Consider the following 221,768-nt stretch of genomic DNA (forward strand, 5'->3'; position numbering starts at 1 on the left):
AGATACGGTGACCGCAGGGGAGATCGGCGAAAGGCGCAGAGGACGGGCGGTTTCGGGTCATCGCGCGTCGGACATCGCGGCGAGCCGGATCGTCGGCTCACCGCGGCAGGTCGTCGCCCGCGCTGCCCTGCCAGCGCTTCACGATCTCGGCGTCGCTCGCCTCGGCGACGCATTGGCCGGTGACGAAGAGCGCCTTCTCGATCAGGGCGTGACGGTCCTTGTCGCGACCGCCGGTCAGGATCTGGACCGGACGTCCACCGGCCTTCTCGAGCGCCGCCACGAAGGGAGCCTGGAACTTCGCCGGCACCGCCCGATCCTGCGGATCGGTCAGCACGAAGAGGCGCGAGCCACCGTCGCCGGCGATCTTCGGGGCGATGCGGTCGACGTCGGCCATCGGGTCGTAATGGGCGCGGGCGCCGCCGGTCCGGAAGGTGATGCCGTAGGCGCGGGTGAAGGCGCGGAAATCGAGCGGGCCGGAGGCGATCACGGCGCAGCCGACGTCGTCGCGGGCGGCGAGCAGCGCCGGCACCAGCATCGCCCCGCCGGACTGGCCGACGAGGTGATAGCCGGTCGCGCCCTCCTTGGCGGCGATGGCGTCGAGCGCCTTCCGCGTCACCTCGACCTCGAGCGCGGTGCGGCGGTCGCCGTGCCAGCCGGAGGAGCCGTTGAGCCCCATGCGGCCGAAGAAGATCATCGGCGCCTTCAGGCGCTCCGACCAGATCTTCGAGGCGATGTCGATATATTCGGGCGCCTGGGTGAGATAGCCGGGCTCGACCTCGCGCCGGCCCTTCTCGTCGAGACCCAGCACGTCGCCGGTGAAGAAGACGATCGGCGCCTGTCCGCGCAAAGACCCGGAGGCATAGTAGCGGATGCAGATCCCCTGCCCGTAGGCCTCGACGAAGACGGTCCTCGGGGTCCGCGCGCAGACCTCGCGCGAGACCTTCGTTCCCTCGATCACGTCCTTGGCGGAAAAGGTCTTCACGCCCTGCGGCGCGCCTTGCGCGAAAGCCGCGCCGACGCCCGCGAGGGCGGCGGCGAGGCCGAGGACGAGGGCGCGCACGCGGCTCACCACCACTTCGCCGGGGTGAAGCGGCCGGCGGCCTGCTCGATCACCTCGCCGACCTGGAACAGCGTCTCCTCCTCGAAGGGACGACCGATCAGCTGGAGGCCGAGCGGCAGGCCCTTGGCGTCGAGGCCGCCGGGCACCACCATGCCGGGGAGACCGGCCATGTTCACCGTCACGGTGAAGATGTCGTTCAGGTACATCTCGACCGGATCGCCGCCCGACTTCTCGCCGATGCCGAAGGCCGACGACGGGGTCGCCGGCGTCAGCACCGCGTCGACGCCCGCCTGGAAGGCGAGGTCGAAGTCGCGCTTGATGAGGGTGCGGACCTTCTGGGCACGGACGTAATAGGCGTCGTAATAGCCGGCCGACAGCACATAGGTGCCGATCATGATGCGGCGACGCACTTCCGAGCCGAAGCCGGCGGCGCGGGTCAGCTCGTAGGTGTCGGTGATGTCGTCGCCGGTGACGCGCAGGCCGTAGCGGATGCCGTCGTAGCGAGCGAGATTCGAGGAGGCCTCGGCGGGCGCCACGATGTAATAGGCCGGCAGGGCGTATTTCGTGTGCGGCAGCGAGATCTCGCGGATCTCGGCGCCGGCGGCGCGCAGCCAGTCGATGCCTTGGCTCCACAGCGTCTCGATCTCGGCCGGCATGCCGTCGACCCGGTATTCCCTAGGGATACCGATGACCTTGCCCTTGATCGACGTGCCGACCGCCGCCTCGTAGTCCGGCACCGGCAGATCGACCGAGGTGGTGTCCTTGGGGTCGACCGAGGCGAAGGACTTCAGGAGGATCGCGGCGTCGCGGACGGTGCGGGCGAAGGGGCCGGCCTGATCGAGCGAGGAGGCGAAGGCGACGATGCCCCAGCGCGAGCAGCGGCCGTAGGTCGGCTTGATGCCGACGGTGCCGGTGAAGGCGGCGGGCTGGCGGATCGAGCCGCCGGTATCGGTGCCGGTGGCCCCGAGCGCGATATGGGCGGCGACCGCCGCCGAGGAGCCGCCGGACGAACCGCCGGGCACCAGCGGGGTCGGGTCGATCGAGCCGTCGGCGGCCTTCCGGCGCCACGGGTTGACGACCGGGCCGAAGCAGGAGGTCTCGTTGGACGAGCCCATGGCGAATTCGTCGTTGTTGAGCTTGCCCAACATCACCGCGCCGTCGGCCCAGAGGTTCGAGGTCACGGTCGATTCGTAGGGCGGGACGAAGTCGTCGAGGATCTTCGAGCAGGCGGTCGTGCGCACGCCCTCGGTGCAATAGAGGTCCTTGACGCCCAGCGGGATGCCCTCGAGCGGCCCGACACGGCCCTCCGCGCGGCGGGCGTCGGAGGCGGCGGCCATGGCGCGGGCCTTCTCCGGCGTCTCCAGGACATAGGCGTTGAGCGCGCGCGCCTTCTCCATGGCGCCGAGATAGGCGTCGGTCAGTTCGAGGGCGGTGAAGTCCTTCTTCGCGAGGGCATCACGAGCCTCGGCGATGGTGAGGGCGGTCAGATCGGTCACTGTCGAAATCCATCAATTCGAGAACGCGGGAGGATCGAGGGCGCGGGCGCCCGATCACTCGACCACTTTGGGAACCACGAAGAAATCGTCCTCGGAGAGCGGTGCGTTGGCGGTCACCTTCTTCGGAATGCCGCCGTCGTTCACGACGTCGGCACGCTTCTTCATGGAGATCGGAACGACCGAGGTCAGCGGCTCGACGTCGGTCACGTCCAGCTCGGCGAGTTGCTCGACGAAGCCGAGGATCGAATTGAGTTCGCCCTGGAGCTTGTCCACCTCCTCTTCGGCGACACGGATGCGCGCGAGATGGGCGACGCGGACGACGGTCGAACGATCGACGGACATGGAAACCTCGGGTGGCCTTCGGGAGACGCGACGAATGCGAAAACGGGCGATCGGCGGCTCGACGTCCGCCGACCGCGATCACCCGTTTCTAGCACTCGGTCGAAAGGCTGCGCAATCGCGCCGGGGAGCGCGAGTGCGGCGACCCCGCCCCGTCCGACCGCGCGGCGACGGCGCGCCCCTCTCGCTCACTCGAAATCGGCGGAGGTGGTGTCGGTCTTGCGACTGTAGCGGATGGTGATCCTGCCGACGGCGCACAGGTCGATCGCCGGCCACACCGCTTCGGAATCGTCGTCCTCGTAGACGACCTTCAGATCCCATTTGCAGGTCTTGGCGGCGCGGTGGAAGCGGATCTCCCAGGCCTCGCCGTCGGCGAGCGTATCGCGCCCGAGAACGTCCTCCTCCCAGTCGTCCGACTTGGCCGGCGAGACGTAGACCTCGGAGATGGCGTAGCCCGTCTTGTTGACGAGGACGAAATCCTGCTTGGCCTCTGCGGCCCGGGCGCCGCCTACGGCACCCCAGGTCACGGCGAGGAAAAGGAGAAGGGCGGAGACGATCGACTTGACCATATGTGACCTCGAAGCGGCGGAAGAACCGACCCCGAGGGGGCAAGGACGATCGGTTTCAGGCCGACGGATGTCCATTTTCTCCTGGGAGGCACCCTGCCCCGGCGTCGATTTCGGCACTAGACGTCTGGTTCGACCTTGCGTCAATCATCTCGCCGCCGATTTCTTCGCCGTTCGACCTGAAACGAAGAAGAACGTCGGCGCGGATACTCCTTCACGGCGTCAATCCCTCAGCCAATCCCACAGCGCCGCGCTCACCGCCTCGGGCGCCTCGATCGGCGACAGGTGGCCGGCGCCGGGTATCTCGACGAGGCGCGCGCCCGGCACGAGCCCGGCCATCTCGGCCGCCATGTCGGGCGGCGTCAGCTGATCGTCGGCGCCGACCACGACCGTGGTCGGGCAGCGAATCGCGCCGAGCGAGGGGCGGCTGTCGATCCGCGTCAGGATCGCCTTCTGCTGGCGGACGAAGGCGTCGGCGCCGGTGGCGTCGGCCATGGCGCGCACCACCCGTTGCAGATCGGCGTCGTCGGCGCGAGAGGGGGCGACGAGCCTCGGATATTGCAGGGCGGCGATCTTGGCGAAGCCGCCGCGCTCGGTGATCTCGATCAGTTGCCGGCGCACCTCGGCGGCCTCGGGCGTGTCGGCGCGGGCCTGGGTGTCGACCAGACAGAGCCGCGCGACCCGCTCCGGCGCGACGCGCAGGATCTCCATCGCCACGTAACCGCCCATCGAGAGGCCGGCGAGCGCGAAGCGCGGCGGCGCCTCGGCGAGGATCGCGGCGGCGATCGCGGCGATGGTCTCGGCGCCGGCGTGATCGACGACCATGACCGCGCGACCGGCGCCGAGATCGCCGACCTGGCCCGCCCACAGGCGCGCCGTGCAGTTGAGGCCGGGGATCAGCAAAACCGGAATGGACGTCATCACGTTTACTCCAGGGATGGCCCCCGCCCGGATCGCAGGAGCGGGGTGTAGAGGGCCGGGCCGGCGCGTAGGACGCATCGGCCCCACCGCGACGCCGCCACTATATTGGACGAATCCACTTGGCAAATCTCGGAGCCGTAATGACACGGCGGCGAATCACGTTGACTTTTTCCGCTTCTCGTCTACTTTGCCGGGCGAGATCTCGCATTGCACAAAAGATTCTGCCCGCCGGACCTCCCCACCCGTCGAGGCGTCCCGAAACGAGGACGTCGCGGGTCGCGAGCCTTCCGTTCCCGGGCCCGATGGGAAACATGACCTTCGCAAACCTCGGACTCTCCGACAAAGTCCTCGCGGCCGTCGAAGCGGCCGGCTATTCCCAGCCCACGCCGATCCAGGAACAGGCGATCCCGGTCGTCCTCGATTTCAAGGACGTCTGCGGCATCGCCCAGACCGGCACCGGCAAGACCGCCGCCTTCGTGTTGCCGATGCTGACCCGGCTCGAAAACGGCCGGGCGCGAGCGCGGATGCCGCGCACCCTGATCCTCGAACCGACGCGCGAACTCGCCGCTCAGGTCGAGGAGAACTTCGACAAGTACGGCATCAATCACAAACTCAACGTCGCGCTGCTGATCGGCGGCGTCTCGTTCGACGAACAGCTCAAGAAGCTCGATCGCGGCGTCGACGTGCTGATCGCGACGCCGGGGCGTCTGCTCGATCTCTTCGGCCGTGGCCGTCTCCTGATGTCGGGCGTCGAGATCCTCGTCATCGACGAGGCCGACCGCATGCTCGACATGGGCTTCATCCCGGACATCGAGAAGATCTGCAAGCTGATCCCGCCGTCGCGCCAGACCATGATGTTCTCGGCGACGATGCCGCCGGAAATCCAGCGCCTGGCCGACCTGTTCCTGCGCAATCCGGTCCGCATCGAGGTGGCCAAGCCCGCTTCGACCGCCAAGACGGTGAGCCAGTTCCTGATCGCCTCGGGACGCGAGGCACCGGACAAGCGCGAGGTGCTGCGCAAGCTGTTGCGCTCGGCCGAGGACCTGAAGAACGGCATCATCTTCTGCAACCGCAAGCGCGACGTGCAGGTGGTGTTCCGCAGCCTCGAGAAGCACGGCTTCTCGGTCGGCGCGCTCCACGGCGACATGGAACAGCGGGCGCGCATGGCGATGCTCGACGGGTTCCGCGCCAACAAGCTGACGCTGCTGGTCGCCTCCGACGTGGCGGCGCGCGGCCTCGACATTCCCGACGTGTCCCACGTCTACAACTATGACGTGCCGGTTCATTCGGAAGACTATGTCCACCGGATCGGCCGCACCGGCCGCGCCGGCCGCTCGGGCGTCGCGGTCACCATCGTCACCGATCTCGACGTCAAGCATCTCGCCGCCATCGAGAAGCTGACCGGCGACGACATCTCGTGGATCGGGCCGCACATTTCCGAGCTGCCGCACGAGGATCGCCCGGCGCGGGCGCATTCCGGCGAAGGCCGCGAGCGCGGCGGCCGGGGTTCCGACCGTCGTCGCGGCTCCGGTCGCGACGGGCGCCGTCCCGAGGCGGCGGCGCCGGCCGAGCGAGAGGCCGCCGCTCCGCGTCCCGCTCCCGCCGAGAAGCGGCGCGACGAGAGCCGGCCCGCCGATGCGCGCAAGGATCGCGGGCGCCGTCCGGCGCGCGCGGGCGAGGATCTGGCGCCGGTGCGCGCCGGCGATCGTCCGCCGCCGCGTCCGCGCCACGAGGAGGCCGAGGAATCCTTCGTCGGTCTCGGCGATCACGTTCCCGCCTTCCTGCTGCGCCCGGTGCGCAGTGGACGCACCACCGGCTGAAGATCGATCGCGACGCGATCGATCACACGAGGCGAGCGATCTCGATCGATTGCTCACATCAGGTGAGCAGCGGCGGGCGCGCCGGGTGCCGCCGCGAAGTCCGTGACGAACCACGAGATTCTCGATTTCGGCAAAGGTCCTTTACCCGAGGTTAAGTCATTCCTGCGATTCTCCGACCATCCGGGAGGGAGACCGGCAGCGCGGATCGCGAGGTCCGCGTCGTGGGGTGGGGGACAGAGCGAGATGAGCGACAGGGACGATTTCAAGCGGACGATCGTCTACGGCGAGAACGCCGTCGGCCACCTCCGCAAGAACGAGATTCCCGCGTATCCGCGCAACTATGAGCTGTGGTACACCTACGCCGCCGGCTTCAACCATGCCTTGAACAAGTCGATCAACGACGTGATCCGTGCCCGTGGCAAGATCTCGCCGAACGAACTCGACAGGGTCTATGAGCAATACATCGCCCCGACGCGGATCGGCGAACGCATCGACGAAGTCGGCGGGCGTCTGAGCCAAGAGATCAACGGCGTCGCCGGTCTGATCGAGACGCAGATGGCGTCGACCTCGATCTATTCGTCGTCGCTGGGCGACGCCAAGACGGCGCTCGCCGGGGCAAAGGACGCGGTCGCGATCGAATCGATCGTCTCCGGCCTGATGTCCGCGACCCATGAGACCGAGCGGGTCAATCACCAGCTCGAGCGCCAGCTCACGGAATCGCGCCGCCAGATCGCCGAGCTTCAGGAGAGCCTCGAGGCGATCCGCTACGAGAGCCTCGTCGACGATCTGACCACGCTCGCCAACCGCAAGCATTTCGACCAGTCGCTCGACCGCATTCTCGCCGAGACCGACCAGTCCGAGACACCGTTCTCGCTGCTCTTCACCGACATCGACCATTTCAAGAAGTTCAACGACACGTTCGGTCACCAGACCGGCGATCAGGTGCTGCGCCTGGTGGCACTGGCGGTGAAGCAGAACATCAAGGGCCAGGACATCGCCTTCCGCTACGGCGGCGAGGAGTTCGCGGTGATCCTGCCGCGCACCGCGCTGGAGCAGTCGGTGGTGGTGGCCGAGCACATCCGCGAGGCGGTGTTTTCCAAGGAGCTGGTGAAGCGGTCGACCGGAGAGAACCTCGGCCGGATCACCATTTCGATCGGCGTCTCCGAGTGGCGCCCCGGCGACACCGCGCAGTCGATCATCGAACGCGCCGACACCTGCCTCTACGCCGCCAAGAACGGCGGGCGCAATCAGGTGCGCTGGACGGTCGAGACGCCGACGAACGAGCACGGCTCCAAGGTCGCCTGAGCGCCCTCGCCGCCTTCGAAACACGAAACGCCCGGCCTCACGGCCGGGCGTTCTTCGTTTCCGCACCCTGGCGGGCGGTCACTTCACGTCGGCGGCGACCTGCAGCTTCACGATCACATCGGGATCGTCGACCATGCCGTTGGCCTCCTTCGGCCCCTTCTTGATCTGGTCGACGAATTCCATGCCGGAGACGACCTGACCGAAGGCGGTGTAGTTGCCGTTCAGGAAGGCACCGTCGGCGAACATGATGAAGAACTGCGAGTTGGCCGAGTTCGGGTTCGACGAGCGGGCCATGCCGAGCGTGCCGCGCTCGAATGGCATCGGATTGAACTCGGCGCGCAGATCGGGCAGGTCGGAGCCGCCGGTGCCGTCGCCCTTGGGGTCGCCGGTCTGGGCCATGAAGCCGGCGATGACGCGGTGGAACTTGAGCCCGTCGTAGAAGCCGCGACGCGCCAGCGTCTTGATGCGCTCGACGTGCTTGGGGGCGACGTCGGGGCGCAGGCGGATCGTCACCGTCCCGGACTTCAGGGTGAGGATCAGCATGTTCTCGCGATCGTTGGCGGCGGGCGGCACGGCCTCGGCCACGGCGATCAGCGGCAGGGAGGCGATGGCGGCGAGCACGGTTCTGCGAAGCAAGGGATGTCCTCCCGTTGGGGCCTTCTCGGCCGGACCTCAGGTTCGGGCGGCGCGGCGCGCGGCCAGTCGTTCGGCGACGGCGGCGGGCACGAAGGAGCCGACCGCCCCGCCCATCACCGCGATCTGGCGCACCAGCGTGGCGGTGATGTGGCGCACGCCGGGCGAAGCCGGCAGAAACAGCGTGCGGATCTCCGGCGCCATGGCGCCGTTCATGCCGGCCATCTGCATTTCGTAGTCGAGGTCGGTGCCGTCGCGCAGGCCGCGCACGATGGCGACCGCGCCGGCGCGCCGGGCCGCCTCGACCACGAGATCGTCGAAGGCGACGACCTCGACGCGGGCCTGATCGACGCCGAGGGCCGCGACCGTCTCGCGGATCATCTCGACGCGCTCCTCGAAGGTGAACATCGGCTTCTTGCCGGGATGGACACCGATGCCGATCACCAGCCGGTCGGCGAGATCGAGCGCCTGGGCGATCACGTCGACATGGCCGTTGGTGACCGGGTCGAAGGAGCCCGAATAGAGCAGCGTCCTCGGGGTCTCACCGGATGTCGCGCGTGTCGTGGACGTCATGGGCGTCACGGCCCTCCCTGGCCTTCGCGGCGATTCGCCGAGGGTCGACGCGCCGTCTCGTTCCCGTCTTATACCAATCTCACGCAATCCGAACTCGTCCGAATTTCATGAGCCTCACGGCCGGCCGGCCGACGCCCGGTCGCGCTCGACGGCTGCGCGCCCTCCCCGCGCGCCGCGCGCCTCGGCGTCGCGAGATTTCGCCGGCTTTGTTGCTTCGTCGGCGATCCACGAAACACGATTTCGCTGCGGCGCAAAACTATACACATGTCCCGACGTTACTTTCACTCTCGTCCGAAGGGACCGCCCATCCGCACCGACCGCCATCGGCCGGAGATGCGGAGAGTTCCGGGTTCTCCCGACCCGGAATTCTCATCGGACCAGCGTCGCCCGTTCCCTCCTGGGGCGACGTCCTCCTTCCGCCAGGCCCGCCGCGGAAGACGGCATTCGAAGCCGTTCGACCCGACGGCTTCTCACGGTCAGCGGCCTGCCATCCGGCCGCCACCTCGGAGGGCGTGTTCTCCCGACGAACACGCCCTCTCTTTTGTCTCAGGCCGCAAGGCCGTCCGAGACTGCGCAGCGCCTCCCACCGGCGACGCGCAGAGGGAGGGCGTGTTCTCCCGACACGACACGCCCTCCCGCCCTTCCTTCCCCCTCCCCCTCGCCGACCCCGACGACGTCTCCCCCCGGACGTCGCGCGGGGTCCCGGCGCCGTCCCGAGGCCACGAACGAAAGAGCCCGCTCCTCGGCAGGAGCGGGCTCTTTCCATTCGGGATGCCGTCACATGGCGATCAGACCTCGTCGGTCGCCTCGGCCTCGTCGCTCTCGTCCTCGCGGATGCGCTCGACCGAGACCACGCGCTCGTCGGCGGCGGTGTCGAAGACGATCACGCCCTGCGTCGAGCGTCCGGCGATGCGGATGCCCTCGACCGGGCAGCGGATGAGCTGGCCGGCGTCGGTCACGAGCATGATCTGGTCGGTGTGCTCGACGGGGAAGGAGGCGACCAGCTTGCCGTTGCGCGGGCCGGTCGACATGGCGACGATGCCCTTGCCGCCGCGCCCCGTGGTCCGGTACTCGAAGGACGAGGTGCGCTTGCCGTAGCCGTTTTCCGAGACGGTCAGCACGAACTGCTCGGAGGCCGACATCAGAGCGTAGCGCTCCATGTCGAGCTGGCCGGCGGCCGGCTCCTCGTCGCCGCCCTCGATCACCGCCTCGGCGTCGGACTCGATCTCGCCGCGCATCAGACGCGACTGCTTGAGATAGAGCGAACGTTCCTCGGCTTCCGATTCGAAGTGGCGCAGGATCGCCATGGAGATGACGGTGTCGCCCTCGGCGAGCGCGATGCCGCGCACGCCCATGGAATCGCGGCCCTTGAAGACGCGCACGTCGGGCACGGGGAAGCGGATGCACTGGCCGAGCGCGGTCGTCAGCAACACGTCGTCGTCGACGGTGCAGGTGTCGACCCCCACGATGCCCTCGCCCTCCTCCAGCTTCATCGCGATCTTGCCGTTGCGATTGACCTGGGTGAAGTCGGAGAGCGCGTTGCGCCGGACGTTGCCGCCGGTGGTGGCGAACATCACGTCGAGCGCCGCCCACTCGCCCTCGTCCTCGGGCAACGGCAGGATCGAGGTGATGCGCTCGTCCTTCTCCAGCGGGAACATGTTGACCAGCGCCTTGCCGCGCGCCTGCGGCGCGGCCAAGGGAAGCCGCCAGACCTTGGTCTTGTAGACTTGGCCGCGCGAGGAGAAGAACAGGATCGGCGCGTGGGTCGAGGCGACGAAGAGCCGGACCACGAAATCCTCGTCCTTGGTCGCCATGCCGGAGCGGCCCTTGCCGCCGCGCCGCTGGGCGCGATAGGTCGAGAGCGGCACCCGCTTGATCCAGCCGGCGTGGGTCACGGTGACGACCATGTCCTCGCGGGCGATCAGGTCCTCGTCGTCGACTTCTCCGTCGAAATCGAGGATCTCGGTCTTGCGCGGGGTGGCGAATTCGTCGCGAACCTCGATGAGTTCGGTGACGATGATCGCCATGATCCGTTCGCGCGAGGCGAGGATCTCGAGATAGTCGGCGATCTCGAGGGCGAGTTTCTCCAACTCGCCGGCGATCTCGTCGCGACCCAGTGCCGTCAGGCGTTGCAGGCGCAGATCGAGGATGGCGCGGGCCTGTTCCTCGGAGAGCGTATAGGATCCGTCCTCGGCGAGCACGTGACGCGGATCGGCGATCAGCTCGATCAACGGCGCCATGTCCTTGGCCGGCCAGCGGCGCTCCATCAACTGGGCGCGGGCGGTGGCGGGATCCGGCGCGGCGCGGATCAGGCGGATGACCTCGTCGATGTTGGCGACCGCGATGGCGAGACCGACCAACACATGGGCGCGATCGCGCGCCTTGGCGAGCAGGAAGCGCGTGCGCCGGCCGATCACCTCCTCGCGGAAGGCGACGAAGGCGGTCAGCATCTCCTTCAGGTTCATCAGCTGCGGGCGGCCGGCGTTGAGCGCCACCATGTTGGCGCCGAAGGTCGATTGCAGCTGGGTGAAGCGATAGAGCTGGTTCAGCACCACGTCCGACATGGCGTCGCGCTTCAGCTCGATCACGACGCGGTAGCCGTCGCGATCGGACTCGTCGCGGACCTCGGCGATGCCCTCGATCTTCTTCTCGCGCACCAGTTCGCCGATGCGTTCCACCATCGAGGCCTTGTTCACCTGATAGGGGATGTCGGAGATGATCAGCGCCTCGCGGCCGCCGCGCACCACCTCGGTCCGGACGCGACCGCGCATGGTGATCGAGCCGCGCCCGGTCGCGTAGGCCGAGCGGATGCCGGAGCGGCCGAGGATGATGCCGCCGGTCGGGAAGTCCGGGCCGGGGACGATCTCGGTCAGATCCTCGACGGTCATCTCGGGGCGGGCGATGAGGGCGATCGTCGCGTCGACGACCTCGCCGAGATTGTGCGGCGGGATGTTGGTCGCCATGCCGACGGCGATGCCGCCGGCGCCGTTGACCAGAAGGTTCGGGAAGCGCGCCGGCAGGACGACCGGCTCGCGCTCGGTGTTGTCGTAGTTCGACTGGAAGTCGACCGTGTCCTCGTCGATGTTCTCGAGGAGCTTGTGGGCGGGCTTGGCGAGGCGGACCTCGGTGTATCGCATGGCGGCGGCGCTGTCGCCGTCGACCGAGCCGAAGTTGCCCTGGCCGTCGACCAGCGGCAGGCGCATCGAGAAGTCCTGCGCCATGCGCACCAGCGCGTCGTAGACCGCCTGATCGCCGTGGGGATGGTACTTACCGATGACGTCGCCGACGACGCGGGCCGACTTGCGATAGGCCTTGTTCCAATCGTAGCCGTTCTCGCTCATGGAGAAGAGAATGCGCCGGTGCACGGGCTTGAGACCGTCGCGAACGTCCGGAAGCGCGCGGGAGACGATCACGCTCATGGCGTAATCGAGATAGCTGCGCTTCATCTCGTCGGCGATGGAAATCGGCTTGATGTCGAAGGGGCCTTCGCCCCCACGGATGGTATCGTCTCGGCCGGACAAAGGCGTCTCTTTCTTTCCACGAAACCGCTTTCGGCGTGATCCGTCTCCTTAGACGATTCCGTCCGCGAAAGCCAATCGCAGGGCCGATTTTCCAAGGAAATCATGCCCGCGCGGGGGGCCGAGACCGCCCCTTCCGCGAGCTTCGGCGAGGAACGAGGCGACCCGGTGGCCGAGGCGTGATAGAGATCGCCGATCCAGGCGCGGGACCCTTCCGATCATGCTCGATTTTCTGCTCGAAGCCTTCGTGACCCTGTTCGTGACCGTCGATCCGCTGGGTCTGGCGCCGCTCTTCATCGGGCTGACCGCCGGGATGAGCGCGGCCGACCGGCGGCACGTCGCGTTGCGCGCCACCGCGATCGCCACCGTGGTCCTGGTCCTGTTCGCCCTCGTCGGCGCCAAGCTCCTGTCGCTGCTCGGTATTTCTCTGCCGGCCTTCCGCATCGCCGGCGGCCTTCTGCTCTTCTACACCGCCTTCCAGATGGTGTTCTCGCAGAAGGAGCCGCGCGACAAGTCCGACGCCGACCGGGCGGTGACGCTCGACCACATCCGCGACATCGCCGCCTTCCCGCTGGCGATCCCGCTGCTCGCCGGCCCGGGCGCGATCTCGGCGACCATCCTCGCGGCCTCCAAGGCACCGACGCTGACCGCCTACGGCGCCTTCATCGGCCTGATCGTCGCCGTGATGGGGCTCGGTCTTCTCGTCTTCCTCGCCGCCGATCCGATCGATCGCCGCATCGGCGAGACCGGCCGCGTGGTGATCGGCCGACTGCTCGGCCTCCTGCTCGCCGCGCTCGCGGTTCAGTTCGTCGCCGACGGCATCAAGGCGATCCTGATCGGCTGAAGTCGACCGGGCAGGCGCTCCCCCGAGTTCGGTCATACGGCCCCGACCCGGCGAGACCGGCGGCCGTCCGGCCCGTCTCGCAAAGCCCGGCCCGAGGCCGCGCGACCGGCGTCCGATCGCGCCGGCAGGCCCGCCGTCGAGCACGCGCTTCGCTTCGTCGAGAGCACTCCGCCCCGAAGTCCCGACGGCCGTCCGCCGGCCGCTCGTCGGCTCAGAACGGAATCTCGTCGTCCATGTCGGAGGCCGGAGGCGGCGCATAGCCGCCCGAACGGCCTCCGCCCGTCGACGAACCGCCGCGCGACGCACCACCCGAGCCGGCACGCGGCGCGGCCGACCGGCCGCCGCCGTAGCCACCCGAACCGCCGCCGAAGTCGGAGCCGCCGCCGAAGTCGTCCGACGGCATGCCGCCACCGGCCCCGCCGCGACCGCCGGGGCCGTCGAGCATGGTGAGGGTCGAATTGAAGCCCTGGAGGACGATCTCGGTGGAGTAGCGCTTCTGGCCCTGCTGGTCTTCCCATTCGCGGGTCTGGAGCTGGCCCTCGATATAGACCTTGGCGCCCTTCTTCAGATACTGCTCGGCGACCTTGGCGAGGCCCTCGGAGAAGATCACCACGCGGTGCCATTCGGTGCGCTCGCGCCGTTCGCCGGAATTGCGATCGCGCCAGCTCTCGGAGGTGGCGATGCGCAGGTTGACGATCGGACGGCCGTCCTGGGTGCGGCGGATCTCCGGATCGGCGCCGAGATTGCCGACGAGAATGACCTTGTTGACGCTTCCGGACATGACACCCTCCTCGGCGGCCGCGACGGCGCACCCTCTCCGAGCCACGCCGATCCAGCGGCGGACGCGCCCGGCGACCTCATCCCTACCCTCTAGACCTTCCGGACGGTCGCGGCGACCACCCGCACGGCCGGGAGGGGTACCGGCAGGCGGTTTTCCACAAGCGGTCCTCTCCCGGAGCCGGAAACGATGCCCCCTCGACGGGGACGGTGGCGCCGTGCTCTAAAATGCCGCCGCTCGATCCGGGCGAGACCTCTTGTCTTCGTTCTCATTCTGTTCTATCGATTTCCCGGAGCGAGCGCAAGGCGGAATCGACGAGGCGGCATGCCGGAGCCGGGCGCGGATTGCCCCCGGACGAGGGCGGCGGGATCGAGCGAGCCCGCGCGGGAGACGACATGAGCGAGCGGACCAGCAAGCAGCGATCGGCGAAGCGGAGCGGGAGCGAGGCGGCGCCGACCGGCGCGGCGGCGGAGCGCGAGGCGGCGGCGATCGCCACGAAACAGTTGTTCGATCACGCCCGCAAGACGATCTCGATCCGCGGCGCGCGCGAGCACAATCTGAAGAACGTCGATCTCGACCTGCCGCGCGACAGCCTGGTGGTGATGACCGGGCTCTCCGGGTCGGGCAAGTCGTCGCTCGCCTTCGACACGATCTATGCCGAGGGTCAGCGCCGCTACGTCGAGAGCCTCTCGGCCTATGCCCGCCAGTTCCTCGAGATGATGCAGAAGCCGGACGTCGATCAGATCGACGGCCTTTCGCCGGCGATCTCGATCGAGCAGAAGACGACGTCGAAGAACCCGCGTTCGACGGTGGGGACCGTCACCGAGATCTACGACTACATGCGCCTTCTCTTCGCGCGCATCGGCGTGCCCTATTCGCCGGCGACCGGCCTGCCGATCGAGAGCCAGACCATCAGCCAGATGGTCGACCGGGTGCTGGCGTTGCCGGAGGGATCGCGGCTCCTGCTGCTGGCGCCGGTGGTGCGCGGGCGCAAGGGCGAGTATCGCAAGGAGTTGCTCGACTTCCAGAAGAAGGGCTTCCAGCGCGTCAAGATCGACGGTCGGTTGCTCGAGATCGGCGAGGCGCCGGCGCTCGACAAGAAGCTGAAGCACGACATCGAGGTGGTGGTCGACCGGATCGTCGTCCGGCCGGACATGGCGACCCGGCTCGCCGACAGTTTCCAGACCGCGCTGGCGCTCGCCGACGGCATCGCCTTCGTCGAATTCGCCGACCAGACGGACGACGCGGGCCAGCCGAAGCGGCTGGTCTTCTCCGAGAAGTTCGCCTGTCCGGTCTCCGGCTTCACCATCGCCGAGATCGAGCCGCGGCTCTTCTCCTTCAACAATCCGTTCGGGGCGTGCCCGACCTGCGGCGGCCTCGGCACGGAGCAGAAGATCGATCCGGATCTCGTCGTGCCGGATCCCTCGCTGTCGCTCGCCAAGGGGGCGATCGCGCCCTGGGCGAAGTCGGCCTCGCCCTTCTACGGCCAGACGCTCGAGGCGCTCGCGGCGCATTACGGGTTCTCGATGACGGCACCGTGGCGCGACCTGCCGGAGGCGGCGCATCGCGCCATCCTCTACGGCACCGGGCGCGAGGCGGTGGAATTCGCCTATGACGACGGGCTGCGTCACCACAAGACGCGCAAGACCTTCGAAGGGCTGATCCCGAATTTCGAACGGCGGTGGCGCGAGACCGAGTCGGAATGGTCGCGCGAGGAGATCGAGCGCTATTTCGCGACGACGCCGTGCCGCGATTGCGGGGGCCATCGGCTGAAGCCCGAGGCGCTCGCGGTGAAGATCGACGGGATCCACATCGGCGAGGTCTCGGCGATGTCGATCCGGGGCGCGCTGCCGTGGTTCCTCGGCCTGCCCGAGCGGCTGACGCCCAAGCAGAACGAGATCGCGGCGCGCATTCTCAAGGAGATCCGCGAGCGTCTGCAGTTCCTCGACGACGTCGGCCTCGACTATCTCACCCTCGCCCGCAATTCCGGCACGCTGTCGGGCGGCGAGAGCCAGCGCATCCGGCTCGCCTCGCAGATCGGTTCGGGGCTGACCGGCGTGCTCTACGTGCTCGACGAGCCGTCGATCGGCCTGCATCAGCGCGACAACGAGCGCCTGCTCGAGACGCTCAAGCACCTGCGCGACCTCGGCAACACGGTGATCGTGGTCGAGCACGACGAGGACGCCATTCTCGCCGCCGACTATGTGGTCGACGTCGGGCCCGGCGCGGGCGTGCACGGCGGCGAGATCGTCGCGCGCGGCACGCCGGCGGAGATCATGGCCGACCCGAAGTCGCTGACCGGGCGCTATCTCTCCGGCGACCTGATGGTGCCGGTGCCGAAGAAGCGGCGGCGGATCGATCCGGGGCGAGCGATCAAGGTCGTCGGCGCGCGCGGCAACAATCTGAAGTCGGTCACGGCCGAGATTCCGATGGGGGTCTTCACCTGCGTCACCGGCGTCTCGGGCGGCGGCAAGTCGACCTTCCTGATCGACACGCTGTTCCGGGCGGTGGCGCGCAAGCTCAACGGCGCCAAGGACAATCCGGCGCCGCACGATCGCATCGAGGGGCTCGAGCTGCTCGACAAGGTGATCGACATCGACCAGTCGCCGATCGGGCGGACGCCGCGCTCCAATCCGGCCACCTATACCGGCGCCTTTACGCCGATCCGCGAATGGTTCGCCGGCCTGCCGGAGGCCAAGGCGCGCGGCTACGAGCCGGGGCGGTTCTCGTTCAACGTCAAGGGCGGGCGCTGCGAGGCGTGCCAGGGCGACGGCGTCATCAAGATCGAGATGCACTTCCTCCCGGACGTCTACGTGACCTGCGACACCTGCAAGGGCAAGCGCTACAATCGCGAGACGCTGGAGGTGGTCTACAAGGGCAAGTCGATCGCCGACGTGCTCGACATGACGGTCGACGAGGGCGTCGCCTTCTTCGCGGCGATGCCGGGGATCCGCGACAAGCTCGAGACCCTGTCGCGGGTCGGGCTCGGCTACGTCCACATCGGCCAGCAGGCGACGACGCTGTCGGGCGGCGAGGCGCAGCGCGTCAAGCTCTCCAAGGAGCTGGCGCGCAAGTCGACCGGGCGCACGCTCTACATCCTCGACGAGCCGACCACCGGCCTTCATTTCCACGACGTCGCCAAGCTGCTCGAGGTGCTGCACGAACTGGTCGATCAGGGCAACACGGTGGTGGTGATCGAGCACAATCTCGAGGTGATCAAGACCGCCGACTGGATCGTCGATCTGGGGCCGGAAGGCGGCGACGGCGGCGGCGAGATCGTCGCGGTCGGGCGCCCCGAGGACGTCGCGGCGGAACCACGCAGCCATACCGGACATTTCCTCGCGGAATTGCTCGAACGACGTCCGCCACGCCGGACTCGCGCCTGAGGCGCGGCCTCGGACGAGACGGACGTCAACGGAAGACCGCTCGAGCGCGGCGGCGGGATCGCGAGGCGCAGCCGGTTCCGCTTTCGCGGCCGGCCGGCGGCGCTGGGGACATTTATGCCTGTGGCCCTTCGAGCCTGCGGCGCGGAGCCCAATGTCGGGACCGCGTGAGCCGACGGCGCCGGGCAACCGAACGACGGAGCACGGCCGCAGTCGTCCCCCTCGTCTCCCCCCCTCGCCGTTTCGGATCGGGCTGCGCGGGCCCCGACGATTTCGTCTCCAAGAGCCGGTCGCGCCGACGCGACCGACCTCGGTCTCACGTGTCGCGTCCGGTCGTGTGACCTCGCCTCCCCCGGGCGCGCACGTCGATCCCTTCCCGCCGGCGCCGTCCCGACCGTCCCGACCGTCCCGACCGTCCCGACCGTCCCGACCGTCCCGACCGTCCCGATTGAAACATGTCTATGAAGTAGAGCTATGCGTATTCGCATGATCGACATGCGAACTCCGCTCTTATTGGGACAGGGAATCTGTCCTATCAAAGTGGGGACGAAACGTTCCGCCGGTCTCTTCCTCCCAGCCGACCGTCGCCTCGTTTCCGGACGCCTCGCGGCGTCACGTCTCCGGATCGACGCGTCCTCCTCCCTCGCGCGATCCGTCGACCCGAACGAGCGCTCCTCCCTGCTCGGATCGGTGTATCGAGCGCCCGCCGGTTTCTCCTCCCTCCGGCGGGCGCCTCGATTCTCACGCCCCTCTTCCACTCCGCCCGACGCGCCCACCTACGGTTCCACCGTGGCCACGCCTTTGCGCGCGTCATGAAAAAAGGGCGGGGTCCGTCGGCCCCGCCTCGTCGCGTCCTTCGCGTGCGGCCTCGCTCAGGAGACCGGGTCGACATAGGCGAGCGAGAACCAGGTCTCGAGCGGCATCACGTCGATCGGGTCGCCGCTGTCGCGCATCCAGCTGTCGGCGATCCAGTCGATGCCGGTGGTCTTGTCGGTCATCACCGCGGTGGCGTGGGCGTAGAGGAAGGCGCCGCGCGATTCCGGGCGCTGGACGTGATGGTATTTGAGAAGCCCGTTGCGCTCGAGCCAGACCATCAGCGTCGTCGTGTTGGTGGCTTCGTCGAGACAATCGGTCTGGCCGAGCTTGTGGGCGTCGCCGAGCTCGGACCCACGCTTGTCGGGCGGGCCGCCGAGCTGCGGCGCGGCGAGCTTCTCCCACCATTGATCGGCGAGATCGATGGCGTGGCGCTCGGCTTCGGGCGATCCGCCGTTGCGGGCGAAGAGGCCGGCGACGGTCGCCAACTCCTCGGGACCCATGGCGATCGCCGTCTTGAACTCGCAACCGAAGCCGTGACAGTAGGGCAGTCGATTGCCGATCGGCAGGGCGGCGCCGCGCTCGCCGTACCATTGGCGGACGCCGGGCTCGATCCGGAAGTCGCCGCGCGGCAGCGAGCCGGTGGCGATGTCGTCGGCCTCCTCGACGAGAGCGGTCTTGGCCGGGGCCTCGTCGCCGCCGGTCTTGCAGCCCACCAGACCCGTGGCGAGGGCCAGCATCAGGGACAATCGGACGGCGCGCATCGGAACCCCTCATTCGAATCGATCGACGAATCAGCGAATTACGACGTCCAATTAGGCGGGTTTTCCACAGGTCCGAAACAGGCAATATTTGCCCGGTGGCGGCCGGACTCTTCGGCTCTGGGCAGGCTCGTCGAGAGATGCTAGGTCGTCGTCATGATCAAAGATGAAGATGCTCTTCGCGCGGTCCATGTGATCGGTGGTGGACTGGCCGGTTCGGAAGCGGCCTGGGCGCTGGCGGTGCGCGGCGTGCCGGTCGTTCTGCACGAGATGCGGCCGGTGCGCGGCACCGAGGCGCACCAGACCGACCGTCTCGGCGAGTTGGTCTGTTCCAATTCGCTGCGCTCCGACGATCCCGAGACCAATGCGGTCGGCGTGCTCCACGCGGAGTTGCGCGCCTGCGGCTCGCTGATCATGCAGGCGGCCGACGCTCATCAGGTGCCGGCCGGCGGCGCGCTCGCGGTCGACCGCGAGGCCTTCGCCGCCGCCGTCACGCAGGCGCTCGCGAGCCATCCGCTGATCGAGATCCGCCGCGAGGAGGTCGCCGGCCTGCCCGACCCCTCTTGGGACAGCGTGATCGTCGCGACCGGCCCCCTCACCTCGCCGGATCTGGCGGCGGCGGTCGGCGCGCTCACCGGCGAGGACCAGCTCGCCTTCTTCGACGCGATCGCGCCGATCGTCCATTTCGACAGCATCGACATGAGCCGCGCCTGGATGCAGTCGCGCTACGACAAGGCCGGCCCCGGCGGTACCGGCGCGGACTATCTCAACTGTCCCATGGACAAGGCGCAGTACGAGGCCTTCGTCGACGCGCTGATCACCGGCGAGAAGGTGTCGTTCAAGGACTGGGAGGCGTCGACGCCCTATTTCGACGGCTGCCTGCCTGTCGAGGTGATGGCGGAGCGCGGGCGCGAGACGCTCCGGCACGGGCCGATGAAGCCCGTCGGCCTCACCAACCCGCACCAGCCGGACATCAAGGCGCATGCCATCGTCCAGCTGCGGCAGGACAACGCCTTCGGCACGCTGTGGAACCTCGTGGGCTTCCAGACCAAGCTCAAACATGCCGAGCAGGTGCGGGTGTTCCGGATGATCCCCGGGCTCGAGAAGGCCGAATTCGCCCGTCTCGGCGGGCTCCATCGCAACACCTATCTGAATTCGCCGCGCCTCCTCGACGCGACGCTGCGGCTGAAGAGCGAGACGCGGCTGCGCTTCGCCGGTCAGATCACCGGCTGCGAGGGCTATGTGGAGAGCGCGGCGATCGGCCATCTCGCCGGGCGCTTCGCCGCCGCCGAGCGGCTCGGGCGCGTGGCCGTGCCGCCGCCGCCGACCACCGCCATGGGGGCGCTCCTCGGCCACATCACCGGCGGGCACATCGCCGAGAGCGAAGCCGAGGCGGCCTCGGGCAAGCCGCGCGCCTTCCAGCCGATGAACGTCAATTTCGGCCTGTTCCCGCCGATCGTCGCCCCCAAGGTCGACAAGGACGGGCGCCGGTTCAAGGGCACCGAGAAGACGGTGGAGAAGAAGCGCGCCATGGCCCACCGGGCGCGGGCCGATCTCGCCGCTTGGAACGCGGCCGAAGCCGGAACGGACTGAGGCGGAGGCCTTTCCGGCCTCGAAACGCGGCGCGCCGAGATCCACGGATCCGCGCGCCCGTTCCTCACATCAACTCGCCGCGCCGCCTCGCGGCGCGCCTGTTCTTCACATCAACTCGCCGCGCCGCCTCGCGGCGCGGCGGGCCCGGCGCGCGGAGCGCCACAGCCGCCAGTGCCGATGCCAGGGCGCCAGTTCGGTCGAGGTGTGGAAGGGATCGAAGTCGGGACGATCCATCCGGTCGAGCCAGGGGTCGACCAGCGCGAGCGGCAGGAAGGCCGGCGCGGCGACGATCGGGATATGGGCGATGCGGCGGCGGGTCTCGGCGAGCGCGTCGCGGGCATGGGCGCGCAGCGCCGCGTGGAGGGCGCGCAGCGCCGGTGTGGCGCGGCCGGCGAAGAGATCGGCGCGATCGACCCCGTGCGCCTCGACGAGGTCGACGGGCAGGAAGATCTGCCCGCGCGAGGCGTGAAACGGCAAGGCTCGCAACAGGCCGGTGACGCCCCAGGCGCGGCCGGCGGCGGTGATCGCGGCCTCGATCGCGGGGCCGTCGCAGGCGCCGTCGAGGATGCGGCAGGCGAGCCCGACCACGGAGCCGACGGTATCGTCGCAATAGGTGTCGAGATCGGCGAGCGTCGGCATGGGATCGTCGTAGAGGTCGAAGATCCGCGCCTCGATCAGGCGCTCGAAGGGCTCCGGCGGCAGATCGAAGCGACGGATCGTGTCGAGGAGCGCGGCGGCGATCGGATGGCCGGCGCCCTCGCCGCCGCGCGTGCCCGCCAGCATGTCGGCCCACCAGCGCGCCCTCACCTCGCCCGGCAGCGGGTCGGAGACGACGTCGCGAATGCGGGCGATCTCGTCGGAGAAGGCATAGAGCGCGTAGAGATGGCGGCGACGGTCCTCGGGTGCCCACAGGCCCGCGAGCCAACGATCATGATCATGCGCCCGGACGCGCTCGGCGGCGACGGCGTAGGCCGCGCTCGGCTCGAAGGGCGCGGCGGCCGGGACGGAGGGAGCGGCGGAATCGGAGACGCGATCGGACATGGACGCGGACATAGGGCGAAGCTCGTTCGATACCAGTCTCGAGGGCATCCCGGGGCCGGGAATTTTCGTCGGCCCGCGCGCGGTCGGGTCGCCCGAGACGGCGGATCACTCGACGGCGAGAAGCGCGGCGGCGACGCGGCGGCCCTCGGCGAGCAACACGTTCCAGGTGCGGAGCGCGTTGCCGGTCGCCATCGGATCGGCGGAGATCCTGAGATCCCGGAACCGCCAGCGCAGGGCCTCGGAGATCGGCACGAGATCGCGGCCGGTGCCGAGGAGGCAGATGTCGATGTCGGCGGCCTCGGCGAAGACCGGCGCCAGGGTGGCGGCATCGAAGACAGGGGGCGTGCCGGGCTCCCAGGCGCGCATGCCCGAGGGCAGGCACAGCAGCGAGCCGCGATGGCTCATGCCGGCGAAGCGAAACCCACCGAGGCCGTAGCCGTCGATCGGCGCCGTCCGCGGCAGCCGGCGCACGCCGTCTCCTTCGCTCTCCACCCCGGGCTCCTTCTTCGTCTTCCGTCAGGCGGTGGCGGTCGCCGCGCCTTCGGTCTTCTCCGCGCCCTTGCCACCGCCGGTGCGCAGGTTGAGGAAGATCAGGAGCGGCGCGGAGACGACGATCGACGAATAGGTGCCGATGACGATGCCGGCCAGCATGGTGAAGTTGAAGCCGCGCAGCGCCTCGCCGCCGAAGACATACATCGCCGCCATCGCCAGGAAGGTCGTGGTCGAGGTGCGGATGGTGCGGGTCAGGGTCTGGTTGATCGACAGATCGATCAGCGACGCCAGATCCATCTTCTTGTATTTACGTAAGTTTTCGCGAATTCGATCGTAGATGACGACGGTGTCGTTGAGCGAATAGCCGACCAGCGTCAAGATCGCCGCGATGGCCGTCAGATCGAACGAGATCTGCAGCACCGCCAAGAGGCCGAGCGTCAGCACGACGTCGTGGATCGTCGTCAGCACCGCGCCGACGGCGAACTGCCATTCGAAGCGGAACCACAGATAGATCAGGATGACGAACAGCGAGACCACGACGGCGATCGCGCCGTCGCGGCGCAGGTCGGCGGAGACGCGCGGTCCCACCACCTCGACGCGGCGATAGTCGTAGCCGTTGCCGAGTGTCGCCTTGACCTTGGCCACACCCGCCTGCTGGGCGAGTTCGTCGCCCTCCTGCTGGGCGAGCCGGATCAGCACGTCCTCGGCCTGGCCGAAGCCCTGGACCTGAACCTCGCCGATGTTCAGAGCCGAGAGATCGGTTCGGATCTTGTGCAGATCGGCCGGCGTCTGGTGCGCACGCACCTCGATCACCGTGCCACCGGCAAAGTCGATGCCGTAGTTGAGGCCGAAGACGGCGACCGCCAGGATCGAGAGGGTGACCAGCACCATCGAGATCGGGAAGGTGATCAACCGCGCCCCCATGAAGGGGATCTTGGTGTCTTCCGGGATCAGTTTGATCAGGCGCATCGTGACTTCCTGCCTAGAACGGATGCTTCGGACGGGCCGGCGAGACGCCGGCCGGCGCTCGCGAAACTCAGATGGGGACCCGGGTCGGACGCACCTTCTTCACCCACAGCGCCACCATCAGGCGCGTGACGGTGACGGCCGTGAAGAGCGTCGTCAGGATGCCGATGCCGAGCGTCACCGCAAACCCCTTGATCGGCCCGGTGCCGAGGAAGAACATCACGATGGCGGCGATCAGCGTCGTCAGGTTGGAATCGACGATGGTGCCGAGCGCGCGCGAGAAGCCCGCGTCGATCGCCGAGATCGCCGAGCGGCCGAGCTTCTGCTCCTCGCGGATGCGCTCGTAGATCAGCACGTTGGCGTCGACCGCCATGCCGATGGTGAGCACGATGCCCGCGATGCCGGGCAGCGTCAGCGTTGCCTGCAACAGCGACAGGATCGCCATCAGCATCACCACGTTGATGACCACCGCGACGTCGGCGAAGACGCCGAGCAGCCCGTAGTTGCCGATCATGTAGAGCACGACCAGGACGGTGCCGACGGTGGCGGCGAGCTTGCCCGCCTCGATCGAGTCGGCGCCGAGGCCGGGGCCGACGGTGCGTTCCTCGACCACGGTGAGGTCGGCCGGAAGCGCGCCGGCGCGCAGGAGCAGCGCCAGATCGTTGGCGCCCTGGACGGTGAAGTTGCCCGAGATCTGGCCGGAGCCGCCGAGGATCGGCTCGCGGATCACCGGATAGGAGATCACGTCCTTGTCGAGCACGATGGCGAAGGGGCGGCCGACGTTCTGCTGGCTGATCTGCGCGAACTTCTGGGCGCCGGAGGTGTTGAAGCGGAAGGAGACGACCGGCTCGCTCGACTGCGAGGAGAAGGACGCCTGAGCGTCGACCAGTTCCTCGCCGGTCAGCATGGCCCGCTTCTGCACCAGCACCGGCACCGGCGGGTCGTCGCGGGTCATCAGCACTTCGGTGTCGGGGGCGCGGGCGCCGTCGACGGCGGCCTGACCGACGCCCTCCACCATGTGGAAGGTGAGGCGCGCGGTCTGGCGCAGGAGGTCCTTGAGGCGCTCGATGTCCTGCAGGCCGGGGACCTGGACGAGCAGGCGATTGGCGCCCTGGCGGGCGATCACCGGCTCGGTGGTGCCGAGCTGGTCGACGCGGCGGCGGACGACTTCCATCGACTGCTCGACCACCTTGCGGGAGCGGAACTCGAGGCCGGCCGGGGTCAACGTCAGGCGGAAGAGGCCGTTCTCGCCCTTGGTGATCTCCGTGTCGACCACGGTGTTGCCGGTGAAGACGGTGTCGGAAAGCGTCTGGACGAGGCCCTGGAGCTTCTTGCCGGCCGCGTCGACCTTGGCGAGATCGGAGATGCGGACCTGGACGCCGGCGCCCTGAATGCCGAGGCCGGAATAGCCGATCCTATCCTCGCGCAGCACGCGGCGGACGTCGTCGCGCAGCACGTCGAGGCGGTCCTTGACCATCGCCTGGGTGTCGACCTCGAGCAACAGATGGGCGCCGCCCTGGAGATCGAGACCGAGGGTGAGCTGGCGATGCGGCAGCCAATCGGGCAGGCCCGACAGGGTCGACCGGCTCACGAAGTTCGGAGCCACCAGCAGCAGCGACAGGACACAGGACGCGACGATCGCCCAGATCTTCCAGCGCGAGAAATGAAGCATCGAAACGTCCCCAGTCTCGGGAAGGGCGACGGCGTCAGGCGACGCCGTCGTGAAACGCCCGCCGCGCAGGAAGCGCGGGCGGGCGCAGGGTCATCACTCGTTGGCGGCCTTGACGGGCTCGCCCTTGGCGCGGACCTCGACGATGGTGGAGCGCACCACGCGGGCCTTGACGCCCTCGGCGATCTCGACCTCGATCTCGGCGTCGTTGACGACCTTGAGCACCTTGCCGATGAAACCGCCGCCGGTCACGACGACGTCACCGCGGCGCAGATTCTTGATCAGCTCCTCGTGCGCCTTCTGACGCTGGCGCTGCGGCCGGATGATCATCACCCACATGATGACCAGGATGAAGACGAAGGGCACCAGGGACATCACGATGTCCTGGATGCCGCCGGCGGAACCTGCAGCGCCCTGGGCGAAGGCGGGGGTCACGAACATGCGATACTCCTCGGAGTGTCTCGAGCACACCCGACGGGCGGCTGGGATACGTCTGGCGCGCGCGCCGGGCGGCGGGATCGGAAACCGACCTCGAACCGCCCTCAAGTGGGCACGGCAAATCGGCGCGACAAGGGGGGATTCCCCGAGCCGCGCGGACTATAGCCATCGATGTGGGGAATGCAAACCACGGACCCCGCCCCGAGGCGCCCGTGGCGACGCGCCTCTCGTAGCCGAGAGATCCGTGGTTCGGCCGTTGCCGGCTCTCCTTCGCGGACGCCGCGGCGATGCGGTCCGTCACGGGAACGCCCGGTGATCGGGACGCGGCCGGCCGCTCCCGGTCGATATGGGTCGGGCCGGCCGGGTCCCGGCCGGCGCCGCTCACCGCACGGCTTCGACGACCTGACAGTCCGTGCCGGCGGCCGACATGCAGGAACCGACCGCCTCGACCTTCGCGGCTTCGAATTCCGCGTCGGTGGACTTCTTTCGCCAGGCCCGTCCGCAACAGCCGTTCGCGCTGGTCGCGAAGGCTCTCGGCCCGGCCTTCGCCTCACACCTCTCGTACATCTCGGCACGCGTCGTTCGGACAGCTCGGCGCGGCGACGGCCGCCGTCGAGACGACGGCGCAGAGACCCAGAGCAGCCCCTCGAATAGCCCACATGACCATGACGACGTCCTCGTTCTCGTCACGCCTCGCTCGCGTTTTCCGCGATGCGACGCCGGGACCTCCCTCCCGGATACCGGATTACCCGTACATCCCCTGAGATCAACACGGGCAGCCCCGCGCCTCATGGCGCGAGATCGCGCAAGAGGCAGGCCGCGCTCGCCGGGCAGAGGCCGACGAACTGGGGATGGGCGAGGATCTCGGCGGGCGCCTCGGCGCGCGCCACGCGCCGATAGCCGAGCGCCTCGAACACGTCCGCCGCCGTCGTCGTCAGGAGCCAGAAGCGGCGGGCGCCGTCGTCCGCGCCGGCTCGCTCGAGCGCCCGGACGAGCGTTCGGGCGAGGCCGCGCCCACGCTTCGAGGGCGCCACCACGACCGAGCGCAACAGCCGGTCCGGCCCCTCCCCCTCCCACGCGCCCCAAGCGCAGGGCCCGTCCGCGTCGACGAGCGCGAAGACGCGTTGGCCGGCGTGGCCGAGATCCTCGGTCGGGAGATCGGCGGTGCGCAGGGCGTCGAGGAAGGCGGGGTCGGTCGCGGCGACGGGGTGGAGGGCAAAGGACATGGCGTCTCTCACGGGTGGCGAGGGGGAGATCCGTTCTCCCGACTTGCGACCCATGCTACACCGATCGCCCATCCGTGACCCCGGAGTGTCCGCCTTGACGACCGCCACCGATCTCGCCCCCCTCCTCGATCGCCTCGACGCGCTGCTCGCCCTCGTCGCCCGCTCGGCGCCGCCGGCCCCCGCCGCGCCCGACTTCGCGGCGGCCGAGGCCTTCGTGTGGTCGGCGAAGGATCTGCGGTTTTCGCCGGTGAAGCGGGTCAATCGGGTCGAGATGACCCTGCTCAAGGGCATCGATCTGGCGCGCGACCAGTTGATCGGCAACACCGAGCGCTTCGCGCGCGGTCTGCCCGCCAACAACGCGCTTCTCTGGGGCGCGCGCGGCATGGGCAAGTCGTCGCTGGTCAAGGCCGCGCACGCGACGGTCAACGCGCGTCTCGCCGGCGAGGGGCGGACGCCGCTGAAGCTCGTCGAGATCCACCGCGAGGACATCGAGAGCCTGCCGGTGCTGCTGTCGCTGACCGCACCGGCGCCGTTCCGCTTCCTGGTGTTCTGCGACGACCTCTCCTTCGACACGGGCGACGCGAGCTACAAGTCGTTGAAGGCGGTGCTCGAGGGCGGGATCGAGGGGCGGCCCGACAACGTCCTCTTCTACGCCACCTCCAACCGCCGCCATCTGATGCCGCGCGAGATGATCGACAACGAGCGCTCCACGGCGATCAATCCGAGCGAAGCGACCGAGGAGAAGGTCTCGCTCTCCGACCGTTTCGGCCTGTGGCTCGGCTTCCACAAGTGCAGCCAGGACGACTATCTCGCGATGGTGCGCGGCTACGTCGCCCATTTCGGCCTCGACATCGCCGACGACCGGCTGGTGGCGGAATGTCTGGAATGGTCGACGACGCGCGGCAGCCGCTCCGGCCGCACGGCGTGGCAATATGTCCAGGATCTCGCCGGACGGCTCGAAAAGACGATGTGAGGCCCCCCATGTCCCGGACCACGCAACTGCGGCTGATGGCCGAATACAACGGCTGGATGAACACCAAGGTCTACGACGCCGCCGCGACGCTCCCCGACGCCGCCGTGGCACTCGATCGCGGGGCCTTCTTCGGCTCGATCCTCGGCACGCTCGAACATCTGGTGGTCGGCGACACGCTGTGGCTGAAGCGCTTCGCCGAACATCCCGCGGGGACCGGGCTCGCGCCGATCCGCGAGTTGCCGGCGCCGACGAGCCTCGCTCAGATCCAGTTCGGCGCGCTCGCCCCTCTGCGCGAGCGGCGCGTCTGGCTCGACGGGCTGATCGACGGCTGGATCGGCGGTCTCGACGAGCCGGCGCTCGACGTCCCGCTCGTCTATCGCAACTCGCGCGGCCAGCCCTTCACCCGGCCGCTCGGGCTCCTGCTCGTCCATTTCTTCAATCACCAGACCCATCATCGCGGCCAGGCGACGACGCTCCTCGCGCAGGCCGGCGTCGACGTCGGGGTGACCGATCTGCTGGCGCTGATTCCCGAGGTCACCGGCAATCCGGCGTGACGATCGGCCGCTCCCTCCTCCTCTTCCCTCCTCCTCCCTTCCTCGAACTCGATCGCGTGCCATGGCTCATCCCGACCCGACCGTTCCCCTCCTCGATCTCGTCCCGCGTCTGCCGACCTCGGCGCGGTTGATCGGGCTCGACCTCGGCACCAAGACCATCGGTCTGGCGCTGTCGGATCTCGGCCGGCGCATCGCCTCACCGATGGAGACGATCCGGCGGCGGAAGTTCACGCTCGACGTGGCGGAGCTGCTGGCGCTCTGCGCCAAGCACGAGGTGGCGGCGATGGTCGTCGGCCTGCCGCTCAACATGGATGGATCGGAGGGGCCGCGCGCGCAGGCGACCCGCGCCTTCGTGCGCACGCTGGCGCCGCTGACGAGCCTCCCGATCACCCTCTGGGACGAGCGGCTCTCCACCACCGCCGTCACCCGCACCCTGCTCGAGGCCGACACCTCGCGCGCCAAGCGCGCCGAGGTGGTCGACAAGATGGCGGCGAGCTTCATCCTCCAGGGCGCGCTCGACCGGATGCAGGCGACCGCGCGGGCGGCACGCGAGGCGGCCGACGAGGCGGCGGCGCGGGCCGATCTCAATCGCCCGGCGGGGCGCTGACCGACCGCCGAGTCGCGCCGGGCGACGCCCACGGACGGGGACATCCGCCGTCTCGCCCTCCCCCACCCCGACCCGATCGATACTCCTCGGGCGCGCAACTCCCGCGCGCGGATCCGGCCGGCAGTCCGGCGAGGAGGTCTCAGTCCATGTCGATCGTTTCGATTTCGCGCTCGCTGATCCGAGCCCTGGCGCCCGACGCGCGCTCGGTCTATCTCGCCGCCTTCGACGGCGCCGACGCCGATCTCGCGCCCTCGGGCATCAATGCCGGACGGCGGCGCGTGGCGCATTTCCTGGCGCAGGTGTGCCACGAGACCGACGGTCTCACCATTCGCGTCGAGAACATGAACTACTCGGCGGCGCGTCTGCCCCAGGTGTGGCCGAGCCGCTTCAAGGATCCGGCGGTGGCGCGCGCCTACGCCCACGATCCGGAGAAGCTGGCGAATTTCGTCTATGCCGACCGCATGGGCAACGGACCGGCCGCCTCCGGCGACGGCTGGGCCTTCATCGGCCGCGGCCTGCTGCAGATCACCGGACGCGAGGCCTACGAGACCTACGGCCGTGCGCTCGGCATCGATCTCGCGGGGCACCCCGATCTCGCCTATTCGGCCGAATGGTCGTTGAAGATCGCGGCGGCGGAATGGGCCGCCTCGAGCCGGCGCGGCCGGAGTTGCAACGAAATGGCCGACGACGACGACGTCGAGGGCGTCACGCGGGCGATCAACGGCGGCCTGATCGGCTTTTCCAGCCGCAAGGAGTGGCTGCGCAAGGTCGAGCGTCTCCTCGGCGTGTGAGTGCGTCGGCGCTCACATGACGAGGCCGACCCGCCCGCCGCCGTGGCGCTCGAGGCGGCCGGCGATCGCCAGTTCCATCAGGATCAGGTGCAGTTCGCCGGGACGCACGCCGGTGGCGCGCAGGATCTCGTCGATCGCCACGGGCGTCGGGCCCAGCGCCTCGACCACCCGGCGGCGGGCGCTCTCGGGCACGTCGAGGGGGCGATCGAGCTCGTCGTCGCCGGTCTCGGCCATGGTCGCCGGCTCGAAACGGCGGCCGACGATCGGGCTCAGAGCCTCGATCACGTGCGCGGCGCAGGTGACGAGGGTGGCGCCGTTGCGCAGGAGGTCGTTGGTACCCTCGGCGCGCGGGTCGAGCGGGCTTCCCGGTACGGCGAAGACCTCGCGGCCCTGTTCGGCGGCGAAGCGGGCGGTGTGGAGCGAGCCCGAGCGCAGCGCCGCCTCGACCACCGCGACGCCGAGCGAGACGCCGGAGATCAGCCGGTTGCGGCGGGGAAAGTCGCGGGCGCGCGGCTCCCAGCCGAAGGGCATCTCGGAGATCAGCGCGCCGCCCGCCTCGACGATGCGATCGGCGAGGCCGGCGTTCTCGGGGGGATAGAGCCGGTCGAGGCCGCCGGCGAAGACGGCGATGGTGCCGGTGTCGAGGCTCGCCTCGTGGGCGCTCGCGTCGATGCCTCGCGCCAGCCCCGACACGACCACGAAGGCCGCCTCGCCGAGGCCGCGCGCCAGGATCGCCGCCATCTTGCGCCCCGCCAGCGAGGCGTTGCGGGCGCCGACGATCGCCACCGCCGGGCGGCGGCAGACGCCGGAGCCGCCCTTGATCGCCAGGAGTGGCGGCGGACCTTCGACCGCGACGAGACGGGCGGGATAATCCTCCTCGCCGAGCGCCACGAAACGGGCGCCGAAGGCGCGGGCGATCGCCATCTCGCGCTCGACCTCGTCGAGGCCGGCGATGCGGATGCGGGCGCGGGCGCCGCCGCGCCGGGCGAGCTCGGGAAGCGCGTCCAGTGCATTCGCGGCCGAGCCGAAGTGATTGACCAATTGGCGGAAGGTGACGGGGCCGACGTTGTCGGAGCGGATCAGGCGCAGCCAGGCGAGACGGCTCGCATCGGTCATCGGCGGGGTCGACGGGCGGGTGTCGTGCGCGTCGCTGTCGTCGAAGGCGTAGAACTGCACGAGCCGGCTCCCAGTAGTTTCCGGCACTATCGGAGGGAGGGCCGGGAATTACAACCTGGAATGTGTCCGCCCCGCCGCTCGGTGGTGTCGCGGCCCGGCCGCTCGCTCACCCCTTCGCGGCGAGATGGGGCTCGACCACCGCGCGGGTGTCACGAGAGGGGACCACCGGCACGATCTCGAAGGAGACCCCGAGGCCGCGCCAATGCAGCACCCATTGCTGGATGAGGCTCGCGTCGTCGCATTCCATCAGTTGGAAACAGCGAGCGAAATTGGGCTCGACCCAACTGTCGACGTAAACGAGCCCCTCCGGCAGACCGCGCCCGGCGTCGCGGACGCGCTCGTAGACGGGGATCATGTCGGCGTCGCGGAAGGTCTCGATCACCATGAAGAGCATGTGGGGGTCCCTTCCTCCAAGGCGCCGTGCCTTCACCCGCCCGACTTCTTGCCCTTGATCTTCGGCTCGGTGCCGGCGAGGAGGCGGAGGATGTTCTCCTTGTGGCGGAACCACACCAGGGCGGCCAGCGCCACCAGGACAAGCGTCAGCGGTCCCGAGGCCCAGCCGCCGAGGAAGAGACCGAGGGGCACGACCACCGAGGCGGTCAGCGCCGACAGCGAGGAGATGCGGAAGGTGAAGGCCATGGCGAGCCACACCGCGCAGAAGGCGAGCGCCGCGGGCCAATAGAGGCCGAGCAGGCAGCCGATGTAGGTGGCGACGCCCTTGCCGCCCTTGAACCCGAGCCAGACCGGAAAGACATGCCCGAGGAAGGCACCGACGGCGGCGGCCATCGCCGCGCCCTCGCCGGCGAACCAGCGGGCGGCGAGGATCGCCACGGTGCCCTTCAGCGCGTCGCCGAGAAAAGTGGCGAGCGCCAAGCCCTTGCGGCCGGTTCTCAAGACGTTGGTGGCGCCGATGTTGCCCGAGCCGATCGCGCGGATGTCGCCGAGGCCGGCGGCCCGCGTCAGCACCAGACCGAAGGGGATCGAGCCGAGCAGGTAGCCGAGGACCAGGGCGGCGAGGATCGCAATCATCGGCTCGGGTCCTCAGGCGTCGAGAACGTGGATGGTGCGCCCGCCCACCAGGGTCCGCACGACGCGGCCGATGAAACGCGCGTCCTCGAAGGGCGTGTTCTTCGAGCGCGAGGCGAGCGCCTGACGATCGAGCAGCCAGGGCATGCCCGGATCGATCACGGCGAGATCGGCGGGGCTCCCAGGCGAGAGGCGCCCGGCGCCGAGGCCGAGGCGTTCGGCCGGACGCAGCGACAGCGCCTCGACCAGCCGGGTCCAGGAAAGACGCCCGTCGTGGACGAGGCGCAGGCTCGCGGAGAGCAGCGTCTCGAGCCCGATGGCGCCGTCGGCGGCCTCGGCGAAGGGGTGACGCTTGGTCTCGACGTCCTGCGGGTCGTGCGAGGACACGATCATGTCGATGACGCCCTCGGCGAGCGCCTCGATCACCGCCTGGCGGTCGTCCTCGTGGCGCAGCGGCGGCGAGAACTTCAGGAACGAGCGGTAGGTGCCGATGTCCATCTCGTTGAGGCTGAGATGGTTGATCGACACGCTCGCGGTCACGTCGAGGCCGCGTGCCTTGGCGATCCGGAGGATCTCCACCGACTGGGCGGTGGAGAGCTGGCTCGCGTGATAGCGCCCCTTGGTGAGGTCGACGAGGCGCATGTCGCGCTCGAGCATGATGCTCTCGGCCTCGCGCGGGATGCCGGGCAGGCCCATGCGGGTGGCGAATTCGCCCTCGGTCGCCACACCGGCGCCGGCGAGGCTCGGATCCTCGACGTGATGGACGATCAACGCGTCGAAGTCGCGGGCATAGGTCAGCGCCCGACGCATCACCAGCGACGAGGCGACCGACTTGCGAGCATCGGTGAAGGCGACCGCGCCGGCCTCGCACAGCAACCCGAATTCGGTGGTCTCGAGGCCCTTCTGGCCCTTGGTCAGGGCCGCCATCGGGTGGACGCGCACCTCCGACTGTTCCCGCGCGCGGCGCAGGACGAAGTCGACCAGGGCCGGGTCGTCGATCACCGGATCGGTGTCGGGCATGGTGACGATGGTGGTGACGCCACCGGCGGCAGCGGCGCGGGAGACCGAGGCGAAGGTCTCGCGATGCTCGTGGCCGGGCTCGCCCATGAAGACGCGGGCGTCGACGAGGCCGGGGACGATCACCTTGTCGGTGGCGTCGACGATCTCCCAACCCTCGGGGCTGCCCTGATTGAGCACCTCCGGGCCGGCGGCGAGGATGCGGCCCTCGGCGACGATGACCGAGCCGACGGCGTCGAGCCCACGCGCCGGATCGACGATGCGGGCATGGGAGAAGACGGTCGGGCGTTGTTCGGCGGCGCGACGGTCGGTCTGAACTCGGCTCGTCATGATCGACCTCAAGCGTTCGGAAGGTGTTCGGCGAGCGTCTCGAGCACGGCCATGCGCACGGCGACGCCCATCTCGACCTGCTCGGCGATCAGCGACTGCGGCCCGTCGGCCACTTCCGGGTCGATCTCGACGCCGCGGTTCATCGGGCCGGGATGCATCACCAGCGCGCCGGGCGCGGCCCAGGCGAGCTTCTCGGAATCGAGGCCCCAATAGCGGAAATACTCGCGCACCGACGGCACGAAGGAGCCGTTCATGCGCTCGCGCTGGAGGCGCAGCATCATGACGATGTCGGCGCCCTCGAGACCCTTCTTCATGTCGGTGAAGGTCTCGACGCAGAGACGTTCCGCGCCCGAGGGCAGCAGCGTCGACGGGCCGACCAGCTTCACCCGGGCGCCGAGCGCGTTGAGCAGCAGGATGTTGGAGCGCGCCACGCGGGAATGGACGATGTCGCCGCAGATGGCGACCGTCAGCCCCTCGATGGTCCCCTTGTGGCGCCGGATGGTGAGCGCGTCGAGCAGCGCCTGAGTCGGGTGCTCGTGGGCGCCGTCGCCGGCGTTGATCACCGAGCAGGAGACCTTGCGGGCGAGGAGGTGGACGGCACCGGCGGCGTGATGTCGCACCACCAGGATGTCGGGGCGCATGGCGTTCAGCGTCGCCGCCGTGTCGATCAGCGTCTCGCCCTTCTTCACCGAGGAGGAGGCGACCGACATGTTCATGACGTCGGCGCCGAGGCGCTTGCCGGCAATCTCGAAGGAGGACTGAGTCCGGGTCGAGGCCTCGAAGAAGAGGTTGATCTGCGTGCGGCCACGCAGAACGTTCTTCTTCTTCTCGACCTGCCGGGAGACGAGAACCTCGTCGTCCGCCTTGTCGAGAAGATGCAGGATCTGCAGCGGCGTCAGCCCCTCGATGCCGAGGAGGTGGCGGTGCGGGAAGGCGGGGGCCGGGGTCGATGGTGCGTTCGTCATCGAAGAGGAGGTCTTAGGGCCTCCGGAGGGCGGGAGCAAGGGCGCCGCGTCGATCGGCGAACGTGTCGCACAGGATTCGAACGATCGGCGGCGGGCGATGTCCGTTCCCCGCCGGGCGGCGACCGGCGCCTCAGGCCGACTCGGCCGTGCCGGAGCGCTGCGGCGGCTCCTTGGAGGCCGCGAGCACCTGGGAGGCCGCCTCGAGACGGGCCATGTCGATCAGATAGGCGAGGAAGGGAAGCCCCGCCCTGAGGGCGAGATCCCGCATTTCCCGCGTCGCCTGCTCGATATAGGCGGCGGCTTCGTTCTGTTGAGGAAGGGAACGAACCGATCCGACCATCACATGCCTCATACCAACCCGAAACCCTCCCCCACGACCGTCCGACGACGGCCGAAACGTCCTGGGACGCCGGGGAGCCCCCTCACCCGCGCGGCGGATGGGAACGGCGAGACATGATCGTATAGATCGAATAATCTTAGTCTATCTACTTTAGGTTGTATTTTCGGAATCGAGGACGAAAGACGACGTCCTTCCCCTCTCGCAAAGGTCCAGGACTTGACCCTCGCTCCACGCGGCCCCATTCAAGGAGCCGACGTGGACGGCGACGCCGCATACACCCTCTTTGGTTGTGTATCGGTAGTGTCGTCGTTCCATGCGAGTATCTCACCGTTCGGGCGCGTCGGCAACGGCGGGCGCGAACGTGGCGTCGTCCGCAGGGGCGACGGAGCCCTGCTCGTTCGAGCGGCCGCGGTCCGGACTGGCCGGCGCGGGCGCCTCACTCGCCGAATCGGGAGGCCCGGTTCGGTGAACGGCGGCACGATCCTCGCCGGGGCGACCCCGGCCGGAGCGGCCGCGCCCAGGTCCGGAGTGGCGAGAGCCCATGAACGTCGTCATCGTCGAGTCCCCGGCCAAGGCCAAGACCATCAACAAATATCTCGGCCCCGGGTTCGAGGTCCTGGCCTCCTACGGCCATGTCCGCGACCTCCCCGCCAAGGACGGCTCGGTGCGTCCCGAGGACGACTTCGCGATGGACTGGGAGGCCGACGCCAAGGGCGCCAAGCGGCTCGCCGACATCATCAAGGCGGTCAAGGGCTCCTCCAAAGTCATTCTCGCCACCGACCCGGATCGCGAGGGCGAGGCGATCTCCTGGCACGTGCTCCAGGTGCTGAAGGACAAGAAGGCGCTCAAGGGCCAGCCGGTCGAGCGGGTCGTGTTCAACGCCATCACCAAGAATTCGGTGCTGGAGGCGATGAAGAAGCCCCGCGCCATCGACGAGGCGCTGGTCGACGCCTATCTGGCGCGGCGCGCGCTCGACTATCTGGTCGGGTTCAACCTGTCGCCGGTGCTGTGGCGCAAGCTGCCGGGCGCGCGCTCGGCCGGGCGGGTGCAATCGGTGGCGCTCAGGCTGATCTGCGACCGCGAACACGAGATCGAGACCTTCGTCAAACAGGAATACTGGTCGATCCTCGCCCGTCTCGCCACGCCCAAGGGCGAGGAGTTCGACGCGCGCGTCGTCGGCTACCAGGGCAAGAAGCTCGGCCGGCTCGACGTGAAGACCGGCGACGAGGCCGGCACCATCCGCGCGATGCTCGAGAAGGCGTCGATCTCGGTGGCGGCGATCGAGCGCAAGCCGGTTCGGCGCAACCCGTTCCCGCCCTTCACCACCTCCACGTTGCAGCAATCGGCGAGTTACGCGCTCGGCCTCTCGGCGGCGCGCACGATGCAGCTCGCCCAGCGCCTCTACGAGGGCGCGGAGATCGGCGGCGAGACGGTCGGCCTCATCACCTACATGCGAACCGACGGCGTCGACATCGCGCCCGAGGGCATCGCCTCGATCCGCAAGGTGATCGGCGAGGACTTCGGCGCGACCTATCTGCCCGAGGCGCCGCGCAAATACACCGCCAAGGCCAAGAACGCCCAAGAGGCGCACGAGGCGATCCGTCCGACCGACCTGTCGCGTCGGCCCAAGGACGTCGCCCGCTTCCTGGAGCCGGAACAGGCCAAGCTCTACGATCTGATCTGGAAGCGCACCGTGGCGAGCCAGATGGAATCGGCCGTCCTCGATCGCACCACCGTCGACATCGCCGCCACCCACGGCGCCGAGCGCTGCGACCTGCGCGCCACCGGCTCGGTCGTGAAGTTCGACGGCTTCCTCGCGCTCTACGCCGAGGGCCGCGACGACGAGGAGGACGAGGAGACCAAGCGTCTGCCGGCGATGGCCGAGGCCGATCCCCTCGCCCGCCGCAAGATCACCGTCGACCAGCACTTCACCGAGCCGCCGCCGCGCTTCACCGAGGCGACGCTGGTGAAGAAGATGGAGGAGCTCGGCATCGGCCGGCCCTCGACCTATGCCGCGACCCTCCAGGTGCTGCGCGACCGCGAATACGTGACGCTCGACAAGCGCCGCCTCATCCCCGAGGACAAGGGCCGGCTGGTCATCGCCTTCCTCGAGAGCTTCTTCCGGCGCTACGTCGAATACGACTTCACCGCCGATCTCGAGGAGAGCCTCGACAAGATCTCGGCGGCGGAGATCGACTGGAAGGCGGTTCTGCGCGCCTTCTGGGCGGAGTTCTCGGCGGCGATCGAGCAGACCAAGGAGTTGCGCGTCGCCGACGTGCTCGACGCGCTCAACGATCTCCTCGCCGCCCACGTCTTCCCCGATCGCGGCGACGGCTCCGATCCGCGTTCCTGCCCGACCTGCGGCACCGGCCGCCTGTCGCTGAAGCTCGGCAAGTTCGGCTCCTTCATCGGCTGCTCGAACTATCCCGAATGCCGCTACACCCGCCAGATGCAGGCCTCCGGCGTCGACGGCGACGGCTCCGAGGGTCCCGGCGGCGACGGCACCAAGGTGCTCGGCACCGATCCGGCGACCGGGCTCGAGGTGACGCTGCGCTCGGGCCGGTTCGGACCCTACGTCCAGCTCGGCGAGGGCGAGAAGCCGAAGCGCTCGTCGCTGCCCAAGGGCTGGTCGGCGGCCTCGATCGATCTCGAGAAGGCGTTGAGGCTCCTGTCGCTGCCGCGCGAGGTCGGCATCCATCCGGAGACCGGCAAGCCGATCACCGCCGGTCTCGGCCGGTTCGGGCCCTTCGTCCTGCACGACGGCACCTATGCCAACCTGCCGAGCGCCGACGAGGTCTTCGACGTCGGCATCAATCGCGCGGTGACGCTGATCGCCGAGAAGAAGGCGGGCGGGCGCGGCCGGGCGACGCCGGCGGCGCTGAAGGAGCTGGGCGAGCATCCGACGCTCGGCGGGCCGGTGACCGTGCGCGACGGCCGCTACGGGCCTTACGTCGCCCACGAGAAGGTCTACGCGACCCTGCCCAAGGGCATGGATCCGCAGTCGGTGACGATGGAGATCGCGGTCGCGCTGGTCGCCGAAAAGGCGGCGAAGTCGCCGGCGAAGCCGACCCGGGCCAAGGCGGCGCCGAAGAAGAAGGCGGCGGCGGCCGACGGCGAGGCGGCGTCGGAGACGGCGGCGAAGAAGCCCGCCGCCAAGAAGCCGGCGGCGAAGAAGGCGGCGGCGAAGAAGCCCGCGACCCGGGCGGCGAAGAGCGCCGACGGCGAAGGCTGAGGCGGCCGGCGCGCGGACGATCCCGGCCCGAGGAGGGCCGGGAGTCCGGCGCGAGGCTTCAGACTTCCTCAACCATCCCGCCGGCTTTTTCGTCGAACTTCCCCGACGGAAAGAAGTTCTCCAGGAACTCGAGGCAGTCTCCCCGGCACGGACGACGCCGGAGCGAGGGCGCCCGGTCGTCCGAGGAGACGCGAACAATGACGTTCGTCGAGCGCACCCTGGAGCTGGCATCCCGGCGGAACATTCGTTCCAGTCGCGACCTGTGGCTCTACGTGGGTCGCATGACGATCTACATCGCCACTCTGACCGCGGTGGTCACCGGCGTTCAGGCGCGCGCCCAGGACCCCGCCACGATCGTTCTCAGCATGATCGGCGCGGCCGTGGCCTGCGCCATCCTGGCCATCCCGATCACCTGGGAGTTCGGCCGGATGTATCTGGACCTCTGGCAGGCGACCCAGTCGCTGCACACGCTGGCGCGCACCGACCTGCAGACCGGCCTCCTCAACAACCGCACCTTCGTCGCCCTGATCGAGGAACGGCTGGAGGCGGGCCACGAGGTGGCGCTGCTCCTCGGCGACCTCGATCGGTTCAAGGCGATCAACGACCGTCACGGCCATCCCAAGGGCGACGAGGTGATCGCCGCCGTCGGTGGGGTGATGCGCGACCTCTTCGCCGCGCCGATCCCGATCGGGCGCATGGGCGGCGAGGAATTCGCCGTGGCGATCGACTGCCCCTTCTCCGACCCCGACGCCAACCTGCGCCACTGCGAGGCCTTCGCCGACGAGTTGCGCAAGCGCATCGGCGCGATCCGGATCGAGACCGAGGCCAAGACGATCGCGCCGACGATTTCGATCGGCATCGCCCGGTCGACCGACGTCGAGGGCTTCTCCGAGCTCTATGCGCGGGCCGACAAGGCGCTCTATGTCGCCAAGGCGGCGGGACGCAATCGCGTCGTCGACGAGAGCGCCGTCGACATTGTCGAACCGGCCCGGCGCGACGGCTCGGAGCCGGCCGACGTGCGGGTTCTGCGCGAGGCGATCCAGCGCTTCTGATCCGCGCCGACGGGAAGGCGGCGACAGAGCCGCCGGGACGGTCTATCTTCTCGGTTCGACCCACGATCCGGACGACGCGATTGGCCCGCAGACCGACTTCCGACACCCCCTCCTCTTCCTCGTCGTCGACGCGACCCCGCCTCGGCGACGCGCTGCCGTCGCGCGAGGCGATGCTCGCCTTCCTGGCGGAAAACCCGGGCGCGGCGGGCAAGCGCGAGATCGCGCGCGCCTTCGGCATCACCGGCGGCGCCAAGATCGCGCTGAAGCGGGTCCTCAAGGAACTCGAGATCGAGGGCGTCGTCGAGAAGCGCCACAAGAAGCTCGCGCCGAAGGGGGCGCTCACCCAGGTCTTCGTCGCCGACGTGACCCGGCGCGATCCCGACGGCGAGTTGCTCGCCGTGCCCGACGAATGGGACGAGGAGGCGAACGGCCCGGCGCCACTCGTCCTCGTGCTCGCCGAACCGAAGACCCGGCGTGGGGCGGGACGCGCCCCGGCCGCCGGCATCGGCGATCGCGTGCTGCTGCGCCAAACGGAGGTCACGGACGACCTGCCGGAGGGGGTTTCGAGCGCGGCGCGCATCATCCGCGTCCTCGACAAGAAGCCGCCGGCGGCGCTCGGCATCGTCCGGCTGGAGCCGGGCGGCGCGCGAATCATGCCGATCGACAAGAAGAGCCGCGAGCTGATCGTCGCCGAGACCGATCTCAAAGACGCTCAGGACGGCGATCTCGTCGCGGTCGATCTCCTGCATTCGGGCGGGCGGATCGGCCTGTCGCGGGCCAAGGTGCGCACGGTCATCGGCTCGATGGCGTCGGAGCGCGCGGTTTCGGAAATCGCGCTGCACGTCCACAACATCCCGCACGTCTTCCCGACCACCGTGCTGCTCGAGGCGGAGGGCTGCGAGCCGGTGGCCTTGGGCAAGCGCGAGGATTGGCGCGACCTGCCGCTGATCACCATCGATCCGCCCGACGCCAAGGACCACGACGACGCGGTCCATGCCGCCCCGGACGAGAACCCGGAGAACCCCGGCGGCTTCGTCTGCACCGTCGCCATCGCCGACGTCGCCCATTACGTGCGCCCCGGCACGGCGCTCGATCGCGAGGCGGTCCATCGCGGCAATTCGGTCTATTTCCCCGACCGGGTCGTGCCGATGCTGCCGGAGAAGATCTCCACCGACCTCTGCTCGTTGCGCGAGAAGGAGGACCGGCCGGCGCTGGCGGTCCGGATGGTGTTCTCCTCCGAAGGGCGCAAGCTCTCGCACACGTTCCACCGGATCCTGATGCGCTCGGCGGCGAAGCTCGCCTATCAGCAGGCGCAGGCGGCGATCGACGGACGGGTCGACGAGAAGACCGACGTGTTGCTCGAGGGGGTGTTGAAGCCGCTGTGGGCGGCCTACGAGGTCCTGAAGCGCGGGCGCGACGCGCGCGAGCCGCTCGAACTCGACCTGCCCGAGCGCAAGATCCTCCTGACGCCCGAGGGCACCGTCGACAAGGTGATCGTTCCCGAACGGCTCGATGCGCACAAGCTCATCGAGGAGTTCATGATCCAGGCCAACGTCGCGGCGGCGGAGACGCTCGAGAAGCACAAGGTGCCCCTCCTCTACCGCATCCACGACATGCCGTCGGAGGAGAAGGTCGCCGCGCTCAAGGAGTTCCTCTCCACCCTCGACATCAAGCTCGGCCAGCGCGGCGGGTTGAAGCCCTCGATGTTCAACGGGATCCTGCGCGCCGTGGTCGACAGTCCCAAGGCGGGGCTCGTCAACGAGGTGGTGCTGAGGTCGCAGGCGCAGGCCGAGTACAACCCGAACAACATCGGCCATTTCGGCCTGCATCTCAGGCGTTACGCGCATTTCACCTCGCCGATCCGCCGCTACGCCGACCTCGTCGTGCATCGCGGTCTGATCCGGGCGCTGAAGTTCGGCGCCGATGGGCTGCCGGAGACCTGGGACGACAAGCTCGAGGCGATCGGGGCGGAGATCTCCGCCTGCGAGCGCCGCGCCATGATGGCGGAGCGCGACACGATCGACCGTCTGATCGCGCGCTGGCTGATGGACCGGATCGGCGCGACCTTCAACGCCAAGATCTCCGGCGTCACCAAGTCGGGCCTCTTCGTCCGGCTCGACGGCACCGGCGCCGACGGGTTCGTGCCGGCGGCGACGATCGGCGACGACTATTACGTCTACGATCAGGTGACCCATGCGATGATCGGCCAGCGTTCCGGCGAGACCTTCCGGCTCGGCGACACGGTCGAGGTCAAGCTGGTCGAGGCGCAACCCTTCGCCGGCGCGCTGCGCTTCGAGATGCTGTCGGAGGGCACCTACGACAAGGTTCTCGGCCGCAAGCGGCTGGCGGCGGTGGCGCGCGACAAGGGGCGGGTGCGCGGCGCGCCCTCGCGCGGACGCAAGGGGCCGCCGCGCCGGTGAGACACGGCGACGTGAGCGCCGACGACACGACACGGCCACACTCCGGTACCCCCATCATCGGCTCGACGAACCGGAGCCTCCGCCCATGAGCCGACCCTCTTCGAAAGCCGCCCACCCGACGCCGGCGACGACCGCGCCGCTTCCCGATCTCGTCGCCGCCTACGACCGGGTCGCGCTGCTCCTCCAGGGCGGCGGCGCGCTCGGGGCCTATCACGTCGGGGTGTGGGAGGCGCTCGAGAGCGCGGGGGTCGAGCCGACCTGGATTTCCGGCGTGTCGATCGGCGCGATCAATTCGGCGATCATCGCAGGCAATCCCCCCGACCGGCGGCTGGAGCGCCTGACCCGCTTCTGGGAGACGGTGACGCGGCGGAGCGCGGCCGACCTCCTCGATCCCTTCGACGTGTTCCGCTCGTTCGAGAACCAATGGTCGGGCCTCGCGGCGATGACCATGGGCCAGCCCGGGTTCTTCGCGCCGCGGGTGCCGAGCCCATGGTTCCGCGCGCGCGGCAGCGAGGGGGCGACGAGCTTCTACGACACGGGCGATCTGAAGAGCACCCTCGAGACGCTGATCGACTTCGACCGTCTCGAGGCCGGGCCGATGCGGGTCTCGGTCGGCGCGGTCGAGGTGGAGAGCGGCAATTTCACGTGGTTCGACAACCGCCATCCCGATCCGGCGAAGCGGACGCGGATCGACGTCCGCCACGTGATGGCGAGCGGCGCGCTGCCGCCGGCACTGCCGGCGATCGACATCGACGGGCGCCACTATTGGGACGGCGGCCTCGTCTCCAACACCCCGCTCGAGCATCTGCTCGACCAGGAGGACGACCTCTCCTCGCTGGTGTTCCAGGTCGATCTGTTCCCGGCGCAGGGCGCGATGCCGCAGGACATGGCCGAGGTTCTCGCCCGCCAGAAGGACATCACCTATTCGAGCCGGACCCGCGCCGGCACGACGCGGTTCCGTCAGATGTTCGCGCTGCGCCGGCAGTTGCTGGCCGCGCTCGACCGGATCCCGGAGGACCTGCGCACCGAGGCGGACCGCGCCACGATCCGCGATCTCTGCAAGCCCGGCGTCGTCGACATTCTCCACGTCATCTATCGCATCAAGAGCTGGGAGAGCGACAACAAGGACTACGAGTTCTCGGCGCGGTCGGCGCGCGAGCATCGCGCCGCCGGCCATGCCGACATGACGGCGACGCTGGCGCGGCGCGATTGGTTCGTGCCGCCGAAGGCGGAGGATGCCGTCGCCACCCACGACATTCACGCAGAGGAGCCGTGAACGCGGCGGCGGCGGGGCGCGAGCGATTGCAACGCCCGCGCCGATGACCGAAGCTCGCCGGCCGAAGATCGATTCAGAGGATGCAGCATGTTGAAGATCTGGGGACGAGCCAATTCGTCCAACGTCAAGAAGGTGATGTGGCTCTGCGAGGAACTCGGCGTTCCCTACGAGCGGATCGACGCGGGCGGCGCCTTCGGCGTCACCGGAACGCCGGAATACCGGGCGATGAACCCGAACGGGCTGGTGCCGGTGATCCAGGACGGCGATCTCACCTTGTGGGAATCCAACACCATCCTGCGCTACATCGCCGTCACCCGGGGCGGGGGCCGGTTCTGGCACGACGATCCGGGCCGGCGCGCGCTCGTCGAGATGTGGATGGACTGGCAGCTGTCGCTGGCGCGGACCTTCACCGACGTGATCTGGGGCCTCGTTCGCACGCCGCCGGAGAAGCGCGACATGGTGGCGATCGACAAGGCGGTGAAGATCTGCACCGATCTCCTCGCCATCGCCGACGCGAAACTGGCGGCCCAGCCCTATCTCTCCGGCGACGACTTCGGCCTCGCCGACATCGCGCTCGGGCCGCTGGCCTATGCCTGGATGGAAATCCAGATGGAGCGACCGTCGATGCCGCATCTCGAGGCGTGGTACGCGCGGTTGCAGGCGCGTCCGGCCTGGGCGAAAGTGGTGGCGATCGGGCTCTCCTGAGCCCGTCTCGAGCAACGGCCGGAGCCCACGGCCGAACGGGAGGCGCGCATGAAGGTTCCCTTCGAGGAGGGCGGTGGCGGTGGACGCGCCGATCCGCCGGCGACCCCGCCCGCGCGGCCCCTGTCGCGCGCGCTCTCGCGCGGCGTGCGCGGGCGCTGCCCGCAATGCGGCGAAGGCGCGTTGTTCGAGGGCTATCTCACGGTGCGGCCCGCCTGCGCGGTGTGCGGCGAGGAGCTGCATCACCACCGCGCCGACGACCTGCCGCCTTATCTGACGATCCTGATCGTCGGCCATGTCGTCGTCAGCGGTCTCCTGATCACCGAACGCGCCTGGGCGCCGGAACCATGGATCCAGATGGCGATCTGGCTGCCGGTGACGCTCCTCCTCTCGCTGGCGCTGCTGAGACCGCTCAAGGGCGGCGTGGTGGCGCTGCAATGGGCGCTCGGCATGCACGGTTTCGGCCGCGCGGTGCCCGCCCTCCCCCTCCCGCCGAAAGCTCCCTGATGCGCGCCATCGCCGACATTCTCGACGAACTCAACGCTCTCGATCGTTCCTCCAAGGCCGCCTATTACCGCCCGCGCGACGCGGCGACGCTGCTGATCCTCGATCGCGGATCCGACGGGGCACTGCGCGTGCTCATGGGCAAGCGCCACATGCGCCACAAGTTCATGCCCGGCGCCTGGGTGTTTCCGGGCGGGCGGGTCGATCCGGCCGACAGCCGGGCGCGGCTCGCCGACGATTACGATCCCGCCGTCCTCTCCCGGCTCACCGCCGAGATGAAGGGGCCGAAGACCGCGACGCGGGCGCGCGCCTTCGCCGTCGCGGCGATCCGCGAGACCTATGAGGAGGCCGGTGTCCTGATCGGCCGGCCGACCGAGACCGCCGCCTCCGGCGAGAGCCACGATCCGCACGACGCGATCGCCGCCTTCCGGGCCCATGGCGTGATCCCGGCGATCGGCTCGATGCGCTTCGTCGCCCGCGCCATCACGCCGCCGGGACGACCGCGCCGGTTCGACACGCGCTTCTTCGCGGTGGCGGCGTCGGCGATCGGCGGCCGGCTCGAGAGCGGCGTCGGCCCCTCGGGCGAGCTCGAGGACGTCGCCTGGGTCACCTTCCCGGAGGCGCGCGCGCGGCCGGAGCTGCTGCCGATCACCAGGGCGGTGATGGACGAGCTCGAGACCCGACTCACGATCGATCCCGATCTCGGGCCGGATCATCCGGTGCCGTTCTACTACTGGGAGCGCGATCGCTTCCTGCGCAAGGAGATCTGACCCCATGACCCTCGCCGCCGTCGCCCTCTTCGCCTTCGCGCTCCTGCTCAATGCCGGCACGCCGGGGCCGAGCGTCGCGGCGCTGGTGGCGCAGGTGTTGACGCGGGGGCCGCGCGTGGTGCTGCCGTTCCTGGCGGCGATGTGGATCGGCGAGGCGGCTTGGCTGGCGGCGGCGGTGGCGGGGCTCTCGGTGCTGGCCGAGGAGGTCCATTTCGCCTTCGTCGCGGTGAAATGGGCCGGCGTCGCCTATCTGGCATGGCTGGCGGTGGGGCTGTGGCGGTCGGAGCCCGAGGCGGAGACGGCGGCGAGCGCGCCGCCGACCTCGTCGTGGCGCCTCTTCGCCACGGGTCTCGCCATCACGCTCGGCAATCCGAAGATCATGGTCTTCTACGTCGCCCTGCTGCCGACCCTGATCGACGTCCGCGCGATGGGCTTCGGCGACTGGGCCCTGCTCACGGCGGTGCAGATCGCGGTAATGGCCTTCGTCGATCTCTCCTGGGTCGGCGTCGCCGGGCGGGCGCGGGCCTTCCTCACCTCGCCGCGCGCGCTGCGGCTCACCCGCCGGGCGAGCGCGCTCGCCATGGGCGGGGCGGCGGCGGCGATCGCCGCCCGGGCCTGACCGGCCCCTCGTCCCACCTTACGGCGAGTTAACTGGAAAACTTAGACGTCGCGTCGTACTATTGCAACATCGAACAGGGGATCGGGACACGCGGGAGCGAGGCTCCTCCGAACGGCCCCATCGAACCGCCGACCGACGCGCCGACACCTCCACGCGGAAGGGCCTCCTTCTCGCGACGTGACGAGACGTGCCCGGTCGCACGACGAGGGAGTTTCGTCATGACCTGGAAGACCACCACTTTCGCCATCGTTCTCGCCACCGCCGTCGCCGCCACCGGCGCCGTCACTCTCGCTCAGGCGCAGGGCGGCGGAATGGGTTTCGGCATGGGCATGGGTCAGGGGCGCGGCATGGGCCTGAACCCGAACGCGCCCTGGCGCGAACGCTTCGCCGATCTCGACACGAACAAGGACGGCGCGATCTCCAAGGACGAGATGCGGGCCGCCGCCAAGGACGTCTTCGCGGCGATGGACGCCGATTCGAGCGGCAGCCTCACCAAGGACGAATACATGAGCGTCCGGATGGGCTCGCAGCGCGGCTACAATCAGGCGCGGATGGACGCCATGCAGAAGCAGAAGGCCGACCGCTTCGCGCCGATGGACACGAATCGCGACGGCATCGTCAGCGAAGCCGAATTCCTGGCCGATCACGACGCGATGTTCGCCAAGATGGACCGCAACGGCGACGGTCGCGTGGTGCCGGCCGAATTCCGGGGCCACCGTTGGTGAGATCCGCAAGGACGAAGCTCGGCCGACCTTGACAGGGTCGGCCTCTTCGGCCATTTTGCGCGCAACTTCGAGATCGGAGCCATGGCCCGTGTGGACCTCACGCGGGCCTTCGCTTTGAAGAACACAGAATTCCAGAGGGACTGCGGCCATGGCCAAGGCGACCACCATCAAGATCAAGCTCGTGTCGACCGCGGACACCGGCTACTTCTACGTCACCAAGAAGAACTCCCGTACCATGACCGAGAAGTTCGCGGCCAAGAAGTACGACCCGATCGCGCGCAAGCACGTCGAGTTCAAGGAAGCCAAGATCAAGTGAGGCGCCTCCGGGCGACCACGTCGGTCTCATGAGAAAGCCGCCCATCGGGCGGCTTTTTCTTTGTCCGAACCGTCGCGCGCCGCCGTCGTGCGGAAACGGGGCGGAGCGTCGCCGCTCCGCCCGATCGATCCGATCAGCGTCCGCCCGAGGTCTCGAGCAGCGGCGTGATGCGACGCACGGTGACGCGGCGGTTGATCCGCGAGGGACCGGAGGTCGCCTCCTTGAGGACCTGCTCGCCGTAGCCCTGGGTGGTCAGGTTCTCCGGCGGCACACCGAAATCACGGGTGAGAATCGCCGCGACCGCGGTGGCGCGACGGTCGGAGAGCGACAGGTTGTCGATGTCGGATCCGACCGCGTCGGTGTGGCCCTCGACCAGGAAGATCTCGTCGGGTGAGTTGGCGAGGATCCGCTGGATCGACTTGGCGACGGCGGCGAGACGGGCGACCTGACCCGGCTCGACCTCCCACGACCCGCTGGCGAAGGTGATCGTGTCGACGTCGACCGCCGGCATGTAGGCGCGCAGATCGCGACTGACGCGAATCTCGTCGAGCGAGTAGCGACGCGGCAGCGGCGCCAGCGGCTCGGCGGCGAGCAGATCGTAGATCTCGGTCTCGTCGGCGCGTTCGGTCTCGATGTAGACGCGGCGGTGAGTCGGCGGCGGCGGCGGCAGGATCACGATCTCGTCCGACCAGCGCGCCGGACGCGGCCGCCGGGCGTTGTCGATCAGGATCTCGTCGCGCCCGTCCGGCCAGCGGCGGATGCGCCGCAGCAGACGGCCGTCCTCGTCGGTGACGGTGACGATGCGCACGCCGTCGGGACGACGCCAGACCTGATAGATCTCGCCGCCGCGCCGCTCGGTCGTCATCTCGCCGTCGAGGCCACGGAAACGCTCGCTCTCGTCGTGGCGCAGGTGGAGGCCGCGATCGTCGCGAATGATCACGCGGCCGGGTTCCGAGTAGAAGGTGGAGCCGTCGCGCACCGTCTCGCGGCGCTGGCGATGGACGTCGTCGAGCCCTCGGGCCTCGCCGCCCAGAATCATCCCGCCGACGACACCGACGGCGGCACCGACCGCAGCCGCGCCGACGGCGGCACCGATGCCGCCCCCATGCGGACGAACCTCACCCTGCGGCGGCATCGGGCGGCCGTCGCCGCGCGGCGGCATGGGGTGGCCCGCGCCCATCGGCGGCATCGGCTGGCCCGCGCCCTGCGGAGGCATCGGACGACCGGCGCCCTGCGGAGGCATCGGCTGACCCGCACCTTGCGGAGGCATCGGCTGGCCCGCGCCCTGCGGCGGCATCGGCTGGCCCGCGCCCTGCGGCGGCATCGGCTGGCCCGCGCCCTGCGGCGGCATCGGCTGGCCCGCGCCCTGCGGGGGCATCGGCTGACCCGCGCCCTGCGGAGGCATCGGGCGTACCGCGCCGGGGGGAACCACAGGCTGGCCGATGCCCTGCGGCGGCATCGCCGGAGGCGTCGCGCCGCCGGGCGAGGTGCCCATCGTCGGCGCCTCGCCCTGGGGCGGGCGAACCCCGGCAGGCGGCATGGCCGCGCCGGGGGTGCCGTTCCCGAACAGGCCGGGCTGCACCGGGCGTTGGACCTTGGGGCCGGGCACCGGCGCCTGAGTCGGCGCGGTGCGCGGCGTCTCGGGGCGCGGCGGCTTCGCGATGGCGGGCGCGTGGGCCCCGCCGCCCGGTTGGGGCACGATCGCCGGACGAGCCGGTTGGGGCACGATCGCCGGGCGAGCCGGCTGGGGGGCGATCGCCGGGCGGGCCGGCTGGGGCGGACGTTCGCGCATCACCGGCGCGCCGCCGCCGGGCTGCGGCGCCACCGGCGCGATGTGCTTTTCCGGACGCGGCACGGCCGGACGCTCGGAACGCGGGACGGCGGCGGGCGCGGCCGGGCGGCCGACGGCGGCCGGCGGAGCGGCGGGATGGGTCGGCATCGGCCGGACCTTCTCCGGGCGCGGCGGCGCCGGGGCGTGCGGCGCGGCGGGAGCTCCGGGCTTGGGGCGACGGAAGAGTTCGTCCTGAGGCGCGGCCTGAGCCAGAAGCAGGTCGCCGGACCGCGCGCCCCCCTCGGCGGCGAAGGCCGAACCCGACGGGCCGGTTCCCGACACCACCAGCGCCGGCAGGATGGTGCCGACGGTCAGAAGTTCCCTGAGAGTCCTCATCATTCGTATCTCCCTCGACGCCGCGGCGACGTCTGCCCCCATCGAAGTCCCCGATAGGGGCCGTAAAATGGCCGTTCTTCGGCAACACGAATTCACGTGGGACTAGAAAGTGGCGTCCGCCGCGAACCCGGTCGAACGCACTCTTCCTCATCCTGCGGCAAGGTGTAAACTCGCCGCAGCTTCCTTCCGTTCCTTCAGGGGTTTTCGATGGCCGACGACACGACGGGGTTCCGCTCCCTGGTCGAGCAGATTCAGATGCGCGACAAGACCCCGGTCTCGCCGCGCGAGAGCGCGCGTGATCGCGCCGCCCAGCCGGTGGAGATGCGCACGCCGCGCAAGCCCGCCCGCGCCGCCGAGACTCGCGAGCGCGCGCCGCGCGACGAACGGTGGGACACGTTCCTGTCGCGTCGCTGGTTGTGAGTTCGAAAATTCGTGGGTTCGCCGCTCGGTCGGAGGGTCGGCCGAGCGACCCGATGAGCGAGGAGGCCACTCGCAATCGTCACTCGGCCGACTCGTCCCCTCGACTCGGGGTGTTTGCGGCGATCCCGAGCCGACGGGCTCCGAGGTCCGCGTCCCCTCCCCCCGCCCGGGGCGGCCGGTCGGAAAGAGGCATACTGGGACACGAGACCCGAGGAAACCCTAGCGGCGGGACCTTCGCGCGCCTAGTCGAACGGCTCCGAGAATGCCGAAATTCCTTCGTGTTCGTAAATCGTTAAGTTTAACGATCGCGATCTTCCCCGGGTCCGGCCGCAGCCCTGTGGTCACGCCGCGCGCGAGACGACCCGGTTGCGCCCGCTCTCCTTGGCCTCGTAGAGCCCGCCGTCGGCGCGCTTCATGATGGTCTCGCAGGTGTCGTGGGCGCCCTCGAGCGCGCCGATGCCGATCGAGATGGTGCGCGGCAGCAGGCGGCCGTCGGGCAGGCGGAAGGGTTCGGCGGCGATCCGCTCGCGGATGCGCTCGGCGACGATGCCGGCGGCGGAGAGATCGGTGTCGGGCATGATCACCACGAATTCCTCGCCGCCGTAGCGGCAGGCGAGATCGGCGCCGCGAATCGAGGAGCGGATGCGCTCGGCCAATTCGCGCAGCACCGCGTCGCCGGCGTCGTGGCCGTAGGTGTCGTTGACCGCCTTGAAGTGATCCATGTCGGCGATCATCACCGAGAGCGAACGGCCGTGACGATGGGCCTGTTCCAGGGTCTGCTCCATGTGGGTGGTCATGAAGCGGCGATTGTGGAGGCCGGTGAGACCGTCGGTGACGGCCATCTCCATGGTCTGCTGGACGGTGTCGCGCAGGCGATCGGTATAGTGCTTGCGGCGGATCTGGGTGGCGACGCGAGCGAGCAGTTCCTGGCGATCGATCGGGCGGACCAGATAGTCGTTGACGCCGAGATCGAGGCCGCGCAGCAGGCGGGTGCGGTCCTCCTGCTCGGCGAGGAGCAGGATCGGCAGCATCCGAGTGCGCTCCAGCGAGCGCATCTGCGAGACCAGCCGCAGGGCGTCGAAATTCGCCAGTCCGAGGCTGACGATGACGAGATCGAAATCGCCGTCGGCGACGCGGAACAGCGCCTGCTGCGGATCGGTCTCGACGGTGAGGGTGTGGCGGCCGCCGAGCGAGGCCTGGAGGCGCTCGAAGCTCGAGCGGCGATCGTCGACGAGCAGGATCCGGCCGTGCGGCACCTCGGTGAAGATGCGCGGATCGAAACCGTCGTCGAGGCCGAGATCGCGGCCGGAGGCGGAGCGCAGGCGCAACTCGTCGGTGAGGGCCTTGAGGCGGACGAGGCTCTTCACGCGGGTGACGAGGGCGGTGTCGTTGACCGGCTTGGTGAGGAAGTCGTCGGCGCCCGCCTCGAGCCCCTTGACCCGGTCGGAGATCTGATCGAGCGCGGTGACCATCACCACGGGAATGTGCAGCGTGCGCGGATCGGCCTTCAGCCGCCGGCACACCTCGAACCCGTCCATGCCGGGCATCATCACGTCGAGCAGCACGATGTCCGGCATCGTGCGGAGGCACTGGGCGAGCGCCTCCTCACCCGACAGGGCGGAGACGACGTCGAAATATTCGGCGCCGAGACGCGCCTCGAGCAGTTTGACGTTGGCAGGAATGTCGTCGACGACCAGAACGCGACCCGTCATCTCGTCTCACCCGAACTCACGCATCACCGAGATAGGACTTCACCGTCTCCAGGAACTTGGCGACGGAAATCGGCTTGGAGATATAGGCCTCACAGCCGCCCTGACGGATGCGTTCCTCGTCCCCCTTCATCGCGAAGGCGGTCACGGCGATGACCGGGATCGAGCGCAGATCGTCGTCCTCCTTCAGCCACTTGGTGACTTCGAGGCCGGAGACCTCCGGCAATTGGATGTCCATGAGGATCAGATCGGGACGATCGGCGCGGGCGACGTCCATCGCATCGAAGCCGTTGCGGCTCTGCAATGTGCGGTAGCCGTGCGCTTCCAAGAGATCGTGGAAGAGCTTCATGTTGAGCTCGTTGTCCTCCACGATGAGGACCGTCTTCGCCATCTTCCACTCCCCCGACCGATCCATCGGTCGTCCCCGGACGAACAGGCCGTCGATGCTTTTCCCTGCGAGGGACGCTAACATCGATTCTCTGAACAAAGTGATTAAGGCTGAGATGTGAGACGTACGACAGGGTTTCCGAGTCGTGAAAGGATGTCGCAGGAGGACGCGGTCGAGATCGCCGTCGCCGCCCTGTCGTTCCTGGCGGAGGACGGGGAAGTGCTCGGGCGTTTTCTCGGGGCGACCGGCCTCGGGCCGGAGAACTTGCGCGCGGCGGCGGCCGAGCCGGGGTTCTTCGCGGCCGTGCTCGAGTATCTGATGGGCGACGAGAGCCTGCTCCTCACCTTCGCCGAGCGTCGGCGGATGCGGCCGGTGACGATCGTCGCGGCGCGCCACGCCCTCGACCCCGCGTCGGATCTCTCATGAGCACCATGCGGCTGATCGACGGCGCCGAGGCGCACGCCCCGTCCGGGCGTCCGCTCGCGGTCGTCGACGTCGACGAGGTGGTGTTGCAGTTCATCGCCCCCCTCGCCGCCTTCCTCGAGCGCCACGGCTTCCGGCTCGAACCGCGCTCCTTCGCGATCACCGGCAACGTCACCAAGATCGGCGGCGGACAGGCGATCCCAAGCGCGTTGGTCAAGGAGCTGATCGACGCCTTCTTCCGCGCCGAGGTCGAGAGCCAGCCGCCGGTCGAGGGCGCGGTCGCCGCGCTGACCCGGCTCGCGGCGTACGCCGACGTCGTCCTCCTGACCAACGTACCGGCGGCCCAGGCCGAGCGGCGGGCGGCCCATCTCGGCCGGCTCGGGCTCGCGCTGCCGATGATCGCCAACGAGGGATCGAAGGGGCCGGCGCTCGCCACCCTCGCCACGGCCGCGCGGGCGCGCGCGTCGGGCTGTCCGGTGATCTTCGTCGACGACGGACCCAACCACCTCGCCGCCGCCCGTCAGGCGGTCGAGGCGATCCGGCTCGTCCATTTCGTCGCCGATCCCGCATGGTTCGCGATGGCGCCGGAGGTCGGCGGGACCTGGCTCAGGACGCGCGACTGGGGGACGGTCGAGCGGGCGATCGGCGGCCTGATCGGTGGGGACGAGGCGGGCCTGCCGATTGTCGGCGGCGGAGCGGACGCGTAGACTCATTCTCCCCTCATCCGTCGAGCGAGGCGGATCGATGCGTGACCCGACAGCCCCTGCCCCGGACGTGCCGCGTCCCCTCGCCTTCTGCCGGGTCTGCCTGACGCCGACGCGGGTCGAGGCGACGCGCTGCCCCAAATGCGGCAGCCCGCGCCTCCTCGCCCATCCGGAGCTCGGGGAGCTGGCGATCGCGCACATCGACTGCGACGCCTTCTATGCCTCGATCGAGAAGCGCGACGATCCTTCTCTCCAGGACAAGCCGGTGATCGTCGGTGGCGGCAAACGCGGGGTCGTCTCGACCTGTTGCTACGTGGCGCGGATCTCCGGGGTGCGCTCGGCGATGCCGATGTGGCAGGCACTCGAGAAATGCCCCGAGGCCGTGGTGATCCGGCCGAACATGGAGAAATACACCCGCGTCGGCCACGAGATCCGGCGGATGATGGGCGAACTCACGCCGCTGGTGGAGCCGCTGTCGATCGACGAGGCCTTCCTCGATCTCTCCGGCACCGAATTGCTGCATCACGGCTCGCCGGCGCTGACGCTGGCGCGATTCGCGTCGCGGGTCGAACGCGAGGTGGGGATCACCGTTTCGGTCGGGCTCAGCCACAACAAGTTCCTCGCCAAGATCGCCTCCGATCTCGACAAGCCGCGCGGCTTCTCGGTGATCGGCCGGGCGGAGACGGCGGATTTCCTGGCGCCGCGCCCGGTCACCACGATCTGGGGCGTCGGCAAGGCGACCGCCGAGGCGCTCCACGCGGAGGGGTTCCGCACCATCGCCGACCTGCGACGGGCCGACGAGGCGCAGCTCTTCCGTCGGTTCGGCGTGCTCGGGCGCCGGCTGAAGGAACTGGCCGAGGGGCACGATCGGCGAGTGGTCGACCCCAGCGACGAGATCAAGTCGATCTCCAACGAGATCACGCTCGAGACGGATCTCTCCGACCACGCGGCGCTCGAGACGATCCTGTTCCGGCTGGCGACCAAGGTCTCGGGCCGGCTGAAGGCGCACGGGATCGGCGGTTTCACCATCCAACTCCGGCTGAAGACCCACGATTTCAAGACGCTGACCCGCAATCGCCGGCTCGCCGATCCGACCGCGCTCGGCGATCGCATCTTCCGTACCGGCGCCGAACTTCTGAAGCGGGAGACCGACGGCCGCCGGTTCCGCCTGATCGGCATCGGCGTGGCGGACCTGACGCCGATCGAATTCTGCGATCCGCCGGATCTCGTCGACGAGAGCGCCGGGCGGCGCGCCAAGGCCGAGGCGGCGATCGACGATCTGAAGCGCCGGTTCGGCGCCGACGTCGTGGCGCCCGGCCGGGTGTTCAGCCCGCGCCCGCGCGCCGAGCCGCGCGCGCAGACGCGGGACGAGGCCCCGTCTCAGGGGCAGGCGGCGGACGGCAAGGGGGTCAGCGCCGAGAGATCGCCGCTGAGCGAGAAGGACCCGTAGTCGAAGCGCAGGCGCCGCGAAACGCCGTTGTCGTAGAGCAGAAAGCTCAGCTGATAATCCGGCGTCATCTCGCCCTGATCGACCTTGGAGAGGTCGAAGAAGGAGATCGAGACCGGCCAGCGGCGGTGCCCCTTGAGGAGATCCGCGGCGGCGGCCGGTTCCTTGGCGGTATCGTCGGCGCCGGTCTCCTCGCGGCCGATCACCACCGAGGTGCGATAGGGCTTCTCGCCCGTCTCGGAGCCGTCGTAGAGGTCGATCTCGGTGAGGGTCTTGCCCGCTTCCGCCGCCGCGACGATGGCGCGCAGGTGATCGGTCGGGAAGCGGACGCCGGCGGGCAGGACGACCTCCTTGGCGGCGGGGCGCTCGAGGCGGACCCGGACGGACCCGCCGTCGCGCGCGGCGCTGCCCTTGGTCTCCTCGACCTTGATCCGATCGACCCAATTCTCGTTGAGGAAATCGAAGGCGCGGCCGTCGCCGCTCTCGAAGGACGACGTGCGCAGATCGGTCAGCCGCGAACGGCCCTCGACCGGATCGAGCCGGGTGACGAGGCGGAAACGACTCGCCCAGCCCTCGCATTTCGATCCGCTGAACTCATAGACGAGCCGTCCCTCGACCGCGCCGATCTCGGAACGGTCGGTGCGGCCGTCGAGATGCATCTCGTAGACGGCGCGGTGGCCGGCGAAGTCCGGCGCCGCCGGCTCGGCCGCGACGGTGTCGGCGCCGATCGCGACGGTGGCGAGAAGGGCGGCGGCGGCCGCGCGGCGGGCGAGAACGAAAGGCATCGTGACGGTTTCCTCCGGTCGCACGGGGGCTCGGGGGTACGGAGCCCCAGGCGCTCATCCCTGCTTCATGCCCGGCGACTGTGGCGAATTCAACGCGACCGACGCGGCAGGGTGAACGCGGCCCGCACGGCGCCCCCCCGCGCGGCGTCTCCCGACGCCGATCTCGCATGCGGCGGCGCGATTGCGGCGCCGGGGGGAATCCGACATGAAGGGCCGGCCCACGACCAGACCACGGGAGACGACGCATGAGCTCGATCGAAGCGCGCCTGAAGGATCTCGGCATCGACCTGCCGACGCCTGCCGCCCCCGCCGCCAACTACGTGCCCTTCGTGCGCAGCGGCGATCTCCTGTTCGTCTCCGGCCAGGTGCCGATGGGGCCGAAGGGGCTCGAATTCGTCGGCAAGCTCGGGGCGGACGCCGACGTCGACTTCGGCCGCGCCGCCGCGAAGCTCTGCGCGATCAACCTCATCGCCCAGGTGAAGGCCGCCACCGGCGACCTCGACAAGCTCGTCCGCGTCGTGAAGCTCACGGGGTTCGTCAATTCGACACTGGATTTCGGCGATCATCCCAAGGTGGTCAACGGCGCCTCCGATCTGATGGTCGAGGTGTTCGGCGATCGCGGTCGTCATGCGCGTTCGGCGGTCGGGGTCGCGGCCCTGCCGTTCGGCGTCGCCGTCGAGGTCGAGGGCATCTTCGAGATCGCCTGAGGCCCTCCTCTCCTCACGCCCCTCGGAGGCCCGATGGACTTCTCCTGGCTCACCCGCCGCCCGATCGCCCATCGCGGTCTCCACGACGCCGCCGCCGGCGTGATCGAGAACACGCTTCCCGCCGCCCGCGCGGCGGTCGTGCGCGGCTTCTCGATCGAATGCGACGTGTTGCTGTCGGCCGACGCCGAGGTCGTGGTCTTCCACGACGACACGCTCGAGCGGCTGACGACCGCCGAGGGACGCGTCGCCGACCGAACCTTCGCCGAACTCGCGGCGCTGACGATGCGCGGCACCGACGCGGCGATCCCGAGCCTCGGCCAGTTGCTCGCCACGATCGACGGCCGGGTCGGGCTGGTGATCGAGCTGAAGAGCACGTTCGGGCCCGACGTCGAGACGGGGCTCGTCGAACGGGTGGCGGACGCGCTCCGGGGCTATGCCGGGCCGGTGGTGACCAAGTCGTTCGATCCGCGTCTGGTCGCCGTCGCCCATCGGGTGATGCCGCATCTCGCCCACGGCATCGTCGCGGAACGGGCGCGCGATCCCAAATGGTACGGCGGCATGGGGGCCGCACGGCGCTTCGTCCTCACCCATCTCCTGCACGCGCCGTGGTCGCGGCCGGACTTCGTCTCCTATTCGATCGACGATCTGCCGGCGCTCGGACCGTCGATCGCCCGGCGCCTGTTCGACCGGCCGGTGATCACCTGGACGGTGCGGACGGCGGACCAGAGGGCGAAGGCGGCGCGATGGGCCGATCAGATCGTGTTCGAGGGATTCGACCCCGCGGCCCCGGCGGCCGCCCGTCCGGATCCCGCGAATTGACGTTTCGGCAATTTCATTCGGCTCCCGTTCATCTCCGCCATCGGAGCATCCGACCGCCGTGCCGCACCCTCGTCCGGACGGACCAGAACCGAGGTGAGAGCATGTCGCCGAAAGCGTCGATGCCGGTGGTGGCCTGCGCGGCGAGGCGGCGCGGCCGCCGACTTCGTCGCGTTCGCCGCCGCGATGCGCTCGGCTCCGCCGTATTTCCGCCTGAACCGCATCTGAACATCGCGTTCGGAATTGGTTGAGGCTTTCCGGTTCATCCTTCCCTCGTCATTCGGAGGGCGGATCCGCCCGGGGAACCCGTCAGAGGTCGGAAGCATGGACGTCAAGAAGCTCATCATCGCCGTGGTCGCCGTGGCGACACTGCTCACCGCCAACGCCGGCCTCGTCGCGCCGGCGCACGCCGACGACGGTGCCGCCGTCGCCGCCGGAGCCGCCGGCCTGATCGGCGGCCTGATCCTGGGCGGGGCGCTCGCCGAGAGCGCCCGTCCCGAACCGCTCGACGAGGAGGTGGTCGTGCGCCGCCGTCCGCGTCCGGCGCGGGTCTATCAGGAAGAGGACGACATCCGTCCGCAGCGCTGCTGGCGCGAGGAATGGCGCGATCGCTGGGGCGATCTCCACTTCCGCCGCGTCTGCCGCTGAGCCTTCCAGGCGCGACGAAAGAGCCGATCTCCCCCGGGAGGTCGGCTCTTTCGCTTGACGGCCCGGCGATCGGCTTGGCCGGATCCGTGAAATTCCTTATCCTTCCGTCACGACGGACCCCAGACGAGGACGCGATCGGTGACAGGATCGACCACAGAGCGCGACGAGATCACGATCCGCGTGGTCGGCTCGATCGAGGAGATCGGGCGCGCCGACTGGGACCATGCCGCCGGGGGCGCGGGGCGGCTCGCCGACGGGCGGCCGGCCGATCCGTTTCTCTCCCACGCCTTCTTCCATGCCCTGGAGACGTCGGGCTCGATCGGGCCGGAGAGCGGCTGGCATCCGCGCTATCTCGTGGTCGACGGCGACGACGGCCGGCCGGCGGCGATCGCCCCGTCGTTCCTCAAGGCGCACAGCCAGGGCGAATACGTCTTCGATCACGGCTGGGCGCAGGCCTGGACGCGGGCCGGCGGGCGCTACTATCCGAAGCTCCAGGTCTCCGTGCCGTTCACGCCGGTGCCGGGCTCGCGGTTGTGGTCGGCCGACGGGCGCGACGAGGGGCGGCGGGCGCTCGTCGCCGGGCTCGAGGGGTTCGTGGCGGAGGCGCGGCTCTCCTCGGCGCATGCGACCTTTCTCGCTCCCGAGGACGTGGCGGTGTTCGAGGCGGCCGGCTGGGCGATCCGGCAGGATCGCCAGTTCCATTTCCCCAATCGCGGCTACCGAGACTACCAGGACTTCCTGGCGACGCTCCTCGGGCGCAAGCGCAAGCAGTTGGCGCGCGAACGGCGCGAGGCCCAGGCCGGGCTCGACATCGTCGCGCTGACCGGCGACGCGCTCGAGGAGGCGCATTGGGATGCCTTCTTCGCCTTCTATCTCGACACCGGATCGCGCAAATGGGGCCGGCCCTATCTCAACCGCGCCTTCTTCCGGGCGATCGGCGAGACCATGGCCGACCGGCTCCTCCTGGTTCTCGCCTATGACGGCGAACGGCCGATCGCCGGGGCGCTCAACTTCATCGGCGCCGACGCGCTCTACGGGCGCTGGTGGGGCGCGGTCGAGGAACGGCCGTTCCTGCATTTCGAGCTGTGCTACCATCAGGCGATCGACTGGGCGATCGCGCGGGGATTGTCGCGGGTCGAGGCCGGGGCGCAGGGCGAGCACAAGATCGCCCGCGGCTATCTGCCGGTGACCACGACCTCGGCGCATCACATCGCCGATCCCGGATTCCGCGCGGCGGTCGCGCGCTTCCTCGAGGCCGAGCGCGCCGACGTCGCGGAAATCGACGCGGATCTGCTGGCGGCCTCGCCCTATGCCGATCGACCTCGCCAGACGTGACTTCCCCACCTTGACCCGCCGGCCCCCGAGGGGGACAGTCCGGCGGATCATTCCTCGAGAGGACCCCTCCGATGACCGTCGCCTATGACGATTCCAACGTCTTCGCCAAGATCCTGCGTGGCGAGATTCCGGCTCACGTGGTCTACGAGGACGCGCAGACGCTCGCCTTCATGGACATCATGCCGGCGGTGGACGGTCACGTGCTGGTGATTCCCAAGGCCAAGGCGCGCAACATCCTCGACGTGCGCCCCGAGGATCTCCTGGCGGTGATGACCACCGTGCAGAAGATCGCCCGCGCCGCCAAGACCGCCTTCCTCGCCGACGGCATCACCGTGCAGCAGTTCTCGGAGGCGGCCGGCGGGCAGGAGGTGTTCCATCTCCACGTCCACGTGCTGCCGCGCCAGGCGGCGGACAAGGTGCGGCCGCTGCCGCGCCCCTTCGCCGATCAGAAGGTGCTCGCCGCCCATGCCGAGAAGCTGCGCGCGGCGCTCGCGGCGGCCTGAACCGCCGCGCCCCGTTGCGGACGACCCCACGAGGAGACATCCCATGATCGTCGGTTTCATCGCCTGGATCCTGGTGGGCGCCGTCGCCGGCTGGCTCGCCGGCCTCGTGGTCAAGGGCGGCGGCTTCGGCTTCTTCGCCAATGCGGTGCTCGGCATCGTCGGGGCGGCGGTGGCGGGCTACGTGCTGCCGCGCTTCGGCTTCTTCCTCGGCCACGGCCTGATCGGCCAGATCCTCCATGCGGCGATCGGCTCGGTGATCATCCTGGTGATTCTGTCGCTGGTGCCGCGTCTGTCGCGCTGAGCGAAGCGGCCGCCGTCGCGGCTCACCAGCCGAGGAGACGGCCGCCGAGGAACACCGCCTCGCCGGAGATCACGCCGATCGCGACCGATTCGCCGCCCAACCGAAAGGCCGCGAAGCCGATCGCCACGGCGCCGAGACGCAACGCCAGGCTCGCCTCGGCGAGGTCGCCCGAGGGCCACAGGATCAGCTTGGCGATGACCCCGGCGACGAGCGCGGTCGCCACCGCCTTCACGATCGTGAAGAGCCGGCTCTCCTCGGTGAGGCGGCCGGAAAAGGCGACGCCGAGCAGACGCCAGACGTCGTTGGCGAACCATCCTGCGATCGCCAGAAACACCCAGGGCCACCACCACGCGTCGATCGCGCGGAAGGAGAGTTCGCTCATCGTCCCCCCTCCCCGTCCCGGCCCGCCCGGTCGGCGCCGTCGAGGCCGAGGTCGGCCGTGATGTCGGCGGCTGGGGCGGCGGGGCTCTCGGGGGCCGCCGGCTTCGGCAGGACGCGGCCGGCGAGGATCGCCAGACCACCGCCGACGAGGCCTGTCAGCAGCAGGTCGAACTGCGGCGACAGCGCGTGCAGGCCCGGCATCGCCGCCATGCCGAAGATCAGCGCGAGGCGATCGGTCGGCGCGCGCGCCGCCGCCCGCCACAGCGACAGGATGAAATAGAGCGGGGTCAGCAGCACCAGCGCGGCGGCGGCGATCGGCGGCAGCGAGGTGGCGGCCCACCACGAGGCGGCGGCGACGATCATGTTGACGCCGGTCAGCGTCAACGAGAAACCGGCGAAATAGGGCACGCGCGCGGCGCGCGGCAGATCCGGCAGCTTCGACATGCCGAACACCCAGGCGGTGACGGCGACGAAATGGGAGAGCGCGTAGAGCACCCATTTCGGGGTCTTGTCGGCGCGCAGCACCGGCATCAGCGCCATGGTCATCGGCATCAGCCGCGCCGCCGACAGGGCGACCGCGAGCATGGTGGCGAGAAGCGGCGTCCCGGCCTGGACGGCGCCGACCACGACGATCATCGACGGCAGCGCCCAGACGAAGGCGACCAGGAACACCGTCTGCGGCAGGCTCATGCCCGACGCTTGCGCCAGACCGCCGAAGCCGGTGAAAGCGGCCATGAGGATCAACGCCGGCAGCGACACGAAGGCGCGCTGCCCCGCGAGGAACCAGGAGAGGGCCGATCGATCGTCGGGCGGGCGATCGGTGGCGGTGGAGCGCATGCGGGTGGGATCCGGTGAGCGGGACGAGGCGTGGAGGCTAGCACGGCGCCTTCGGCCCCGTCACCGCGCCCGCCGCAGAGCCGGTCCGCGAGCGATCGCCGCTCACACCGGCCGGTGGCAGACCGCCTCGATGTTGTGCCCGTCGGGATCGAGCACGAAGGCACCCCAATAGTTCGGATGGTAATGCGGACGCAGGCCCGGCGCGCCGTTGTCGATGCCGCCGGCGGCGAGCGCCGCGGCATGGAAGGCATCGACCGTGGCGCGGTCCGGCGCGGAGAAGGCGACGTGCAACCGCCCGCCGATCGCGCCACCCGAGGCGAGCCAGAAATCCGGCTTGCCGTCGGCGCCGAAGCCGACATGGGCATCGGTCCCGGTCAGCTCGGCGCTCACCTCCATCAGGACCGTGTAGCCGAGCGGCGCCAGTGCCTTCTCGTAGAAGGCCTTGGAACGGGCGAGGTCGGCGACGGGAAAGCCGATGTGATCGATCATGCGAGAAACCTCCGAACGACGGGCGCCGCCTCGGGCACCTCCCCCGAGGCGCCCGGACCGGCTCGTCGCGACGGATTCGGCAAGGGGAACATCCCCGCCGCGACGGTTCGCGCAGATTGGAACATAGAGTGAACGCTGTCAAGACCGGCGTGGGCGCGAAGGGACGCGGAGGCGAAGTTGCCGCTCACGCGCGCGCCTCATCCGCCGCTGAGCGCCCCTCTCCCGCGAGGAGAGAAGGGGGAGCCACAGCCGCGATCGCGGTGCGTGAGCCTTGAGACACGAAGGCCCGGGGATCGCTCCCCGGGCCTCGCGATTTCGGACCGGCCGGCGGGATCACTCCTCGGCCGGCGCCTTCTTGACCACCGAGCGGGACTTGGCCGGGACCGGCAGGCCGGTCTTGGCCTTCTTGGGCTTGGCCGTCTTCTTGGCCTTGACCTCGGGCTCGGGCATCGGCACGGCGACCGCCGTCACGGTCGGGATCGACTCGAGCTTCAGCTCGTCCTTCCCGTCCTCGCCGGGGCCGACCGTCACCTTGACCACGCCGCCCCGCTTCAGCTTGCCGAACAGAACCTCGTCGGCGAGCGGCTTCTTGATGTGCTCCTGGATGACGCGACCGAGCGGGCGCGCGCCCATCTGGCGATCGTAGCCGTGGGTGGCGAGCCAGTCGGTCGCCGCCTCGTCGAGCTCGAAGGTGACGTTGCGGTCGGCGAGCTGGGCCTCGAGCTGCATCACGAACTTGGAGACGACTTGACGGATCACCTCCATCGGCAGGTTCTGGAAGGCGACGATCGCGTCGAGCCGGTTGCGGAACTCCGGCGTGAACAGCTTGTTGATCGCCTCCTTGTCGTCCCCCTCGCGCGACACGCGGTTGAAGCCGATCGGCGCCTTGGCGAGATCGGCGGCACCGGCGTTGGTCGTCATGATCAGGATGACGTTGCGGAAATCGACCGACTTGCCGTTGTGATCGGTCAGCTTGCCGTGGTCCATCACCTGCAGGAGGATGTTGAAGAGGTCCGGATGGGCCTTTTCGATCTCGTCCAGCAGCAGGACGCAATGGGGATGCTGATCGACGCCGTCGGTGAGCAGGCCGCCCTGGTCGAATCCGACATAGCCGGGAGGCGCGCCGATGAGGCGGCTGACGGTGTGGCGCTCCATGTATTCCGACATGTCGAAGCGCAGCATCTCGACGCCGAGCAGCGTGGCGAGTTGCTTGGCGACCTCGGTCTTGCCGACGCCGGTCGGGCCGGCGAAGAGGTAGGAGCCGATCGGCTTCTCCGGTTCGCGCAAGCCCGCGCGGGCGAGCTTGATCGCGGCGGCGAGCGTCTCGATCGCCTTGTCCTGGCCGTAGACGACCCGCTTCAGATTGACGTCGAGATGCTCGAGCAGGGCGGCGTCGTTCTTGGACACCGACTTCGGCGGGATCCGCGCCATGGTGGCGATGGTGTCCTCGATCTCCTTGACGCCGATCACCTTGCGGCGCTTGGACTCGGTCACCAGCATCTGCGCGGCGCCGGACTCGTCGATCACGTCGATCGCCTTGTCGGGCAGTTTGCGGTCGGAGATGTAGCGCGCCGCCAGTTCCACCGCCGCCTTGATGGCGTCGGCGGTGTAGCGGACCTTGTGATGCTCCTCGAAATAGGGCTTGAGGCCCTTGAGGATCTCGACCGCGTCGGGGATCGACGGCTCGTTGACGTCGATCTTCTGGAAGCGGCGGACGAGCGCCCGGTCCTTCTCGAAGAACTGGCGATATTCCTTGTAGGTGGTCGAGCCGATGCAGCGCACGGTGCCCGATGCGAGGGCAGGCTTGAGCAGATTGGAGGCATCCATGGCGCCGCCCGACGTCGCGCCCGCACCGATCACGGTGTGGATCTCGTCGATGAACATGATGGCGCCGGGGTACTCCTCGATCTCCTTGACGACCTGCTTCAGGCGCTCCTCGAAGTCGCCGCGGTAGCGGGTGCCGGCGAGAAGCGAGCCCATGTCGAGGGAAAAGACCGTCGAGCCGAGCAGGACCTCGGGCACGTCGCCCTCGACGATGCGGCGGGCGAGCCCTTCCGCGATCGCGGTCTTGCCGACGCCGGGATCACCGACATAGAGCGGATTGTTCTTGGAACGACGGCACAGGACCTGGATCGTGCGCGAAATTTCGGCATCGCGGCCGATCAGAGGGTCGATCTTGCCCTTGGCCGCCTTGTCGTTGAGGTTGACGCAATACGCCTCGAGGGCATCGGTCTTCTTCTTGGTTTCGGCGGTGGTTTCCGTGGTCGACATGTCTTCCTCCGCTCCGCGAGGGGGCCGAGCCTCCGACATGCCGGCCCGCTTGGCGATGCCGTGGCTGATGTAGTTGACCGCGTCGTAGCGGGTCATGTCCTGCTCTTGCAGGAAATAGGCCGCATGGGATTCGCGCTCGGCGAAGATGGCGACGAGCACGTTGGCGCCGGTCACCTCCTCGCGTCCGGAGGATTGGACATGGATCACCGCGCGCTGGATCACGCGCTGGAAGCCTGCGGTCGGCTTGGCGTCGTCGTCGCCGTCGGTGACGAGGTTCTCGAGCTCGGTGTCGACGTATTCGATCAGGTTGCGACGCAGGACGTCGATGTCGACGTTGCAGGCGCGCATGACCGCGCCGGCGTCGGCGTCTTCGAGGAGCGCGAGCAGGAGATGCTCCAGGGTCGCGTATTCCTGACGTCGCTCGTTGGCGAGGTGGAGCGCCTGATGCAGGGCCTTCTCAAGGCTTCGGGAAAAGGACGGCACGTGGAGAACCTCACTTCTTTTCCATGACGCACTGCAGCGGATGCTGGTTCTTCCGGGCGAAGTCCATCACCTGGGTGACCTTGGTCTCGGCCACCTCGTAGGTGAAGACGCCGCATTCCCCCACACCATGGTGGTGGACGTGCAGCATGATGCGCGTCGCCTCCTCGCGACCCTTGTTGAAGAAACGCTCGAGGACCAGGATGACGAACTCCATCGGAGTGTAGTCGTCGTTGAGCAGCAGAACCCGATAGAGGCTCGGCCGCTTGACCTTCGGACGCGTCTTCGTCACCACGCCCAGATCGGGATCTTCGTCGTCGGGCTGGCGGGGGTCTTGGCTCATGGTCTTTCGACACGCATCGGTTCGCCGGGGAACGCTCGATCGTCGAGCATGCGGCAGAGTTGATCGAAGGCACGGGGGCCGGTGAGACGTCCTGAACGCCGCCCCTCCCGGACGCGTCGCTCCGGTCCATGTGGGGATGGTTCGTCAACTATTCTAGGGCAACCGCGCGCGGCCGCAAGGAACCCGGAGCAGGTGCGCGGCCCCGCCCTTCGCGCCGCGGGAGGGGGCGCCGCGCCGGCGGTAGAGGCCTACCACGAACGCGAAAAGGCCCGACCGTTTCCGGTCGGGCCTTCATCGCGTGCGATCGGTGTCGCGTCGTGCGGCCGGCGGCGGCGCTCGGCGCGACGGACCGGATCACTTGCCCTTGGGCATCATCGCCTCGAAGGGCTTGGCCATTTCCTTGGCGAGGTCGACGTAGAGCTCGCCGATCTTGGTCGACTGGGCGACGAGGCCCTCGTAGGCCTTCTTCGCGTAGTCGGACTGGATCTCGACGACCTTGTCGAGGGTCTTGCAGCCGGCGAGCTGCTCGAGGACGGCCGAACCCTCTTCGAACGACTTCTTGGAGTAGTCGGTCATCTCGGTGGCGATGGTCTGCAGACCCTTGGACAGCGTGCCGAAGGCCTTCTGGGCGTTCTCGGCGTTTTCCTTGGCGAGCTTCTGCATGTCGTCGACGGTGTTCATCTTGGGCCATCCTCTCTGTCGGCATCCCGGCGGGGATACCCGATCTTGGGGCGTCGCGGGAAGAGTATGCACTTCCTCCGCGATGTTGCAGTGCAATAATACAATATCCCGCACTGCGGTCAACCATGATTTTTGCAATGCAATATAAGTAGAAAACCGGGGACCGGGTTTACCGATCATCAACCTCGTCGGTCGCATGCTGGATCGTGTGGACGAGAGGTCACACCGAGCCTCGCTCTCCCGCCCGACGGGAGTGTGACGGACGCCGCCGAAAGGTGGCGTCGCGGGTGATCTCTCCATCGACCGGCTACCGTTCGCCCCCGCGGACGACGGCTTCGAGGATTGGTAGAGTGCAGTATCCGCGTATCTTCGGACCGGCGCGTCTCGGCAAGGCGCTCCTGGTCGGCATGGCTCTGTGTCTGGCGACGGTCTCGACCGCCGATGCGGGCAAGCGCAAGCATCGCCGCGCCCATCAGGCGAGTGCCGTGTCGCGCACCAACGACGACGGCGGCATCGCGTCCTCCAGCCGCTATGCCGCCTTCGTGGTCGACGACAAGACGGGCCGCGTGCTCTACGCCAAGAACGAGGACGCGTTGCGTCATCCCGCCTCGCTCACGAAGATGATGACGCTCTATCTCCTGTTCGAGGACCTCAAGAAGCGCCGCGTGACCATGACCACGCGCCTGACGGTCTCGGCGAAGGCGTCGTCGCAGTCGCCTTCCAAGCTCGGCCTGCGCCCCGGTCAGACGATCGCCGTCGAGGACGCGATCCGCGCGCTCGTCACCAAATCGGCCAACGACGTCGCCGTGGTGATCGCCGAGAATCTCGGCGGCAGCGAGGAGGCCTTCGCGCGCCGCATGACCTCGACCGCGCGCCGGCTCGGCATGAGCCGCACCACCTTCTACAACGCCTCGGGCCTGCCCAACGCCGCGCAATACACCTCCGCCCGCGACATGGTCACGCTCGGCCGCGTGTTGCAGGAGCGGTTCCCCGCCTACTACCGCTATTTCTCGACCCGCAGCTTCGCCTGGGGCTCGCAGGTGATCGGCAATCACAACAATCTGCTGCGCCGCCTCGAGGGCATCGACGGCATCAAGACCGGCTACACGGAAGCCTCGGGCTTCAACCTCGTCAGCTCGATCTGGCGCGACGACCGCCATCTCGTCGCCGCGGTGATGGGCGGGTCGTCGGCGCGCCAGCGCGACGACCACATGGCCACCCTCCTCACCCGCCACATCGGCGCGGCCAGTTCCGGCGCCAAGGTGTCCTCGGTGCTGCACGGCAACGGCCGCTCGGCCGACGCCGGCGACGACGACGAGGAGACCTCGACCGAGGTCGCCGCCGCGCCGCTGCCGCCGCCCTCGCCCGTGGCCGCCGCCGAGCCGGCGCCGCTGCCGACGCCGGTCACCCCGGCCGCGCCGCTGATGCTGGTGCCGCCCGACCGCGAGGCCACCACCGCGCCGATCGGCGGACGTCCGTCGATGCAGCCGCGTATCGCCCGGTCCGACGTGGTGCCGCTCGACCGCTCGCAGGAACAGGACCGCGCCTCCGCCGATCACGGCGCCGCCGTGGCCATGGCCCGCGCCATCCTGCTGCCGCAGACGACCCGCGTCGCCGCCGTTTCCGCGCCCGAGACGCGCGCCGCCGCCCCGACGCGGGTGGCGGAGGCGACCCGCGTCGCCGAGCCGGCGACGACGCCGTCGCTCGCCACCGCGACGCTCACCCCGGCGGAGATCGCCTCGCTGACCACCGCCTCGATCCCGAAGCGCGCCGCCGAGGCGCCGGCCGCGCCGGCCCCGGTCGCCGCTCAGACGCGGCCGACCGCGACGCGCTCCGGCTGGCTCATCCAGATCGGTGCCTTCGACGGCGAACACGCCGCCCGCGACGCGCTCGCCAAGGCGCGCGACAAGATCGGGACGTCGCTCTCGGGCACCGAGGGCTTCACCGAAACCGTCGGAGGCGGATCGAGCCGCCTGTGGCGCGCCCGTTTCGCCGGATTCAGGGACCAGTCCGCCGCCGACGACGCCTGCAAGGCGTTGAAGCGGAAGAAGGTCGCCTGTCTCGCCATGCGTCAGTGATCGGAGGAGCCGCGATGTTTGTCGACCAACCGATCCTTGGCCTCGTTGATCTTGGCGGCGAGAAACGTCGAGCCCCCCATGTCGGGATGCACGGCCTTCATGAGCCGGCGGTGGGCTTCGCGAACCTCGGCCTGCGTGGCGCCTGGGCGAAGGCCGAGAATCTGATGGGCCTCCTCGTCGGTCATCGCGCCCGGTCGCGCCGCGCCGCGCTGCCGCGTTGCCGGGTCGTCCTGCGCGTGTTGACGCCAGAGGGGCACTCGGCGGTCCAGATACGCTTCGAGAAGTGAGCGGCTCTCGAGGTCCGAACCGATCTCCCGCCACAGCATCAGCAGTTCCTCGATCGACAGGCGCGCCAATTCGCGCCCTTCGAACCGGCCGGCGAGGACCCGGCCGGAGAGGACGCCGCTGATCTGATCGAGATCCATCTCGAGCGCGGCCGAGCGCACCGTCGAGCGGGCGTGCCCGACCCTCGGCGCGGCGCCGAAGAGGCCGCCCCAGCGGCCGAGAAAGGGCTTCACCCAGCGGGCGTAGCGCCCGGCGGTGGGGCCGGCCACGGTCACGGCGAAGACGAAGAAGGGGATCGCCAGCAGGATCCGGCCGGTCGCCAGCATCACCACCGCGAGCGCCATCAGCGCGGCCGCCCCGGCGCGACGCAGGGTGACGGCGAGGGACGCGGGGTCGGCGGAGACGAATCCCTGCATCAGAACCAACAGCCCGACCAGCGCGGCGATGCCGAGAAACACCGTGTTCATCCACCACTCCCCGCGAAGCGGACGCCGCCCGCGATCGAGCAATAGCATCGCCGCCGCGCGCCGCCCACCCCCCGCCGAAGCGGCCCCCGCACCGCCCCGCCGCCGCCAGCCGCGACGAAACGTCGTCGCAGCCATGTCTCATTCGTTCGTTTCAATCGATCAGATCGGACTGGAATCGCGGGCCGCCTTCTGACATGGTGCCGCACTGCAAAACGACCCCCGGTCGGGGTCGTGACGGAGACCACCGATGACCGAAGCTTCTCGCGGTTCGACGTCTGGAGAAATCATGACCGAGACGGTTCGTCGCCCCGCCATCGTGCGCACCATCGCCGACCTGCGCGCGCGGGTCGCCCGCTGGCGCGCGGCCGGTGAGACGGTCGCGCTGGTGCCGACCATGGGGGCGCTGCACGACGGCCACCTGTCGCTGGTCGCGGACGGTTTCCGTCGCGCCGATCACGTGGTGGTGTCGATCTTCGTCAATCCGACCCAGTTCGCCCCGCACGAGGATTTCCAGACCTATCCGCGCACCGAGGGGCCGGACGTCGAGAAGCTCGCCGGCCTCGGCACCGATCTCGTCTTCGCGCCCAGCGCGCTCGAGATGTATCCGCTCGGCAATGCGACGCGGCTCGAGATGGCCGGCCCCGCCGTCGGCCTCGAGAGCGATTTCCGCCCGCATTTCTTCGGCGGCGTCGCCACCGTCGTCGCCAAGCTCCTGATCGCCTGCGGTCCGGATTTCGCGATCTTCGGCGAGAAGGACTACCAGCAGCTCGCGGTCGTCCGTCAGATGGTGAGCGATCTCGCGCTGCCGGTGACCATCGTCGGCGCCACCACGGTGCGCGAGACCGACGGGCTCGCGCTCTCCTCGCGCAACGCCTATCTCTCCGCCGAGGAGCGGGCGATCGCGCCGACGCTCTTCGCCGAGATGAGCCGGGTGGCCGAGGTGGCCCACGCCAAGGGCGACGTGACGGCGGCCTGCGCGGCGGCTGGCGCCGCCCTGCTCGCGGCCGGGTTCCGCCAGATCGACTATGTCGCCGTGCGCAACGCCGTGACGCTGGCGGCGCCTTCCGGCGAGGCGGGAGAGCCCTTGCGCGTCCTCGTCGCCGCCTGGCTCGGCAAGACCCGCCTGATCGACAACATGGCGGCCTGATCCGCGCTCACGCGCGGTGTGAGACGGCGGGCGGATCGCCCGCCGCATCTCGTTTCAGCGGCTGATGCTGCCGCCGATGCGGAAGCCGGAGAACGGGGCTCCGGAGACGGTGACCGCCGTGTCGCCCTTCTTCCATTTCACGCCGCCCTCGAAGGAGCGGCGCCATTGATCCTCGCCGTCCTTCGGCGCGGCGGCGCTCGGCAGCGTGCCCTTGGGGCGCAGCGGCCCCTCGAGGACGACGGGCGCCTCGGCGCTTCCCGGCGCCGGCGGCGCGGTCTCCGCCGTCCCCTCCCCCACCGAGGCTTCCGCGCCCTCGCCCGCCGACGGCGGCGCGGCCGCGGCGCCATCGGGCGCGAGCGCCTCGTCGTCGGCGACGGCCGGGGCGCCCTCGTCGGCGCCGGGTGGGGTCAGGCTCGACCACGGATCGTCCTGCGGCGCGGCCGTGTCCGAACCGGCGACCGCCGGACCGGCGGCGAGGGTGAGGGCCAGCGCGACGACGGGAAGGAGCGGGATGCGGATTTCCGTGAGCAACGGCGGTTCTCCTGATGGGACCGGGGTGATCGCCAGGCGGGGCGCGATCCGCGCGTTCAGCGGCCGGGCGTGACGCGCGCGTTGCCGGTGGTCACGTCGAAGCCGACCGAGCCGGACACCGAGAGCGAGGTGCCGCCGTCGCTCCAGACGCGCTTGCCGTCGGGCGTCGTGGTCCATCCCTTTTTGGCGGCGTCGGGTTTGCGGGCCGGCGCGCGGGCGCAGCCGCCGGGGCCGGCGAAGGCCGAATCGACCGCGCCCGAGCCGGTCCCGGGGCGACAGGGCTCTGCCGCCACGGCGGCGGAGGCCGTTCCGACCGTGACCAGCAGTGCGACCGCCGCGATCCTGGTTCCCATGCGCATGACCCGTCTCCCGAGTGAACCGCCGCATCGATGCCAGGGGATCGTGGCTTCCTTCGGGCGGATCACAACAGACCGAGGCCGGCCAGTTCGCGCAGGAACTCGACCGGCAGGTCGCGCGTGCCCTCGCCGAGGAGATCGCGCGGGGCGACCGCCGGATCGAGATAGCGCCAGCCCTGAAACGGGCGGTAGGGCCGCGCCTCGACTTCCACCAGATCGCCGGACAGCACGATGTCGCAATGGCCGACGCCGGCCTCGTCCTTGACGGCGCGCAGATCGAGGATGGTCTCGCGGACGCGGATCTGACCCTTGATCACCCAATAGAGCGAGCCACCGGCGAGGATCTCCTCGACCCGTTTCGGCATCATGCGGGTGCGATGGACGTGTTCGGGCACGAGACCGCGCCGCTTCTTCTCGGCCAGCGTCGCCGCGACCCAATGGGCGAGGTCCTCGATGCCGTCGCAACCGACGCAGAGTTTGATCAGATGGAGCGCCATGGCCGTCCGTGGGTGCCGGGAGGGCGAGACTAACCCGCCCTCCCCGAGGCCGCCACTCTCGCGGCGGCGCGATCCACCGCTTCTCGCTCAGCCCTCGATCTCGTCCTGGGCGACGATCGCGGTCTCGGCATCGGCGCCGGCCTTCCAGGCGCGATAGGCCGGCAGGGCGAGAAGCGCGTCGATCCAGGCGCGGGTCGTCGCCGTCACCGGCCAACCGTAGCCGTCGAGGCGCAGCGCCACCGGGGCATACATGGCGTCGGCGGCGGAGAATTCGCCGTAGAGGAAGGGGCCGGCGGCGCCGAAACGGGCCCGCGCCTCGGCGATCAGCGCCTCGATCCGGGCGACGTCGGCGGCCGCCGCCTCTCCGCCCCAGTTCCTCCAGGGGAAGGAGCGGCGCAGGTTCATCGGGCAGGCCGAGCGCAGCGCCTGGAAACCGGCGTGCATCTCGTTGGAGACGGCGCGGGCATGGGCACGGGCGACCGGATCCCTCGGCCAGATCGGCACCTCGGGATGCTTCTCCGCCAGGGTCTCGATGATCGCCAGCGTCTCCCAGACGCGGATCTCGCCGTCGATCAGGCAGGGCACCCGCCCCGACGGCGACCATTTCAGAATGTCGGCCTTGAAATCGGGCGCGGCGAGATCGATCGTGATCTCCTCGAAGGGAAGACCGAACCGGGTGGCGACCAGCCACGGGCGCAGCGACCAGGACGAATAGCGCTTGTTGGCGATCACCAGTTTCGGTGTGGACATCGGAAGTCTCTCCTCGTTCGACCGGCGCCACGTTGGCACCCCGGTTCGCCCGACGTCCAACCGATTTTCCTGACGGGGGTCTTCAACGCGATTGATCGGCCGGCGACCGCCGCCGATCGGCGCGGACGAGCCCGAGCCCCGTTTTCAAACCGCGACTTTCGGAGTAGTTCTCGCCGATGACCGACTTCACCTTTCTCGACGTCGGCGCCTGCCTCTGGTTCGTCGCCGCGTGGCTCGGCTTCGGCGTCTTCGTCGACAAGATGCGCATCGCCGGGCCGTCGCTGACCCAATTGATGGATCGCGAGCGGCGTGCCTGGATGGCGGTTCTGCTCAAGCGCGACAATCGCATCGTCGATTCGGCGATCATGTCGAGCCTGCAGAACGGCACTGCCTTCTTCGCCTCGGCCTCGATGATCGCGCTGGGCGGCGCCTTCACCCTGCTCAACCAGACCGATCGGATGGTGACGATCTTCTCGGATCTGCCGTTCCACGTCGCGACCGGGCGGGGGATGCTCGAGACCAAGATCGTCGGCCTCGTCGCGATCTACGGCTACGCCTTCTTCAAGTTCGGTTGGTCCTACCGGCTCTTCAACTATTCGGCGATCCTGATCGGCGCGATCCCGCTCGCCAAGGAGGCGGAGACGACCGAGGCCTGGGCGGCGGCACGCCGCGCCGCCGAGATGCAGATCGACGCCGGCCACCATTTCCATTGGGGCCTCAGGTCGCTGTTCTTCTCGATCGGCTTCTTCGGCTGGTTCGTGAACGCCTGGGTGTTCATGATCGCCACGACGGTGGTGGTCGCGGTCCTGTCGCGGCGGCAGTATCTGTCGCGGGCGCGCGCCGCGCTGATCGCCTCCGGCGTCGAGCCGGATCAGGGGGCGGGGTAGAGCGCCGAGGAGCGGCCGAGGAGCCGATAGGCGAGAAGCCCGCTCCATTCCCGCGCGGCGACGTCGAAGAGATGGAGCCGGCGGCCGGGCGAGGCGGTCGGCGCGGCCCGGCGCACCGTCTCGCCGAGGCTCGGCGCGGCGACGATGCCGTCCCAGCCGGCGGCACGGAAGGCGCCGATCGAACGCGGCATGTGCCAGGAGGGCGTCACCAGGAGCCAGCGCGCGCCGGGGCGCGGCTCGATCATCCGGTGAGAGAAGACGGCGTTTTCCCAGGTGGTGCGGGCGCGACGCTCGAGGACGAAGCGGCCGGCGTCGATGCCGGCGGCGCCGACGGCGCGGGCCATGGTCGCGGCCTCGGAGAGATCGACGCCGTCGGCCTCGATCGAGCCGGTGCCGGAAAAGACGATGGGAATCCCGGGATGACGCCGGGCGAGGCGAATGGTCGTCTCGAGCGCCTCGATGCCCATCAGCGCCTTGGCCTGTCCGGTCGCCGGCTCGGTGGCGCCGTCGATCATGCCGCCGATCAGGACGATGCCCTCGGGCGCGGGCGCATCGGCGGCGAGCGGGGGAAAGCGGGTCTCGAGCGGTTCGGCGATCCAGCGCCAGGCGGGCGTCAACCCGATCACCGCATAGGCGACCACCGCGAGACCGAGCAGCGCGCGGCCGAGCCCGCGCAAGAGGGCGAGCCGGTCGGGCAGGACCGAGGCGGCGAGGCCGACGACGAGCGCCAGCAGGATGAGCGTCGAGGGGTAGGCGAGAAGGCCGAGGACCTTGCCGAGGGTGAAGGGCATCGCCGCTCTCCTTCATGCCCGGGGCGCCGCCCGGGCGGGCCTGGGCCGGGACGTCGCGTCCAGATGCGCGAAGGGCCTCTTTCGAGGCCCTTCGTTCGATCGTCCGGTCGCTCAGGCGACGTCGGTGGTGGCGTTCACGATCTTGCCGACGAGGCCGTAGACGATCGCCTCGTCCGGGCCCATCCAGTAGTCGCGGTCGGTGTCCTTCTCGACTCGGGCCAGCGGTTGGCCGGTGGCGACGGCGAACATCTGATTGAGGCGGTCGCGCATCTTGATGATCTCGCGCGCCTGGATCTCGATGTCGGTGGCCGGGCCGCCGGCGCCGCCGGACGGCTGGTGCAGCAGGAAGCGGGTGTTGGGCAGGCAGAAGCGCCGCTCGACCGGAACCGAGATGTAGATCAGCGCGCCGGCCGAGGCGACCCAGCCGACACCGATCATGTTCACCGGGGCGGGCACGAAACGGATCATGTCGTGGATCATGTCACCCGATTCGACGTGGCCGCCGGGCGAGCAGACGATCACGTTGATCGGGTCCTTCGACACGTGCGACAGCGCCAGCAGACGCGCGGTGACGTCGCGGGCGAGTTCCTGGGTGATGGTGCCGGTGATCAGGACCGTGCGGGCGTCGAAGAGGTGCTTGTCGACCGGGACCGACTGCGGCGTCTTGGTCTTCTCCTCCTCCTCTTCCTCTTCGTCGAGGCGGGTGTACCAGTAGGTCTTGGGGGTCTTGATCATGGCGGGTCCGAACGAGAACGAGGGACATGGGTTGTTCCAAGATGTAGTGCCCCGGCGCCGACCTGTCGAGGCCGCATCGGCCGGCGCCGGCGCCTTGGTGAACGCTCCGCCCGTCGCCACCGTGGCCGGAGGCGGCGGATCGTGCTGAAATGAGACCGTCGAGGCGCGGGAGGGGCGGATATGGGTGACTTCTCGATGGTGCGGGCGATCGAGCTGGTTCTGCGCACCTGGCCCTTCACGGTGTTGCGGCTGATCGTCTACGGGGCGATCACGGCCGGGCTGATCGTCGCGGTCTCGGTCGGCGCCGGGCTCGGCTGGGGCATCGGCCACGTCGGCGGCGCCGATTTTCGTCAGACCGCCACCCTCTGGGGCGGGGTGATCGGCTTCGGCCTCACCTTCGCCGCGCTGTGGTCGTTCCGCGAATATCTCCTCTATCTCCTCACCGCCGGTCACGTCGCGGCGATGACGCTCGCCGCCGAGGCGCGCGATCTGCCGGGCGGGCGGGCGCAGATCGCCTTCGCGCTGGCGGAGGTGAAGGCGCGATTCGGCGAGATCCATCTCCTCTTCGTGCTCGATCAGGCGGTGAAGGGGGCGGTCGGCGCGGTGACCGGCCTCCTCGACGGGATCGGCCGGATGACCGGGCTCGTCGGCCTGCAAGGACCGATGCGGCTCGTCGGCGCGGTGCTGCGGCTCTCCACCACCTTCCTCGACGAGTTGGTCCTCGCCCGCGAAATCCGCCTGCGCTCGCAGGACCCGTGGACGACGGCGCGGGAGGGGGTGGTGCTCTATGCGCAGAACGCGCCGATGGTGCTGAAGAACGCGGTGTGGCTCACCGCGCTGCGCTGGATCGGCGCCGGGATCGTGTTCGTGCTCGCGGCCGCGCCGGCGGCGGCGGCGGTGTGGATCGTGCCGGGGCCGACCACCGGCTGGGCGCTGATGGTGTCGCTGGCGCTGGCGATCGGACTGCAACGGGCGCTGATCGATCCGTTCTGCATCGCCTGCCTGATGCAGGTGTGGGAGCGGCGGATCGAGGGACAGACGCCGGATCCGGTCTGGGACGCCCGCCTCGCCGAGGTCTCGCGGCCCTTCCGCGAGCTGATCGAACGGGCGCGGTCGGCGTTCACCTCGAAGACCACGTGACGCGCCGCCCCGTCGCGGCTTCACCGGCCGAAGCAGATCTTCTCGAAAGTGGCGAGCGGCGTCGCGATCCCCTTCAGCGGCGGGCGGTCGGCCAGCGGGATCTCGCGTGGCGGGCCGTCGCCCACGGTGACGACCAGCGGACCCGAGGCCTTCAGCACCGGCAGCAGGCGGCCGGCGAGTGCGTTGCGGGCGGGGCCCTCGATGTCGTCGTCATGGGAGAACGAGGGCGCATTCGACATGGGATCGGGCGAGATCGAGCCCGTCACCGCGAAGGTCGCGCCACCGGCGCCGAGCGTCAGGCGGACGCCGTCGGCGGACCCGTTCAACCCGGGCAGGCCGATCGCATAGAGCCCGAAACTCTCGGCGTCGCGCAGGCAGGCGATGGTGAGGAGGCGCGGCCCGCCGGCGCGGTCGGTCGCGACCAGGAAGGCGCGTTTGCGCGGATCGGTGCGGACCGACCAGCCGGCAGGGTCGCCGTCGTCGGCGACGGCAGCCGGGGCCGGCAGGGTCGCGGCGAGAAGGAGCAGCAGGGCGATGCGGTGGCGACGAGGGACCATGACACTCTCCACGATCACGGGAGACCGGGCGGAGGACAGCCTCCGTCCGTCCCCCGATTTCACCACGATCGCGCGCCGAAGGCGATGATCTTCCGGCCGGCGAACGTCACGGCGCCGCGAACGGCTCAGGCGGTGCGTTCGAAGATCTGGCGGCCGATCAGCATGCGGCGGATCTCGCTGGTGCCGGCGCCGATCTCGTAGAGCTTGGCGTCGCGCAGGAGGCGGCCGGTCGGGCTCTCGTTGACGTAGCCCATGCCGCCGAGGAGCTGGATCGCGTCGAGCGCCGCCTTGGTGGCGCGTTCGGCGGCGAAGAGGATGGCGCCGGCGGAATCCTCGCGCGTCGTCAGGCCGCGATCGCAGGCCTTGGCGACCGCGTAGACATAAGCGCGGGCCGCGTTGAGTTCGACATACATGTCCGCGACCTTGGCCTGGACCAATTGGAAGGTGCCGATCGGCTGGCCGAACTGCTTGCGCTCGTGGACGTAGGGGATGACCACGTCGAGGGCGGCCTGGGCGAGGCCGAGCGGGCCGGCGGCGAGCACGGCGCGCTCGTAGTCGAGGCCGGACATCAACACGGCGACGCCCTTGTTCACGACGCCGACGACGTTCTCCTCGGGCACCTCGCAGTCGGTGAAGACCAGTTCGCCGGTCTCCGAGCCGCGCATGCCGAGCTTGTCGAGCTTCTGGGCGACCGAGAAGCCGGGGAAGGACTTCTCCACCAGGAAGGCGGTGATGCCCTTGGGGCCCGCGCTCGGGTCGGTCTTGGCGTAGACGATCAGCGTATCGGCGGAGGGGCCGTTGGTGATCCAGAGCTTGGTGCCGTTGAGGACGTATCGATCGCCCTTCTTCTCGGCCTTGAGCTTCATCGAGACGACGTCGGAGCCGGCGCCGGGCTCGGACATGGCGAGCGCGCCGAGGTGCTCGCCGGAGATGAGCTTGCCGAGATAGCGGGTCTTCTGCGCAGCGGTGCCCCAGCGGCGGAGCTGGTTGACGCAGAGGTTCGAGTGGGCGCCGTAGGAGAGGCCGATCGAGCCGGAGGCGCGGGAGACCTCCTCGAGCGCAATGCAATGCTCGAGATAGCCGAGGCCGGAACCGCCCCACTCCTCCTCGACGGTGATGCCGTGGAGGCCGAGCGCCCCCATCTCGGGCCACAGCTCGCGCGGGAACCAGTCCTCGCGATCGATCCGGTCGGCGATCGGCGCGATACGATCGGAGGCGAAGTTGCGGACGGTGTCGCGCAGCATCTCGGCGGTCTCGCCGAGGCCGAAGTCGAAGACGGGACCGCTGTTCGGAATCATGGACGTGTCTCCCCGGAGCCGGACCCTCTGACGGGGTCTCGGGTTCGACGCACATTATCGAACGGTCGTTTGTTTGTTGTCAATGAGACGGAAGAAGGGACGGTAGTCGAGTCGACCGACAAACGCCCTCGTCCCTATTTCGACGCGGCGCACGACCGAGAATGCCGTCGATCGGGGGCGAGTTTCGACCACATGGTCCGACGTCGGAGGTGTCGAGCGCGGGCTGGCACGACGACTGTTCCCTGCCCGCGTTCATCGGATCGCGGTTCATCGTCTCGCGACCCTCGGCGCGGCGACGCCGGCCACGCTGCCGCAGATGTCCATCGACGGTCGTCCACATCCACATGGAAATAAAGGTCGGTCGAATCCTGCCGACTCACGCGGCGCGCGAACCGAAACTCGAGAGGGCGAAAGAGGTATCTGTCGTGGCGTCAGCCGCCGTTCGTCGCCCAGTCTCGAAACGCTTCCAGAAGTGAGCGGAGCCGGAGGGGGCCACCCGCGCCACGGAACACGTTGCCGTCCGTCCAGCACGTCCACCAGCCCGTCTCATGCTCGTAATTGTGCGTGATCCGCTCGAGAGTCCGGCCATCACAATCAGTCCCCGTGAGATCGATCTCCAGCGACCAACCGGGATTGTCGAGGGTACCGATCGACGGGCCGAAACCATGTTCCCAATCTCCGTCACATTGGCTTTCGTACCAGCGCGCGAACCAATCCAGAACGTCCATCGAGCACAGCCTTCCGAACCGCACACGGGTGAACAGACCGATCGCTCCCGCCGAATGACACGTCTCGCGTTCACGCGTTCGCAATCCGGCCAGAGATCTCGCGCCTCACGCCAGCCCGTACCACCAGGTCGCGAAGCCGAGCACGGCGAAGAAGCCGACGCAGTCGGTGACGGTCGTCACGAAGACGCCGGAGATCACCGCGGGATCGCCGCCGACCTTCTCGATCACAAGGGGAATGCCGACCCCGGCGAGACCGGCGGCGATCAGATTGGCGACCATGGCGCCGCCGACCACCAGCCCCAGCTGCCACTCGCGATACCAGCCCCAGACCGAAAGGCCGACGATGACCGCGAAGGCGAAGCCGTTGAGGAAGGCGACCATCACCTCGCGATTGATGAAGCGCGACAGATTGAGGCTGCCGACCTCGCGGGTGGCGAGCGCGCGCACCGCGACCGTCATGGTCTGCGTCGCGGCGACTCCGCCCTGCCCCGCCACCACCGGCGCCAGCGCCGCGAGCGCGACGATCTTGGCGATCGTGTTCTCGAAGAGGCCGATCACCGAGGCCGCCAGGAAGGCCGTCAGCAGGTTGACGAAGAGCCACAGGAAGCGGTTGCGGGTGGTGTACCAGACCGTATCGGAGATCTCTTCGTCGCCGACGCCGGCCAGCGCGCGCATGTCCTCTTCCGCCTCTTCCTCGACCACGTCGACCACGTCGTCGGCGGTGACGACGCCGGCGAGGCGATCGGCGGCGTCGACGATCGGCAGCGAGATCAGATTGTAGCGGGCGAACTGGCGGGCGACGTCCTCGCGGTCGTCGTCGACCCGGGCGGTGATGCGATCCTGGTCGACGATGTCGCCGATCGGGGTCAGGCGCTTGGTGCGCAGCACCTTGTCGAGTGCCACCGTGCCGAGCAGCTTGAAGGTCGGGTCGACGACGTGGATCTCGTAGAAATCGTCGGGCAGATCCTCGGTCTCGCGGCAATAGTCGATCACCTGCCCGACGGTCCAGGTCGGCGGCACGGCGATGAACTCCGTCTGCATCAGACGGCCGGCGGATTCCTCGGGATAGTCGAGCGAGCGGACGAGGCCGACGCGTTCGGCGACCGGAATCTTGTCGAGAATCGCGTCGCGATCGTCGACGTCGAGGTCCTCGAGAATATAGACCGCGTCGTCCGAATCGAGGTCGCGCACGCCCTCGACGACGGTCTCGTGCGGCAGGTCCTCGATCAGCTGGACGCGGACGGTCTCGTCGAGTTCGACCAGCGCGGAGAAGTCGAAATCCTCGCCCATCAGGCGGACGAGTTCGGGGCGCTCGCCGACGTCGAGGGCGCCGATCAGTTCGGCGAGGTCGGATTCGTGCAGGTCGGCGGCGAGATCGTGGAGGCGATCGGCGTCTTCCGCCGCGATCGCGTCGGCGACCGCCTCGCGGAATTCGCGGGTGAGATCGCCGTCCTCGTCACGCAGCTCCGGCGACGGGGGCGGCGCCTCGGCGGCGGGCGGCGGCGCGGGCGCGGGATCGCGCGGCGACACCTCGTCCGGCGACGAGGGACGCGGCGACGGAGAGGGCGTCGACGGGGGCGCGCCGGCCGGGGCGGCAGGCGACAGGTCTTCGTCGGTCATGCTCCCCTCTCGCGTTTCGTCGACGGCATCGCATGCGATCCGATCTAGCCTCGGACGCCTCCGCATGCCAGCGAAAAAGGGCGGCGGTGGGTCGCGATCGGACGATGCACCCGAGCGTGGTGCGCCCGTTCGCGACGGCGCCGCCGCGCCACGCCCGTGGCGGCCGCGCAACACCGCGCGGGATCGCCACGGAACCGCCACTTCCGGGGCTCAGACTGTGACTTCATTAACGCGGCGTTGAGAAAATCGGCGCTAGCGTGGTTAATGAGATCTTGCGCGACGGAACGCGCGGCGGCATCCGATCCTCATTCTCAGGAAGATCGGTCCCGCGCGGCGAGACGCCCGAGACCCGATGGCGGTGCCGAGGTCCTCGCTGGCCCGGCCGCCGGATCGTCGTTGCTGTCGTTTCGCCCGGGATGGGCGATCCTTGCGGAGAGCATCATGCGTCGTGCGCTCGAGCGGACCGTGTCCGTCATCATCGGTGGCTCCCTTCTCGGCGGGGTGGCGGTCGCCGGCCTCGCGGCGGCACAGGACGGTGCTCCCCTCCAGCTCGGAACGCCGCCGGCCGCGGTGATGCCGCGCCCGGTCGCCACGACGACGCCGCAGAAACTGCCGATCGCGCAACCGACCCCGGCCGCCCGACCCGCGACCGCCAAGCCCGCGGCGGCGGCGACCGCCAAGACCGCCCCGAAGCCCGCGACCAAGACCGCGAACGGCGCGCCGATGCCGCCGGCCAAGGGCGTGGCCCCGGTCAAGACCGCCAAGGCGACGAAGCCGGCCACGCCGGCCACGCCGGGCGGGTCGCAGGAGGAGCGCCGCGCCGCGCGGATCGCCTCGATGACCGGACAGGCGACGCCGCCGCGTCACGACCACGTCTTCGAGGCGCCGAAGCCGGCGGCCTGCGCGAATCCGAGCGCCATCGGCGTGTCGCGCGTCATGCAGGTCGATACCACCGGCGGCTATTACGTCGGCACCACCTATCACACCCGCCTGCCGCTGGAGCCGAAGGAGGTCGTCCTGACCTTCGACGACGGCCCGATGGCGGGCCGCACCGATCGCGTGCTCAAGGCGCTCGACGAGGAATGCACCAAGGCGACCTTCTTCGTGGTCGGGCAAATGGCCAAGGCCTATCCGGAGACGCTGCGCAAGACCGCCGCCGCCGGCCACACCATCGCCTATCACACCATGACCCATCCGCTGGGTCTGTCGAAGTGGCCGCTCCCCAAGGCGCAGGACAACGTTCGCCAGGGCTGGCAGACGGTCGATCAGATCCTCTACGGCCAGACCCTCGATCATCCGGCGACGCCGTTCTTTCGCTATCCCGGCCTCTTCAACTCGCGCGCCCTCAACGATTGGTTCAACGGGCTCGACATGGGCGTGTGGACCATCGACGCCGCCGGCAACGACTGGCTCAAGGGCTACATCACCATGGCCGACGGCCCCAACGTGATGAACGAGGCCCTGAAGGAGCTCGAGGCGCGCCAGGGCGGCATCCTGCTGCTGCACGACATCAAGGACAGCTCCTCGTCGATCGTCGGGCCGCTGCTCAAGGAACTGAAGGCGCGCGGCTTCCGCATCGTCCAGGTGGTGCCGAAGACGGCCCCGCCGAAGCTCGTCCAGGGGCCGATCAAGGGCGTGATGCCGACCGTCGCGGAGACCACCGCGCCGCTTCCCGAGCGCAGCGTCGAGAATTTCGACGCCGCCCGCCAGCTCGCCCAGATGGGCGTCGGCAAGACCGGCAAGACCTCGACCGCGCCGCTGCCGGCCTATGATCCGGCCACCGCCAAGGCCTCCGCCCAGGCGCGCCCCCAGCCGGTGCTGATCCCGATCGGCACCTCCGGCGCGGCGCCCGCCGCCGCGCTTCCCGCCGCCGCCCGCTCGGAGCCGGTCGCCGAACCGGAGACCACCGGCTCGATCGCGCCGCGCGTCGCGGCCAAGAACGATGGGTGGTTCTCCGCCACCGCCTCCTCGTTCCGAGGGCTCGGCGGCGCGCTCGGCCTGTGGTGAGAGCGCGACCGCCACAAGATTACCGACGCCGCCGGTCCGAGGGGACCGGCGGCGTTCGTCTTTCTTCTCGCCATTTCGGGCCGATCATGACCCTGCCTTCGCCGCGTCCGCTCGCTCTCGCCTTCGCGTTGATCGCCGCCGCCCTCGGCGCCGCGCCGGGCCGCGCCGCCACCTGCCCGCGTCCGGGCACGCTCGGGGTCGAACGCGAGATGCCGATCGCGGTCGGGCCGGCCGGCCTCTTCGTCGGCACCAAGAGCTATCCCGAGACCCTGCCGCTCGGCGACCACGAGATCGTGCTCACCTTCGACGACGGCCCGGCCGGCAAGACCACCGACGCGGTGCTCGCCGCGCTCCAGGCGGAGTGCGTGCACGCGACCTTCTTCGTCGTCGGGCGGATGGCGGCGGCCCATCCCGACCAATTGCGGCGGATGGCGGCGGCCGGGCACACGATCGGCCATCATTCGATGACCCATCCGATCATGACCGGAATCCCGTTCGAGCGCGGACGGGCGGACATCGTGGCGGGCTGGTCGACGGTCGACCGGATCCTCGGCGGGCACGCCGGCGGGCGGCCGGCGACGCCGTTCTTCCGCTATCCCGGCTTCGCGGCGACCGCGCCGCTCGACGCGATGCTGGTCGACGACCGGGTGGCGGTGTTCGGCGCCGACTTCTGGGGCTCGGACTGGAACCCCTCGACGCCGGAGGCGCTGCTCGCCCGGGTGATGGCACGCATCGAGGCGCGCGGCAGCGGCATCCTGCTGCTGCACGACACCCATGCCCACACCGCCGCCATGGTGCCGGCCCTCCTGAAGGCGCTGAAGGCCGGCGGCTGGCGGGTGGTGCATCTGGTGCCGGCGGAGCGGCGGGCGGACCAGTGAGGCGGGCTGGTCGGTGGAAGACGATCCCCCGGCCGGTCCACCCCGAGATCACGGCGATTGCCGCCCCGCCTCCCGCGACGCGGTGTCGTCCGTCGTCAACGACGGTATTGGCACTTCTTGAAGATCCCGTAGGCGGGATCCCGTCCGAAGGTCTGGTTGTCGCACTTGATGCCGTCGTTGACGGTCACGATCACCCAGCGGCCCTCGACGCCGTAGCGGACCTGGGCGAGCCCACGGAAGCCGCAGAATTCGTGCTCGCTCGCGCAGGTCTGCCATCGGCCCTGCCCGCTCGGCGGCGGCGGCGGCGGCGGACCGCCCCAACCGTTTCCACCGTCGCGACGAGCGAGGTAGTAGCAGCTCTTGACGACCCCGTAGAGCGGGTCGCCGAAGACGCCGTTGTTGCAGCCGATCCCGCGATCGGCGCGCCGCTCGGTGAAGGTGCCACGCGAGCCGTATCTCACCACCGTCGGGTAGGGCGTGCGGCAGTAGCCGCCTTCCTCGGCGCAGCGAACCCATTCTCCCCGCCCCTGCGCGAAGGCCGTTCCACCTCCCGCGAGCGCGCACAAGACCATCGCCGCAGCGAGCCGTCCGATCATCCCGAACTCTCCCCCGTCCCGGGAGACGAACTGCTCGTCTCCGCCGAACACGAGCATAGACGACCTCACATTTTTCATACAAGGCGCGACGGTCGCGCGCCGAGCCGTGGCGCGATGCACGGCGCCCAAAAAGAAAATCGGCCCGGAACCCAGAGGGTGCCGAGCCGATTTTTCTTTTCTCCGATGGTGCGGCCGAATGGACTCGAACCATCACACCTTTCAGTACTAGCACCTCAAGCTAGCGCGTCTACCAATTCCGCCACGGCCGCGACCGGAGAAAGCTTCGAAGGACGAGCCGTCCTCGCGAAGTGGCGATCGTGTACCCCATCGGATTCCCGGGATCAAGCACCACGGAGCGAAAATCTGTGAGGAATTTCGTGTGGGGCTCCGTCAGACCCGGCGAACGTTGTCGCGCGGGCGGAAGCCGGGCGAGCGAAACAGCACCTCGGTGATGGTGATGCCGATGCGATCGCCGCGCAGGACGACCTGGCCGGAGGCGACGGGAATATTGTTGGCGAGAATCTGGACGTCGTCGTTCTCGTGGGCGTCGAGTTCGATCACGGCGCCGCGACCCATGCGCAGGACCTGATGGATCGGGACCTGCGTCGTTCCCAGCACCACCGAAATGTCCACACCGATGTTGTCGAACGGAGTCATATGGTGTTCTCCTGGGTCCCGGCCTCGCCGAGCGTCGGGCAGAGAGTGGCAGAACGTTGGTTAGCGAATGGTAAACGAGCCGTCCCGAAACGACATGGAGCCCGGCTCCGGATCGCCTCTCGCCGAGACCTCTCCGACACCCCGTCCGGACCGCGACCACGTCCTCGGCGGCGGTCTCTTCGCCCGGCCCGATTCGCCGCCGGTGGAATGGGTGATCGCCGAGGGACTGACGCCCTACGACGCCGCCGTCGCCGAGATGGAGGCCCGCGTCGCCGCCATCGCCGAGGGGCGCGCGGCGGAGCGGGTGTGGCTGGTCGAGCACCCTCCCCTCTATACCGCCGGCACCAGCGCCCATGACGAGGATCTGCTCCAGCCGGACCGATTCCCCGTGTTCCGCACCGGGCGCGGCGGCGAATTCACCTATCACGGGCCGGGCCAGCGGGTCGCCTATGTGATGCTCGACCTCAACCGGCGCCGGCCGGATCTGCGCGCCTTCGTGGCGGCGCTCGAGGAATGGGTCATCGCCACGCTGTGGGAGCACCATGTGCGCGGCGAACGGCGCGAGGACCGGGTCGGGGTCTGGGTGCGCCGGCCGGAGAAGCCGGAGATCGCGCCCGGCGTCGGTGCCGAGGACAAGATCGCGGCGATCGGCATCCGCGTGCGCAAATGGGTGACGTTCCACGGCATCGCGCTCAACGTCGAGCCGGACCTCTCCCATTTCGGCGGGATCGTGCCCTGCGGCATCCGCGGCTACGGGGTGACGTCGCTGGTCGATCTCGGCCTGCCGGTCACCATGACCGACGTCGACGTGGTGTTGCGGCGCTGTTTCGAGCGGGTGTTCGGGCCGACCGTCTCGGTCGCCGCGAGCGGCGTCGCGCCGATGTGAGCCGCCGGCACGAGCGGGTCTCGGACCCCGGCGACCTCAGGCGCCGGGGCGGATGAGAAAGCCAGGCGCGGGGGCCTCGGTCTCCTCGAAGCGCTCCAGGACCTCGACACGGGCATGGGCGGGGCCTCGGCGGCAATGGCCGATCATTTCGTCGACCTTGTGGGCCGGACCGTGGAACATCGCCTCGACGGTGCCGTCGCCGAGGTTCCTGACCCAACCGGAGAGGTTCAACTCCCGGGCGCGCCGCTCCGTCCAGGCGCGGAAACCGACCCCCTGAACACGGCCCGAGACGACGACCCTGATCGTCTGCACGTATCCCCTCCTTCCGAGAACGGGGGTGCGGGCGGGCCCGCTCCCATCGCATGTCAGCGACATCCAACCACCTGTTCCAACTCGCCTATTTCGCTACGTCACCGATGACGCGGCAATCGGCGCGCGCGGTCCTTCATTGATAGACAAGTCGGACGCCGTTGCGCCAGCCGTGGAAACCCTGAGACGGAGAGATGTTCGCAGACCGCGCGGGGTCACGCCGCGACGCCGAGCGCGAGGCCCAGTCGCTCGACGGTCTCGACCACCGAAGCGACGCCGGCGGCGGCGAGTTCGCCCGGCGCGCCGTAGCCCCAGGCGACGCCGAGGGTGGCGACACCGGCGGCGCGGGCGCCGTGGGCGTCGTGTTCGCGGTCGCCGACCATGACGGCGTCGGCCGGATCGATCGCCTCGGTGGCGAGGATCCAGGGGACGAGGTCGGTCTTGTGGACCCGCGTCCCGTCGAGCTCCGAGCCGTGGATGGCGGCGAAGCGGCGATCGAGGCCGAAGTGCTCGAGGATGCGGGCGGCGAAGACGCGCGGCTTGGAGGTGGCGAGCACCAGACGGCGGCCGTCGGCGACGAGCGCGTCGAGCAGTTCCGGAATGCCGGGATAGACCTCGTTCTCGTAGAGGCCGACGACGCCGTAGCGGGCGCGATAGGCGGCGACGCCCGCCTCCGCGCGGACACGGTCGCCGTCGAGGAGACGGGCGAAGGCATCGATCAGCGGCGGACCGATGCACCAGTCCAAATCGAAATCGGGCGCCAAGGGGCGCCCGAGCTCGGCCATCGCGTGGCGGATCGACGTGGTGATGCCGACGCGGGGGTCGGTCAAGGTCCCGTCGAGATCGAACAGAACGGTGGCGATCCGCGTCGGGAGCGCCACCGGGAGGAGCGCCGCGGCGCTCATTCGAACTCGATGATGACGGCGTCGACGGCGAGGCTGTCGCCGGCCTTGGCCTTGATGCTCTTGACCTTGCAGTCGCGTTCGGCGCGCAGCACGTTCTGCATCTTCATCGCCTCGACCACGGCCAGCGTCGAGCCGGCCTTGATCTCCTCGCCCTCGGCGACGTCGATCGAGATGACGAGGCCGGGCATCGGGCAGAGCAGGTACTTGGAGGTGTCCGGCGGCGCCTTGATCGGCATCAGCTTGTCGAGCTGGGCCGTGAAGGGCAGCAGAACCTTCACCACGGAGGTGGCACCGCGATAGCGCAGCTCGACGCCGTTCAGCACCGGGCGCACCTGCATGGTGACCTCGCGCTCGCCGACCATGCCGGTCCACAGGAGCTCGCCCTGCTGATAGCGGGTGGAGATGGCGACCGGCTCGACGTCGCCGGGGAAGAGCGCATCGATCTCGAGCGGAACGCCGACGAAGCCCGATGGCACCTTCACGTCGACGTAGTCGCCGCCGACCTTGACGACCCAATCCTCGCGCAGCTCGCCGGAATGGGGCCGCAGACGGCCGGGCAGATTGTCGAGGCGATCCTTGCGCTGGATCTCGATCGACAGGGCCACGGCGGCGAGCAGCTTCATGTCCTCGACCTGGGGCACGTTGCCGTGGAAGCCGTCGGGATATTCCTCCTTGATGAAGCCGGTCGAGAGCTTGCCGGACTTCCAGCGCTCATGGCCCATCAGCGAGGCGAGGAAGGGGATGTTGTGCTGGATGCCGTCGATCACGAAGGCGTCGAGCGCGTCGGCCTGGGCCTCGATCGCCTGAGCGCGGGTCGGGGCGTGGGTGACGAGCTTGGCGATCATCGGATCGTAGAACATCGAGATCTCGCCACCCTCGGTGACGCCGGTGTCGTTGCGCACCGTGATCTCGCCGTCGGAGCCCTCCTCCGGCGGCCGATAGCGGGTCAGGCGACCGATCGACGGCAGGAAGTTGCGGAAGGGATCCTCGGCGTAGATGCGGCTCTCCACCGCCCAGCCGTCGAGCTTCACGTCGGCCTGGGTGAGCGCCAGCTTCTCGCCGTAGGCGACGCGGATCATCTGCTCGACGAGGTCGACGCCGGTGATCAGCTCGGTGACGGGATGTTCGACCTGGAGACGGGTGTTCATCTCGAGGAAGTAGAAGTTCTTGTTCTGGTCGGCGACGAACTCGACGGTGCCGGCGCTGTCGTAGTCGACGGCCTTGGCGAGCGCGACGGCCTGTTCGCCCATGCGCTTGCGGGTCGCCTCGTCGAGGAGCGGCGACGGCGCCTCCTCGATGACCTTCTGGTTGCGGCGCTGGATCGAGCATTCGCGCTCGCCGAGATAGATCACGTTGCCGTGCTTGTCGCCGAGGACTTGGATCTCGATGTGGCGCGGGTCGACGATGAACTTCTCGACGAAGACGCGGTCGTCGCCGAAGGAGGCGGCCGCCTCGTTCTTCGACAGGACGAAGCCCTCGCGGCACTCGGCGTCGTTCCAGGCGATGCGCATGCCCTTGCCGCCGCCGCCGGCGGAGGCCTTGATCATCACCGGATAGCCGATCTCGTTGGCGATCTTGACGGCGTGCTCGGCGTCCTCGATCACCCCGAGGAAGCCGGGGACGGTCGACACATTGGCGGCGTTGGCGAACTTCTTCGACTCGATCTTGTCGCCCATCGCCTCGATGGCGCGCGGGTTCGGGCCGATGAAGACGATGCCGTTGTCCTTCAGCGCCTGACAGAAGGAGGCGCGCTCGGACAGGAACCCGTAGCCGGGATGCACCGCTTCCGCGCCGGTCGCCTTGCAGGCCTCGATGATCTTGTCGGCGAGCAGATAGGACTGAGCCGCGGCGGGCGGGCCGATGTGGACGGCCTCGTCGGCCATCTCGACGTGCACCGCATCACGATCGGCGTCGGAATAGACCGCGACGGTCTTGATGCCCATCTTGCGCGCCGTCTTGATGACGCGGCAGGCGATCTCGCCACGGTTGGCGATGAGGATCTTCTTGAACATGACGTGACACCGGCCCCGGGAGAAAAAGAGCAAGACGGGCGTGGTTCTAGGCGCTTCCGCGAAGCTCCGCAACTGCGCGCGGCCCCGAGAGGGCCGAGACGCCCCCGATCGGGCCGCGGAAACCCTAAGACCTTGGTCGCATTCGCGGCCGCGACCGCGCTCAGCGGCAGAGCTTCATCTTCTGGGCGATGACGATCCGCGCCATCAATTGGCGGTCGGCCGAGGTCAAGGGAACCCGGTTCGGATCGTGAACCGTGCAACCTTCGTTGCCGAAAGTGCGGATCGCCTGTGCCTCGGTGAAGCAGAAGCCGCGCGCCTTCAGGACTGCGTTTTTTCGATGCCAGAGTTGGGCGCAGGACATGACCGAGGGGTCCTGGGCGAGGGCGGTGGGGACCGGCACGGCCGCGAGCCCGGCGAGAAGCGCGAGGGCGAGCGGGACGGGACGAATCGACATGGGACGGCTCCTTCTCGTTCGCCCCAGACCACCGCGCCGATGGGGCGAGGGCAAGGCGAGAAGGGGCGCGAGGCGCCGCGCCGGGACGTCCGGGGCATGGATGCGCCCGGGCGTCCGGCGGCCGTCACGCGGGCGGAGGGCCGCATGGATCCCCGGGTCGAGCCCGGGGACGACGGAGCGTGTGGGGATCACGGAGGTGGCCGGAAGAGGGTGCCGAGGTTCGAGGGCAGAGCCCCTCGCCCCTTCGAAACGACGAAGGCCGTGCCCCTGCGGAGCACGGCCTTCTCGATGTCGCGGCGACGGATCCCTCAGAGCGGGATGTTGTCGTGCTTCTTCCACGGGTTGGTCAGCTGCTTGGTGCGCAGCAGACGCAGCGCGCGGGCGATGCGCTTGCGGGTGGAGTGCGGCTTGATGACGTCGTCGATGTAGCCGCGCTCGGCCGCCACGAAGGGATTGGCGAAGCGGCGCTTGTACTCGTCGGTGCGGGCCGCGATCTTCTCCGGATCGTCCAGTTCGGAGCGATAGAGGATCTCGACCGCGCCCTTGGCGCCCATGACCGCGATCTCGGCCGAGGGCCAGGCGTAGTTGAAGTCGCCGCGCAGATGCTTCGAGGCCATGACGTCGTAGGCGCCGCCGTAGGCCTTGCGGGTGATCACGGTGATCTTCGGCACGGTCGCCTCGGCATAGGCGAAGAGCAGCTTCGCGCCGTGCTTGATGAGGCCGCCGTATTCCTGCGCGGTGCCGGGCAGGAAGCCGGGCACGTCGACGAAGGTGATGATCGGAATGTTGAAGGCGTCGCAGAAGCGGACGAAGCGCGCCGCCTTGCGGGAGGCGTCGATGTCGAGCACGCCGGCGAGCACCATCGGCTGGTTGGCGACGACGCCGACGGTGCGGCCCTCGACGCGGCCGAAGCCGATCACGATGTTCTTGGCGTGATTCTGCTGGATCTCGAAGAAGTCGCCCTCGTCGACCGTCTTCAGGATCAGCTCCTTGATGTCGTAGGGCTTGTTCGGATTGTCCGGGATCAGGCTGTCGAGGCCGAAGTCGAGGCGATCGACGTCGTCGGCGGTCTCGATCTCGGGGAGTTCGGCCTGATTGTTGATCGGCAGGAAGTCGATCAGGCGGCGCATCTGGAGGAGCGCCTCGACGTCGTTCTCGAAGGAGCCGTCCGCGACCGAGGACTTGGTGGTGTGCACCGAGGCGCCGCCGAGTTCCTCGGAGGTGACGATCTCGTTCGTCACGGTCTTCACCACGTCCGGGCCGGTCACGAACATGTAGGACGTGTCACGGACCATGAAGATGAAGTCGGTCATCGCGGGCGAATAGACGTCGCCGCCGGCGCAGGGACCCATGATCACCGAGATCTGCGGGATCACGCCCGAGGCCAGAACGTTGCGCTGGAACACCTCGCCGTAGCCGCCGAGCGCCGCGACACCTTCCTGGATGCGGGCGCCGCCGGCGTCGAACAGGCCGATCACCGGGCAACGGTTCTTCAGCGCCATCTCCTGGAGCTTGACGATCTTGGCGGCGTGGGCCTCGGAGAGCGAGCCGCCGAACACCGTGAAGTCCTTGGCGAAGAGATAGACGGTGCGGCCGTTGATGGTGCCGGAGCCGATGACCACGCCGTCGCCGGGGATCTTGGTCTCTTCCATGCCGAAATCGATGCAACGATGTTCGACGTAGATGTCGATCTCCTCGAAGCTGTCGTGATCGAGCAGGACCTCGATGCGCTCGCGCGCGGTCAGCTTGCCGCGCCTGTGCTGCGCGTCGATGCGCTTCTGTCCGCCGCCCAACCAAGCCTCGTCACGACGACGCTGGAGCTCCGCGAGAACTTCCTTCATGGGAGAAACCCCGTCTTCTCAGGAAAAGAATGATCGGGGGCGGTAGTTAGCACGACGGGTTTCGCCGGCATAGTGCCCCCAACGTCGTAGCGACGCCGCGCGAGATGCCCGCGCGGCCGGATCAGCGGTCCATCAGGCGCGCGGCGGCGTCGAACTCGAGACGGCGAGCGGCGAGCCGCGCCTCCGCTTCCGCGTCGCGACCCCACAGTTCGGCGCTCCAGGTGTCGTCGATATGAGCGAGAGTCCAAGCCGCATCCCGGTCGAGACGGCCTTCGAGCAGGGCGAGCGCCAGAACGAAGGACCCGGTCAGGGTGGTGACGACGTGGAGGCCGGCGAGGGCCCACGGGTCGAGCCCGTCGACCCTTGCGCGCAGTGCATGGATCGCATCCCCGTCCTGCGCCACATGCACGACACCCTCGACGACCAACAGGCGCGCGCCGTGGGCCTCGTCGATCCAGTCGAGCAGCGGATCCCAGCCCTCGCTCTGGCGGGCGACGAGACGGTCGGGCGCCTCGGCGCGATAGCACAGGAGATCGCTGCCGGCATATTTGAGCGCGTCGGCGGCGACCTCGTCGCGGCGGTCGACGACGGCATCGATCACCGAATGGGCGATGCGGGTGACCGGCATGGTGGCGGGATCGAGATGGGTCTCCTGGGCGCGCCATTCCTCGGCGACGGCCTCGGCGACGTCGGCGCTCGGCAGGCACAATTCGCGCTTCAGCGGCGTCTTCACCGAGCGGCCGTCGAGAAGGAGGCGGAAGCCGGCGTCGGTCGCCTCGACCGCGACTTCTTTCCAGAAGCGCTTCGGCAGGTGGCGCTTCTGCGCGGCGCGGGCACGCTCGACGGGATCGGGGTGGGACAGCACCCGGTCGGGGGCGGTGGCTTCGGCGCTCGGATCGAACCAGAGGAGATCACGCATGGCTGGCTCTCGACGGTGGCCCCGTCACCAGGCGAACCGGCGAGCGAGGGCGGGCATCAGGTCGGCGTAGTCGGCGAGCACGGTCTCGGCGCCGGCCGCCGCGAGGTCTTCGACCGCGTGGTAGCCCCAAGCGACGCCGAGAGCAACAATTCCCGCCGATCGGCCCATCGTCACATCGAAGGTGGTGTCGCCGAGGATCACCGCGCGCTCGGGCGCCACCCCGGTCTCCGCCAGCGCCGCCAGGACCATGGCGGGATGTGGCTTCGAGGGGTGATCGTCGGCGCATTGGATGGTGACGAAGCGGCCGTTGAGGTCGTGGAGGTCGAGAACGGCGCGGATGCCGCGATGCGACTTGCCGGTGGCGAGCCCGAGCAGGACGTCGTCGCGGGCGGCGAGCGCGTCGAGGGCGGCGCGAGCGCCGGGGTAGAGCGGCTCCTGATCGCCGCCGGAGCGGCGCAGATCGAAATAGGCGGTCTTGTAGGCGTGGGCCAGCGTATCGACGGCGTTGGCGCCGACGTCGGGGCCGGCGAGACGGGTCATCGCCTCGGCGAGCGACAGGCCGACCACCGAAAGGGTCTCGGCACGCGACGGCGCGGCGCGGCCGACCGCGGCGAAGGCGCGGTTCATCGCCGCGACGATCATGTGCTGGCTGTCGACCAGAGTGCCGTCGACGTCGAACAGGACGAGATACATGGGAGAGCCCCTCGGAAACGGGATCGACGAGGGTGAGAGAAGGCCGGCGGGTTGCCGCCGGCCCCATCGAGGCCGCGACGCGACTCTCGACGGCACGGATGCGCCGAGGGTCAGTCGGTCCTTCCGTGATCCATGTCGGTCTTAGAGACTCATATGCAACGAAAGAATGACCGAGGTCATGATCCTCCCCAGAAAATTCCAAAGAAGGTGATTTTTTGCCGGAGCGAGCGCCGGCTCGGCGCGGTCCGAGCTGGTGGGACGGTCCCGTCCCTCGCGTCAGACGCCCTCGGTGCGGGGGCCGAAGGCGGCGGGCCACGGCGTCTCCAGGCGGAGATCGGTGCCCGACGTCGCCGGCAGGCGCAGCCGCAACGCATGCAGCATCAGGCGGGGGGCGCTTCCGGCGCGGCCGTAGAGGCGGTCGCCGAGGATCGGATGGCCGCATTCGCGCATGTGCGCCCGCAGCTGATGCTGCCGTCCGGTCTTCGGCGTGAGCGCGACGAGAGAGGAGGCGCCGCCCTCGCGGATCTCGACGACGCGCCAGTCGGTGACGGCCGTGAGGGCGGCGGGGTCGTCGGGGGCGGCGACCATGCGGCCGCCGCGTGGCGTCTCGATCTTCCTCAGGGGCACGGCGATGGTGCCGCGCGGGGGATCGAGTACGCCCTCGACCACGGCGAGATAGGTCTTCTCCACGTCGCGGCCGGCGAAGGCGGCGCCGAGCCGGGCGGCCTCGCGCCGGCGCTTGGCGGCGACCAGGAGGCCGGAGGTGTCCTTGTCGAGCCGGTGGACCAGCACCGGACGCTCGCCCTCGGCATCGACGAAGCCGGCGAGCAGGCGGTCCAGATCGTCGGTGGTGCGGGTGCCGGCGTGGACGGCGAGGCCGGCCGGCTTGTCGAGCACCAGGAGGTCGTCGTCCTCGTGGACGATCATCGCGGCGAGGCGGGCGCGATCGGCCGGGCTCGGGCCGGGCGCCTCTCCTCCGGTCGCGGCGCCCTCCCCCGCCGGCCGGGGCGGCGGGGCGGGCTCGCCGATGCGGACGATCTGGCCGGGGGCGAGCGGATCGAGGGCGCGAGCCTTGCGGCCGTCGACGGTGAGCCGGCCCTGCTTCAGGAGCTGGGCGGCGCCGGGCAGACGCGGGAAATGGATGCGCAGGAAGCGCTCCAGCCGCATGCCCTTCTCGGAGGTGTGGACGGTGCGCTCCATCGCCCGCCGCTCCTCAATCCTCGTCGTCGAGATCGGGATCGTAGGACGCGGCGTCGAACCCGAGCAGGTTCCACGACTGCTTCATGTGCGGCGGCAACGGCGCGGTGACGTCGATGATGCCCTTGCCGTTCGGATGCGGCAGGATGATGCGGCGGGCGAGGAGATGCAGCTTGTTCTGCATGCCGCCCGGCAACTCCCAGTCGCGCTTGTCGAAGTACTTGGGGTCGCCGACGATCGGGTGGCCGATGTGGGCGGTATGGGCGCGCAACTGGTGCGTGCGGCCGGTGACCGGCTTGAGGCTCAGCCAGGCGAGGGTCTGACCGGCGTTGTCGACCACCGAGTAATGGGTGAGCGCGTGGCTCGCCCCCTCCTCGCCGTGGCGGGCGATGCGCATCTTCTCGCCGTCCTTCTCCTCGTCCTTGGCGAGCCAGGTCGAGATCTTGCCCTGCTTGGGATGGGGCACGCCGGCGACCAGCGCCCAATAGGTCTTCTTGGCGTGGCGCGAGCGGAAGCTGGCGGCGAGGCCGGCGGCGATCAGGCGGCGCTTGGCGATGACCAGACAGCCGGCGGTGTCCTTGTCGAGGCGGTGGACCAGACGCGGCACCTGACCACGCTTGTCGACCAGCGACTGGAGCATGGCGTCGACGTGGCGATGGACGCCGGAGCCGCCCTGGACCGAGAGGCCGGCGGGCTTGTTCAGCACCATGACGTCGTCGTCCTCGTAGAGCACGATCGACTTCAGGAACTTGGCGTCGCCCTCGAGCGGCTCGGCCTTCTCCTCGCGCTGGGGCACGTTCTTGGCATCGGTGGCGAGCGGTGGCACGCGCACGACGTTGCCCGGCTCGATGCGGGAGGAGGTGTCGCAGCGCTTGCCGTCGAGGCGCACCTGTCCGGTGCGCGTCAGCTTCTGCAGCGCGACGAAGGAGAGGCCGGGGTAATGGGCCTTGAACCAGCGGTCGAGGCGCATACCCGCCTCGTCCTCGCCGACGGTGATGGTCTCGACGGTCGCCATGGATTTCTTCCTGTTCGCTTCGTCATGACCGAAAGCGCGTGAGCGCGCAAGCGAAAGGCGGCTCTTCCCTAGCGTCATGAATCGAGCGCTTCGACCACGTGAAGCGCTTCATCCTCCGATTCCGATTCAAGCGCCGGAGGCGGCGGGCGAGGCGGACGGGGGGACCTCATCCATCGATTCACCTCGCCTTCATCCCTCGCTGCGAGGATGGCTCGTCGGTCCGAGCGCCCCGAAATCGGGCTTCAGGATCCGATTCAAGTCCTTGGCAGATCGATTCCGAAAACCCGTCCAAGTGCTCGAGGCAGAATCGCTTTCCGCTCGCACTTCATGTGACGATTCAAGGCGAAGACCCTCCACCTCCACCATCGGGTCCGCCACTTCACGTGACGAATCCGCCGGGATCGGGCGCGATCTCGCAGGTCTTCTCAAGTGGCGAACCAGCCGCGCGCCGTCACCAGCGCGAGGGTGAGGACCGCCAGCGAGAGCACCACCGAGCCGACCGCGTAGACGATCGCGGAGGCCGTCGCGCCGCGCTCCCACAGAGCCACGGTGTCGAGCGAATAGGCGGAGAAGGTGGTGAAGCCGCCGAGGATGCCGGTCATGAAGAAGAGGCGCAGCGCGTCCGAACCGGCGCCCGGGGCACGGCTCAACAGGTATCCGGCGAAGCCGCCCATCACCGTCGAGCCGATCACGTTGACCGCGAAGGTGCCCCAAGGAAAGCCGGCGCCGAGTATCCGCAGCGCCGCCAGGGTGACGCCGTAGCGCAGGGTCGAGCCGAGGCCGCCGCCGAGGAAGACCAGCGCGAGGAGTTTCATTTGCAGGGGCATCGGCGGCTCCGGTTCGTCGACGGGTGCTCCTACCTAACGCCGGGGAGGCGAAGGAGTCACGCCCGCTTGCCGGGCAGAGGCCGCCGGTCGAGGCGTCGCCTTCCTTGACAGGGGCCGACCTCGTCGTCGAGAAACGACGCCGGCCGCTCGGCGACCGCGCGCGCTCCGTGCGCCGGTCGCGCCGCCCCTCGAGGGAAGGATCGCACCCCGTGTCCGTCATCGTCCCGGCCGGCGCCGGGCGTGGCCCCGGCGACCCGCCGGAGCCCCCGCGCCAGACCATCCTGTTCGACGCCGTCGCCGTCGCCCGCGAGGGGCGGGTCGCGCTCGACGGCGTCACGCTCCGGCTCGCGGAAGCGCGGATCGGCATCGTCGGGCTCAACGGCTCGGGCAAGTCGACGCTTCTGAAGACGATCATCGGTCTCGTCGCCCCGAGCGCCGGCCGGGTCACCGTCGACGGGCTCGATCCGAGCGCGCAGGCACGCGCCGTCCGGGCGACGACCGGCCTCCTCTTCCAGAACCCGGACAACCAGATCGTGTTCCCGATCGTCGCCGACGATCTCGCCTTCGGGTTGAAGAACCACGGCTGGAGCAAGGCCGAGACCCGCGAGCGGGCGCAGGCGGCGCTCGCTCGTCTCGGCATCGAGGCCCTCGCCGCCCGGCGCATCCACGAGCTCTCCGGCGGCGAGAAACAACTGGTGGCGCTCGCCGGCCTGCTCGCCGTGGCGCCGAAGACGCTCCTCTTCGACGAGCCGACGTCGCAGCTCGATCTGCGCAATCGCAATCGGCTGGCGCGGCTGATGGCGGGCCTGCCGGAACAGCTGATCGTCGTCGCCCACGATCTCGACCTCCTCGCCGACTTCGAACGCGTGCTCGTGCTCGAGGACGGCCGGGTGGTCTTCGACGGGGCGGCGGCGGCGGCGATCGCCTGCCATCGGGAGCGGGCGGGATGATCGACGGGATCGGCCGCAGCGGGGCGACGCCCCTCCATCGTCTGCCCACCGGCCTCAAACTCGCGGCTCTGGCGCTCGTCGCCACGGCGCTCTTCTTCGTCGATCGGCCGGACGTGCTCGTCGGCGCGGCGCTCGTCGCCCTCCTCGGCCTGCGCTCGACCGGCCGGCGGTTCCGCGAGATCGCGAGCGACCTCGCCCTGCCGATGACGGTGATCGCGGCGCTCGGGGTGGTCGACCTCGTCTTCGTCGACGTGGCGACGGCGGCGAGCGTGGTGCCGCGTCTTCTCGCCCTCGCCTTCGCCGCCCATGCGGTGACGCTCACCACCACCACGGCGGAGCTGACCGACACGTTCGAGCGGGCGCTCGGGCCGTTCGAGCGGCTCGGGCTGGTCGATGCCGGCCGCGCCTCGCTGACGCTGACGCTGGCTCTGCGCTTCGTGCCGCTGATCGTGGAGGAGGCCCGCGAGATCCGCGAGGCGCAGGCCGCACGCGGGCTCGGCTCCCACCCGATCGCGGTGATCGTGCCGCTGGTGGTGCGCACCCTCGTCCGGGCTCAGGTGGTCGCCGACGCGATCGACGCGCGCGGCTTTCCCCCACCACGAAATTCCAATAATGCAAAGTGAGAACGGTTCTCGAAAAGCCCAAGGAAAACCCCTTCATGAACACCCGCGACATCGGCTACATCGCCCTCTTCGCCGCGCTGATCATCGCGCTCGGCGCGGTGCCCTCGTTTCCGATCGCCGGTCTGCCGGTGCCGATCACGCTCCAGTCGCTCGGGGTGATGCTCGCCGGTCTCGTGCTCGGGCCGAAGCGCGGCGCGCTGGCGCCGGTGGTCGTGATCGCGCTGGTCGGCATCGGGCTGCCGGTCTTGGCCGGCGGACGCGGCGGCATCGGGGTCTTCGTCGGGCCGACCGCCGGCTTCCTGTTCGGCTGGATCCCGGCCGCCTTCGTCACCGGCCTCCTCGCCATGCGTCTCGATGGGCCGGGCAAGGGCATGGTCGCGCGCGTGATCGGGCTCTCGATCGCGGCGATCCTCGGCGGCATCGTCGTGCTCTACGCCTGCGGCATCGCCTGGCTCGCCTTCGGCGCGAAACTCGGGCTCGGCAAGGCCTTCTTCGGCTCGCTCGCCTTCGCGCCCGGCGACGTGATCAAGGCCGTGGTGGCGGCGCTGGTGACCCTCAAGGTCCGCGACGCCTTCGCGCTCGAGCGGAAGTGAGACCGAGGGCGACGTCGGAACTCCCCCGCTGAGGGGGCGTCACGGGACTGCAATGGGGGACGTGCAGGCTCGCGCGTCCTCTCCGTATGGTCGGAAGGACAAATCCCCTTCAGGGAACCGTTCCGATGACTTCTGTCTCCCGACGCACTCTCCTCGCGGGCGTGGCCGCCTCTCCGTTCGTCCCCACGTCGATGATCGTCGCCGCCACGCCGGTCGCGGCCGCGACCTCGACGCCCGCGGCGAGCGCCGCCGAAGCTCCGACGGCGCATCGCTTCGCGCCCAATCCGGTCGGCGCCTTCGAGCGCCTCTATCGCTTCGACGTCGATCCGATCGCCGGCCCGGTCGCCGACCTCACCGTTCCGGTCGAAGCCCCGGCGCCCGGCACCGTCCGGCGCCTGACGGTCCTGCATTTCAACGACCTGCACAACAACGTCACCGTGCCGCATCCGGCGCGCGGCGAGACCCGCGTCTTCGCCCAGATGGTGAAGCAGGTGCGGGCGCGGCGCGCGGCCCAGGCGGCCGACGAGATCGTCCTCTTCCTCTCCGGCGGCGACGATCAGACCGGCAGCCTGCTCGACGAATTGCTCGCCTTCACCGTCGAGGAGACGATCGCTCACCCCTCCTACCGCTCCTTCGTGGTGGCGGGGGTCGACGCGGCCGTGCTCGGCAATCACGAGTTCGATCGCGGCACCGCCGTGCTCGCCGATCTCCTGGCGCGCAACGGCGATCTTCCGGTGCTCTCCGCCAACATCGCCGACACGCGCGATCTCATTCGCGGGCGTCATCATCACCCCGTCCTCGTCGGCGTCGCCAAGGGCTTGCGGATCGGTCTCCTCGGCCTGACCACGCCGGAGGACACCCGCGTCGGCACCAAGGAAAATCCCGGCCTCTCGGTCGCCGATCCGATCGCGGTGACGCGCAACGTTCTGCCGGCGCTCGGCCGCGCCTGCGACGTCGTCGTCATCCTGTCGCATCTCGGCTACGGCGGCACCGGCACCGGCGCGCAGTCGGGCGGCGCCGAGCGCCGGCTCGGCGCCGGCGATACCCGGCTCGCCGAGGTCGTGGCGGAGGCGACCGACCGGCCGGTGCTGATCGTCGGCGGCCACACCCATACCGCGCTCAACGCCGACGGGCTCGAGCCGCGCAACCTCGTCGCCGGCCGGGTGGTGATCGTCCAGGCCGGGTTCCACGGCAGCCATCTCGGCGAGGCCCGGCTGCAACTCGCCCGCGAGGCGAACGGCACCAAGCTGGTCGCGGCGGCGGCCGAACTCCACGCCCTCAAGAAGTCCGACGTCCGGGTGCCCGCGAGCGACCCGAAGGCGGCCGGCCTCCAGCAGAGCGGCGATTGGGACGAGGGCTTCCACAGCCTCGCCCTGACGCCGCTGGTCGCCAAGCTCGGTGGACGCCTGATGGACCCGATCGCCGAGGTCGAGGCCGACGAGATGATCGGTACCGACCGCACCCGGGCCGATCGCTATGTCGGCGAATCCGCGATCGCCGATCTGATGAACGACCTCCTGGTGGCGCGCTCGGCCCAGTTCCCCGACGGGGCGGTCGACATCGCCGCCTTCAACGCCACCGGCCTCGTCGCCGGCATTCCCGCCCGGGGAACGATCACCTTCGGTGACTGGTTCCAGGTGATGCCCTTCGCCGATTCGATCCAGATCCTCACCATGACCGGGCGCGACATCCAGGCGATGCTCGCTTCCAACGCCCAGCGCGTGGTGCGGCCGGAGGAACTCGCCGGGCCGACACCGATCGATCTGAAGACCTACGTCAGCCGCGGCTTCCTGCACTTCTCGGGTGGGCTCCGGTACCGGATCGCGCTCGGGGCATCGGCCAGAGAGGCGACGGCGATCGACGTGACGATCAAGGGGCGCAAGGTCGAGGAGGTGCTCGACCAGCCGTTCCGCGTCGCCTTCGGCAGCTACATCGGCAACGGCGGTTTCGCCGAGGCCTGGAACGGACGCGAGATCGCCGGCGGGCTGCCGACCGGCATCAAGGGCTACGATCTCACCAAGCTGCCGAAGCGCGACACCGGCTTCGTCTATCGCAACGAGATCGTCGCGCAGATCCGCGCCCTCGGCCGGCTGACCCCGGAGACCGGCGCCCGCAAGGACGGCCGTCTCGTCGTCGCGGCGAAGTGATCGACCCTCGATCGAAAGACGGGCGGGCGGGAGACCGGCCGCCCGCTCCTCAGTGTTCGCCCCGCTCGCGCCGGAGCTTCGCCCACCAGTCCAAGCGTTTCCGGATCTCGCGCTCGAAGCCGCGTTCGGCCGGGTCGTAGAGGTGGACGCGACCGACCTTCTCGGGGAAGTAGTTCTGCCCCGAGAAGGCGTCGGGCTCGTCGTGGTCGTAGCGATAGCCTTCCGAATAGCCCTCCTGCTTCATCAGCTTGGTGGGGGCGTTCAGAATGTGTTTGGGCGGCGGCAGCGATCCCGCCTCCTTGGCGAGGCGGCGAGCCGCCTTCAGCGCGAGATAGACGGCGTTCGACTTGGGGGCGGTGGCGACATAGACCAGCGCGTTGGCGATCGCCAGTTCGCCCTCGGGGCTGCCGAGGAAATCGTAGGCGTCCTTGGCGTTGTTGGCGACGACGAGAGCCTGCGGATCGGCAAGGCCGACGTCCTCGGCCGCCATCACGACGATGCGGCGGGCGAGGAAGAGTGGGCTCTCCCCGGCCTCCAGCATGCGGGCGTACCAATAGAGCGCCGCGTCGGGGTCGGAGCCGCGCACCGACTTGTGCATCGCCGAGATGAGATTGTAGTGGCCGTCCTGCGATTTGTCGTAGATCGGCGCGCGCCGTTGGACCACCTCGGCGAGGCCCTTCTCGTCGAAGACCTCGCCCTCGCGAGCGGCGCGCAGCACGTCCTCGGCGAGCGTCAGCGCGGCGCGGCCGTCGCCGTCGGCCATGCGCACCAGGAGATCTTTCGCGGCCTCGTCGAGCGGCAGGGGATGGCCCAGCTCGGTTTCGGCGCGGGCGAGGAGGCGGGTGATCGCCGCCTCGTCGAGCGACTTGAAGACGAGGACGTGAGCGCGCGAGAGAAGCGCCGCGTTCAGTTCGAAGCTCGGGTTCTCGGTGGTGGCGCCGACCAGAACGACGGTGCCGTCCTCGACCACGGGCAGGAAACTGTCGAGCTGGGCGCGGTTGAAGCGATGGATCTCGTCGACGAAGAGCAGCGTGCCCTTGCCCATGGCGCGGCGCCCGCGCGCGGTCTCGAAGACCTTCTTCAGGTCGGCGACGCCGGTGAAGATCGCCGAGATCTGCTCGAAGGCGAGATCGGTCTCGCCGGCGAGGAGCCGCGCCACGGTGGTCTTGCCGGTGCCGGGCGGGCCCCAGAAGATCAACGAGCCGAGGCTGCCCGAGCGCAGCATGCGGGTGATGGTGCCGTCGGGGCCGACGAGATGATCCTGGCCGACCACGTCGGCGAGCGACTTCGGGCGCAGCCGGTCGGCGAGCGGGCGCTGGCTCGGTCGCTCCAGGCCGGCGGCGGCGAAGAGATCGCTCATCGGATCGAAGCCCCCTCCCCGCGTCTCACCGGAAGGCCATGCGCATCAGCCGGCCGCCGCGCTCGATCACCAGACGCCACACCGGCGGATCGGACAGCGCCAGCCGCTTCAGCGTCGCGGTCCGGTCGACGGCGGTACCGTTGATCTCCATGACGTGGTCGCCCTTCTGGAAGCCGACGCGGGCGGCCGGCGAGCCGTCGGCGACGTCGGTGATCACCACGCCCTCGAGATCGAAGGGCAGGCGCAGCTCCTCGGCGACGGCGGGCGAGAGGTTCATCACCGTCGCCCCGGCGAAGGGCGAGCGCCCCTCGACGGTGAGCGTGTCGCGAGCCGGCGTCTCGGGCGCGGCGCGCGAGGCGATGCGGGTCTCCATCTTCTTGCCGGCGCGGATCAGCTCGACCGCGACCTCGCCGCCGAGCGAACGGGTGCCGAAGCGGAAACCGAAGGCGTCGGGATCGTCGACCTCGCGGCCGTCGACCGAAATGAGGAGGTCGCCGATCTTCAGGCCCGCCTCGGCGGCCGGGCCCTTGGGCACCAGCCCGGTGACCAGCGCGCCGATCGGCCGATCGAGGCCGAGGCCCTCGGCGACGTCGGCGGTGACGTTCTGAAGGGTCGCGCCGAGCCAGGGACGGCGGACCACCGAGCCGGTCTTCGCCTGATCGAGCACGAATTTGACGACCGTCGCCGGGATCGCGAAGCCGATGCCGATCGACCCGCCCGACTGGGAATAGATCTGCGAGGGCACGCCGACGAGGCGCCCGTGGAGATCGACCAGGGCGCCGCCGGAGTTGCCGGGATTGATGGCCGCGTCGGTCTGGATGAAATAGTGGGAATCCCCCCGTCCGACCCGGGTCCGGGCGAGGCCGGAGACGATGCCCTGCGTCACCGTCTGGCCGACGCCGAAGGGATTGCCGAGCGCCAGGACGAGATCGCCGACCTCGAGCGCTTCCGAATCGCCGAGCTGGGCATAGGGGTAGGTGCCCTTCTGACGAATCTTGATCACCGCGACGTCGGTGCGCTCGTCCTTGAGGATCACGTCCGCCTCGAACTCGCGCTTGTCGGCGAGCGCCACCTTCACGTCGGTCGCGTCGCGGATGACGTGGACGTTGGTGACGATGATGCCCGAGGGATCGACGATGGTGCCGGAGCCGAGCGAGGACTGGATGCGCGCCGGCGGCTCCGCGTCGCCCATGCCGCCGAAGAACTGGCGGAAGAAGGGATCGGCGAAGAGCGGGTTCACCTGCGCCTCGACCTTGCGGGAGGCGTAGACGTTGACCACGGCCGGGGCGACCGCCTTGACGACCGGCGAGAAGGACAGGGTGACCTGGGTCCGGCTCTCGGGGACGACGGGCTGGGCTCCGGCGGGGGCGAGGCCACCGAGGCCGACCAGGACGGCGAGTGCGAGAGCGACGGGCATCGACTTCATCGGGCGATTCTCCTCGGGCGGTCGTCATCGATGATTTAGGCCGCCGCGCGCGCCAGCGCCAGAGGCCGGGGGCGGCGGGCCTCCTCCATCGATCGAGAACGCGGCAATCCGAGGGCGAGACGCCGCGAGGTAGGAGCCGCCGCCGGGCTCGGCGCCCCCCTCTCCCGGCCCCGGGGTCCCGCGAACGCGAAAGGGCGGCCGTGGCGGCCGCCCTTTCCTCGTCCGACACGGGGCCGGCGACCTCACTCGTTCATCGAGGCGAGCATGTCGAAGACCTCGGCGAGATTGCCGTTCTCGGCGGCGAAGCGCAACGGCTTGCAACGCTCGACGATGATCTCGGCCGGCGTCGGGTCCTGGGCGAGCAGGCTCGCCACCTCGGAGATGAAGTCGGCGAGAGGCATGGCGCGCGGGTCGGTCGCCTGATGCTCGCCCATCAGCTCGGTCTGGACATAGGGCGGGGCGATCTCGATCACCTCGACCGAGGTCTCGGCCAGCTGACGGCGGATCGCCATCGACCAGGAATGGATCGCCGCCTTGGTCGCCGAATAGGTCGGCGTCGCCACCAGCGGCACGAAGGCGAGGCCGGACGAGACGGTGACGATCGAGGCCGCCGGCTGCGCCATCAGATGCGGCAGCAGAGCGGCGGTGAGCCGGATCGGGCCGAGCAGGTTCGTCGCCACCATCGCCTCGGCGTCGGCAAGATCGGCGGGGGCGGTGGTGATCGCCTCCGGCCGCATGATGCCGGCGTTGTTGACGACGACGTTCAGCGCCGGATGCGCCGCCGTGATCTCCGCCGCGAAGGCGGTGACCGCGGCCGGATCGGCGACGTCGAGTTCCATCGCGCTCATGCCGGGGTTCGCGGCGACGACCGCGTCGAGCGCGGCGCGACGGCGCCCGGCGACGATCACCGTGTTGCCCTGAGCGTGGAACACCTCGGCGAGCGCGCGGCCGATTCCGCTGGCGCCGCCGGTCACCAGGATCGTGTTGCCCGTGGTCTTCATGGATGCAGTCCCTTCCTCGTTGCGTGAAACGAAGTTAGGGCTCATGCTCTCTTCTGGTAAGTAGGCACCATTTCGTTCGATACTTACCTCTAGGAGAGTGTGTGCATGACCGACGCGATCTCGACCGACTCGCTGTTCGCCCCGACCTGCGATCATCCCGCCGCCGAGGATCCGGCGGTCGAGGCGCTGGTGAAGGCGATCATCGGGCAGGTCGCCGACAAGTGGACGCTTCTGGTGCTCGAGGAGCTCGCCGAGCGCGGCACGATGCGGTTCACCGAGATCGGCCGGGCGGTCGGCGGCATCAGCCAGAAGATGCTGACCAAGACGCTGCGCGACATGGAGCGGACCGGGCTCGTCGGCCGCACCGTCCATCCGGTGGTGCCGCCGCACGTCGACTATGCGCTGACCGATCTCGGTCAGTCGTTGGGCGCGGCCTTCTGCGGGGTCTGGCTCTGGGCGGCGGAGAACCAGGCGCGGATCGAGGCGGCGCGCGCCGCCTATGACGAACGCGAAAACGCCCGGAGGTGACCTCCGGGCGTTTCGAAGATTCGACGATGGACGCGGGGATCAGCCTTCGGCTTCCTCGGCCTCGCGGCGGGCGCGATCCTCGGCGCCCTTGGCGGAGACGTCGCGGTCGACGAACTCGATGACGCCGATCGCGGCGTTGTCGCCGAAGCGGAAGCCGGCCTTGAGAACGCGGGTGTAGCCGCCGTTGCGGTCCTTGTAGCGCGGGCCGAGAACGTCGAAGAGCTTCTTGACGGCCTTCTCGTCGCGAACCTGGGCGACCGCGTTGCGGCGCGAGTTCAGGTCGCCACGCTTGGCGAGGGTCACCAGCTTCTCGACGATCGGACGCAGGTCCTTCGCCTTGGGCAGGGTGGTGACGATCTGCTCGTGGGTGATGAGCGAGGCGGCCATGTTGGCGAACATCGCCTTGCGATGTTCCCAGGTGCGGTTGAGCTTACGGCCAGCTTTGCCGTGACGCATGGGTCTTCTCCGGGTGCCGGGCGGATGGTCCGCCGTCGTTCGCGGCGATCTCGCGATCGGCGCTTCGGTTCGAGGTCTCCCGCACGCGTCGGGAGCCCCGGCTCGTCACCGTGGCACCCCGGGTATTGTGCGTCCGGGCTTGGAAGTCTTTGTACCCGACCGGGCGAGGCCCGCTTCGGTGGACGTCGCGATCGGAGCCATGGCTCCGATCGAAATTCTCCGGCGGGTCATACCGCCTCGCTCAGCAAAAGAGAAGCCCCTCGCGGGTGCGATCTCAGAGCTGATGATCCTCGTAGCGCTTGGCGAGCTCTTCGATGTTCTCCGGCGGCCAGTTGGTGACCTCCATGCCGAGATGGAGACCCATCTGGGCGAGAACTTCCTTGATCTCGTTGAGCGACTTGCGGCCGAAGTTCGGGGTGCGGAGCATCTCGGCTTCGGTCTTCTGGATCAGATCGCCGATGTAGACGATGTTGTCGTTCTTCAGGCAGTTCGCCGAACGCACCGACAGCTCGAGCTCGTCGACCTTCTTGAGCAGCGCCGGGTTGAAGGCGAGCTCGGGGATCTTCTCCTCGACGGCCTCCTTGCGGGGCTCCTCGAAGTTCACGAAGATCGCCAGCTGGTCCTGGAGGATGCGGGCCGCGTAGGCGACCGCGTCGTCCGGGGAGACCGACCCGTCGGTCTCGAGCGACAGCGTCAGCTTGTCGTAGTCGAGAACCTGGCCCTCACGGGTGTTCTCGACCTTGTAGGAGACCTTCTTGACCGGCGAATAGAGGCTGTCGACCGGGATCATGCCGATCGGCGCGTCCTCGGGACGGTTGCGGTCGGCCGGGACGTAGCCCTTGCCGGTCGCCACGGTCAGCTCCATGCGGATCTCGGCGCCCTCGTCGAGGGTGCAGATCACCAGCTCGGGGTTGAGGATCTCGATGTCGCCGACCGTCTGGATGTCGCCGGCGGTGACGACGCCCGGACCCTGCTTGCGGACGACCATGCGCTTGGGCAGGTCGCCGTGCATCTTCACCGAGATCTCCTTGATGTTCAGGATCATGTCGGTGACGTCCTCGCGGACGCCGGGGATCGAGGAGAACTCGTGCAGGACGCCGTCGATCTGCACGGCGGTCACCGCCGCGCCCTGGAGCGAGGACAGCAGCACGCGACGCAGGGCATTGCCGAGGGTCAGGCCGAACCCGCGCTCGAGCGGCTCGGCGACCACGGTCGCCTTGCGGCGCGCGTCGTCACCCGGCTTCACGTCGAGTTTGTTGGGGCGGATCAGCTCTTGCCAATTTTTATGAATGGTCACGTTCGAACCTTCTCATGGTCTTCGGCGGGATATCGGTGCCGTCCAGCACCCTGCCCGCGCGATACCGCTCGGAAACGCACGAAGCGGCGGGTGGACGACCCGCCGCTTCCGGAGGCTGCCCGCCCCCGATGGGTGATGCGATCAGACGCGACGACGCTTGCGCGGACGGCAACCGTTGTGCGGGATCGGGGTGACGTCGCGGATCGAGGTCACCATGAAGCCGGCCGCCTGGAGAGCGCGCAGCGCGGATTCACGGCCCGAACCGGGGCCACGGACTTCCACCTCGACGGTGCGCATGCCGTGCTCGGCCGCCTTGCGGGCGGCGTCCTCGGCGGCGACCTGCGCGGCGTAGGGGGTCGACTTGCGCGAGCCCTTGAAGCCGAGCGCGCCGGCCGACGACCACGAGATCGTGTTGCCCTGCGCATCGGTGATGGTGATCATCGTGTTGTTGAACGTCGAGTTCACGTGCGCGACACCAGAGGTGATGTTCTTGCGCTCACGGCGCTTGACGCGCGTCGCTTCCTTGGCCATCGAATGTCCTTACCTTCGATCTCAACGCCGCCGTAATACCAGCGGCTCCACCGGGACGGACGTCTCACGACGCTCGCCCCTCGACGAATTACTTCTTCTTGCCCGCGATCGCCTTCGCCGGACCCTTGCGGGTGCGGGCGTTGGTGTGCGTGCGCTGGCCGCGGACCGGCAGGCCGCGACGATGACGCAGGCCGCGATAGCAGCCGAGGTCCATCAGACGCTTGATGTTCATCGCGACTTCGCGACGAAGATCACCCTCGACCAGATAGTCGCGGTCGATCACTTCGCGGATCTGCAGGACTTCGGCGTCCGACAGCTCGTTCACACGCCGCTCGGACGCGATGTTGACCTTCTCCACGATCTCGGACGCCTTCTTGGCGCCGATGCCATGGATGTACTGAAGCGCGATGACGACGCGCTTGTTGGTGGGGATGTTCACGCCTGCGATGCGGGCCACGGTTTCTCTCCAGTCGATTCCCGAGGACACCTTCCGGTGCGCTCGTTGTTCGAGGTCGGCCAAGTCCTTCGTGAACAGGCCGTTCACGACGAAAGGACCGGGTGGCCGAAACCCCATGGTCCCGGCCCCGATCGCTCATGATCGCGATGTGGGGCCGGTAGATAAAGGATTCCACGGCCGGACGCAACCGTCCGACCGTGGTTCCTCGTCGGTTCCGGGCACGCCTCCGCGCCGTCAGGCGCCGAGGATCGCGCCCATGGCGGCGGTGACCTCGTCGATCGACTTCATGCCGTCGACGGTCTTCAGTTCGCCGGTCGAGGCGTAGTAGCCCGACAGCGGCGCGGTCTTCTCCTGGTACTCGCCCAGGCGCTTGCGGAAGCTCTCCGGATTGTCGTCGGGCCGGGGCGTCCCGCCGGCGGCGATCGTCTCCTTGACGCGATTTTCCATGCGGGCGACCAGCGCCTCGGCATCGACGACCAGTTCGATCACGGCGTCGAGCTTCAGCCCCTTGGACTTCAGCATGGCGGTCAGCGCCTCGGCCTGGGGCACGGTGCGCGGGAAGCCGTCGAGGATGAAGCCCTTCGCGCAATCCGCCTCGTCGATTCGGTCGGCGACGACGCCGATGACGATGTCGTCGGAGACGAGCCCGCCCGATTCCATCACCGCCTTGGCCTTGAGACCCACGTCGGTTCCCGCCTTCACGGCCGCGCGCAACATGTCGCCGGTCGAAAGCTGGACGATCCCGTATTTCTCGACCAGACGCGTGGCCTGGGTCCCCTTACCGGCACCCGGCGGTCCGAGCAGAATGAGTCTCATCGACGTCCCCCCTTGAGCTTCGCCCGCTTGATCAGACCTTCGTATTGATGGGCGAGCAGATGTCCCTGGATCTGCGACACCGTGTCCATGGTCACGGAGACCACGATCAGCAGCGACGTGCCGCCGAAATAGAACGGGACGCCCGTCCAGGAAATGAGGAATTCGGGTAATAGGCACACCAACACGATGTAGATGGCGCCGACCACCGTGATCCTCGTCAGGACGTAGTCGATGTATTCCGCGGTGCGTTCACCCGGGCGGATGCCCGGAATGAAGCCGCCGTGCTTCTTCAGATTGTCGGCCGTGTCGGTCGGGTTGAAGACGATGGCGGTGTAGAAGAACGCGAAGAAGACGATCAGCGCCGCGTACATCAGCATGTAGAGCGGCTGGCCGTGGCCGAGCAGCGCCGTCACCGTGGTCAACCACCCCGGCCCCTGCCCCGTCTGGAAGTTGGCGATGGTCGCCGGAACCAGGAGAAGCGAGGAGGCGAAGATCGGCGGGATGACGCCGGAAGTGTTGAGCTTCAGCGGCAGATGCGAGGACTGGCCCTGCATGATCTGATTGCCGACCTGCCGCTTCGGATATTGGATCAGGAGCTTGCGCTGCGCGCGCTCCATGAACACCACGAAGCCGACGACGACGATCGCCACGACGATGATGGCGAGAATCGCGAAGGTCGAGATCGCCCCCTGACGACCGAGCTCCAGGGTGCCGGCGATGGCTTGCGGCAGACCCGCGACGATGCCGGCGAAGATGATCAGCGAGGTGCCGTTGCCGATGCCGCGCGAGGTGATCTGCTCACCCAGCCACATCAGGAACATGGTGCCACCGACCAACGTGATCACCGCGGAGATGCGGAAGAACATGCCGGGCGCGGCGACGACGCCGGAGGCGCCCTCGAGACCGACGGCGATGCCCCAGGCCTGGAAGATCGCCAGCACGACGGTGAGGAAGCGCGTGTACTGGTTCAGCTGCTTGCGGCCCGATTCGCCTTCCTTCTTGAGCGCTTCCCAAGAGGGGACGACCGTCGTCATCAGCTGCACGATGATCGAGGCGGAGATGTAGGGCATGATGCCCAACGCCAGGATCGCCATGCGGCCGACGGCGCCGCCGGAGAACATGTTGAACAGACCGATGATGCCGGTCTGAGCGTTGTTGAACGCCTTGGCGAGCGCAGCGGCGTCGATGCCCGGCAGGGGCAGATAGGTGCCCAACCGATAAACGAGAAGCGCACCCAGCGTGAACCAGATGCGCTTCTTCAGTTCCTCGGCCTTGCCGAAGGCACCCCAGTTGAGATTGGCCGCAAGCTGTTCGGCAGCAGACGCCATGTCACTCGTCTCCGGTGCTTCGTAAGGGAGATATGTCAGTCCGACGAAAGCGGCCGATCACTCGGCCGCGTCCGCCTTCTTCTTCTCGGTGACGATCACCTTGCCGCCGGCCTTCTCGACAGCTTCGATGGCCGGCTTGGAGCCGCCGGCGACGTCGAAGGTGAGCGCGCCCTTGGGCTCGCCCGGGCCGATCAGACGGATGCCGTCCTTGAGACGACGGACGACGCCGGCCGCCTTGAGGACTTCGCCGGTGATGGTCACGCCCGCTTCGATACGACCGGCGTCGATGGCGGCCTGAACGCGCGCGACCGAGACCTCGTTGTAGTCGAGGCGGAAGATGTTGTTGAAGCCGCGCTTCGGCAGGCGGCGATGCAGGGGCATCTGACCGCCTTCGAAGCCGTTGATGGCGACGCCGGAGCGCGCCTTCTGGCCCTTGACGCCGTGACCGGAGGTCTTGCCCAGACCCGAACCGATGCCGCGGCCGAGGCGCTTGCCCTTCTTGGCGGCGCCGACGTTGTCGCTGATCTCGTTGAGCTTCATGTTCCGCTCCTGATGGCTCAGTTCTCGTCGATGACGCGAACGAGATGGGCGACCTTGGCGATCATTCCGCGGACCGCCGGAGTATCCTCCAGGGTCGAACGGCGATGCCGCTTGTTGAGGCCGAGGCCGATCAGGGTCTTCTCCTGAACGTCCGGGCGGCGGATCGGGCTACCGATCTGCTCGACCGTGACCGTCTTGACCGTGGCAGAGTTCGACATGGGGTTCACCCTTGCTTCTTTCAACACCGGGATCCCCTGCCCTCACGAACAGGGTTCCGGCACGTCTCACGCTTCGGCCGAAGCCTCGGCGCCCTCGGCACCGCGACGGGCCTGCAGGGTCGACACTTTCATGCCGCGGCGAGCGGCGACGGAACGGGGGCTGTCCTCGGCCTTGAGGGCGTCGAAGGTCGCGCGCACCATGTTGTAGGGGTTCGAAGACCCCATCGACTTGGCGACGACGTCCTGGACACCCAGCGTCTCGAAGACGGCGCGCATCGGGCCGCCGGCGATGATGCCGGTACCGGCCGGTGCGGCGCGGACGATGACGCGACCGGCACCGTGATGGCCGACGACGTCGTGATGGAGCGTGCGACCCTCGCGGAGCGACACGCGGATGAGGCCACGCTTGGCGGCTTCCGTCGCCTTGCGGATCGCCTCGGGCACTTCACGGGCCTTGCCGTGGCCAAAGCCCACGCGGCCCTTCTGGTCGCCCACGACGACGAGCGCGGCGAAGCCGAAGCGACGGCCACCCTTCACCACCTTGGCGACGCGGTTGATGTGCACCAGCCGGTCGACGAATTCGCTGTCGCGTTCTTCCCGCTCGAGCTTTGCCATGTCGGTTCTTCCCTCGTGCGCTGCCGTCTCGGCGCGCCTCAATCCGTGATCAGAAGTCGAGGCCGCCCTCACGAGCGGCATCGGCGAGCGCCTTGACGCGACCGTGGTAGATGAAGCGGCCGCGATCGAGCACGACCTGCTTCACACCCGCGGCGACCGCACGCTCGGCGACGAGCTTGCCGACGGCTTCCGCCGCGGCCTTGTCGGCGCCGGTCTTCAGGCTGCCCTTGAGCGAGGCATCCAGGGTCGACGCGGCGGCGAGGGTGACCCCGTTCGCATCGTCGATGACCTGAGCATAGATGTTCTTCGACGAGCGATGAACCGAGAGCCGGGGACGGCCGTTCGCCGCCGCCTTGACGGCACGGCGCACGCGAGCCGCACGACGCTCCGTAGTGGTCTGATGGGCCATGGCGGCAGCTCCTTACTTCTTCTTGCCTTCCTTGCGGAAGATCTTCTCGTCGGCGTACTTGACGCCCTTGCCCTTGTAGGGCTCGGGGCCGCGCCATTCGCGGATCTCGGCCGCGACCTGGCCGACCTGCTGCTTGTCGATGCCGGACACGATGATCTGATCCTGCTTCGGCCCGAGGACCTGGATCGTGATCCCTTCCGGAACCGGGAACAGCACGTCGTGGCTGTAGCCGAGCGACAGCGTCAGCGTCTTGCCGTTGAGTGCCGCCTTGTAACCGACGCCGTTGATCTCGAGCTTCTTCTCGAAGCCCTTCGAAACACCGACGATCAGGTTGGAGATCATCGTCCGCGACATGCCCCAGAGCGAACGGGCGAGCTTGGACTCGTCCTTCGGCTTGACGGCGATGCCATCGGCGGTCTGAGCAACCTCGACCAGCTCGTGGACGTCGAAGGAAAGGGCACCCTTCGGGCCCTTGACGTTGACGGCCTGACCCGCGATTTCCGCGGAGACGCCGGCAGGAACCGGCACGGCCTTCTTTCCGATGCGTGACATGGGGAACCCCGTCTCGTTTTCCGGCCTCAGAAGACCTTGCAGAGCACTTCGCCGCCGACGTTGGCTTCACGGGCGGCATGATCGGCCATCACGCCCTTCGGCGTCGACAGGATGGTCACGCCGAGGCCGTTGGCGACACGCGGAATGTTGTCGACCGAGGTGTAGACGCGGCGGCCGGGCTTCGAGACTCGCGAGATTTCGCGGATCACGGGCTGGCCGTCGAAGTACTTCAGCTCGATCTCGTACTCGGACTTGCCGCCGTCGAAGTCGACCTTGGCGAAGCCACGGATGTAGCCCTCGCTCTTCAGGACTTCGAGCAGGTTGCCGCGCAGCTTGGAGGCCGGGGTCGAGACCTTGGTCTTCTTGCGCATCTGCGCATTGCGGATGCGGGTGATCATATCGCCCAGAGGATCGGTCATGGTCATGGCGTTCTGTTCCTCACCAGCTCGACTTGACGAGGCCCGGGATCATGCCCATGTTGCCCAGTTCGCGAAGCGCGACGCGCGACATCTTCAGCTTGCGATAGTAGGCGCGCGGACGGCCGGTGACTTCGCAGCGGTTGCGAATGCGGACCTTGGCGCCGTTGCGCGGCATTTCGGCGAGCTTCAGCACCGCCTGCATGCGCTCCTCCGGCGAGGACTCGCGATTCATGATCACCGTCTTCAATTCGGTGCGCTTCTTGAGATCGCGCGACGTCATATGCCGACGCCGGTTGTTCTTCTCGATCGAGCTCTTCTTGGCCATGTCTTTCCTATCCTCTGCCGTAACGGCTCACTGACGGAACGGGAAGTTGAAGAGCTTGAGCAGCTCTCGGGCTTCTTCGTCGGTCTTCGCCGTCGTACAGACGATGATGTCCATACCCCAGATCTGGTCGACTTTGTCGTAGTTGATCTCGGGGAACACGATGTGCTCCTTGACGCCCATGGCATAGTTGCCGCGGCCGTCGAAGCTCTTGGGGTTCAGGCCGCGGAAGTCGCGAACGCGCGGCAGCGCGATCGTGACCAGACGGTCCAGGAACTCGTACATGCGCGACTTGCGGAGGGTGACCTTCGCGCCGATCGGCATGTTCTCACGGATCTTGAAGGTCGCGATCGCCTTGCGGGCGCGGGTCACGACCGGCTTCTGGCCGGCGATGAGCGCGAGGTCCGCAGCCGCGACGGCCGCCTTCTTGGAATCGGCGACGGCTTCGCCGACACCCATGTTCAGAACGATCTTGTCGAGAACCGGCACTTCGAACGCGTTCTTGTAGCCGAACTTCTCGATCATCGCCGGGCGCACCACGTCCTCGTAGTGCTGCTTCATCCGCGGCGAAAGGGTAGCGGCCTCAGCCATCGATCAGGTCTCCCGAGCGCTTGGCGAAACGGACCTTGCGGCCGTCGTCCAACTTCTTGAAACCGACGCGGGTGGGCTTGCCGTCCTTGTCGGCGATCGCCAGGTTCGAGAGGTGGATCGGCGCCTCTTTCGAGATGATCCCGCCCTCGTTGACGCCCTGCGGCTTCTGATGACGCTGAACCATGTTGATCCCGCGAACGAGCGCACGCTCCTCCGCCGGCATCACCTGGATCACTTCGCCCGCCTTGCCCTTGTCACGGCCGGCGAGCACGACGACGTTGTCGCCCTTCTTGATCTTCGCGGCCATTACAGCACCTCCGGCGCCAGCGAGAGGATCTTCGTGTGGTTCTTGGCGCGAAGCTCGCGCGGAACCGGCCCGAAGATACGAGTCCCGATCGGCTCCTTCTGATTGTTGATCAGAACGGCCGCGTTGCGGTCGAAACGGATGACCTGTCCGTCCGCCCGGTGAATGTCCTTCGACACGCGCACGACGATCGCCTTCATGACGTCGCCCTTCTTGACGCGGCCGCGGGGGATCGCCTCCTTCACCGACACCACGATGATGTCGCCGATGGTGGCGTATTTGCGCTTCGAACCGCCGAGTACCTTGATGCACATGACGCGCTTGGCACCCGAGTTGTCGGCGACGTCGAGGTTGGTCTGCATTTGAATCATGACCGACCGCCTTTCTTATCTAACGTTCGCCGAGCTTCAGAGGGCGCCGACCGGACCGAGGACGACCCACCGCTTGTTCTTCGACAGCGGACGGCCCTCTTCGATCGCGACCTGGTCACCGACCTTGAAGCGGTTCTCTTCATCGTGAGCGTGGTACTTCTTCGAACGACGCACGGTCTTCTTCAGAAGCGGATGGGTGAAGCGACGCTCCACCTCGACCACGATGGTCTTGTCGTTCTTGTCGCTGACCACGACGCCCTGCAGCACGCGCTTCGGCATGGCGGTTGTCCCTTAGCTCGCGCGCTTGGCGCGGATGATGGTCTGAATCCGCGCGATGTCGCGCCGGACCTGGCGCACTCGCGCCGTGTTCTCGAGCTGTCCGGTGGCCTTCTGGAAGCGAAGGTTGAACTGCTCTTTCTTCAGCGTCTCGAGCTCGTCGGCGAGTTCGTCGGCCGTTTTCGTCCGGATGTCGGCGATCTTCATCGGTCAACCCTCTCAGTCGGCGATGCGCTCGATGAAGCGCGTGCGGATCGGGAGCTTGGCGGCACCGAGACGGAGCGCTTCTTCCGCGATCTCGTGGCTCACGCCATCGATCTCGAACAGGATGCGCCCGGGGTTGACACGAGCCGCCCAATATTCGGGAGCACCCTTGCCCTTACCCATGCGCACTTCGGTCGGCTTCGAAGAAACCGGAACGTCGGGGAACACGCGAATCCACACGCGACCCTGACGCTTCATCTGACGGGTGATCGCGCGGCGGGCCGCCTCGATCTGCCGGGCGGTCACCCGCTCCGGCTCCAACGCCTTCAGGCCATAGGTTCCGAAATCGAGGGTGAAGCCGCCCTTCGCGGCGCCCTTGATCCGGCCCTTGAACTGCTTGCGGAACTTCGTGCGCTTCGGCTGCAGCATCGTCGTTCTCTCACTCTTTCAATCTTGCTGCCGGCCTCAGGCCCGCTCGCTGTCCCGATCGCGACGATTACGACCCCGACGATCACCGTCCCGATCCCGGTCGCGATCGCGTCCTTCCGGACGGCCGCCACGGCTGTTGTCGGGCTCCAGAGCCTTGCGCTCGGAGGCCATCGGATCGTGCTCGAGGATCTCGCCCTTGAAGATCCAGACCTTCAGGCCGCAGGTGCCGTAGGCCGTGATCGCGGTGGCGACGCCGAAGTCGACGTCCGCACGCAGCGTGTGCAGCGGAACCCGACCCTCACGATACCACTCGAGGCGCGCGATTTCAGCGCCGCCGAGACGGCCGGCCGCGTTGATGCGGATGCCCTCGGCGCCGAAGCGCATGGCCGACTGCACGGCGCGCTTCATGGCGCGACGGAAGGCGACACGACGCTCGAGCTGCTGAGCGATCGAGGAAGCCACCAGGTTCGCATCGATCTCGGGCTTGCGTACCTCGACGATGTTGATGTGGACTTCCGAGTCCGTCAGCTTGGCGACGCCCTTGCGGAGCTTGTCGATGTCGCCGCCCTTCTTGCCGATCACCACGCCCGGACGGGCGGTGTGGATCGACACCCGGCACTTCTTGTGCGGGCGCTCGATGACGATCTTGGAGACCGCGGCCTGCTTCAGCTCGGCGAGCAGATACTTGCGGATCGCGAGATCCTCATGCAGCAGCTTGCCGTATTCGCCCTTGCCGGCGTACCAGCGCGAATCCCAGGTCCGGTTGATGCCGAGTCGGAGACCGATCGGGTTGACCTTCTGTCCCATCAGGCTGACTCCACTTCGCGGACGACGATCGTCAGGTTCGAGAACGGCTTTTCGACGCGCGAGGCGCGGCCACGGGCACGAGCGTGGAAACGCTTCATGACCAGGGCCTTACCGACGAAGGCTTCGGCGACGACCAGGCTGTCGACGTCGAGCTCGTGGTTGTTCTCGGCGTTGGCGATGGCGCTCTCGAGCGTCTTCTTGACGGTCCCGGCGATGCGCTTGCGCGAGAAGGTCAGGTCGGCCAGGGCGGACGAGACCTTCTTGCCACGGATGAGGGCGGCGACGAGGTTCAGCTTCTGGGGCGACACACGGATCATCCGCGTCACCGCCTTGGCCTCGGTATCCTTCAGCGCCCGTTCGGTCTTCGGCTTCGACATGGGGCTTACTTCCTCTTCGCCTTCTTGTCGGCAGCGTGACCGTAGTAGGTACGGGTCGGCGAGAACTCACCGAACTTCTGACCGACCATATCCTCGGAGACGAGGACGGGGACATGCTTCTGACCGTTGTAGACGCCGAAGGTGAGACCGACGAAGTGCGGCAGGATCGTGGAGCGACGGCTCCAGATCTTGATCACTTCGGCCCGCCCCGAAGACCGAGCCTTCTCGGCCTTCTTCAGGAGGTAACCGTCGACGAACGGGCCTTTCCAGACAGAACGAGCCATGGATTACTTACCCTTCTTGGCGTGGCGCGAGCGGACGATGAACTTGTTCGTCGCCTTGTTCGACCGGGTCTTCTTGCCCTTGGTCGGCTTGCCCCACGGGGTCACCGGATGACGACCGCCGGAGGTGCGGCCTTCGCCGCCGCCGTGCGGATGATCGACCGGGTTCATGACGACACCACGGTTGTGGGGACGACGGCCCAGCCAGCGAGAGCGACCCGCCTTGCCGTCCGACGTGTTCATGTGATCCGGGTTCGACACCGCGCCGACCGTGGCCAGGCAGGTGCCGAGGATCAGACGCTGCTCGCCCGAGCCCAGACGAACGATGACGTAGCCCTGGTCGCGACCGACGATCTGCGCGTAGGAACCGGCCGAACGCGCGATCTGACCACCCTTGGCGGGCTTCAGCTCGATGTTGTGCACGATGGTTCCGACCGGGATGTTGCCGATCGGCATCGCGTTGCCGGGCTTCACGTCGACGGACGCGCCGGACACCACGGTGTCGCCGACGGCCAGACGCTGCGGCGCCAGGATGTAGGAGAACTCGCCGTCCTCATAGCGGATGAGCGCGATGAAGGCGGAACGGTTCGGATCGTACTCGAGCCGCTCGACGGTCGCCGACACGTCGACCTTGCGACGCTTGAAGTCGACGACGCGATAGGTCCGCTTGTGTCCACCACCCCGGAAGCGCGCGGTGATGCGGCCCAGGTTGTTGCGGCCACCGGACTTCGAAAGACCCTCGGTGAGGGTCTTCATCGGCTTGCCCTTGTAGAGGCCCGAGCGGTCGACGATCACCAGCTGACGAAGGCTGGGCGTGACCGGATTGAAGGTCTTGAGCGCCATGGTTTTCTACCCTTCGTCCTCAGAGGCCGGTCGTGACGTCGATCCGGTGACCCTCGACGAGGGTCACGATCGCCTTCTTGACGTCGTCCTGCTTGCCGACGAAGCCCTTGAAGCGCTTGACCTTGCCGAGACGGACCAGGGTGTTGACGCTCTTGACCTTGACCTTGAACAGCGCCTCGACGGCGGCCTTGATCTCGGGCTTGGTCGCGGACTTGGCGACGTTGAACACCACCTTGTTCTGCTCGGCGGCGATGGTGGACTTCTCGGTGATGACCGGAGACCGGATCACGTCGTAGTGTGACAGCTGGATCGCCATGATCACGCCTCCGCCCGGAACCGAGCTTCGATCGCGTCGACCGCGTCCTTGGTGAGGACGAGCGTGTGACGACGCAGGATGTCGTAGACGTTCAGGCCCTGGATGGGCAGCACGTCGACGTTCGGGATGTTGCGCGCGGCGAGACCGAAGTTCGCGTCGATCTCGGCGCCGGCCACCACCAGGGCGTTCGCGAAGCCGAGCTTCTCGAACTGAGCGGCGAGCACCTTGGTCTTCGGCTCGGCGGCAATAGCCGATTCGAGCACGACGATCGAGGACGAAGCGGCCTTCGAGGAGAGAGCGTGCTTCAGACCGAGCACGCGCACCTTCTTCGGCAGATCATGCGCATGCGAGCGCACGACCGGACCATGGGCACGTCCACCGCCGCGGAAGATGGGAGCGCGCTGGGAGCCGTGGCGAGCGCCGCCGGTGCCCTTCTGCTTGTACATCTTCTTGCCGGTGCGGGCGATCTCGGAGCGGCCCTTCACCTTGTGGGTGCCGGCCTGACGCTTGGCGAGCTGCCACTTCACGACGCGCTGGATCAGATCCGCGCGGGGCTCGAGGCCGAAGATCTCGTCGGAGACGGAGATCGTGCCGGCGTCGGTGCCGTCCAGTTTCTTGACCTGGAGATCCATCACTCGGCCCCCTTCTCTTCCGTGGCCGCGACGACCGGCGCGGCGGCCTTACGGAAGGCGCCCGGCAGGGGCAGGCCATCCGGAGCCTTGCGCTTCACGGCGTCGCGAACGATGATCCAGCCGCCCTTGGAGCCGGGAACCGAACCCTCGACGAGGATCAGGCCACGCTCTACGTCGGTGCGAACGACCTTGAGGTTCTGGGTGGTCACGCGGTCGGAGCCCATGTGGCCGGCCATCTTCTTGTTCTTGAAGGTGCGACCCGGATCCTGGCGGTTACCCGTGGAACCCAGCGAACGGTGCGAGACCGACACGCCGTGGGTGGCACGCAGACCACCGAAGTTCCAACGCTTCATGCCGCCCTGGAAGCCTTTACCGACCGAAGTGCCGGTGACGTCCACGAACTGACCGACGAGGAAGTGATCGGCGGTGATTTCGGCACCGACGTCGATCATCTTGTCCGCGTCGACGCGGAACTCGACCAGCTTGCGCTTGGGCTCGACTTCGGCCTTGGCGAAGTGACCGCGCATCGGCTGCGTGGTGTTCTTCACCTTGGCGAGGCCGGCACCGAGCTGCAGCGCGGTGTAGCCGTTCTTCTCTTCGGTCCGATGGGCGACGACCTGACAATTGTCGAGGCGCAGAACCGTGACCGGGACCTGCTCGCCCGCATCCGTGTAGATGCGGGTCATGCCCAGCTTCTGTGCGATCACACCTGAACGCATGGCGTTCTCTCTCTTCATGGAGCGTCACGAAAGTGAAACGCTCCGGATTTAGTCAGAGGCTCAGGGAACGTCGCGTTCACCGAGCATGGCTGTCGAGGCTCAGAGGCTCTTCTCGCTCAGGCGATCAGAGCTTGATCTCGACGTCGACACCGGCGGCCAGATCGAGCTTCATCAGAGCGTCGACCGTCTGAGGGGTCGGGTCGATGATGTCGAGCAGGCGCTTGTGGGTGCGAATTTCGAACTGCTCACGGCTCTTCTTGTCGACGTGCGGCGAGCGGTTGACCGTGAACTTCTCGATCCGCGTCGGCAGCGGAACCGGACCACGGACCGAGGCGCCCGTGCGCTTCGCCGTGCTGACGATCTCGCGCGTCGAGGCGTCGAGGACCCGGTGGTCGAACGCCTTGAGGCGGATACGGATGTTCTGACCGTTCATTACTGAACCCTCTGAGGTTCCGATCCGGACCGGAGCAGGAGGTCTCTCCCGCTCCGTCCGCGATCGCTTCAGGCGATGATCTTGGCGACGACGCCGGCGCCGACGGTGCGACCGCCTTCACGGATGGCGAAGCGGAGCTTCTCTTCCATCGCGATCGGAACGATCAGTTCGACGACCAGCTTCACGTTGTCGCCCGGCATCACCATCTCGGTGCCCTCGGGCAGCTGGCACATGCCGGTCACGTCGGTCGTGCGGAAGTAGAACTGCGGACGATAGTTCGAGAAGAACGGCGTGTGACGGCCACCCTCTTCCTTCGTCAGGATGTAGGCTTCCGCCTCGAACTTGGTGTGCGGGGTCACCGAACCGGGCTTGCACAGAACCTGACCGCGCTCGACGTCCTTGCGCTCGATGCCGCGAAGCAGCGCGCCGATGTTGTCGCCCGCCTGTCCCGAGTCGAGCAGCTTGCGGAACATCTCCACGCCCGTGCAGGTCGTCTTGCGGGTCGGACGGATGCCGACGATCTCGACTTCCTCGCCCACCTTGATCACGCCACGCTCGACACGGCCGGTCACCACGGTGCCGCGGCCCGAGATCGTGAACACGTCCTCGACCGGCATCAGGAAGGGCTGGTCGACCGGACGCTCCGGCTGCGGGATGTACTCGTCGACGGCAGCCATCAGCTTGAGAACGGCGTCACGGCCGTACTCCGGGTTGCCGTCCTTGAGCGCTTCCGTCGCCGAGCCGGCGATGATCGGAATGTTGTCGCCGTCGAAGCCGTAGGACGACAGAAGCTCGCGAACCTCGAGCTCGACCAGCTCCAGGAGCTCGGCGTCGTCGACCAGGTCGACCTTGTTCAGGAACACCACCAGCGCCGGAACGCCGACCTGACGGGCGAGCAGGATGTGCTCGCGGGTCTGCGGCATCGGGCCGTCGGCGGCCGACACCACCAGGATCGCGCCGTCCATCTGCGCCGCGCCGGTGATCATGTTCTTCACGTAGTCGGCGTGGCCGGGGCAGTCGACGTGCGCGTAGTGGCGCTTCTGCGTCTGATACTCGACGTGAGCCGTGTTGATCGTGATGCCGCGCGCCTTCTCTTCCGGCGCAGCGTCGATCTGATCGTACGCCTTGAAGGTGGCGCCGCCGGTCTCGGCCAGCACCTTGGTGATCGCCGCCGTCAGCGACGTCTTGCCATGGTCGACGTGGCCGATCGTGCCGATGTTGCAGTGCGGCTTCGTGCGTTCGAACTTTTCTTTGGCCATCGGATTTCTCCGCGTTCCTCAAACTGGCGTGATCGGCAGATCAGGCGAACTTCTTCTGGACTTCGGCGGCGACGTTCGACGGCACTTCTTCGTAGTGGTCGAACAGCATGGTGTAGCTGGCGCGACCCTGGGAGAAGGAGCGCAGCGTGTTCACGTAGCCGAACATGTTGGCCAGCGGTACCATCGCGTTGACGATCTGCGCGTTGCCGCGCGTATCGGTGCCGGCGATCTGACCGCGGCGGGAGTTGAGGTCGCCGATGACCGATCCGAGATACTCCTCGGGGGTCACGACCTCGACCTTCATGATCGGCTCGAGCAGAACCGCGCCCGCCTTTTCGAGACCTTCACGGAAGGCCGCGCGCGAGGCGATTTCGAAGGCGATCGCCGAGGAGTCGACCTCGTGATAGGCGCCGTCGATCAGCTGAACCTTGACGTCGACCACCGGGAAGCCAGCCACCGGACCCGAGGTGAGGACCGAGTTGAGGCCCTTCTCGACGCCGGGGAAGTATTCCTTCGGCACCGCGCCGCCGATGATCTTCGATTCGAACTCGAAGCCCTTGCCGGACTCGTTCGGCTCGATGTGGAACTTCACCCGAGCGAACTGGCCGGTACCGCCGGTCTGCTTCTTGTGGGTGTAGTCGATGTCGGTCGAGCGGCGGATGGTCTCGCGGTAGGCGACCTGCGGGGCGCCGACATTGACTTCCACCTTGTGGGTGCGCTTCAGGATGTCGACTTTGATGTCGAGGTGAAGCTCGCCCATGCCCTTGATGATGGTCTGGCCGGACTCGCTGTCGGTCGTCACGCGGAAGGACGGATCCTCGGCCGCGAGCTTCGCGAGAGCGACGCCCATCTTCTCCTGATCGCCCTTGGACTTCGGCTCGACCGCCATCTCGATGACGGGCTCGGGGAACTCCATGCGCTCCAGGATGACCGGATGGTTCGGGTCGCAGAGCGTGTCGCCGGTGCGGGTGTCCTTGAGGCCGACCAGGGCGACGATGTCGCCGGCATAGGCCTCGGAGATCTCCTCACGGCTGTCGGCGTGCATGAGAACCATGCGGCCGACGCGCTCGGTCTTGCCGCGAACCGAGTTCAGCAGCGAGACGCCCTTCTCGAGCTTGCCCGAGTAGATGCGGCAGAAGGTCAGGATGCCGTACTGGTCGTCCATGAGCTTGAAGCCCAGGAGAGCCAGCGGATCGCTGTCCGAGGACTTGCGCTCGGTCTCTTCGTCGGTCTTGACGTCGATGCCCTTGATCGCGGGGCGATCGAGCGGCGACGGCAGGTAGTCGACGACGGCGTCGAGCAGGGGCTGAACGCCCTTGTTCTTGAAGGCCGAGCCGCACAGGACCGGGTAGAAGGCGCCGGTGATGACCGCCTTGCGGAGGAGCCGCTTGATGGTCGCCTCGTCGGGCAGATTGCCCTCGAGATACTGCTCCATCGCGTCCTCGTCGAGCTCGACGCAGGCTTCGATCATCTCGATGCGCGCGGCTTCGCACTTGGCGAGCAGGTCGGCCGGGATCTCTTCGTCGTGGTAGTTGGCGCCGAGCGCCTCGTTCTCCCACACGACCGCCTTCATGCGGACCAGATCGACCAGACCGGCGAAGTTCGCTTCCGAACCGATCGGGATCTGGATCGGAATCGGACGGGCACCGAGACGGGTCTTGATGTCCGAGACACAGCGGTCGAAATCGGCGCCGATCTTGTCCATCTTGTTGCAGAAGACGATGCGCGGGACGTTGTACTTGTCGCCCTGACGCCACACGGTCTCGGTCTGCGGCTCGACACCCTGGTTGGAGTCGAGCACGCACACGGCGCCGTCGAGCACGCGCAGCGAACGCTCGACTTCGATGGTGAAGTCGACGTGGCCGGGGGTGTCGATGATGTTCAGGCGCTTGCCGTTCCAGAACGTCGTGGTCGCGGCGGACGTGATCGTGATGCCACGCTCCTGCTCCTGCTCCATGAAGTCCATGGTGGCGGCGCCGTCGTGCACTTCACCGATCTTGTGGCTCTTACCGGAGTAATAGAGCACGCGCTCGGTCGTCGTCGTCTTGCCGGCATCGATGTGGGCCATGATGCCGAAGTTGCGATAGTCTTCGATGGCGTGAAGTCGGGGCATGACTGACCTCGTCTGATACGTCGAGAGTAGCGGAACTCACCAGCGGTAATGGGAGAAGGCGCGGTTCGCCTCCGCCATGCGGTGGGTATCCTCCCGCTTCTTCACCGCGTTGCCGCGGTTGTTCGACGCGTCGAGCAGCTCGGCGGAGAGCCGCTCCGTCATCGTCTTTTCGTTGCGACCACGAGTGGCCGAGAGCAGCCAGCGGATCGCGAGGGCCTGACGGCGCTCGGTGCGAACCTCGACCGGAACCTGGTAGGTGGCACCGCCGACGCGACGCGACCGAACCTCGATCTGCGGAGCGACGTTCTCGAGCGCCGAGTGGAAGATCGCCAGCGGATCCTGACGGGTCTTCGACTCGATCAGGTCGAAGGCACCGTAGACGATCGACTCGGCGACCGACTTCTTGCCGTCTTCCATCACGTTGTTCATGAACTTCGAAACGATGATGTCACCGAACTTCGGATCCGGGTTGATCTCACGCTTCTCGGCAGAGTGACGACGGGACATATGTCTTCCTCGGTCGTTCGAAACTTTTTTCACGCAGGACCCCGGACGACGTGCCCGGGGCCGATCCTACGCTTCGCTACGGATCACTTCGGACGCTTGGCGCCGTACTTGGAACGGCGCTGCTTGCGGTCCTTGACGCCCTGGGTGTCGAGGACGCCGCGCAGGATGTGATAGCGCACACCCGGCAAGTCCTTGACGCGGCCACCGCGGATCATCACCACCGAGTGTTCCTGAAGGTTGTGACCTTCGCCCGGGATGTAGCCGATCACTTCGAAGCCGTTCGTCAGACGAACCTTGGCGACCTTACGGAGCGCGGAGTTCGGCTTCTTCGGCGTCGTCGTGTAGACGCGAGTGCACACACCGCGCTTCTGCGGGCAGGCTTCCATCGCCGGAACCTTGTTCCGCTTGGTCGGAGCCTGCCGCGGGCTGCGGATGAGCTGGTTGATCGTCGGCATTCGTCTTCAGCCTTCTCGTGACCAGGGCCTCACGGCCCCCTTTCATGCGCACGGCGCGTCTCTTGGGCGGCAACCCGGCTACCACCGGGCAGCGATCTCTCCGTCCCCAGGGGAACGAACGAAAAGCACCGGGCCCGGGAACATCGTCCCCGTCCGGCGCGAAAAGTCAGAGGACCAAGCGAACTCGGTCATGATCTTCGGCTTTCCAGATCGCCATCCCGGCAGCGTCTCGGCGCCCTGTTCCATTCCCACGCGGGGGAACGAAGCATTGGCGGCCGACGGGCCTGCCGTGAAAGTGGGCGGAAACTACCCTCGTCCTCCGAGTCCGTCAAGGGGGTGGAGGGGGTAAAAACGCCGGAAAATCGCGGTTTGCCGAGTCGTCGTCACCGAACCCCGGAATCTTGCGGTTTCCGAGCGAAAGTCATGCAAAGTTTCGCCGTCCGCCAGTGAAGATCTGCGAGACTTTCGCCTCGTCACCGCATCCGGGACGGACGCGTCGACGTATCGAGACCTTCATCGGCACGAATCGAGCGGATCGACTCTGCCTCTACTGGCGACTCAATTCGAAGCGACGGCCCGAATCGAAACAGAGAAACCGCGAAGATTCGGCGAATCGATCGTTCGGCCTTCGCGATTTCACGCAGCCGTCCATCCGAGCCCGCCACGCCCCATGAAAAAGGGACGCCGTGGCGCGAGCCACGGCGTCCCCAGCGTTCGTCGCTCCGACTCACTCGGCGGCGGGAAGCGCCGTCGGGGTCGAGACCGAGGGAGAGGTGGTCTGCGCCTTGCGCTCCTCGACGATCAGGTCGTCGCGGTGACCGGCGATCTGCCGGATGCGGTTCATCACCGAGCCGGTACCGGCGGGGATGAGGCGGCCGACGATCACGTTCTCCTTGAGGCCTTCCAGGGCGTCGATCTTGCCGGCGACCGCCGCCTCCGTGAGGACGCGGGTGGTCTCCTGGAACGACGCGGCCGAGATGAACGACCGGGTCTGCAGCGACGCCTTGGTGATGCCGAGCAGCACCGGCACGCCCGAGGCGGGCTTCTTGCCCTCGGCGATCAGCGCCTCGTTCATCATGTCGAGGTCGAGGCGATCGACCTGCTCGCCGGTGATCGTGTCCGAGTCGCCCGCGTCGGTGATCTCCACCTTCTGCAGCATCTGGCGCACGATCACTTCGATGTGCTTGTCGTTGATCACGACGCCCTGGAGCCGGTAGACCTCCTGGATCTCGTTGACGAGGAAGGCCGCGAGAGCCTCCACGCCCTTGATCGCCAGAATGTCGTGCGGCGCCGGGTTGCCGTCGAGAATGTACTCGCCCTTCTCGATGGTGTCGCCGTCCTGGAGATGGACGTGCTTGCCCTTCGGGATCAGGTACTCGACCGGATCGGACCCGTCGGCGGGCTCGATCAGGATGCGGCGCTTGTTCTTGTAGTCCTTGCCGAAGCGGATCGTGCCGTCGCACTCGGCGATGATGGCGTGATCCTTCGGACGACGGGCCTCGAACAGTTCGGCGACGCGCGGCAGACCGCCGGTGATGTCGCGGGTCTTGGCGCTCTCCAGCGGGATACGCGCGACGACGTCGCCGGCGTGGACCTTGCCGTTCGGATCGACCGAAAGAATCGCGTCGACCGGCAGCGCGTAGCGGGCTTCACCGCCACGGCTGAGGCGACCGATCTTGCCGTCGGCGCCCTTGATGACGATCGCCGGCTTCAGATCCGAGGTGCGGGTCGAGGTGCGCCAGTCGATGACGACGCGCTTGGTGATGCCGGTCGCCTCGTCAGTGGTCTCCACCATGGTCTGCGAGTCGATGAGGTCCTCGTAGCCGATGGTGCCGTCGATCTCGGTGAGGATCGGACGGGTGTAGGGATCCCACTCGGCGATGCGCTGACCGCGCTTCACCTTGTCGCCTTCGTCGACGAACAGACGGGCGCCGTAGATCAGACGATGGGTCGCGCGCTCCGAGCCGTCGGCGTCGACGACGACGACGGTGACATTGCGGCCCATGACGATCATCCGGCCGTCCGAATCGCGCACCACGTTGCGATTGCGGATGGCGATCGTACCCTCGAAGTTCGATTCCACGAAGGACGAGTCCACCACCTGGGCGGTGCCGCCGACGTGGAAGGTGCGCATGGTGAGCTGGGTGCCCGGCTCGCCGATCGACTGGGCGGCGATGACGCCCACCGCCTCGCCCATGTTCACCGGCGTGCCGCGCGCCAGGTCGCGGCCGTAGCAGGTGACGCAGACGCCGATCTTGGTCTCGCAGGTGAGCACCGAGCGGATCTTGACCGACTGGATGCCGGCGGCCTCGATCTTCTTGACGTCGGACTCGTCGATGAGACGGCCCTTCGGCACGATGACCTCGGAGGTCGCGGGATCGGCGAGATCCTCCGCCGCGACGCGGCCGAGGATACGGCTGCCGAGCGTGGCGACGATCTGACCGGAATCGACGATCGCCTGAACGTGAATGCCGCCCTCGGAGCCGCAATCCTGCTCGGTGATGATCGAATCCTGCGCCACGTCGACGAGACGACGGGTGAGGTAGCCCGAGTTCGCAGTCTTCAAGGCGGTGTCGGCCAGACCCTTACGGGCGCCGTGGGTCGAGTTGAAGTACTCGAGCACGGTCAGGCCTTCCTTGAAGTTCGAGATGATCGGCGTCTCGATGATCTCGCCCGACGGCTTGGCCATCAGGCCGCGCATGGCGGCGAGCTGACGCATCTGGGTCGGGGAGCCACGGGCACCGGAGTGCGACATCATGTAGATCGAGTTGATCGGCTTCTGACGGCCGGTCTCCTGGTCGATCTGCACGGTCGAGATGCGCTTCATCATCTCTTCGGCGATACGGTCGGTGCACTTCGCCCAGGCGTCGACGACCTTGTTGTACTTCTCGCCCTGGGTGATCAGACCGTCCTGGTACTGCTGCTCGAACTCCTTGGCGGCGGCCTGGGTCTCCTCGACCATCCGCGGCTTGGTGTCCGGGATGACCATGTCGTCCTTGCCGAAGGAGATGCCGGCCTTGAAGGCGTTGGTGAAGCCGAGCGACATGATCCGGTCGCAGAAGATCACCGTCTCCTTCTGACCGCAGGTGCGGTAGACCGCATCGATCATCCCCGAGATGTTCTTCTTCGTCATCAACTGGTTGCAGACGTCGAAGGTGATGCCGGGATGGCGCGGCAACAGCTCGCCGATGTACATCCGGCCCGGGGTGGTCTCGTAGATCTTGGTGTACTCGTTGCCGTCCTTGTCGATGCCCTTCCAACGACCACGGATCTTGGTGTGGAGGGTGATCGACTTGTTCTGGAGGGCGTGAGCCATCTCACCGAGATTGCCGAAGGCCATGCCCTGGCCGGGCTCGTTCTCGCTCATCAGCGAGAGGTAGTAGAGGCCGAGCACGATGTCCTGCGACGGCACGATGATCGGCGCGCCGTTCGCCGGATGCAGGATGTTGTTGGTCGACATCATCAGCACGCGCGCTTCGAGCTGGGCCTCGAGGCTCAGCGGAACGTGCACGGCCATCTGGTCGCCGTCGAAGTCGGCGTTGAACGCGGTGCAGACCAGCGGATGGAGCTGGATCGCCTTGCCCTCGATCAGCACCGGCTCGAAGGCCTGGATGCCGAGACGATGCAGCGTCGGCGCGCGGTTCAGCATCACCGGATGCTCGCGAATGACCTCGTCGAGGATGTCCCAGACCTCGGGACGCTCCTTCTCGACCAGCTTCTTCGCCTGCTTGACGGTCGACGACAGACCCTTGGCGTCGAGGCGCGAATAGATGAAGGGCTTGAACAGCTCGAGCGCCATCTTCTTCGGCAGGCCGCACTGATGCAGCTTCAGCTCGGGACCGACGACGATGACCGAACGGCCGGAATAGTCGACGCGCTTGCCGAGCAGGTTCTGGCGGAAGCGGCCCTGCTTGCCCTTCAGCATGTCGGCGAGCGACTTCAGCGGGCGCTTGTTGGCGCCGGTGATGACGCGACCGCGGCGGCCGTTGTCGAACAGCGCATCGACCGCTTCCTGAAGCATGCGCTTCTCGTTGCGGATGATGATGTCCGGGGCGCGCAGTTCGATCAGCCGCTTCAGACGGTTGTTGCGGTTGATGACGCGGCGGTAGAGGTCGTTCAGGTCCGAGGTCGCGAAGCGGCCGCCGTCGAGCGGGACAAGCGGGCGCAGATCCGGCGGGATCACCGGAACGACGGTCAGGATCATCCACTCGGGCCGGTTGCCCGACTCGATGAAGCTCTCGACGAGCTTGAGGCGCTTGGCGAGCTTCTTCGGCTTCAGCTCGCCGGTCGCCTCGGCGATCTCGACGCGCAGGTCCTCGGCGATCTTCGGCAGATCCATCGCCTGGAGCATGTCACGGATGGCTTCGGCGCCGATCTGGGCGGTGAAGCTGTCCTCGCCGTACTCGTCCTGCGACTTGATGAACTCTTCCTCGCTGAGGAGCTGGTGCAGCTTCAGCGGGGTGAGGCCCGGCTCGGTGACGACGTAGTTCTCGAAGTAGAGGATGCGCTCGAGATCCTTGAGCGTCATGTCCATCAGCATGCCGATGCGGCTCGGCAGCGACTTCAGGAACCAGATGTGGGCGACGGGGGCCGCGAGCTCGATGTGGCCCATGCGTTCGCGCCGGACGCGCGACAGCGTCACTTCGACGCCGCACTTTTCGCAGATGACGCCCTTGTACTTCATGCGCTTGTACTTGCCGCACAAGCACTCGTAATCCTTGATCGGCCCGAAGATGCGGGCGCAGAACAAGCCGTCGCGCTCGGGCTTGAAGGTCCGGTAGTTGATCGTTTCCGGCTTCTTGATCTCGCCGAAGGACCAGGAGAGGATCTTCTCGGGCGAAGCGATCGAGATCCGGATGGCGTCGAAGACCGGCGCCGTCGGGGTCTGGGGCGAGAAGATGTTCATCACGTCTTGATTCATCGACCGTCTCCTGTCGGTGCCGTGCCTCGTCCCTGCCGCAAGGGATGGCTCGACACGCGTCGAGATTTCCTGTCAGTCGGCTCGGACCCGGAGCTCGGCGACATCCGTCGCTCGTCCGCTCTCGGCTGGTCCGATCCTCATCGAACGCCAACACTGCGGCCGGGACGAGGCGAAGGCCCCTCCCCGGCCGTCGGGCGACGGATCACTCCGCCGCCTGCGCTCCCGCTTCGCCCTCGCCTTCGATCTCGCCGGGGGCGGGAACGTCGACCAGTTCGACGTTGAGGCTGAGCGACCGCATTTCCTTCACGAGAACGTTGAAGCTCTCGGGGATGCCGGCCTCGAACGTGTCGTCGCCACGGACGATCGCCTCGTAGACCTTGGTGCGGCCGGCCACGTCGTCCGACTTCACCGTCAGCATCTCCTGCAGGGTGTAGGCGGCGCCGTAGGCCTCGAGGGCCCAGACCTCCATTTCGCCGAAGCGCTGACCGCCGAACTGCGCCTTGCCGCCGAGCGGCTGCTGGGTGACCAGCGAGTAGGGGCCGATCGAACGGGCATGGATCTTGTCGTCGACGAGATGGTGCAGCTTCAGCATGTAGATGTAGCCGACCGTGACCTTGCGGTCGAAGCTGTCGCCGGTCCGACCGTCGTACAGGGTGACCTGACCCGAATGGGCGAGGCCGGCCCGATCGAGCGCCGCCTCGATGTCGTGCTCCTTGGCGCCGTCGAAGACCGGCGTGGCGATCGGAACGCCCTTGCGGACGGTCTCGGCGAGACGGATCAACGAGGCGTCGTCGAAGTCGCCGGGCTGCTCACCCTTGGCGTTGGGCCCGTAGATCTCACCGATCTCGGTGCGCAGCGGCGAGAGATCGCCCGACTTGCGATAGGCCTCGAGCATCGCGTCGATCTTCTTGCCCATGCCGGAACAGGCCCAGCCGAGATGGGTCTCGAGGATCTGCCCGACGTTCATGCGCGAGGGCACGCCGAGCGGGTTCAGCACGATGTCGACGTTGGTGCCGTCTTCCAGATAGGGCATGTCCTCGACGGGCACGATGCGCGACACGACACCCTTGTTGCCGTGACGGCCGGCCATCTTGTCGCCCGGCTGGATCTTGCGCTTGATGGCGACGAAGACCTTGACCATCTTCATGACGCCCGGGGGCAGCTCGTCGCCGCGCTGCAGCTTCTCCACCTTGTCGATGAAGCGCTGCTCGAGACGCTTGCGGCTCTCGTCGTACTGGCCGCGCAGGGCCTCGATCTCGCCCATCAGCTTCTCGTCGGCGACCGCGAACATCCACCACTGAGAGCGGGGATATTCCTCGATCAGCTCCTGCGTGACCGGGGTCTCCTTCTTGAAGCCCTTGGGACCCGAGGAGGCGATCTTGCCGATCAACATCTCGGTCAGGCGGCCGTAGACGTTGCGATCGAGGATCGCCTGCTCGTCGTCACGGTCCTTGGCGAGACGCTCGATCTCCTCGCGCTCGATCGCCATGGCGCGTTCGTCCTTCTCGACGCCGTGACGGTTGAACACGCGGACCTCGACGATGGTGCCCTGCACGCCCGGGGGCACGCGGAGCGAGGTGTCGCGGACGTCGGAGGCCTTCTCGCCGAAGATCGCGCGGAGCAGCTTCTCCTCCGGCGTCATCGGGCTTTCACCCTTCGGCGTGATCTTGCCGACGAGGATGTCGCCCGGACGCACTTCGGCGCCGATGTAGACGATGCCGGCTTCGTCGAGGTTCTTCAGCGCTTCTTCCGAGACGTTCGGAATGTCGCGCGTGATCTCCTCGGGCCCGAGCTTGGTGTCGCGGGCCATCACCTCGAACTCCTCGAGATGGATCGACGTGAACACGTCGTCCTTCACGATGTTCTCGGAGAGGAGGATCGAGTCCTCGAAGTTGTAGCCGTTCCACGGCATGAACGCGACGAGCACGTTGCGGCCGAGGGCGAGATCGCCGAGATCGGTCGACGGACCGTCGGCGATGATGTCGCCCTTCTCGATGACGTCGCCGACACGCACCAGCGGACGCTGGTTGATGCAGGTCGACTGGTTCGAGCGCTGGAACTTCATCAGACGGTAGATGTCGACGCCCGACTTCGACGGGTCGAGATCGCCGGTGGCGCGCAGCACGATACGGGTCGCGTCGACCTGGTCGACGATACCGGCGCGCTTGGCGGCGATGGCGGCGCCCGAGTCACGGGCGACGACCGCTTCCATGCCGGTGCCGACGAAGGGCGCCTCGGCGCGCACCAGCGGCACGGCCTGACGCTGCATGTTGGAGCCCATCAGAGCGCGGTTGGCGTCGTCGTTCTCGAGGAACGGGATCAACGCCGCCGCGACCGAGACCAACTGCTTCGGCGACACGTCCATGTAGTCGACGCGGTCGACCGGCACCATCATCACGTCGCCGGCGTGGCGGCAGACGATCAGCTCCTCGGTCAGACGGTTGTCGGACGAGAGCTTGGCGTTCGACTGGGCGACGTAGTGCTTCTGCTCCTCGGTCGCCGAGAGGTAGAGCACCTCGTCGGTGACGCGGCCGTCCCGCACCTTGCGGTAGGGGGCCTCGATGAAGCCGTACTTGTTCACCCGCGCGAAGGTCGCGAGCGAGTTGATCAGACCGATGTTCGGGCCTTCCGGCGTCTCGATCGGGCACATGCGGCCGTAGTGGGTCGGATGCACGTCGCGGACTTCGAAGCCGGCGCGCTCACGGGTGAGACCGCCCGGGCCGAGCGCCGAGAGGCGGCGCTTGTGGGTGATCTCGGAGAGCGGGTTGGTCTGGTCCATGAACTGCGAGAGCTGCGACGACCCGAAGAACTCGCGCACGGCGGCGGCCGCCGGCTTGGCATTGATCAGGTCCTGCGGCATGACCGTGTCGATCTCGACCGACGACATGCGCTCCTTGATGGCGCGCTCCATGCGAAGCAGGCCGACGCGATACTGATTCTCCATCAGCTCACCGACCGAACGCACACGGCGGTTGCCGAGGTTGTCGATGTCGTCGATCTCGCCCTTGCCGTCGCGCAGGTCGAGCAGAGTGCGGATCACCTCGAGGATGTCGTCCTTGCGCAGGATGCGCACGGTGTCCTCGACCTGGAGGTCCAGGCGCATGTTCATCTTGACGCGGCCGACCGCGGAGAGGTCGTAGCGCTCGGAGTCGAAGAACAGGGAATGGAACATCGCCTCCGCCGTCTCGATGGTCGGCGGCTCGCCCGGGCGCATCACGCGATAGATGTCGAACAGGGCCTCTTCACGGGCCTCGTTCTTGTCCACCGCAAGGGTGTTGCGGATGTAGGCGCCGGTGTTGACGTGATCGATGTCGAGGACCGGGATCTCGAGGTGGCCGAGGTCGAGGATCTGACGGATCAGCTTCTCGCTCAGCTCCTGGCCGGCCTCGGCGTGGATCACGCCGGTCTTCACGTCGACGATGTCTTCGGCGAGATATTGGCCGATCACGTCCTCGTCGGAGACCTTGAGGGCCTTCAGACCCTTCTCGGCGAGCTGACGGGCGGCGCGGGCGGTGAGCTTCTTGCCTGCCTCGAGCACCACTTCGCCGGTGTCGGCGTCGACGAGATCGGTCACGGCCTTGTAGCCGCGCATGCGCGCCGCGTCGTAGGGCACGCGCCAGGACGACCCGGACCGCTCGTAGGAGAGCTTGTTGTAGAAGGTCTCGAGGATCGTCTCGCCGTCCATGCCGAGGGCGAAGAGGAGCGACGACACCGGGATCTTACGGCGGCGATCGATGCGCGCGTAGACGATGTCCTTGGCGTCGAACTCGATGTCGAGCCAGGAGCCGCGATAGGGGATGATGCGGGCGGCGAAGAGCAGCTTGCCGCTGGCGTGGGTCTTGCCCTTGTCGTGGTCGAAGAACACGCCCGGCGAACGGTGCATCTGAGAGACGATGACGCGCTCGGTGCCGTTGACGATGAAGGTGCCGTTGTCGGTCATGAGCGGCATGTCGCCCATGAACACGTCCTGCTCCTTGATGTCCTTGACGGACTTGGCGCCGGTCTCCTCGTCGACGTCGAACACGATCAGCCGCAGCGTCACCTTGAGGGGCGCGGCGAAGGTCATGCCGCGCTGGCGGCACTCGTCGACGTCGTACTTCGGCGGCTCGAACTCGTAGCGCACGAACTCGAGCAGGGCCTTGCCCTGGAAGTCGGAGATCGGGAAGACCGACCTGAAGACCGACTGGAGACCCTCGTCGGGGCGGCCGCCCTTGGGTTCGTCGACCTGCAGGAACTGGTCGTAGGACGCCTTCTGGACCTCGATGAGGTTGGGCATCTCCGCCACTTCCCGGATCGAACCGAAAAACTTGCGGACTCGTCTACGACCGTTGAACGTCTGGGCCATTGTCGTCCTCGCTCGGGTTGACCGACGGCAATCCGGAACATCCGGGGCCGTAGCCCCTTCGGGATGCTCGGGAGCACCGTCGTCTCCCCCTTCCCATGAACTTCCCACCGCGTCGTCCGATCACACGCTGCTCGTGCAGATCGCCAGAAGACACGATTCTCGGGGTCTCGGCACGGTCGGAACCAGAGGTTCCTTCAGCGCCGAAAATCCCGGGCCGCGAAACTGCGACCCGGGACCTGTCGTGCGACGCGGGCGATGGGCCCGCGTCGGATCACTTGAGCTCGACCTTGGCGCCGGCGCCTTCGAGCTGCTTCTTGACCTTCTCGGCCTCGTCCTTCGACACGCCTTCCTTGACGGCCTTCGGAGCGCCTTCGACCAGGTCCTTGGCTTCCTTGAGGCCGAGGCCGGTGATCGCGCGGACTTCCTTGATCACGTTGATCTTGTTCGCGCCGGCGTCGACGAGGACGACGTTGAACTCGGTCTGCTCTTCGACCGGAGCGGCGGCGGCGGCCGGGCCACCGACGGCGGCGACGGCCACCGGCGCGGCGGCGGAGACGCCCCACTTCTCTTCGAGCATCTTCACGAGGTCGGCGGCTTCCAGGATGGTCAGGGAGGACAGGTCGTCCACGATCTTGGCGAGATCAGCCATTGTTCACTTCCTTCGAAAGGTTCGTACGGTACGTTGTGATGCGAAGACGGCTCACGCCGCCTGGTCCTTGTCGGCACGCGCCTGAATGACGCGAGCGAGCGCACCGGAGGGGGCGGCCAGAACCGACGCCAGCTTGGAAGCCGGCTGGTTGATGACGCCCGCGATCTTGGCGCGGAGCTCCTCGAGCGACGGCAGATCGGCGAGCGCCTTGACGCCGGCGGCGTCGAGGGACTGCTTGCCGAGACCACCACCAAGGATGACGAACTTGTCGTTCCCCTTGGCGAATTCCGCCGCGACCTTGGGGGCGGCGACCGGATCCTTCGCAGAAAGGATCACGGTCGGGCCCTTGAACAGGTCCGACATGTGCTCGAGTTCGGTGCCGACGAGAGCCAGCTTGGCGAGGCGGTTCTTCGCGACCTTGACGGTGCCACCCGCGGCGCGAACCTTGCTCCGAAGAGCAGACATGTTCGCCACGGTGAGCCCCGCGTACTTCGCGACCACAACGGATCCAGTCGTCTTGAACTGGACGTTGAGGGACGCGACGAGTTCGCGCTTTTCCGCTCTTTCCACGACAGCCTCATTTGCCTTTGACCTCTTCGAACCGGAGTTCGGCGAGGCCGGTTTCAGGGGGCGCCACCGGACGAGCCGGAGACGCCGATCTTCCTGTCCCCTTCGCCCTCACGCTCGCGCGGAGGCCAAAGGTCGAACGGTCCGAACCGTCTCGAAGGAGCGAGGTCGAACCCTCCACCCTCGAAATTGGTTTCATCCCGCCTCGTACGGGCCCCTCGAATCGCACTCGAGTTCGACGAATTAAGCCGTCCGGCGTGAGCCTTCGGGCACCCGTAGTCTCGGACAGAGCCCCTTCGGAAGATCCGAGGGGGCGGTCCTCCCCGATTGCTCGGAGAAGACATCGCCCGCCGATCATCGAGGATCGGCGGGTGAATTCATACGCCTCAGGAGGCGGTGGCGACCGACGACGGATCGACCTTGAGGCCGGGGCCCATGGTCGAGGACACCGCGACGCGCTGGACGTAGGTGCCCTTGGCGCCGGTCGGCTTGGCCTTGTGCACCGCTTCCGCGAAGGCGACGATGTTCTGGACCAGAGCCTCGGCCGTGAAGGAGGCCTTGCCGACGCCGGCGTGGACGATGCCCGCCTTCTCGGCACGGAACTCCACGGCGCCACCCTTGGCGTCGCCGACGGCCTTGGTGACGTCCATGGTCACGGTGCCGACCTTCGGGTTCGGCATCAGGCCACGCGGGCCGAGCACCTTGCCGAGACGGCCGACCAGCGGCATCAGGTCCGGGGTGGCGATGCAGCGATCGAAGTCGATCTTGCCGCCCTGGATCTCGGCGAGCAGGTCCTCGGCACCGACGATGTCGGCGCCGGCGGCCTTGGCCTCGTCGGCCTTGGCGCCGCGCGCGAAGACCGCGACGCGGACCGAACGGCCGGTGCCGTTGGGCAGGTTGCAGACGCCACGGACCATCTGGTCGGCGTGACGCGGATCGACGCCGAGGTTCATCGAGATCTCGATGGTCTCGTCGAACTTGGCGGTGGCCCGCTCCTTCAGCATGGCCACCGCTTCGGTGAGCGCATAGAGCTTGGTCGGGTCGATGCCCTCACGGGACTTGGCGACGCGCTTGGCGATCTTCGGCATCGTCTCACTCCACCACACGAAGGCCCATGGACCGCGCCGTGCCCTCGATCATGCGGGAAGCCGCCTCGAGGTCGTTGGCGTTGAGGTCCTTCATCTTCTTGGTCGCGATCTCCTGGATCTGAGCCTGGGAGACCTCGCCGACGAAGGTGCGACCCGGCAGCTTGGAGCCGGAGCCGGGCTTCTTCTTGGTGTCGAGCTTGGCCGCCTGCTTCAGGAAGAAGCTCGCCGGCGGGGTCTTGAACTCGAACGAGAAGCTCTTGTCGGTGAAATAGGTGATCACCACCGGGGTCGGCTGACCCTTCGGCATTTCCGCGGTCTTCGAGTTGAAGTCCTTGCAGAACTGCATGATGTTCAGACCGCGCTGACCGAGCGCGGGGCCGATCGGCGGCGACGGATTGGCAGAACCCGCCGGCACCTGGAGCTTGATGTAGCCCTGTACCTTCTTCGCCATTGAATGGCTCCTTCATTACGGTCGATACCGCCTCGGCATCGACCCGCCGGAGATGGCGGTCGGGTTCCGATCGGCGTCTGGCGACGACCCCGGAGAACCTCCCGCCCGTCCGAGAGCCGCTCGCGCGACCGCCCCGGACTTCTTCGCCGACCTCCGCGGAGGCCGACACACGTCCGAGAGACCCCTCGGACGGAACGAGACCACCCCCGGCCACGGCGTGGCGGAGGCGGTCACGAAACGCGCTGTCGTCAGATCTTCTCGACCTGACCGTATTCCAGATCGACCGGGGTCGCACGGCCGAAGATCGACACCGCGACCTTGAGACGCGACCGCTCCTCGTCGACCTCCTCGACGACACCGTTGAAGGAGGCGAACGGACCGTCCGAGACCTTCACGTTCTCGCCGACCTCGAAGGTGACCGACGGCTTCGGGCGCTCCACGCCCTCCTGCACCTGCTGCAGGATCCGGAGCGCCTCCGATTCCTGGATCGGCATCGGCTTGTTGTCGGAGCCGAGGAAGCCCGTCACCTTCGGCGTGTTCTTGATCAGGTGGAAGACCTGGTCGGTCAGTTCCGCCTTCACCAGGACGTAGCCGGGGAAGAACTTGCGCTCGGTGTCGACCTTGCGGCCGCGACGCACTTCCGTGACCTTCTCGGTCGGAACCAGGATCTGCTCGAACATCTCGGAGAGGCCGTTCTGAGCGGCACGCTCACGAATCGATTCGGCGACCTTGTTCTCGAAGTTCGAATAGGCGTGAACGATGTACCAACGCATGGCCATGGATCGATCCCCCTCCGCCGTCATCGACCGAGCCCGAGCAGGAAGCCGACGCCCCAGCCCATGATCTGATCGGCCAGCAGGAAGAACAGGGCAGCGAGGAACGCCATCACCACGACCATCAAGGTCGTGATGCCGGTCTCGTTGCGCGAGGGCCAAGAGACCTTGGAGACCTCGTCACGCACCTGCTGCAGAAAGTTGAAAGGATTGGTCTTGGCCATCCGCCGCTCACGACAGGCGGGCGCGGGAGGGAGACCCCTCGCGCGCCTCGCTGGGAAGTTCTACCTAGTGCTCAATGCGGACGATCTCAAGCGAAAAACGACTGGCAGGGGCAGTAGGACTCGAACCTACGACCCTCGGTTTTGGAGACCGATGCTCTACCAACTGAGCTATACCCCTATAGGCACAGTCGAATTTCGGCTTTCGCCGCTCTCCCGTCACAGCCCCTCGAAAGGGACCGTGACGAAAATGTTATCCACAGGGTATCCCCCGCGAGCCGTACTCGCCCGCCCGAAGGCGGGCGATTCGATCATCAGGCGATGATCTTGGCGACGACGCCGGCGCCGACGGTGCGACCGCCTTCACGGATGGCGAAGCGGAGCTTCTCTTCCATCGCGATCGGAACGATCAGTTCGACGACCAGCTTCACGTTGTCGCCCGGCATCACCATCTCGGTGCCCTCGGGCAGCTGGCACATGCCGGTCACGTCGGTCGTGCGGAAGTAGAACTGCGGACGATAGTTCGAGAAGAACGGCGTGTGACGGCCACCCTCCTCCTTCGTCAGGATGTAGGCTTCCGCCTCGAACTTGGTGTGCGGGGTCACCGAACCGGGCTTGCACAGAACCTGACCGCGCTCGACGTCCTTGCGCTCGATGCCGCGAAGCAGCGCGCCGATGTTGTCGCCCGCCTGTCCCGAGTCGAGCAGCTTGCGGAACATCTCCACGCCCGTGCAGGTCGTCTTGCGGGTCGGACGGATGCCGACGATCTCGACTTCCTCGCCCACCTTGATCACGCCACGCTCGACACGGCCGGTCACCACGGTGCCGCGGCCCGAGATCGTGAACACGTCCTCGACCGGCATCAGGAAGGGCTGGTCGACCGGACGCTCCGGCTGCGGGATGTACTCGTCGACGGCCGCCATCAGCTTGAGAACGGCGTCACGGCCGTACTCCGGGTTGCCGTCCTTGAGCGCTTCCGTCGCCGAGCCGGCGATGATCGGAATGTTGTCGCCGTCGAAGCCGTAGGACGACAGAAGCTCGCGAACCTCGAGCTCGACCAGCTCCAGGAGCTCGGCGTCGTCGACCAGGTCGACCTTGTTCAGGAACACCACCAGCGCCGGAACGCCGACCTGACGGGCGAGCAGGATGTGCTCGCGGGTCTGCGGCATCGGGCCGTCGGCGGCCGACACGACCAGGATCGCGCCATCCATCTGCGCCGCGCCGGTGATCATGTTCTTCACGTAGTCGGCGTGGCCGGGGCAGTCGACGTGCGCGTAGTGGCGCTTCTGCGTCTGATACTCGACGTGAGCCGTGTTGATCGTGATGCCGCGCGCCTTCTCTTCCGGCGCAGCGTCGATCTGATCGTACGCCTTGAAGGTGGCGCCGCCGGTCTCGGCCAGCACCTTGGTGATCGCCGCCGTCAGCGACGTCTTGCCATGGTCGACGTGGCCGATCGTGCCGATGTTGCAGTGCGGCTTCGTGCGTTCGAACTTTTCTTTGGCCATTTCAGTGTTCCTTGCCTTCGGAGGCGAGAGCCCTTGGACCGACGGGTGGACATGTAGCCCCGCTCCCGCGCCGGCAACGTCCGAGTTGGGCGGTTCGATAGGGGTTTTCGCGGCCGGGTTCAAGTCTCTTTTTTCAGTCTTCCCACGGAACTCGACCACATGGGGGTTCGAACGCGGCACCGCAAGGGGCGCACTCGTGCCGGTCCCGACGGGCGACGGGCCCCCGAGAGGACGAGAAGATCGAATCGGTCGGAGGGTGGAGCGGGTAGCGGGAATCGAACCCGCGTATTCAGCTTGGAAGGCTGCTGCTCTACCATTGAGCTATACCCGCACGCTTCGGCCGTTCGCGCCGTCGCCTCCGGGTCGAAGGTGGTGGGGGAAGTAGGACTCGAACCTACGAAGGCTTAGCCAGCGGATTTACAGTCCGCCCCCTTTGCCGCTCGGGACATTCCCCCACACTTCGAACGCACCCGTCGCCGGGCCGGACGAACCGACGTCTCCGTGTCTCGCTCGAGGCGCGGAGAGCCGTTGCGGGCGCCGTTATGGCGAGACCGATCCCACCTGTCAACGGGCCTCTCGCGTCTTTTCACCGGCGAAACGGCACGACCTCCGACGGCGACCCGGACGCGGCCGCCTCCTCGGCCGTTGCGCCCGCCCCGCGAAAGCTGCAAAAGGAGCGTCGCCCTCGCCTTTCGGAGCCCTCCCCATGACCGATGCCGATCGTCCGCGCGCCACCGCGAAAGCCGGACGCCATCCCACCCGCCCGCCGGTGGTGCAGCGTCGTCACGGACGTGCCGGTTCGGGCGCGCCGGAGGGCCGGGTCTTCCTCTACGGTCTCCACACGGTCGAGGTGGCGCTCGCCAATCCGCGCCGGGTGATCCACGCGATCTACGTGACGCGCAACGCGCTGGCGCGGCTCGAGGAGCGCAACGTCGTCTTCCCCGTGCCACCGCAGCAGGTCGAGCCGCGCTGGATCGACGCACGCGTCGGCGAGGACGCGGTGCATCAGGGTGTGCTGGTGGAGACGCGCCCGCTGGAGCCGGTCGAGCTGACCGACCTCGGCCGTGCCAAATTGATTCTCGCGCTCGATCAGGTCACCGACCCGCACAACGTCGGGGCGATCATGCGCTCGGCGGTGGCGCTCGGGGCCGACGCGCTCCTGACCCCCACCCGCCACAGCGCCACCGAGACCGGCGTGCTCGCCAAGGCGGCCTCGGGCGCCGTCGACCTCATCACCCACATCGAGGTGGTCAATCTGGCGCGCGCGTTGACGACGCTGCGGGGCGAGGGCTTCACCGTGATCGGGCTCGACAGCGAGGGGCCGGCGACGCTCGAGGACACGGAGGCGGGCAAGCGCACGGTGCTGGTGCTCGGGGCCGAGGGCAAGGGCCTGCGCCCGGTGACGCGCGAGGCGTGCGACGCGCTCGCCCGCATCGACGTGCCCGGCGCGATCAAATCGCTCAACGTCTCCAACGCGGCGGTGCTGTCGCTCTACGTGGTCGGGCGCAAGCACGCCGGCGCCTGAGCCGGGAGAGGCGAGAGCCTCGACGGCTCGACCCACGCGAGTCGGAGGCCGGCTTTTCGTGGCGCGCCGAGCATGGTATCTCCCGCCCGTCGCCGGATTAGCACAGCGGTAGTGCAGCGGTTTTGTAAACCGAAGGTCGGGGGTTCGATCCCCTCATCCGGCACCATCCTTCTCGACGTTCCAACGCCCTCGCCGTCTCGCGCGGCCGCAATCTCGGTCGCCGGACCGATCGATTCGGCCACCCCACATGGCCGGTCGATCGGGTCCCGATCCGGCCCTGCCCTCAACCCGCCACGGCACGTGGCGGCCGGCGGGCGACGAGCTTCATCAGGTCGAACAGGATCGGCGCGGCGAGGCCGGCGAGGACGGCCCAGCCGACCGCCGCCGCCGGGACCGGCGCGAAGCGGAAGAGATCGCCCAGCGCCGGCACCAGGATCACCGTGGCGAGCACCGCGCCGGTGACCGCGCTGATCGCCCAGGAGGTGCGGTTGGCGCGGGTGAAGAGGCGCGCGAGCGCCGAGCCGAGGGTGGCGTCGACCTGAACCAGCGCGAGGTTGCCCGTCGTCAGCGCGACGAAGACCAGGGTGCGGACGCCGTCGTCGGCAAAACCCGAGCCGCGCGCCCATTGCTCGACGGCGAGGCAGGCGGCGAGGAGGCCGAGGCCCTGCGCCAGGCCCCAGGCGAGATGCGTCATGCCGACGAAGGGCTCGTCGAGGGGGCGTGGCGGGCGGTTCATGATGCCCGGCTCCTCCGCCTCGCTCTCGAAGGCGAGCGAGCAGATCGGGTCGATCACCATCTCGATCAGCGCGACGTGCAGCGGCAGGATCAGCGGCGCGTGGCCGAAGACCACCGGAATCAGGGCGAGGCCGGCGATCGGCACGTGAATCGCGGCGATGTAGATCATCACCTTGCGCAGATTGTCGAAGATGCGCCGTCCCAGCCGGATGCCGTCGACGACCGGCGAGAAGTCCTCCTCGAGCAGGACGATGTCGGCGGCCTCCTTGGCGACGTCGGTGGCGCGTGGACCGATCGCCAGACCGACATGGGCGGCCTCGAGCGCGGGCGCGTCGTTGACGCCGTCGCCGGTCATGGCCACCACCGCGCCGCTCGCCATCAGGGCGCGGACGATGCGCAGCTTCTCCGAGGGCATGATTCGGGCGAAGACCGAGGCGCGCGCCGCGCGCGCCGCCAATGTGGCGTCGTCCATCGCCTCGAGCTCAGGGCCGGTGACGACCCCGCCCTCCACCGCGAGGCCGGCGTCGCGGGCGATCGCCAGCGCGGTCGCCGGCATGTCGCCGGTGATCATCACCACCCGCACGCCGGCGGCGCGGGCGCGAGCGACCGCGTCGGGCACGCTGGCGCGGGTCGGATCGAGGAAGCCGACGAAGCCGAGGAAGGCGAAGGGCACGGCGCGCGGCTCGGACGGCACCGCGTCGAGCCCCTCGGCGGTGGCGACGGCGAGGATGCGCAGCCCCTCCCCGGCGAAGGCCTCCGCCTCGGCGACGCGGCGGGCGCGGGCGGCGGCGTCGAGCCGGCAGAGGTCGAAGACCGCCTCCGGCGCGCCCTTGGTGACGGCATCGATGCGGCCGTCGCCGTCGCGCCAGACCCGCGTCATGGCGAGGAGTTCGGGCGTCACGCCCCAATCGACGAGGCGTTCGTCGCCGTCGCGCCCGTCGGTGCCGGCCGGCGCGGCGCGGTGGAGCGCGGCGTCGATCGGGTCGGGGCCGTCGCGGCGCGAGGCGCGGCAGGCGGCGCCGAGCACCGCGCCGACCGCCGATTCGTCGATCGGAAGCCGGCCGTCCGCCTCGGCCCGGACATGCGCGCCGTCGGCGGCGGCGACGAGCGCGAGGCGCATGCGGTTTTCGGTGAGCGTGCCGGTCTTGTCGACGGCGAGGACGGTGATCGCGCCGAGCGTCTCGATGATCGCGGGGCGGCGGGTCAACACGCGCGCGGCGGCGAGGCGACGGGCGCCGAAGGTGACGAAGATCGCCAGCGCCATCGGAAACTCTTCCGGCAGCATCGCCATGGCGAGCGCGAGACCGGCGAGAAGTCCGGCGATCCAATCGCCGCTCTGGGTGCCGACCAGCACCACCAGGGCGGCGGAGGCGAGGCCGCCGAAGATCGCGAAGGCGCGGACGATGCCGGCGATCGCCGCCTGCAGGCCGGTGGCGCTCTCGTCGATGGTGGCGAGCGAGACGCCGATCGCGCCGACGGCGGTATTCGCGCCGGTGCGCACCACCTCGCCGAGGCCGCGGCCGCCGACCACCAGGGTCGAGGCATAGAGTTCGGAGCGATCGTCGCCGCCGTAGCGTTCGTCGACGAAGGCCTCGCCGTCGGTCGCGGCCTTGCGCACGGGCACGCCCTCGCCGGTCAGGAGCGATTCGTCGACGGTCAGGGCCGGGGCCTCGCGGGCGACGGCGTCGGCGGCGACGCGGTCGCCCTCGCCGAGCACGAGAACGTCGCCGGGGACGACCTCGCGCGCCGGCACGACCCGGTCGCGGCCCTCGCGGCGCACCCGCGCGGTCGGCGCGGAGAGATCGCGCAGCGCGGCGAGCGCGCTCTCGCCGCGCAGTTCCTGGAGGATCACCAAGCCGACGGTGAGGCAGGCGAAGAGGGAGAGAATCAGCCCCTCGACGGGATCGCCGACGAGGAGATAGAGCCCGGCGGCGGCGAGCAGCATCAGGAACATCGGCTCGCGCAGGACGCCGCGCACCACCTCGCCCCAGGAGCGGGTGCCGGGGGTGGGCAATTCGTTCGGCCCGTGCAGAGCGAGGCGCCGGGCCGCTTCCGCCTCGTCGAGACCCGGGGGTCTGAGGCCGACGCTCTCGCCGAGCGAACGCGAAACCTCGGTCATGGACACGGATCCTCCGACGAGACGGTGCCTACCCGAGGTAGGGTGTCGGAGCGCGCGCGTCCATCCGTAATCCGACGAGGCGAGCCGAGACGCACACGGCACACCGGCGACGGCGCGAGAATCAGTCGTGGGTTGCCGTTCGCGTTAATCGCCCATTGGGGTTTCTCGCCGATGGTGGGCGCGAGACCATCCTATTCATGGGCCGAGACGTGCCTGAAGCGAAGCAGGACGACCGCACACGCAGGGATCCGAGACGACTGTGGCGTGCCCTGTTCGGCTCGAAACCCGCGGATCAGACGATCGACGAAGAGACGGCGCGCCGCATTCGCGGCGAGCAGGTCTCTGCGATCGTCGAACTCACCCCGATGTCGGCCGCCGCCAACGTGGCGAACGCGGTCATCATCCTCCTGGTGTTCCACGATCGGGCCTCCCTGCCCTTCCTGCTGTTCTGGTTCGGCGCGCTCGTGTGTTTCGTCGCCGTGGCGATGCGCAATTGGCTGAAGTCGCGCGGGCGCACCATCGAGACGGCCTCGCCGCGCGCCCTGCGGCTGACCACGTTCAACGCGGCGATCCTGGCGCTGTCGTGGTCGGTGGCGCCGATGGTGCTCATTCCCGGCGCCGACACGTTCCATCAGCTCGTACTGCAGATCCTGCTCGCCGGCATGACCGCCGGCGGCGCCTTCGGCCTGGCGACGGTGCCGGTCGCGGCGATCGGCTACGTCTGGATCCTGATCGGCGCCAGTCTCATCGGCATGATGATGGCGAACACCACCGAGGATTCGTTCGCGCGGATCGTCGTGATCGCGATGTGGGTGCTCTACGGCATCTACCTCTCGCGCAACATCCACATTCATGCCGCCCGCTTCATCGAGAACGCCCGCAACCGCGCCGAGCTGACCGAGAAGAGCGAGGTGATCGGCCTCCTCCTCAACGACTTCCACGAACACGGCAGCGACTGGCTGTGGGAGACCGACATGCTCGGCCGGATCGTCGAGCCGTCGCGGCGCTTCTGCGAGGTGGCGGGGCGCAGCGCGGACGAGTTGGCGGGAATGCCGCTGCGCGCCCTCCTCTCCGCCTCCGACGCGCACGAGGTCGACGACCTGCTCGACGCGATGGAGTGGTACGAGACCTTCCGCGACCACGTTCTCGATCTCGACGTCTGCGGCGAGCGGCGCAGCTGGAGCGTCACCGGCCGGCCGATCTTCCGCGCCAACGGCGCCTTCAACGGCTATCACGGCGTCGCCTCGGACGTGACGGAACGGCGAGCGGCGCAGGCGCGGGTCGCCTTCCTCGCCGAGACCGACCCGGTCACCCGCCTCGTCAATCGGTCGAAATTCGCCTCCGAGCTCGAGGCCTCGCTCAAGAACGACCACGGCGCGAGCCGGGTGACGTTGTTCTGCATCGATCTCGATCGCTTCAAGTCGGTCAACGACACCATGGGCCATCCGGTCGGCGACGCGCTGCTCGCCGAGGTCGGGCGGCGGCTGACGAGCTGCGTCGGCTCGAACTGGATCGTGGCGCGAATCGGCGGCGACGAGTTCGCCCTGCTCCATCCCGGCAGCGCTCGTCCCGATCTCGCCAGCGACATCGCCCAGCGGATCCTCGCCACCTTCGATCAGCCCTTCACCCTCGACGGCGCCGACTTCACCATCGGCGCCTCGCTCGGCATCGCCATCGCCCCCGACGACGGCGAGACCCCGGCCGATCTGATGAAGAGCGCGGATCTCGCACTCTATCGGGCCAAGGAGGAGGGGCGCGACACGTTCCGCTTCTTCGAACCCGGCATGGAGGAGCGCGCCGCCCGGCGGCGCCGGCTCGAGCAGGGTCTGCGCGCGGCGCTCGATACCGATCAGCTCTATCTCGTCTATCAACCGATCGTCGATCTCTCCTCAAACCGCGTCTGCGGCTTCGAGACCCTGGTGCGCTGGACCTCGCCGGAGTTCGGCGTGGTGTCGCCGGGCGAGTTCATTCCGATCGCCGAGGAGTGCAAGCTGATCGTGCCGCTCGGCGAATGGATCCTGCGATCGGCGATGCGGGAGGCGGCGTCGTGGCCGCGCGACACGCGGGTTTCGATCAACCTGTCGCCGGTGCAGTTCCGCAGCCGGCGCCTGCTCGCGGTGATCGTCGACGCGCTGGCGGAGAGCGGGCTGACGCCCAACCGGCTCCAGGTGGAGATCACCGAGACGACGCTGCTCGACGCCGGCGAGAGCACGCTCGCGATCCTGCGCGATCTGCGCGTGCTCGGGGTGCGCGTCGCCCTCGACGACTTCGGCACCGGCTATTCGAGCCTCAACTACCTGCGCAAATTCCCCTTCGACAAGGTCAAGATCGACAAGAGCTTCGTCGACGACATCGCCGCCAACCCGCAGAGCCGGGCGATCGTGCGGGCGATCCTCGAACTGACCGCGGCGCTCGGCATGACCACCGTCGCCGAAGGGGTGGAGACGCTGTCGCAGCTCTTCGAACTGCGCGCGCTCGGCTGCGACGAGGTGCAGGGCTACGTCGTCTCGGCGGCGATCGGGGCGGCGTCGGTGCCCGACTATCTCGGCTTCGATCTCGGCTCGGTCACCGGCGATCTGGTCGAGCCGTCCGACATCGAACTGATCGACGGTGCGTCTCAGTCGGCCGCCTGAGACGACGAACGCGCCGCGAGCAGCCGCGTCGCGAGCGCCAGCCCGACGCCCGCTGCCACCATCACCGGCAGCACGATCCAGAACGAGAAGAGGAGCGCGATCGCGGCCTCCTGGTCGGTGACGACCCGCGCGCCGCCGGCGCCGATCAGGCCGGCCCCGACATAGGCCGTCACCAGGGCGAGCGCGCCGGTGAGCGCGGCGCCGCCGAGCGCGATGCCGCTCGGGCGCAGCACCAACGGCCCCCAGGCGAGACCGCCGACGAGACCGGCGCCGAGGAAGGCGCCGAGCGAGGCGAGCGGCCGGTCGAGGATCTGCCAGGCGAGCAGCGCGGCGAGCGCGGCGAGCACGAGCGCGGCGACCAGCCGGGCCTTCACCGCGAAGCGCGGATCGAGGGGAGCGGGACGGGCGGCTTCGGTCTCTGCCATGACGAATTCTCCGGGTGGGCGTCGGCGATCCCCTCCCCTTGCCCCAGGCGGCGGGCGGGGGCAAGCGTGTCGGCACGGATGCGACCGATCGCGCGCCCGGCCGCGACCGGCTCGCCCCGCTCACGCGCGTGTGACGTGCACGCGATCTCCCCCTGGGTCACAGTCGCCGTCGGCCGCCGTCACGTCCCAGGAGGACACCGGGGGGCGGCCCCACGCGAACCATCGAGGGGAGAGACACGCATGATCGTCACCAGGACCGGATTCGTCGCCGCGCTCGTCGCCGCCGCGCTCACCTCGGCCACGGCCCTCGCGGCCGATCCGATCGAAACCCGCAAGGCGACCATGAAGGCCATCGGCGGCGCCTTCGGCGGCGTGCTCGTCAAGATGGTGAAGGGCGAGAAGCCCTATGACGCGAAAGAGGCCGAGGCGGCGCTCGATACGATGATCGCCAAGGCCGATTCGATCGACGTCGACGTGCTCTTCGCAAAGGGCACCGCGACCGGCGGCGACACCGCCGCCGCGCCGAAGATCTGGGAGGACCTCGCCGGCTTCAAGGCTGCCATGTCCAAGATGAAGGACACCCTGCCGGCCCAGGCGGCAAACGTCGGCAAGGACGCCGCCGGGCTCAAGGTGGCGATCGCCGAGATCGGCAAGACCTGCAAGAGCTGCCACGACACCTATCGACTCGAGAAGAACTGACGCGGCGGCGCGCGGTCGCGTTCGACTCAGTCCTCGGAGGTCGCGGCGACGATCCAGTCGCCATAGGCGCGCGCGGCGGCCTCCACCGTCAGGGCGAGGATCGCCGGGACCTCGTAGGGGTGATCGCGGGCGATCGCGGCCATCGCCGCGTCGCGCCGACCGGCCCGCGTCTTGACCAGGAGGCCGACCTCGGTCGCCTCCTCGACCGCGCCGTTCCAACGATAGACCGAGGCGATCGCCGGCAGGATCACGGCGCAGGCGGCGAGGCGCGCCTCGACCAGGGCGCGGGCACCGGCGCGGGCGCTCGGCTCGTCCGGCCAGGTCGACCAGATCATCACCGGGGTGCGGTCGTCGCTTCCGACGGGTTCCATCCTCCGTCTCCTTCCTTCCCCTCGTTGACCCCACGGGTCCGATCGTGTGATCTCGGGAGAAGATGACCGCGACGGCCCGCGCCCGCAACCGCGCCGGGGCCGAACGCGCTGCGAGGTGGAGGAAGTCGTCCCTTGACCGACATTGATCGTCCGGCGGTGCGCCGGGTGGAGAACGTCGCCTTCGTCGCCTCCGCCAGCGAGGAGGCGGAGACCGCCAAGCGGCGCCTCTCGCACATGTACGGGTCGAGCCCGCCGGAGATGGCCGACGTGATCGTCGCGCTCGGCGGCGACGGGTTCATGCTGACCGCGCTCCATCGCTTCATGAACACCGGCAAGCCGATCTACGGCATGCACCGGGGCACCGTCGGCTTCCTGATGAACGAGTTTCGGCTCGACGGGCTGATGGAGCGGCTGGCGCGGGCCGAGGTGACGCGGATCCGGCCGCTGTCGATGACCACGACCGGGCGGGACGGAAGGGTGCGCGAGGCGCGCGCCTTCAACGAGGTCGCCCTGTGGCGTCAGACCTATCAGGCGGCGAAGCTCCGGATCGTCATCGACGGCAAGGAACGGCTCGCCGAACTCGTCTGCGACGGCCTGATCGTCGCCACGCCGGCCGGGTCGACCGCCTACAACTTCTCCGCCCACGGGCCGATCATCCCGCTCGGCGCGCCGCTGCTGGCGCTCACCCCGATCAGCCCGTTCCGGCCGCGGCGCTGGCGCGGCGCGCTGGTGCCCGATCACGCCGCGATCGTGGTGGAGGCGCTCGACACCGGCAAGCGCCCGATCGGCGCCGCCGCCGACCACACCGAGATCCGCGACGTGACGCGGGTGTCGATTACCCAGGACCGCGCCTCGGAGAGCCTGTTGATGTTCGACGGCGAGCACAGCTGGGAAGAGCGGATCCTCGCGGAACAGTTTCAATATTGACGATTTCGCGTCGGCCCCGATGCCAACCAATCGTTAAGGGAAGCATCCGATGCTCGGGTCGAACGTGAGAGCCGGTCGTGGTCCCCCCGCGCACCACGGCGATCGGCTCGTCCGGGAGACATCGATGTCCAGACGTACCACCTCCGCTCGCCCCGCCGACGCCGACACCTTCGACCTCGAGGAGGCCGAAACCGGCGCCTTCGAAGGTGGGATCGAGATCGGCGCGGACGCCGAGTTCATCCAGCCGCGCCAGGACCTGCGCAAGAAGGCCAAGCCGAAGCGCGGCCAGGCCGGCGAGGTCGAGCCGGTCGCGGCGGCGGAAGCGGCGATGGCGCGGATGGCCCAGAGTTTCGACGGCTGGATGGCCGAGGAGACGAGCCGCCTCGTCACGCTCTTCGCCCGCATGGACGAGACCGACTTCGACGCGGAACGGCTCGAGGCCTTCCATCGCGCCGCCCACGACATCAAGGGTCAGGCGGCGACGCTCGGCTTCCCGCTCGCCGGCCGCATCGCCGGCAGCCTCTGCCGGCTCGTCGACGGCTCGCTCGAGGCGGGCCGGATCCCGCGCGAACTGGTGCTGCAACACGTCCAGTCTGTGCGGGCGATCATCGCCGAGCAGGCCCGCGAGGAGAGTTCGACCACCGCGCGCCTCCTCGCCGAGCGTCTCGACGAAGTGACCAGCGACTATCTCGATCAGGTCGCTCACGCCGCTTGAGACCCGTCTCATGACATTCGGGCTCGTCCGAACGGCATGAGCGTCACGGGTCGGCCGGCCGAGGCCCGTTCGGGCTCGGCCCCTCTCGCCTCACGCGCTCACCGATCGGAACGACCGTCCTCTCGGGAGCACGGCGGCCGTCTTCATATGCACGTTACATGCATGTTGAAACGATCTTCGCGGGGCGAGACCTCGCGCGCCGCCGGCTCGGCAGACCGGAAACAGTCGCGACAGCCGCCCGTGCGGACGACGGCTCGGAACGATCGATGCGCTTCGATCAGGCGGCGAGTTCGCCGCGCAGGCCGGCGTCCCGGAGGGCATCGAGATCGACCGGAGGATCGAGCTCTTCCTCCTCGTCCTCGAGCCATTCCGGCGGCACGTCGTCGAGACTGACGTGGGAGAAGAGGCCGATCGGCTCGTCGAGTTCGTCGGTGCGCGGCGGCGCGTCGATGCGCGAGGCGGCGATGGCCTCGCCGAGCGCCTCGGCGATCTCCTCCTCGACGTCGACGACGAAGCCGGGGGCATGGGCGGCGCGGCGATCGAGGCTCGGATCGACGCGGATCTCGGGGGCGGCATCGACCGCGCCCTCCCTTCCGTCGACGGCGAGGACGACGACGGCCTCCTCGATTTCCGGTTCGGCCGGCGGCGGCGCCAGCGCGGGAACGACGACGCGGGTGCGATCGGCCACCACCGCGCGCGCCTGTTCGCGGGCGGCATCGGCGGCGAAGCGGCGCAGCATCCCGACGAGATCGTCGGCGTCGCGACGCGGCAGGATGGTGATGCGGGTCAGGACGCGCTCGACCAGCCGGCGCGAGAAGCGCGCGCGATCGCCGGGGCGCCCGTCCCAGCCGCCGGTCTCGCGCAGGAGTTCGCGATGGATCTCGAGCGCGGCGGCGAAGGCGGGGAAGGCGCGGTCGGGCATGCCGGCCTTGGCGTAGAGCGCGCGGAACGAACTCTCGCGACCGTCGGCGACGAGAGCGGCGACCCGGCGCACCGGCACGTGGGCGAGTACCGCCAGGGCCTCCTCGACGAAGCGCAGATCGCCGACGCAGACGGCGCGCAGCAACAGGCGGGTGGTGAGCTGGCCGGTGTGGCGCAGGTGATCGACCAGGACCACGACCTCGGCGTCCGAGGCTGTCGAGGAGAGCGCCACAGTGGCGCGATCCTTGGCGTCGCGGGTGGCGGCACCGGCGCGCTCGTCGGTCGGGCGGCGGCCGAGCACGACCAGATTGGCCATGGTCTCGGCGAGCTTCTCCAGCACCCGGTGACGGACGGTGACGGGAACATGGGCGCGCAGCGCCAGCGCCTCGCGCAGGTCGGCGAATTCGCCGAAACGGTCGACGAGGCGGAGCAGCGCGGCGGCGGGAATGTCGGCGCCGGCATTGGCGACGAGCGCCACCGCGCCCCGGCGATCGACGATCTCGGCGAGCGCGGTCGCGAGCCCCGGCCCGACCCGGCGGCGCCGGGCGAGGGCGAAGCGGACGTCGTCGTCGGTGCCGGCGGCGGCCTCGATCCATTCGACGTCGATCAGCGCCTCGCTGCGCTCGGCGACGATCTCGGCGATGCTCGGCTCGTCCCACAGGAGATCGAGCAGCAGATGACGCGGGGCGTCGTCGCATTCGCTCAAGACCTCGGCGAGGGCGCGGCGAACCGCCGGTTCGGCGTCGTCGGCGACCACGGTCAGCGCCGCCTCCAGCGTGTCCCGCTCGTCGTCGCCATCCTCGGCCTGCGTCCAGGCACGGACCAGCGGACCGACGGCTCGGATGCGTTGCTCGACGGTGGCGTCGGCCACCCAGGCGAAGAAACGATCGACGACCATACCCTGCACCACTCGCGACGACGGCCCGCCCCGTTCGGGGCCGGCTCGGAACGTTTCACGAGATTCAGGATCGCACGACAGAGCTTAACGAGCGGTTCACCACGTTCGGTGGGATTTCGTTCACCATGTCGAGGCCGAGTGCCCCGGCCTCACGCCACTCGGATCACTCGCTCTCGGCCTCGGCGCGGCTCGCCTCGGCGAGGGCGACCAGATCGAGCGGGGGAATGCGGGCGGCGCGCGTGCCGGCGCGACGCGGCGCGACGACGGCGGGCGCGGGCGTCGCGGGCGCCGAGGCGGCGGTCGCGGGCGGCGCGCCGCCGGTGACGGTGATCGCCAGGGCGGTGTCGTCCGGCGGCGTGATCGCGGTGGTGCGGACGCGGACGACGCCGGCGTCGCGCGCCTCCTCGCTCGGCACGCGCCAGGCCTCGAACAGGAGCCGGCTCGGGCGAGCCTCTCCGGCGGCGGCGTCGACCATCGGCAGCGGCATCTCCGGGGCCCCGGAGGCGGCGGCGGTCATCAGCCGGCTCGGCCGCTCCGACACGGCCCGGTCGAGGGCCGCGACCGAGGGCGGCGGCGTGGTCGCGGCGAGGGCCATCGGCGCGGTCGGATCGACCAGGGGGATGCCGCCGTGGCCGCCCTGCGTGGTCGGCCCGACCCGGGCGACGGCGAGCGCGGCCGTGGCCGATTGCGCCCCGGCCGCGCCGGGCAGGGCCCGCCCGGCGGCATAGGCCGCGGCGCCCTCGGCGGCGGTCGGATCGTCGCGCACGAGGCCGGAGAAGGCGTCGCGGGCGACATGGGCGCGCCAGCCGTCGAGGCGTCCGGCGGCGGCGGCCTCGGAGGCGCCGGGCATGCCGAGGTCGGCGGAGGTCGCGGTGAAGAGGGCACGGGCGGCGGCGGAGGCGGGCGGCGGACCGGCCGGCGCCGCCGTGGGCGGCGACGCGGCGGCGGGACCGCCGATCGGCTCCGAGCCGATCAGCGCGGCGGCCTGGGCGCGCAGCAGCAGCGCCACCGTCGCCGGATCGGTCTTGGAGGCGGAGGCGGAGAGCGAGCCGTGGATGGCGGCGATGCGGGCGGTCGTGGGATCGCCGCCGTCGGTGGAGCGGGTCAGGCGATCGAACAGATCGGCGACGGTGCCGGCGCGTCCGCTCTTGTCGTAGAAGAGGCCGGGATTGGCGGCGGCGGCGCGCGGGAAGGCCACCGAGGCGGGCGTGCCGGGCTCGGTCGCGGCGAGGCGGAAGAGGCGGGTCGCTCCGGCCGGGCCGAGGACGTGGGCGGCGTAGAGCTCGCCGTCGGTCGGCGTGCGGCCGAGGGCCTCGCCGAGCTTGCGGGCATTCTCCTGCGTGAACTTGGCGGCCATCACGGCGGAGACCAGCGGATCGGTCTTCAGCGACATGATCTTGGCGCGATCGGTCGGATCGGCGACGATCCAGCCGCCCTTGCCGTCGGGGGTGATCTTCTCGGCGAGGCGCTCGAGGCCGACGGAAGCGCCCTCGCGGCGGATCATCTCGAGCCAGGTCTGGTCGACGAACTGGAAGAGACCGGCGGCGCTCGAGCCGGAGGCGGCGAGGTCGGGCCGATGGTCGGACTCGCGCTGCGACGTCTTCAGGAGGTAGTCGAAGGACGCGCCGGTGGCATCGGCCGCGGCCTTGAAGGCTCCCGCGATCCGTCGCTCCACCGCGCTCTTGCCGTCGACCTGCATGTCGGTTCCAATGCCCCTCGCCGCGTCGCGGCCACCAAGTCCATCGGACGCCGGGATGAGCCCGAATGATCCGAAACGTCCAGGGAGAACACGTTCCGATGCCCGGTCTCTACCTCGAGGACCTCGTTCCCGGCACCGTCCTGCGCCACCCGCTCACCCGTTCGGTGACGGAGATGGACAACGTCCTGTTCTCCAGTCTCACCTTCAACCCGCAACCGCTCCACGTCGACTTCGACTTCGCCGCCAAGTCCGAATGGGGCCGTCCGCTGGTCAATTCGCTCTTCACCCTCGGCCTGATGATCGGCCTTTCCGTGCACGACACCACGCTCGGCACGCTGATCGGAAACCTCGGCATGACCGACGTGAAGTTTCCCGCTCCGGTCTTCCACGGTGACACGATTCGCGTCGAAACGGAGGTCCTTTCCGCACGCCCCTCGAAGTCGCGCGCCGACGCAGGGATCGCCGAGTTCCACCACCGCGCCTACAAGCAGGACGGAACCCTGGTGGCGGAGTGCCGTCGTCAAGCCTTCATGAAACGCCGGCCGAATGACGAACCCTCGGCGTGAGGCCGTGAGCGACGCCGTCCGCGCTCCCTTCCCCGTCCCTCTCCCGCCTCCCCTTCCCTCCCGCGATGGACCCGAGTGATGCGTTCCCTGCTCTTCGTCCCGGCCACCGAGCCGCGCAAGCTCGACAAGGCGCTCGCCTCGGGCGCCGACGTGGTGATCGTCGATCTCGAGGATTCGGTCGCCGCCGACGCCAAGGAGACCGGCCGCGCCGGCATGGCCGAGTTTCTCGGCGCCCACGCGGCGCGGACCGACCGGCCGAAGATCCACGTGCGGATCAACGGCTTCGCCTCCGGCCTCGTCGACGCCGATCTCGACGCGGCGGTGGCGGCGGGCTGCGACGGCATCATGCTGCCCAAGGCGGCGGGCGGGGCCGAGATCACCCGGCTCGACGCCAAGATCGCGGTCGCCGAAGCCGTCCACGGCATTCCCGACGGGCGCACCCGCATCGTCGCGATCGTCACCGAGACCGCGCATGCGGTGTTCCAGGCGGGCACCTATCGCGGCGCGTCGCACCGGCTCACCGGCATGGCCTGGGGGGCGGAGGATCTCTCCGCCGATCTCGGCGCGGCGACGGCGCGGGGCGAGGACGGCGGTTTCCTCGACGCCTTCCGGCTCGCCCGCACGCTGACGCTGCTCGGGGCGGTCGCGGCGGAGACGTCGCCGATCGACGGGGTCTTCACCGACTTCCGCGACGTGGCCGGGCTCGAGGCGGAATGCCGGGCGGCGGCGCGCGACGGGTTCACCGCCAAGATGGCGATCCATCCGGCCCAGGTGCCGGTGATCAACGCCGCCTTCACGCCGAGCGAGGCGGAGGTGGCCGAGGCGACCCGCATCGTCGCGGCCTTCGCGGCGGCCGGCGACCCCGGCGTCCTCGCGCTCGACGGGATCATGCTCGACCGGCCGCACCTGCTCAGGGCGCGGCGGGTGCTGGGACGCGCCGGACGCGCCTGAGGCGTCGACGGCTCACGAAGGGGGAGCGAGGCGCGGGCCTCGTCTGCTCGACGAGAGGCGTGGCCTCGAGTGCGCTCGACCTTCGGCCTCAGGGGCGCACGGCCTTCGCCGCGTCGCGCAGGGCCTCGGCGCGCGGCAGCGCGTCGCGGCAGGCCGGCGAGAGATCGGCGACGTGGCGCTGGAGGCAGGCGAGACCGCGTCCGCCGCCCGGCGTGATGAAGCCGCAGAACTTCAGATAGTCGGCCTTGCAGAGGTCGCGCAGGGCGACGGCCTCGGCCTTCTTCTCCGGCGAGAGGGCGAAGGCGGGCGCGGCGGCGAGGAGGACGACGAGGGGGGCGGCGCGAAGCGCGCGGGCGGCGGTCGAAGCCATCGTGGTATCCCTTCGGGGAGGCGGGCGAAGCCCTTCGCGGATCCATCCTAGGGCGGAACGCGACGATTTCGCGGCATCCCTCGCCACCCTCAGCGATTGAGCGTCCAGACGTCGACGGTCAGGACCGTGGCGAAGGTGATCCAGGCGAAGGAAGGCACCAGCAGGAGCGCGGCGACGCGGTCGAGAGCGGCGAAGAGGCGGATCGTCACCGCCAGCGCCACCAGCAGCCAGCCGATGACGATCACCCCGGCGAGCGGCGAGTGGAAGCCGAAGAAGGCGACCGACCAGCCGGCATTGAGCGCGATCTGAACCAGAAAAGCGAGGATCGCCGCGCGCCGTCCCGGCTCGCCGACCGGCCGCAGCAGGATGCGGCGGAAGGCGACGATCATCAGGACGTAGAGCAGGGTCCAGACCGGCGCGAAGACGACGTTCGGCGGGTTGAACCAGGGCTTGGCGAGGCCCTCGTACCAGGGCACGAGATTGGGCAGGGTGACGCGATTGCCGATCCACGCGGCGGCGGCGACGGGCAGGACCGCCAGCGCGGTCGCCGACCAGCGATTCGGGTGACCCTCGCCGTCCATGATCCCGTCCCTCCCCGCCGTCGCCGACCTCAGGCGCCCTTCGGCCGGCCCATGCGGAAGACCCCGTCCATGCCGAGATATTCGTCCCAACCGCAGCGGGCGATGGTGCCGGCCTTCACCATGTCGAAACGGCCGTCGGTGAGGCAGCGCTCGGCGATGTGGACGCCGACCACCTGACCGATGACCATGTGATTCTCGATCGGCTCGCCGTCGAGGGTCTTCGGCGAGAAGATCTCCAGCACCTTGCACTCGAGCGAGGCGGCGGCCTCGAGCACGCGCGGCGCCCGCACCAGCCGGCACGGCGCCGGCGTCAGGCCGGCGTGCGGGAACTCCGAACGGTCGCGCGCGAGCGGCGCCGAGGAGGCGTTCATCGCGTCCTTCAGGTCATAGGTCGCGAGATTGACCACGAATTCGCCGGTCTGGGCGCAGGCGGCGACGGTGTCCTTCCAGCCCTCGGAGGAGAACAGCACCATCGGCGGCTTGGAGGCGATCGCCGAGAAGAAGCTGTAGGGGGCGAGATTGTGCATCCCCGTCTCGTCGATGGTGGAGATCCAGCCGATCGGACGCGGCGCGACGATCGCCTTGAAGGGGTCGTGGGGGAGGCCGGGATGGCCTTCGGCGGTGGCGTAGAACATCGCCTCAGGCGCTCCACTCGGTGACGATCGTCTCGAAGGCGGGACGCGGCCGGTCGACCGGCGGCACCGTCGGGGTGCCGATGCAGACGAGGCCGGCGAAGCGCTCGCCGGCGCGAAGGCCGAGGATCGCGGCGGCGTCCGGGTCGTAGCAGAGCCAGCCGGTCAGCCATTGGGCGGCGTAGCCCAGCGCATGGGCGGCGAGCATCAGGTTCATGGTGGCGGCGCCGGCGGAGAGCTGCTGCTCCCAGATCGGGATCTTGACGTGTTCGGTGGCGGTGGAGATCACGCCGATCGTCAGCGGCACGCGCGAGAAGCGCGTCTCCTCGAGCGCCGCCTTCTCGGCCGGAACACCGGGGAACTTCGCCCGGTAGAGCGGGGCGAGGCGGGCGTCGAGATCGGCGCGGGCGGGGCCGCGATAGAGCACGAAGCGCCAGGGCGTCAGCTTGCCGTGATCGGGCACGCGGGCGGCGGCGGCGATGATCCGGCGGATCTCGTCCTCGCTCGGACCGGGTTCGGCCATCTGGAAATTGGCGATGGTGCGGCGGGTCTCGAGCAGCGCGAGCGCCTGCGGATATCCGGTGGTCATGGGGCCTCGCGCGTCGATGAGTGGGCGGCGGCGAGGGAAGCGCCTCGACGCAGGAATGTCAACGATCGACGAGGCGGGCGGGCGCCGATTCGGGAGATCGACTTGATCTCGCCATGCTCATGGGGTTCTTCTGTCGGCGCCTTCGGAGTCGCGCGCGTCGCGACCCGGGCAGCGAATGCGTCGCGTTCGTCGCGACGCGCTGACGAAGATCCGTGTCGTGCCTCGCCACGACGCCGCCGAGGTTTCATGACGACGCGCCCCCGCCCGACCCCCACCGCCTCGAAGATCGCCGCGCTCGCCCTCGCCTTCGGGCTGATCGGCGTCGGGCCCGGTCTGGCGCAAGGGACGGGACAACCGATGCCGCTGGCCCCGGCCCCGGCCGAGCCGCTCGGCTACGCTCCCAATCCCGCGCCCTCGGCGGCGCCCCACGGCGCGGCGGCGGCCACGACCGCGCCGATGGCGGTCGACGTCGCCCGCGCCTTCAAGGCGACGCTGAAGCTCTCCGCCCTCGTCACCGAAGGCTCGCCCGCGATCCACAACGGTCTGGTGTGGCGGATCTTTCAGGAAAAGAACAATTCCGACGACAAGCTCCAGCTGATCGTCACCGCCTCGGGCGGCGACGCCGAGTTCGATCTCGAGCCGGGGTCCTATCTCGTCCATGCCGCCTATGGCCGCGCCGGGGCGACCACCCGCGTCACCGTCACCAAGGACGCGACCCGCAAGGAGACGCTGATCCTCAACGCCGGTGGCCTCAAGCTGCAGGCGCTCGGCGCCGGCGATCTGCCGCTGCCGGCCGACAAGCTCACCTTCGACGTCTATTCGATGGAATCCGATCAGCGCGGCGATCGTCAGGCGCTGGTGATGGGCGTCGGGCCGGGCAAGATCATCCGCCTCAACGCCGACACCTATCGGGTGGTCGGCCACTACGGCGATCTCAACGCCGTCGTGCGCGCGGAGATCCACGTCAATCCGGGCAAGCTGACCGAGGCGACCGTCTATCACAAGGCCGCGCAGCTGACGCTGAAGCTCGTCAACGAGCCCGGCGGCGAGGCGCTCACCAACACCTCGTGGCTGGTGCTGACGCCCTCGGGCGATCCGATCACCGAGAGCGTCGGCGCCTTTCCGACGATCGTGCTGGCGGAGGGCGACTACGCGCTCGTCGCCAAGAATCAGGATCGCATCTTCACCCGCAACTTCACCGTCCAGGCCGGCTACGATCGCGAGATCGAGATCGTCGCCGACGAGAAGGCGAAGAACTGAGGCGGAAAGCGCCTCAGCCGAACGCGCCGGACAGGATCTCGGCCGAGGTCGCCCGGATCACGCCGGCCGCTCCCATCGCCGCCCAGGCCGCCGCGAGCGAGCCGTCGAGGTCGATGGCGCGGCAGAGATCCTCCACCACCACCGTCTCGAAGCCGGCGGCGCGGGCATCGCCCGCCGTCCAGGCGACGCAGAAGTCGGTGGCGAGACCGCAGATGAAGACCCGCTCGACACCCCGCGCCTTCAGCCAGCCGGCGAGCCCGGTGACGGTGGCGCGGTCGGCCTCGAGGAAGGCCGAATAGCTGTCGATCGCGGTATGGCAGCCCTTGCGCTGGATCATCGCCGCGTGCGGCACGTCGAGCCCCTCGGCGAGGGCCGCGCCCGGGCTCTCCTGGACGCAGTGGACCGGCCACAGGACCTGCGGGCCATAGGGGAGCGCGATCGTCTCGAAGAGCGCGCGGCCGGGATGGTGGACGGCGAAGGAGACGTGGTCGGCCGGGTGCCAGTCCTGGGTCAGGACGACGGTGGCGAAGAGCCGCGCGAGGGGACCGATCGCCGGGACGATCTCGTCGCCCCGCGGCACGGCGAGCGCTCCGCCGGGCAGGAAGTCGTTCTGCACGTCGACGACGAGCAGACAATCACGGGCACCGGGCATCACACACTCCTCTCCCCTCGCGCCGGCGGCGGTGTGCCGGCGCCGAAATCGGTGTACAACGAAGCCGCTCCGCTCGCGAGGCGGGCCTTCAGCCGAGAGCCGAGATCGTGACCGTTTCGCCCCCCACGCCCCTCGTCACACCGCCGCCGCCGTCGGGTTTCGCCCGTCTGTGGCGGATCCTGCTGCCGGTCGGCCTCGGGGTGATCGCGGTGGCGCTGCTCGTCGGGGTGTTCGATTCGTCGTCGCGGCCGGCGTGGATCTTCGTGATCGGCGCCGCGATCACGGCGGTCGGCGCGGTCTCGCTGATCCTGTTCCTGGTCGCCAAGAGCCGGCAGGGGATCGCGGTGATCGAGACGGAGATCGAGGAGCATTTCGGAGGGGACGAGAGACCATGAACCACGACGTCTACGCCGACGACCACATCCGCGCGGTGCTCACCTCGGTGAAGACGATCGCCGTGGTCGGCGCCAGCGCCAAGCCCGACCGGCCGTCGTTCCACGTCACCGAATTCCTGATCGATCGCGGCTTCGAGGTCTACCCGGTCAATCCGGGCCTCGCCGGCAAGACCATCGCCGGGCGGCCGGTCTTCGCCCATCTCGCCGACGTGCCGGTCCCGGTCGACATGGTCGACGTGTTCCGCAATTCCGAGGCCGCCGGCGCGGTGGTCGACGAGGCGATCGCGGCCGGCGCGAAGGTGGTGTGGATGCAGCTCGGCGTCCGCGACGACGTGGCGGCGGCGCGCGCCGAGGCCGCCGGACTGACGGTGATCATGAACCGCTGCCCGGCGATCGAGATGCCGCGTCTGGGGATGTGAGGCCCCCCCAGAGGGCGGCGCCGGCAGCGAGCGCCCTCGCCGCCTCACGGCATCGACAGGATCTCCTTGAGGCTCCAGCGGTCTCCGCCGGTCGAGCCGAGGATGTCGTCGATCTTCCAACCCTTCTCCTTGATCAGGTCGAAGACCAGGACGCCGTCGCCGGCGGGATAGCCGGCGAGCGTCACCCGCAGCTTCGTCACCGGCGGCAGCGCGTCGAGCTTCTCGATCTTGAAGCCCTTGACCTGGGGGTCCTGGGAATTGGTGAAAGGATCGAAATCGATCGGGCCGAGATCGTCGCCGCGCGACTTGGCGCGCTTCTCGGCGTCGGCCCAGAGCTCGACCAGGGCGGCGGAGAACCACTTGGGCCGATCCTTGGGCTCGAGCCAATAGATCTGACCGCCGGAATCGCCGTTGCCGGCGGCGAGCTTCTTGTAGATGCCGGTGAGATGGGCCTCCGCCGTGGGTTCCTCGGCGACCGCGCGGTCGACGATCAGGGACGACACCGCCAGAACGGCGGCCGAACGGAGAAAGCTGCGACGCGACGGCATGTGCGAGGCCTCCCGACGGGCACGACGACGATCGGCGCAGCATAGCGCTTTTGCCGGAGCCGTCACCTGGGGTGAACGCGAAAGGCGCGACGACCGAGGCGCCGCGCGATCCGCGCCCTCCCCTGCGTCATGAAATTTCGTTCCAACGAAGGGCCTCAGGACGAAATGGTTTCGTTTGACGATCCTCGTCCGATTTCCGACAAAGAACACCATTTCCGAAAGGGCGTCGTCGCGCCCGGCCCAGGGAGTTCCCCATGTCCGCTCAGCAGCCCGGTTTCTCCACCCTCGCCGTCCATGCCGGCGCCAAGCCCGACCCGACCACCGGGGCCCGCGCGACGCCGATCTATCAGACGACCGCCTATGTCTTCGACGACGTCGATCACGCCGCCTCGCTGTTCGGGCTTCAGGCCTTCGGCAACATCTACACCCGCATCACCAACCCGACGACGGCGGTGCTCGAGGAGCGGGTCGCGGCGCTCGAGGGCGGCACGGCGGCGGTGGCGGTGGCCTCCGGCCATGCGGCGCAGCACCTCGTCTTCCACACGATCATGGGACCGGGCGACGAATTCGTCGCCTCCAAGCGCCTCTACGGCGGCTCGATCAACCAGTTCAACCACGCCTTCAAGAACTACGGCTGGACGGTGAAGTGGGCCGATCCGGACGATCTCTCGACCTTCGAGGCGGCGATCGGGCCGAGGACCAAGGCGATCTTCATCGAGAGCCTCGCCAATCCCGGCGGCGTCGTCACCGACATCGAGGGCATCTCCAAGATCGCCAAGGCGAACGGCCTGCCGCTGATCGTCGACAACACGCTCGCCTCGCCGGCGCTCTGCCGTCCCTTCGCCCACGGCGCCGACGTCATCGTCCACTCGGCGACCAAGTTCCTCGGCGGCCACGGCAATTCGATGGGCGGCGTGATCGTCGACGGCGGCACCTTCGATTGGCTCGCCTCGGGCAAGTACCCGATGCTGTCGGAGCCGCGCCCGGAATACCAGAACATGGTGATCGGCAAGGTGTTCGGTTCGATCGCCTTCGCGATCGCGGTCCGGGTGCTGGGCTTGCGCGACATCGGGCCGGCGATCTCGCCGTTCAACTCGTTCCAGATCCTGACCGGTATCGAGACGCTGCCGCTCAGGATGGAGAAGCACTCGTCCAACGCGCTCGCCGTCGCCATCTGGCTGAAGGCGCGACCGGACGTGTCGTGGGTGAGTTATGCCGGCCTGCCGGACGATCCCTATCACGCGCTCGCGCAGAAATACGTGCCGAAGGGCGCCGGCGCGGTCTTCACCTTCGGGCTGAAGGGCGGCTACGAGGCGGGCGTCAAGCTCGTCTCCGGCGTGAAGCTGATCAGCCATCTCGCCAACATCGGCGACACCCGCTCGCTGATCATCCACCCCGCCTCCACCACCCACCGCCAGCTCTCCGACGCGCAGAAGATCGCCGCCGGCGCCGGGCCGGACGTGGTGCGTCTGTCGATCGGCATCGAGGACGTCGCCGACATCATCGCCGACATCGAGCAGGCGCTGGCGGGCTGAGCCGCCTTCGCCGAGATCGAAACGACGAAACGAAAGGCCGGCGGGGAGCGATCCTCGCCGGCCTTTCGATTTTCGACGGGATCGCGGGTGCCCCCACGCTCCCATGGGCCGTGGGTCACAGCCCTTCGTGGGCGAGGAGCGTCGCCTCCATCCGCCCGGGCGCGAAGACCGAGACGGCATGGACCACCGCCGCCGTCAGCACCAGCATGGCGGTCGCCTGATGGATCAGGGCGAGGGCGAAGGGAACGTGCATCAGGAGCGTGGCGATGCCGACCATGATCTGGAACAGCACCACGAAGCCGAGCGCGAAGGCGGAGACCCGGGCGGTCGCCGTGCGGGCGGTCACGACGATGGTGACGAACTGGGTGAGCACCAGCGCGAAGAGCACATAGGCGCTCATGCGGTGGAGGAACTGGATGCTGGCGTGGTTCTCGATCAGATCGAGCCACAGCGGCGTGATGGTGAAGGCGTCGGGCGGCACGAGGTGGCCGTTCATCAGCGGCCAGCTGTCGTAGACGAGGCCGGCGTGATTGCCCGAGACCAGGGCGCCGAGGAAGATCTGGACGAAGACCCAACCGAGCACCGCCGCCGCGCCGATGCGGCGGATCGGCGAGGGACGCGGCGCGCGCCCGCGCGAGGAGAGCGTCAGCGCGGTCCACAGGACCGCGGCGAAGATCATGGTCGCCAGGGTCAGATGCACGGCGAGGCGCAGCGGCGCCACGTCGACGCGGTTCACGAGGCCGGAGGAGACCATCCACCAGCCGATCACCCCCTGGAGGCCGCCGAGCGCGAAGAGGACCAGATAGCGCGGCAGATGGGCGCGCGGGATGCGGCCGGTCAGCCAGAAGAAGACCAGGGGCAGCGCGAAGACCACGCCGATCAGCCGGCCGAGCAGGCGGTGCGACCATTCCCACCAATAGATCGACCGGAACTCCTCGAGGCTCATGCCGGCGTTCATCAGGCGATATTGCGGGATCTCGCGATAGCGCTCGAAGGCGGCGACCCAATCGGCATGGGAGAGCGGCGGCAGGGCGCCGAGCAGCGGCGCCCATTCGGTGATCGAAAGACCCGATTCGGTCAGGCGGGTGATGCCGCCGACGACGACCATGGCGAAGATCAGGGCGGCGACGCCGTAGAGCCACAGGCGCACCGGGCGCTCGCTCGTCGCCGCACCCGCTCGCGCCTCGCGCACTCGTTCCATCCCCATCGACACCATGCGTCTCTTCACTCCGCGTCCCGATCCGAGATATAGACCGGGACGTGCGCCTTCTTCCAGCGCCGGGGCGCCGCAGTCCCGGCCGGAAGGGGCTCGAAGACCAGCGACACGTCGTCGCCGATCCGCCGGAGCCGTCCGCGGGATCGGCGACCCGGCGAAAGGGCCGATCATGACCTCTCCCGCGCGGCGTTTCGCCGGCTCCCTCATTCTGGTGATCTTCCTGCTGGTCTACGTCTTCTTCGCGACGGCGGTCGGCGACGTGGTGGTCGCCTCCAAATCGGGCTGGGTCCAGTTCGCCTATTTCGTCGTCGCCGGCCTCGCCTGGGTGCCCGTCGCCGGACTGATCGTGCGGTGGATGTACCGCCCGATCGGGCGTCCGAAGGCGTGACGCCTCAGGCGGCGTCGGCCCAGGCCGCCGTCTCGGCGCCGTCGGCGGCGTAGAGGTCGCGGCTCGCCTCCTCGAGCGGCGGATCGATCAGCCACACCGCCTTGTCGGCCATCAGCAGGGCATCGAGGGCGCGCAGCACGCGCGGATCGTCGCGGTCGTCCTCGGCCAGCACGATCACGTCGGCGCCGATCAGCAGGGTGGCGAGGCCCTCCCCCGCTTCCAGACGGCCGACGTCGACGACCACGTCGGCCCAGGTCGCGGCGAGCGCGTCGAGAATGCCGGCGACGCCCTCGTCGCCGAAGGTCGCGGGCTCCAACGGCTCGACGCCGGCGGGCACGACCCAGCCGCCGCAGTCGTGATCGTGATGGATCGCCTCGGAGAAGGCGGCGCGGCCGGCGAGGATGTCGGAGAAGCCGGCGTTCTCGCTCTCCGGCTCGGGAACCGTCGCGGCGAGATCGACCAGACAGGCCGAACCCTGAGCCACGGCGGCATTCGCCCACAGGAGCCGGGCGGCGGCGTGCGCACGGGCGGCGTCGGTGACCGATGTCACGACGATGCGGCGGCCGCGCGGGATCTCCGCCTCGATCTGGTCCCACAGATCGGCGATGCGCTCGTCGGTCGCCTCGGCATAGAGCGCGGCACGGCGCGGCGCATCCGCGTCGACCGGGCGCGACGGCGCGATCGCGACCGGCTCCTCGACGCGGGTCTCGATCGGGGCGGGGATCTCGGCGACCGGCGCGACGCGGTCGCGACGGCGCGCGGGCGCGGCGCCGAAGACGGCCGCGAGGCTCGCCGCGAGGCCGGCGCCGAACAGGGCGGCGAGGCCGGCGGCGACGATCGGCCGCGTGTTCGACGGAGTTTCGACCACGTCCGGCGCGCCGACGAGGTTCGCCGCGACGGCGGCCTGACCGAGCGCCTCGAGATAGGCCGCGTCGCGGCGGGCGAGCGCCTCGGCGAGCGCCGCCCGCAGGCGCGGCAGATCGGCGGCGGCGGCGGCCGGCACCGGCGCGGCTTCGGGGATCGAGGCGGTGGTCGCCGTCTCCCGCTCGGCGATGCGGCGGTCGATCGCGGCGAGCGCGGCCTTCTGGGCGGCGACGGCGCGGGGCAGTTCGGCGCGGATCTCGCGATGCAGGTCGGCGAGCCGTTCGGTCGCCTCCTTCAGCAGCGGGTGGTTCTCGAGATAGACGACCGACAGTTCGGCGATGCGCGAGCGCAGCAGGCCGCGCCGTTCGCGCAGCCGCCGCAGGCCGTCGGTCAGCCCGGCGTCGACGGCGCGATCGGCGCCCTTCTCACCGGCATCGGCGAAATCCTCGAGCCGCTTCAGCACGGTCTCGCCCTCGGCGCGCTCGGCGCGGGCGGCGTCCGCTTCGGGATCCGCGACGGGGGCGGCGGCGACGGGCGCCGGCATCGTCTCCGCCTCGGCGAGACGGCGGCGGGCCTCCGCCACTTCGGCGCCGCGACGGCGCTCGGCTTCCGCCTCGGCGCGACCGCGCGCCTCGGCGAGGCCGGAGGCGTAGTCGTGCCAGACGGTGGCGAGGAGGTGCTCGCCGGAGCCGCGATCGGGGGTGGCGAGACGCAGGGCGATCAGGCGCGAGCGGTCGACCCGCTCCACGGTAAGGGCGGCGCGGAGGGCGGCGAGACGCCGGTCCTCGCGGTCGAGCCCGTCGCCGTCGCGGCCGGCGTCGCCGAAGGCGTCGAGCGGATGTCGCGGATCGGCGGCGGCGCCGGCGACCACCCGGCGCAACAGGCCGGACGACCCGAGCAGGCCGATCTGAGTGGCGATCAACCGATCGTCGCGGGCGGCGCGTCCGCTCTCCGAGGCGGCTTCGCCGGGCGCGGCGATCGGCTCGATCAGGATGCGCGCCTCCATCACCAGGGGATCGGCGCGCCACACGGCGAGGCCGCCGACCAGAACGGCGGCGGCGAGCGCGGCGAGCGCGATGCGTCCGCGCGCGGCGCGAAGCGCGTCGCGCAGCACGGCGAGGTCGATGGTCGTGTCGGCGGTCGTAGGCTCTCGGCGAAGCACCATGAAGGTTTCTCCTCGCCCGCCATGGTGAGCCGCGAGGGTTAGCATCTCGTTAACCATGATCGCGACGACGGCTCCCTGAAATTCCGAGGGCCACGCTTCAAGCTTCATTAACCATATCGCACCACTCTGCCGATCATGACGGGTGCGAAGGGTTCGAAGATGTCGTCTCGATTGGTTCAGGTGTTGCTCGTGGCGGGCCTCCTCACGGGGTGCTCGAACTACGTGCGTCCGAGCCCGGCCTTCCACGACGTGCTCAATCAGCCCTACACGTTCGATGCCGGCGATCGGCTGCGCATCACCGTGTTCGATCAGGCGGCCTTGACCAACGTCTATACGGTCGATGCCAGCGGCAACATCTCGGTGCCGCTGATCGGCGGCGTGCCGGCGCGCGGGCGCAAGGCGGTCGAACTCGAGCGCGACATCGCGATGCGGCTGCGCAACGGCGGTTATCTGCGCAGCCCCGACGTCTCCGTCGACATCGACCAGTATCGCCCCTTCTTCATCATGGGCGAGGTCAAGAACGCCGGCCAATATCCTTACGTCGCCGGTATGACGGCGCAGACGGCGGTGGCGATCGCAGGCGGCTACACCGCCCGCGCCGATCAGCGCACGCTCGACGTCACCCGCCAGATCAACGGCGAGGTTCTGGTCGGGCGGGTGCCGGGGACCGACCCGATCCGTCCCGGCGACACGATCTACGTGCGCGAGCGGTTCTTCTGATACCGGCGTCTCGACTTTTCGCGAATCTGGTCGCAATTTTTTAAACTTAACGAAAATCCTCTGCGATTTCAGAGTCTTCGACCTATCGCAATCAACGCCGCCTTCACTTTCCCGGGGCAATCTACTCGACGACCCGAGAACGGGTCCTCGCGACGGCGTGGCCGATGGGCGAGCGTCGACGACGGGGACGTCGCGACGCGCCCCATGCGCTCGCGACGGGACGAATACCCGGAGACGGACATGAAGCAGATCGATCCGAAGACCCTCTATCGCCAGAGCGTCGACATCGCCGCGCTCGGCGAAGGACCGGCCGATTTCGAGGCGGTCCCGGAAACGCCGAGGGCCGACACCTCGCTCTCCCAGCAGGCGCGCGACGTCGCGGCGCTGTTCTCCGATCGGCCGATCTCGCGCCGTCTGCTCGCCGGATCGGTGCGCACGGCCGATTTCGTCGCCCTGGTCGGGCTCGGCCTGACGATCCTGACACTGGCGGGCGCCTTCGACGCGCCGCGGATCGACCGTCTCGAGGCGGTGACGGTGCCGATCGGCGCGGCGCTGGCGGTGCTGTTCGTGCAGGCCGTCGACGGCTATCAGATCTCCTCGTTCCGCGACTACGCGATGCAGCTCGGCCGGGTCATCGCGGCCTGGGCGATGCTGTTCGCCGGCGGCGCGGCGCTCGCCTTCTTCACCGGCCGGGTCGACGCCGCCGAGGGGGCGATGGTCGTCCGCTGGTTCCTCGGCGGCATCGGCTGGTTCGTGCTGTCGCGCTTCGTGATCACCCATCTGGTGCGCAACTGGACGCGCGACGGGCGGCTCGAGCGGCGCGCGGTGATCGTCGGCGGCGGCAAGCTCGCCGAGGAGCTGATTCGCGGCCTCGAGGCACAGCCCGGCAACGACATCCGCATCTGCGGCATCTTCGACGACCGCGACGACGAACGCTCGCCGGCGATGGTCGAGGGCTATCCCAAACTCGGCACCGTCCCGGAACTGGTCGAGTTCGGCCGCATCATCAAGCTCGACATGCTGATCGTGGCGCTGCCGGTCTCGGCCGCCGTCCGCGTCCAGCAGCTCCTGCGCAAACTGTGGGTGCTGCCGGTCGACATCCGCCTCTCGGCCCATGCCGACAAGCTCAAGTTCCGGCCGCGCAACTATTCCTACGAGGGCTCGCTGCCGTTCATCGACGTGGTCGACAAGCCGCTCGCCGACTGGGACGCGGTCACCAAGCGGATCTTCGATCTGGTGGTGGGGTCGATCGCGCTGTTGGTCCTCTCGCCGATCATGATCGGCGCGGCGATCGCGGTGAAGGCGACCAGCAAGGGGCCGATCTTCTTCCGCCAGAAGCGATTCGGCTTCAACAACGAGGTCGTCTCGGTGTGGAAGTTCCGCTCGATGTACGTCGACAAGTGCGATCACGACGTCAAACAGGCGGTGACCAAGGGCGACCCGCGCGTCACTCCGGTCGGGCGCTTCATCCGCAAGACCTCGATCGACGAACTGCCGCAGCTCTTCAACGTGCTGATGGGTGAGCTGAGCCTCGTCGGTCCACGCCCGCACGCGGTCAACGCTCAGACCGAGAACCATCTCTGGGACACCGTCGTCGACGGCTATTTCGCCCGCCACAAGGTCAAGCCCGGGGTCACCGGCTGGGCGCAGATCAACGGCTGGCGCGGCGAGATCGACACGCCCGAGAAGATCCGCAAGCGCGTCGAGCACGACATCTACTACATCGAGAACTGGTCGATCCTGTTCGACCTCAAGATCCTCGCGCTGACCCCGTTCCGGCTGTTCGACACCCGAAACGCCTATTGAACCCTCGCGCGCGGCAGGCTCCTCGCCGCGCGCACCGTCGCCCCCGGCCCGGCTCACACGACCGACCGGGGGCGTTTTCGTCTCGCCTCAGGCGCGGCGGATCTGGTCGGCGCCGAGCACCGCCAGGACGACGCCGGCGATACGGTCGATCCACAGGCGCACCCGGTGGCCGAGCGCATGACGCAGGCCCGAGACGCCGATCACGACCCCGATCCACCAGCCGAGCGACCCGGTGACCACGCCCGCGACGGTGGCGACGGCGGAGGCCGGATCGAAGCCGGAGGTGGGGGCGAGCGCGGTGAAGACGGCGGCGAACATGACGATGGTCGGCGGGTTGGTCAGCGTCAGCGCGACCGAACCGAGGAAGGCGGCGCGGATCGAGCCGCCGGCGCGGTCCTCGGCGACCTTGCCGTCGTCCTTGGTGAAGAAGGTCTTCAGGCCGAGCCAGATCAGCAGGAGGCCCGCGGCGAGGTGGAGCGGCTTCTCCCAGGCGAGCACGAAGGCGGAGACGCCGGCGAGGCCGAGCGCCGCCACGGCGGCATAGATGCCGTCGCCGATGGCGATGCCGGCGCCGGTGGCGAGCCCGGAGCGCCAGCCGGTCGTCAGCGTGCGGCGCATGCACAGGAGGCTCATCGGCCCGACCGGGGCGGCGACGGCGACGCCGATGCCGGCCGATTTCAAATAGAGAAGCAGCCACTCCATGATGTCGGTCTCCGTTGCGACGCGCGAGGGTCGCATCCGACACTAAGGACGTGTCGCGGGCGGGTCCAGAGGCCGCTCGCCGACGCCTCGCGCGGACGTGATGAAACATCGGGCATGCTCGTCTCGTAGAACCGGACGAGACCCGATCCTCTTCGCGAGTACCGATGCCGACCTCCTCCCTCCGCCTCCCCTTCCCCGCCCTTCCCGATGCGCTCGCGCCGTGGCGGGACCGCAACGGGCGCTTCTCGCCGCTCCGGGCCGTGGTGCTCGCGGCGCTGCTGGCGCCGGCGGTGTGGCTCGTCTACCGGGCCGCGAGCGGCGATCTCGGCCCACGGCCGATCACCGAGGCGCTGCGCTTCGCCGGCGACCGGGCGATCGAGACGCTGATCGTCACCATCGCGATCACGCCGCTGCGCAAGCTCTCGGGCTGGTCGAAGCTGATCGGCGTCCGGCGGATGATCGGGCTCACCGCCTTCTTCTGGACCGCGACCCATTTCGGCCTCTACGCCCTCGACAACGGGTTCGCCCCCGCCAAGATCGCCACCGAGATCGTCCTGCGGCCCTATCTCCTGCTCGGCTTCGTCGCCTTCTGCGGCCTCGCCGCGCTCGCCGCGACCTCGACCGACGGCATGATCCGGCGCCTCGGCGGGCCGACCTGGGGGCGGCTCCACGGGCTCGTCCATCCGATCGTGATCATGGGGCTGGTGCATCTCTTCCTGCAGGTGCGGCTCGATCCCGCGACGGGGGCTTGGCTCGCGGGGGCGGCGATCGGCGGTCTCGCCATCCGCGTCCTCCTCGCGCGGGCCGGCGGCGTCGGCTGGGGCGGCGTCGCCTTCGCCTCGGCGGTCGCGACGCTCGCCGGGGCGGCGGCGGAACTCGCCTGGTTCGCGGCCAAGACCATGCGCCCGCTGGCGCCGATCGCCTGGGCCAATTTCGATACGGCCTTCCGGGTCGCGCCGTCGTGGTGGGCGGGGGCGACGGTGGCGCTTCTGGCCGGCGGGGCGCTGCTGTTCCAGGCCTGGAAGCGGCGCGAGGCACGGGGGGCGCGACCGGCGGCGCGCTGACCTCTTGCATTTAGACTGTATTTCGATATATCTAAAACAGTGCGATCGCCGCAGTGGCGATCCCTGTCGAAAAGGATCGAACACATGTTCGGACATGAGATGCGGCATCGCGGCCGCGATTTTCTGGAACGCGGCTTCGGCCGCATGCGCGGCCACGGCCGCTGCGAGGGCGGGCCGACGCGCGCCGCCTGGGACGGCGACGAGGGCATGGAGCCGGGCTTCGGCCTCGGCGGCGCCGGGCCGCGCGGCTTCGGCCGGCACGGCCGGCGGGGCGGCGGGCGCTTCTTCGCCCATGGCGGGTTGCGGCTCGTGATGTTGGCGATGCTCGCCGAGCAGCCGCGTCACGGCTACGAGATCATCAAGGCGATCGAGGACCGCATGGGCGGCTCCTACGTGCCGAGCGCCGGCGTGGTCTATCCGACCCTGACCCTGCTCGAGGAGACCGGCCAGATCGAGGTGGCGGCGGCCGAGGGCGCCAAGAAGCTCTACGCCATCACCGACGCCGGCCGGGCGACGCTCGAGAGCAATCGCGCCTCGGTCGACGCGATGCTGGCGCGCATGGACGAGGCCGGCGCCGCGCGCCAGGGGCCGCGCGATCCGCGCCTGATCCGGGCGGTCGAGAACCTCCGCCTGGCGCTGCGCCTCAAGCTGGCCACTCCGTCGCTCGGCGACGAGGAGACCGCGGCCCTGGTCGCCCTGCTCGACGAGACCGCGAGCCGGATCGAGAAGCTGTGACCGCGCCCCTTCGATCGCCCGTCGCGAACGGGCGATCGACCGGCGCCGCCGATGGCGCCCACCCTCTTCCCTCTTCTTCCTCTTTCCGAAAGGACACGCCGATGGCCGAAGCCGTCTGCGAAACCCCGACCGCGTCGGGCTCGCGTCATCTCCAGCAGCTCCGCGAGCATTTCGCCCACGAGATCCCGGCCGACTGCACGCCGACCGAAGGATCGATCACCTTCCCGCTCGGCCCCGTCGCGCTCCGCGCCGACGCCACCGGCCTCACCATCACCGTGACGGCGGACGACGCCGACCGTCTCGCCGAATTGAAGGACGTGGTGATCCGTCACCTCGTGCGCTTCGCCTTTCGCGAGACCCTGGCGGTCGAGTGGCGCGACGCCGCCTGAGGCCGCCGACGCACCTGTCGGACGACCGTCCGAGAAAATCTCGGACGACCGCTCGACAAGACCGGGAGGCCGGGTCAAACAGAAGGACGATCACGCCAGCCCAGAGCCGTCCATGACCCGTTCCACCGCCAATCTCCTGCTGCTCGGTGCCGCTGCTCTGTGGGGGGCCGCCTTCGTGCCGCAGTCGACGGCGATGCAGATGATGTCGCCGACGTGGTTCCTGACCCTGCGGTTCGCGGTGTCGACGCTGATCCTCCTGCCCCTGATGCTGCGCGAGGCGCGGTTGGCGAGCGGGCCGATCGATCGCGGCTCGGTGGCGCTGATGGGGCTGATCGGGCTGGTCTTCCTCGTCGGCAATCTGCTGCAACAGGTTTCGCTTCTGACCACGTCGGTCGCCAACGCCGGCTTTCTCACCTCGCTCTACATCCTCTTCACGCCCTTCGTGGCGATGGCGCTGACCCACGAGCGGCCGGGTGTGGCGGTCTGGCCGGCGGCGGGGCTGGGGCTCCTCGGGGCCTGGCTCCTGTCGGGCGGGCTCGGCGGCCGCTTCGTCATCGGCGACGTGCTGGTGACGCTCGGCGCGGTCTGCTGGGCGATCCAGATCGTGCTGCTCGGACTGGTGACGCGGCGGGTCGACCGGCCGATGGCGCTGGTGGCGATCCAGGGCGGCATGGTCGCCGTGGTCTGCGGCGGCTGGGCGGCCGTGCACGATCCGATCTCCTGGGAGGCGATCGTCGCGACCAAGTGGGAGCTCGCCTATACCGGGCTCGTCGCCGGCGTCCTCGGCTATTCGCTCCAGGCGATGGCCCAGCGCCACACCGAGGCCTCCGACGCGGCCATCGTCTTCTCCACCGAGGCGCCCTTCGCCGCCCTGCTCGGCTGGCTCCTGCTCGGCGAACACCCGACGCCGGCGCAATGGGCCGGCTCGGCGACGATCTTCGCGGCGGTGTTGCTGGTGCAGCTGTGGCCGTCGCGGCGTCAGGCCGGCGTCGCCGGGGCCTGACACCGGCCTTTCGGTCTTTCCGCGTGACGGATGCGCGGTCTGCGAGGTGCGGCTCGGAGATCGATTCGAGCGCTTCCACCATCGCTTTCGCGCTCGTCGCGGCTCATGTCGAGAATCCGCGACTTCATCCGATCTCTTCCGACCGTCGGAAATCGAGTCCGGAAATTCACGTAAGCAACTGGAAACGTTGACGCGCCGCCCGAGGCGCCGAGGACCCGGCCGCGCACCCTCTCGCACGTGGCACGAGGGGACGCGACGACGCGCGCGCGACCGTCTCCCCCGGCCCCGGAAGGGCGGAAGACGTCGCGTCGCGTTCGTTCGAAGAGAGAAATGGTCGGGCAGAGAGGATTCGAACCTCCGACCCCTTGACCCCCAGTCAAGTGCGCTACCAGGCTGCGCTACTGCCCGTCCAAGACACCGCGACCATCGGTTCGGACCGACCCCTCGGCTGGCGCGGGGTGGGTCCGTCGTCGTCGGACGGAGGTTGACTAGACTGTTTCATGCGGCCGCGCAACACCTTTCGCCCGGGTCGTCGCGGTGGTCCACATCCCGCGCGGTTCGAACCGCGACGGCGCGCCTCAGCGGACCTGATCGAGCAGGCGCTTGCACTCCAGGAGTTCGAACAGCGTCGCCTGGAGGCGGCGGACGTCGTCGCGCGACAGACCGGAGGCCTCGCCGCTCGCGGCCACGGGCGGGCTCGGCGGCGCGGCGACGGGGGCGAGCACAGGGGTCGCCATCGACATCGGCGCGTTCGGACGCAGACGGTCGAGCAGGTGCCCGAGGCCGGCGCGCATCGTCTCCGCGGCCGCCGGGGCGGCGGCGGGCGGCGGCGTGAGGGCGGGCGGCTCGACGCGGACCGAGGCGCGCGGATCGCTCGCCACGGGGCCGCGCGGTGCGAAGCGCTGGGCGAGGACGTGGGCGGCGCGAATCTCCGGATCGACCGGCGGCGCGGTCACCGCCGGTTCGACGCGGCCGTCGGCGGTCTCGGTATCGAGGAAGGGCGCGTCCGGTTCGCCGTCGTAGGCGGCCTCGTCCCAGGTCCCCTCGGGGGCGGGCGCGGCGGGTGCCTCGTAGGCGACGGGGTCGTAGCGATGGCGGGGCGCCGCGCCGGAGGCCTCGGCCTCCTCGGCGGGGTCGCGTTCGCCGCCGCGCGCCGGCTGCGGGGCCCCCTCGCGCCACACGTCCATGACGAAGCGCACGCCCTGTTCCTTCAGGATGCGCTGCACGCCACGGATGGTGTAGCCCTCACCATAGAGCAGGTGACGGATGCCCTTGAGCAGATCGACGTCGTCGGGGCGGTAGTAGCGGCGCCCGCCGCCGCGCTTCAGCGGCCGGATCTGATTGAAGCGGGTCTCCCAGAACCGCAGCACGTGTTGCGGCAGATCGAGATCGCCGGCCACTTCGCTGATGGTACGGAAGGCATCCGGGCTCTTGTCCAAGGTCGCGGCTCACGGGAGCGGACGGCCCGACCGCCTCACTCGGCGTCGTCGGCCAATTGCTCGTTGATCTTCTGCTTCAGGACGTTGGACGGTTTGAAGACCATCACCCGTCGCGGCGAAATCGGAACTTCCTCGCCGGTCTTGGGATTGCGGCCGATGCGCTCGCCCTTGGATCGGACCAGGAAGGTCCCGAAGGAGGAGAGTTTGACCGACTCGCCCTCGACGAGGCAATCGGAAATCTCGCCCAGCACCATCTCGACGAGATCGGCGGATTCGGTCCGAGACAGGCCCACCTTCTGGTAGACCGCCTCGCAGAGATCGGCGCGGGTGATGGTCTTTCCGGACATGGCCTCGAACCTCTTCTGGACTCTCGATGGACCGTCGGCGGATCGGGTCATCCGATCGTCACCCCGTCGTCGGGCGCGTGACGGGGAAACGTTAGGACCTCCCCGCGAGACGGTCAACAGCCGGCGCGCGTCGGGGTCGCCGGGGCTGCGCGAGGGCCGGCCCGCGGGCTCACCAGCGCATCAGGACCGCGCCCCAGGTGAAGCCGCCGCCCATCGCCTCGAGCATCACCAGATCGCCCTTCTTGATGCGTCCGTCGCGGACGGCATGGTCGAGGGCGAGGGGAATCGAGGCGGCGGAGGTGTTGCCGTGGCGATCGACGGTGACGACCACCTTGGCCGGGTCGATGCCGAGCTTCTTGCCGGTGGCGTCGATGATGCGACGATTGGCCTGATGCGGCACGAACCAGTCGATGTCGGCGGGGCCGAGCCCGGTCTGGCCGAACAGGACGTCGATCACCTCGCAGAGATTGTGGACCGCGTGTTTGAAGACCTCCTTGCCCTCCATGCGGAGATGGCCGGCGGTCTGGGTGGTCGACGGGCCGCCGTCGACGTAGAGCTTGTCCCAATGGCGGCCGTCGGCGCGCAGATAGGCGGCGAGCAGGCCACGGTCGTCGTAGGTGCCGGTCGACCATTCCGCCTCCAGCACCACCGCGCCGGCGCCGTCGCCGAAGAGCACGCAGGTGCCGCGATCGGACCAGTCGAGGATGCGCGAGAAGGTCTCGGCGCCGATCACCAGGGCGCGCTTGGCGAGGCCCACCTTGAGCTGGGCATCGACGGTGGCGAGCGCGAAGACGAAGCCGGAGCACACCGCCTGCATGTCGTAGGCGAAGCCGCGGGTGATGCCGAGCTTGGCCTGAACCTCGGTGGCGGTGGCGGGGAAGGTGTGATCGGGCGTGGCGGTGGCGACCACCACGAGGTCGATGTCGTCGGGGCCGAGGCCGGCGTTCTCGAGGGCGGCGCGGGCGGCGGCGACGGCGAGGTCGGAGGTGAACTCGCCGGGGGCGGCGCGACGGCGCTCGCGAATGCCGGAGCGCTCGACGATCCACTCGTCGGACGTGTCGACCACCTCGGCCAGATCGGCATTGGTGACCACTTCGGCGGGCAGGTACGAGCCGACCCCGCGAACGACGGACCGAAGAATGCTCACGGTTCACCTCGTGCGTCACCGGCGTTGGCGGCGGCGACCGCTCCGGCTCTGTGGTAGTGGGCGAGCCCCTCGACGATGCGGCGCGTCAGATCGGCGACGGCCATGTCGTAGGCGAGGGAAACGGCGGAGGCGAAGCCCTCGGCGTCGGTGCCGCCGTGGCTCTTGATGACGACACCGTTGAGGCCGAGAAAGACGCCGCCGTTGACCTTGCGCGGGTCCATCTTCTCCTTCAGCCGGTCGAAGGCGGACTTGGCGAGGAGATAGCCGAGGCGGGCGAGCCAGGTGCGGGTGATGCCGGCGCGCAGATATTGACCCATCTGCCGGGCGGTGCCCTCGGCGGTCTTCAGCGCGATGTTGCCGGCGAAACCCTCGGTCACCACCACGTCGACGATGCCGCGACCGATGTCGTCGCCCTCGACGAAGCCGGTGTAGTCGAGTTCGGAGAGGTCGGCCTCCTTGAGGAGACGGCCGGCCATCTTGACCTCCTCGATGCCCTTGACCTCCTCGACGCCGACGTTGAGGAGCCCGACCTTGGGCCGATCGACGGAGAAGACGGCGCGCGCCATGGCGGCGCCCATGACCGAGAAGTCCACCAGCTGCTGGGCATCGGCACCGATGGTGGCGCCGACGTCGAGCACGATCGATTCGCCGGTCAGCGTCGGCCAGATCGCCGCGATCGCCGGGCGTTCGATGCCGGCCATGGTGCGCAGGCAGAACTTGGCCATGGCCATCAGGGCGCCGGTGTTGCCGGCGGAGACGCAGACGGCGGCCTCGCCGGTCTTGACCGCCTCGATCGCCTTCCACATCGACGACTTCCAACGCCCGGCGCGCAGCGCCTGGCTGGGCTTGTCGTCCATTCGGACCACGACGTCGGCATGGACGACGCGCGAGGCGGCGGCGAGGGCGGGATGGCTCGCGAGAATGGTCTTCAGACGCGTCTCGTCTCCGAAGAGGACGAAGCGCAGCTCGGGTCGACGCTCGAGGGCGAGCGCGGCTCCGGCGAGAACCATGTCCGGGCCGGCATCGCCGCCCATCGCGTCCAGGGAAATCGTGATCTGTTTCGACATCTCGACGGTCGCATGCGTCGGTTGGTTCCGACGGAGGCGGGACAATACCCTTTTCCTGCCGACCGGCAACCCGTCTCGCGGCGACGAGACGGCGGCGGGGGCCTCGGAGGGTTCCCCTATCACTCCTTCTCGAGCCGCGCCAGAGCGGCGAAGGGCGAGAGTTCGGCGCGGCCATCGCCGGCACCGACCGCCTCGGCGTCGAAGACCGCCCCTTCCTTGCGCGGATAGGGGTCGATCCCGATCAGGAAATGCTCCACCGCGAGCGTGCCGAGATCGATCATCCCCCCCTCGATCGGCTCGGGAATGTCGAGGGTGAGGTCGAGATCGATGGCGCCCTCCTCGTCCTGCTTGTCGAGCCAGCGCGCCATCGCCTCCGGCGGCACCAGCTTCAGCGAGACCTGTTCGTCGACGGTGCGCACCAGCGGCTCCAGGGTGACGACGCAGGACTGGGTGACCGTCGCGGTGACGCGGCCCTCGACCTGAAAACCGTCGCGGCCCCAGGGCTTGACCAGGAACTCCGCCCGCATCGCCTCGACCGACAGGATCTCGGCATGGCGGGCCAACGCGGCGCGGGTCGCCTCATCGGCGACGATGACGACATGGGTGCCGGCCGGGGGCACGTCGGCGGGCGAGAGGGTGCGGACGATCGGCAGGGGCGCGACGGCGTCGGTCATGATGGAATCCTCGAAAGGGTCGTCGAAGGGTCGGGCCAGGAGATGCGGCCGGCGAGCACGTCGGCGAGCGGGGTGGCGGCGAGAACCGCCTCGGCGGCGAGCGCATGGCGAGCGAGCGCGGCGGCGCCGGAGCGATCCTCGACGCCGGCGAAGACGTTGCGGGCGATCGCCTGGGCGAAGGTGTCCGCGTCGTCGGCGGCGAGGGCGGCGTCGTAGGCCTGGACGCGGCCGTTCCAGGCACTGGCCAGTTTCTTGATGCGCTTGGGCACGGCGACGTCGCCGATCCCCATCTCGCGCAGCGACTGGTCCATCTCGGTGAAGAAGAGATCGAGCAGCTGCCGGCCCAGTTCGTGCGGGTCGGTGGCGCGCCACCCGGTCACCACCTTGACGCCCGCCGGTGGGAAAGGTTCGGCGCGCAGGCGATGCAGAACCACCGCCATCATCAGGACGATCATGTCGAACCGCGCGGTCACCGTGTCGGGGACGGCGTGCTCGACATAGAAGATCGGCCGCCGAGCTTCGGCCACGATCGATCGATAGAGGTCGAAGGTGGTATCGGCGAAGCCGCGATCGAACAGGCCGAAGATCATGGGATCGGGTCTCGCTCGGTCGATCGGTCTCGCATGGCCGACGGGGGTGGACGTTGTCATTCGACCTAGCGCAGGTTAGGGAAGAAGCCAAGCGATCGCGCGGACGGACGAACCGTCGGAGCGAGATCGGCGGGGCCGCGTTCCTCGACCCCCTCCGAAACACTCGACGCCGGACGGCCCGCCGCGGCCCATCGGGAGGACCGAAATGAATCGTCGTTCGTCGCGCGCCGCATCCCTGCGCGGAGCCACTCTCGCGGTCGCCCTGGCGGCTCTGACCGGCACCGCCCTCGGGCTCGGCGGCTGCACCGAGGTCTACGACCACGGCTACGTCGCCCCCGACAACGCGCTGGAGCAGATCCAGGTCGGCGCCAGCCGCGAGCAGGTGCTGCTGGTGCTCGGTTCGCCCTCGACCACGGCGACGCTCGGCGGCGAGGCCTTCTACTACATCTCCCAGCACTCCACCCGCTCGGTCGCCTTCCTCAATCAGAGCGTCGTCGAGCAGAAGGTCCTGGTGATCTATTTCGACGAGAAGGGCCAGGTGAAGGAGATCGGCAACTACGGCCTCCAGGACGGCAAGGTCTTCGACTTCATCAGCCGCAAGACCAAGACGACCGGCTCCGACTACGGCCTCCTTTCGCAGATCCTCAAGGCGACCCCGGCCAATCCGCTCACCGGCGGCAATTGAGCCGATCGGCGATCGCCACCCGACGACTCGTCCGCCGCCCTTCGGGGCGGCGGTTTCGTTTCGCGGGTCGGCCGAGACGGCGAAAAAAGACCCGCGCGGGAGGTCCCACGCGGGTCTGGTCTCGTCCCGGGCCGAAGTCGGGCAGGCCCGACTTGCTTTCTCCGGGGCCGAAGTCGGGCAGGCCCGACCGGCATTTTCCAGTGACCGAAGTCGGGCGGGCCCGACTTCGGTTCGTTTTCGCGGCTCAGCCGTGCGCCAGGATCGCCAACAGCAGCAGCGCCACGATGTTGGTGATCTTGATGGCCGGGTTCACGGCCGGGCCGGCGGTATCCTTGTAGGGGTCGCCGACGGTGTCGCCGGTGACGGAGGCCTTGTGGGCTTCCGAGCCCTTGAGGTGCTTGACGCCGTCCTTGTCGACGAAGCCGTCCTCGAAGGACTTCTTGGCGTTGTCCCAGGCGCCGCCGCCGGAGGTCATGGAGACCGCGACGAAGATGCCGTTGACGATGACGCCGAGCAGCGAGGCGCCGAGGGCGGCGAAGGCCGAGGCCTTCGAGCCGGAGACCGCGAGAACGCCGAAATAGGCGACGATCGGCGCGAGCACCGGCAGGAGCGAGGGGACGATCATCTCGCGAATCGCCGCCTTGGTCAGCATGTCCACCGCGCGGCCGTAATCGGGCCGCTCGGAGCCGGTCATGATGCCCGGCTTCTCCTTGAACTGACGCCGGACCTCTTCCACCACCGAACCGGCGGCGCGGCCGACGGCGGTCATGGCGATGCCGCCGAACAGGTAGGGGATGAGGCCGCCGAAGATCAGGCCGGCGACGACGTAAGGATTGGAGAGGTCGAAGGAGACCGGCCCCATGTCCTTGAAGTAGGGATATTTGTCGCCGTTCGCGGCGAAGAACTGGAGATCGTTCGAATAGGCCGCGAACAGGACCAGGGCGCCGAGACCGGCGGAGCCGATCGCATAGCCCTTGGTGACCGCCTTGGTGGTGTTGCCGACCGCGTCGAGGGCGTCGGTGGTCTGGCGCACCTCCTTGGGCAGGCCCGCCATCTCGGCGATGCCGCCGGCGTTGTCGGTGACCGGACCGAAGGCGTCGAGCGCGACGATCATGCCGGCGAGACCGAGCATGGTCGTGACCGCGATCGCGGTGCCGTAGAGGCCGGCGAGCTGATAGGTGGAGATGATGCCGCCGACGATGACCATGGCCGGCATCGCGGTCGATTCCAGCGAGACCGCGAGGCCCTGGATGACGTTGGTGCCGTGGCCGGTGACCGAGGCCTGGGCGATCGAGACGACCGGGCGCTTGCCGGTGGCAGTGTAGTATTCGGTGATCCAGACGATCAGGCCGGTGACCACCAGACCGATGACGCCGGCGACGAACAGATTGGTGCCGACGATCTTCTGACCGTGGACGACGCCGATCTCGCCCCAACCGATGGTGAGCGTATTGGCGATGGCGAGGCCGCCGATCGACAGCACGCCGGTGACGATCACGCCCTTGTAGAGGGCGCCCATGATCGAGTTGTTCGAGCCGAGCTTGACGAAGAAGGTGCCGATGATCGAGGTGATGATCGAGGTCGCGCAGATCATCAGCGGATAGAGCATGGTCTGGGCGAGCACCGGGGCGGTCGCGAAGAAGATCGCCGCGAGAACCATGGTGGCGACCACGGTCACCGCATAGGTCTCGAACAGGTCGGCGGCCATGCCCGCGCAGTCGCCGACGTTGTCGCCGACGTTGTCGGCGATGGTCGCCGGGTTGCGCGGATCGTCCTCGGGGATCCCGGCCTCGACCTTGCCGACGAGGTCGGCGCCGACGTCGGCGCCCTTGGTGAAGATGCCGCCGCCGAGACGGGCGAAGATCGAGATCAGCGAGGCGCCGAAGCCGAGCGCGACCAGGGCGTCGATGACGACGCGATCGTTGGGCAGATGGCCGAGCGGGCCGGTCAGCACCCAGTAGTAGACGGAGACGCCGAGCAGCGCGAGACCGGCCACCAGCATGCCGGTGACGGCGCCCGCCTTGAAGGCGATGTCGAGGCCGCCGGCCAGCGATTGGATCGCGGCCTGGGCGGTGCGCACGTTGGCGCGGACGGAGACGTTCATGCCGATGAAGCCGGCGAGACCGGAGAGAACCGCGCCGATCACGAAGCCGATCGCGACCTCCTTGCCGAGCAGCCAGCCGAGCAGGATCAGAATGACCACGCCGACCATGCCGATGGTGGCGTACTGACGCTTCAGATAAGCCTGCGCACCCTCGGCGACCGCTCCCGCGATCTCCTGCATGCGCGCCGAGCCGGCATCGGCGGCCATGACGGAGCGGATCGCCCATACGCCATAGACGAGCGATACGAGCCCGCAGAGAATGACCAGTAGAATTGACATGACGCCTCCCGTGCGTGTCGCGAACGTTCCGGTTCGCGGTCTCGCGCCGCTCGTTGCCGGACGTCGCTCGTGGGCCGGTGCAAGATGAAACGGGAACACGCCTGACGGTGTCCCCGGTTCGTCGGGCGCCTCAGCCTATCTGGACCCGGGGTGCCGTCAAGGCGTCCATCGACGTTCTTCCATCAGGGAAAACGCGATCCCGGGCGTCTTTCGCGCCCACTCCGGCGCTCCCCATCCCAGAGACCGGCAACTCCTTGCGCCGGCGTCAGAAATGCCGAAACCCGCCGAGCCGGAGGGCGACCGATTCGCCGGTCCGATCGACGCAACGCACACCCGCCTCCGCCTCGATCCGGCCGACCTCGGCGACGGCGACGCCGGCCGCCTCGGCGCCGGCGGCGAAGGCCTCGGACGCCTCGGGCGGAACCGCGGCGAGGATCTCGTAATCGTCGCCGCCGCCGACGATCCGTTCGATCAGAACGGGCTCGACGGCGAGCGCGGCGCGGGCGGCGGCGGAGAGCGGCAGGCGATCGACCACGAGCCGAGCGCCGACGCCCGAGGCGCGGCACATGCGGCCGAGATCGAGGCCGAGACCGTCGGAGAGATCCATACCGGCGCGGGCATGGGCGAGGAGCGCCGGGGCGAGCGGCAGGCGCGGTTCCGGCAGGAGGTAGCGGCGGGCGAGATGATCGGCCTCGGCCGGGGCGAGGCCCCAACGGGCGGCGCGATCGACCTCGGTTCGGGCGAGGAGGCCGAGGGCGGCGTCGCCGAGGGTGCCGGAGACGAAGAGGCGGTCGCCCGGCCGGGCGGCGGCGCGGCGGACCATGCGGCCGGAGGGCACGGCGCCGAAGACGGTGATCGAGAGAATCAGTCCGTCGGGCGAGCGGATGGTGTCGCCGCCGAGGAGCGACAGGCCGAAGGCGTCCTGATCCTCGGCGAAGCCGCGCGCGAGAGCGTCGAGGTCGGCCTCGGTCCAGTCTTCGGGCAGGGCCAACGACAACATCCAACCGAGTGGCCGGGCGCCCTTGGCGGCGAGGTCGGAGACATTCACCCGGAGCGCCTTGCGGGCGACCAGATCCCAGGGATCCTCGGCGAAGAAATGGATGCCGGCGGCGATCGCGTCGGTCTTCAGAACGAGATCGTGGCCAGGCGGCGGGGTGAGCGCGGCGCAATCGTCGAGGAGGGCGAGCGCGCCGGTCGCGGTCGCCAGAGGGCGGAAGAAACGCGCGACGAGGTCGTCTTCGGACGGGCGATCGGAGCGGGTCACGGGGGCGATCCTCGAGGTTGACGTGTCTTGCGATGGGGCCTCGCGGTGGGAGGCGCGGCCGGCTGCGGCGTGATGCCGCGGCTTCACCGGAGCTTTACGACCTTTCGTCTACGCAGACGAGACGATGCCGAGACGGATCGCCTGGTTTCAAATGCGGGGCGGGCGGCCTTTCCGCGGAGAGGTTCGATTCGCCCACGACGATATCGAGGATTTTTCGATGCTGGCACGCGACATCATGACGAAATCACTGGTGACGGTCGCCCCGGGCGATCCTCTGTCGGCGGTGGCGAAGGCGCTGCTCCAGGCGCGGGTCAGCGCCGTGCCGGTGATCGACGCGAGCGGGCGGCCGGTCGGCGTGGTCAGCGAATGGGATCTGATCGGCCAGCACGCGCCGGAGCGGGTGTTGCGGCGCGATCATTGGCTGGCGCGGCTGGCGGAGGGCAATCCGCTCTCGGCGGAGTATCTCGAGATCACAGAACCGAGCGCCCGCACCGCCGAGGAGATCATGACCCGGCCGGTGATCACCATCACCGACGACGCGGATCTCGCGACGATCGCCGGGGTGCTCTCGGTGCGCAAGGTGAAGCGGGTCTTCGTCGTGGCCGGCGAGCGGCTGGTCGGCGTCGTCAGCCGGGCCGACCTCGCCCGCGCGCTGATGCTGCGGCCCGACATGGTGCCGGGCCGGGCGCCGGTCGAGGAGGTGGCCGCGCCGCCTCCCCCGCCGCCCGTGGCGCCGGTGGCGGCGCCGGTCGAGGCCGGGCGGTCGGCGGCGGCCTTCCGCCGTCTCGTCGACGCGCACGAGGAGGCCAAGCGTCAGGCGCGCGTGCGCGAGGCGCAGATGCAGGAACAGGCGCGAGGCGCGCTGGTGAAGAAGCTCGCCGGCGAGCAGCTGACCGATCGCGCCTGGACGGATCTGATGGACCGGGCACACGCGGCGGCGGAACGTGGCGAGAGGGACTTCCTGCTGATCCGCTTCCCGGCGGCGCTGTGCTCGGACGGCGGGCGGATGATCAACGCGCCCGACCCCAATTGGCCGACCTCGCTCCGGGGGCCGGCGGCGGACATCTACGAGCGTTGGCGCGACGAATTGAAGCCGGCCGGGTTCGGTCTGGCGGCGCGCATCCTCGAGTTTCCCGGCGGCTTCCCCGGCGATGCCGGCATCACCCTGACCTGGGGCGGCTGAGGCCGCCGTCCGGCTGGGGCCAGTGCGGCAACAGACGGCGGCGGGCGATCGAGGCGGCGAGCCACGCCGTCCGATCGCGCAGCCGGTAGCGGGCGCGTGCGGCGGCCGAGGGGCGCCACTCGGGCTCGAGGTCGCTCGCCGGGCGCCGCGTCGTGGTGTCGAGGACGAAATCGCCGACCGGGCCGGAATAGCCGACCACCGCCGGGGCGCTCGCCGCGTCCAGGCCGGCGTGGTCGACCGCCTCGCGATAGTTGGCGTAGTGGCGATAACGATCGAGCACCCTGCGGGTCGAGGCCGAGCGCGTGCGGATCGCCGAAGGGCGCTCGGCGCGCGCGAGCACGGTGAGGCGCCCGAGGGTGGCGATGGTCGTCACCACCTCGAAACCGGCGGTCTCCATCAGCGCGCACAGGGCCGAATGGCTCGGGCGGAAGAAGGTGTTGGCGTGGCGGAGCGCCTTGCCGGCTTCGCCCGGCTCGAAGGAGAGGCGCGCGCGCCCCTCTCCCTTCAGATATTGGGTCTCGAGGATCAGCCAGCCCTGCGGCCGGAGATTGCGGCGTAGGGTGACCAGAAGCGGCAGCGGATCGAAGACGTGGTAGAGCACGCCGCAGCAGGCGATCAGATCCCAGCTCGGCTCCTTCACGTCGGCGACGTCGGAGACGAGGAACGGCGTCCGATAGCCGACGTCGAGGCCGAGCGCCGCGCGGGCCCGCTCGAAGGTCGGGCGCGGCACCACGTCGGTCGCCACGACCGAGCGCGCGCCGGCGCGGGCGAGCGAGAAGGCCATCAGTCCGTCCATGGTGCCGATGTCGAGACAGTCGGCGGCGGCGAGATCGAGGTGGCGGAGAAGGGCCAGCGCGCCCCAGAGCGTGTAGTTCGGCGGGGTGTCGCGATCGAAGCGGCCGGGGGTGACGGTGCCGTCGGGAAGCCGCAGGGCGTGGAACCACGAGTCGGTCGTCGCGTCGCTCATGTCCGCCCTTCCGGTCGCTCGCGGGTCGGGTCCGGCGCCGCGTGCCGAGGCGGCGGGCCGGTCGCCGGGGCGAGGATCAGCCCTCGAATTCCTTGACGCGCCAGGCACGGGCGAGCTTGTCGAGGACGGCGTTGACGATCTTCGGCTCGTCCTCGACGAAGAAGGCGCGGGCGACGTCGACATATTCGGTGATGACCACCTTGGCCGGCACGTCCTTGCGCTTCATCAGCTCCCACATGCCGGCGCGCAGGATCTCGCGCAGCGTGACGTCGATGCGCTTCAGCGGCCAGCCCTCGACGAGAGCCTGATGGATGGTCGGGTCGATCACCTTCTGCTCGGCGACGACGCCGGCGACGATGTCGCGGAAGAAGATCGAATCGGCCTCGCGATATTCGTCGCCGTCGATCTCCTGGCCGAGGCGGAACAGCTCGAACTCGGTGACGACGTCGGCCAGTTCGCCGCCGCCGATCTCCATCTGATAGAGCGCCTGAACGGCGGCGAGACGGGCGGCGCCGCGCTTGTTGGCGGGACGCACGGTGTCGGTGGGGCGGGTCGCTGTCATGCTCACAGTCCGAACTTGCGCGCCAGCGCGATCATGGCGAGGGCGGCGGCGGCGGCGGCCCCGCCCTTGTCGAGACGGTTGCGATCGGCCCGTTCCCAGGCCTGCTCGTCGTTCTCCACCGTCAGGATACCGTTGCCGAAGGCGAGGCGGTGCGTGACGGCGAGATCCATCAGGGCGCGATTCGATTCGCCGGCCACCACCTCGTAATGGCCGGTCGCGCCGCGCACCACGCAGCCGAGCGCGACGTAGCCGTCCCAGCGACGGCCGCGCTTCTCCTCCGCCGCCAGCGCGAAGGCGATGGCGGCCGGGATCTCCAGCGCGCCGGGAACCGTGATGACCTCGTGGGCGACGCCGGCGGCGTCGAGCACGGCGATCGCGCCCTCGCGCAGAGCGGCGGCGAGTTCGGGCTCGAACCCGCCCTGGACGATCAGCACGGAGGCGCCGGCGACCTCGGCCGGGTCGAAGTCGGCATAGTGGCGTTGGGTGGACATGGGGTCGATCGATCCTGTTTCGAGCCGGGATCTATGATCCGCGAGCGCCGGAATGTCCAGCCTTTCGGCGGATCGCCGCCATTCGCCCTCAGCCGGCCGCTTCCGCCTCCCGGAGACGCGCGACGTAGCGGGCCATCAGGTCGATCTCGAAATCGACTCGGTCGCCGGCCTTGCGTTCTCCCCAGGTGGTGACCTGGAGCGTGTGCGGGATGATCTGGACGCTGAAGCAGTCGCCCTCGACGGCGTTGACCGTCAAAGAGGTGCCGTCGAGCGCGACCGAGCCCTTCGGCGCCACGAACTTGGCGAAGGCATGGGGCACGCGGAAGCGGAACACCGCCATGTCGCCCTCCTCGACGCGGCTCTCGATCACCGCGATCGCGTCGACGTGGCCGGTGACGAGGTGACCGCCCATCTCGTCGCCGAGCTTCAGCGAGCGTTCGAGATTGACCTTCGTGCCGACGGTCCAGTCGCCCATGGTGGTGACGCGCAGCGTCTCCGGGCTCGCCTCGACGTCGTGGAAGCCGCGGCCGTCGGGGAGCCGGCCCTTGTCGACCACGGTCAGGCAGCAGCCCATGTGGGCGATCGAGGCGCCCATGTCGATGCCGTCGGGATCATAGGGCGAGGCGACGCGCAGGCGCACGCCGACCTCACGGGTGTCGAGCGCGACGATCTCGCCGACGGCGGTGACGATGCCGGTGAACATGGGATCTCTCCTCTAGGAGCGTTCGGTCTCGCGGGCGTAACGGGTCAGCCGATCGGCGCCGACGGCGCGGCAGTCGACGACGTGGAAGCGACGGGCCTCGGGCGCCAGCGCCGTCTCGATCGCCGCCGGCAGGTCGACCCCGCCGGGGCCGACCACCACGTCGCTCGTGAAGAGGGCGACGTCGTCGACGAGATCGGCGGCGATCAGGGCGGCCGCGACCTCGGCGCCGCCCTCGACCATCACCGAGGTGACGCCCTGGCCGGCCAGAACCGCCAGCGCGGCGGCGAGATCGATGCGGCCGTCGGCGCCGTGCGGCACCGGCACGATCTCCACCCCGAGGGCGGCGAGCGCACGGCGGCGCTCGTCGGGGGCGTCGTCGGCGACGATCAGGCGGACCGGCACGTCGCGGGCGGTCCGCGCCAGCCGGCTCTGCGGCGACAGGCGGCAGGCGCCGTCGAGGACGACGCGGATCGGCGACAGGGAGCCGGCGCCGGGCAGGCGCACGGTGAGATCGGGATCGTCGACGCGCGCGGTGCCGATGCCGATCAGGATCGCGTCGGCCTCGGCGCGCATGATCTGGGCGACGGCGCGGGCGGCCGGGCCGGTGATGGCGAGGCGGGCCTGGTCGCGGCGGCCGAGGCGGCGGTCGGCGGAGACGGCGAGCTTCAGGAGAACGCGCGGTCGGCCGCGCGTCACCCGCGAGAGATGGCCGGCGAGGCCGTCGCGGGCCTCCCCCGCGCACACGCCGCGCAGAACCTCGATGCCGGCGGCCTCGAGCCGGGCGAAGCCGTGGCCGGAGACGCGCGGGTCGGGATCGTCGAGGGCGCAGACGACGCGCCTGATGCCGGCGGCGACGATGGCGTCGGCGCAAGGGGGTGTGCGGCCGTGGTGGGAGCAGGGCTCAAGCGTGACGTAGAGCGTGGCGCCGCGCGCCGCCGCGCCGGCCTGCGCCAACGCCTGCGGCTCGGCGTGCGGGCGCCCGCCGAGCGCGGTGACGCCGCGCCCGACGACGCGGGGACCGTCGGGGCCGGCTGACACGACGATGGCGCCGACCGCCGGGTTGGGCGCGGTCAGGCCGAGATGGCGCCGGGCGAGGCGGATCGCGGCGCCCATGAAGCGCTCGTCGAGGGCCGAGGCCCGGCTCACCGGATCGGGCTCTCGGGGGCGGCGAGCTCGCCGAGCAGATCCTCGAAATCCTTGGCCTCGCGGAAATTGCGATAGACCGAGGCGAAGCGCACATAGGCGACGTCGTCGAGGCCCTTCAGCCCTTCCATGATCAGCTCGCCGATCTGCTCGGAGCCGACCTCGGGCTCGCCGAGGCTCTCGAGCTGGCGGACGATTCCCGAGACCATCCGCTCGATTCGATCGGGATCGACCGGGCGCTTGCGGCAGGCGACCTGGACCGAACGCATCAGCTTGTCGCGATCGAAGGGCACGCGCCGGCCGGAGCGCTTGACCACGGTCAGCTCGCGCAACTGCACCCGCTCGAAGGTGGTGAAACGCCCGCCGCAGGCGGAGCAGATGCGGCGGCGGCGAATGGCGGCACCGTCCTCGGTCGGGCGGCTGTCCTTCACCTGGGTATCGTCACCGCCACAATAGGGGCACCGCATCCTCATTCTCCCGTCGCGCGCACGAGGCATCGTCGCCGGCGTTTCTACACGATAGTCGGGGGCGGTGGCGAGAGGCGTCGCACCGCCCTCTCCTTCACCGCGCGCGCCTTCCCCCCTCGCCTTCTCCATTGACCGGCCGAACGCGCGGACGGATGCTGAGGGGGATCGTCGGGGGACGATCCTCTCTCTTCGCTCTCCTTCCCCATCACGGACGACCATGAAGCTCGCTCCCTCCCTCCTCGTGCTCGGCGGTCTCGCGACCGCGCTTTCGACGACGACGATCGCCACCGCGGCCGATCTCCATCCGCTCGAGGTCAAGCTGCTGGCGATCAACGATTTCCACGGCAATCTGAAGTCGCCCGGCGGCATCAAGATCAAGGATCCGGCCGACCCGACCAAGACGATCTCGGTTCCGGCCGGCGGATCCGAGGCGATGGCGACCCTGGTCAAGGAGAAGCGCGCCTCGGCGAAACATTCGGTGTTCGTGGCGGCCGGCGATCTGATCGGCGCCTCGCCGCTCTTGTCGGCGCTCTTCGCCGACGAGCCGACGATCGAATCGCTGTCGGCGATGGGGCTCGAGGTCTCGGCGGTCGGCAATCACGAGTTCGACAAGGGAGTCGGCGAACTCTTGCGCAAGCAGAACGGCGGCTGTCAGTCCGACAAGGCCTGTCTGGCGCTGCATCCCTTCGTCGGCGCCAAGTTCAAGTATCTCGCGGCCTCGACGACCTACAAGGACAGCGGCAAGACCATCTTCCCGGCCTATGAGATCAAGACCTTCGAGGGCATCTCGATCGCCTTCGTCGGGCTGGCGCTGAAGGGCACGCCGGACATCGTGCTGCCGTCGGGCGTGGCCGGCGTCGAGTTCCACGACGAGGCGGCGACGGTCAACGCGCTGATCCCCGAACTGAAGGCCAAGGGCATCGAATCGGTCGTCGTGCTGATCCACGAGGGCGGCTTCCCGACCGGCGACTACGACGAATGCCCGGGCATCTCCGGGCCGATCGTCGACATCGTCAAGAAGCTCGATCCGGCGGTGAAGGTCGTGGTCTCCGGCCACACCCACAAGGCCTACAACTGCGCCATCGACGGCAAGCTCGTCACCTCCGGCGACAAGTTCGGCACGGTCGTCACCGACATCGATCTGAAGATCGATCATCAGACGCGCCAGATCGTCGAGGCCAAGGCCCACAACGTGATCGTGCGCACCGACACCTATGCCAAGGATCCGGAGCAGACCGCCCTGATCGCGGCCTATGAGAAGGTCGCCGGTCCGCTGATCGAGCGGCCGGTCGGCAAGATCGCGGCGACGCTGCCCAAGGCGGAGGCGCCCTCGGGCGAGATCGCGCTCGGCGACATCATCGCGGACGCCCAGCTCGCCGCCACCAAGGCGGCCGACAAGGGCGCGGCGGTGATCGCCGTCACCAATCCGGGCGGCATCCGCGCCGATCTCGTCAAGAAGCGCGAGGACGGCACCGTCACCTACGGCGACATCTTCGCGGTGCAGCCCTTCTCCAACAATCTGGTGACGCTGACGCTGACCGGCGAGGAACTGGACACGATGCTCGAGCAGCAGTGGCAGAACCAGCCCAAGCCGCGCATTCTCCAGATCTCCAAGGGCTTCTCCTACACTTGGAGCGAGGCGAAGCCGGCCGGCGAGAAGGTCGACATCGCCTCGATCACCCTCGACGGCAAGCCGATCGATCCGAAGGCGAGCTACCGGGTGACGGTCAACAACTTCCTCGCCGACGGCGGCGACGGGTTCAAGGTGTTCCGCAAGGCCAAGGACCAGCTCCCCGGCATCTTCGACGTCGACGCGCTCGAGGACTATCTGAAGACCGCCGGCCTGATCGAAGCCCCGAAGCTCGACCGGATCGTCAAGGCGGACTGAGGGCGACGCCCTCACCCGCCGGGCGCAGGCTCGGCGGGCGGACGGCGGCCCCGAAACACGACGAGGGCCGGGATCGCTCCCGGCCCTCGTTTCACGTCCTCTGCCGTGATCGATCAGGAATAGATCGGGAAGCGCTTGCAGAGCGCGGCGACCTGTTCCTTGACGCGGGCCTCGACCTGGCCGTCGCCGTCGGGGCCGTTCTTCATGATGCCGTTGACGACCTCGCCGATCATCAGGCCGATCTCGCGGAACTCGGCGGTGCCGAAGCCGCGGGTGGTGCCGGCCGGCGAGCCGAGCCGCACGCCCGAGGTCACCATCGGCTTCTCCGGGTCGAAGGGGATGCCGTTCTTGTTGCAGGTGATGTGGGCGCGCTTCAGCGCCTTCTCGGTGACGTTGCCGGTCGCCTTCTTCGGGCGCAGGTCGACCAGCATCAGGTGCGTGTCGGTGCCGCCGGAGACGAGGTCGAGACCCTGTTCCAGAAGCGCCTCGGCCATCGCCTGGGCATTGGCGACGACGTTGGCGGCGTAGGTCTTGAACTCCGGACGCAGCGCCTCGCCGAAGGCGACCGCCTTCGCCGCGATGACGTGCATCAGCGGGCCGCCCTGGAGGCCGGGGAAGACGGCCGAATTGATCTTCTTGCCGATGTCGAGGTCGCGCGACAGGATCATGCCGCCACGGGGCCCGCGCAGGGTCTTGTGGGTGGTGGTGGTCACCACATGGGCGTGATCGAGCGGGTTCGGATGCGCGCCACCGGCGACGAGGCCGGCGAAATGCGCCATGTCGACCATGAAGATCGCGCCGACTTCATCGGCGATGGCGCGGAAGGCGGCGAAATCGATGCGGCGGGGATAGCCCGAGCCGCCGGCGACGATCAGCTTCGGCCGGTTGGCGAGGGCGAGCGAGCGCACCTCGTCCATGTCGATGAGGTGGGTGTCGGGCGTGACCTTGTAGGGCACCGGCTTGAACCACTTGCCCGACTGGTTGACCGGCGAGCCATGGGTGAGGTGGCCGCCGCAGGCGAGGTCGAGACCCATGAAGGTGTCGCCGGGCTGCAGGAAGGTGAAGAACACCGCCTGATTGGCCTGGGCGCCGGAATGGGGCTGGACGTTGGCGTATTCGGCGCCGAACAGCAGCTTGGCCCGCTCGATGGCGAGGCTCTCGGCCACGTCGACCCATTCGCAACCGCCGTAGTAGCGCTTGCCCGGGTACCCTTCCGCATATTTGTTGGTCATCACCGAGCCTTGCGCCTCCAACACCGCCTTGGAGACGATGTTCTCGGAGGCGATCAGCTCGATCTCGTCCTGCTGGCGGGCGAGTTCGTCGACGATCGACTGGAACAGCGCCGGATCGCTCGAGGCCAAGCCCTGGGTGAAGAACCCGGGAAAGAGGGGGGCGGTGGTCTGGGTCATGCGGGGCACCTCGTCGGGTCTTCGCCGGCTTCGCCGGCTCGTTCGCGCGCCCGATAGCACGAAACGGGCGCCAGATCTTCCCCCTCGAGCGGTTTCGAGGCGGAAAACGAAAGAGCCCGGCGGGGCCGGGCTCGATTTCATGTCGCTCGGGGGGCGCGCGCCCCGCCGGGGGCGCTCACTCCTGAGCGACCAACATACCGACGCCGTCCTTGTTGTAGATGTCGTCGCGGAAGTGGATCACGCCGGCGGTGGTCGCCCAGGCGGTGACGTAGTTGATGTAGACCGGCACCGGCGTCTTCAGCTTGGCGTCGAGACGCTGGCCGTTGTTCAGCGCCTCGGCGACGGCGTCCGGCGTCCAGCCGGGGGTGTCGCGCAAGAGCCAGGTCACCAGGCCCTGGATGTTCTGGATGCGCATGCAGCCCGACGAATAGAAGCGGTTGTTGTCGCCGAACAGATCCTTGAACGGCGTGTCGTGCATGTACACGTCGTCCTTGTTCGGGAAGGTCACCTTGACCGTCGACATGGCGTTGTCGCCGCCGGGATCCTGGCGGAACGAATACTGGGTGGCCTGCACCGAGTTCCAGTCGACCGCCTCGGGCGGCACTTCCTGACCACGGCCGTCGAAGATGCGGATGTGGTTCTTGGTCAGGTAATCCGGCTCGGTCTGCATCTTGGGGATCAGATCCTTGCGGATGATCGAGACCGGCACGTGCCAATAGGGATGGAAGTTGATCTCGCGGACCGCCGAGGTGAGGGTCGGGGTCTGGCGATCGATCTTGCCGACGACCGCGTTGTGACGCTCGACGACGCGGCCCTGCTCGACCATCTCCAGCTCGGCGGCGGGGACGTTCATGAAGATGTAGCGGTCGCCGAGGAAGCCGGACATGGCGCGGATGCGGACGAGGTTCATCTCGAGCTGGGCGAGACGGGTCTCGACCGGCACGTTCATCACCTCCATCACGGTGTCGTCGACGACGCCGTCGGGACGCAGGCCGTGGCGCACCTGGAAGCGGCGCACGGCGGCGTCGACGTAAGAGTCGAACGTGTCGTAATAGCCCATGCGGGCCTGATCGGCGGGCATGTCGCCGGAGGCGACGAGGCGCTCGCGCAGGCGCGGCACGGCCTCCGACCGGCTGCCGACCTTGAGGCGCGACGACGACTTGACCTTCGGCCAGCCGCCGCGGGCCTGCTGTTCCTGCAGGCGCGGGATCGCCGCCTCGATGGCGGTGACGGTGTCGGCGGACAGCAGCGGCGTGTCGGACTTGATGCGCTCGGCCTGAGCGGCATTGGTGCCGGCATCGAACTTCTGCTGCCATTCGCGCACCGCCTGCGAACGGGTCAGCGCCTCGAGCGGGCTCTCGCTCTGTTGGGCGAAGGCGGCGGTGGGCACGAGGGCCGCGCCCGCGAGACCGGCGAGAAGCGCGCGGCGGGTCGGTCGAGAGGCTTTCGGAGCAGAGTGGCGATGCACCGCGTCGATCTCCATCGTTGGGGCGTACCTGGACGCCGTTGGCTGCCGACGATCTCGCGCGATGCCCGGGGTCGGGACGTCGTGGAGGAGACATCGACCGGGCCCGCCCTCGGCGGCTTCGTGCGAGGATCCCCGTCCCGCCACCGACCCTTCGGCGGCGAGGGGTGTCCCCGTGACTCGGCGGTCGATGCCGCCTCGTCCTCTACCCGTGTTCGGCTCTTGGTTACTCATTGCAATATGGCCGAAACATGTCGCCGTCGAGCCGGCATCGCGCGAGAAAAGCTCGGCGGCGCGCAGTGTTGCAGCAAATCCGCGAGGCGGCGACGCGCGATCACGCCCGCCCCGGTCTCCATCTCGCGAGGACGTGAACGGCGAGGCCGATCACCAGCGCCCAGAAGGCGGAGCCGACGCCGTGCCACGACAGGCCGGAGGCGGCGACGAGGAAGGTCAGGAGCGCCGGGATTCGATCCTCCTCGCGGTCGAGCGCCGCCTTGGTCGAACCGCCGAAGGCACCGACCAGGGCGAGGCCGGCGGCGGCCTCGATCAGTTGCGGCGAGGAGCGCATGACGAGCGCCACCGCCACCACCGCGACCACGCCCAGCGCCATGTGGCCGAGCCCGCCGATCGCCGCGACGATCCAGCGGCGCGAGCGGTCGGGGCCGGCCTCGTCGCCGGCGGCGAGCGCCGCCGTCAGCGCGGCGAGATTGACCACGGGCATGCCGAGGGGGGCGAGCAGCGCCGACAGCGCGCCGGTGGCGATCAGCAGTGGGCGGAACGGCGGGTGATAGCCGAAGGTGCCGATCACCGCGTAGCCGGGGATGTTCTGCGAGGCCATGGTGACCAGGAACAGCGGCAGGGCGATGGAGATCGTGGTCTCGAGATCGAACACGGGCGCGACGAAGACCAGCTTCGGCCATGCGAAGGCGAGGCCGGAGAAAGCCCCTTCGCCGCCGAGCCCCATGAAGGCGAGCGCCAGCGCCGCCGCCGCCGGGGCCGCCCACAGACGAGCGAAGCGCATCAGCACCACCCAGGTGGCGACGATGGCGCCGATCGCCAGCGGCATCTCCGTCAGTGCGGTGAAGGGCAGCAGGCAGAACTTGAGGAGCACACCGGCGAGCATCGCATTGGCGATCGGCTTCGGGATCGCGCCGACGAGGCGGCCGAGCGGCTCGAAGAGGCCGGAGGCGGCGACCAGCAGGCCGGTGGTGACGAAGGCGCCGACGGCGGCGGGGAACCCGCCCGACCCGACCCCGACGGTGGCGAGCAGGACCATGCCGGGCGTCGACCAGGCGATCGAGATCGGCATCCGCGTCCACCGGCTGAGGCCGATCGCCAACACGCCGAGCGCGATGGCGAGCCCCACCATGGCCGAGACGATCTCCGCCTCGTTGGCGCCGACGGCGGCGAGGCCGCGAATGACGATGGCGCCGGAGGAGGCGTAACCGACCAGGGTGACGAGCAGGCCGGTCAGGATCTCATGGGGGTGGACGAGTTTCTGCAAGGCGAGGATCCGGTCGCGAGGGCGGGGCCACACGAGACCCGGACGCGGCCGGAAAGACAAGTGCCCATGGCGACGGGCAGACCGGCGCAACCGCCGTCACGCAGCGGGCGGACGCGGAACGCGCGGCCGACCCGAACGAAGGAAAGGCCCGAACGAGGAGAAGGCCCGGACGGGGAACCGTCCGGGCCTTCAGGGTCTGCCATCCGGAGCGAGTGATGCTCGAAGTCGATAGTGGATCCGGTCGATCCCGAAGCGCCCTCGAAGTCGAGCCTGCCCGACTTCGATTTCTTCTCGTTCGAAGCGCTTCGTCTCAGAGACGATAGAGGATCTGGTCGGTCCAGAAGCGCTCGAGACGCTGGAGCGACTTGTTGATCGTCTGGAACTCGCCGGGGCCGATGCCGCCGACCTGTTCGATCGAACGCAGCTGGCGGTCGTAGAGGCGATCGACGACGTCGGCGATCTCGCGGCCCTTCTCGGTCAGCGACACGCGGACCGAGCGGCGGTCGACGCGGGAGCGCTCGTGGCGGACGTAGCCGCCCTCGACAAGCTTCTTCAGATTGTAGGAGACGTTCGAACCGAGATAGTAGCCGCGGGTGCGCAGCTCGCCGGCGGTCAGCTCGGCGCCGCCGATGTTGAACAGCAGGAGCGCCTGGACGGCGTTGACGTCGTCGCGGCCGACGCGGTCGAACTCGTCCTTGATGACGTCGAGCAGGCGACGATGGAGGCGTTCCACCAGAGTCAGCGCTTCGAGGTAGAGCGGCCGAATGGCCTCCTGTTCCTCGGTACGGGGCGCGAGAGCCGCCGCCTTCTTGAGAGTGTTCATGGGTTATGCCTCACTCAGCTCGTTTGTTCTTTGGGCTCTTCTGGCCTCTTCATGAGGTGAAATGTACCGAACCGAGTCTAAAATCGCCTTAAATTGCATCATGAACTTTTGGTAAAACCCCACCTCCGAATGTCTTGCTGAACATCTTCTGAATCGGCCCGACAGTATTCGATTCAGATTCGATCAACCGAAGACTCCAAGACTTCGGAAAGGACGTTCGTGGAGACTCTCGAAAGGGTGTTCAGCGAGCGTCCGCCGGCATCGCGAGACGGGCCGCGCCCTCGCCGCGGGCGCGCGCATCGGCGAGCCAGAAGCGCTCGAGGACGAAGAGCCGGGCCGGCGAGAGGGCGCCGGCGGCGGAACGCACACCGACGAGCCTGGTGCGGCCGGGATGGTCCTCGTCGGGGCCGAAGGCACAGTCGAGGAAGCCGCCGCGCACATGGGCGCCCTGCCCGACCCGGTATTGGAGATGAAGCGTCGGCAGATCCGCGCGCAAGGGCTCGACCGAGACGATCTCGATCGGCCCGCGCGAGGCGGCCTCGATCGCCGGGACCACCGCGACGCAGGTGGCCCGTTCCGCCTCGTCGACGCGCCCGCAGGCGGCCATCGCCGTGCCGAGGAGACAGAGCCCCGTCAGGGCCGGGATCCGGCCCGCCGCGATCACGCCCCCGCCTTCAACATCTCGGCGACGAAGGGGGCGAAATAGGTGAGCACGCCGTCGGCGCCGGCGCGCTTGAAGGCGATCAGGCTCTCCATCATGGCGCGGTCGCGATCGATCCAGCCGTTGGCGGCGGCGGCCTCGATCATCGCGTATTCGCCCGAGACCTGATAGGCGAAGGTCGGCAGACCGAAGGTCGTCTTCAGTCGCGCCAAGATGTCGAGATAGGGCATGCCCGGTTTGACCATGATCATGTCGGCGCCCTCGTCGATGTCGAGGGCGGCCTCGCGAATCGCTTCTTCCGTATTGGCCGGATCCATCTGATAGGTGCGCTTGTCGCCGATCAGGGTCTTGTTGGTGCCGACGGCGTCGCGGAAGGGGCCGTAGAAGGCGGAGGCGTATTTGGCCGAATAGGCCATGATCTGGACATGGGTGAAGCCGTGGGCGTCGAGGCCGCGACGGATCGCGCCGATGCGGCCGTCCATCATGTCGGAGGGCGCGATCATGTCGGCGCCGGATTCGGCCTGGACCAGCGCCTGGGCGACGAGGCGGGCGACGGTGGCGTCGTTGACGATCTCCTCGCCCTCGAGCAGGCCGTCGTGGCCGTGGCTCGTATAGGGATCGAGCGCGACGTCGGTGATGAGGCCGATCTCCGGCACCTCGGCCTTGATGGCACGGCAGGCGCGGCAGATCAGGTTCTCCGGATTGAGCGCCTCGGAGCCGTGGTCGTCGCGCAGATCCGGATCGGTGTTGGGGAAGAGGGCGAGCGCGGGGATGCCGAGCTTCGCCGCCCGTTCCGCCGCGCGCACCGCGAGATCGACCGAGAAACGCTCGACGCCGGGCATGGACTTGACCGGCTCGGTGACGCCGTTGCCGTCGACCACGAAGAGCGGCCAGATCAGATCGTCGACCGAGAGCCGGGTCTCGCGCACCATGCGGCGCGACCAGTCGGTGCGGCGGTTGCGACGCATGCGCCGGCCGGAGAGAATCGCGTCCATGTCGGCGGCGGCGTATCCGGCGTTGAGATGCTTCTCGCTCATCCTCGGTCCCCGATCGGCGGGACCCGTGGACGGCCCGCAGTCCCTTTCAACCGCGGCCTCTTATCACGGACGCACCCGGAGGTCATCCCGGTGCATCCGTGAGAAAGTCGTCGGAGGGGCATTCCGCGCGACGATCCGGAGGAGAACGTGCCGGTCTTCGCCGGTGATCGTCCCTCGGTTCACATGCGCGAGAGCCCACGGACCTTGCATTGCTGCTCCGCCACGCCCATGGCCATCGACCACTGCCCGATGAAGCCGAACATGCCGCCCAAGCCCTTCTTCGCCAACTCGGTTTCGGCTCGCGCGCGATCACCGGCGAGAACGTAGCCGGCAATCTGCCACCCCTCGTCTCCCATGATCTCCTTCACCTTGCCGGCGGCGCATCCGCAATCGGACGACGACGCCCCGGTCACGGCCTGGCACTTGGTCACGAACGTGTCCTTCACCTGATCACATCCCGAAAGAACGAGGACCAGACCGAAGACGGCGAGAAACGAGCGCGGCGAAGTCGAACGAACGGCGTTGCACATCATGAGGCCCTTTTGCGTGTGAGACCATGACGTGAACAACCAACAGAATCTCATTCCGACCGGAAGATCGTACAAATACTCTCCATGAGAGCGTTACGTAAGTCACACCCTCGATGCGATCGTGGCACGTGCGATCCGACGATCGTCCTCCCCTCACCGGGGCCCGTCGAGCCGTTCGACCACGTAGTCGAGCGCCTCGAGCGCGGCGATGATCTCCTGGGCATGGGCCCCGTCGCGGGTCTCGAAGACGACGTCGAGGGTGGCCCCCTTGGCCGGGACCTTCAGCATGGTGCGGTGATGCTCGACCTCGAGCACGTTGCCGCCCATGCGGCCGAGCACGGTCGTGATCTCGCCGAGCACGCCGGGGCGGTCGGGGATGATCATGCGGATGCCGACGATCTTCTCCTCGCGGGCGAGTTCGCGCACCATGATCGAGGAGAGGATGCGCGGGTCGATGTTGCCGCCGGTCAGGATCAGCCCGACCTTGCGGGAGCGGAACCGTTCCGGCGCGGCGAGGAGCGCGGCGAGGCCGGCGCCGGCGGCGCCCTCGGCCATGGTCTTCTGGAGCGTCAGGTAGAGATTGACGGCGCGCTCGATGTCGCTCTCCTCGACCAGGATCAGATCGTCCATCAGCCGGCGCGCCAGTTCGAGCGTCATTCGCCCGGCCCGCTTCACGGCGATGCCCTCGGCGAGCGTCGTGCCGCCGGCATGGACCGGCAGGTCGCGCAGCTCGGCCCACATCGAGGGATAGAGCCGGGTCTCGACGCCGACCACCTCGATCCGCGGCTTCACCCCCTTTGCGGCGACGGCGATGCCACCGGCGAGGCCACCACCGCCGACCGGGGTGACGATCACGTCGAGTTCGGGGACGTCGGCGATCATTTCGAGCGCGACGGTGCCTTGGCCGCGAATGACGTCGAAATCGTCATAGGGGTGCACGAAGGTGAGGCGATCGCGCTCGGCGAGACGGGCGGCCTCGATCTCGGCCTCCGCCACGGTCTCGCCGGACAGCACGACATGGGCGCCGAAGCCGCGCGTCGCGGTGACCTTCACGTGCGGCGTGGTCACCGGCATGACGATGGTCGAGGGAATCCGCAGGCGCGTGGCGTGATAGGCGACCGCCTGGGCATGATTGCCGGCCGACATGGCGATGACGCCGGCCGCACGCTCCTCGGGGGTCAGCGAAAGCAGTTTGGTGAGGGCGCCACGCTCCTTGAAGGCATTGGTGACCTGGAGGTTTTCGTATTTCACCCAGACCTCGGCGCCGGTCAGGGCGCTGAGGCGCGGCGCCGGCAGGAAGGGCGTGCGCATCACCGCCCCCTCGATCGTCTTCGCGGCGGCACGGACGTCGTCGAGGGTGGGCAGGCGGGGTTCGAACGCGGTCATGACAGCGGCCTCGGTGGGTGCGAGGCCGATGGTCTTAGCCGATGGCGCGGGAATTGGCGAGCGGAAGCGCACGCCTCAATCGCCGCGACCGAGCACGATCGACAGGTTGAGGCCGCCGAAGGCGAAGGAGTTCTTGATCGCCACGTCGATCTTCGCCGGACGCGGCCCCTCGGTCACCGCGTCGACCGGACAGTCGGGATCGGGCTCGAGGAAATTGAGGGTCGGCGGCAGGATGCCGGCGTTCAACGCCGCCAGCGTGGCGATGGTCTCGATGGCACCGGCGGCGCCCATGGCGTGACCGACCTGCGACTTGGTCGCGGAGATCGGGATCGGCGCGGACCGGCCGGCGAAGACGTCGAGCACGGCAGCGGATTCGCACTTGTCGTTGAAGGCGGTGCCGGTGCCGTGGGCGTTGACGTATCCGACCGCGTCGGGGGCGATGCCGGCGTCGGCGAGGCCGGCGCGGATCGCCGCCTTCATGCCCTCGGGATCGGGCGCGACGATGTCGCCGGCATCCGACGACATGCCGGAGCCGAGCCAGCGGCCGAAGACGCGAGTCTTGCGGGCGCTCGCGCGGCCGGCACGCTCGAGGACGAGCATCCCGGCGCCCTCGCCCATGATCAGGCCCTTGCGGCCGAGCGAGAAGGGCCGACAGGTGTCGGAGGAGACGACGCGCAGCGCTTCCCAGGCCTTGAGCAGGCCGAGTTCGAAGCAGCTGTCGGTACCGCCGACCACCGCGACGTCGATGATGCCGGCGCGGATCAGGCCCTCGCCGACGAGCATCGCATGGCCGGCGGAGGCGCAGGCCGAGGTGACGCCGAAGACCGGCCCCTTGGCGCAGAGTTCCCGGGCGACACGGCTCGCCGGCGCCGACCCCATGATCTGCGGAATGGTGAAGGGCGAGGGGCGGAGCTCGTCGATGAAGATCTTGCGGAAGGCGCGCGCGGTCGCGTCGATGCCGGTGTTGGCGGTGCCGATCACCACACCGACCCGCGCCGGCTCGGGCGGGTTCTCGTCGAGGCCGGCTTCCTTCCAGGCCTGACGCGCGGCCACCGCCGCCATCTGGGTGTAGCGATCGATGTGGCCCTGGGTCTGCTTGTCGAAATGGGCGGCGGGGTCGAAGTCGCGGACCGGCGCGCCGTTGGTGAACTTGAGGCCGGGCGCGATGTCGGAAATGTCGCCGATGCCACAAGCCCCCGAAAGCAGCGCGGCTTCGAAATCCGCGATCGTCGAGCCGAGCGCGGAGACGACTCCGCGTCCGGTGATTTCCGTCTTCGGGGCGGACATGGAACGGTCCCTTCTCGGCCTGACACCATCCCTGTGACGAGATCGTCACATGGGCACGGTGAGGCGGGTAGCACGGATGGGGCGTCCTGTTAACCCATACCGACGGCGTGTATCCCGATCGTTTCCCCGGATCAGGCGCTCTTGCCGCCCCTGAGGAACTCGAACAGCGCCGAAAAGTCGCGGCCCGCGTTGCCCTGATCGACGAAGAGACGATAGAGCTGCGCCGCCTCGGCGCCGAGCGGGGTCGCCTGACCGGCGGCGGAGGCGACGTCCTGGGAGAGCTTCAGGTCCTTCAGCATCATCGCCGCGGCGAAGCCCGGGGTATAGCCGCGATTGGCGGGGCTCGTCGGCACCGGGCCCGGCACCGGGCAATAGGTGGTCAAGGACCAGCACTGACCGGACGAGGTGGAGGCGATGTCGAACAGCTTCTGCGCGTCGAGGCCGAGCTTCTCGGCGAGCGCAAAGCCCTCGCACACCGCGACCATGGAAATGCCGAGGATCATGTTGTTGCAGATCTTGGCGGCCTGACCGGCGCCGGAGGCCCCGGCGTGGACGATGGTCTTGCCCATCGCCGCGAGGATCGGCTCGGCGCGGCCGAAGGCGGTGTCGCTGCCGCCGACCATGAAGGTCAGGGTCGCCGCCGCCGCCCCGCCGACGCCGCCGGAGACCGGCGCGTCGGCCATGTCGAAGCCACGCGCGGCGGCCATGCCGGCGACCTTGCGAGCGCTCTCGACATGAATGGTCGAGCTGTCGATGAAGAGGCAGCCGTGCGGGGCATGGGCGAAGACGCCCTCCTCGCCGGCATAGACCGCCTCGACGTGCCGGCCTTCCGGCAGCATCGACACGACCACCTCGGCGTCGGCCACCGCCTCGGCGAGCGAGGTGCCGGCGCGGCCGCCGGCCTCCACGAGGCGGGCGAGCGCGTCGCCGGAGAGGTCGAGGCCGGTCACGACGTGGCCGGCGCGAACCAGATTGGCGGCCATGGGGAGCCCCATGTTGCCGAGGCCGATGAAGACGATCCGAGACATGCGTTTCTCCCCTGGGCGGACTTCGCCGCCTTGCTCGAGTGATTGCGAGGGACCTCGGCCGCCGCGACCGGACGCGGGCGAGGGCCGACGTCCGAGGCGCGGGCGATGGTCACTCGGGACGGCGGCGCTTCTTCTTCTCCTCGCGCTCGGCGCGTTCGGACAGGAAGAAGAGCAGCAGATAGAGCGCCAAGGTCGCCACCTGGAAGGCGGTCCAAGGTGGCGTCCAGTCGAAGATGCCGGCGTAGGCGGTGTGGATCAGGATCCGGGCGAAGGTGGCGACCAGCCAGGTCGCGACGCCCCAGGTCGAGCCGAGCCACAGGCCGACGGCGGCGATCGGATCGACCCCGGCGAAGAAATAGGCCGCGCCCTGACGCGGCAGATGCGCCTTGGTCTCGACCACCCCGAGGGGCGGCACCAGACCGATCAGCGCGGCCCATTCCCACAGCGCCCAGACCAGGTGGCCGACCGAGACGAGGCGCAGGAAGACGTCGAGGATGAGCCGCCAGCGCACCGGCGGGCGGTCGTCGATCCACGCGCGGGTCGCGGCGGCGGTCGTCTCGATACGGGCCATCGCGTCTCGTCTCCCGAAAGTCCCTCAGACGGCGAGATCGCCGTCCGCGGGGATGGTGGTGAAATGGGCCTCGATCTCGGCCGGCGACACCTCGGCGAGGGTCGCGGGATGCCAGCTCGGCCGGTTGTCGCGGTCGATCAGGACCGAGCGGACCCCCTCGTAGAAGTCGAGGCCCTGCAGAATGCGCGAGACGATGCGGTATTCGGTCCGCATGCCGTCCTCGAAGGAGAGAGAACCGCCGATCCGCACCTGGCGCAAGGCGATCGCGACCGAGGTCGGCGATTTGGCGGAAATCTCCGCCGCCAGCGCCTTCGCCCAATCGCCGTCGGGGCCCTCCTCGACCTCGAGACGGGCGAGAATCGCGCTCGCGTCGTCGCCGGTGAAGATCCGGTCGATCGCCGCGCGGCGGCCGGCGAGCGGCGCCGCGCCGGGATCGACGCGGAACGCCTCGAGGACCGCGCCGGGGTGATCGGCGACGCAGAGCGCGGCGAGCAACTCGCCCATGCGGGCGCTCTCGACCGTGTGCGACAGGAAGCCGACGTGGAGGCAATCGGCCCATTTCAGCCGTCCGCCGGACATGGCGAGGAAGGCGCCGGTCTCGCCCGGCATGCGCGAGAGCATGTGGGTGCCGCCGACGTCGGGGAAGAAGCCGATCGACACCTCGGGCATGGCGAAGAGGGTCTTCTCCGACCCGACCCGGAAGGGCGCATGGGCCGAGAGGCCGACGCCGCCGCCCATGCAGATGCCGTCGATCAGCGAGGTGAAAGGCTTCGGATATCGATGGATCTTCGTGTTCAGCCGATATTCGTCGCGGAAGAAGTCGGTGAGCCCCGGCTCGCCGGCGCGGCCCATGTCGTGGATGTGGCGGATGTCGCCGCCGGCGCAGAAGGCCTTCTCCGACGCGGAGGTCAGCACGACGTGGGCGACGGCCGGATCGGCGGCCCAGGCGTCGAGCCGCTCGGTCATGGCGAGAACCATCGGCAGGGTGAGCGCGTTCAGCGCCTTGGGGCGATCGAGGGTGATCACGCCGGCGCGGCCACGAATCTCGAAACGGACGTCTTCGGTCGGAACGGAGGTCATGGTCTCTGGCGAGCCTTCAATCGTCGATCAGCGAGCGGGCGATGATGAGGCGCATGACCTCGTTGGTGCCCTCGAGGATGCGGTGGACGCGGGTGTCGCGGGCGAAGCGCTCGATCTCGTAGTCGGCGAGATAACCGTAGCCGCCGTGCAGCTGCAAGGCCTCGTCGACCACCTTCCAGCCGGCGTCGGTGGCGAAGCGCTTGGCCATGGCGCAGGCGCGGGTGACGGCGGCGTCGGCCTTCTTCGGATCCTTGCGGTCGAGCATCCAGGCGGCACGATGGACCATCAGGCGGGCGGCCTCGAGCTCGGTCGCCATGTCGGCGAGGCGGAAGCGCAGGGCCTGGAAGTCGCCGATCGGCTGGCCGAACTGCTTCCTCTCCTTGACGTAGGCGAGGGTCCGGTCGAGGCATTCGGCGGCGGCGCCGAGCGAACAGGCGGCGATGTTGAGGCGGCCGCCGTCGAGACCGGCCATGGCGATGGAGAAGCCCTCGCCCTCGGCGCCGATGCGGTTTTCGACCGGCACCCGGCAATTCTCGAAGATCACGGCGGCGGTCGGCTGGCTCTTCCAGCCCATCTTCTTCTCGTCGGCGCCGAAGGAGAGACCGGGCGTGCCCTTCTCGACGACGATCGCCGAGATGCCCTTGGGGCCGGGGCCGCCGGTGCGCGCCATCACCACGTAGACGTCGGAGGTGCCGCCGCCGGAGATGAAGGCCTTGGACCCGTCGAGGACGTAATGATCACCGTCGCGCACGGCCTTGGTGGCGAGGCTCGCGGCGTCCGATCCGGCGCCCGGCTCGGTCAGGCAGTAGCTCGCGACGATCTCCATGGTGGCGAGGCGCGGCAGCCATTTTCGGCGCTGCTCGTCCGTGCCCCATCGGTCGATCATCCACGAGGCCATGTTGTGGATGGTGAGGAAGGCGGAGGTGGAGGTGCAACCGCGCGACAGTTCCTCGAAGATCACCGCCGCGTCGAGCCGGCCGAGGCCGGAGCCGCCGACGTCGTCGCCGACGTAGATCGCTCCGAGCCCGAGGGCGGCGGCGGCGCGCAGAGTTTCGAGCGGGAAGGTCGAGGTCTCGTCCCAGGCGCGCGCGTTGGGCGCCAGTTCGGCGGCGGCGAAGGCCGAGGCCATGTCGCGAAAGGCGCGGGTTTCCTCGGAATATTCGAAGTTCATGGTCGCTCCCTTCCCTCGCCGCACGAGACGCGCACGGCTCGCCTCACGGATCCTCTGGCGGGATCTCTTCACGACGTCGGGGTCTTCTCCAGGGGTAGCGAGGCTTCACGGATGCGTCAATCGCGGGGCGGCGGCGGAACCATGGGGATTTCCGCACGTCTCTTGTGGCGAGGCGCGGCAGCCCCCATCTTGTCTGACGCTGCCGCCAACCGAGGCCCGTCGATGACCCGACCCACCCGCGAGATCACCATTCGCCATCTGTTCGACCCGGCGCTCGAGCCGGATCTGTTCGAGCAGGTGCTGTCGCGCCGGGCGATGGCCTATGTCTTCGACGTGATCGGCGTGTCGGTGCTGTGGCTGATGGCGGCGGTCGTCGTGTTCTTCCTCGGCATCGCCACCTTCGGTCTGGCGTGGCTGATCTATCCGGCGCTGTGGCCGATCCTCGGCGTGCTCTATACCGTCGGAACGCTCGGCGGGCCGGAGTCGGCGACGCCGGGCATGCGCGCCATGGGCCTCTCGATGCGCACCACCGATGGACGCCGTCCCGACGGGCTGACGGCGCTGATGCACGTGGTGATCTTCTACGCCCTCAGCGTCGCGCTGACGCCGCTGATCCACCTCGTCGGGCTCTTCACCGAGCGCCGGCAGTTGCTGCAGGATCTGGCGATCGGCGTGCTGGTGATGGACGCGCGCGTGCTGGCTCTCACCGGGCGCTGACATATCGAACGATCAAGAGGCGCGAAGCCGCTCGATCCCCTTCTCGACGAGGGGAGAGCGCGCTATCGTTTCGCGTCGGACCGGCGCGCGCGGCCGATCGCGGCGGGTCGCCGCCGCGTGGCCGGGGCAGGACCGAGGAGGGCCGATGACGCAGCATCCGCTCGACGCACCGCAATTCTACCTGACGGCGCCCGCGCCCTGCCCCTACCTGCCCGATCATCAGGAACGGAAGGTCTTCACCCATCTCGTGGGGATGCGCGCCTCGGGTCTCAACGACGTGCTCACGCAGGGCGGGTTTCGCCGCTCGCAGAACATCGCCTATCGGCCGGCCTGCGACGGTTGCCGAGCCTGCGTCTCGGTGCGCATCGACGTCGCCGACTTCCTGTGGAGCCGCGGCTTCAAGCGGGTTCTCAAGACCAACGACGACCTGATCGGCGTCGAACAGGGCGCGCTGCCGACCTCGGAACAGTATTCGCTGTTCCGCGCCTATCTCGACGCCCGTCATTCCGACGGCGGCATGGTCGACATGACGGTGATCGACTACTCGATGATGATCGAGGACACCCATGTCGACACGATGGTGATCGAATATCGCCGACGCGGCCCGGATACCGCGATCACCGGGCGCGGCCAGGGGCCGCTGGTCGCGGTGGCGCTGACCGACCTGCTCTCCGACGGGCTGTCGATGGTCTATTCCTTCTACGAGCCCGACGAGGAGACGCGCGGGCTCGGCACCTTCATGATTCTCGACCACATCCGCCGCGCCGCCCGGCACGGACTGCCCTACGTCTATCTCGGCTATTGGGTCGAGGGGTCGAAGAAGATGGCCTACAAGCGCCGCTTCCTGCCGCAGGAGCATCTCGGCCCCGACGGGTGGGAACGCGTCGACACGCCCTGAGATCCACCGCGCCGGGCCCGATTCGCCGGGCCCTCCCGTGGTCACGGCCCGACACGGGCTCCGGGGCACGGGCCGACCGGCCGACGCCGATCCGCGCCGGCCTTCGCTCGAGACGATTCGAAGAGGCCGGCTCGCCGTGCGTTCGCCGCGCGGTGGAGCGACGAGCATGCCCGCCCCGTCCGGGCGCGGACGCCCGCTCGAGCCGAAACCGATCGCCCCGCGCGGTGCCGCGCTCAGCGGCCCGGCAGCAGGCGCGCGAAGAAACCGGGGCCGAACCAGGCGGCCGGTCCGCTCGCGGTGGCGGCGCGGGTGACCCGCGAGGCCTGGAGACGGGCGAGGCGCTCGCGCCGTTGATCGGCGGGAAGCGGTGCGGTCTCGAATTCGATCATGGCGTCGAAGTCGCCGCGCGCCACGAACTTGCGTCCGCCCCGCAGCAACACGACGAAGAGGCGCTTTTCGGTCGAGCGGACACCCTCGCCGCGATCGCGCGCGGTCGGACCCTCGCCGGCCTCGGCGGCCCCGACGACCTCGTTCTCGAGGAACAGGTCCTCGACGTGCCCGTCGTTCGATCGCAGTCTGAGAAAGGCGCGCCCCGCCTCGGAATAGCGGATACGCGTGGTGTCTCTCTCGAAGTCCCCAGAGAGAATTTCGATCGTCGCCATCGGATCAGTCCCCCCGAACCAGACCCCTGTCCGTACGCGGCCATACTAGCCTGCCCCATCGCGACACGTGAGGTGTGACGAAAGGACAACCCGGAAACTATCCACAGTTCGTCCACAGCGCAACCGAGGGACATGCCGGAGGGGCAACAGTGATGCTGCGGTGCGAAACATGGTGAACGACGTGAAAAGAGGGCCGCCCCTTTCCGGGACGGCCCTCTTCATTTCGCGATTCGTCGCGGGACGGCGGCGCCGGTGAACCCGGTCGCCTCTCGAGGTCAGGAGAACCAGCCCTTGACGGTGCCCCAGATCGACTTCGACGGCGCGGCCTCGCCGGCATCGGCGGTGGCGCCCGGCGCGGTCGGCAGGGCCTCGCCCGACGGGGTCGAGCCGGCCGGTGCCTCGGACTTGGCGACCTGATCAGCGGTCACGGTGCCGGCGAAGGCGGCGATCTTGGCGAGGGTGGCCGGGCCGGCGAAGCCGTCGGCGTCGAGGCCGTTCTTCTCCTGGAAGGCGACCACGGCGGCCTTGGTGCCCTTGCCGAAGATGCCGTCGGCGGCGAGGCCGAGCGCCTCCTGCAGCTTCTTGACGGCGGCGCCCTTGGTGCCGACGCCGAGCAGGACCAGTTCGCCGAGGCCCATGGCCATGAAGGTGTCGGGGCCGGCGATGCCGTCGGCGGCGAGGCCGTGGGCAGTCTGGAAGTCCTTCAGCGCCTTCTCGGTGCCGGAGCCGAATTCGCCGTCGGCAGCGACGCCGAGCTTGGCCTGGAGGATCTTGACCGGCTCGCCGGAGACACCCTTACGCAGATAGGACATGGTTTGCTTCCTCTCTTCGGCGCGCGCGTCGGGCCCGCGCATCCCTGCCGACCGCGTCTCCCCGCGCCTTTCGGCGGGGGCGGCCGGTTCGTCGCATCTTATCGCAGCGTCCTGTTACGGGCATACGTCGTGCGTGTTTCTTCCGCCCGGCCACGACGTCGCAATCGGCGGGATCAGCCGTTGTCGAAGCGATTGGTCTTGGGGAAGCCGTTGGGCGGCAGGCGCCCGGCGTCGCCGCGATTGCCGAGCCAGTCGCTCAACTCCGTCAGGGAACGGACATAGGCGCGGCCGGCGCTGTCGGTCCAGGTGAGCCCGGTCTCGCCGACGAAGCACTTCAGCGAGGCGATGCCGCCGTCGCGGTACTTCTGGAGCCGGACGCCGGCGCCCCGCGTCATCTCCGGTACCTGCGCGAGCGGGAACACCAGCATCTTGCGATTGTCGCCGATGACCGCGACATGGCTCGCCCCCTCGGGCACCTCGACGCAGAGCCGCGCCTCGTCGCCGGCGGCGACGTTGAGCACCTGCTTGCCCTTGCGGGTCTGGGCCATCACCTCGTTCTCGGCGACGACGAAGCCGCGCCCGGACTTGGCGACGGTCAGAAGACGGCGACCGGGGACGTGGACGAAGACGTCGAGCACGTCCTGGTCCTGATCCATGTCGCACTGGAGGCGGATCGGCTCGCCGTGGCCGCGGCCGCCCGGCAGTTTCGAGGCCTCGAGGGTGAAGAAGCGGCCGCCGGTCGAAAAGACGATCAGCTTGTCGGTGGTCTCGGCCTTGAAGGCGATGCGCAGCTTGTCGCCCTGCTTGAACTCGAGCCGCGAGAGATCGTCGATGTGGCCCTTGAGGGTGCGCACCCAGCCCTTCTCGGTGACGACGACGGTGATCGGCTCGCGCTCGATCATCGCCATCTCGACCGCCGCCGTGTCGTGATCGGGGGCGTCGGCGAAGGTGGTGCGACGCTTGCCGAGCGGGGTCTCGGGGCCGAACTTCGCGGCGACCCGGCGGATGCCGCGCGCCACGATCTTCCACTGCTTCTCCTCGGAGGCGAGCAGGGCGCGGATCTGGGCGGCTTCCTCGGTGAGTTCGTCGAACTCCTTGCGGATCTCGAATTCCTCGAGCTTGCGCAGGTTCTTCAGGCGCATGTCGAGGATGGCCTGGGCCTGGACGTCGGTGATGGAGAAACGCTCCATCAGGACCGGCTTCGGCTCGTCCTCGGTGCGGATGATGTGGATCACCTCGTCGAGATTGAGATAGGCGACGAGGAGCCCGCCGAGGATCTCGAGCCGCTTCTCGATCTGAGCGAGACGGTGCTCGGAGCGGCGGACGAGGACGTCCTTCTGATGATCGAGCCACTGGACGAGCACGTCCTTGAGGCCGAGCACGCCGGGGATCGTGCCCTTGGAGAGCACGTTCATGTTGAGAGAGATGCGGCACTCGAGTTCGGTGAGCTTGAACAGGCTCTCCATCAGGAGCTCGGGCGAGACGTTGCGCGACTTCGGCACCAGGACGATGCGGACGTCCTCGGTCGATTCGTCGCGCACGTCCTCGAGCAGCGGCGCCTTCTTCTCGTTGATGAGGTCGGCGAGCTTCTCGATCAGGCGGCTCTTGGCGACCTGATAGGGGATCTCGGTGACCACCACCTGCCACATGCCGCGCTCGAGATCCTCCTTCTCCCAGCGGGCGCGCAGGCGGAAGCCGCCACGGCCGCTGCGATAGCTCTCGAGGATCGAGGACTTCGATTCGACGATGATGCCGCCGGTCGGGAAGTCGGGGCCGGGGACCAGCGCGACCAGATCCTCGATCGGAGTGTCGGGCTTCTCGATCAGCCGCAGCGCCGCCTGGCAGAGCTCGTGGGCGTTGTGCGGCGGGATCGAAGTCGCCATGCCCACGGCGATGCCGGAGGAGCCGTTGGCGAGGAGATTGGGGAAGGCGCCGGGCAGGACCACCGGCTCGTCTTCCGAGCCGTCGTAGTTGGGCCGGAAGTCGACCGCGTCCTCGTCGAGGCCTTCCAGAATGAGGATGGCGACGTCGGTCAGGCGGGCCTCGGTGTAGCGCATGGCGGCGGCATTGTCGCCGTCGATGTTGCCGAAGTTGCCCTGGCCGTCGACCAGCGGATAGCGCTGGGCGAAATCCTGGGCGAGGCGGACCATCGCCTCGTAGACCGCCTGATCGCCGTGCGGATGATATTTGCCGATGACGTCGCCGACGACGCGGGCGCATTTCTTGAAGGCGGCGTCGGGGGCGAGGCGCAGCTCGCGCATGGCGTAGAGGAGGCGCCGATGGACCGGCTTCAGACCGTCGCGCACGTCGGGCAGGGCCCGGTGCATGATGGTCGAGAGGGCGTAGGCGAGATAGCGCTCCTCGAGCGCGTCGCGCAGATTGACCGGCAACACTTCGCCGCCGGGCCCCGAACCATCGTCTTCACCATCGCCCGAGGGCGGAATCACGCGCTTTCCCATGGCACGAGTTAGCCCGGAGGAGCGGTTCGGGGCAAGGGCGCGGCCGCCCGGCGGGCCGGGTAAGTCACAGCCGTCCCGGCCGAACCAGATGGACGGGGATGGCGAGACCGGCGCCGATCGCCCCGAGCGTGAAGATCACGCGCAGCAGCGCCTGGATCGACTGGAACACCGTCGCCTCGACCCCGACCGCGTCGGGGGACGTCAGGGCGAAGAAGCCGAGCAGGGCCTGACCGAAGAAGGCGCCGGGAATCATCGGAATGCAGCCGGCGAGCGCGATCGTCTCGGTGGCGGCGCCGAGGCGGCGGCGGAACACCAGGGCGAGCGAGCCGGTGGCGACGGCGGCGGCGAAGGAGGCCGCCTCGAGGCTCCAGCGGGCATCGAGCCCGAGGGTGCGGATCGCCAGGGCGACGGCGCCGAAGCCGGTCGCCCAGGCGAGGCAGCGCGGGCCGAAGTTGAAGAGGACGCCGAAGCCGCAGGCGGCGACGGCGCCGAAGAAGGCCTGATGGAGCACGTGCAGCGCGGGCGCGGCGAGAGGCGCGAGATCGATCGTCACAGGGTCACTCCCATCAGCGCGAGCGCGAGCCAGATGCCGGCGGAGGCGAAGACCATCACCATGATCACCCAGACCGCGCGGGCGCTGCCGACGGTCGGGAACCCGTCCATGATGTCGGTCTGGGCATTGGTGGCGGGCACGCCGGGGACGAGGAGGAGGATCGAGGCCATCATCGCCATGGCGACGGTCGAAGACCCCACCGTCCGCGCGCCGATGCCGCCGAGGGTCGCCGCGACGAAGGCGATGATGCCGACCACCACGAAGACGTTGACGCCGGCGGACAAGAGCCGATGGCGCAGTTCCTGGCCGAGGGCGCCGGCGACCAGCACCGGCAGGAAGGCCGCCCAATCGATGCCGAGCAGCCGGCCGAAGGCGGCGCAGGCCGTGCCGGTGGCGACGGCGACCAGCCAACTCGGATGGCGCGGCGTCTCGCGCAACAGCCGGTCGATCTCGCCGTGGACGGACGCGGGGACGAAGCCGCCGCCGCCGACCCGGCCGGCGAGCCGGCGCACCTCGGTGTCGAGGCGCTGATTGACGCCGAGGCGGCCGACCGAACTCATCCGGGTGATCGTGTTCTCCCCGGCGCTGACGGTGATCGAGAGCGAGGCGTAGCCCGAGCGCAGGCCGACGTCCTCGGCGCCGAGGCCGCGCGCGACGGCGGCGCAGACGTCGTGGACGGCGCGGACGTTGGCGCCGCTCTCCATGGCGACGCGGCCGGCCCGCAGGGCCGCGTTGGCGATCTTCTCGAGATCGCGATGCCGCGTGATCACCGGATCGTCCTCGCCTTCCCGCATGCCGCATCTCCCGGAGCATGAAGCCGCCCGCCGCGACGAACCGTCGAAGAGAACGTGCATCGGCGGCAAACGGGCGACTTTCGTCTTACGCCAAAGGTCTGAAAACACAATCGGTATTTCCCTCGATGCGGCAGTGCGAAAGTCGACATAGTCGAAGAATCGGTCGTTTCGCGACGACCATATTGCACTGCGGCAGCTCAGAGCTCCGTCACGAGCCTACCCGGGGGTCCGACATGATCTGGCATTTCATCACCGGCATGTCCGGCGTGGCGCTCGCCGTGATGGCCCTGTCGATCATCGGCACCTTCGGGCTGATGCTGGGGCGCGTGACCGTCAAGGGCGCGGGCCTGGGGATCGGCGGCGTGCTCTTCGCCGGGCTGGTGGTCGGCGACATCGCCAGCCGGCTGGGGCTGCATCTCGAGGCCGAGGTGCTCGACTTCGTGCGCGAGTTCGGCCTGATCCTCTTCGTCTACACGATCGGCATCCAGGTCGGCCCCGGCTTCTTCACGGCGCTGAAGAAGTCCGGTCTGAAGCTCAATCTGATCGCCGCGACGATCGTCGTCTCCGGCGCGATCACGGCCGGGCTGATCCACGTCTTCGCCGGCGTGCCGCTGCCGGCGATCCTCGGCGTCCTCTCGGGCGCGGTCACCAACACGCCGTCGCTCGGCGCGGCGCAGCAGGTGTTGCGCGACATGGGCCTTCCCGGCAGCGACGTCGGGCTGACCGGCCTCGGCTATGCCGTCGCCTATCCGTTCGGCATCGTCGGCATTCTCCTGACGATGATGGCCGTGCGCAGCGTCTTCCGCATCGATCCGGAGCGGGTCGCCAAGGAATTCGAGGCGAGGCGCCGGCAGGAGGTCGCCTCGATCGGCACGCTCGACGTCGAAGTGACGATCGAGGCGCTCGCCGATCGCACCATCTCGCAGTTGCCCGGGCTCGACGCCGGCGACGTCGTGGTCTCCCGCCTGATGCGCGCCGGCCAGCTGCGCGTGCCGCACGACACCACCTGGGTCGACGTCGGCGACGTGCTGCATCTGGTCGGGCCGACGGAGCGGCTCCGCGAGGTCGCGGCCGGGCTCGGCACCGTCCACGGCGTGCCGCTCACCACCAAGGGCACCGATCTCACCTGGGAGCGCATCGTCGTCACCTCCGACCACGTGCTCGGCCAGTCGATCGCCGCGCTCAATCTCGAGGGCCGCTTCGACGTGCGCATCTCCCGCGTCGTGCGCACCGGCGTCGAACTGGTGGCGCCGCCGGCGCTGAAGCTCCAGTTCGGCGACATTCTCAACGTGATCGGCCGCCGCGAGGACCTCGAGAAGGTCGCCGGCTTCGTCGGCAATTCGGAACAGCGTCTGAAGGAGTTCGATCCGATCCCGATGTTCATCGGCATCGCCTTCGGCATCGCGCTGGGGTCGATCGACCTCTCCTTCGGCCTGCTCGGCAGCGCGCCGATCAAGCTCGGGCTCGCCGGCGGGCCGCTGCTCGCGGCGATCATCCTGTCGCGGGTGGGTCACGTCGGCTCGTTCGTCTGGTTCATGCCGCCGATCGCCAACCACGCCCTGCGCGAACTCGGCATCGTGCTGTTCCTGGCGGTGGTCGGCTTCAAGTCCGGCGCCCATTTCCTGGACACGCTCACCAACGGCGACGGTCTCTCCTGGGTCGCCTGGGGCGCGCTGATCACGCTGGTGCCGCTGATGGTCACCGCCTTCGTCGCCAAGACGATTCTGAAGGTCGACTATCTCACCTTGTGCGGCGTGCTCTCCGGATCGATGACCGACCCGCCGGCGCTCGCCTTCGCCAACGCCATGGCGCGGAACTCCGAGGCGCAGTCGCTCGCCTATGCCACGGTCTATCCGTTGGTGATGGGCCTGCGCATCCTCTCGCCGCAGATCCTGGCGCTGATCCTGGTCGGCAGCGGTCTGGGCTGAGCCCCGGACCGCTCCCTTTCCTTGATGTCGCGTGACGTTACGGAATACCTGCGACCATTTACGATTGTTCAATCATACGAATCGAGATTGGCGGGATGTGCCGGTCGGGTAATTCTCGACGAACAACGACGTTTCGCGAGTCGCTTCATGGTTTCATCCCTCTCCGGACCGCCCCACGCCCCTGCCGCCGCCCCGGCGGACGGGGGCGATCGGGCGAACCTCGAGTTCGGGCGGACGGTGATCGAGCGCTTGGACACGCCGGTCTGGCTGTTCGACATCGACCGGGCGCGGGTGGTCTGGGCCAATCCCTCGGGCCTTCGGATGTGGCGGGCGGAGAGCCTCGAGGATCTCGTCGCGCGTGACATGAGCGCCGACATGTCGGCCTCGGTGCGGGCGCGGCTCCGGCAATACCGCGCCGACTTCGAGCGCAACGACGCGCGGTTCTCGGAGGTGTGGACCCTCTATCCGGCGGGCGTGCCGACCACGCTCCGGGTGATCTTCTCCGGCCATCGTCTCGACGACGGTCGCATGGGGATGCTGTGCGAGGCGCTCGCCGAGATCAACGACACGCCGGAGCGGCTGCGCAGCGCCGAAGCGCTGTTGCACACGCCGGTAATGATCACGCTCTACGATCCGCGCGGACGCGCCCTCTATCGCAATCCCGCCTCGCGGCAGGCCCGCGCGCGCGGCGGCGAGGCGTTCTCCGACCGTTTCGTCGACCCCGCCGATCACGAGCGGATCGTCGAGGCGCTGCGGACGAGCGGCACCGCCCTGACGCAGGCCCGGGTGACCACCGCCCAGGGCCATCGCTGGCACGAAATCTCGGCGCGCCACTGCCACGACGCGGTGAGCGGTCTGCCCGCGCTGCTGGTCAGCGAGACGGACGTCACCGGCCACAAGGCGGCCGAGGCGCAGGTGCGCTATCTCGCCGAGCACGACACGCTGACCGGCCTGCCCAACCGCTCCGTGATCGCGCCGGAGATCGCCCGGCGGCTCGCCGCGGCCGACCGTGACGGCAGCCGGGTGGCGATCCTCTTCGTCGACCTCGACCGCTTCAAGACGATCAACGATTCGCTCGGCCATCCGGTCGGCGACGGGCTCCTGGTGGCGGTGTCGCGGCGGCTCGCCGAGGCGGTCCGGGCGGAGGACTTCCTGGCGCGGCTCGGCGGCGACGAATTCCTGGTGTGTCTGTCGCTCGCCGACGACGAGAACCGGGCGGCGGCGGTCGCGCGGCGGATCCTCGAGGTGCTCGATCGTCCCTTACGGATCGGCGACCTCGACCTCTCGGTCACCGCCTCGATCGGCATCAGCCTCTATCCGCGCGACGGGCGCGACCTCGACACCTTGATGCGCCACGCGGATCTGGCGATGTACAACGCCAAGACGCTCGGCTGCGCGCGCTGGGAGGTCTTCACCCAGGCCATGAAGGCGGAGGTCGAGGCGCAGCTGATGTTGGAATCGAGCCTGCGGCGGGCGCTCGAGTTCGGCGAGTTCGAGGTCTATTACCAGCCGCGGCTGGAGATCGGCAGCGAGCGGATCGTCGGCACCGAGGCGCTGCTGCGCTGGCATCATCCGACGCTCGGGCTCGTGCTGCCCGGCGCCTTCATTCCCTTCGCCGAGAAGACCGGCCTGATCGATCGCATCGGCGCCTGCGTGCTGCGCGAGGCGGCGCTGCAACAGCGCGCCTGGGCGGCGGAGGGGCACGACATCTCGGTCTCGGTCAATCTCTCGGCGCGGCAGTTCCGCGACCCGCGCCTCGCCGGCATCGTCGCCGACGTGGTGACGGAGACCGGGTGCGATCCGCGGCTCCTGCAGATCGAGATCACCGAATCGATGCTGATGGGCAACGACGAGACCTCGGCGGCGACCCTGCGCGCGCTCGCCGATCTCGGTCTCTCCATCGCCATCGACGACTTCGGCACCGGCTATTCCAATCTCGGGACGATCCAGCGCCATCCGATCGACACGCTCAAGATCGACCGCTCCTTCGTCGCCACGCTGGAGACGCGGCCGGCGCTGGCCGAGCTGATCATCGGCATGTGCCGCCTGCTCGACATGAAGATCGTCGCCGAGGGGGTGGAGACCGAGGAACAGCTCGCCTGGCTCAAGGCACGCAATTGTCACGAGTACCAGGGCTATCTGTTCTGCCCGGCGATCCCGGCCGACGACTTCGCGGAGCTGCTGCGCCGGCAGCGGGAGATCCTCTCGGCCGGCGGCGACCGCGACGCGCGCTCGCCGCTGTGGGATCTGGTGCCGCTCGTCAAGCGCGCCTGCGACGTCGACTGGTCCTCGCCGAGCGCCCCGTCCAAGGTGCGGCGACTGGAGATCGGCGGCGCCGTCGAGGCCTTCGTCCGGCGCGACCGCGACTGACCGTCAGCGCGCGTCTCGATCCTCGGCCTCGAGCGCGCGGGCGAGCGCGGCGAGAAAGCCGTCGCGGGTCGCCGGCGGGACGATGCCGCGCGCCTCCCAGACGTGACGCTGGAAGAAGTGGCGCGTCAGGTCGAGACCGGCGCGCAGCTCCGGCGTCGCCACCCGGCCCCAGCCGGCGGGCGCCTCGACGGCGGCGAGGAAGCGGGGCAAGGGCAACAGTCGATCGGCCCAGGGCGCACCGGCGGCGCGCCCGGCGGCGCGCCCGGTCTTGGGGCTGACCCAGGCGAGATCGGCGGTGTCGGCCCCCTCCCCGGTCAGCGCGCATTCGGAGAGATCGAGCCCGAAGCCGAGCGCCTCGATCACCGCCAGTTCGAACCGCACCATCAGCTCGCCCACGAGGCGGGGGTGGTCGAAGCGGTCGAGCAGAAGCTCGAGATCGGCGAAGAGATCGGGATGGGGATCGCGCTCGGGCAGGAGGCGCAGATGCGCCGCCAGCGTCTGGATGCCGTTCAGCGCCAGCGGGTCGGCCATGAGGGCGGCGGCGCGGGCATCGGCCGGCTCGACCACATAGGAGCCCATGTGCTCGTCGAGGCGGGCGCGCCAGACCACGTCGAGGCGGTTGCCGATCTGGAGCATGGCGACGCGGCTCTTGGAGCGGCCGCCCTTGACGGCGCCGAGGTGGCGGCCGTGATCGCGGGTCATCAGCTCGACGAGCGCATCCGCCTCGCCGAGCCGCCGCGTGCCGAGCACCACACCGACGTCGCTCCATTCCATGGGAGGCTCATCCTCGGCCGGAAGCGGACCGCCTCACTCCTTCGGCAGTTCCAGACCCATCTGACGATAGCGCTCGGGGTCGTCCGACCAGTTCTCGCGCACCTTGACGAAGAGGAACAAGTGGACCGGGCAATCGGCCGCCTCGGCGATGTCCTTGCGTGCGGCCATGGAGACGGCCTTGATGGTCTCGCCCTTGGCGCCGATGACGATGCGCTTCTGGCTCTCGCGGGCGACGTAGATCGTCTGCTCGACGCGGACGGAGCCGTCCTTCTGCTCCTTCCACTGTTCGGTCTCCACGGTCGACTCGTAGGGCAATTCGTCGTGGAGGCGCAGGAAGACCTTCTCGCGGGTGATCTCGGCGGCGAGCTGGCGCAGCGGCAGGTCCGAGATCTGGTCCTCGGGATAGAGCCACGGGCCTTCCGGCATCTCGCCGGCGAGCCAAGTGAGCACGTCGGGCACGCCGTCGCCGTTCAGCGCCGAGACCATGAAGGTGCGCTCGAAGGGGATGCGCTCGTTGGCGGCGGCGGTCAGCGCCAGCAGCGCGTCGCGGCGCAGGAGATCGACCTTGTTGAGGATCAGGATCTTGCGGTGGTTCATCGCCGCGAGCTTCTCGAAGACCGCATCGGCCGCCTCGTCGATCCCCTTCTTGGCGTCGATCAGGCAGGCGACGACGTCGGCGTCGGCGGCGCCGCCCCAGGCGGTCGTCACCATGGCGCGGTCGAGCCGCCGGCGCGGATTGAAGATGCCGGGGGTGTCGACGAAGATGACCTGGGATTGCCCCTCGATGGCGATGCCGCGCACCAGTGAGCGGGTGGTCTGCACCTTGTGGGTGACGATCGACACCTTGGAGCCGACGAGCTGGTTGAGCAGCGTCGACTTGCCGGCGTTGGGGGCGCCGATCAGGGCGACGAAGCCGGCGCGGATCGGCCGGCCCGCGGCCGACCCTTCATGAGAATGGTCAGGCTCGGTCATCGGATGGTTCCTTCCAGAGGCCCTCGCGCACGAGGACCAGGGTGGCGGCGTTCTGTTCGGCCTCGCGCTTCGAGCGGCCCGAGCCGGTCATGCCGGCGACGGGGCCGGCGATGTCGACGGCGATGGCGAAGACGGGATCGTGATCGGGACCCTCGCGCGAGACGAGGCGATAGGACGGCGCCTGAAGGCCGCGCGACTGGAGCCATTCCTGAAGCGTGGTCTTGGCGTCGCGCAAAGGGCCGCGCGCGGCGCGCATGCGCTCGGTCCACATCCGCTCGACGAAGGCGCGGGCGGGCTCGAACCCGGCATCGAGATGGATCGCGGCGATCACCGCCTCCATCACGTCGCCGAGGATCGCCGCCTTGGTGCGCCCGCCCGACTGCGCCTCGCCCGAGCCGAGCCGCACGGCGGCGCCGAGACCGAGTTCACGAGCGACGTCGGCACAGGTCTCGCGCTTGACGAGCGCGTTGAGGCGGCGGGCGAGCTCGCCCTCCTCGGCCTGCGGATAGGTGCGGTAGACCATGCCGGCGACGGTCAGGGCGAGGACGCGATCGCCGAGGAACTCCATGCGCTGGTAGCTGTCGGAGGGCTGCTGCACGGCGCTGGTATGGGTCAGGGCACGGACCAGCAGATCGCGATCGGCGAAACGGTGGCCGATCCGGGCCTCGATCTCGTCCAGGGAGGCGCTCGCCTTCATCACAGGAGACCGAACAGGCGGTTCCAACGCACGTCCATGGGCCAGTTCCAGACCTGCCAGGGGGCGACGCCCTCGTCGATCGAGAAGAAGATGACCCGCGCCTTGCCGATCAGGTTCTCGTAGGGCACGTAGCCGACCGCGTCGAGGAAGCGGCTGTCCTGGGAATTGTCGCGGTTGTCGCCCATCATGAAGTAATGGCCGGCGGGAACGACGTATTCGGGCGTGTTGTTCTGGAAGCCACCGTCCTCGCGCTTGAGGATTGTGTGGGAGACGCCGCCGGGCAGCGTCTCCTTGAAGGCGCGGGTCTTCACGTCGATGCCGTAATAGTCCTTCTCGACGAAGGGCGGCAGCGGCTCCAGCTTCACCGGCTCGCCGTTGATGTGCAGCACGCCCTGGGTGACGCGGATGCGGTCGCCGGGCAGGCCGATCACCCGCTTGATGTAGTCGGTCGAATTGTCCTTGGGCAGCTTGAAGACGACGACGTCGCCGCGCTTCGGCTCCGTGCCCCAGACGCGGCCGGAGAAGTTCACCTGATCGAGCGGCCAGGGGAAGGAGAAACGCGAGAAGCCGTAGCTGTATTTCGACACGAAGAGATAATCGCCGACGAGCAGCGTCGACTTCATCGATCCGGACGGGATGTTGAAGGGCTGGAACAGGAAGGTGCGCACCAGAAGCGCCAGGATCAGCGCCTGGACGATCACCTTCACGGTTTCGAGCCAGGAAGTCTCGGCTGCGGGCTTGGTCGTCACGCTCATGTCTTTCTTCGATCCCCGGTTCGGTCGGTGATAGCGCGCCGACCGGCCGCGCGCAACGCAATCGGGGTCACACCCTGCGCGCGGGCCAGTCTTCCGGCCAGGCGGAGATCACGACGAAGGCCTGGGCGATCGGGTGATCGTCGGTGATGGTGATGTCGATCCGCGCGCGAAACCCCGGCGGCGTCATCCGCGCCAGCCGCTCGGCGGCGCGCCCGACCAGCGCCAGGGTGGGACGGCCCGAGGGCTCGTTGACCACGCCCATCTCGGTCCAGGACACGCCTTGGGCGATGCCGGTGCCGAGCGCCTTGGCGCAGGCCTCCTTGGCGGCGAAGCGCTTGGCGTAGGACGCGGCGCGGCTGGCGCGGGCGTCGGACTTCTCGCGCTCGACCTCGGTGAAGCAGCGATGGGTGAAGCGTTCGCCGAACCGCTCGAGGGATTTCTCGATGCGGCGGATGTCGATCAGATCCGAGCCGATGCCGAGGATCATGCGCCCCTCCCCTCGCCGGTCACGCGCGAGCCACGTCCATCAGGCGGCGCATCTCGCGCACCGAGGCCTCGAGACCGACGAAGATCGCCTCGCCGATCAGGAAATGACCGATGTTGAGTTCGCGGATCTCACGAATCGCCGCGATCGGCGCGACGTTGGCGAAGGTCAGGCCGTGGCCGGCGTGGATCTCGAGACCACCGGCGGCGCCGTGGGCGGCGGCGGCGGCGAGGCGGGCGAGTTCGGCGGTGGCGGCGTCGCTCTCACCGGCGTCGAGGAGATCGCAATATTTGCCGGTGTGGAGTTCGACCACCGGCGCGCCCATGGCGATCGCCGCGGCGAGCTGGCGCGGATCGGGCTCGATGAAGAGCGACACGCGGATGCCGCGATCGCGCAGGCGGGCGATCATCGGGCCGAGATGGGCACGCCCGCCGGCGGCGTCGAGGCCGCCCTCGGTGGTGCGCTCGGCGCGACGCTCCGGCACGATGCAGGCGGCATGCGGTCCATGACGCAGGGCGATCTCGACCATCTCCTCGGTCGCCGCCATCTCCAGATTGAGCGGCAGGGCGATCTCGGCCATCAGACGTTCGATGTCGCTGTCGCGAATGTGGCGGCGATCCTCGCGCAGATGGGCGGTGATGCCGTCGGCCCCGGCGGCCTGCGCCAGATGCGCGGCGCGAACCGGATCGGGCAGAGCACCGCCGCGCGCGTTGCGGATGGTGGCGACGTGGTCGATGTTGACGCCGAGACGCAGGGATCCCGAGGGGGCGGCGGTGGACATGGGGGAGATCCTCGTGAGCGTCGGAAATCTCCGGCGGGGCGCGCGGGCCCTGCATCGTCGGAGGAGGAAAACGCCGAGCGCGCGCGAGATGGTCGGTGTTCGCGCGCGCCCGAGACTTCGCGAAGACATAGGCACGGCGCGTGGCGGGAACAAGACGCGCCGGCCGCCGTGCCCCGTCAGATGTTGCGGCTGCCGGGCTTGACCGCCGGCAGGGCGGCGAGATCGGGCGGCAAGGCGTCGGCGGGATAGGCCGGCACTTCGTATTCCGCGAGCGCCACCAGCGGCACGCCGCAGTCGGCCTTGCCGGCGGAGCGGTCGATCAGGCAGGCGACGGCCAGCACCTCGGCGCCGATCGCCCTCAGCGCCGCCACGGTCTCGCGCGAGGAGAGGCCGGTCGTGACGATGTCCTCGATGATGACGACGCGGGCGCCCGGCGCCAGCTCGAAGCGGCGCAGGCGCATCTCGCCCGCCTCGCGCTCGGTCCACACCGCCGGCACGCCGAGGTGACGCGCGGTCTCGTAGGCCGGGATGATGCCGCCCATGGCCGGGCCGACGACGGCGTCGATCTTGCCGAGACCGGCGGCGCCGATCTTCGAGGCCAGCGCCTTGCAGACGATCTCGGTCTTGTCGGGATACTGGAAGACGCGGGCCTTCTGGATGAAGACCGGCGAGCGCAGGCCCGACGACAGGATGAAATGGCCGGTCAGCAGAGCGCCGCAGGACTTGAACACATCGAGGACTTCGTCGCGGGTCATCGTCTCGAATTCTCCTGAGGATCAGCCGTTGACGCGGGTGGCCGAGGCGATGATCGGCTTGGCGCGCAGCTGATTGATGATGCGGGTGAGGTGCTTCAGGTCCCAGACCTCGAGATCGATCAGGATCTCGTGGAAGTCGGCGGCCTTGGGGATCATCTTGATGTTGTCGATGTTGCCGTCGTTCTCGGCGATCACCTGGGCGATCTGGGCGAGCGAACCGGGCTCGTTCAGCGAATTGATGGTGATGCGGGCCGGGAAGCGGGCCGGCGTGGTCGGGTCGATGTCCCAGCGCACGTCGAGCCAGCGCGACGGTTCCTCGTCGAAGGCCTTCAGGGCCGGCGACTGGATCGGATAGATGGTGATCCCCTCGCCCGGGGTCAGGATGCCGACGATGCGGTCACCCGGCACGGCGCCGCCGTTGGGGGCGAAGCGCACCGGCAGATCGCCGGAGAGGCCGCGAATCGGGATCGAGGTGCGGTCGTCGGAGCCGCCGTCGGGGACGCGGAACTTCATCACGCCGGAGGTCGAGCCGGCGTCGAACCAGCCGTCGCCGGTGGCCGGGCGCGGCGTGGCCGGTTGGCCGCGCGCGTCGAAGAGTTCCGGATGGACGGCGCGCAGCACCGCCTCGGAGGCGATCTCGCCGCGCCCGACCGCGGTCAGCACCTCGGTGGAGGAATTGTGGCCGAGGCGGTGGACCGCGGCGGCGAGATCGGCGTCGAGGAAGGTGCGGCCGGCGCGCTCGAAGGCACGCTCCAGGATCTGCCGGCCGAGGCCGCCGAACTGCTTGCGGACGGCGTCGCGGGTGGCGCGGCGGATGGCGGCGCGGGCGCGGCCGGTGACGGCGATCTGCTCCCAGGCGGCGGGCGGCACCTGCGCGTCGGAACGGACGATCTCGACCTCGTCGCCATTGGCGAGTTCGGTCATCACCGGGCGGATGCGGCCGTTGATCTTGGCGCCGACGCAGGTGTTGCCGACGTCGGTGTGGACCGCATAGGCGAAGTCGATCGGGGTGGCGCCACGCGGCAGGGCGATGATCCGCCCCTTGGGCGTGAAGCAGAAGACCTGATCCTGGAACAGCTCGAGCTTGGTGTTCTCGAGGAATTCCTCCGGATTGAGGCTCGGGTCGTTGAGGCGCTCGATGGTCTCGCGCAGCCAGGAATAGGCGCCGGATTCCTTCGAGAGATCGACGATGTTGCGGCCGCCGGAGATCTTGTCGCCGTCCTTGTAGAGGGCGTGGGCGGCGATGCCGTATTCGGCGAAACGGTGCATCTCCTCGGTGCGGATCTGCAGCTCGACGCGCTGGCGACCGGGACCGACCACGGTGGTGTGGATCGAGCGGTAGTCGTTCTGCTTGGGCGTCGAGATGTAGTCCTTGAACCGGCCCGGCACCATCGACCAAGTGGTATGGACGAGCCCGAGGGCGTGATAGCAGTCGTGCAGCGTCGGCACGACGATGCGGAAGCCGAAGATGTCGGAGAGCTGCTCGAAGGAGAGGCCCTTGCGCTGAACCTTGGTGAAGATCGAATAGGGCTTCTTCTCGCGGCCCTTGACGCGCGCGGGAATGCCGTCGGAGCCGAGCTTCTCGGTCAAGGCCTGTTCGATCGCCGGGATGAGGTTCTTGTTCTCCTCGCGCAGCAGCGCCAGCCGCGTCACGATCGAGGCATAGGCGTCGGGCTGGAGATTGCGGAAGGAGAGATCCTCGAGTTCCTCGCGGATGTTCTGCATGCCCATGCGGCCGGCGAGCGGCGCATAGATCTCCATCGTCTCCTCGGCGATGCGCAGGCGCTTGTCCTCGCGCATGTGGTGGAGCGTGCGCATGTTGTGGAGCCGGTCGGCGAGCTTGACCAGCAACACGCGGATGTCCGCAGCAACCGCCAGCAACAGGCGGCGGAAATTCTCCGCCTGCTCGGTCTTCTTGGAGACGAAGTCGAGCTTCTTCAGCTTGGTGAGACTGTCGACCAGTTCGGCGATCTCGGCGCCGAACATGCGCGAGATCTCCTCCTTGGTCGCGTCGGTATCCTCGATGGTGTCGTGGAGCAGCGCCACCGCGATGGTGGCATCGTCCATGCGCATCTCGGTCAGGATCGCCGCGACCTCGAGGGGATGGGAGAAATAGGGATCGCCCGACGCTCGTTTCTGGGGCGCATGCTTCATCATCCCGTAGACATAGGCCTTGTCGAGCAGGGCCTCGTCGCAACGGGGATTGTAGCGCTTCACCAGATCGACGAGTTCGTACTGACGCATCATGGCGCGGGTGGGCACCTCGGATCGAACCCGGGATCGGGCGGGGCGAGAAACTTATCAGAGGCCGATCGCCCTTCGCCAGTGGCGCGGGACGCGCGACAGGGTCGTCCTGGCCGGGGAGAGAGCGGCGGGACCCGCCCGGGGTGCCGCTACGCAAGACGCCCGCCGAAGCGGGCGTCGAAAAGGCCGGAAAGAGCGGCGCGAGAGCGATCCCGCGCGCGGTCTCAGTCCTCTTCTTCCTTGTCCGGGGGCACCAGGCCCTCGAGACCGCGCAGCAGCTCTTCTTCCGACATGCGGTCGAACTGCATCTCCGAATCGTCGTCGGAGGCGGCGGTGACCATCGCGACCGGCTCCGGCTCGGGCTCGTCGACCTCGACGAACTTCTGAAGGGAGTGGATGAACTCCTCGTTCAGATCTTCCGGGCTGATCGTCTCGTCGGCGATCTCGCGCAGGGCGACGACCGGGTTCTTGTCGTTGTCGCGATCGATGGTGATCGGAGCACCCGACGAGATCATGCGGGCGCGATGGCTCGCCAGAAGCACCAGCTCGAAGCGGTTCTCCACCTTGTCGATGCAGTCCTCGACCGTGACGCGCGCCATTCCACATTCTCCTCGCGGGCAATACGAGCGCGGAGACATAAGACCAAGCGCGCGGAAAAGCAACGGATAAGCGGGGCTCCGACCGAAAACGACCGGCGGGAGGACGGTGTCGCCACGCTCGCAACAACTCGTGATCTACATATGAAGTTCTGGCCTTCCACCCGACGTTCCTATAAGATGCTTAGCTCCGATCATCCTCTCGGCGATTTTTTCAGGTCGAGCCCAACAAAAAAATGAACCCGAGGCCGATCGGCCCATTTCACGCTCTCCGGCGTCATTTTTCATCCCCAACCCCGGTGAGCCCCGACACTCGGAACATGGAAGATTCGAATCCCATGATCGATCCCCGTGAAAAGGTCGCGCTGTTCATCGACGGCGCGAATCTCTACGCCACCTCGAAAGCCCTCGGCTTCGACATCGACTACAAGCGCCTCCTCCAGGAATTCAAGGCCTCCTGCTATCTCCTCCGCGCATTCTACTATACCGCGCTGATCGAAGACCAGGAATACTCGTCGATTCGACCGCTGATCGATTGGCTCGACTACAACGGCTACAAGGTCGTGACCAAGCCGACCAAGGAGTTCTTCGACTCCACCGGCCGTCGCAAGATCAAGGCGAACATGGACATCGAACTGGCGGTCGACGCCATGGAGATGGCCGATCACGTCGACCACATCATCCTGTTCTCCGGCGACGGCGACTTCCGCCGCATGGTCGAGGCGATCCAGCGCAAGGGCAAGAAGGTGTCGGTCATCTCGACCCTGCAGACTCAGCCGCCGATGATCGCCGACGATCTGCGCCGGCAGGCGGATCTCTTCATCGATCTCGCCTCGTTGCAGAACCGCATCGGCCGCGACCCGTCCGAGCGCATGGCGCGGATGGCCGAACGCGACGCCCAGCGTCGTCAACAGGTCGAGCCCGACGACGAGGAATACGACGACGAGGCTTGATCTCGCCGCGCGATCGTCGCATCGAACCGCACCACCGACCGGGGCCGAGCGCCCCGGTCTTCATGTCGGCGCTTCTGACACGAGGTTCGCCATGCCCTCCCCCGCCGGCCTCGGCCCGCTCGACCCCGACCGCGATTGCGCGCTGTGCCCGCGCCTCGTCGATTTTCGCGAGGATTGGCGGCGGCGCGAGCCGAGCTGGTTCAACGCGCCGGTGCCGAGTTTCGTCGGCGACGCGCCGCGCCTCCTGGTCGTCGGGCTGGCGCCGGGCGTGCGCGGGGCGAACCGGACCGGACGGCCCTTCACCGGCGATTATGCCGGCGATCTCCTCTACGAGACGCTCTCCGACTATGGGTTCTCGAAGGGCACGTTCCGGGCGGATCCGCACGACGGGCTGCGGCTCACCGGCGCGCTGATCACCAACGCGGTGCGCTGCGTGCCGCCGGAGAACAAGCCGCTGCCGGCGGAGATCCACGCCTGCCGGCCGTTCCTGGTGGCGACGCTGGCGGCCCATCCGACGCTCACCGACGTGCTGGCGCTGGGCCGGGTGGCGCACGAGACCTTCCTGCGCACGGTCGGCGAGAAGCTCACGGCGCATCCCTTCGCCCACGGCGCGATCCACGGCCTCGCGAACGGGCTCCGCCTCCACGACAGCTATCACTGCTCACGCTACAACACGAACACCGGGCGGCTGACGCGGGAGATGTTCCGGAGCGTCTTCGACGGGATCGCAGGGGCGATGCGGGTCTGAGGAGCGTCAACCCAGCAGGAACGCCAGCCGGAGATCGGCCTTCGACGGCGCGATCTCCACGACCCTCGCCTTGACGATGCCCTCGGCGACGAAGGGATCGGCGTCGAGGCGCATCCGCAGCGCCTCGCGCGTCTCGCCCGTCGCCAGGACGGCGCCGCCGGCATTCCCGGCGAGCGAGCCGGCGAGGAGAAAGACGCCGTCGGCGAAGCCGCGCGCGAGCCACGCGAGGTGCCCCTCGAGGAACGCGCCCGCGTTCGATCGCGCGGCGGTGAATTCGAGCATCACGAAGAACATCGTGCGTCCCTCCCCCGTTCAGGCCGCGAAGGCGCGCCGGCCGGCCGGCACGCGGACGAATTCGTCGGGCGCCGCCGCCGTCGCGGCCCAATGGGGATCGGCCCGCATGCGCTCGAAGAAGGCATCGACGTTCGCATAGGGCGACCAGTCGAAGGGCGTCAGATCCTTCACCTGTTCGAGGTGGGCGACGGCATAATCGGCGATGGTGAGGCCGTCGCCGACCATGTGGTCGCGCCCGTCCAGATGTCGATCGAGCACCGCGGCATGACCCTTCAGCATCTCCATGCTCCAGGCGACGAGATGGTCGTCCGGCGTCTCGCCGAAGACCGTCGGCTTCAGCACGGTCTGGAACGACAGGATGCCGAGCTGGTCGTTGAAATGCGCCAGTTCCCACGAGAGCCAACGCTCGATGTCGGCGCGCGTCCTCGGGTCGGCGGGATAGAGCGTGTTGCCCGGATGCCGGTCGCAGACGTAGCGATTGATCGCGTTGCTCTCCCACAGGAAGAAGTCGTCGTCCTCGAGCACCGGCACCTTGCCCGTCGGGTTCATCCGCAGGAACGCCGCCGAGCGGAGATCGCCCTTCATGTATTCGAGAAAGATCGTCTCGACCTCGACGCCGAGACGGCCGAGAACCGCCTGGACCTTTCGACAATTGGTGGAGCCGTTGGCGACATGGAGCTGCATGGGTCGGTCACTCGTCTGGTTGAAGCGAGGCCTTCAACCTAGCGACGGGCCGCGGCCGGTCCCACGCACGTTTGCGAACGCCGGCCCGAAAGGTTTTTTCAGGCGCCGGCGCGCTGCGTGCCGAGCAGGCGCGGGGCGGCGGCCCGCAGCGAGAGGGCGAGCGCGTCGGACGCCGCCTTGATGCGCGGCACCTTGGCGAGGTCGGCATGGACGACCAGCCAGAGGTCGGTCTCGAGGCCGGCGAGCGGCGGCCCGACACGGACGAGTTCGGGAAGCGCCGCACCGACGAAACAAGGCAGCACGCCGAAGCCGATCCCGGAGCGAACCGCCTTGGCGGCGCCGAGCAGGGTGTTGGCGCGAAAGCGGATCGCCGCGTCGTCGACATGGGCGGCGATCCAGGCGCCGGGGCCGGCGCAGGCCAGCGCTCCGTCGTAGCCGACCCAAGGACGCTCGCCGGGACGATCGGCGAGCGATCGTTCCGCGAAGACCGCCATGGCGACCGAACCGACGCGCCGCCCCATGAGGGCGGGATCGGGCGTATCGGTGACGCGCAGGGCGACGTCGGCCTCGCGCTCGGCGAGCGACAGAATGCGGTTGGAGACGATCAGGTCGAGCCGGATCTCCGGCTTCGCGCGGCAGATCTCGGCCAGCATGTCGGGCAGGAGATATTCCGACACCGCATCCGGCGCGGTCAGGCGGACGACGCCCTCGGGGCGCAGGTCGCGGCCGGCGACGCGGGTTTCCAGCACCGCGATCTCCGCGCGCATCCGCTCGGCCAGATCGCGGACCTCGCCGCCCGCCTCGGTCGGCCGGCAGAGCGAGGGCGTCCGCTCGAAGAGGCGCGTGCCGAGGCGCTCTTCCATTCGCTTCAGGCGTCGCGACAGGGTCGGATGGCTGATGCGCAGCGCTTCCGCCGCGCCCGAGATCGTGCCGATCTCGGCGACCGCGAGCACCAGTCTCAGATCATCCCAGTCGAGACGCGTCGAGGATGCGGACATCGTCGGCTCCGAACCCGGCGTCCTCGGCATGGACCGCGCGCGACGGCAGAGATCCACGGCGTGCGGGGACGCGCCTCACTCCTTGTACTTCATCAACCGCGACTTCTCGCGGTTCCACTCGCGCTCTTTCTCGGTCTCGCGTTTGTCGGCGGCGTTCTTGCCCTTGGCGAGCGCGAGCGTGATCTTGGCGCGGCCCTTTTCGTTGAAATGGATGTCGAGCGGAACGAGGGTCATGCCCTCGCGCTCGACCGCGCCCACCAGCTTGTTGATCTCCTTGCGATGCAACAGCAGTCGACGCGGCCGGCGGGTCTCGTGATTGAACCTGTTGGCCTGGAGATATTCGGGAATATAGCAGTTGTAGAGAAAGATGTCGGAGCCGTAGGGCGCCGCATAGGCGTCGGTGATGTTGGAACGGCCACCGCGCAGGGACTTGATCTCGGTGCCGGTCAGAGCGATGCCGGCCTCCCAAGTGTCGACGATGTGGTACGAGAACCGCGCCTTGCGGTTTTCGGCGGCGAGCTTGAAGCGCTCGCCGTCCTTGGCCGAGGCCATCGGTGTCTTCCTTCGGTCAGAGGATCCCGGCGTGCTTCGCCGCAGCCTCGAGTTCCTTGCGCACCGAGGCCGAGGCCTCGACGAGCGGCAGGCGCAGGCCGTTCTGCATCTTGCCGAGGAGCGAGGCGAGATACTTCGGGCCGGCCGGGTTGGGTTCGAGGAACAGCGCGCGATGGAGCGGCATCAGCTGGTCCTGGTAGCGAAGTGCCTTGGCATAATCGCCCGCCGCCATCGCCGCCTGGAACTCGGCGCAGAGCTTCGGGGCCACGTTGGCGGTCACCGAGATGCAGCCGACGCCGCCCTGGGCGTTGAAGCCGAGCGCGGTCGCGTCCTCGCCGGAGAGCTGGATGAACTCCGGGCCGGAGACCATGCGCTGCAGCGCCGGGCGCGCCAGATTGCCGGTCGCGTCCTTGACGCCCTTGATGTTGCGGCTGTCGCGGAAGAGACGGTCCATCGTCTCGACCGAGATGTCGACCACCGAGCGCGGCGGGATGTTGTAGACGATGATCGGAATGCCGATCGCCGCGTCGATCGCCATGAAGTGGCGATAGAGGCCCTCCTGGCTC

225 protein-coding genes, 6 tRNA genes and 1 pseudogene (1 of these 232 only partly in view) are annotated in these 221,768 nt (G+C 68.9%); 69 read left to right on the plus strand and 163 right to left on the minus strand.

Going from position 1 to position 221,768, the window contains the following annotated elements:
• Positions 1–97: 97 nt before the first annotated feature.
• The 5 genes from J3S89_RS07840 to J3S89_RS07860 all read right to left on the minus strand — a co-directional run bounded on the left by J3S89_RS07840 (position 98) and on the right by J3S89_RS07860 (position 4,382).
• Complete coding sequence (locus tag J3S89_RS07840; protein WP_217926941.1) at positions 98–1,069, minus strand: hypothetical protein; 972 nt, start codon at positions 1,067–1,069, stop codon at positions 98–100.
• Entirely contained in the window at positions 1,066–2,556 is a 1,491-nt protein-coding gene (gene gatA / locus J3S89_RS07845; RefSeq protein ID WP_217926942.1) for an Asp-tRNA(Asn)/Glu-tRNA(Gln) amidotransferase subunit GatA, read from the minus strand. The genes J3S89_RS07840 and gatA overlap by 4 nt, the downstream gene beginning before the upstream one ends.
• 54 nt (positions 2,557–2,610) lie before the next feature.
• Positions 2,611–2,898: an Asp-tRNA(Asn)/Glu-tRNA(Gln) amidotransferase subunit GatC gene (gene gatC, locus J3S89_RS07850; RefSeq protein ID WP_217926943.1), complete on the minus strand. Its 288-nt coding sequence runs from the start codon at positions 2,896–2,898 to the stop codon at positions 2,611–2,613.
• Between the two features lie 185 nt (positions 2,899–3,083).
• Positions 3,084–3,464: a hypothetical protein gene (locus tag J3S89_RS07855; protein WP_217926944.1), complete on the minus strand. Its 381-nt coding sequence runs from the start codon at positions 3,462–3,464 to the stop codon at positions 3,084–3,086.
• Between the two features lie 219 nt (positions 3,465–3,683).
• On the minus strand, positions 3,684–4,382 hold the full coding sequence (locus tag J3S89_RS07860) for an alpha/beta fold hydrolase (protein ID WP_217926945.1): 699 nt from the start codon (positions 4,380–4,382) through the stop codon (positions 3,684–3,686).
• A 311-nt stretch (positions 4,383–4,693) separates the two neighbouring features.
• Between J3S89_RS07860 and J3S89_RS07865 the strand changes: the two genes are divergently transcribed.
• The gene (locus J3S89_RS07865; RefSeq protein WP_217926946.1) at positions 4,694–6,202 is read left to right on the plus strand and encodes a DEAD/DEAH box helicase; all 1,509 of its coding nucleotides are present in this window, start codon (positions 4,694–4,696) and stop codon (positions 6,200–6,202) included.
• A gap of 243 nt (positions 6,203–6,445) precedes the next feature.
• The gene (locus J3S89_RS07870) at positions 6,446–7,507 is read left to right on the plus strand and encodes a GGDEF domain-containing protein (RefSeq protein ID WP_217926947.1); all 1,062 of its coding nucleotides are present in this window, start codon (positions 6,446–6,448) and stop codon (positions 7,505–7,507) included.
• A 78-nt stretch (positions 7,508–7,585) separates the two neighbouring features.
• Here the strand turns inward: J3S89_RS07870 and J3S89_RS07875 are convergent, their stop codons facing one another.
• The 3 genes from J3S89_RS07875 to gyrA all read right to left on the minus strand — a co-directional run bounded on the left by J3S89_RS07875 (position 7,586) and on the right by gyrA (position 12,159).
• On the minus strand, positions 7,586–8,143 hold the full coding sequence (locus J3S89_RS07875) for a peptidylprolyl isomerase (protein ID WP_420801328.1): 558 nt from the start codon (positions 8,141–8,143) through the stop codon (positions 7,586–7,588).
• Between the two features lie 36 nt (positions 8,144–8,179).
• Positions 8,180–8,713, minus strand: a complete 534-nt coding sequence (gene coaD, locus J3S89_RS07880; protein WP_217926948.1) for a pantetheine-phosphate adenylyltransferase — start codon at positions 8,711–8,713, stop codon at positions 8,180–8,182.
• A gap of 788 nt (positions 8,714–9,501) precedes the next feature.
• Positions 9,502–12,159 (minus strand): DNA gyrase subunit A, encoded by a 2,658-nt coding sequence (gyrA, locus tag J3S89_RS07885; RefSeq protein WP_217927217.1) that lies wholly within the window; start codon positions 12,157–12,159, stop codon positions 9,502–9,504.
• Positions 12,160–12,451: 292 nt separating this feature from the next.
• Between gyrA and J3S89_RS07890 the strand changes: the two genes are divergently transcribed.
• Positions 12,452–13,075, plus strand: coding sequence for a MarC family protein (locus J3S89_RS07890; RefSeq protein WP_217926949.1), 624 nt, complete (start codon positions 12,452–12,454; stop codon positions 13,073–13,075).
• Between the two features lie 211 nt (positions 13,076–13,286).
• On the opposite strand, the gene J3S89_RS07895 is transcribed toward J3S89_RS07890, so the two are convergent.
• Positions 13,287–13,856, minus strand: coding sequence for a single-stranded DNA-binding protein (locus J3S89_RS07895; protein ID WP_217926950.1), 570 nt, complete (start codon positions 13,854–13,856; stop codon positions 13,287–13,289).
• Positions 13,857–14,248: 392 nt separating this feature from the next.
• Between J3S89_RS07895 and uvrA the strand changes: the two genes are divergently transcribed.
• Complete coding sequence (gene uvrA / locus J3S89_RS07900; protein ID WP_217926951.1) at positions 14,249–17,239, plus strand: excinuclease ABC subunit UvrA; 2,991 nt, start codon at positions 14,249–14,251, stop codon at positions 17,237–17,239.
• An 869-nt stretch (positions 17,240–18,108) separates the two neighbouring features.
• Here uvrA and J3S89_RS07905 read toward each other — a convergent pair.
• Positions 18,109–18,813, minus strand: coding sequence for a hypothetical protein (locus tag J3S89_RS07905; RefSeq protein ID WP_217926952.1), 705 nt, complete (start codon positions 18,811–18,813; stop codon positions 18,109–18,111).
• A 153-nt stretch (positions 18,814–18,966) separates the two neighbouring features.
• Here J3S89_RS07905 and trmFO point away from each other — a divergent pair, with 153 nt between their 5' ends.
• Positions 18,967–20,403, plus strand: a complete 1,437-nt coding sequence (gene trmFO, locus J3S89_RS07910; protein WP_217926953.1) for a methylenetetrahydrofolate--tRNA-(uracil(54)-C(5))-methyltransferase (FADH(2)-oxidizing) TrmFO — start codon at positions 18,967–18,969, stop codon at positions 20,401–20,403.
• A gap of 105 nt (positions 20,404–20,508) precedes the next feature.
• Here the strand turns inward: trmFO and J3S89_RS07915 are convergent, their stop codons facing one another.
• From J3S89_RS07915 to arsN2, 6 genes are all read right to left on the minus strand, one after another.
• Entirely contained in the window at positions 20,509–21,456 is a 948-nt protein-coding gene (locus J3S89_RS07915; RefSeq protein ID WP_230489113.1) for a phytoene/squalene synthase family protein, read from the minus strand.
• Positions 21,457–21,549: 93 nt separating this feature from the next.
• Positions 21,550–21,936 carry an Mth938-like domain-containing protein gene (locus tag J3S89_RS07920; protein ID WP_338020047.1) on the minus strand — a complete coding sequence of 129 codons (387 nt, stop codon included), beginning with the start codon at positions 21,934–21,936 and terminating at the stop codon, positions 21,550–21,552.
• A gap of 24 nt (positions 21,937–21,960) precedes the next feature.
• A complete protein-coding gene (gene secF, locus J3S89_RS07925; protein WP_217926954.1) occupies positions 21,961–22,905 on the minus strand; it encodes a protein translocase subunit SecF in 945 nt (314 codons plus the stop codon).
• 67 nt (positions 22,906–22,972) lie between these two features.
• Positions 22,973–24,574 carry a protein translocase subunit SecD gene (secD, locus tag J3S89_RS07930; protein WP_217926955.1) on the minus strand — a complete coding sequence of 534 codons (1,602 nt, stop codon included), beginning with the start codon at positions 24,572–24,574 and terminating at the stop codon, positions 22,973–22,975.
• A 93-nt stretch (positions 24,575–24,667) separates the two neighbouring features.
• A complete protein-coding gene (gene yajC / locus J3S89_RS07935) occupies positions 24,668–25,012 on the minus strand; it encodes a preprotein translocase subunit YajC (protein ID WP_217926956.1) in 345 nt (114 codons plus the stop codon).
• A gap of 785 nt (positions 25,013–25,797) precedes the next feature.
• Positions 25,798–26,235 carry an arsenic resistance N-acetyltransferase ArsN2 gene (gene arsN2 / locus J3S89_RS07940; protein WP_217926957.1) on the minus strand — a complete coding sequence of 146 codons (438 nt, stop codon included), beginning with the start codon at positions 26,233–26,235 and terminating at the stop codon, positions 25,798–25,800.
• Positions 26,236–26,287: 52 nt separating this feature from the next.
• Between arsN2 and J3S89_RS07945 the strand changes: the two genes are divergently transcribed.
• The 4 genes from J3S89_RS07945 (at position 26,288) to J3S89_RS07960 (ending at position 29,160) form a co-directional block, all read left to right on the plus strand.
• The gene (locus J3S89_RS07945; protein ID WP_217926958.1) at positions 26,288–27,208 is read left to right on the plus strand and encodes an ATP-binding protein; all 921 of its coding nucleotides are present in this window, start codon (positions 26,288–26,290) and stop codon (positions 27,206–27,208) included.
• Between the two features lie 8 nt (positions 27,209–27,216).
• Entirely contained in the window at positions 27,217–27,762 is a 546-nt protein-coding gene (locus tag J3S89_RS07950) for a DinB family protein (RefSeq protein WP_217926959.1), read from the plus strand.
• 61 nt (positions 27,763–27,823) lie between these two features.
• The gene (gene ruvX, locus J3S89_RS07955) at positions 27,824–28,369 is read left to right on the plus strand and encodes a Holliday junction resolvase RuvX (protein ID WP_217926960.1); all 546 of its coding nucleotides are present in this window, start codon (positions 27,824–27,826) and stop codon (positions 28,367–28,369) included.
• Positions 28,370–28,515: 146 nt separating this feature from the next.
• The gene (locus J3S89_RS07960) at positions 28,516–29,160 is read left to right on the plus strand and encodes a glycoside hydrolase family 19 protein (RefSeq protein WP_217926961.1); all 645 of its coding nucleotides are present in this window, start codon (positions 28,516–28,518) and stop codon (positions 29,158–29,160) included.
• 12 nt (positions 29,161–29,172) lie between these two features.
• Here the strand turns inward: J3S89_RS07960 and dprA are convergent, their stop codons facing one another.
• The 6 genes from dprA to J3S89_RS07990 form a co-directional block, all read right to left on the minus strand.
• Positions 29,173–30,276 carry a DNA-processing protein DprA gene (gene dprA, locus J3S89_RS07965; RefSeq protein WP_217927220.1) on the minus strand — a complete coding sequence of 368 codons (1,104 nt, stop codon included), beginning with the start codon at positions 30,274–30,276 and terminating at the stop codon, positions 29,173–29,175.
• Between the two features lie 166 nt (positions 30,277–30,442).
• Positions 30,443–30,730, minus strand: coding sequence for a DUF3303 domain-containing protein (locus tag J3S89_RS07970; RefSeq protein ID WP_217926962.1), 288 nt, complete (start codon positions 30,728–30,730; stop codon positions 30,443–30,445).
• A gap of 32 nt (positions 30,731–30,762) precedes the next feature.
• Positions 30,763–31,365 (minus strand): glycerol-3-phosphate 1-O-acyltransferase PlsY, encoded by a 603-nt coding sequence (gene plsY / locus J3S89_RS07975; protein ID WP_217926963.1) that lies wholly within the window; start codon positions 31,363–31,365, stop codon positions 30,763–30,765.
• Positions 31,366–31,377: 12 nt separating this feature from the next.
• Complete coding sequence (locus J3S89_RS07980; RefSeq protein ID WP_217926964.1) at positions 31,378–32,709, minus strand: dihydroorotase; 1,332 nt, start codon at positions 32,707–32,709, stop codon at positions 31,378–31,380.
• Positions 32,710–32,717: 8 nt separating this feature from the next.
• Positions 32,718–33,674 (minus strand): aspartate carbamoyltransferase catalytic subunit, encoded by a 957-nt coding sequence (locus J3S89_RS07985; RefSeq protein ID WP_217926965.1) that lies wholly within the window; start codon positions 33,672–33,674, stop codon positions 32,718–32,720.
• Between the two features lie 130 nt (positions 33,675–33,804).
• Positions 33,805–34,014, minus strand: coding sequence for a hypothetical protein (locus J3S89_RS07990; protein ID WP_217926966.1), 210 nt, complete (start codon positions 34,012–34,014; stop codon positions 33,805–33,807).
• A 541-nt stretch (positions 34,015–34,555) separates the two neighbouring features.
• Between J3S89_RS07990 and topA the strand changes: the two genes are divergently transcribed.
• The 10 genes from topA (at position 34,556) to rpmG (ending at position 45,630) form a co-directional block, all read left to right on the plus strand.
• Entirely contained in the window at positions 34,556–37,246 is a 2,691-nt protein-coding gene (topA, locus tag J3S89_RS07995; protein ID WP_217926967.1) for a type I DNA topoisomerase, read from the plus strand.
• A 197-nt stretch (positions 37,247–37,443) separates the two neighbouring features.
• A complete protein-coding gene (locus tag J3S89_RS08000) occupies positions 37,444–38,298 on the plus strand; it encodes a GGDEF domain-containing protein (RefSeq protein ID WP_217926968.1) in 855 nt (284 codons plus the stop codon).
• A gap of 80 nt (positions 38,299–38,378) precedes the next feature.
• Positions 38,379–40,718 (plus strand): ribonuclease R, encoded by a 2,340-nt coding sequence (gene rnr, locus J3S89_RS08005; protein ID WP_217926969.1) that lies wholly within the window; start codon positions 38,379–38,381, stop codon positions 40,716–40,718.
• 85 nt (positions 40,719–40,803) lie between these two features.
• Positions 40,804–41,994, plus strand: coding sequence for a patatin-like phospholipase family protein (locus J3S89_RS08010; RefSeq protein WP_217926970.1), 1,191 nt, complete (start codon positions 40,804–40,806; stop codon positions 41,992–41,994).
• Positions 41,995–42,081: 87 nt separating this feature from the next.
• The gene (locus J3S89_RS08015) at positions 42,082–42,699 is read left to right on the plus strand and encodes a glutathione S-transferase family protein (RefSeq protein WP_217926971.1); all 618 of its coding nucleotides are present in this window, start codon (positions 42,082–42,084) and stop codon (positions 42,697–42,699) included.
• 48 nt (positions 42,700–42,747) lie between these two features.
• Entirely contained in the window at positions 42,748–43,203 is a 456-nt protein-coding gene (locus J3S89_RS08020; protein ID WP_217926972.1) for a DUF983 domain-containing protein, read from the plus strand.
• Complete coding sequence (locus tag J3S89_RS08025; RefSeq protein ID WP_217926973.1) at positions 43,203–43,970, plus strand: NUDIX hydrolase; 768 nt, start codon at positions 43,203–43,205, stop codon at positions 43,968–43,970. The genes J3S89_RS08020 and J3S89_RS08025 overlap by 1 nt, the downstream gene beginning before the upstream one ends.
• A gap of 4 nt (positions 43,971–43,974) precedes the next feature.
• A complete protein-coding gene (locus J3S89_RS08030; RefSeq protein WP_217926974.1) occupies positions 43,975–44,589 on the plus strand; it encodes a LysE family translocator in 615 nt (204 codons plus the stop codon).
• A 218-nt stretch (positions 44,590–44,807) separates the two neighbouring features.
• Positions 44,808–45,314 (plus strand): EF-hand domain-containing protein, encoded by a 507-nt coding sequence (locus J3S89_RS08035; protein WP_217926975.1) that lies wholly within the window; start codon positions 44,808–44,810, stop codon positions 45,312–45,314.
• Between the two features lie 148 nt (positions 45,315–45,462).
• Positions 45,463–45,630 carry a 50S ribosomal protein L33 gene (gene rpmG, locus J3S89_RS08040; protein ID WP_217926976.1) on the plus strand — a complete coding sequence of 56 codons (168 nt, stop codon included), beginning with the start codon at positions 45,463–45,465 and terminating at the stop codon, positions 45,628–45,630.
• 133 nt (positions 45,631–45,763) lie between these two features.
• Here rpmG and J3S89_RS08045 read toward each other — a convergent pair whose 3' ends face one another.
• Positions 45,764–47,797: an OmpA family protein gene (locus J3S89_RS08045; RefSeq protein WP_238483843.1), complete on the minus strand. Its 2,034-nt coding sequence runs from the start codon at positions 47,795–47,797 to the stop codon at positions 45,764–45,766.
• A gap of 207 nt (positions 47,798–48,004) precedes the next feature.
• On the opposite strand from J3S89_RS08045, the gene J3S89_RS08050 reads away from it, so the two are divergent.
• Positions 48,005–48,217, plus strand: coding sequence for a hypothetical protein (locus J3S89_RS08050; protein WP_217926978.1), 213 nt, complete (start codon positions 48,005–48,007; stop codon positions 48,215–48,217).
• Positions 48,218–48,558: 341 nt separating this feature from the next.
• Here J3S89_RS08050 and J3S89_RS08055 read toward each other — a convergent pair whose 3' ends face one another.
• Positions 48,559–49,929 (minus strand): PleD family two-component system response regulator, encoded by a 1,371-nt coding sequence (locus J3S89_RS08055; RefSeq protein WP_217926979.1) that lies wholly within the window; start codon positions 49,927–49,929, stop codon positions 48,559–48,561.
• A 16-nt stretch (positions 49,930–49,945) separates the two neighbouring features.
• Entirely contained in the window at positions 49,946–50,317 is a 372-nt protein-coding gene (locus J3S89_RS08060; protein ID WP_217926980.1) for a response regulator, read from the minus strand.
• A gap of 150 nt (positions 50,318–50,467) precedes the next feature.
• On the opposite strand from J3S89_RS08060, the gene J3S89_RS08065 reads away from it, so the two are divergent.
• The 3 genes from J3S89_RS08065 to J3S89_RS08075 are packed head-to-tail and all read left to right on the plus strand — an operon-like array spanning position 50,468 to position 52,891.
• Complete coding sequence (locus J3S89_RS08065; protein ID WP_217926981.1) at positions 50,468–50,740, plus strand: DUF3572 domain-containing protein; 273 nt, start codon at positions 50,468–50,470, stop codon at positions 50,738–50,740.
• On the plus strand, positions 50,737–51,444 hold the full coding sequence (locus tag J3S89_RS08070) for an HAD family hydrolase (RefSeq protein WP_217926982.1): 708 nt from the start codon (positions 50,737–50,739) through the stop codon (positions 51,442–51,444). The genes J3S89_RS08065 and J3S89_RS08070 overlap by 4 nt, the downstream gene beginning before the upstream one ends.
• A 37-nt stretch (positions 51,445–51,481) precedes the next feature.
• Positions 51,482–52,891, plus strand: a complete 1,410-nt coding sequence (locus J3S89_RS08075; protein ID WP_217926983.1) for a DNA polymerase IV — start codon at positions 51,482–51,484, stop codon at positions 52,889–52,891.
• Here the strand turns inward: J3S89_RS08075 and J3S89_RS08080 are convergent.
• Positions 52,822–53,673 carry a cell envelope integrity EipB family protein gene (locus tag J3S89_RS08080; RefSeq protein ID WP_217926984.1) on the minus strand — a complete coding sequence of 284 codons (852 nt, stop codon included), beginning with the start codon at positions 53,671–53,673 and terminating at the stop codon, positions 52,822–52,824. The genes J3S89_RS08075 and J3S89_RS08080 overlap by 70 nt on opposite strands.
• Positions 53,674–53,918: 245 nt before the next feature.
• Here J3S89_RS08080 and J3S89_RS08085 point away from each other — a divergent pair, with 245 nt between their 5' ends.
• The 6 genes from J3S89_RS08085 to J3S89_RS08110 all read left to right on the plus strand — a co-directional run bounded on the left by J3S89_RS08085 (position 53,919) and on the right by J3S89_RS08110 (position 57,983).
• Entirely contained in the window at positions 53,919–54,380 is a 462-nt protein-coding gene (locus tag J3S89_RS08085) for a RidA family protein (protein WP_217926985.1), read from the plus strand.
• Positions 54,381–54,413: 33 nt separating this feature from the next.
• On the plus strand, positions 54,414–55,199 hold the full coding sequence (locus J3S89_RS08090) for a glycerophosphodiester phosphodiesterase family protein (RefSeq protein WP_217926986.1): 786 nt from the start codon (positions 54,414–54,416) through the stop codon (positions 55,197–55,199).
• A gap of 321 nt (positions 55,200–55,520) precedes the next feature.
• Positions 55,521–55,844, plus strand: coding sequence for a hypothetical protein (locus tag J3S89_RS08095; protein WP_217926987.1), 324 nt, complete (start codon positions 55,521–55,523; stop codon positions 55,842–55,844).
• Between the two features lie 138 nt (positions 55,845–55,982).
• Complete coding sequence (locus tag J3S89_RS08100; protein ID WP_420801292.1) at positions 55,983–57,179, plus strand: GNAT family N-acetyltransferase; 1,197 nt, start codon at positions 55,983–55,985, stop codon at positions 57,177–57,179.
• Positions 57,180–57,250: 71 nt separating this feature from the next.
• Positions 57,251–57,682 (plus strand): HIT family protein, encoded by a 432-nt coding sequence (locus J3S89_RS08105; RefSeq protein WP_217926988.1) that lies wholly within the window; start codon positions 57,251–57,253, stop codon positions 57,680–57,682.
• A gap of 43 nt (positions 57,683–57,725) precedes the next feature.
• On the plus strand, positions 57,726–57,983 hold the full coding sequence (locus J3S89_RS08110; protein WP_217926989.1) for a GlsB/YeaQ/YmgE family stress response membrane protein: 258 nt from the start codon (positions 57,726–57,728) through the stop codon (positions 57,981–57,983).
• 22 nt (positions 57,984–58,005) lie between these two features.
• Here the strand turns inward: J3S89_RS08110 and J3S89_RS08115 are convergent, their stop codons facing one another.
• The 6 genes from J3S89_RS08115 to J3S89_RS08140 all read right to left on the minus strand — a co-directional run bounded on the left by J3S89_RS08115 (position 58,006) and on the right by J3S89_RS08140 (position 63,465).
• Positions 58,006–58,365: an AzlD domain-containing protein gene (locus J3S89_RS08115; protein WP_217926990.1), complete on the minus strand. Its 360-nt coding sequence runs from the start codon at positions 58,363–58,365 to the stop codon at positions 58,006–58,008.
• Complete coding sequence (locus J3S89_RS08120) at positions 58,362–59,201, minus strand: AzlC family ABC transporter permease (protein WP_217926991.1); 840 nt, start codon at positions 59,199–59,201, stop codon at positions 58,362–58,364. Before J3S89_RS08120 ends, J3S89_RS08115 begins: the two co-directional genes overlap by 4 nt.
• Positions 59,202–59,303: 102 nt before the next feature.
• Positions 59,304–59,690 (minus strand): VOC family protein, encoded by a 387-nt coding sequence (locus J3S89_RS08125; RefSeq protein ID WP_217926992.1) that lies wholly within the window; start codon positions 59,688–59,690, stop codon positions 59,304–59,306.
• Between the two features lie 333 nt (positions 59,691–60,023).
• Positions 60,024–62,444, minus strand: coding sequence for an ATP-dependent Clp protease ATP-binding subunit ClpA (gene clpA / locus J3S89_RS08130; protein ID WP_217926993.1), 2,421 nt, complete (start codon positions 62,442–62,444; stop codon positions 60,024–60,026).
• 10 nt (positions 62,445–62,454) lie between these two features.
• Positions 62,455–62,784 carry an ATP-dependent Clp protease adapter ClpS gene (gene clpS, locus J3S89_RS08135; protein ID WP_217926994.1) on the minus strand — a complete coding sequence of 110 codons (330 nt, stop codon included), beginning with the start codon at positions 62,782–62,784 and terminating at the stop codon, positions 62,455–62,457.
• 354 nt (positions 62,785–63,138) lie between these two features.
• Complete coding sequence (locus J3S89_RS08140) at positions 63,139–63,465, minus strand: phasin family protein (RefSeq protein WP_217926995.1); 327 nt, start codon at positions 63,463–63,465, stop codon at positions 63,139–63,141.
• A gap of 350 nt (positions 63,466–63,815) precedes the next feature.
• Between J3S89_RS08140 and J3S89_RS08145 the strand changes: the two genes are divergently transcribed.
• Positions 63,816–65,543, plus strand: coding sequence for a serine hydrolase (locus tag J3S89_RS08145; protein WP_217926996.1), 1,728 nt, complete (start codon positions 63,816–63,818; stop codon positions 65,541–65,543).
• Here J3S89_RS08145 and J3S89_RS08150 read toward each other — a convergent pair.
• A complete protein-coding gene (locus tag J3S89_RS08150) occupies positions 65,537–66,295 on the minus strand; it encodes a DnaJ domain-containing protein (RefSeq protein ID WP_217926997.1) in 759 nt (252 codons plus the stop codon). The genes J3S89_RS08145 and J3S89_RS08150 overlap by 7 nt on opposite strands.
• A 286-nt stretch (positions 66,296–66,581) precedes the next feature.
• Here J3S89_RS08150 and panC point away from each other — a divergent pair, with 286 nt between their 5' ends.
• Complete coding sequence (gene panC / locus J3S89_RS08155) at positions 66,582–67,442, plus strand: pantoate--beta-alanine ligase (RefSeq protein ID WP_217926998.1); 861 nt, start codon at positions 66,582–66,584, stop codon at positions 67,440–67,442.
• A 54-nt stretch (positions 67,443–67,496) separates the two neighbouring features.
• Here the strand turns inward: panC and J3S89_RS08160 are convergent, their stop codons facing one another.
• The 4 genes from J3S89_RS08160 to J3S89_RS08175 all read right to left on the minus strand — a co-directional run bounded on the left by J3S89_RS08160 (position 67,497) and on the right by J3S89_RS08175 (position 69,576).
• Positions 67,497–67,973 carry a hypothetical protein gene (locus J3S89_RS08160; protein WP_217926999.1) on the minus strand — a complete coding sequence of 159 codons (477 nt, stop codon included), beginning with the start codon at positions 67,971–67,973 and terminating at the stop codon, positions 67,497–67,499.
• 56 nt (positions 67,974–68,029) lie between these two features.
• On the minus strand, positions 68,030–68,326 hold the full coding sequence (locus J3S89_RS08165; RefSeq protein ID WP_217927000.1) for a hypothetical protein: 297 nt from the start codon (positions 68,324–68,326) through the stop codon (positions 68,030–68,032).
• A 68-nt stretch (positions 68,327–68,394) separates the two neighbouring features.
• Entirely contained in the window at positions 68,395–68,826 is a 432-nt protein-coding gene (locus tag J3S89_RS08170) for a DUF1489 family protein (protein WP_217927001.1), read from the minus strand.
• Positions 68,827–68,913: 87 nt separating this feature from the next.
• Positions 68,914–69,576, minus strand: a complete 663-nt coding sequence (locus J3S89_RS08175; RefSeq protein WP_217927002.1) for a glutathione S-transferase family protein — start codon at positions 69,574–69,576, stop codon at positions 68,914–68,916.
• 176 nt (positions 69,577–69,752) lie between these two features.
• Between J3S89_RS08175 and J3S89_RS08180 the strand changes: the two genes are divergently transcribed.
• Positions 69,753–70,463 (plus strand): DUF599 domain-containing protein, encoded by a 711-nt coding sequence (locus J3S89_RS08180; protein WP_217927003.1) that lies wholly within the window; start codon positions 69,753–69,755, stop codon positions 70,461–70,463.
• Here J3S89_RS08180 and J3S89_RS08185 read toward each other — a convergent pair.
• Together J3S89_RS08185 and J3S89_RS08190 are read right to left on the minus strand one after the other, a co-directional pair.
• Positions 70,448–71,254, minus strand: coding sequence for a YdcF family protein (locus J3S89_RS08185; protein ID WP_217927004.1), 807 nt, complete (start codon positions 71,252–71,254; stop codon positions 70,448–70,450). The two genes, J3S89_RS08180 and J3S89_RS08185, sit on opposite strands and share 16 nt — an antisense overlap.
• Before the next feature lie 111 nt (positions 71,255–71,365).
• Positions 71,366–71,989 carry an ATP-dependent Clp protease proteolytic subunit gene (locus J3S89_RS08190; protein ID WP_217927005.1) on the minus strand — a complete coding sequence of 208 codons (624 nt, stop codon included), beginning with the start codon at positions 71,987–71,989 and terminating at the stop codon, positions 71,366–71,368.
• A 180-nt stretch (positions 71,990–72,169) separates the two neighbouring features.
• On the opposite strand from J3S89_RS08190, the gene J3S89_RS08195 reads away from it, so the two are divergent.
• The gene (locus J3S89_RS08195; protein ID WP_217927006.1) at positions 72,170–73,129 is read left to right on the plus strand and encodes a hypothetical protein; all 960 of its coding nucleotides are present in this window, start codon (positions 72,170–72,172) and stop codon (positions 73,127–73,129) included.
• A 20-nt stretch (positions 73,130–73,149) separates the two neighbouring features.
• On the opposite strand, the gene J3S89_RS08200 is transcribed toward J3S89_RS08195, so the two are convergent.
• The 4 genes from J3S89_RS08200 to mgtE form a co-directional block, all read right to left on the minus strand.
• Positions 73,150–73,686, minus strand: coding sequence for a hypothetical protein (locus tag J3S89_RS08200; protein WP_217927007.1), 537 nt, complete (start codon positions 73,684–73,686; stop codon positions 73,150–73,152).
• A gap of 125 nt (positions 73,687–73,811) precedes the next feature.
• Positions 73,812–74,984, minus strand: coding sequence for an isovaleryl-CoA dehydrogenase (locus J3S89_RS08205; RefSeq protein WP_217927008.1), 1,173 nt, complete (start codon positions 74,982–74,984; stop codon positions 73,812–73,814).
• A 431-nt stretch (positions 74,985–75,415) separates the two neighbouring features.
• Positions 75,416–75,712, minus strand: coding sequence for an immunity 53 family protein (locus J3S89_RS08210; RefSeq protein ID WP_217927009.1), 297 nt, complete (start codon positions 75,710–75,712; stop codon positions 75,416–75,418).
• 105 nt (positions 75,713–75,817) lie between these two features.
• Positions 75,818–77,332: a magnesium transporter gene (gene mgtE, locus J3S89_RS08215; RefSeq protein WP_217927010.1), complete on the minus strand. Its 1,515-nt coding sequence runs from the start codon at positions 77,330–77,332 to the stop codon at positions 75,818–75,820.
• A 441-nt stretch (positions 77,333–77,773) separates the two neighbouring features.
• Here mgtE and J3S89_RS08220 point away from each other — a divergent pair, with 441 nt between their 5' ends.
• Entirely contained in the window at positions 77,774–79,339 is a 1,566-nt protein-coding gene (locus J3S89_RS08220) for a polysaccharide deacetylase family protein (protein ID WP_217927011.1), read from the plus strand.
• Between the two features lie 86 nt (positions 79,340–79,425).
• Positions 79,426–80,217 carry a polysaccharide deacetylase family protein gene (locus J3S89_RS08225; RefSeq protein WP_230488923.1) on the plus strand — a complete coding sequence of 264 codons (792 nt, stop codon included), beginning with the start codon at positions 79,426–79,428 and terminating at the stop codon, positions 80,215–80,217.
• 95 nt (positions 80,218–80,312) lie between these two features.
• On the opposite strand, the gene J3S89_RS08230 is transcribed toward J3S89_RS08225, so the two are convergent.
• The 3 genes from J3S89_RS08230 to J3S89_RS08240 all read right to left on the minus strand — a co-directional run bounded on the left by J3S89_RS08230 (position 80,313) and on the right by J3S89_RS08240 (position 81,470).
• Complete coding sequence (locus tag J3S89_RS08230; RefSeq protein WP_217927012.1) at positions 80,313–80,813, minus strand: hypothetical protein; 501 nt, start codon at positions 80,811–80,813, stop codon at positions 80,313–80,315.
• 184 nt (positions 80,814–80,997) lie between these two features.
• Positions 80,998–81,082: transfer RNA gene (locus J3S89_RS08235), tRNA-Leu, on the minus strand.
• A 121-nt stretch (positions 81,083–81,203) separates the two neighbouring features.
• Positions 81,204–81,470 (minus strand): FliM/FliN family flagellar motor switch protein, encoded by a 267-nt coding sequence (locus J3S89_RS08240; protein ID WP_217927013.1) that lies wholly within the window; start codon positions 81,468–81,470, stop codon positions 81,204–81,206.
• A gap of 94 nt (positions 81,471–81,564) precedes the next feature.
• Between J3S89_RS08240 and lipB the strand changes: the two genes are divergently transcribed.
• Positions 81,565–82,356 (plus strand): lipoyl(octanoyl) transferase LipB, encoded by a 792-nt coding sequence (lipB, locus tag J3S89_RS08245; protein WP_230488922.1) that lies wholly within the window; start codon positions 81,565–81,567, stop codon positions 82,354–82,356.
• A 36-nt stretch (positions 82,357–82,392) separates the two neighbouring features.
• Here the strand turns inward: lipB and J3S89_RS08250 are convergent, their stop codons facing one another.
• From J3S89_RS08250 to crcB, 10 genes are all read right to left on the minus strand, one after another.
• Positions 82,393–82,668, minus strand: coding sequence for an acylphosphatase (locus J3S89_RS08250; protein WP_230488921.1), 276 nt, complete (start codon positions 82,666–82,668; stop codon positions 82,393–82,395).
• Between the two features lie 212 nt (positions 82,669–82,880).
• The gene (locus J3S89_RS08255; RefSeq protein ID WP_230488920.1) at positions 82,881–83,570 is read right to left on the minus strand and encodes an HAD hydrolase-like protein; all 690 of its coding nucleotides are present in this window, start codon (positions 83,568–83,570) and stop codon (positions 82,881–82,883) included.
• A complete protein-coding gene (locus J3S89_RS08260) occupies positions 83,567–85,582 on the minus strand; it encodes an acetyl-CoA carboxylase biotin carboxylase subunit (RefSeq protein ID WP_217927016.1) in 2,016 nt (671 codons plus the stop codon). The genes J3S89_RS08255 and J3S89_RS08260 overlap by 4 nt, the downstream gene beginning before the upstream one ends.
• Positions 85,583–85,742: 160 nt before the next feature.
• Entirely contained in the window at positions 85,743–86,036 is a 294-nt protein-coding gene (locus J3S89_RS08265; protein ID WP_217927017.1) for a YARHG domain-containing protein, read from the minus strand.
• 308 nt (positions 86,037–86,344) lie between these two features.
• Positions 86,345–87,877 carry an acyl-CoA carboxylase subunit beta gene (locus tag J3S89_RS08270; RefSeq protein WP_217927018.1) on the minus strand — a complete coding sequence of 511 codons (1,533 nt, stop codon included), beginning with the start codon at positions 87,875–87,877 and terminating at the stop codon, positions 86,345–86,347.
• Between the two features lie 121 nt (positions 87,878–87,998).
• Complete coding sequence (locus tag J3S89_RS08275) at positions 87,999–88,796, minus strand: ATP12 family chaperone protein (RefSeq protein ID WP_217927019.1); 798 nt, start codon at positions 88,794–88,796, stop codon at positions 87,999–88,001.
• Positions 88,797–88,820: 24 nt separating this feature from the next.
• Positions 88,821–89,489 carry an HAD-IA family hydrolase gene (locus J3S89_RS08280; RefSeq protein ID WP_217927020.1) on the minus strand — a complete coding sequence of 223 codons (669 nt, stop codon included), beginning with the start codon at positions 89,487–89,489 and terminating at the stop codon, positions 88,821–88,823.
• Positions 89,490–89,765: 276 nt separating this feature from the next.
• Entirely contained in the window at positions 89,766–90,689 is a 924-nt protein-coding gene (locus J3S89_RS08285; RefSeq protein ID WP_217927021.1) for an RluA family pseudouridine synthase, read from the minus strand.
• 13 nt (positions 90,690–90,702) lie between these two features.
• The gene (locus tag J3S89_RS08290) at positions 90,703–91,701 is read right to left on the minus strand and encodes an RluA family pseudouridine synthase (RefSeq protein WP_217927022.1); all 999 of its coding nucleotides are present in this window, start codon (positions 91,699–91,701) and stop codon (positions 90,703–90,705) included.
• A 425-nt stretch (positions 91,702–92,126) separates the two neighbouring features.
• Positions 92,127–92,528: a fluoride efflux transporter CrcB gene (crcB, locus tag J3S89_RS08295; protein ID WP_230488919.1), complete on the minus strand. Its 402-nt coding sequence runs from the start codon at positions 92,526–92,528 to the stop codon at positions 92,127–92,129.
• Positions 92,529–92,746: 218 nt separating this feature from the next.
• Between crcB and J3S89_RS08300 the strand changes: the two genes are divergently transcribed.
• From J3S89_RS08300 to J3S89_RS08315, 4 genes are all read left to right on the plus strand, one after another.
• Positions 92,747–93,478 carry an energy-coupling factor ABC transporter ATP-binding protein gene (locus tag J3S89_RS08300; protein ID WP_420801293.1) on the plus strand — a complete coding sequence of 244 codons (732 nt, stop codon included), beginning with the start codon at positions 92,747–92,749 and terminating at the stop codon, positions 93,476–93,478.
• Positions 93,475–94,101, plus strand: a complete 627-nt coding sequence (locus tag J3S89_RS08305; RefSeq protein ID WP_217927023.1) for an energy-coupling factor transporter transmembrane component T — start codon at positions 93,475–93,477, stop codon at positions 94,099–94,101. Before J3S89_RS08300 ends, J3S89_RS08305 begins: the two co-directional genes overlap by 4 nt.
• A 35-nt stretch (positions 94,102–94,136) precedes the next feature.
• Positions 94,137–94,694 carry a biotin transporter BioY gene (locus tag J3S89_RS08310; RefSeq protein WP_217927024.1) on the plus strand — a complete coding sequence of 186 codons (558 nt, stop codon included), beginning with the start codon at positions 94,137–94,139 and terminating at the stop codon, positions 94,692–94,694.
• A 125-nt stretch (positions 94,695–94,819) separates the two neighbouring features.
• Complete coding sequence (locus J3S89_RS08315) at positions 94,820–96,841, plus strand: bifunctional metallophosphatase/5'-nucleotidase (RefSeq protein ID WP_217927025.1); 2,022 nt, start codon at positions 94,820–94,822, stop codon at positions 96,839–96,841.
• Positions 96,842–96,890: 49 nt separating this feature from the next.
• Here the strand turns inward: J3S89_RS08315 and J3S89_RS08320 are convergent, their stop codons facing one another.
• The 3 genes from J3S89_RS08320 to J3S89_RS08330 all read right to left on the minus strand — a co-directional run bounded on the left by J3S89_RS08320 (position 96,891) and on the right by J3S89_RS08330 (position 100,628).
• The gene (locus J3S89_RS08320) at positions 96,891–98,201 is read right to left on the minus strand and encodes a replication-associated recombination protein A (protein ID WP_217927026.1); all 1,311 of its coding nucleotides are present in this window, start codon (positions 98,199–98,201) and stop codon (positions 96,891–96,893) included.
• Between the two features lie 25 nt (positions 98,202–98,226).
• Positions 98,227–99,627 (minus strand): Do family serine endopeptidase, encoded by a 1,401-nt coding sequence (locus J3S89_RS08325; RefSeq protein ID WP_217927027.1) that lies wholly within the window; start codon positions 99,625–99,627, stop codon positions 98,227–98,229.
• 242 nt (positions 99,628–99,869) lie between these two features.
• On the minus strand, positions 99,870–100,628 hold the full coding sequence (locus J3S89_RS08330; protein ID WP_217927028.1) for an SDR family oxidoreductase: 759 nt from the start codon (positions 100,626–100,628) through the stop codon (positions 99,870–99,872).
• A 105-nt stretch (positions 100,629–100,733) separates the two neighbouring features.
• Between J3S89_RS08330 and J3S89_RS08335 the strand changes: the two genes are divergently transcribed.
• Positions 100,734–101,156 (plus strand): winged helix-turn-helix transcriptional regulator, encoded by a 423-nt coding sequence (locus J3S89_RS08335; RefSeq protein ID WP_217927029.1) that lies wholly within the window; start codon positions 100,734–100,736, stop codon positions 101,154–101,156.
• Between the two features lie 39 nt (positions 101,157–101,195).
• Here J3S89_RS08335 and rplQ read toward each other — a convergent pair whose 3' ends face one another.
• The 43 genes from rplQ to J3S89_RS08550 form a co-directional block, all read right to left on the minus strand.
• Positions 101,196–101,612: a 50S ribosomal protein L17 gene (gene rplQ, locus J3S89_RS08340; RefSeq protein WP_217927030.1), complete on the minus strand. Its 417-nt coding sequence runs from the start codon at positions 101,610–101,612 to the stop codon at positions 101,196–101,198.
• 274 nt (positions 101,613–101,886) lie between these two features.
• On the minus strand, positions 101,887–102,909 hold the full coding sequence (locus J3S89_RS08345; protein ID WP_217927031.1) for a DNA-directed RNA polymerase subunit alpha: 1,023 nt from the start codon (positions 102,907–102,909) through the stop codon (positions 101,887–101,889).
• 141 nt (positions 102,910–103,050) lie between these two features.
• Positions 103,051–103,440, minus strand: a complete 390-nt coding sequence (gene rpsK, locus J3S89_RS08350; protein WP_217927032.1) for a 30S ribosomal protein S11 — start codon at positions 103,438–103,440, stop codon at positions 103,051–103,053.
• An 88-nt stretch (positions 103,441–103,528) separates the two neighbouring features.
• Positions 103,529–103,897, minus strand: coding sequence for a 30S ribosomal protein S13 (gene rpsM, locus J3S89_RS08355; protein WP_217927226.1), 369 nt, complete (start codon positions 103,895–103,897; stop codon positions 103,529–103,531).
• A 234-nt stretch (positions 103,898–104,131) separates the two neighbouring features.
• Positions 104,132–104,713, minus strand: coding sequence for an adenylate kinase (locus J3S89_RS08360; protein WP_217927033.1), 582 nt, complete (start codon positions 104,711–104,713; stop codon positions 104,132–104,134).
• Positions 104,710–106,041 carry a preprotein translocase subunit SecY gene (gene secY, locus J3S89_RS08365; RefSeq protein WP_217927034.1) on the minus strand — a complete coding sequence of 444 codons (1,332 nt, stop codon included), beginning with the start codon at positions 106,039–106,041 and terminating at the stop codon, positions 104,710–104,712. Before secY ends, J3S89_RS08360 begins: the two co-directional genes overlap by 4 nt.
• Before the next feature lie 57 nt (positions 106,042–106,098).
• Positions 106,099–106,581, minus strand: a complete 483-nt coding sequence (rplO, locus tag J3S89_RS08370) for a 50S ribosomal protein L15 (protein WP_217927035.1) — start codon at positions 106,579–106,581, stop codon at positions 106,099–106,101.
• 17 nt (positions 106,582–106,598) lie between these two features.
• Positions 106,599–106,799 carry a 50S ribosomal protein L30 gene (gene rpmD / locus J3S89_RS08375; protein ID WP_217927036.1) on the minus strand — a complete coding sequence of 67 codons (201 nt, stop codon included), beginning with the start codon at positions 106,797–106,799 and terminating at the stop codon, positions 106,599–106,601.
• A gap of 66 nt (positions 106,800–106,865) precedes the next feature.
• Entirely contained in the window at positions 106,866–107,414 is a 549-nt protein-coding gene (gene rpsE, locus J3S89_RS08380) for a 30S ribosomal protein S5 (protein WP_217927037.1), read from the minus strand.
• Positions 107,415–107,463: 49 nt separating this feature from the next.
• Positions 107,464–107,823, minus strand: coding sequence for a 50S ribosomal protein L18 (gene rplR / locus J3S89_RS08385; RefSeq protein ID WP_217927038.1), 360 nt, complete (start codon positions 107,821–107,823; stop codon positions 107,464–107,466).
• Positions 107,824–107,835: 12 nt separating this feature from the next.
• Positions 107,836–108,375, minus strand: coding sequence for a 50S ribosomal protein L6 (gene rplF / locus J3S89_RS08390; RefSeq protein ID WP_217927039.1), 540 nt, complete (start codon positions 108,373–108,375; stop codon positions 107,836–107,838).
• A 26-nt stretch (positions 108,376–108,401) separates the two neighbouring features.
• Entirely contained in the window at positions 108,402–108,800 is a 399-nt protein-coding gene (rpsH, locus tag J3S89_RS08395) for a 30S ribosomal protein S8 (RefSeq protein WP_217927040.1), read from the minus strand.
• A gap of 13 nt (positions 108,801–108,813) precedes the next feature.
• A complete protein-coding gene (rpsN, locus tag J3S89_RS08400) occupies positions 108,814–109,119 on the minus strand; it encodes a 30S ribosomal protein S14 (RefSeq protein ID WP_217927041.1) in 306 nt (101 codons plus the stop codon).
• Between the two features lie 27 nt (positions 109,120–109,146).
• A complete protein-coding gene (gene rplE, locus J3S89_RS08405) occupies positions 109,147–109,707 on the minus strand; it encodes a 50S ribosomal protein L5 (RefSeq protein ID WP_217927042.1) in 561 nt (186 codons plus the stop codon).
• Entirely contained in the window at positions 109,700–110,014 is a 315-nt protein-coding gene (rplX, locus tag J3S89_RS08410; RefSeq protein ID WP_217927043.1) for a 50S ribosomal protein L24, read from the minus strand. The genes rplE and rplX overlap by 8 nt, the downstream gene beginning before the upstream one ends.
• Positions 110,014–110,382, minus strand: coding sequence for a 50S ribosomal protein L14 (gene rplN, locus J3S89_RS08415; RefSeq protein WP_217927044.1), 369 nt, complete (start codon positions 110,380–110,382; stop codon positions 110,014–110,016). Before rplN ends, rplX begins: the two co-directional genes overlap by 1 nt.
• Before the next feature lie 36 nt (positions 110,383–110,418).
• On the minus strand, positions 110,419–110,661 hold the full coding sequence (gene rpsQ, locus J3S89_RS08420) for a 30S ribosomal protein S17 (protein WP_217927045.1): 243 nt from the start codon (positions 110,659–110,661) through the stop codon (positions 110,419–110,421).
• Between the two features lie 12 nt (positions 110,662–110,673).
• A complete protein-coding gene (gene rpmC, locus J3S89_RS08425) occupies positions 110,674–110,865 on the minus strand; it encodes a 50S ribosomal protein L29 (protein ID WP_217927046.1) in 192 nt (63 codons plus the stop codon).
• Positions 110,866–110,877: 12 nt separating this feature from the next.
• Entirely contained in the window at positions 110,878–111,291 is a 414-nt protein-coding gene (gene rplP, locus J3S89_RS08430) for a 50S ribosomal protein L16 (RefSeq protein WP_217927047.1), read from the minus strand.
• 36 nt (positions 111,292–111,327) lie between these two features.
• Complete coding sequence (gene rpsC / locus J3S89_RS08435; RefSeq protein WP_217927048.1) at positions 111,328–112,098, minus strand: 30S ribosomal protein S3; 771 nt, start codon at positions 112,096–112,098, stop codon at positions 111,328–111,330.
• On the minus strand, positions 112,098–112,475 hold the full coding sequence (gene rplV / locus J3S89_RS08440; protein ID WP_217927049.1) for a 50S ribosomal protein L22: 378 nt from the start codon (positions 112,473–112,475) through the stop codon (positions 112,098–112,100). Before rplV ends, rpsC begins: the two co-directional genes overlap by 1 nt.
• A gap of 5 nt (positions 112,476–112,480) precedes the next feature.
• A complete protein-coding gene (gene rpsS, locus J3S89_RS08445; protein WP_217927050.1) occupies positions 112,481–112,759 on the minus strand; it encodes a 30S ribosomal protein S19 in 279 nt (92 codons plus the stop codon).
• A 3-nt stretch (positions 112,760–112,762) separates the two neighbouring features.
• The gene (rplB, locus tag J3S89_RS08450) at positions 112,763–113,599 is read right to left on the minus strand and encodes a 50S ribosomal protein L2 (protein ID WP_217927051.1); all 837 of its coding nucleotides are present in this window, start codon (positions 113,597–113,599) and stop codon (positions 112,763–112,765) included.
• 19 nt (positions 113,600–113,618) lie between these two features.
• On the minus strand, positions 113,619–113,915 hold the full coding sequence (locus J3S89_RS08455; protein ID WP_217927052.1) for a 50S ribosomal protein L23: 297 nt from the start codon (positions 113,913–113,915) through the stop codon (positions 113,619–113,621).
• Between the two features lie 2 nt (positions 113,916–113,917).
• The gene (rplD, locus tag J3S89_RS08460) at positions 113,918–114,547 is read right to left on the minus strand and encodes a 50S ribosomal protein L4 (RefSeq protein WP_217927053.1); all 630 of its coding nucleotides are present in this window, start codon (positions 114,545–114,547) and stop codon (positions 113,918–113,920) included.
• Positions 114,547–115,266: a 50S ribosomal protein L3 gene (rplC, locus tag J3S89_RS08465; protein ID WP_217927054.1), complete on the minus strand. Its 720-nt coding sequence runs from the start codon at positions 115,264–115,266 to the stop codon at positions 114,547–114,549. Before rplC ends, rplD begins: the two co-directional genes overlap by 1 nt.
• 124 nt (positions 115,267–115,390) lie before the next feature.
• Entirely contained in the window at positions 115,391–115,699 is a 309-nt protein-coding gene (gene rpsJ, locus J3S89_RS08470) for a 30S ribosomal protein S10 (RefSeq protein ID WP_217927055.1), read from the minus strand.
• A 68-nt stretch (positions 115,700–115,767) separates the two neighbouring features.
• Positions 115,768–116,958, minus strand: coding sequence for an elongation factor Tu (tuf, locus tag J3S89_RS08475; protein ID WP_217927056.1), 1,191 nt, complete (start codon positions 116,956–116,958; stop codon positions 115,768–115,770).
• Positions 116,959–116,998: 40 nt separating this feature from the next.
• On the minus strand, positions 116,999–119,071 hold the full coding sequence (gene fusA / locus J3S89_RS08480; protein WP_217927057.1) for an elongation factor G: 2,073 nt from the start codon (positions 119,069–119,071) through the stop codon (positions 116,999–117,001).
• A gap of 36 nt (positions 119,072–119,107) precedes the next feature.
• Positions 119,108–119,578, minus strand: coding sequence for a 30S ribosomal protein S7 (gene rpsG, locus J3S89_RS08485; protein ID WP_217927058.1), 471 nt, complete (start codon positions 119,576–119,578; stop codon positions 119,108–119,110).
• 83 nt (positions 119,579–119,661) lie between these two features.
• Positions 119,662–120,033, minus strand: a complete 372-nt coding sequence (gene rpsL, locus J3S89_RS08490; RefSeq protein ID WP_217927059.1) for a 30S ribosomal protein S12 — start codon at positions 120,031–120,033, stop codon at positions 119,662–119,664.
• Positions 120,034–120,760: 727 nt separating this feature from the next.
• Entirely contained in the window at positions 120,761–124,954 is a 4,194-nt protein-coding gene (rpoC, locus tag J3S89_RS08495) for a DNA-directed RNA polymerase subunit beta' (protein WP_217927060.1), read from the minus strand.
• 202 nt (positions 124,955–125,156) lie between these two features.
• A complete protein-coding gene (rpoB, locus tag J3S89_RS08500; RefSeq protein ID WP_217927061.1) occupies positions 125,157–129,299 on the minus strand; it encodes a DNA-directed RNA polymerase subunit beta in 4,143 nt (1,380 codons plus the stop codon).
• Between the two features lie 271 nt (positions 129,300–129,570).
• Complete coding sequence (gene rplL, locus J3S89_RS08505; protein WP_217927062.1) at positions 129,571–129,948, minus strand: 50S ribosomal protein L7/L12; 378 nt, start codon at positions 129,946–129,948, stop codon at positions 129,571–129,573.
• A 51-nt stretch (positions 129,949–129,999) separates the two neighbouring features.
• On the minus strand, positions 130,000–130,518 hold the full coding sequence (gene rplJ, locus J3S89_RS08510) for a 50S ribosomal protein L10 (RefSeq protein ID WP_217927063.1): 519 nt from the start codon (positions 130,516–130,518) through the stop codon (positions 130,000–130,002).
• A gap of 383 nt (positions 130,519–130,901) precedes the next feature.
• Complete coding sequence (gene rplA / locus J3S89_RS08515; RefSeq protein WP_217927064.1) at positions 130,902–131,603, minus strand: 50S ribosomal protein L1; 702 nt, start codon at positions 131,601–131,603, stop codon at positions 130,902–130,904.
• A 4-nt stretch (positions 131,604–131,607) separates the two neighbouring features.
• Positions 131,608–132,054, minus strand: a complete 447-nt coding sequence (gene rplK, locus J3S89_RS08520; protein WP_217927065.1) for a 50S ribosomal protein L11 — start codon at positions 132,052–132,054, stop codon at positions 131,608–131,610.
• A gap of 248 nt (positions 132,055–132,302) precedes the next feature.
• Positions 132,303–132,833 carry a transcription termination/antitermination protein NusG gene (gene nusG / locus J3S89_RS08525; protein WP_217927066.1) on the minus strand — a complete coding sequence of 177 codons (531 nt, stop codon included), beginning with the start codon at positions 132,831–132,833 and terminating at the stop codon, positions 132,303–132,305.
• Positions 132,834–132,853: 20 nt separating this feature from the next.
• Complete coding sequence (secE, locus tag J3S89_RS08530; protein ID WP_217927067.1) at positions 132,854–133,051, minus strand: preprotein translocase subunit SecE; 198 nt, start codon at positions 133,049–133,051, stop codon at positions 132,854–132,856.
• Positions 133,052–133,153: 102 nt separating this feature from the next.
• Positions 133,154–133,229 (minus strand) — tRNA-Trp (locus tag J3S89_RS08535).
• Between the two features lie 133 nt (positions 133,230–133,362).
• On the minus strand, positions 133,363–134,553 hold the full coding sequence (gene tuf, locus J3S89_RS08540; protein ID WP_217927056.1) for an elongation factor Tu: 1,191 nt from the start codon (positions 134,551–134,553) through the stop codon (positions 133,363–133,365).
• 257 nt (positions 134,554–134,810) lie between these two features.
• Positions 134,811–134,884: transfer RNA gene (locus J3S89_RS08545), tRNA-Gly, on the minus strand.
• Positions 134,885–134,923: 39 nt separating this feature from the next.
• A tRNA-Tyr gene (locus J3S89_RS08550) sits at positions 134,924–135,008 on the minus strand.
• A gap of 251 nt (positions 135,009–135,259) precedes the next feature.
• Here J3S89_RS08550 and J3S89_RS08555 point away from each other — a divergent pair.
• Positions 135,260–136,078 carry a TrmH family RNA methyltransferase gene (locus J3S89_RS08555; protein WP_217927068.1) on the plus strand — a complete coding sequence of 273 codons (819 nt, stop codon included), beginning with the start codon at positions 135,260–135,262 and terminating at the stop codon, positions 136,076–136,078.
• A gap of 91 nt (positions 136,079–136,169) precedes the next feature.
• A tRNA-Thr gene (locus tag J3S89_RS08560) sits at positions 136,170–136,244 on the plus strand.
• Positions 136,245–136,361: 117 nt separating this feature from the next.
• On the opposite strand, the gene J3S89_RS08565 is transcribed toward J3S89_RS08560, so the two are convergent.
• Entirely contained in the window at positions 136,362–138,932 is a 2,571-nt protein-coding gene (locus J3S89_RS08565) for a cation-translocating P-type ATPase (RefSeq protein WP_217927069.1), read from the minus strand.
• A 209-nt stretch (positions 138,933–139,141) separates the two neighbouring features.
• On the opposite strand from J3S89_RS08565, the gene J3S89_RS08570 reads away from it, so the two are divergent.
• Positions 139,142–141,565, plus strand: a complete 2,424-nt coding sequence (locus J3S89_RS08570) for a putative bifunctional diguanylate cyclase/phosphodiesterase (RefSeq protein WP_217927070.1) — start codon at positions 139,142–139,144, stop codon at positions 141,563–141,565.
• On the opposite strand, the gene J3S89_RS08575 is transcribed toward J3S89_RS08570, so the two are convergent.
• Positions 141,550–141,990 carry a hypothetical protein gene (locus tag J3S89_RS08575; RefSeq protein ID WP_217927071.1) on the minus strand — a complete coding sequence of 147 codons (441 nt, stop codon included), beginning with the start codon at positions 141,988–141,990 and terminating at the stop codon, positions 141,550–141,552. The genes J3S89_RS08570 and J3S89_RS08575 overlap by 16 nt on opposite strands.
• Positions 141,991–142,230: 240 nt before the next feature.
• On the opposite strand from J3S89_RS08575, the gene J3S89_RS08580 reads away from it, so the two are divergent.
• A complete protein-coding gene (locus J3S89_RS08580) occupies positions 142,231–142,689 on the plus strand; it encodes a c-type cytochrome (RefSeq protein WP_217927072.1) in 459 nt (152 codons plus the stop codon).
• Positions 142,690–142,715: 26 nt separating this feature from the next.
• On the opposite strand, the gene cutA is transcribed toward J3S89_RS08580, so the two are convergent.
• Positions 142,716–143,060, minus strand: coding sequence for a divalent-cation tolerance protein CutA (gene cutA, locus J3S89_RS08585; RefSeq protein ID WP_217927073.1), 345 nt, complete (start codon positions 143,058–143,060; stop codon positions 142,716–142,718).
• Between the two features lie 132 nt (positions 143,061–143,192).
• Here cutA and J3S89_RS08590 point away from each other — a divergent pair, with 132 nt between their 5' ends.
• Both J3S89_RS08590 and J3S89_RS08595 read left to right on the plus strand, forming a co-directional pair.
• Positions 143,193–143,987 carry an NAD kinase gene (locus tag J3S89_RS08590; protein WP_230488918.1) on the plus strand — a complete coding sequence of 265 codons (795 nt, stop codon included), beginning with the start codon at positions 143,193–143,195 and terminating at the stop codon, positions 143,985–143,987.
• Positions 143,988–144,111: 124 nt separating this feature from the next.
• Positions 144,112–144,702, plus strand: a complete 591-nt coding sequence (locus tag J3S89_RS08595) for an Hpt domain-containing protein (protein ID WP_217927074.1) — start codon at positions 144,112–144,114, stop codon at positions 144,700–144,702.
• A 277-nt stretch (positions 144,703–144,979) separates the two neighbouring features.
• On the opposite strand, the gene J3S89_RS08600 is transcribed toward J3S89_RS08595, so the two are convergent.
• Both J3S89_RS08600 and J3S89_RS08605 read right to left on the minus strand, forming a co-directional pair.
• The gene (locus tag J3S89_RS08600) at positions 144,980–146,521 is read right to left on the minus strand and encodes a DUF2336 domain-containing protein (RefSeq protein ID WP_217927075.1); all 1,542 of its coding nucleotides are present in this window, start codon (positions 146,519–146,521) and stop codon (positions 144,980–144,982) included.
• 163 nt (positions 146,522–146,684) lie between these two features.
• Positions 146,685–148,220, minus strand: coding sequence for a hypothetical protein (locus tag J3S89_RS08605; RefSeq protein ID WP_217927076.1), 1,536 nt, complete (start codon positions 148,218–148,220; stop codon positions 146,685–146,687).
• Positions 148,221–148,318: 98 nt separating this feature from the next.
• On the opposite strand from J3S89_RS08605, the gene J3S89_RS08610 reads away from it, so the two are divergent.
• Both J3S89_RS08610 and J3S89_RS08615 read left to right on the plus strand, forming a co-directional pair.
• Positions 148,319–148,786 carry a MaoC family dehydratase gene (locus J3S89_RS08610; protein ID WP_217927077.1) on the plus strand — a complete coding sequence of 156 codons (468 nt, stop codon included), beginning with the start codon at positions 148,319–148,321 and terminating at the stop codon, positions 148,784–148,786.
• Between the two features lie 78 nt (positions 148,787–148,864).
• Complete coding sequence (locus J3S89_RS08615; RefSeq protein WP_217927078.1) at positions 148,865–149,737, plus strand: HpcH/HpaI aldolase/citrate lyase family protein; 873 nt, start codon at positions 148,865–148,867, stop codon at positions 149,735–149,737.
• 88 nt (positions 149,738–149,825) lie between these two features.
• On the opposite strand, the gene J3S89_RS08620 is transcribed toward J3S89_RS08615, so the two are convergent.
• The 4 genes from J3S89_RS08620 to J3S89_RS08635 all read right to left on the minus strand — a co-directional run bounded on the left by J3S89_RS08620 (position 149,826) and on the right by J3S89_RS08635 (position 151,909).
• A complete protein-coding gene (locus J3S89_RS08620; protein WP_217927079.1) occupies positions 149,826–150,107 on the minus strand; it encodes a cysteine rich repeat-containing protein in 282 nt (93 codons plus the stop codon).
• Between the two features lie 89 nt (positions 150,108–150,196).
• A complete protein-coding gene (locus J3S89_RS08625; RefSeq protein WP_217927080.1) occupies positions 150,197–150,688 on the minus strand; it encodes a TspO/MBR family protein in 492 nt (163 codons plus the stop codon).
• Between the two features lie 29 nt (positions 150,689–150,717).
• Positions 150,718–151,323, minus strand: a complete 606-nt coding sequence (locus J3S89_RS08630; RefSeq protein ID WP_217927081.1) for a flavin reductase family protein — start codon at positions 151,321–151,323, stop codon at positions 150,718–150,720.
• Positions 151,324–151,327: 4 nt separating this feature from the next.
• The gene (locus tag J3S89_RS08635; RefSeq protein ID WP_217927082.1) at positions 151,328–151,909 is read right to left on the minus strand and encodes a nitroreductase family protein; all 582 of its coding nucleotides are present in this window, start codon (positions 151,907–151,909) and stop codon (positions 151,328–151,330) included.
• Between the two features lie 246 nt (positions 151,910–152,155).
• Between J3S89_RS08635 and J3S89_RS08640 the strand changes: the two genes are divergently transcribed.
• On the plus strand, positions 152,156–153,169 hold the full coding sequence (locus J3S89_RS08640; protein ID WP_217927083.1) for a hypothetical protein: 1,014 nt from the start codon (positions 152,156–152,158) through the stop codon (positions 153,167–153,169).
• 13 nt (positions 153,170–153,182) lie between these two features.
• Here J3S89_RS08640 and pncA read toward each other — a convergent pair whose 3' ends face one another.
• A complete protein-coding gene (gene pncA, locus J3S89_RS08645; RefSeq protein WP_217927084.1) occupies positions 153,183–153,821 on the minus strand; it encodes a bifunctional nicotinamidase/pyrazinamidase in 639 nt (212 codons plus the stop codon).
• Between the two features lie 107 nt (positions 153,822–153,928).
• Here pncA and J3S89_RS08650 point away from each other — a divergent pair, with 107 nt between their 5' ends.
• A complete protein-coding gene (locus J3S89_RS08650; protein WP_217927085.1) occupies positions 153,929–154,216 on the plus strand; it encodes a hypothetical protein in 288 nt (95 codons plus the stop codon).
• Positions 154,213–154,635, plus strand: a complete 423-nt coding sequence (locus tag J3S89_RS08655) for a CoA-binding protein (protein ID WP_217927086.1) — start codon at positions 154,213–154,215, stop codon at positions 154,633–154,635. Before J3S89_RS08650 ends, J3S89_RS08655 begins: the two co-directional genes overlap by 4 nt.
• 44 nt (positions 154,636–154,679) lie before the next feature.
• Here J3S89_RS08655 and J3S89_RS08660 read toward each other — a convergent pair whose 3' ends face one another.
• Positions 154,680–155,183 (minus strand): hypothetical protein, encoded by a 504-nt coding sequence (locus J3S89_RS08660; RefSeq protein WP_217927087.1) that lies wholly within the window; start codon positions 155,181–155,183, stop codon positions 154,680–154,682.
• Between the two features lie 254 nt (positions 155,184–155,437).
• Here J3S89_RS08660 and J3S89_RS08665 point away from each other — a divergent pair, with 254 nt between their 5' ends.
• Positions 155,438–156,718 carry an O-acetylhomoserine aminocarboxypropyltransferase gene (locus J3S89_RS08665; protein ID WP_217927088.1) on the plus strand — a complete coding sequence of 427 codons (1,281 nt, stop codon included), beginning with the start codon at positions 155,438–155,440 and terminating at the stop codon, positions 156,716–156,718.
• A gap of 115 nt (positions 156,719–156,833) precedes the next feature.
• Here the strand turns inward: J3S89_RS08665 and J3S89_RS08670 are convergent, their stop codons facing one another.
• Positions 156,834–157,934, minus strand: a complete 1,101-nt coding sequence (locus J3S89_RS08670; protein ID WP_230488917.1) for a COX15/CtaA family protein — start codon at positions 157,932–157,934, stop codon at positions 156,834–156,836.
• 169 nt (positions 157,935–158,103) lie between these two features.
• On the opposite strand from J3S89_RS08670, the gene J3S89_RS08675 reads away from it, so the two are divergent.
• Complete coding sequence (locus J3S89_RS08675; RefSeq protein ID WP_217927089.1) at positions 158,104–158,322, plus strand: DUF2842 domain-containing protein; 219 nt, start codon at positions 158,104–158,106, stop codon at positions 158,320–158,322.
• A 4-nt stretch (positions 158,323–158,326) separates the two neighbouring features.
• On the opposite strand, the gene J3S89_RS08680 is transcribed toward J3S89_RS08675, so the two are convergent.
• Complete coding sequence (locus J3S89_RS08680) at positions 158,327–160,351, minus strand: hypothetical protein (protein ID WP_217927090.1); 2,025 nt, start codon at positions 160,349–160,351, stop codon at positions 158,327–158,329.
• Between the two features lie 159 nt (positions 160,352–160,510).
• Here J3S89_RS08680 and J3S89_RS08685 point away from each other — a divergent pair, with 159 nt between their 5' ends.
• Positions 160,511–161,071: a polysaccharide biosynthesis/export family protein gene (locus J3S89_RS08685; RefSeq protein ID WP_217927091.1), complete on the plus strand. Its 561-nt coding sequence runs from the start codon at positions 160,511–160,513 to the stop codon at positions 161,069–161,071.
• Between the two features lie 240 nt (positions 161,072–161,311).
• The gene (locus J3S89_RS08690) at positions 161,312–162,877 is read left to right on the plus strand and encodes an undecaprenyl-phosphate glucose phosphotransferase (protein ID WP_217927092.1); all 1,566 of its coding nucleotides are present in this window, start codon (positions 161,312–161,314) and stop codon (positions 162,875–162,877) included.
• 87 nt (positions 162,878–162,964) lie between these two features.
• On the opposite strand, the gene J3S89_RS08695 is transcribed toward J3S89_RS08690, so the two are convergent.
• Positions 162,965–163,579, minus strand: a complete 615-nt coding sequence (locus J3S89_RS08695; protein ID WP_217927093.1) for a LysE family translocator — start codon at positions 163,577–163,579, stop codon at positions 162,965–162,967.
• Positions 163,580–163,743: 164 nt separating this feature from the next.
• Between J3S89_RS08695 and J3S89_RS08700 the strand changes: the two genes are divergently transcribed.
• From J3S89_RS08700 to J3S89_RS08715, 4 genes are all read left to right on the plus strand, one after another.
• The gene (locus J3S89_RS08700) at positions 163,744–164,643 is read left to right on the plus strand and encodes a protein-methionine-sulfoxide reductase heme-binding subunit MsrQ (RefSeq protein ID WP_217927094.1); all 900 of its coding nucleotides are present in this window, start codon (positions 163,744–163,746) and stop codon (positions 164,641–164,643) included.
• Positions 164,644–164,727: 84 nt separating this feature from the next.
• Positions 164,728–165,378, plus strand: a complete 651-nt coding sequence (locus J3S89_RS08705; RefSeq protein ID WP_217927095.1) for a PadR family transcriptional regulator — start codon at positions 164,728–164,730, stop codon at positions 165,376–165,378.
• Positions 165,379–165,479: 101 nt separating this feature from the next.
• Positions 165,480–165,767 carry a DUF2218 domain-containing protein gene (locus J3S89_RS08710; protein WP_217927096.1) on the plus strand — a complete coding sequence of 96 codons (288 nt, stop codon included), beginning with the start codon at positions 165,480–165,482 and terminating at the stop codon, positions 165,765–165,767.
• Positions 165,768–165,879: 112 nt separating this feature from the next.
• Positions 165,880–166,770 (plus strand): DMT family transporter, encoded by an 891-nt coding sequence (locus tag J3S89_RS08715; RefSeq protein ID WP_217927097.1) that lies wholly within the window; start codon positions 165,880–165,882, stop codon positions 166,768–166,770.
• Between the two features lie 331 nt (positions 166,771–167,101).
• On the opposite strand, the gene J3S89_RS08720 is transcribed toward J3S89_RS08715, so the two are convergent.
• From J3S89_RS08720 to J3S89_RS08750, 7 genes and pseudogenes are all read right to left on the minus strand, one after another.
• Positions 167,102–167,178, minus strand: a tRNA-Pro gene (locus J3S89_RS08720).
• Positions 167,179–167,935: 757 nt separating this feature from the next.
• Positions 167,936–168,209: pseudogene (locus tag J3S89_RS23685) on the minus strand (MerR family transcriptional regulator); the annotation flags it as partial.
• Between the two features lie 35 nt (positions 168,210–168,244).
• Positions 168,245–168,556 carry an integration host factor subunit alpha gene (locus J3S89_RS08730; RefSeq protein WP_217927099.1) on the minus strand — a complete coding sequence of 104 codons (312 nt, stop codon included), beginning with the start codon at positions 168,554–168,556 and terminating at the stop codon, positions 168,245–168,247.
• 169 nt (positions 168,557–168,725) lie between these two features.
• Positions 168,726–169,697 (minus strand): beta-ketoacyl-ACP synthase III, encoded by a 972-nt coding sequence (locus J3S89_RS08735; protein ID WP_217927229.1) that lies wholly within the window; start codon positions 169,695–169,697, stop codon positions 168,726–168,728.
• Between the two features lie 2 nt (positions 169,698–169,699).
• Positions 169,700–170,770, minus strand: a complete 1,071-nt coding sequence (gene plsX / locus J3S89_RS08740) for a phosphate acyltransferase PlsX (protein WP_217927100.1) — start codon at positions 170,768–170,770, stop codon at positions 169,700–169,702.
• A gap of 119 nt (positions 170,771–170,889) precedes the next feature.
• Complete coding sequence (locus J3S89_RS08745) at positions 170,890–171,444, minus strand: YceD family protein (protein ID WP_217927101.1); 555 nt, start codon at positions 171,442–171,444, stop codon at positions 170,890–170,892.
• Entirely contained in the window at positions 171,441–172,034 is a 594-nt protein-coding gene (locus J3S89_RS08750) for a ubiquinol-cytochrome C chaperone family protein (RefSeq protein WP_217927102.1), read from the minus strand. Before J3S89_RS08750 ends, J3S89_RS08745 begins: the two co-directional genes overlap by 4 nt.
• Positions 172,035–172,239: 205 nt before the next feature.
• Between J3S89_RS08750 and J3S89_RS08755 the strand changes: the two genes are divergently transcribed.
• A complete protein-coding gene (locus J3S89_RS08755) occupies positions 172,240–172,719 on the plus strand; it encodes an outer membrane protein assembly factor BamE (protein ID WP_217927103.1) in 480 nt (159 codons plus the stop codon).
• Positions 172,720–172,963: 244 nt separating this feature from the next.
• On the opposite strand, the gene J3S89_RS08760 is transcribed toward J3S89_RS08755, so the two are convergent.
• On the minus strand, positions 172,964–175,102 hold the full coding sequence (locus J3S89_RS08760) for a sodium-translocating pyrophosphatase (protein WP_217927104.1): 2,139 nt from the start codon (positions 175,100–175,102) through the stop codon (positions 172,964–172,966).
• A 265-nt stretch (positions 175,103–175,367) separates the two neighbouring features.
• Positions 175,368–176,366: a thiamine-phosphate kinase gene (thiL, locus tag J3S89_RS08765; RefSeq protein WP_217927105.1), complete on the minus strand. Its 999-nt coding sequence runs from the start codon at positions 176,364–176,366 to the stop codon at positions 175,368–175,370.
• 217 nt (positions 176,367–176,583) lie between these two features.
• Here thiL and J3S89_RS08770 point away from each other — a divergent pair, with 217 nt between their 5' ends.
• The gene (locus J3S89_RS08770) at positions 176,584–177,549 is read left to right on the plus strand and encodes a CBS domain-containing protein (RefSeq protein WP_217927106.1); all 966 of its coding nucleotides are present in this window, start codon (positions 176,584–176,586) and stop codon (positions 177,547–177,549) included.
• Here the strand turns inward: J3S89_RS08770 and J3S89_RS08775 are convergent.
• The 6 genes from J3S89_RS08775 to nrdR form a co-directional block, all read right to left on the minus strand.
• Complete coding sequence (locus J3S89_RS08775) at positions 177,527–178,516, minus strand: class I SAM-dependent methyltransferase (protein ID WP_217927107.1); 990 nt, start codon at positions 178,514–178,516, stop codon at positions 177,527–177,529. The two genes, J3S89_RS08770 and J3S89_RS08775, sit on opposite strands and share 23 nt — an antisense overlap.
• 76 nt (positions 178,517–178,592) lie before the next feature.
• A complete protein-coding gene (nusB, locus tag J3S89_RS08780) occupies positions 178,593–179,078 on the minus strand; it encodes a transcription antitermination factor NusB (RefSeq protein WP_217927108.1) in 486 nt (161 codons plus the stop codon).
• Between the two features lie 2 nt (positions 179,079–179,080).
• Entirely contained in the window at positions 179,081–179,569 is a 489-nt protein-coding gene (locus tag J3S89_RS08785) for a 6,7-dimethyl-8-ribityllumazine synthase (RefSeq protein WP_217927109.1), read from the minus strand.
• 88 nt (positions 179,570–179,657) lie between these two features.
• Positions 179,658–180,272 carry a riboflavin synthase gene (locus J3S89_RS08790; protein ID WP_217927110.1) on the minus strand — a complete coding sequence of 205 codons (615 nt, stop codon included), beginning with the start codon at positions 180,270–180,272 and terminating at the stop codon, positions 179,658–179,660.
• Between the two features lie 12 nt (positions 180,273–180,284).
• Positions 180,285–181,385, minus strand: coding sequence for a bifunctional diaminohydroxyphosphoribosylaminopyrimidine deaminase/5-amino-6-(5-phosphoribosylamino)uracil reductase RibD (gene ribD, locus J3S89_RS08795; RefSeq protein WP_217927230.1), 1,101 nt, complete (start codon positions 181,383–181,385; stop codon positions 180,285–180,287).
• Between the two features lie 29 nt (positions 181,386–181,414).
• The gene (gene nrdR / locus J3S89_RS08800; RefSeq protein WP_217927111.1) at positions 181,415–181,882 is read right to left on the minus strand and encodes a transcriptional regulator NrdR; all 468 of its coding nucleotides are present in this window, start codon (positions 181,880–181,882) and stop codon (positions 181,415–181,417) included.
• Between the two features lie 217 nt (positions 181,883–182,099).
• Between nrdR and J3S89_RS08805 the strand changes: the two genes are divergently transcribed.
• Positions 182,100–183,770 (plus strand): bifunctional metallophosphatase/5'-nucleotidase, encoded by a 1,671-nt coding sequence (locus J3S89_RS08805; RefSeq protein WP_217927112.1) that lies wholly within the window; start codon positions 182,100–182,102, stop codon positions 183,768–183,770.
• Positions 183,771–183,883: 113 nt separating this feature from the next.
• Here the strand turns inward: J3S89_RS08805 and glyA are convergent, their stop codons facing one another.
• The 13 genes from glyA to J3S89_RS08870 form a co-directional block, all read right to left on the minus strand.
• The gene (gene glyA / locus J3S89_RS08810) at positions 183,884–185,179 is read right to left on the minus strand and encodes a serine hydroxymethyltransferase (protein WP_217927113.1); all 1,296 of its coding nucleotides are present in this window, start codon (positions 185,177–185,179) and stop codon (positions 183,884–183,886) included.
• A gap of 175 nt (positions 185,180–185,354) precedes the next feature.
• Entirely contained in the window at positions 185,355–186,647 is a 1,293-nt protein-coding gene (locus J3S89_RS08815) for a L,D-transpeptidase family protein (protein WP_230488915.1), read from the minus strand.
• 331 nt (positions 186,648–186,978) lie between these two features.
• Complete coding sequence (locus J3S89_RS08820) at positions 186,979–188,148, minus strand: benzoate/H(+) symporter BenE family transporter (protein WP_217927115.1); 1,170 nt, start codon at positions 188,146–188,148, stop codon at positions 186,979–186,981.
• A 310-nt stretch (positions 188,149–188,458) separates the two neighbouring features.
• Positions 188,459–188,971: a transcriptional regulator LdtR gene (gene ldtR / locus J3S89_RS08825; RefSeq protein WP_217927116.1), complete on the minus strand. Its 513-nt coding sequence runs from the start codon at positions 188,969–188,971 to the stop codon at positions 188,459–188,461.
• A 241-nt stretch (positions 188,972–189,212) separates the two neighbouring features.
• The gene (locus tag J3S89_RS08830) at positions 189,213–189,635 is read right to left on the minus strand and encodes a hypothetical protein (protein ID WP_217927117.1); all 423 of its coding nucleotides are present in this window, start codon (positions 189,633–189,635) and stop codon (positions 189,213–189,215) included.
• Positions 189,632–190,627 carry a porphobilinogen synthase gene (gene hemB / locus J3S89_RS08835; protein ID WP_217927231.1) on the minus strand — a complete coding sequence of 332 codons (996 nt, stop codon included), beginning with the start codon at positions 190,625–190,627 and terminating at the stop codon, positions 189,632–189,634. Before hemB ends, J3S89_RS08830 begins: the two co-directional genes overlap by 4 nt.
• Before the next feature lie 221 nt (positions 190,628–190,848).
• Entirely contained in the window at positions 190,849–191,115 is a 267-nt protein-coding gene (locus tag J3S89_RS08840) for a hypothetical protein (RefSeq protein WP_217927118.1), read from the minus strand.
• A 237-nt stretch (positions 191,116–191,352) separates the two neighbouring features.
• A complete protein-coding gene (locus J3S89_RS08845) occupies positions 191,353–192,585 on the minus strand; it encodes a threonine ammonia-lyase (RefSeq protein WP_217927119.1) in 1,233 nt (410 codons plus the stop codon).
• A 75-nt stretch (positions 192,586–192,660) separates the two neighbouring features.
• Complete coding sequence (locus J3S89_RS08850; protein ID WP_217927120.1) at positions 192,661–193,872, minus strand: beta-ketoacyl-[acyl-carrier-protein] synthase family protein; 1,212 nt, start codon at positions 193,870–193,872, stop codon at positions 192,661–192,663.
• 131 nt (positions 193,873–194,003) lie between these two features.
• Positions 194,004–194,900, minus strand: coding sequence for a 3-hydroxyisobutyrate dehydrogenase (mmsB, locus tag J3S89_RS08855; protein WP_217927121.1), 897 nt, complete (start codon positions 194,898–194,900; stop codon positions 194,004–194,006).
• 109 nt (positions 194,901–195,009) lie between these two features.
• On the minus strand, positions 195,010–195,471 hold the full coding sequence (locus J3S89_RS08860; RefSeq protein ID WP_217927122.1) for a DUF6163 family protein: 462 nt from the start codon (positions 195,469–195,471) through the stop codon (positions 195,010–195,012).
• A gap of 24 nt (positions 195,472–195,495) precedes the next feature.
• The gene (locus J3S89_RS08865; protein ID WP_217927123.1) at positions 195,496–196,551 is read right to left on the minus strand and encodes an enoyl-CoA hydratase/isomerase family protein; all 1,056 of its coding nucleotides are present in this window, start codon (positions 196,549–196,551) and stop codon (positions 195,496–195,498) included.
• A gap of 16 nt (positions 196,552–196,567) precedes the next feature.
• Positions 196,568–197,722, minus strand: coding sequence for an acyl-CoA dehydrogenase family protein (locus J3S89_RS08870; protein ID WP_217927124.1), 1,155 nt, complete (start codon positions 197,720–197,722; stop codon positions 196,568–196,570).
• Positions 197,723–197,944: 222 nt separating this feature from the next.
• On the opposite strand from J3S89_RS08870, the gene J3S89_RS08875 reads away from it, so the two are divergent.
• Entirely contained in the window at positions 197,945–198,439 is a 495-nt protein-coding gene (locus J3S89_RS08875; RefSeq protein ID WP_217927125.1) for an RDD family protein, read from the plus strand.
• A gap of 145 nt (positions 198,440–198,584) precedes the next feature.
• Positions 198,585–199,337, plus strand: a complete 753-nt coding sequence (locus J3S89_RS08880; protein WP_217927126.1) for an arginyltransferase — start codon at positions 198,585–198,587, stop codon at positions 199,335–199,337.
• Between the two features lie 233 nt (positions 199,338–199,570).
• On the opposite strand, the gene J3S89_RS08885 is transcribed toward J3S89_RS08880, so the two are convergent.
• From J3S89_RS08885 to J3S89_RS08905, 5 genes are all read right to left on the minus strand, one after another.
• Complete coding sequence (locus tag J3S89_RS08885) at positions 199,571–199,999, minus strand: hypothetical protein (protein ID WP_217927127.1); 429 nt, start codon at positions 199,997–199,999, stop codon at positions 199,571–199,573.
• Positions 200,000–200,274: 275 nt separating this feature from the next.
• A complete protein-coding gene (locus tag J3S89_RS08890; protein WP_217927128.1) occupies positions 200,275–200,811 on the minus strand; it encodes a peptidoglycan-binding domain-containing protein in 537 nt (178 codons plus the stop codon).
• A gap of 173 nt (positions 200,812–200,984) precedes the next feature.
• Positions 200,985–203,270, minus strand: coding sequence for a DNA topoisomerase IV subunit A (parC, locus tag J3S89_RS08895; RefSeq protein ID WP_217927129.1), 2,286 nt, complete (start codon positions 203,268–203,270; stop codon positions 200,985–200,987).
• Between the two features lie 64 nt (positions 203,271–203,334).
• Positions 203,335–203,823, minus strand: coding sequence for a threonine/serine exporter family protein (locus J3S89_RS08900; RefSeq protein WP_230488914.1), 489 nt, complete (start codon positions 203,821–203,823; stop codon positions 203,335–203,337).
• Positions 203,820–204,617, minus strand: a complete 798-nt coding sequence (locus J3S89_RS08905) for a threonine/serine exporter family protein (protein ID WP_217927130.1) — start codon at positions 204,615–204,617, stop codon at positions 203,820–203,822. Before J3S89_RS08905 ends, J3S89_RS08900 begins: the two co-directional genes overlap by 4 nt.
• 233 nt (positions 204,618–204,850) lie before the next feature.
• Here J3S89_RS08905 and J3S89_RS08910 point away from each other — a divergent pair, with 233 nt between their 5' ends.
• Both J3S89_RS08910 and J3S89_RS08915 read left to right on the plus strand, forming a co-directional pair.
• Positions 204,851–206,545, plus strand: a complete 1,695-nt coding sequence (locus J3S89_RS08910) for a putative transporter (RefSeq protein WP_217927131.1) — start codon at positions 204,851–204,853, stop codon at positions 206,543–206,545.
• 147 nt (positions 206,546–206,692) lie between these two features.
• Positions 206,693–208,915, plus strand: a complete 2,223-nt coding sequence (locus tag J3S89_RS08915; RefSeq protein ID WP_217927132.1) for a putative bifunctional diguanylate cyclase/phosphodiesterase — start codon at positions 206,693–206,695, stop codon at positions 208,913–208,915.
• A gap of 3 nt (positions 208,916–208,918) precedes the next feature.
• Here J3S89_RS08915 and recO read toward each other — a convergent pair whose 3' ends face one another.
• From recO to rpoZ, 9 genes are all read right to left on the minus strand, one after another.
• A complete protein-coding gene (gene recO / locus J3S89_RS08920) occupies positions 208,919–209,689 on the minus strand; it encodes a DNA repair protein RecO (protein WP_217927133.1) in 771 nt (256 codons plus the stop codon).
• A gap of 33 nt (positions 209,690–209,722) precedes the next feature.
• Entirely contained in the window at positions 209,723–210,661 is a 939-nt protein-coding gene (gene era, locus J3S89_RS08925) for a GTPase Era (protein WP_217927134.1), read from the minus strand.
• A complete protein-coding gene (gene rnc / locus J3S89_RS08930) occupies positions 210,648–211,358 on the minus strand; it encodes a ribonuclease III (protein ID WP_217927135.1) in 711 nt (236 codons plus the stop codon). Before rnc ends, era begins: the two co-directional genes overlap by 14 nt.
• Positions 211,358–212,113, minus strand: coding sequence for a signal peptidase I (gene lepB, locus J3S89_RS08935; RefSeq protein ID WP_217927136.1), 756 nt, complete (start codon positions 212,111–212,113; stop codon positions 211,358–211,360). Before lepB ends, rnc begins: the two co-directional genes overlap by 1 nt.
• Before the next feature lie 67 nt (positions 212,114–212,180).
• Complete coding sequence (acpS, locus tag J3S89_RS08940) at positions 212,181–212,600, minus strand: holo-ACP synthase (protein ID WP_217927137.1); 420 nt, start codon at positions 212,598–212,600, stop codon at positions 212,181–212,183.
• A gap of 19 nt (positions 212,601–212,619) precedes the next feature.
• The gene (locus J3S89_RS08945; RefSeq protein ID WP_217927138.1) at positions 212,620–213,378 is read right to left on the minus strand and encodes a pyridoxine 5'-phosphate synthase; all 759 of its coding nucleotides are present in this window, start codon (positions 213,376–213,378) and stop codon (positions 212,620–212,622) included.
• A gap of 176 nt (positions 213,379–213,554) precedes the next feature.
• Positions 213,555–214,133, minus strand: coding sequence for an orotate phosphoribosyltransferase (gene pyrE, locus J3S89_RS08950; protein WP_217927139.1), 579 nt, complete (start codon positions 214,131–214,133; stop codon positions 213,555–213,557).
• 21 nt (positions 214,134–214,154) lie between these two features.
• On the minus strand, positions 214,155–216,380 hold the full coding sequence (locus J3S89_RS08955; protein WP_217927140.1) for a RelA/SpoT family protein: 2,226 nt from the start codon (positions 216,378–216,380) through the stop codon (positions 214,155–214,157).
• A gap of 221 nt (positions 216,381–216,601) precedes the next feature.
• Positions 216,602–216,976 carry a DNA-directed RNA polymerase subunit omega gene (gene rpoZ / locus J3S89_RS08960; RefSeq protein WP_217927141.1) on the minus strand — a complete coding sequence of 125 codons (375 nt, stop codon included), beginning with the start codon at positions 216,974–216,976 and terminating at the stop codon, positions 216,602–216,604.
• Between the two features lie 335 nt (positions 216,977–217,311).
• Between rpoZ and J3S89_RS08965 the strand changes: the two genes are divergently transcribed.
• Complete coding sequence (locus tag J3S89_RS08965) at positions 217,312–217,926, plus strand: LabA-like NYN domain-containing protein (protein ID WP_217927142.1); 615 nt, start codon at positions 217,312–217,314, stop codon at positions 217,924–217,926.
• A gap of 91 nt (positions 217,927–218,017) precedes the next feature.
• A complete protein-coding gene (locus J3S89_RS08970) occupies positions 218,018–218,674 on the plus strand; it encodes a uracil-DNA glycosylase (protein WP_217927143.1) in 657 nt (218 codons plus the stop codon).
• A 6-nt stretch (positions 218,675–218,680) separates the two neighbouring features.
• On the opposite strand, the gene J3S89_RS08975 is transcribed toward J3S89_RS08970, so the two are convergent.
• From J3S89_RS08975 to dapA, 5 genes are all read right to left on the minus strand, one after another.
• The gene (locus J3S89_RS08975; protein ID WP_217927144.1) at positions 218,681–218,968 is read right to left on the minus strand and encodes a YciI family protein; all 288 of its coding nucleotides are present in this window, start codon (positions 218,966–218,968) and stop codon (positions 218,681–218,683) included.
• Between the two features lie 18 nt (positions 218,969–218,986).
• The gene (locus J3S89_RS08980) at positions 218,987–219,652 is read right to left on the minus strand and encodes a glutathione S-transferase family protein (protein ID WP_217927145.1); all 666 of its coding nucleotides are present in this window, start codon (positions 219,650–219,652) and stop codon (positions 218,987–218,989) included.
• 98 nt (positions 219,653–219,750) lie between these two features.
• Complete coding sequence (locus J3S89_RS08985; RefSeq protein ID WP_217927146.1) at positions 219,751–220,650, minus strand: LysR family transcriptional regulator; 900 nt, start codon at positions 220,648–220,650, stop codon at positions 219,751–219,753.
• Between the two features lie 75 nt (positions 220,651–220,725).
• Positions 220,726–221,202 carry an SsrA-binding protein SmpB gene (gene smpB / locus J3S89_RS08990; RefSeq protein ID WP_217927147.1) on the minus strand — a complete coding sequence of 159 codons (477 nt, stop codon included), beginning with the start codon at positions 221,200–221,202 and terminating at the stop codon, positions 220,726–220,728.
• A 16-nt stretch (positions 221,203–221,218) separates the two neighbouring features.
• Positions 221,219–221,768, minus strand: the 3' portion of a protein-coding gene (dapA, locus tag J3S89_RS08995) for a 4-hydroxy-tetrahydrodipicolinate synthase (RefSeq protein ID WP_217927148.1). 326 nt of this gene lie beyond the right edge of the window; the window shows 550 of its 876 coding nt (coding positions 327–876); its start codon lies off the right edge, out of view — the gene reads right to left on this strand; the stop codon is at positions 221,219–221,221.

Source organism: Pinisolibacter aquiterrae, assembly GCF_019160155.1.
GTDB classification, from domain to species: domain Bacteria; phylum Pseudomonadota; class Alphaproteobacteria; order Rhizobiales; family Ancalomicrobiaceae; genus Pinisolibacter; species Pinisolibacter aquiterrae.

What these genes read in the sequence shown, in the direction of transcription:
- rplA (WP_217927064.1), bottom strand. Translation starts at nt 131,603, where the DNA reads ATGCCGAAGATCGCCAAGCGCGTCGCCAAGTCCCGTGAGGGCATCGAC.
- J3S89_RS08060 (WP_217926980.1), bottom strand. Translation starts at nt 50,317, where the DNA reads ATGGCGAAGACGGTCCTCATCGTGGAGGACAACGAGCTCAACATGAAG.
- J3S89_RS08195 (WP_217927006.1), top strand. Translation starts at nt 72,170, where the DNA reads ATGGGTGACTTCTCGATGGTGCGGGCGATCGAGCTGGTTCTGCGCACC.
- J3S89_RS08670 (WP_230488917.1), bottom strand. Translation starts at nt 157,934, where the DNA reads ATGGTGTCGATGGGGATGGAACGAGTGCGCGAGGCGCGAGCGGGTGCG.
- J3S89_RS08705 (WP_217927095.1), top strand. Translation starts at nt 164,728, where the DNA reads ATGTTCGGACATGAGATGCGGCATCGCGGCCGCGATTTTCTGGAACGC.
- J3S89_RS08635 (WP_217927082.1), bottom strand. Translation starts at nt 151,909, where the DNA reads ATGACCACCGGATATCCGCAGGCGCTCGCGCTGCTCGAGACCCGCCGC.
- J3S89_RS08675 (WP_217927089.1), top strand. Translation starts at nt 158,104, where the DNA reads ATGACCTCTCCCGCGCGGCGTTTCGCCGGCTCCCTCATTCTGGTGATC.
- arsN2 (WP_217926957.1), bottom strand. Translation starts at nt 26,235, where the DNA reads ATGTCCTTTGCCCTCCACCCCGTCGCCGCGACCGACCCCGCCTTCCTC.
- J3S89_RS08595 (WP_217927074.1), top strand. Translation starts at nt 144,112, where the DNA reads ATGTCCAGACGTACCACCTCCGCTCGCCCCGCCGACGCCGACACCTTC.
- J3S89_RS08140 (WP_217926995.1), bottom strand. Translation starts at nt 63,465, where the DNA reads ATGAACACCGTCGACGACATGCAGAAGCTCGCCAAGGAAAACGCCGAG.
- gyrA (WP_217927217.1), bottom strand. Translation starts at nt 12,159, where the DNA reads ATGAAGCGCAGCTATCTCGATTACGCCATGAGCGTGATCGTCTCCCGC.
- J3S89_RS08315 (WP_217927025.1), top strand. Translation starts at nt 94,820, where the DNA reads ATGACTTCTGTCTCCCGACGCACTCTCCTCGCGGGCGTGGCCGCCTCT.
- J3S89_RS08565 (WP_217927069.1), bottom strand. Translation starts at nt 138,932, where the DNA reads ATGACCGAGGTTTCGCGTTCGCTCGGCGAGAGCGTCGGCCTCAGACCC.
- J3S89_RS08845 (WP_217927119.1), bottom strand. Translation starts at nt 192,585, where the DNA reads ATGACCGCGTTCGAACCCCGCCTGCCCACCCTCGACGACGTCCGTGCC.
- J3S89_RS07985 (WP_217926965.1), bottom strand. Translation starts at nt 33,674, where the DNA reads ATGACGAACGCACCATCGACCCCGGCCCCCGCCTTCCCGCACCGCCAC.
- rpsN (WP_217927041.1), bottom strand. Translation starts at nt 109,119, where the DNA reads ATGGCCAAGAAGAGCTCGATCGAGAAGAACAACCGGCGTCGGCATATG.
- glyA (WP_217927113.1), bottom strand. Translation starts at nt 185,179, where the DNA reads ATGACCCAGACCACCGCCCCCCTCTTTCCCGGGTTCTTCACCCAGGGC.
- J3S89_RS08305 (WP_217927023.1), top strand. Translation starts at nt 93,475, where the DNA reads ATGATCGACGGGATCGGCCGCAGCGGGGCGACGCCCCTCCATCGTCTG.
- J3S89_RS08665 (WP_217927088.1), top strand. Translation starts at nt 155,438, where the DNA reads ATGTCCGCTCAGCAGCCCGGTTTCTCCACCCTCGCCGTCCATGCCGGC.
- J3S89_RS08885 (WP_217927127.1), bottom strand. Translation starts at nt 199,999, where the DNA reads ATGGCGACGATCGAAATTCTCTCTGGGGACTTCGAGAGAGACACCACG.
- J3S89_RS08805 (WP_217927112.1), top strand. Translation starts at nt 182,100, where the DNA reads ATGAAGCTCGCTCCCTCCCTCCTCGTGCTCGGCGGTCTCGCGACCGCG.
- J3S89_RS08265 (WP_217927017.1), bottom strand. Translation starts at nt 86,036, where the DNA reads ATGTCGATTCGTCCCGTCCCGCTCGCCCTCGCGCTTCTCGCCGGGCTC.
- cutA (WP_217927073.1), bottom strand. Translation starts at nt 143,060, where the DNA reads ATGGAACCCGTCGGAAGCGACGACCGCACCCCGGTGATGATCTGGTCG.
- rnc (WP_217927135.1), bottom strand. Translation starts at nt 211,358, where the DNA reads ATGAAGGCGAGCGCCTCCCTGGACGAGATCGAGGCCCGGATCGGCCAC.
- J3S89_RS08850 (WP_217927120.1), bottom strand. Translation starts at nt 193,872, where the DNA reads ATGTCCGCCCCGAAGACGGAAATCACCGGACGCGGAGTCGTCTCCGCG.
- trmFO (WP_217926953.1), top strand. Translation starts at nt 18,967, where the DNA reads ATGATCAAAGATGAAGATGCTCTTCGCGCGGTCCATGTGATCGGTGGT.
- J3S89_RS08955 (WP_217927140.1), bottom strand. Translation starts at nt 216,380, where the DNA reads ATGATGCGTCAGTACGAACTCGTCGATCTGGTGAAGCGCTACAATCCC.
- J3S89_RS08220 (WP_217927011.1), top strand. Translation starts at nt 77,774, where the DNA reads ATGCGTCGTGCGCTCGAGCGGACCGTGTCCGTCATCATCGGTGGCTCC.
- yajC (WP_217926956.1), bottom strand. Translation starts at nt 25,012, where the DNA reads ATGTTCGTGACCCCCGCCTTCGCCCAGGGCGCTGCAGGTTCCGCCGGC.
- J3S89_RS07870 (WP_217926947.1), top strand. Translation starts at nt 6,446, where the DNA reads ATGAGCGACAGGGACGATTTCAAGCGGACGATCGTCTACGGCGAGAAC.
- J3S89_RS08625 (WP_217927080.1), bottom strand. Translation starts at nt 150,688, where the DNA reads ATGGACGGCGAGGGTCACCCGAATCGCTGGTCGGCGACCGCGCTGGCG.
- ruvX (WP_217926960.1), top strand. Translation starts at nt 27,824, where the DNA reads ATGGCTCATCCCGACCCGACCGTTCCCCTCCTCGATCTCGTCCCGCGT.
- nrdR (WP_217927111.1), bottom strand. Translation starts at nt 181,882, where the DNA reads ATGCGGTGCCCCTATTGTGGCGGTGACGATACCCAGGTGAAGGACAGC.
- J3S89_RS08360 (WP_217927033.1), bottom strand. Translation starts at nt 104,713, where the DNA reads ATGAGACTCATTCTGCTCGGACCGCCGGGTGCCGGTAAGGGGACCCAG.
- J3S89_RS08865 (WP_217927123.1), bottom strand. Translation starts at nt 196,551, where the DNA reads ATGACCTCCGTTCCGACCGAAGACGTCCGTTTCGAGATTCGTGGCCGC.
- J3S89_RS08025 (WP_217926973.1), top strand. Translation starts at nt 43,203, where the DNA reads ATGCGCGCCATCGCCGACATTCTCGACGAACTCAACGCTCTCGATCGT.
- J3S89_RS07990 (WP_217926966.1), bottom strand. Translation starts at nt 34,014, where the DNA reads ATGGTCGGATCGGTTCGTTCCCTTCCTCAACAGAACGAAGCCGCCGCC.
- J3S89_RS08125 (WP_217926992.1), bottom strand. Translation starts at nt 59,690, where the DNA reads ATGATCGATCACATCGGCTTTCCCGTCGCCGACCTCGCCCGTTCCAAG.
- J3S89_RS08045 (WP_238483843.1), bottom strand. Translation starts at nt 47,797, where the DNA reads ATGAGGACTCTCAGGGAACTTCTGACCGTCGGCACCATCCTGCCGGCG.
- rpsC (WP_217927048.1), bottom strand. Translation starts at nt 112,098, where the DNA reads ATGGGACAGAAGGTCAACCCGATCGGTCTCCGACTCGGCATCAACCGG.
- rpsG (WP_217927058.1), bottom strand. Translation starts at nt 119,578, where the DNA reads ATGTCCCGTCGTCACTCTGCCGAGAAGCGTGAGATCAACCCGGATCCG.
- J3S89_RS08775 (WP_217927107.1), bottom strand. Translation starts at nt 178,516, where the DNA reads ATGAGCGACGCGACGACCGACTCGTGGTTCCACGCCCTGCGGCTTCCC.
- clpS (WP_217926994.1), bottom strand. Translation starts at nt 62,784, where the DNA reads ATGAGCCAAGACCCCCGCCAGCCCGACGACGAAGATCCCGATCTGGGC.
- J3S89_RS08760 (WP_217927104.1), bottom strand. Translation starts at nt 175,102, where the DNA reads ATGTCAATTCTACTGGTCATTCTCTGCGGGCTCGTATCGCTCGTCTAT.
- J3S89_RS08260 (WP_217927016.1), bottom strand. Translation starts at nt 85,582, where the DNA reads ATGTTCAAGAAGATCCTCATCGCCAACCGTGGCGAGATCGCCTGCCGC.
- J3S89_RS08750 (WP_217927102.1), bottom strand. Translation starts at nt 172,034, where the DNA reads ATGATCTTCGGCCTGTTCGATCGCGGCTTCGCCGATACCACCTTCGAC.
- panC (WP_217926998.1), top strand. Translation starts at nt 66,582, where the DNA reads ATGACCGAGACGGTTCGTCGCCCCGCCATCGTGCGCACCATCGCCGAC.
- rplQ (WP_217927030.1), bottom strand. Translation starts at nt 101,612, where the DNA reads ATGCGTCACGGCAAAGCTGGCCGTAAGCTCAACCGCACCTGGGAACAT.
- J3S89_RS07865 (WP_217926946.1), top strand. Translation starts at nt 4,694, where the DNA reads ATGACCTTCGCAAACCTCGGACTCTCCGACAAAGTCCTCGCGGCCGTC.
- J3S89_RS08860 (WP_217927122.1), bottom strand. Translation starts at nt 195,471, where the DNA reads ATGGCCCGTATCGAGACGACCGCCGCCGCGACCCGCGCGTGGATCGAC.
- gatC (WP_217926943.1), bottom strand. Translation starts at nt 2,898, where the DNA reads ATGTCCGTCGATCGTTCGACCGTCGTCCGCGTCGCCCATCTCGCGCGC.
- crcB (WP_230488919.1), bottom strand. Translation starts at nt 92,528, where the DNA reads ATGCCCCTGCAAATGAAACTCCTCGCGCTGGTCTTCCTCGGCGGCGGC.
- nusB (WP_217927108.1), bottom strand. Translation starts at nt 179,078, where the DNA reads ATGACAGCGACCCGCCCCACCGACACCGTGCGTCCCGCCAACAAGCGC.
- J3S89_RS07895 (WP_217926950.1), bottom strand. Translation starts at nt 13,856, where the DNA reads ATGTCCGGAAGCGTCAACAAGGTCATTCTCGTCGGCAATCTCGGCGCC.
- rplP (WP_217927047.1), bottom strand. Translation starts at nt 111,291, where the DNA reads ATGCTGCAGCCGAAGCGCACGAAGTTCCGCAAGCAGTTCAAGGGCCGG.
- J3S89_RS08205 (WP_217927008.1), bottom strand. Translation starts at nt 74,984, where the DNA reads ATGATTCCGAACAGCGGTCCCGTCTTCGACTTCGGCCTCGGCGAGACC.
- J3S89_RS08615 (WP_217927078.1), top strand. Translation starts at nt 148,865, where the DNA reads ATGCGTTCCCTGCTCTTCGTCCCGGCCACCGAGCCGCGCAAGCTCGAC.
- J3S89_RS08015 (WP_217926971.1), top strand. Translation starts at nt 42,082, where the DNA reads ATGTTGAAGATCTGGGGACGAGCCAATTCGTCCAACGTCAAGAAGGTG.
- fusA (WP_217927057.1), bottom strand. Translation starts at nt 119,071, where the DNA reads ATGCCCCGACTTCACGCCATCGAAGACTATCGCAACTTCGGCATCATG.
- J3S89_RS08790 (WP_217927110.1), bottom strand. Translation starts at nt 180,272, where the DNA reads ATGTTCACCGGCATCGTCACCGCCGTCGGCGAGATCGTCGCGCTCGAC.
- J3S89_RS08200 (WP_217927007.1), bottom strand. Translation starts at nt 73,686, where the DNA reads ATGGTCCCTCGTCGCCACCGCATCGCCCTGCTGCTCCTTCTCGCCGCG.
- J3S89_RS08785 (WP_217927109.1), bottom strand. Translation starts at nt 179,569, where the DNA reads ATGTCCACCCAACGCCACTATGCCGACTTCGACCCGGCCGAGGTCGCC.
- J3S89_RS08120 (WP_217926991.1), bottom strand. Translation starts at nt 59,201, where the DNA reads ATGCGCTCCACCGCCACCGATCGCCCGCCCGACGATCGATCGGCCCTC.
- tuf (WP_217927056.1), bottom strand. Translation starts at nt 134,553, where the DNA reads ATGGCCAAAGAAAAGTTCGAACGCACGAAGCCGCACTGCAACATCGGC.
- J3S89_RS08170 (WP_217927001.1), bottom strand. Translation starts at nt 68,826, where the DNA reads ATGGCGCTCCATCTGATCAAACTCTGCGTCGGTTGCGACGGCATCGAG.
- J3S89_RS08110 (WP_217926989.1), top strand. Translation starts at nt 57,726, where the DNA reads ATGATCGTCGGTTTCATCGCCTGGATCCTGGTGGGCGCCGTCGCCGGC.
- J3S89_RS08240 (WP_217927013.1), bottom strand. Translation starts at nt 81,470, where the DNA reads ATGACTCCGTTCGACAACATCGGTGTGGACATTTCGGTGGTGCTGGGA.
- mgtE (WP_217927010.1), bottom strand. Translation starts at nt 77,332, where the DNA reads ATGACCGACGAAGACCTGTCGCCTGCCGCCCCGGCCGGCGCGCCCCCG.
- J3S89_RS08695 (WP_217927093.1), bottom strand. Translation starts at nt 163,579, where the DNA reads ATGGAGTGGCTGCTTCTCTATTTGAAATCGGCCGGCATCGGCGTCGCC.
- J3S89_RS08310 (WP_217927024.1), top strand. Translation starts at nt 94,137, where the DNA reads ATGAACACCCGCGACATCGGCTACATCGCCCTCTTCGCCGCGCTGATC.
- J3S89_RS08880 (WP_217927126.1), top strand. Translation starts at nt 198,585, where the DNA reads ATGACGCAGCATCCGCTCGACGCACCGCAATTCTACCTGACGGCGCCC.
- nusG (WP_217927066.1), bottom strand. Translation starts at nt 132,833, where the DNA reads ATGGCCATGCGTTGGTACATCGTTCACGCCTATTCGAACTTCGAGAAC.
- J3S89_RS08755 (WP_217927103.1), top strand. Translation starts at nt 172,240, where the DNA reads ATGAATCGTCGTTCGTCGCGCGCCGCATCCCTGCGCGGAGCCACTCTC.
- hemB (WP_217927231.1), bottom strand. Translation starts at nt 190,627, where the DNA reads ATGGACGCGATTCTCTCCGGCCGGCGCATGCGTCGCAACCGCCGCACC.
- J3S89_RS08965 (WP_217927142.1), top strand. Translation starts at nt 217,312, where the DNA reads ATGATCGATCCCCGTGAAAAGGTCGCGCTGTTCATCGACGGCGCGAAT.
- rplN (WP_217927044.1), bottom strand. Translation starts at nt 110,382, where the DNA reads ATGATTCAAATGCAGACCAACCTCGACGTCGCCGACAACTCGGGTGCC.
- rplC (WP_217927054.1), bottom strand. Translation starts at nt 115,266, where the DNA reads ATGCGTTCAGGTGTGATCGCACAGAAGCTGGGCATGACCCGCATCTAC.
- J3S89_RS08685 (WP_217927091.1), top strand. Translation starts at nt 160,511, where the DNA reads ATGTCGTCTCGATTGGTTCAGGTGTTGCTCGTGGCGGGCCTCCTCACG.
- J3S89_RS08255 (WP_230488920.1), bottom strand. Translation starts at nt 83,570, where the DNA reads ATGAGCGCCGCGGCGCTCCTCCCGGTGGCGCTCCCGACGCGGATCGCC.
- plsY (WP_217926963.1), bottom strand. Translation starts at nt 31,365, where the DNA reads ATGATTGCGATCCTCGCCGCCCTGGTCCTCGGCTACCTGCTCGGCTCG.
- J3S89_RS08225 (WP_230488923.1), top strand. Translation starts at nt 79,426, where the DNA reads ATGACCCTGCCTTCGCCGCGTCCGCTCGCTCTCGCCTTCGCGTTGATC.
- J3S89_RS08980 (WP_217927145.1), bottom strand. Translation starts at nt 219,652, where the DNA reads ATGCAGCTCCATGTCGCCAACGGCTCCACCAATTGTCGAAAGGTCCAG.
- J3S89_RS08090 (WP_217926986.1), top strand. Translation starts at nt 54,414, where the DNA reads ATGGACTTCTCCTGGCTCACCCGCCGCCCGATCGCCCATCGCGGTCTC.
- coaD (WP_217926948.1), bottom strand. Translation starts at nt 8,713, where the DNA reads ATGACGTCCACGACACGCGCGACATCCGGTGAGACCCCGAGGACGCTG.
- J3S89_RS07855 (WP_217926944.1), bottom strand. Translation starts at nt 3,464, where the DNA reads ATGGTCAAGTCGATCGTCTCCGCCCTTCTCCTTTTCCTCGCCGTGACC.
- J3S89_RS08030 (WP_217926974.1), top strand. Translation starts at nt 43,975, where the DNA reads ATGACCCTCGCCGCCGTCGCCCTCTTCGCCTTCGCGCTCCTGCTCAAT.
- rpoB (WP_217927061.1), bottom strand. Translation starts at nt 129,299, where the DNA reads ATGGCCCAGACGTTCAACGGTCGTAGACGAGTCCGCAAGTTTTTCGGT.
- J3S89_RS07950 (WP_217926959.1), top strand. Translation starts at nt 27,217, where the DNA reads ATGTCCCGGACCACGCAACTGCGGCTGATGGCCGAATACAACGGCTGG.
- rpmG (WP_217926976.1), top strand. Translation starts at nt 45,463, where the DNA reads ATGGCCAAGGCGACCACCATCAAGATCAAGCTCGTGTCGACCGCGGAC.
- recO (WP_217927133.1), bottom strand. Translation starts at nt 209,689, where the DNA reads ATGGAATGGAGCGACGTCGGTGTGGTGCTCGGCACGCGGCGGCTCGGC.
- J3S89_RS08715 (WP_217927097.1), top strand. Translation starts at nt 165,880, where the DNA reads ATGACCCGTTCCACCGCCAATCTCCTGCTGCTCGGTGCCGCTGCTCTG.
- J3S89_RS08630 (WP_217927081.1), bottom strand. Translation starts at nt 151,323, where the DNA reads ATGTTCTACGCCACCGCCGAAGGCCATCCCGGCCTCCCCCACGACCCC.
- J3S89_RS08275 (WP_217927019.1), bottom strand. Translation starts at nt 88,796, where the DNA reads ATGCGTGATCTCCTCTGGTTCGATCCGAGCGCCGAAGCCACCGCCCCC.
- rplE (WP_217927042.1), bottom strand. Translation starts at nt 109,707, where the DNA reads ATGGCTGAGGCCGCTACCCTTTCGCCGCGGATGAAGCAGCACTACGAG.
- rpsE (WP_217927037.1), bottom strand. Translation starts at nt 107,414, where the DNA reads ATGGCAAAGCTCGAGCGGGAAGAACGCGACAGCGAATTCGTCGACCGG.
- secD (WP_217926955.1), bottom strand. Translation starts at nt 24,574, where the DNA reads ATGCTTCATTTCTCGCGCTGGAAGATCTGGGCGATCGTCGCGTCCTGT.
- rpsL (WP_217927059.1), bottom strand. Translation starts at nt 120,033, where the DNA reads ATGCCGACGATCAACCAGCTCATCCGCAGCCCGCGGCAGGCTCCGACC.
- J3S89_RS08610 (WP_217927077.1), top strand. Translation starts at nt 148,319, where the DNA reads ATGCCCGGTCTCTACCTCGAGGACCTCGTTCCCGGCACCGTCCTGCGC.
- J3S89_RS08210 (WP_217927009.1), bottom strand. Translation starts at nt 75,712, where the DNA reads ATGGACGTTCTGGATTGGTTCGCGCGCTGGTACGAAAGCCAATGTGAC.
- J3S89_RS08105 (WP_217926988.1), top strand. Translation starts at nt 57,251, where the DNA reads ATGACCGTCGCCTATGACGATTCCAACGTCTTCGCCAAGATCCTGCGT.
- J3S89_RS08555 (WP_217927068.1), top strand. Translation starts at nt 135,260, where the DNA reads ATGACCGATGCCGATCGTCCGCGCGCCACCGCGAAAGCCGGACGCCAT.
- rplF (WP_217927039.1), bottom strand. Translation starts at nt 108,375, where the DNA reads ATGTCACGCATCGGAAAGAAGGCCGTGCCGGTTCCTGCCGGCGTCTCC.
- J3S89_RS08710 (WP_217927096.1), top strand. Translation starts at nt 165,480, where the DNA reads ATGGCCGAAGCCGTCTGCGAAACCCCGACCGCGTCGGGCTCGCGTCAT.
- rpsH (WP_217927040.1), bottom strand. Translation starts at nt 108,800, where the DNA reads ATGACCATGACCGATCCTCTGGGCGATATGATCACCCGCATCCGCAAT.
- era (WP_217927134.1), bottom strand. Translation starts at nt 210,661, where the DNA reads ATGACCGAGCCTGACCATTCTCATGAAGGGTCGGCCGCGGGCCGGCCG.
- J3S89_RS08285 (WP_217927021.1), bottom strand. Translation starts at nt 90,689, where the DNA reads ATGGAGCGCACCGTCCACACCTCCGAGAAGGGCATGCGGCTGGAGCGC.
- J3S89_RS08290 (WP_217927022.1), bottom strand. Translation starts at nt 91,701, where the DNA reads ATGGCGACCGTCGAGACCATCACCGTCGGCGAGGACGAGGCGGGTATG.
- rpmC (WP_217927046.1), bottom strand. Translation starts at nt 110,865, where the DNA reads ATGAAGATCGCCGACATCCGGACGAAAACGGCCGACGAACTCGCCGAC.
- rpmD (WP_217927036.1), bottom strand. Translation starts at nt 106,799, where the DNA reads ATGTCGAACTCTGCCACGGTCAAGACGGTCACGGTCGAGCAGATCGGT.
- secF (WP_217926954.1), bottom strand. Translation starts at nt 22,905, where the DNA reads ATGCGCCTGATCAAACTGATCCCGGAAGACACCAAGATCCCCTTCATG.
- J3S89_RS08745 (WP_217927101.1), bottom strand. Translation starts at nt 171,444, where the DNA reads ATGACCGACGCCGTCGCGCCCCTGCCGATCGTCCGCACCCTCTCGCCC.
- secY (WP_217927034.1), bottom strand. Translation starts at nt 106,041, where the DNA reads ATGGCGTCTGCTGCCGAACAGCTTGCGGCCAATCTCAACTGGGGTGCC.
- J3S89_RS07980 (WP_217926964.1), bottom strand. Translation starts at nt 32,709, where the DNA reads ATGACGAGCCGAGTTCAGACCGACCGTCGCGCCGCCGAACAACGCCCG.
- rpsS (WP_217927050.1), bottom strand. Translation starts at nt 112,759, where the DNA reads ATGGCTCGTTCTGTCTGGAAAGGCCCGTTCGTCGACGGTTACCTCCTG.
- J3S89_RS08890 (WP_217927128.1), bottom strand. Translation starts at nt 200,811, where the DNA reads ATGTCCTATCTGCGTAAGGGTGTCTCCGGCGAGCCGGTCAAGATCCTC.
- J3S89_RS08680 (WP_217927090.1), bottom strand. Translation starts at nt 160,351, where the DNA reads ATGGTGCTTCGCCGAGAGCCTACGACCGCCGACACGACCATCGACCTC.
- J3S89_RS08690 (WP_217927092.1), top strand. Translation starts at nt 161,312, where the DNA reads ATGAAGCAGATCGATCCGAAGACCCTCTATCGCCAGAGCGTCGACATC.
- ribD (WP_217927230.1), bottom strand. Translation starts at nt 181,385, where the DNA reads ATGGGCGCCGCGATCCGCCTCGCCCGGCGCCATCTCGGCCTGACCGCG.
- J3S89_RS08660 (WP_217927087.1), bottom strand. Translation starts at nt 155,183, where the DNA reads ATGCCGTCGCGTCGCAGCTTTCTCCGTTCGGCCGCCGTTCTGGCGGTG.
- J3S89_RS08655 (WP_217927086.1), top strand. Translation starts at nt 154,213, where the DNA reads ATGAACCACGACGTCTACGCCGACGACCACATCCGCGCGGTGCTCACC.
- J3S89_RS08730 (WP_217927099.1), bottom strand. Translation starts at nt 168,556, where the DNA reads ATGTCCGGAAAGACCATCACCCGCGCCGATCTCTGCGAGGCGGTCTAC.
- smpB (WP_217927147.1), bottom strand. Translation starts at nt 221,202, where the DNA reads ATGGCCTCGGCCAAGGACGGCGAGCGCTTCAAGCTCGCCGCCGAAAAC.
- rpoC (WP_217927060.1), bottom strand. Translation starts at nt 124,954, where the DNA reads ATGAATCAAGACGTGATGAACATCTTCTCGCCCCAGACCCCGACGGCG.
- pncA (WP_217927084.1), bottom strand. Translation starts at nt 153,821, where the DNA reads ATGCCCGGTGCCCGTGATTGTCTGCTCGTCGTCGACGTGCAGAACGAC.
- J3S89_RS07890 (WP_217926949.1), top strand. Translation starts at nt 12,452, where the DNA reads ATGCTCGATTTTCTGCTCGAAGCCTTCGTGACCCTGTTCGTGACCGTC.
- rplB (WP_217927051.1), bottom strand. Translation starts at nt 113,599, where the DNA reads ATGGCGCTCAAGACCTTCAATCCGGTCACGCCCAGCCTTCGTCAGCTG.
- J3S89_RS08335 (WP_217927029.1), top strand. Translation starts at nt 100,734, where the DNA reads ATGACCGACGCGATCTCGACCGACTCGCTGTTCGCCCCGACCTGCGAT.
- J3S89_RS08770 (WP_217927106.1), top strand. Translation starts at nt 176,584, where the DNA reads ATGCTGGCACGCGACATCATGACGAAATCACTGGTGACGGTCGCCCCG.
- J3S89_RS08095 (WP_217926987.1), top strand. Translation starts at nt 55,521, where the DNA reads ATGGACGTCAAGAAGCTCATCATCGCCGTGGTCGCCGTGGCGACACTG.
- J3S89_RS08915 (WP_217927132.1), top strand. Translation starts at nt 206,693, where the DNA reads ATGGTTTCATCCCTCTCCGGACCGCCCCACGCCCCTGCCGCCGCCCCG.
- J3S89_RS08600 (WP_217927075.1), bottom strand. Translation starts at nt 146,521, where the DNA reads ATGGTCGTCGATCGTTTCTTCGCCTGGGTGGCCGACGCCACCGTCGAG.
- lipB (WP_230488922.1), top strand. Translation starts at nt 81,565, where the DNA reads ATGGAGCCCGGCTCCGGATCGCCTCTCGCCGAGACCTCTCCGACACCC.
- J3S89_RS08330 (WP_217927028.1), bottom strand. Translation starts at nt 100,628, where the DNA reads ATGAAGACCACGGGCAACACGATCCTGGTGACCGGCGGCGCCAGCGGA.
- J3S89_RS08180 (WP_217927003.1), top strand. Translation starts at nt 69,753, where the DNA reads ATGACCGACTTCACCTTTCTCGACGTCGGCGCCTGCCTCTGGTTCGTC.
- J3S89_RS08575 (WP_217927071.1), bottom strand. Translation starts at nt 141,990, where the DNA reads ATGGCAGAGACCGAAGCCGCCCGTCCCGCTCCCCTCGATCCGCGCTTC.
- J3S89_RS08165 (WP_217927000.1), bottom strand. Translation starts at nt 68,326, where the DNA reads ATGGGAACCAGGATCGCGGCGGTCGCACTGCTGGTCACGGTCGGAACG.
- J3S89_RS08175 (WP_217927002.1), bottom strand. Translation starts at nt 69,576, where the DNA reads ATGTCCACACCGAAACTGGTGATCGCCAACAAGCGCTATTCGTCCTGG.
- lepB (WP_217927136.1), bottom strand. Translation starts at nt 212,113, where the DNA reads ATGAGCGTGACGACCAAGCCCGCAGCCGAGACTTCCTGGCTCGAAACC.
- J3S89_RS08075 (WP_217926983.1), top strand. Translation starts at nt 51,482, where the DNA reads ATGCGTGACCCGACAGCCCCTGCCCCGGACGTGCCGCGTCCCCTCGCC.
- J3S89_RS07945 (WP_217926958.1), top strand. Translation starts at nt 26,288, where the DNA reads ATGCTACACCGATCGCCCATCCGTGACCCCGGAGTGTCCGCCTTGACG.
- J3S89_RS08020 (WP_217926972.1), top strand. Translation starts at nt 42,748, where the DNA reads ATGAAGGTTCCCTTCGAGGAGGGCGGTGGCGGTGGACGCGCCGATCCG.
- dprA (WP_217927220.1), bottom strand. Translation starts at nt 30,276, where the DNA reads ATGACCGATGCGAGCCGTCTCGCCTGGCTGCGCCTGATCCGCTCCGAC.
- J3S89_RS08975 (WP_217927144.1), bottom strand. Translation starts at nt 218,968, where the DNA reads ATGTTCTTCGTGATGCTCGAATTCACCGCCGCGCGATCGAACGCGGGC.
- rplL (WP_217927062.1), bottom strand. Translation starts at nt 129,948, where the DNA reads ATGGCTGATCTCGCCAAGATCGTGGACGACCTGTCCTCCCTGACCATC.
- tuf (WP_217927056.1), bottom strand. Translation starts at nt 116,958, where the DNA reads ATGGCCAAAGAAAAGTTCGAACGCACGAAGCCGCACTGCAACATCGGC.
- rpoZ (WP_217927141.1), bottom strand. Translation starts at nt 216,976, where the DNA reads ATGGCGCGCGTCACGGTCGAGGACTGCATCGACAAGGTGGAGAACCGC.
- J3S89_RS08605 (WP_217927076.1), bottom strand. Translation starts at nt 148,220, where the DNA reads ATGCAGGTCGACGGCAAGAGCGCGGTGGAGCGACGGATCGCGGGAGCC.
- mmsB (WP_217927121.1), bottom strand. Translation starts at nt 194,900, where the DNA reads ATGTCTCGGATCGTCTTCATCGGCCTCGGCAACATGGGGCTCCCCATG.
- rplO (WP_217927035.1), bottom strand. Translation starts at nt 106,581, where the DNA reads ATGAAGCTCAACGAGATCAGCGACAACGTCGGCGCCGCCAAGAAGGGC.
- J3S89_RS08185 (WP_217927004.1), bottom strand. Translation starts at nt 71,254, where the DNA reads ATGCCCTTCACCCTCGGCAAGGTCCTCGGCCTTCTCGCCTACCCCTCG.
- J3S89_RS08700 (WP_217927094.1), top strand. Translation starts at nt 163,744, where the DNA reads ATGCCGACCTCCTCCCTCCGCCTCCCCTTCCCCGCCCTTCCCGATGCG.
- J3S89_RS07915 (WP_230489113.1), bottom strand. Translation starts at nt 21,456, where the DNA reads ATGTCCGCGTCCATGTCCGATCGCGTCTCCGATTCCGCCGCTCCCTCC.
- rplK (WP_217927065.1), bottom strand. Translation starts at nt 132,054, where the DNA reads ATGGCGAAGAAGGTACAGGGCTACATCAAGCTCCAGGTGCCGGCGGGT.
- J3S89_RS08190 (WP_217927005.1), bottom strand. Translation starts at nt 71,989, where the DNA reads ATGATCAAGACCCCCAAGACCTACTGGTACACCCGCCTCGACGAAGAG.
- rpsK (WP_217927032.1), bottom strand. Translation starts at nt 103,440, where the DNA reads ATGGCCAAGGAAGCGACGCGCGTCAAGCGCCGTGAGCGCAAGAACATC.
- J3S89_RS08070 (WP_217926982.1), top strand. Translation starts at nt 50,737, where the DNA reads ATGAGCACCATGCGGCTGATCGACGGCGCCGAGGCGCACGCCCCGTCC.
- J3S89_RS08115 (WP_217926990.1), bottom strand. Translation starts at nt 58,365, where the DNA reads ATGAGCGAACTCTCCTTCCGCGCGATCGACGCGTGGTGGTGGCCCTGG.
- J3S89_RS08875 (WP_217927125.1), top strand. Translation starts at nt 197,945, where the DNA reads ATGACCCGACCCACCCGCGAGATCACCATTCGCCATCTGTTCGACCCG.
- J3S89_RS08640 (WP_217927083.1), top strand. Translation starts at nt 152,156, where the DNA reads ATGACGACGCGCCCCCGCCCGACCCCCACCGCCTCGAAGATCGCCGCG.
- parC (WP_217927129.1), bottom strand. Translation starts at nt 203,270, where the DNA reads ATGGGAAAGCGCGTGATTCCGCCCTCGGGCGATGGTGAAGACGATGGT.
- rplR (WP_217927038.1), bottom strand. Translation starts at nt 107,823, where the DNA reads ATGGCCCATCAGACCACTACGGAGCGTCGTGCGGCTCGCGTGCGCCGT.
- J3S89_RS08010 (WP_217926970.1), top strand. Translation starts at nt 40,804, where the DNA reads ATGAGCCGACCCTCTTCGAAAGCCGCCCACCCGACGCCGGCGACGACC.
- J3S89_RS08230 (WP_217927012.1), bottom strand. Translation starts at nt 80,813, where the DNA reads ATGATCGGACGGCTCGCTGCGGCGATGGTCTTGTGCGCGCTCGCGGGA.
- rplD (WP_217927053.1), bottom strand. Translation starts at nt 114,547, where the DNA reads ATGGATCTCCAGGTCAAGAAACTGGACGGCACCGACGCCGGCACGATC.
- J3S89_RS07970 (WP_217926962.1), bottom strand. Translation starts at nt 30,730, where the DNA reads ATGCTCTTCATGGTGATCGAGACCTTCCGCGACGCCGACATGATCCCC.
- J3S89_RS08055 (WP_217926979.1), bottom strand. Translation starts at nt 49,929, where the DNA reads ATGACGGGTCGCGTTCTGGTCGTCGACGACATTCCTGCCAACGTCAAA.
- J3S89_RS08970 (WP_217927143.1), top strand. Translation starts at nt 218,018, where the DNA reads ATGCCCTCCCCCGCCGGCCTCGGCCCGCTCGACCCCGACCGCGATTGC.
- J3S89_RS08065 (WP_217926981.1), top strand. Translation starts at nt 50,468, where the DNA reads ATGTCGCAGGAGGACGCGGTCGAGATCGCCGTCGCCGCCCTGTCGTTC.
- rplV (WP_217927049.1), bottom strand. Translation starts at nt 112,475, where the DNA reads ATGTCGAAGCCGAAGACCGAACGGGCGCTGAAGGATACCGAGGCCAAG.
- rpsQ (WP_217927045.1), bottom strand. Translation starts at nt 110,661, where the DNA reads ATGCCGAAGCGCGTGCTGCAGGGCGTCGTGGTCAGCGACAAGAACGAC.
- J3S89_RS08320 (WP_217927026.1), bottom strand. Translation starts at nt 98,201, where the DNA reads ATGAGCGATCTCTTCGCCGCCGCCGGCCTGGAGCGACCGAGCCAGCGC.
- J3S89_RS08085 (WP_217926985.1), top strand. Translation starts at nt 53,919, where the DNA reads ATGAGCTCGATCGAAGCGCGCCTGAAGGATCTCGGCATCGACCTGCCG.
- acpS (WP_217927137.1), bottom strand. Translation starts at nt 212,600, where the DNA reads ATGATCCTCGGCATCGGCTCGGATCTGATCGACATCCGCCGCATCGAG.
- topA (WP_217926967.1), top strand. Translation starts at nt 34,556, where the DNA reads ATGAACGTCGTCATCGTCGAGTCCCCGGCCAAGGCCAAGACCATCAAC.
- J3S89_RS08035 (WP_217926975.1), top strand. Translation starts at nt 44,808, where the DNA reads ATGACCTGGAAGACCACCACTTTCGCCATCGTTCTCGCCACCGCCGTC.
- secE (WP_217927067.1), bottom strand. Translation starts at nt 133,051, where the DNA reads ATGGCCAAGACCAATCCTTTCAACTTTCTGCAGCAGGTGCGTGACGAG.
- J3S89_RS08280 (WP_217927020.1), bottom strand. Translation starts at nt 89,489, where the DNA reads ATGTATCTCGTCCTGTTCGACGTCGACGGCACTCTGGTCGACAGCCAG.
- J3S89_RS08905 (WP_217927130.1), bottom strand. Translation starts at nt 204,617, where the DNA reads ATGCGGGAAGGCGAGGACGATCCGGTGATCACGCGGCATCGCGATCTC.
- rpsJ (WP_217927055.1), bottom strand. Translation starts at nt 115,699, where the DNA reads ATGAACGGTCAGAACATCCGTATCCGCCTCAAGGCGTTCGACCACCGG.
- pyrE (WP_217927139.1), bottom strand. Translation starts at nt 214,133, where the DNA reads ATGACCCGCGACGAAGTCCTCGATGTGTTCAAGTCCTGCGGCGCTCTG.
- J3S89_RS08050 (WP_217926978.1), top strand. Translation starts at nt 48,005, where the DNA reads ATGGCCGACGACACGACGGGGTTCCGCTCCCTGGTCGAGCAGATTCAG.
- J3S89_RS08455 (WP_217927052.1), bottom strand. Translation starts at nt 113,915, where the DNA reads ATGGCGATCCAGCTGTCACACTACGACGTGATCCGGTCTCCGGTCATC.
- plsX (WP_217927100.1), bottom strand. Translation starts at nt 170,770, where the DNA reads ATGTCGAAACAGATCACGATTTCCCTGGACGCGATGGGCGGCGATGCC.
- rplX (WP_217927043.1), bottom strand. Translation starts at nt 110,014, where the DNA reads ATGGCCGCGAAGATCAAGAAGGGCGACAACGTCGTCGTGCTCGCCGGC.
- uvrA (WP_217926951.1), top strand. Translation starts at nt 14,249, where the DNA reads ATGAGCGAGCGGACCAGCAAGCAGCGATCGGCGAAGCGGAGCGGGAGC.
- J3S89_RS08910 (WP_217927131.1), top strand. Translation starts at nt 204,851, where the DNA reads ATGATCTGGCATTTCATCACCGGCATGTCCGGCGTGGCGCTCGCCGTG.
- J3S89_RS07905 (WP_217926952.1), bottom strand. Translation starts at nt 18,813, where the DNA reads ATGCGCGCCGTCCGATTGTCCCTGATGCTGGCCCTCGCCACGGGTCTG.
- J3S89_RS08580 (WP_217927072.1), top strand. Translation starts at nt 142,231, where the DNA reads ATGATCGTCACCAGGACCGGATTCGTCGCCGCGCTCGTCGCCGCCGCG.
- J3S89_RS08150 (WP_217926997.1), bottom strand. Translation starts at nt 66,295, where the DNA reads ATGAACACGGTGTTTCTCGGCATCGCCGCGCTGGTCGGGCTGTTGGTT.
- J3S89_RS08080 (WP_217926984.1), bottom strand. Translation starts at nt 53,673, where the DNA reads ATGCCTTTCGTTCTCGCCCGCCGCGCGGCCGCCGCCGCCCTTCTCGCC.
- J3S89_RS08945 (WP_217927138.1), bottom strand. Translation starts at nt 213,378, where the DNA reads ATGTCCACCGCCGCCCCCTCGGGATCCCTGCGTCTCGGCGTCAACATC.
- J3S89_RS08000 (WP_217926968.1), top strand. Translation starts at nt 37,444, where the DNA reads ATGACGTTCGTCGAGCGCACCCTGGAGCTGGCATCCCGGCGGAACATT.
- J3S89_RS08270 (WP_217927018.1), bottom strand. Translation starts at nt 87,877, where the DNA reads ATGAAGGAAGTTCTCGCGGAGCTCCAGCGTCGTCGTGACGAGGCTTGG.
- J3S89_RS08325 (WP_217927027.1), bottom strand. Translation starts at nt 99,627, where the DNA reads ATGAAGTCGATGCCCGTCGCTCTCGCACTCGCCGTCCTGGTCGGCCTC.
- J3S89_RS07860 (WP_217926945.1), bottom strand. Translation starts at nt 4,382, where the DNA reads ATGACGTCCATTCCGGTTTTGCTGATCCCCGGCCTCAACTGCACGGCG.
- J3S89_RS07960 (WP_217926961.1), top strand. Translation starts at nt 28,516, where the DNA reads ATGTCGATCGTTTCGATTTCGCGCTCGCTGATCCGAGCCCTGGCGCCC.
- J3S89_RS08620 (WP_217927079.1), bottom strand. Translation starts at nt 150,107, where the DNA reads ATGGCTTCGACCGCCGCCCGCGCGCTTCGCGCCGCCCCCCTCGTCGTC.
- J3S89_RS08870 (WP_217927124.1), bottom strand. Translation starts at nt 197,722, where the DNA reads ATGAACTTCGAATATTCCGAGGAAACCCGCGCCTTTCGCGACATGGCC.
- J3S89_RS08985 (WP_217927146.1), bottom strand. Translation starts at nt 220,650, where the DNA reads ATGTCCGCATCCTCGACGCGTCTCGACTGGGATGATCTGAGACTGGTG.
- ldtR (WP_217927116.1), bottom strand. Translation starts at nt 188,971, where the DNA reads ATGAACACTCTCAAGAAGGCGGCGGCTCTCGCGCCCCGTACCGAGGAA.